Here is a 179,269-nt window from a genome sequence, read left to right on the forward strand (position 1 = left end):
CGCCGGCGGTCCGGTGCCCGGCTGTTCGCGCGCCTCGCCCGGCACCAGCACGCGATCGCGGCGTTCGTGACCGACGTGCCCGGCCCGCGGCATCCGCTCGCCATCGCCGGCGCGCCGCTCGAACGGGCCTGGCCGCTGACCCCGATCCAGGGGAACGTGCGCCTCGGCGTCTCCGCGCTCTCGTACGCCGGTCGCCTCGGCGTGGGCGTGCACTCGGATGCCGGGGCGGTGCCCGCCGCGGTCGTGGCCGACGCGATCCGGGCCGAGTTCGACCGGATCGCCGCGCTCGGCTGAGCCGGTCGCCCGCCCGCGGCTGCGGCCGACCGAGTCGTCAGCGCCCGGCGAGCTCGTCGCGTCGGCGGCGGCGCACGGCGACGAGCAGGACGGCTGCCGCGACCTGCAGTGCCGCGACCACCGCGACCAGCACCGGAAGGCGGTCGTACCAGAGGCCCGCGAGCGTCGCGCCCGCGAGCGCGCCGACGCCCTGGAAGACCGCGAACCATCCGTACGCGGAGCCGAGCTGGTCGCCCGGCACGAGGTCGGCGACGAGGGCCTTCACCGTCGAGTCCTGCACGCCGGTCGCGAGCCCCCAGACGATCACGCCCACGAGCACGAGCGTCAGCGAGCCGCCGAGGGCGAGTGCCGGGACGAAGGCGGTCAGCACGGGCACGGCGAACAGCACGGCCGAGCCGAGGCGGTCGTACACCCATCCCGTCGCGGGTGCGCTGATCGCTGCGGCGGCCATGCCCGCGGCGTACACGAGCGGGACGGTCGCGACGGACGCGAGGTCGGCGGCGACCAGGTGGTACGACATGATGCCGAAGCTCAGCAGCCCGAAGGTGGTCAGGGCGGCGAACGAGGCGAACAGCAGGAACGTGGTCCGCACGTGCGCCGGGACGGCGGCCAGGCCCGCGAGCCGGGCCGCGAGCGAGGGCGCGGCCTGCGCGCGCCCCGGCCGCGGGGACGGCGCGGCCGGAGCCTCGGGCGACCGGTACGCGCTCGGATCGGGCACCCGCGCCCGCAGCCACGCGAGGAGGACCATGGCGGCGGCAGCAGGCACCGCGAGGGCGAGGAACGCCGGCCAGAGGGCGCCGGTGGCCGCGGCGATGGCGGCGACGAGCAGGGGGCCGGCCAGCGCGCCGATCTGGTCGAGGAGCTTGTGCACCCCGAACCCGCGTCCGCGACCGACCGCGCCCGCGGCATCCGCGAGCAGCACGGTCTTCGCCGGCGCACGCACCGCCTTGCCCGTCCGCTCGGCGATGAGCAGCGTGCTCGCCGCGGCGAGCGAGGCCGACCCCGCCGCCGGCGCGAGCGCGAGCAGCGGCACGCTCACCGCCGTCATCGCGTACCCGATGATCGTGAACGCCCAGTAGGCGCGGGTCCGGTCGGCCCACGGCCCGGTGACGAGCCGCAGGACGAGCGCGATGGCGGTGGCGGCCCCGGTGACCGCGCCGACGAGCGCAGCGGTCGCGCCGAGTTCCTCGAGCAGCGCGCCGCCGACCGAGATGGCGCCGTCCGACACCATGTCGATGGCGAGGCTCACCAGGCCGAGCCCGACCACCATCGACCAGGGCCGCAGTCCGGGCGCGGCCGGTCGCCTGTCGCTCATCCCACCCCTTCGCCCGCTCGGCCGATCGTCGGGCCGGCGACCGGTGCCGCCGGTCAGCGGCGGAAGACGGCCCGGGCGATCGCGCCCACGCCGACCAGCAGGGCGATGCCAGCCGCTGCGGCCACGCCCAGCACGAGCGCAGGGTTCTCGCGGTACTTCTCCTCGAGCCAGTCGGACGCGTCGTCGAAGAACTCGCCGGCATCGTCGAGGGCGTCGGCCGCCACGGCCCTCGCCTGGCTGGCGGCGTCCGACACCACCGTCGCGACCTTCTCGGCCGCCTCGGTGGCGGCGGCGGTCAGTTCCTCGACCGTGCCCGCGGCGTCGTCGGCGGCGCGGTCGGCCGCGGCCTTCGCGTCGTCGATGGCGGCCTCGACGCGGTCGTCGAGCGGTTCCTGCTTCGCATCCGTCATGGAATCCGTCCCCTTCGGTCCATTGCCTGGTCGAGCCATCGTACGCGCGGCCGGGCGGCGCACGCGACGGCCGCGGCCCGCGGCATCCACGGATGCCGCAGGCCGCGCGCTCACTCGTCCGCGTCGTCCCCGTCGGCCGCCGTGTCCATCGAGGTCACGGGCTGCTTCGGGTCGGGCACGACGCGGCCCGGGTCCCCGTACGACCCGGACGCCCCGGCACCCTCGTCGGCGACCTCGGTGCCGTCGGCGCCGCCCATGCCGTGCGGGTCGCTCATCGGCGGCCCATCGATCGCACGATGGCGCCGAGCACGACCGCGATTCCCACACCTGCGGCGATCACGACGCCCGGGCGGCGCCGGTACTCCTCCTTGACCCTCTCGGTCCATTCGCCGGTCACGCGCTTGGCGTCGTCGGCGAACCGGTCGAGGTCGGCGTTCTCCGCGGCCTCCTTCAGCCGTGCGCCCGCCGTCCGCGCGGCGTCGGCTGCGGCATCGGCGGCCCTTCCGATCGGCGAGCCCGAGGTGCCGCCGACCGAGTCGACGGCCTCGCGGTCGCCGCTGTCCCGGTCCTCTCCCGGACCGGCCGGTGCGGCCGTCGCCGTGCCGGTCGCTGTCGACGAAGTCGCAGGCCGACCGGCCGGCTCCGCGCCGGCGGGCGGCGTGGGCGGCATGGTGCTCGAGGCGGTGGCCGCGGCTCCGGTGGCCTCGCCGGCGTCGGTGCGTGTCGTCTTCTCGTCGCTCATGCTCGTCGCTCCTTCGGGTCCGGGCACCCCGCGGACACGGGGCGCCACCGCAGCAGTCTCGCCCGAGATGCGGCCGAGGTCGAGGCCGTTGACAGGCCGCGCGGAGCCGCCTAGCGGCGGCCGCCGGAGCCCCGGTCAGCCCAGTCCGGCGCGCTCGGAGAGGACGGTGCGCAGCACGTCCCGCGTGGCCGCGAGCCCGCGGTGCACCTCCTGGAAGCTCGTCGAGAGCGGCGCCAGCCCGACGCGGAGGCCCCCCACGTCGCGGTAGTCGGGGATCACGTCGCGCTGCCAGAGACGGGCCGTGACCTCGCGCATGGCCTCGTGCTGGAGCAGCACGTGGCCGCCGCGCTCCTCCGGGTCGCGCGGCGTGCCGACCGAGACGCCGAGCGGCGCGAGCCAGTCGTCGGCGAGGTCGATCGCGAACCGGGTCAGCGCGATCGACTTGGCGCGGATCTCGGGCATCCCGGTCTCCTCGATCATGTTCAGCGTCTCGCGCATCGCGATCATCGCCGAGATCGGCGACGTGCCGCTGACGAATCGACGGATGCCGCTGGCGGGCACGTACTCCGGACCCATCGCGAACAGGTCGGCCGTGCCGAACCAGCCTTGGATCGGCTGCCGGAGCACCCCGTGCAGGTCGTCGCGCACGTAGGCGAAGGCGGGCGAGCCGGGACCGCCGTTGAGGTACTTGTAGGTGCAGCCGACCGCCAGGTCGAAGTCCCACCGGTCGGCGTGCACGGGCACCGAACCGGCCGAGTGGCAGAGGTCCCACAGCACCAGGGCGCCGGAGTCGTGCGCGATGCGCGTGAGCTCCGGCGCATCGGCGAGGTACGCCGAGCGGTACGAGACGTGGTTCAGCACCACGAGGGCCGTGTGCGGCCCGACCGCCCTGGCGAGCTGTTCCGAGGTCACGCCGCGGGTGAGGTCGACGTCGATCCAGCGGATGCGGCATCCGGTCTCGTTCGCGATGCCCTCGAGCACGTACCGGTCGGTGGGGAAGTTGTCGCGGTCCACGACGATCTCGCGGCGCTGGGGGTCGCGGGCCAGCTGCGCGTCGACCGCGGCGCGGGCGAGCTTGTAGATGAGGACCGTGGTCGAATCGCCGATGACCGTCTGGCCCGCCTTCGCCTCGATGACGGCACGGCCGATCTGGTCGCCGATCTCGTAGGGCAGCTGCAGCCACGACTCGTCCCAGCCGCGGATGAGTCGCCCGCCCCACTCCTCGCGCATGAAGGCGGCCACCCGGTCGATCGCCGAGGCGGGCGGGCGGCCGAGCGAGTTGCCGTCGAAGTAGACGAGATCGGTGTCGGCGCCGACGAAGCGCGCGCGGTGGTGCGCCAGGCCGTCGGAGCGGTCCATGCGCCGGGCGTAGGCGAGTCGGGAATCCATGTCAGCGGGGCTCCAGTTCCTCGATGGGGACGATGCGGGCGGTCGTGAGCCAGGCGGCGAACCGGTCCGGATCGACGGGGTCGAACGCGGGGGCCGGGTCCGGGACGAAGGTCGCGATGCCGGCGTCGGTCCAGCCCGGGCTCCGCTCGGGCCAGGGGTCGGTGAGCGCGGCGATCACCTCGGATGCCGTGAGCCCGGCGCGGACGAGCGCGGCGACCTCGGCGGCGTTCACGCCGGCGGCGAGGTCCCCGTTGCCGAGGTCGGTGCCGTACAGCACGCGGCCGCCGGCGGCGTGGAACCGCCGGACGTTGTCGATGGCGACCTCCGCGGCGGGGCCGCCGTCGCGCACGTGGATCGCCAGGGTGGAGATCCACGCCTGGGTCGCCGCCGCGCGCGCGACGAGGTCGTCGTCGAGTCGTTCGGAGAACGGCGCGTGCACGAGCACGTCCACCCCGGCGTCGATGGCGAGCCCGGCCATGCCCGCGCCTTCGGCGTGGGCCGCCACCGGCACCCCGCGCGCGTGCGCCGTGGCGACGATCGCGTCGAGCGTCGGCGGGTCGAGGACCGGTCCCGCTTCGGCGTTCAGGGCGACCTTGACCACCGACGCCCCGAACCGCACCTGCTCGTCGACCGCGGCCTCGACGGGATCCGCGAGCGCGCGATGCCGGCGCTCGCGGTCGCGCTGCGCGGCGGAGCGGCCCTCGACCGGCGGCAGCTCCCTCACGCTGCCCACGGGCGCCCACGGCCGCGTCGACGGGTACCCGCCGATCGCGGTGAGGAACGCGCCCGCGTACCGCACCCGCGGCAACCCGTCGGTGCCGGCGATCGAGGCGATCGCCCCGGGATCGGCCCCGAGGTCGACGACCGCCGCGATCCCGCCCCGCACCGCGGCGTCGGCCTCGGCCAGCTGCAGGTGCACGTGGTGGTCGACGAGCGGCGGGAGCATGGTCCCCGTCCGGCCGGGGTGGTCGCCGTTCATCGAGCGTCGGACGGAGCTCGCGAGCGGCCCGAGGCCCGACCGGCGCATCATCCCGGGATCTCGGTGCGGACCGCGTAGAGCTCGGGGAAGAAGGTGAGCTCCAGCGCGCGGCGGAGGAACGGCGCGCCGCTCGACCCGCCCGTGCCGGTCTTCGAGCCGATGATGCGCTCCACGGTCTTGAGGTGGCGGAACCGCCAGAGCTGGAAGTTGTCCTCGAGGTCGACCAGCTCCTCGCAGGTCTCGTACGCCGACCAGTTCGCGTCGGGGTCGGCGTAGATCGCCGCGAACACGGGCACGAGCGCCGGGCGGAAGGTCCAGGCCTGCGTCACGTCGCGCGCGAGCACGTCGGCGGGGATGTCGTAGCCCGCTCGGGCGAGCAGACGCAGGAACTCGTCGTACACGCTCGGCGACTCGAGGGCGTGGCGCAGGATCGCCGTGGCCGCGGCATCCCCCTCGAAGACCTGCATCATCTTCGCGTTCTTGTTGCCGAGCACGAACTCGACGGCGCGGTACTGATAGGACTGGAAGCCGCTGGCGTTGCCGAGCACCCCGCGGAACTGCGCGTACTCGCTCGGGGTGAGGGTCGCGAGCACCGACCACTGCTCGGTCAGCGTCTTCTGGATGTGCTTGACCCGGGCGATGCACTTCAGCGCCGGGGCGAGCTCATCGGCGCGCAGCAGGTCGCGCGCGGTCTCGAGCTCGTGCAGCACGAGCTTCAGCCACAGTTCGGTGGTCTGGTGCTGGATGATGAAGAGCAGCTCGTCGTGGTGCTCGGGCCGGGAGATCGGTCGCTGCGCCGAGAGCAGCGTGTCGAGGTCGAGGTACCCGCCGTAGCTCATCCGATCGCTGAAGTCGGTGACGACGGATGACTCGATCCGGCGGGTGTTCGCCTCGACGCCCTCGTCGACGTGCTGCTCGTCGTGTGCTGCCACCCGGCCAGCCTAGCCAGCCGGGGGTGCCGACCGTCAGGGCTGCCGGCCGGGCCGGCGTCCGGTCCCCCGGACGCGATCGGCGCCGGGTAGGGTCGGCGCCATGGGCGAGGAGTACCGCTTCACGAGCGAGGTCTACCGCTGGGACGAACGCCAGAGCGACTCCTGGTACTTCGTCGACGTGCCGGAGGAGGAGTCCGACGAGATCCGCGACCGCCCGCGGATGCCCCGCGGCTTCGGATCGGTCCGCGTCGAGGTCACGATCGGCGGCACCACCTGGCGTACGTCGATCTTCCCCGGCCGCGAGCGCTACGCCCTCCCGTTGAAGAAGTCGGTCCGCGCGGCCGAGGGGATCGAGCCCGGCGAGCCGGTCGAGGTCCTGATCCGCACGCTCGAATGACCGCCGCACCCGCGAGGGCGAGGCCCCGGTCCGGACGCCCCGCTCTGGGGGCACAAGGGCCCGCCGTCCGCCGTGTGCGGGAGCGTAGATTGAGCCCGTGGAACCGACCGTCACCATGCGCCGGGACGCTCGCCGCAACCGCGAGCGACTCCTCGTCGAGGCCAAGCGCCTCTTCGCCGAGCGCGGCATCGACGCTCCGCTCGACGAGCTCGCCAGCCGGGCCGAGGTCGGGGCCGGCACCCTCTACCGCCACTTCCCGTCCCGCGACGCGCTGATCCGCGCACTCTACGACGACGGCATCGAGGAGTTGCAGTCGCACGCCTCGGAGATCCTCGCCGCCGACAGTGCATGGGAGTCCGTCGAGCGCTGGCTCGAGACGCTCTCCGGCTGGCTCGCCGAGCGGCCCTACGTCCCGGGCGTGCTGCGCCGGATGGGCGAGCTCGACCCGGACCATCGGCCCGGGATGGAGTTCCAGGCGCTGCTCGACGGCATCGTCGAGCGGGCTCAGGCCGAGGGCGCCCTGCGCCCGGATGTCACGGCCGTCGACCTCGGCGTGCTCGTCGACATGCTCGGCTCGCTCGGCCAGTACGGCGGCGCCTACCTCCCCTACTGGCGGCGGCAGCTGACGATCGTGCTCGACGGCATCAGGGCCAGGCCCGACGCGACGCCGTTGCCCGGGGCCGCGCTGGAGTTCGGCGCGTTCCACGACATGTCGCACCGCAAGCGCGCGGCCGACTGACGGGTCACTCCGCGGCGCGCACCTCGACGAGGTTCGACCACGGGTCGTCGAAGGCGATGGTGCGGCCGTCGTCGCGCAGCGCGACGCGGTGGTGCGCCATCCGTTCGCCGAGTTCGCCGAGCTCGTCGGCGCCCGGCACCACGATCTCGACCTTGCCGAGGCCGAGGGCGAGCTGCCGACGGCCCGCACCGCGACTCCGCCAGGTGTTCATCGCCATGTGGTGGTGGTACCCGCCCGCCGAGACGAAGAGCGCCTGGTCGCCGTAGGCGGCGGTCTCGTCGAAGCCGAGGCGCCGCACGTAGAACTCCCGGGCCGCGCCGACGTCGCCGACGGAGAGGTGCACGTGCCCGACGCCGGCGGAGCCGAGGCCGGTGCCGGCGGCCGCGGCCTCGGCCGCGCGGTCGGTGAGGTGGTCGCGCAGGTAGGCGTTCGGGTCGAGGCCGATCGTTGCCATCTCGACCGTGCCGTGGGTCCACGACCAGGTGGACCGGTCGCGGTCGAAGTACAGCTCGACGCCGTTGCCCTCGGGGTCGTCGAAGTAGAACGCCTCGCTCACGAGGTGGTCGGCGCTGCCGGTGAAGCGGCCCGGATGCTTCGAGGCGACGGACAGCAGCGCCGCCGCGAGGGCCTCGCGCGTGTCGAACAGGATCGCGGTGTGGAACAGGCCGGCGCTGCGCGGCGAGGCGTGCTGCAGTTCGGGGGCGTGCTCGAGGATGATCGCGGGCGTCCCGGCGCGGCCGAGCACGGCGACGTCGCCGTCGTGGCGCAGCAGCTCGAGCGTGACGCCGTCCCGGTAGTAGCGGATCATCGCGTCGAGGTCGGCGACGCGCAGCGTCACCGGCCCCATGGCGGTGTCCGCGGCGAGGCGGTCGGTCGAGGCGGGCCGTTCGGCCGGGTCGGGCAGATCAGTTGTCGTCACAACTATTCCAACTCGTGCGATGCGCGCGCTATTCCGCGCCTCAGGGCTCCCGGGTCAGGCGCTCGACCAGCGCCCGGTAGCGCTCCGCGGTCTGCTCCACGATCTCGGCGGGCAGCGTGGGCGGACCGCCGAGCGAGCGATCCCAGTTCGCCGCCAGCCAGTCGCGCACGATCTGCTTGTCGAAGCTCGCCATGCGCACCTCGGGCGTCGGCCCGGTGAGGTACGCCTCGAGGTCCCAGTACCGGCTCGAATCGCTCGTCAGCACCTCGTCGGCGAGGGTCACGATCCCGAGCTCGCGATCGGCGCCGAACTCGAACTTGGTGTCGGCGAGGATCAGCCCGCGCTCCTCGGCGACCTCCGACGCGTGCGCGAACACCTCGAGCGAGATCGCCCGGAGCTGCTCGGCGACGGTCTCGCCGACGAGCTCGACCGTGCGCTCGTAGGTGATGTTCTCGTCGTGCCGGCCGAGCGGGGCCTTCCACGCGGGCGTGTAGATCGGCGCCGGCAGCCGGTCGCCGTCGGCGAGCCCCTCGGGCAGCGTGATGCCGCCCACGGCGCCCGTTTCGACGTACTCGCGGTACCCGCCGCCCGTGAGGTAGCCGCGCACGACGCACTCGACGGGGAACATGTCGAGGGTCCGGCACAGCATGGCGCGATCGGCGACCTGCGCCGGGACCGCAGGCAGGTCGTGGTACCGGTCGTCCTCGGCGTACGCGAGGTGATTCGGCACCGCGGGCAGGCGGTCGAACCACCACCGCGTGAGCGCCGTCAGCACGGCGCCCTTGCCCGGGATCTCGGGCTCGAGGACCTCGTCGAACGCGCTGACCCGGTCGCTGGCGACCACCAGCACGACCGGAGACAGCGAGAGCGGGTCGCCCGTCCAGGTGTCGTCGTCGGTCATCGAGGCGGTGGGTACGTAGAGGTCGCGCACCTTGCCCGAGTACACGAGCGTCCACCCGGGGAGGTCGATCACGTGGGTCATCCCGTCTCCTTCTCGTCGTCGGGTCCGTCCTCGGGCCGGCGACTGCTGATCAGTCCGCGACGCGGGCCGCGATGTCGGTGCGGTACTGGCCGCCGTCGAGGCGGAGGTGCCCCACCGCCTCGTAGGCGCGCCGACGGGCCTCGGCGAAGTCGCCGCCCACGGCCACCACGTTCAGCACCCGCCCGCCGGTGGCGATGAGGTGGGGCTCGGCGTCGTCTGCGGTCGAGCCCACGGCGGTCGCGGCGTGCGCGAGGTGCACCCCGGGCACGGATGCCGCGGCCTCGAGTCCGTCGATGCGTCGTCCCGTCTCGGGGGACTCGGGGTAGCCCTCGCTCGCGAGCACGACCGTCACGGCGGCGTCGGGCCGGAACTCGGGACGCGGCTGCTCGGACAGCCGGCCCGTCGCGGCCGCGTACAGCAGCCCGGAGAGCGGGGTCGCGAGGCGCGGGAGCACCACCTGGGTCTCGGGGTCGCCGAACCGCGCGTTGAACTCGATCACCCGGATGCCGCGGCTGGTCAGGATGAGCCCCGCGTAGAGCAGGCCGATGAACGGCGTCTGCTCCTCGTCGAGCCGGCGGATGGTGGGCAGCGCGATGGTCTCGATGACCTCGTCGACGAACGCCTCCTCGCTGCCGAAGCGCTCGTCGAGCCAGGGCAGCGGCGAGTAGGCGCCCATGCCGCCCGTGTTCGGGCCCTCGTCGCCGTCGCGCAGCCGCTTGTAGTCCTGGGCGGGGGAGAGCGGCAGCACCGTCGCGCCGTCGGAGAGGAGGAAGAGCGAGACCTCCTGGCCGTCGAGGAACTCCTCGACGAGCACCGGCCCCTGCTGCAGGTAGTGCGACGCGTGGGCGAGCGCGGCCTCGCGGTCCTCCGTGACGAGCACGCCCTTGCCCGCCGCCAGGCCGTCGGCCTTCACGACGTACGGGGCGCCGATCTCGTCGAGGGCGGCGACGACCTTGGGCAGCGAGTCGACGAGCTCGGCACGGCCGGTCGGGACGCCGGCGCCCTCCATCACGCGCTTGGCGAAGGTCTTGGAGCCCTCGAGCTGCGCGGCCGCGCGACCCGGGCCGAACGCGGCGATGCCGCGCGTGCGAAGGGCATCGGCGACGCCGGCGACGAGCGGCGCCTCCGGGCCGATGACCACGAGCTCGATGTCGTTGTCCATGGCGTAGTCGGCGACGACGACGGGGTCGGTCGGGTCGAGCGCGATGGTCTCGACGCTGCCGCGGGCCGACGACGTGTGGGACGCCGCGATGCCCGCGTTGCCCGGGGCGGCCACGATCTCGTGCCCGGCCTCCTCGTCGAGCAGGGCGAGGATGATGGCGTGCTCGCGCGCGCCCGAACCGAGGACGAGGATTCTCACCCCGTCAGGCTACCGGAGCGCTCCGTTCGCGACACGGGCCCCGGCGTGCGGGAGGATGGGGGCATGGCACGCGCGAGGATCGGGGACGACGTCGGACGGGCTGCCCTGGGGGTGGTCGTCCGCGTCGGCGGCGACGACCTCGCGGCGGGGGAGGCGCCGGCGATCGACCGGACGACGCTGGCGCTCGCGGTGCGGTACACGCTGCAGCTGCTGGCCGAGCAGGCGCCGGGCGGCTCCGTCGAGGTGCGCGTCCCGCCCCACGGCGCCGTCCAGTGCGTCGAAGGACCGCGGCACACGCGCGGCACCCCGCCGAACGTCGTCGAGACGGATGCCGCGACCTGGCTCGCACTCGCGACGGGCCGGCTCGACTGGGATGCCGCTCGCGCGACCGGGCGCGTCCACGCCTCGGGCCAGCGGGCCGACCTGACGGGCGTCGTGCCGGTCATCGACGCAGCGCGCCTCAGCGTCTAGCCCGCGCCCGCCGGTCCCCGGGCCGCGTGGGGGAGAATGGGTGCGTGACCGATGCGCCCGAACGACGAGACCCGCACGACCCCGAGCGCGACGCCGCGGCGGAGCCGGCCGTGCCCGAGGCGTCCGTCGACCGCGTCGAGGCGTCGGATGACACCCACCCGAAGGTCGAACGGATGGACCTCGACCCGGAGGCGCCGGGCGAGCACCTCGAGACCGAGGTGACCAGCGACGCCGTGACCGTGCGCCGTGCGCCGCGGTACCCCGCGTTCATCCTCGCCGGTGTGGCGCTCGGCGTCCTGGTCGCACTCGTCCTGACGTTCGCCTTCCCCGAGAACGCGGAGTTCGACCGCGGGCAGGTCTTCGGCTTCCTGCTGCTCTGGTCGGGCGCCATCGGCGCAGCGCTCGGCGGCGCCGTGGCGCTCCTCGTCGACCGCTCGCTCGCGCGTCGCGGTCGCGGCGCGGTCGCCGAGCACGAGGCCACCCACTACGTCGAGGACGACCCCTCGACCTGACCCGATCCCCGGGTCGCGCCGAGCAGACGCGCGAACTCGGCGACGCTCCCGTCGGCGAGTTCGAGCTCGGCGCGACGCAGCACCGGCCGCCAGGTCCCGGACCGATCGAGGGCGAGCACGACGGGCAGGCCGGTGTCGGCGATCACGGCCAGCGCCGCGGCATCCGTCACCTCGTTGCGATGAGCGAGAGCGAACGGCACCCCCAGGCGGTCCACCATGGCGTCCCACTCGGGCTTGCGGTGCCAGGTGTGGGTGATGTCGCAGAGCGCGCACTCCCTGCGCCCGAGCAGGTGGCCGATCACGTAGGCGACCTCGCCGACGAGGCCGCCGTCGGCGTCGTACACGCCGAGGTAGCCGGCCGGCGCGATCGCACGGGCGGCATCGTCGGTCGTCCTGCTCACCATCGCATGGTCGCAGCGCTCGCCGAACGGCGGCTGGGCGACGGCCGTGCCCCGGCTGCGAGGCTCAGCTGAGCTGGGTGCGCTCGACCCAGTCGAGGTACTCGGGCGTCACCGTGCCGGTGACGTACTCGCCGGTGAAGCACGACAGGTCGAGCTCGCCGATGCCGGTGCCCTCGGTGATCGCGGCCTGCAGGTCGGGGACCTCCTGGTAGATCATGTGGTCGGCGTCCAGCTCGCGGGCGATCTCGGGGATCCGGCGGCCGTGCGCGATGAGCTCGGCACGGCTCGGCATGTTGATGCCGTACACGTGCGGGTACCGGACCGGCGGGGCGGCGGAGGTGAACGTGACCTTGTTCGCCCCGGCGGCCCTGGCCATCTCGACGATCTCCTTCGAGGTCGTGCCGCGCACGATGGAGTCGTCGACGATGAGGACGTTCTTGCCCTTGAACTCGGTGCCCATCGCGTTGAGCTTCTGGCGCACCGACCGCTTGCGCTGGGCCTGCCCGGGCATGATGAACGTGCGGCCGACGTAGCGGTTCTTGTAGAAGCCCTCGCGGTACTCGATGCCGAGCTTCTGCGCGACCTGCATGGCGGCGGGCCGCGACGAGTCGGGGATGGGCATGACCACGTCGACGTCGCCGTGGTCCATGTGCGTCGCGATCGTGTTCGCGAGCCGATCGCCCATGCGCAGGCGCGCCTCGTAGACCGAGATGCCGTTCATGATCGAGTCGGGCCGGGCGAGGTAGACGTACTCGAAGGAGCACGGCACGAGGCGCGGGTTCGCGGCGCACTGGCGCGAGATCATCCGGCCGTCGAGCGTGATGAAGACCGCCTCGCCGGGCTCGACGTCGCGGACGATCTCGTAGTCGCCGTTCTCGAGCACGAGCGACTCGGAGGCGACGATCCACTCGTCCTTGCCGCCCTCGGTCGTGCGCTTGCCGAGGATCAGGGGGCGGATGCCGAAGGGGTCGCGGAAGGCGAGCAGGCCGTAGCCGGCGATCATGGCGATGACCGCGTACGAGCCCTCGACGCGCTCGTGCACGTGCGACACGGCGGTGAAGACCTGGTCGGGGTCGAGCTCGAGGCTGGTGATCTGGCCCTGCAGCTCGGTGGCCAGCACGTTGAGCAGCATCTCGGTGTCGCTCGTCGAGTTGACGTGCCGGCGGTCGATGCGGAAGAGGTCTTCCGAGAGCTCGCGGGTGTTCGTGAGGTTGCCGTTGTGCACGAGGATGATGCCGTACGGCGCGTTGACGTAGAACGGCTGCGCCTCCTCCTCGCGCTCGGCGGCGCCCTTCGTGGTGTACCGGACGTGCCCGAGTCCCATGTTCCCGAGGAGCGAGCGCATGTCGCGGGTGCGGAACGCCTCGCGCACCTGGCCGCGGGCCTTGTGCATGTGGAACACGGGTCCGTCGGCGGTGGCGATGCCCGTGGAGTCCTGTCCGCGGTGCTGCAGGAGGAGGAGGCTGTCGTAGATCTGCTGGTTGGCGGGCTCGGTGGAGACGATGCCGACGATGCCGCACATGCGCGCGATGGCTCCTCGTGGGGGTGGGTGGTGGTCCGAGGTGGACGATCAATCCTCCCACACGCGCGCGTGTGAGCCGGCAGAGCGGCAGTCGCTGCTCACCTGCGCATCGACCGCACTGCGTGCGCGGGCGGGATGGCCCGGGACGGCCGTTGCCCAATCGATGAGGATAACCCCGCGTCGCCCGATGGTGGGCAAAGACTTCGGTTCCGTGCGGATGTTCGTCGGTCTCCACGAACGTGTGTCCGGGGTCTCCCCCGGACTGGGGCCGTCTGTCAGGCTTCCCCGCATTCCGATCACCACGGGCTCCGGGATCGACTTGGGGGATCCCGGCCGCCGACTCGAAGAAAGGACGTTCCGTCCATGAAGCTCACCTCGTTCCGCGCCGCCCTCACCGGCGCGGCACTCGTCGCGTGCGGCCTGCTGGCCGTGCCGACGGCGGCGTCGGCCGCCCCGCCCGCCACGCCTCCCGGCGTCGACCAGCGCGCGGTCCCCGCGGCCGAGGCGGCCGCGGCCGCCGACTACTGGACCCCGGAGCGCATGCGCTCGGCGACGCCCGCCGACGTGCTGCTCGCCGGCAAGTCGGCGTCCACGCCCGCCGCCGACGTCGCCGCGGGCGCGCCGGTGACCTACGGCAAGCCGGTGCGCGGTGGAGAGCCCATCACGCCGATGGCCGCGAGCGAAGCGCCCGTGTCGAACATCGGCAAGGTCTTCTTCACCCTCAGCGGACGCAACTACGTCTGCTCGGGCAACTCGGTGAGCGCCGCGAACGCGAGCCTCGTCGCCACCGCCGCGCACTGCGTGCACAGCGGCAAGGCGAAGTACGCCACCAACTGGGTGTTCGTGCCGGCCTACCTCAACGGTGCCGCGCCGTACGGCAAGTGGACGGCGACGAAGCTGCTCGCTCCCACCCAGTGGACCAAGGGCGGCGACATCACCTACGACACCGCCTTCGCGAAGGTCGGCCCGCTCAACGGCCAGACGCTCGCCGCCGCCGTCGGCGCCACGCCGATCGCCTTCAACCAGGCGCGCGGCCTCGCCTACGACGCGTTCGGCTACCCTGCCGCCGCGCCGTTCGACGGACAGAGCCTCAAGTCGTGCTCGGGCACCGCGACCCCCGACCCCTACGGCCAGACGCAGTCCCAGGGCATCCCCTGCGACATGACCGGCGGCTCCTCGGGCGGACCCTGGTTCCTCTCCTCCGGGGCGCAGAACTCGGTGAACAGCTTCGGCTACAACAACATCCCGAACGTGATGTTCGGGCCGTACTACGGCTCGGTCGCGCAGGCGACCTACTCGACCGCCGCAGCGAGCTGACCCGCTGAGACCGGAGCGCCCCGCACCCATCGGTGCGGGGCGCTTCGTCGTGGGCGCGCTACCGCGCGTGCAGGTCGACGAAGTTGCGCAGCATCCGGCTCGGCTCGGACACGATCGCGCGCCGCGCGGAGGCCAGCGTGATCTCGAGCTCGTCGGGCGGGAAGTAGCCGTAGCTCGCGTAGGCGTGGATGCGGAGGGTGATCCCCTCGAGGTCGAGCTCCGGATGGAACTGCGTCGCGTACACGTTGGCGCCCACCCGGAACATCTGGACCGGGCACGTGGGCGAGGAGCCCAGCAGCGTCGCCGACGGGGGGAGGTCGCGGATCCCCTCCTTGTGGCCCACGAAGGCGTTGAACGTCGCCGGAAGGCCGTCGAGCAGCGGGTCGGCAGCTCCCGCGTCGCTCAGCGTGACCGGGACCACGCCGATCGCCTCGCCGAACGTGCGGTCGATCACCGCGCCCTGGTGGGCGCCCAGCGTGCCGACGCCGTAGCACGCGCCGAGGAACGGGAAGTCGCGGGCGACGACCTCGTCGAGCAGCGCGGCGAACTCTGCCTCGACCCGATGCTGCACCGCCGACTTGCGTTCGGGCGGGTCGGAGGCGTTGAACGGGCCGCCGCCGACGAAGATCCCCGACAGCCCGTCGAGGTCCAGCTGCGGCATCGGGCCGGCCTCGAGCCGGATCCGGATCAGCTCGCGCTCGTCGAGCCCGGTGCCGCGAAGGAAGGCGGCGTACTCCTCATCAGCGGGACGGTCCTCGGCCCGCGTCGCCAGGAGGACGAACGGCTTCACGGCTCAACGATAGCCGCGCGGGCGGCGCGGCATCGGCTCAGTACTGCGACGGCGTCGCGAGCACGGCGAGGGTGCAGCGCGACACGCACACGAGGCGTCCCTGCTCGTCCGTGATGCGGATGTCCCACACCTGCGTCGTGCGCCCCCGCGTGATCGGGCGCGCCTCCCCGTACACCCAGCCCTCGGACACGGGCCGCACGTGGTTGGCGTTGATCTCCATGCCCACGCAGTAGGACTGCGCGGGGTCGACGGTGAACGACGCCCCCCAGCTCGCCAGGGTCTCGGCGAGGGCGACGGAGGCGCCGCCGTGCAGCACGCCCGCGGGCTGGCGGGTACGCTCGTCGACCGGCATCCGGCCCTTCAGCGAGTCCTCCGTCAGCTCGGTCATCTCGATGCCGAGGGTGCGGATCATCGCGTGCTCGCTGCGGGAGTTCGCCCACTCGAGGGAGGGCTCGCCGAACCAGATGCTCATGCGCACGAGTCTGCCACGGGGCTCCGCGCGGGCCCCGCGCGGGCGGTTCAGGCGAGCTCGGCGATGATCGGGTGGATCGCGTCGTCGAAGGCCGCGGCATCCGCCCTGAGGTGGTCGGTCACCGCCACGGTCCGGCGGCCGATCCACCAGACGCCGGATGCCGCGAGCGGCAGCACCTCGACGTTCAGCTCGAACGAGTGCGCGCGCCGCCCCACCTCGCGCTCGTGTTCGGCGATCGTGCCCGCGTAGGCGCGGTAGGTGTCGCCGGAGCGCGCCGCCGAGGCCGTGCGGTACCGCTCGTGCGCCCAGTCGGCCCACGACAGCGCCGCCTCCGCGTGCGGTCGGATCGCCGCGGCGAGCGCCTCGGCCCCGGAGACCGGCAGCGCGACCGCGGTGCCGTACTCCTCGACGAGTTCGAGCGGCACCGGCGACGGATGCTCCTCCGGCTCGACCGTCATCGCCCACCACTCGCGCCACTGCTTCTCGAGCGCGTCGTGCGCGTCGACGTCGCGCGGACCGTCGGGTCCGACCCGGCCGATGTCGCGCAGGCGCGGGAACTCGGCCGGCGACGCGACCCCGAGCACCTCGCGCAGGTAGAGGGCGAGCAGCACCCCGGTGCTCGCATTCTCGCGAATCACCCACGATGGCGTGGCACCCGCGCGCATGTCCGGATTCTACCTCCGCGGGCCGTGCGGACGCCCGGAGGCGCGCGCCGCCACCGGTACCCTTGTCGGGTGAGCGCCAACTCGTCCTACGCCGCGGCCGGAGTCGACACCGCCGCCGGCGACCTCGCCGTCGAGCTGATGAAGGAGTCGGTGGCGAAGACCCACGGGCCGAACGTGCTCGGCGGCGTCGGCGGCTTCGCCGGCCTCTACGACCTCTCGTTCGCGAAGGACTACCGTCGGCCCCTCCTCGCGACCTCGACCGACGGCGTCGGAACGAAGATCGCGATCGCGCAGGTGCTCGACGTGCACGACACCATCGGCCAGGACCTCGTCGGCATGGTCGTCGACGACATCGTCGTGGTCGGCGCGACGCCCCTGTTCATGACCGACTACATCGCCTGCGGCAAGGTCGTGCCCGAGCGCATCGCCGCGATCGTCACCGGCATCGCCCGGGCGTGCGCCGAGACCGGCACGGCGCTCGTCGGCGGCGAGACGGCCGAGCATCCGGGCCTCATGGGCGTCGACGACTACGACGTCGCCGGCGCGGCGGTGGGCGTGGTCGAGGCCGACCGGGCCCTCGGCGCCGAGCGGGTCGTCGACGGCGACGCGGTGATCGCGATCGAGTCGAGCGGGCTGCACTCCAACGGCTACTCGCTCGTCCGCCGCATCCTGGCCGATGCGAACCTCGCCTACACGGATGCCGCGGCCGACCTCGGCACGACCTGGGGCGAGGCGCTGCTCGAGCCGACCCGCCTGTACGCGGGGCCGCTCGTGCGCCTGCTCGGCCACGAGGCGCTCGGGGGAGTGGTCCACTCCCTCTCCCACGTGACGGGCGGCGGCATCGCGGCGAACCTCGCCCGGGTGCTGCCCCGCGGCACGTGGGTCGAGGTCGACCGCTCGACGTGGTCGCCGCAGCCGGTGTTCCGCGTGCTGAACGACCTGGCCGGCACCACGCTCGAGTCGACCGAGGGCACGTGGAACCTCGGTATCGGCTTCTTCGCCGTCGTGGCGGGGGAGTCCGCTGCATCCGTCATCGCCGAGCTCGATGCGCTGGGCCTGCGCGCCTGGCAGGTCGGCACGGTCGTCGCCGGCGCCCCCGACGCGGCGGCCCCCGGCTGGGAGCAGGGCGCGAAGGGCGTCGACGGCGGCGCCGTCCGGCTCGTCGGGGCGTACGCGGACTGACCGTGCGCGCCGCCGTCTCGATCGGACTGCCGGGCACCACCGACCACGACGTGCTGCGGGCGCTCGCCCCGCGCCTGGAGAGGCTCGGGTTCGACGGGCTGTGGCTGAACGACGTGCCCCGCGGGGACTCCCTCACGGGGGTGCGGGCGGTTGCGGACGCGACCACCCGGCTCCGTCTCGCGACCGGCGTGATTCCCCTCGATCGGCGTCCGGCGGCGACGCTCGACCTGTCCGGCGCGCCTGCCGACCGACTGACGGTCGGCATCGGATCGGGCGGCGCCCACCGCCCGCTCGCCCTGGTCGCCGACGGCGTGGCCGAGCTTCGGGCGCGGACGGATGCCGAGATCGCCGTGGGCGCACTGGGACCGCGCATGCGCCGGCTCGCCGCCGAGCAGGCCGACGCCGTGCTGCTCAACTGGCTGACGCCGTCCGCCGCCGAGGACGCCGTGCGCGACCTGCGTCGCGACGCCGGAGACCGTGCGGGCCGGGTCCGCGCCATCCTGTACGTGCGCTCGATCGCCGAGGAGGGAGCGCGGCCGGCGCTGCAGCGCGAAGCCGACCGGTACGGCGGGATCGCGTCGTACGCCGCGAACTTCGCGCGGCTCGGCGTCGAGCCCATCGCGGCCACGATCGACGGCGCGGAGTCCTTCGCCGCCTACGACGTCGTCGACGAGCTCGTGCTGCGCGCGGTGACCGCGGGCGGCACGCTCGCCGAGCTCGAGCGCTTCGCCGAGGAGGCCGCGCGCTGGCGCGCCTCGGCCGGGTAGTCGCCGGGACGATCGCCCCTCGCACGGGGTCCCATCGGGGCGAGCGTCGCGGGCATGGACGCCGACGCCGTTCCGGAGCGCACCGTCGACGGCCCGGCCGGCCCGTCGGCCGGATCGCCCGTGCGGCTCGGCCGCTGGGTCGGGTACGTGGTCGCCGGCGAGGGGCTCGGCTTCCTCGTGCCCGTGGCCGGATTCGCCGCGGCCTCGCAGCTCCGGCTCGAGGCGTGGATCGCGCTCGTGCTCGCGGGCGCGGGCGAGGGCGCGTTGCTCGGCCTCGGGCAATCGCTCGCCCTGCGCGGAACCCGCGCCCGGGTGCCGGTCGGCAGGTGGGTCGCGGCGACGGCCGGAGCGGCGTCCGTCGCGTGGGCGATCGGGATGCTGCTGCCGACGCTCATCGACCTCGGGGTCGCCGTCGACCTCGCCGCGCCCGGCACCTGGCTCGTCCTGGCGGTCGCGGGCCTGGCGCTGCTCGCCACGATCCCCGTCGCCCAGTGGCCGCTGCTGAGCGCCGCCGACGTCGACCGGGCGTGGCGGTGGATCCCGCTCAACATGGCGGCGTGGGCCGCCGGGCTCGTCTTCACGTTCCTGCCGTCCCCGTTCATCGACGAGGCGACGCCGCCTGCCCTGCTCGTCGGCTGGTACGCCTTGGCCGGCGCGCTCATGGCGCTCACGGTCGCGCTCGTGACGGGTTGGGGCCTGCGGCGGATGACGCGACGCTGACGGACGCGGCCTCCCCGGCCCGATCGGGCCGATGGGCCTTGCGCCGGCGGCCGGTCGGCGCGGTACGGTGAGTCGAGGAACGGTCGTCTTTCGGGGGGAATCCGATGGGGGAGTCGTCGTCGACCTCGCCGCGCGTGAACGCGCCGTCCGGTACGGACGGGGCCCGGCGACGCGGAACCGGGTCGGGCCGCCTGGCCGCGGTCTCGGGCGCGGTGGCGCTGGGGCTCGCCGTCACCGGGGCCGTGCTGCTCGGCGTGCACCTCACCCGGCCGGCCGTCGACGACCTCGTCGTCCTCCAATCGGTCGACTTCGCGGTCGAGCCGGAGGGCCCGCTCACGGAGGGCGAGGGCTGGTCGGCCGAGGTCGCGGGCTCGCAGCTGCGTCTCCGGGCCGAGCACCCCGGCGCGCTGCATCCGCTGTGGGCGACGTCGCCGGCCACCGAGGCCATCGCGGTCGGTGCGACGCTCGCCCGCCCCGCGGGAGCCGACGCCGGCGGCCTGTACGTCGGCGGCATCACGGCGGTCGGCGCGGACGGCGCCGGGTGGGGCGCCGCATGCGGGACCGATGGGAACGCCTACGTGCTGGCCGTGTGGGACGGCCGGAGCCAGGCGCTCGATTCCGTGCCCGACGCCGGGTGCGATGCGGACCCGTTCGCCCTCACGCTCGAGGTGCGGCGCGACGGCGGGACCGACCGCATCGAGGTCGTGCTCCCCGACGGGGAGCGCGTCGTGCTCAAGCCGGGCGAGGCGCGCGGCCCGTTCACCGCGGCGGGGTTCGTGATGGCCACGGCCGACCGCGAGCAGGTGGTGCCGGGCCTCGACGTCGCCAGGTTCGAGGTGCGGGTGCTCGAGGAGTCGCTCGCGAGCGCCGGCGCGCCGGAGCGCGCGGACACCACCGAGCGGGTCGGCGGGTAGTCGACCGCAGGCCACGGAGGGAACGCGGCGACGCCGACGGACGAGGCCGTCGCACGAGGACGCCCTCGCCGCGGGGGCGCCGTTCGAACGGCCGCCCCGCCCGTCAGCGAGGGCGTGCGCTGGTGGTCAGGAGGCCCGGTGGGTTCCGTCGTCGGCCACGTACGAGTCGTCGTCGGCGTACTCCGCCCACTTCGACGCTTCGTCGTCGTAGTGATCGTGGTTGGAAGCCGTGAGCTCGCGCTCGAGCGCGCTGTAGTCGGTCGCGGGGCTGAAGTACTTCAGCTCCCGCGCGACCTTCGTGTGCTTGGCTTTCTGACGGCCGCGCCCCATGCGTGACCCCCTTACGACGTCTGGCCGGGTGGGATGTACGTCACCCGGCTCTTTCTGATAATGATCAATCCCGGCCGACAGTTTAGCACCGCCGCGGAGGCCCGACGCCGTCCCCCGCGGCGGTGCGGAGCCGACCGCCTCGCCCGCGCGAGGCGGTCGGACGTGCTGAGATGGACGGGTGGATTCGATCCCCGAACGCGTGAAGGTCGCGGTGATCGGCGCCGGCCAGGCCGGCCTGTCGGTGGCCTTCTACCTGCGACGCTTCGCACTCGTCGCCGACGAGGACTTCGTCATGCTCGATCGCGCCCCCGGCCCCGGCGGCGCCTGGCAGCACCGGTGGTCGTCGCTCCGCCTCGGCACCGCGCACAAGGTCAACGACCTGCCGGGGATGGCCGAGCTCGACCTCAGCTTCGACACCGCCGATCGCTCGCTCCCGGCGAAGGACGTGGTCGCCGACTACTACGGCCGGTTCGAACGGCACTTCGACCTTCGGGTCCACCGGCCCGTCGAGGTGCGACGCGTGGTCAACGACGGGGCCGACCTCCGCATCGAGTACGACGACCTCAGCCCGCAGCCGGTCGAGGAGCAGCGCGCCCGCGGCTTCTTCGGACGCCGGCGGCGGAACGCCGAGGAGGCCGGGACGCCGCATGGCGCGGTGCGCGCGCAGTTCCTGGTCAACGCGACCGGCACGTGGGGGTCGCCCTTCGTGCCGTTCTACCCGGGCATGGCCGATTTCCGGGGCCGGCACGTGCACACGTCCGACTACCGCGACGCGGAGGACTTCCGCGACCGGAACGTCGTCGTGGTCGGCGGCGGGACCTCCGCGATCGGCTTCATGCTCGAGCTCGAGGGCGTCGCCGCGAACCTGACCTGGGTGTCGCGCCGACCGATCGACTGGCTCGACCGCCAGGAGCTCGACCTGGAGGGCGCGTCGGCCGCCGTCGCCGCGCAGGATGAGGCGGCGCGCGCCGGCCGGGCCCTTCCCTCGATCGTGAGCGGGACCGGCGTGCCGAAGAGCCGCCGCATCGCCGCGGGCATCGAGCGCGGGCTCCTCGTCGCCCAGCCCATGTTCGACCGCATCGAGGCCGACCGAGTGGTGTGGGACGACGGCGCCTCCGCTCCGGCCGATGCGATCATCTGGGCGACCGGCTTCCGCCCGGAGCTGCGTCACCTCGCGCCGCTGAAGCTGCGCGAGCGGACCGGCGGCGTGATCGTCGGCCAGGGTGCGGCGTGGAACGATCCGCGCGTGTTCCTGGCGGGATACGGACCCCAGGCCTCGACCATCGGAGCCAACCGCGCCGGACGCATGATCGCGCGCCAGATCATGGCGATGATCTAGGCGGGCCTCCCACCTGCCTCGGCGAAGTCGGCCGGGTCGGCGACCCAGTCGTTCAGGTGGAGCACCCGCCCCGGTGCGATCTCCGCCTCCGTCTCGCCGACGAGCCGGAAGCCCGCCTTGCGGCAGACCGCGTTGGAGGCCGGGTTGTCGACCCGCGGGAAGGCGTGCACCGGGAGGCGGTCGCCCCGCTCGTACGCGGCCCGCAGCATCGAGATCACCGCGGCCGGAGCGATCCCCCGGCCGCGGTACTCCGATTCGACCGACCATCCCGCCTCGAGCGCCGGCGCGCCCTCCCACTCGCGATGCCAGTAGCCGACCATGCCGACGCCTTCGGGGTGGCCGGGGATGACGATGCGGAACTGGTGCGCCGAACCCTCGCGCCCGAGCCGGAGGTAGCGCTCGTGCCGGGCACGCACCTGCTCGTCGGTCTCGGGGCCGCCGAACTGGTCCATGAGCTCGGGGGTGTTGGCGCGGCGGAGCACGTCGAGGTCCTCCGCGGACCAGGGCAGCAGCGCGACCTCCGTCATGCCCCCAGTCAAGCGGATGCCACCGGCATCCGGCCGAGGGTGCGTCACGGCGGGTCTGCGCCGCCGGGGCGCCGGGCGAGCCGCGCCACGACCGTCGCGACGACGGCGTGACGCGGCTCGTGCGCCGATGCGGTCGGCGCCGCCGGTCAGCGGCGGGCCAGCTCGCTCAGCACCTCGGCGCGCAGGTCGGCGAGTCCCGAGCGCAGTAGCGACACGGTGTCGGCGTTCACGCGCCCCCGGTTGGCCTGGCTGCGCAGTTCGAGCCGGATCTGCTGGCGGAACTCCGCGATGGCCAGGTCGGCCTCGTGCAGCGCCCGCGTGGCCTCGCCGCTCGGCTGCGCCGTGGGCGACTCGGTGCTCGCGGCCTTCTTCGCCTCGCGGGCGGCGTTGGCCAGCTCGGCGCGCAGCGACCGCATCGCCGCGTCCACCTCGGCGCGGACGCCCTCGGCGAGGCGGCGGACCGAGTCGGTCACGTCCTCCTCGATGGCGTCGAGCTCGTGGCGGCGCGAGGCGAGCTCGGCACGGCCGGCCTCGGTGATCTCGTACACCGACTTGCGGCCGTCGGTGCGCTTGCTGACGAGCCCCTCCTCCTCGAGCTTGGCGAGGCGGGGGTAGATCGTGCCGGCGCTCGGCGAGTAGGTGCCGCCGAAGCGTTCGGACAGGGCCTGGATGAGTTCGTACCCGTGACGGGGCTGCTCCTCGAGCAGGGCGAGCAGGTAGAGGCGCAGGTTCCCGTGGGCGAAGACCGGCGGCGTCATGCGGATGCCTCGCCGCCCGTGCCCTGCGGCGCGTCGGCGTCGTACCCGGTGCCGCCCGCGGCATCCGCCCCGCTCGCCCCTGCGGAGCCCTCGGACGTCGCCGCGCCCGCGGTCGCGCCGGCCTGCTGGCGGCGGATGACCGAGATGTTCCCGGAGACGCTGTTCGCGCCGAGATCCAGCCACGTGCCCTGCAGTTCGCCGGTGACGCGCTCGAAGCCCTTGCCGAGCATGCCGCGCATCTGCGTGTCGTCGAGCAGCAGCGAGCCGCTGACCGTGTTGACGCGGTACCGGGCGCCGCTGCCGGCGTCGAACCGCACGGTGAGGTCGCCCGACACGGTGTTGGTGTCGACGCGGCTCGGCGTGCCCCGCACGTCGAGGATCATGTCGCCCGAGACCGTGTCGGCCTTGAACGAGCCGACCTCGCCGGTGACCGTGACGTCGCCCGAGACCGTGTGCGCCACGACCCGGCCGGTGTGGTCGCCGACGGAGATCTCGCCGGACACGCTCGAGCACTCGATGTCGCCGGCGTGGTTGTCGATGACGAGGTCGCCGTTGACGGCGCTGAAGCGGCCGTCGTTGTCGAAGCCCGACACGAGCGCATCGCCCGAGACGACGCCGAGCTTCATCGCGACGGTGCGCGGCGCGAGGATCGAGATCTCGGCCTTGGCGCTGCCGCGGAAGCCCTTGAAGACCTCGATGAAGTTGTCCCACCGGAGTTGGGGGTGGTCGATCTCGAGCGAGTCGCCGTCGATCTGGATGAGGAGGTCCTTGCCGCTGACGGCCGACACCTCGACGCGGGCGCCCGGCTCGTCGTGGGCGATGACGTCGACCTTGCCGCCGATGAGGCTGACCTTCAGCTTGCGGACGAGTTCGAGGTCGATGACCCGGGTCTCGCCGGGGTTCACGACCCACTTCTCGATGGCCATGCGTGTGCTCCTTCGCTTCGTTCGGCGAGCGGATGCCGCTGCGCCGGCGCCCCATGGGCGCATCGCGATATATCGCGTTTGCAGCCACCATAGGACGCTCCTTGAGGCGAGTCAAGATATATCGCGAGTGGATCGGCGATCGGATGAGGCCGCGCCATCCGCTTGACCTTGACGCGGCGTCAACTTCTAACGTGGTGCGTGAACGGACCCCGGTCAGGAGGAGACGCGGATGGACTGGTCGATCCAGGAGGTGGCGAAGCTCGCGGGCACGACGAGCCGCACCCTGCGCCACTACGACGACGTCGGCCTGCTCGCGCCCGCGCGCATCGGAGCCAACGGCTACCGCTACTACGACCGCGCCGCACTGGTGCGCCTGCAGCGCATCCTGCTGCTGCGCGAGCTCGGGCTCGGCCTGCCGGCCATCGCCGAGGTGCTCGACGGGCAGCGCGACGAGGCGCGCGCGCTCGCGAGCCACCTCGACTGGCTCCGGCAGGAGCAGGATCGGCTGGCGCGGCAGGTCGCGTCGGTCGAGCGGACCATCGGGGCATTGGAGGAAGGAGAGCAGATCATGGCGAAGGACATGTTCGACGGGTTCGACCACACCCAGTACCGCGAGGAGGTCGAGCAGCGCTGGGGCGCCGACGCCTACGCGCGGGGCGACCGGTGGTGGCGCGGCCTGCGCGACGACGAGCGGCAGGCGTGGAAGGACCGCGTGGCCGCGCTCGGTCGTGACTGGATCGCGGCAGCGCAATCGGGCGCCGCGCCCGACGGGCCGGAGGGCCAGGCCCTGGCGCGTCGTCACGTCGAGTGGCTGACGGGCGTCCCGGGCACGCCGGCCGCGGAGGCGGGCGGCGACGTGAAGGCGTACGTCCTCGGCCTCGGCGAGATGTACGTGGCCGACGAGCGCTTCGCCGCCAACTACGGCGGCGAGGCGGGAGCGGTGTTCGTGCGCGACGCGCTCCGCGCCTTCGCGGAGGCGAACCTGTAGGCGTCGCCGCCGAGATCGAGAGCGGATGCCGCGGGAGGGCTCCCGCGGCATCCGCTCGTCGCGCCCCGGTCATCCCGCGCGGCATCCGCCGTCGCGTTGCCGCTCGTGCCGGGAATCCCGCCTGAGAAGCCGGCGGAAGCGGCAACGCGGCAACGCGGCAACGCGGCAGCGAACGCGGTCGGCGGCAGCGCGAGGCCGACCGAGCCGGCGACCGCGAGGCCGGCGGCGGGGTACCCACGTCGTCCCGGTCGGCGCAGGTGGCGCATCCGCCACCATCCGGCCCGGCGGAGTGCGCGGCAGGTCAGGCCCGGGCGGGGGTGACGTCCGTGGCGGGGTGCGGGATGTCCCGGTCCGGCGCCCCGCCACGAGCCGTGGCATCCGTTCCGCGCTTCACCGCGAACAGCGGGATGGCGTAGCCGCAGAGCGGACCGATGAACAGGGCGAACGCGAGCGTGCCGAGGCCGACGTTGCCGCCCAGCACCCAGCCCGTGATGAGCACGGCGACCTCGATGCCGGTGCGGACGATCCAGATGCGCCAGCCGGTGCGCCGGTGCAGGCCGGTCATCAGGCCGTCGCGCGGGCCGGGACCGAAGTGCGCGCCGATGTAGAGCCCCGTGGCGGCCGCGAGCACGACGATGCCGCCGAACAGCATGAGGATGCGCGCCCACAGGTCGAGCCCGGTGGGGATCATCCACAGCGACAGGTCGGCGAACGGCCCGACGAGGAGGGCGTTCATCAGCGTGCCGAAGCCGGGCCGCTGCCGGATCGGGATCCAGAGCAGCAGCACGACCGCGCTCGTGATGACCGTGATGAGGCCGAATCCGAGCCCGGTCTGCTTCGCGATGCCCTGGGTGAGCACGTCCCACGGGGCGACGCCGAGCTCGCCGCGCACGATGAGCGCGATGCCGAGGCCGTACAGGTACAGCCCCGCGAAGAGCTGCACTAGCCGCCGCGCGAACACCGGAGCGGAGTCGGAGGTGCGCAGGCGGCGGATGCCACGGGTGGGACGGAGCGACATGATTGCAATCCAATCTCCCGATTGGCCTTTCGGCAAGAAGCCAATCCGCCTAAAGTGGCTCCCATCATGGATGCCACCCTCAGCGCCCGCGCGCTCGAGAACCTGCTCGGCGGCTGGCGGGCCGGCGACCGGAGCGCCTACCGCGCGCTCGCCGACCGCGTCCGCCTGCTCGTCCTCGACGGGCGGATCCCCGTCGGGACGCGCCTGCCCGCCGAACGCGACCTCGCCGAACGGCTCGGGCTCAGCCGCACCACGGTGACGGCCGCGTACCGCGAGCTGCGCGACCAGGACCTGCTGCACAGCGTGCGCGGATCGGGCAGCGTGGCACGCCTGCCCGGTGCGCCGGCCGTGCTCCCGGCCCCGCCGGCCGCCGACTACGTCGACTTCTCGAAGGCCGCACCGCCCGCGCTGCCCTGGCTGGCCGAGGTCGCCCGCGACGCGGTCGACGACCTGCCCGCGCACCTCGGCGACTCGGGCTTCGACCCGATCGGCCTGCCCGTCCTGCGTGAGGCGATCGCCGACCGCTACCGCGCCCGCGGCCTGCCCACCGACCCCGGGCAGATCATGGTGACCATCGGAGCGCAGCACGCGATCGCGCTGCTCTCCCGGGCGATCGTCGGACGCGGCGACCGCGCGCTGATCGAGGCGCCGACCTACCCGCACGCCTACGAGGCGCTCCGCGGTTCGGGGGCCCGCCTCGTGCCCGTGTCCGTCTCGCCCTCCGACCCCGGTCCCGAGGGGTTCGGCGCCGCCGACGAGGCCGACGACCTGGTGCGCGCCATCCGCCACTCGAACCCGGTCGCGGCCTACCTCATGCCCGACTTCCAGAACCCCACCGGTCGCTCGCTCACCGCCGACGCCCGCGAGCGCGTGCTCGACGCGGCCGCGCGCCAAGGCACCGTGGTCGTCGCCGACGAGACCACCGCCGAGCTCGACATCGACCGGCGCGAGCACCCGCTGCCGCTGGCCGCGTACGGACCGGCGGTCATGGTCGGCTCGGTCGGCAAGACCGTGTGGGGCGGCATCCGCGTGGGGTGGATCCGCGCCGACCGGCCGCTCATCCGCCGGCTGCTCGCCGTGCGCGCCCCGGGCGACCTCGGCACGCCGATCCTCGAGCAGCTCATCGTCGCGCGGCTGCTCGGGCGTATGGACGACATCCTCGAGCTGCGCCGCACCCAGCTGCGCGCCGGCCGCGCCCACCTCGAGGCGGCGCTCGCCGGGGCGTTCCCCGATTGGCACGTGCCGCACGTCGACGGGGGCATCGTGACGTGGGTCGGCCTGGGCGCGCCGGTCAGCTCGCAGCTCGCCCTGGCGGCGCGGGCCGAGGGGCTGATCGTCGCGGCGGGGCCGCGGTTCGGCATCGACGGCGCGTTCGAGCGGTTCCTGCGGCTGCCGATCTGCTACCCGCCCGAGGTGACGGATGCCGCGGTGGGCGCGCTCGCGCGCGCGTGGGCCTCGATGTCGCGGGCGCCCGTGCCCGACCAGAGCGTCCTGGCCGCGGTCGTCTGACCTGCGGGCGGGCCGGTTCGGAGTCCTCGGCCACGAGGTTCACACTTTCGGAGGACCCGGGCGGGGCCGCGCGCTGAGAGAATCGACACCATGTCCCTGCTCGCGAAGCTCAGCATGCGTAATCGCGCCCTCATCGCGCTCGTCACGATCGTGGTCGCGATCTTCGGGGGCATCGCGCTCACGAACCTCAAGCAGGAGCTCGCGCCCTCGATCCAGCTCCCGCAGCTGAGCATCATCACCGCCTACCCGGGGGCCTCGCCGGATGTCGTGAACGCCGACGTCTCGACGCCGATCGAGACCGCCATCCAGGGCATCAGCGGGCTCGACTCGACGTCGACCACCAGCTCGACCGGGGTCTCGCGCGTGGTCGCGAGCTTCACGTTCGGCACCGACCTCGCGTTCGCCGAGCAGAAGCTGCTGTCGGCGGTCAACCGCATCGCGCCGCAACTGCCCGAGGACGTGGACCCCCAGGTCATCGCGTTCAGCTTCGACGACCTGCCGGTGACCGCGGTCGCGGTGACCGGGGCCGAGGACCCCTCGACGCTGTCCGACGAGATCACCCGGACGACCCTGCCCGAGCTGCGCGACATCGACGGCGTGCGCGAGGCGACCCTCGTCGGCGACCAGGGCCGCCGCGTGGTGATCACCCCGGACCCCGCGACGCTCGCGCAGTACGGGCTCACGACCCAGGCGATCCGCGACGCGCTCGCGCAGAACGGCGTGCTGCTCCCGGCCGGCCAGATCACGGAGGGCGACTCGACGTTCGCCGTGCAGGCGGGCACCCGGCTCGGCAGCGTCGACGAGGTCGCGGCGCTGCCGCTGGTCGGCGCGACCGAGCAGCAGCCCGCGACCGACCTGCCCGAGGGCGAGACCCTGCCGGACGGCGGCGTCGTCCCGGGCACGGACGGCGCGACCGGGGAGTTCCCCGGCGAGCTGCCCGGGGCCGAGGCCGGCAGCGTGAGCGTGCCCGTCGCGGTCGCCATCGGCGACGTGGCCTCCGTCGAGCTCACCGAGAATCCCCGTGCGAGCATCTCCCGGGTGAACGGCGAGCCCGCGCTCGCGATCTCGATCACGAAGCTCCCGTCGGCCAACACCGTCGAGGTGTCGAACGCGGTGGCCGCCGCCCTGCCCGAACTGCAGGCCGCACTCGACACGACCAACCCGGGCGCGGAGTTCACGGTCGTCTTCGACCAAGCCCCGTACATCGAGAAGTCGATCGAGTCGCTGGCGGTCGAGGGCACGCTCGGCCTGGTCTTCGCCGTGCTCGTGATCCTCGTGTTCCTGCTGTCGGTGCGCGCCACGCTGGTGACGGCGATCTCGATCCCGACCTCGGTGCTCATCACCTTCATCGGCCTGCAGGCCGCCGACTACACGCTGAACATCCTGACGCTCGGCGCGCTGACGATCTCGATCGGCCGCGTCGTCGACGACTCCATCGTCGTCATCGAGAACATCAAGCGGCACTACGTGGTCGGGGCCGAGAAGGCGCCCACCATCATCCACGCGGTCCGCGAGGTCGCCGGTGCGATCACCGCGTCGACGGTGACGACGGTCGCCGTGTTCCTCCCGATCGCGCTGGTCGACGGGGTCACGGGCGAGCTGTTCCGGCCGTTCTCGCTGACCGTCACGATCGCGCTGCTCGCCTCGCTGCTGGTCTCGCTGACCATCGTGCCGGTGCTGGCGTACTGGTTCCTCCGGCCCGCGAAGCCCGCCAAGGGCCAGACCGAGGCGGATGCCGCGGCCGCGGCGGCCTTCGTCGACGACGTGTGGCTCGCGCCCGAGCTCCGCGACCCCGACGGCGGCACGGGGCTGGAGCGGAAGCCGACGACGGCGGCGACCACGACCGCGGACGCGGCCGCCGCGACCTCGGCCGCGGCTGCGCCGCGCGCCGGGGTCGACGAACTCGAGCACCCGTCGCGCCTGCAGCGGGGCTACCTGCCCGTGATCGGCTGGACGCTGCGCCACTCCGCGATCACCATCATCGCGGCCGTGATCGTGCTCGCGGGCACCGCCGCACTCGCCCCGCTGATGAAGACGAACTTCCTCGGCAATAGCGGCCAGAACACGTTCCGGGTCACCCAGCAGCTGCCGGTCGGATCGAGCCTCGAGTCCATGGCCGAGGCCTCGCTCCCGGTCGAGGAGGCCATCCGCGGGGTCGAGGGCGTCGAGACGGTCCAGACGTCGATCGGGACGGCGACCGGCGGCGGCGCGCTCGCCGCGTTCGGCGGCAGCGGCGACACCGTGGCGTACAACGTCACCACGGACGACGACGCCGACCAGGTCGCCCTGCAGGACGAGGTCCGCGCGCAGCTCGCCGACCTCGACGACGTCGGCGAGATCACCCTCGCCACGCAGTCCGGCTTCGGCGCATCGAGCGACATCGAGGTCGACATCTCGGCGTCGAACGGGGAGGACCTCCGCACTGCGACGGACGCCGTGGTCGAGGAGCTCTCGATGCTCGACTCCCTCACCCAGGTCGACTCGAACCTCGAGGCGTCCCGCCCGTACGTCGCGGTCGCGATCGACCGCGCGGCCGCGGCCGAGGCGGGGTACTCGGAGGTCGCCCTCGGGGGCATCGTCTCCGCGTCGATGCAGCCGCAGTCGGCCGGGTCGATCGTGATCGACGAGCAGACCCTGACCATCTACCTGGCCGCGGAGGAGCCGCCGACCACCGTCGAGGAGCTCGCGGCGCTGCCGGTGCCCACGCCCGCCGGCACGGTGCGCCTCGACTCGCTCGCCACGGTGGCGCAGGCCGACGGGCCGGCGACCGTCACGACCGTGAAGGGGCTGCGCAGCGCCACCGTCGCGGCGACCCCCGCGGGTGACGACCTCGGCACCGCGAGCGCCGACGTGCGCTCGGCGGTCGACTCGCTCGACCTGCCCGACGGCACGTCGGCCTCGCTCGGCGGCGTGACCGCCGACCAGCAGGAGTCGTTCTCGCAGCTCGGCCTCGCGCTGCTCGCGGCCATCCTGATCGTGTACATCGTCATGGTCGCGACGTTCCGGTCGCTGCTCCAGCCGCTGCTGCTGCTGGTGTCGGTGCCGTTCGCCGCGACGGGCGCCATCCTGCTGCAGGTCGTCACCGGCATCCCGCTCGGGGTGGCCTCGCTGGTGGGCGTGCTGATGCTCGTCGGCATCGTGGTGACGAATGCGATCGTGCTCATCGACCTCGTCAACCAGTACCGAGACCGCGGGATGACCGTGCGCGACGCGCTCACGCACGGCGCCTCGCGGCGTCTGCGCCCCATCCTCATGACGGCGCTCGCGACGATCTTCGCGCTGCTGCCGCTCGCGCTCGGCCTGACCGGGAGCGGCGGGTTCATCTCGCAGCCGCTCGCCCTCGTCGTGATCGGCGGACTCCTCTCCTCGACCGTGCTCACGCTGCTCGTGCTGCCCGCGCTGTACGACCTCGTCGAGGGCGGCCGGGAGCGGCGTCGCGCCAGGCGCGAGGCCCGCGCGGCGGAGCAGGAGCGGGCGGATGACGGCGCGTCGACGCCGCCGAAGGAGCCGGGCCCGGTGGAGGCCGGCGCGAACTGAGCCGACGTGACGGGATCGGGGGGATGGAACGCACCGGACGCGACGTCGACGCCTTCCTGGCCGGGCTTCACGGCGCCCGCGCCGACGCCGTGCGCGAACTGGACCGCGTGATCGCAGCCGAGTTCGCCGGCCTCGAGCGGGAGCTCTGGGAGGGCGAGTTCTGGGGCGGCACGGCGCAGTCGATCATCGGCTACGGGGCGATCACGCAGCCGCGCCCGCGCGGCCGGTCGGCGGATTGGTTCCTCGTCGGGCTGGCGGACCAGTCGAAGCACCTCAGCGTCTACGTCAACGCCGCCGAGGACGGCGAGTACTTGGTGAAGCGGCGAGCCGCCGGGCTGGGCGGGTGAAGGTGGGCGCGGCGGCGATCACGGTCACGTCCCTCGACCGGCTCGACCTCGACGCCTTCGTCGCGCTGCTGCGGCGAGCTCGCGAACTCGCGCCGGGCGCGCGCTGACGGCCCGCTGGGGTCCGCGTTCCCGGCCGAGAACGGACCCGGCCGCCGCGTCGCCTGCGGTTCACCGAACCTTCACCGGAAGGTCGCGTCGCGCCCACCCCCGGGGGTGCGTGCGATCCGTACGTTCGATGCATGTCCACTGAGGTGCCGCTCCACGAACGGGTGCACGACGCGCTGCGCGAGCGGATCGGGCGCGGCGAATGGACGGCGGGCATGCGACTGCCCAGCGAACTGGCGCTGTGCCGCGAGTTCGGGACGTCGCGGGCGACGGTCCGCCGGGCGCTCCTGGCGCTGCGCGAGGAGGGCTACGTGGTGGGCGGGCGCGGCCGCGCGCCGGTCGTCGGGCGGGTGGTGCCGTCGCAGTCGTTCTCGACGTTCTCGTCGTTCACCGAGTGGGCGCGCTCGATCGGCAAGACGCCGGGCCAGCACACCCTCGAAGCGGCCAGACGGCCGGCCCCTTCGGCGGTGGCCGGGTTCCTGGGCCTCGACGAGGGTGCGGCGGTCGTCCAGGTGGTGCGGGTGCGCACCCTCGACGACGTGCCGACCATGGTCGAGCGCACCTCGTTCGCGCCCGACATCGGCGCGCTGCTCGCCGACATGGACTGCGATCGCGGGTCGCTCCACGCGCACCTCGTCGGGAAGGGCGTCGACCTGCGCCGGGCACGGCACACGATCGACGCGGTCGCCGCGAACCCGCTGGACGCCGAGGCGCTCGAGGTCGGCGCAGGCAGTCCGCTGCTGCGCGAGCGCCGCGTCACCTACGACGGCGCGCGCCGGCCGCTGTCGTACGCCGACGACCGCTATCGCCCCGAGCTCGCGACGTTCACCATCGAGAACGAGGTCGACCGGCGCACGCCCTTGAGGCGGTCGCACCCGACGGCGGAGGGAGCCCGCCGATGATCACGCTGGCCGTGCTCGGCCTCGAAGGCGCGACGCTCCGGCGAACGCCGGCGGGTGGTCGGGCGCACCTCGGCGGGCCGGAGCCGCTTCGCGGGGTGGAAGCGACGCTCGCCGACCTGCGTCGACGCGGCGTCCGCGTGGCGCTCGTGTGCGAGATGCAGCGGGCCGCTGCCGACTCGACCCTCGCCGCGCTCGGCTGGACGGTGTCGGACACGCCGGGCGGCGCCGGTGCCGTCGACGCCGTCGTCTGCGGCGATGAGATCCTCGCGCCGCCGCCGGCGCCCTACGCGGTGCACCACGCGATGGAGCTCGCGGGCACGCTCGACGTCCGGCAGGTGCTCGTCGCCGGCGACACGCTCGCGCTGCTCGAGGCCGGTCGGGCCGCCGGTGCCGGATGGGTCGTCGGCCTGCTCACCGGCGAAGCGCGGCGGTCCGAGCTCGAGGCCGCCCCGCACGATGCCGTGCTCTCCTCGGTCAACGACCTGATCGCGCTCGCGGTGCCGGCGGCGCCGCCGCGGTGAGTCGAGGGAGGACTCAGCCCGTGTGCGGGCCGAGCGGCGTGCCCTGGTGGAAGAGCATGCGCGGCCGATCGCCGTCGATGCGCCAGAGCGAGCTGCGACGGCTGCGCATGCCGTCGGCGTCGAGCGTGTAGGTCAGCAGCGCCAGGTCGGGTGCGACGCGCGCGACCTGCTCGCCGGTCACGACCGCGGAGTGCAGGTCGACGGTGTCGGGTCCGGTCATGACCTCGATGAGCTCGTCGCGCGACCAGAGGCGGCCGCTTCGCCCGATCTCGCGGAACGACTCGTGGAGCAGGTCCTCCAATGCCGCCGGGTCGCGGCGCACCTCGGGTTCGAGCAGCCGGCGCTCGGCTCCGGTCACCAGGACCGCCATCGCCTCGTCTTCCATGTCGCGAGCCTACCCGGGCGGCGCCGACGGGACTTCAGCCCGTTGCGGCCGGGTGGAGCGCGTGCGCACCATGGGCCCATGACGGCGACCGCGCGCGCGACGAGCGACCTGCCGGATCCGGCGCGCGCGGACGCGGAGGAGGTGGCACGCCGTCTCGGGGTCGACGTGGAGCGCGGCCTGAGCTCGGAGGACGCGGCCGCACGCCTCGAGCGATACGGCCCGAACGAGGTGCGCGCGGCGCGCCGCACGCCGCTGCTGCGGCGGGTGCTGGCCCAGCTCGCCGACCCGCTCATCGTGCTCCTGCTCGCCGCGGTCGTCGTGTCGGTCGCCGCGTGGGCCGTCGAGGGTGCCGGAGGATGGCCGGTCGACGCGGTCGTGATCCTCGCGATCATCGCGCTGAACGGCGTCCTCGGGCTCGTGCAGGAGTTCCGGGCCGAGAAGGCGGTGGCGGCGCTCGCCGTGATGACGCGGGCGCATTCGACGGTCCTGCGCGACGGCCGTCTCCGCACGCTCCCGAGCGACCGCCTGGTCCCCGGGGACGTGCTGGTGCTGTCCGAGGGCGACCGCGTCGGCGCCGACGGCCGCCTCGTCCGCGCGGCCGCCCTCCGCGTCGCGGAGGCCTCGCTCACCGGCGAGAGCGAGCCCGTCGAGAAGGACCCGTCGACGCTCGACCGGGAGGCGCCGCTCGGGGACCGCCGCGACATGGTCTTCGCCGGAACGGCGGTCAGCCGGGGGACCGGCCGCGCGATCGTGACGGCGACGGGCATGTCGACGCAATTGGGCGCCATCGCGACCATGCTCGATGAGACCGACGACGACCCGACCCCGCTGCAGCGCGAGGTCGCGCGCCTCGGCCGCACGCTCGGCGTGATCGTCGTGGCGATCGCGCTCGTGGTCATGCTGACGGTGACGATCGTGCAGGGCGTCGACACCCCGGCCGACTTCGTCACCGTCCTCCTGCTCGGGGTCTCCCTCGCGGTCGCGGCCGTGCCCGAGGGGCTCCCCGCGATCATGTCGCTGGTCCTCGCCCTCGGCGTCCAGCGGATGGCGCGGCGCAACGCCGTCGTGAAGCAGCTCTCGAGCGTCGAGACGCTCGGCTCGGCATCCGTCGTCTGCACCGACAAGACCGGCACGCTCACGACCAACGAGATGACGATCCAGCGGGTGGTGACGTCGTCGGGGACCGTCGACCTGGGCGGGGTGGGCTACGCCCCGGAGGGTGCGGCGACCGCGCACGGCCGCGAACTGGCCGACGGCCCGCTGCGCCTCGAGGCGCAGATCGTGCTGGGCGCCGGGTCGCTCGCGAACGATGCGCAGCTCGCCCGTCGCGAAGGGGAGTGGGCCATCGAGGGCGATCCGACCGAGGCCGCCTTCCTCGTCGCCGCCCGCAAGATCGCGGGCACCGCGGAGGAGGCCGCGCGGTACGACCGGGTCGGGGAGGTGCCCTTCGACTCGGAGCGCAAGATGATGTCGACCGCTCACCGTCACGAGAGCGGCGACCTCGTGGTGCTGAGCAAGGGAGCGCCGGACGTCCTGCTCGGGCACTGCACGCGGGTGCAGCACGGGGGCGAGGCGGTCCCGCTCGACCCGGTGCGACGGGCGCGGGCGCTCGCGGAGATCGAGGAGCTCTCCGACGAGGCGTTCCGCACCCTCGCCGTGGCCTACCGCCCCGCGCCGGAGCTGGCGGGCGATGGCGGCCGGGCGGATGCCGCGGACTTCGACGAGTCCGCCGAGCAGGACCTCGTCTACGCCGGGGTCGTGGGCATCATCGACCCGCCGCGCCCCGAGGTGCGCCCGGCCATCGCCGAGGCGCGGGCCGCCGGCATCCGCGTCGTCATGGTCACCGGCGACCACCCGGCGACCGCCGCGCGGATCGCGAAGGACCTCGGCATCGCCGAGGCGGACGGCATCGCCGTGCCCGGGGGTCGCATCGACGGCATGGACGACGCCCAGCTCCGGGACGCGGTCCGCAGCGCGTCGGTGTTCGCCCGCGTCGCCCCGAGGCACAAGCTCCGCATCGTCGACGCGCTCCAGGCCGAGGGGCACATCGTGGCCATGACGGGCGACGGCGTGAACGACGCGCCCGCGCTGAAGTCGGCCGACATCGGCATCGCGATGGGCATCACGGGGACCGAGGTCGCGAAGGAGGCGGCCGACATGGTCCTCGCCGACGACGACTTCGCGACCATCGTGCACGCAGTGCGCGAGGGTCGGTCGATCTACGACAACATCCGCAAGTTCCTGCGCTACCTGCTCTACTCCAACATGGGCGAGGTCCTGACCGTCTTCCTCGGCGTCGTGTTCGCCGGGGTCCTCGGGTTCGCCGGCGCGTCCGACGAGGCCGTCGTGCTGCCGCTGCTCGCCACGCAGATCCTCTGGATCAACCTCGTCACCGACTCCGGCCCGGCCCTCGCCATGGGCGTCGACCCCGAGGTCGACGACGTCATGGCGCGTCCGCCGCGCGGCATCCACGATCGGGCGATCGACCTCGGCATGTGGATCGGGATCGCCGCGACGGGGCTGGTGATCGCCGTCGCCACCCTCCTCACCATGGACGCCTTCCTCCCGGCAGGCCTCATCCCCGGCGGCACCGACAGCTTCGAGGTCGCGCGCACCGCCGGGTTCACCACCCTCGTGTTCTGCGGCCTGTTCACCGCCTTCAACGCCCGCTCGACCACGTCGAGCGCGTTCCGCTCCCTGTTCGCCAATCGCTGGCTGTGGGCCGCGACCGCGCTGGCCGTCGCGCTCCAGGTGGCCGTGGTCTCGTGGCCGCCCCTCCAGGTGGCCTTCGGGACGGCGTCGCTGGATGCGGTGCACTGGGCCGTGTGCGTCGGGATGGCCTCGATCGTGCTGTGGACGGCCGAGGTCCGCAAGCTCGTCGCCCGGACCGTCGCGAGTCGTCGGGCGCGGGCGTAGCCTGAAGGTGGACGTCCGTCCAGCGGATCGAGGTGATGCCGAATGTACTGGGACCACGGATACGGCATGGGGTTGGGCTGGATCCCGGTCGTCCTGCTCGGGCTGCTCGTCCTCGGCGCGCTCGCCGCGACGGTCGTCCTGGTGGTGAAGGCGGTGTCGGGTTCGAATGCGCCGCCGCACCACGGGCCGGGCTCGGCGCAACCGCCGGCGCGGGCCATCGCCGAGGAGCGGCTCGCACGGGGCGAACTCACCCCCGACGAGTTCCGCGAGATCGTCAGGGCGCTCGAGGACGGGGCGGGTCGGTCCGGCTGACGGACGCGACCGTCCGGGATCGCGGACGCGCCCGGTGCCGCGCGCGCGACCCGCGGCATCCGTCGTTGCTAGCGTCGAGCCATGACCGAGACGTCGCTGTCGCACGATCCGCTCTGGCCCCGCGCGGGCGGCTGGCCCGCGTTCGACGAGACGGCCGGCGACGCGGTCGCCGACCTGGCCCTGCTCGGGGTGCCGGCGTTCCGGACGTCGCTCTCACCCACGAGCGCGCATGAGACGCCCGAGGCCATCCGCCGGGCGCTGCGGCGGTACAGTGCGTCGCTCGTCCCCGACCGCTCGGGCGATGCCGCTGCCGGGCGACCTCGCGGTGTCGTCGACCTCGACGGGCTCGCCGTCGTCGACGCCGGCGACGTCGCCGAGCCCGACGGCGCCGAGGGCGAGCAGCGGACGCGCGCTCGCGTGGGCGAGGTGCTCGACCGGGCTCGGGCGCTCATCGCCCTGGGCGGAGACAACTCGGTCACGTACGCGACCGCGCTCGGAGCGTGGGGCGAGGATCTCGCACGCGCCGGACTGGTCACGATCGACGCGCACTACGACCTGCGGGACGGCGTCTCGAACGGCTCGCCGGTCCGGCGACTCGTCGAGGCCGGCCTCGATCCGCGCCGGATCGTGCAGGTCGGCATCCAGGACTTCGCGAACTCCGCCGCGTACGCGCGCCGGGCGGCCGAGCTCGGCATCACGGTCGTCCACCGCGACGAGCTGCACGGCCGCCCGCCGGCGGACGTGATGGGCGAGGCACTGGCGATCGCGGGCGCAGGCGGCGGCCCGGTGCACCTCGACGTCGACGTCGACGCGTGCGACCGGTCGGTCGCGCCCGGGTGCCCGGCGTCCGTGCCCGGCGGCCTGGCCGCGTGGGAGCTGCGGGCGCTGGTCCGTGCGGCGGCCCGCGACCCGCGCGTCCGCAGCGCCGACCTCGTCGAGATCGACGCGACGACGGATGCCGCCGACGAGCGGACGGTGCGTCTGGCGGCGCTGTGCGTGCTCGAGTTCGCCGCCGGCGTCGCGCTCCGTCGGTGAGCTACCGGCGCGCGGCATCCGGCGCGCGGTGGCAGACTCGCGGCATGAAGACCCTCGTCCTGGTCCGGCACGCCAAGTCCTCGTGGGGCGATCCGGCCATCCCCGACCACGACCGCCCGCTGAACGACCGCGGACGTCGCGACGCTCCCGAGATGGGTCGCCGCCTGCGCGAGCGGGGCACGGCTCCCGACGCCATCCTCTCGAGCACCGCCGCCCGCGCGCGGACCACGGCCGAGGCGATCGCGGCCGCGCTGGGGCTCCAGCCGGACGCGGTGACGCTCGACGAAGGGCTCTACGGTGCCTCGGCCGACGCGATCCTCGGGGCGGTCGGCGTGCTCGACGAGGGAATCGCCACGGTCATGGTCGTGGCGCACGATCCGGGACTGTCGGAACTGGTGTGGCGGATGTCGGGCGAGGTCGAGCACATGCCGACCTGTGCGGTGGCGGAGTTCCGGTTCGCTGCGGCCTCGTGGGCCGAGGTCGCCGAGGCGGAGCCGATCGAGACCCGATTCGACACGCCGCGCTGACAGGGGTCAGCTCGGAGCAGGGCCAGAATCCTCGCCGGCCGACGCGGCTTCGGAGTTCCGCTCGTTGCGGAGTTCGCGGTACCGGTCGGCGGTGATCACCGTGACCCGGTTGCCGTCGCGCTCCCCGACCTCATCGAAGCCGAGGCGGGTCGCGAGCAGCAGCGACGCCTCGTTGCCCGAGGTCATCACGGCCTCGACGACCGCGGCGTGCAGGCGGTCGAAGGCGAGCCCGAGCATGCCCTCGGCCGCCTCGCGCGCGAACCCGCGGCCCTGCCATTCCGGGCCGACCAGCCAGCCGATCTCGAGCCGCCGCGATTCGGGGTCGAGTGAGCGCAGGTGGAGCGACACGTCGCCGACGAGCCGCCCCTCGTACTCGACGCCGAGCGCGAGGAAGTCGTTGAGCTGCTCGAGTCGGGTGTGCCGGGTGCGGTGGAGGAGGTGGACGAACGACTCGGCGCGCGAGCGCAGCGGCCACGAGAGGTGCTCGATCACCGTCGGGTCGGACTGCCACGCGTACCAGGTGTCGGCGTCGGCGAGCCGGTGCGGACGGAGCAGCAGTCGCTCGGTGCGGATGACCGGAGCCCGCACGGGATCGTCGATGCGGGGTCCTCGCATGAAGCGGGGGCGCCGGGGCAGGAGCGACCGGACGACGTGCCCCGGTCGGGGCCGGCCGTTCGACGATCGCTCGCCCGATCCGCTCATCGGCGGCTCCCTCGTGGTCGGTTGCCCCCTATTCTTCCGGACACCCGCCTGTGAGCACGCCTCATATCCCCCGGGTTGACATCGGGCCGGACCGTCCAGCGTCGTCGGAGTGCTGCGAGAATCGATGCATGGCGCCTCTCGACCCGGTCTCGACGCGGTTCGCGCGTCAGCGGGTCCTGCCCGGGTTCGGCGCCGAGGGGCAGCAGCGCCTGGTCGACGCGAAGGTGGTCCTCCTCGGCGCCGGGGGACTCGGCAGCGCGGTGCTGCCGGTCCTGGTCGCCGCCGGCGTGGGCCGGATCACGGTCGTCGACGACGACCTCGTCGAGGAGACCAACCTCCACCGCCAGGTGCTGCACGGGCCGGCCGACGTAGGCCGGCTCAAGGTCGAGTCCGCGTCGGACGCCGCGGCGGCCCTGTCGACGGACGCGGAGGTGTCGGCGGTGCCGCACCGGTTCGACGAGTCGAACGCCGACGAGCTGCTCGCGGGGGCCGACCTCGTGATCGACGGCACCGACGACATCCTGACGCGGTACGTCGCCGACGACGCGGCCGCGCGCGCCGGCATCCCGCTCGTCTGGGGCTCGGCGGCCCGCTTCGGCGGCCAGGTCGGCGTCTCGTGGGAGGCGCGGGGCGTGACGTACCGCGACCTCTTCCCGCATCCTCCCGCCGACGGCGGACTGAGCTGCGAGGTCGACGGCATCCTGCCCTCGGTGTGCACCGTGACCGGCGGGATGATGGCCGGCGAGGCGCTGAAGCTGATCACGGGCGTCGGCGAACCCCTGCTCGGGCGGGTCGCCGTGTACGACGCCCTGTCCGGGCGCACCCGCGAGATCGCCTACCGTCGCGAGGACCAGGCGGCCGTTCCCGCCCCGGAGCCCGCGCGAGCGGCTCCCGCGCGCCCGACGGTCGGCGAGGTCGGCCCCGGGGCGCTCGCCGAGGAGCTCGCCGGCGGAGGTGGACCCGTGCTCCTCGATGTCCGCGAGCCGTGGGAGGCCGACCTGGCCGCCATCGAGGGGTCGGTGCTGATCCCGCTCGGCGAGCTCGAGGGCCGGATCGGCGAGATCGACCCCGCGGCGGCCGTCGTCGTCTACTGCCACCTCGGGGCGCGCTCCGCGTACGCCGCCCGGATGCTCGCGGGGGCCGGGTTCGGCGACGTCCGCAACCTCGTGGGCGGCATCGACGCGTGGTCGCGCGTCGTCGACGAGCGAATGGCGCGGTACTGATGGCCGGTCGCATCCCCGTCGACGAGCACGCCCGGTTCGTGCGCTCGCTCCTCGCGCCGCTCGGCGCACGTCCGTCCGAGGCGGTGGAGCTCGCCGACGCGCTCAGTCGCCTCACCGCCTCGCCCGTGGAGTCGCCGATCGCGCTGCCGCCCTTCCGCAACTCGCAGATGGACGGGTTCGCGGTCCGCGCCGCCGACGTCGCCGAGGCGCCCGTGACCCTGCCGGTCGCCGGCGAGGCTGCCGCCCAGCCCGGAACGGTCGATCCGCTCGCGCCGGGCACCGCCGTCCGGATCATGACGGGCGCCATGGTGCCCGAGGGCGCCGACGCCGTCGTGCCCGTCGAGGACACCGAGCCGGATCGCGACCGGGTCCGCATCCTGCGCGCGCGATCCGCCGGCGAGTACGTGCGCGAAGCGGGCTCCGACCTGGCCGCAGGCGCCGACGTGCTGCCCGCCGGGGTGCGGCTCGGGTCGCGTCACCTCGCCGCCGCTGCGGCATCCGGGCTCACCCGGCTCCTCGTGCGCGAGCAGGTGCGGGTGGCGGTCGTCAGCACCGGCAGCGAGCTCGCCGAGCCGGGCGCGGCGCTCGGGCCGGGCCGGATCCCGGACGCGAACGGCGTCGCCCTCGCCGCGGCCGTGCGAGCGGCCGGGGCGCGCGTCGTGCACGCCGGGCGCGTCCGCGACGACACCGAACGGCTGCGCGCCGAGCTCGACGTGGCGATCGTGGCGGGTGCCGAGCTCGTCCTCACGAGCGGCGGCATCTCCCAGGGGGACTACGAGGTGGTGCGCGAACTGCTCGAGCCGCTCGGCGCCTGGGTCGGTTCGGTCGCGATGCAGCCGGGCGGCCCCCAGGCGACCGCCGTCTACCGCGGCGTGCCGGTGATCGCGTTCCCCGGCAACCCCGTCAGCACGCAGCTCTCGTTCGAGCTGTTCGTCGCGCCGACCCTGCGCGCCATCGCGGGGCTGCCGCAGGCCCGGACCGAGCGGATGCCGCTCGCCGAGCCGGTGCGCTCGATCCCCGGCCGGCGGCAGTACCTGCGGGGGCGCCGCACCGACGACGGACGGGCGCTGCCGGTCGGCGGGCCCGGCTCGCATCTCGTGGCCGCGCTCGCGGCATCCGACCTGCTGATCGTCGTGCCCGAAGAGGTCGAGACGCTCGACGCCGGCGACCCGGTCGATACCGTGGTCCTATGAGCGAGCTCACGCACCTCGACGACGACGGCCGCGCACGCATGGTCGACGTCGGCGGCAAGCCGGTCACGCGCAGGGTGGCGATCGCCGAGGGGCGGCTCGAGACGACCGCCGAGGTCGTCGCGCTGGTGCGCAGCGACGGACTGAGGAAGGCCGACGTGCTGCCGACGGCGCGCATCGCCGGCATCCAGGGTGCCAAGCGCACGAGCGAGCTCATCCCGCTCGCCCACATCGTGCCGCTCGACGCGGTGTCGATCGACTTCGGCTTCGACGAGGCGGCCGTCACGATCCGGGCGACGGCGTCGACGACGGCGCGCACGGGGATCGAGATGGAGGCCCTGACCGCGGTCGCCGTGGCGGGCCTCGCGCTGCACGACATGGTGAAGGCCGTCGACCCGGCCGCGCGCCTGGACGGCGTGCGCCTGGTCGAGAAGCGCGGCGGCAAGCGAGGCGTCTGGCGTGCGGACGGCGCGGTGGCTGACGGCGACGAGGCGGCGGATGCCGCGCCCGGGCGGCGCGCGATCGTGCTCGTCGCGTCGACGCGCGCGGCGTCCGGGGTCGCCGACGACACCACGGGCCCCGTGATCGCGGCGTGGCTCGCCGATCACGGGTTCGATGCGGGGGCGCCCCGCGTCGTGTCCGACGCCGACGTCGCCGAGGCGCTCCGCGACGCGGTCGGCGAATCGCCCGCGGTGGTCGTCACGACGGGGGGAACGGGCGTCGGCCCCGCCGACCGGACCCCCGAGGCGACGCGCGGCGTGCTCGACCGCGAACTGCCGGGCGTGGCCGAGGCGATGCGGTCGGCGGGCCGCGCGGCCACCCCGACGGCGGCGCTCAGCCGCGGGCTCGCCGGGGTCGCAGGTCGCACGATCGTCGTGAACCTCCCCGGCTCGCGCGGCGGGGTGGCGGACGGGCTCGCGGTGCTCGACGGCATCCTGGCCCACGCGATCGACCAGGTCGCCGGCGGCGACCATCCGCCGAGGGCATCGCAGTCGCGACCCGCGGGCGGTTCGGCGCACGCGGCCGCGCCCCACCCCAGGCACTCCGGTGACCTGGCCGGGCATGCCGCGCACGGCACCGCCCATGCCGGCACGGACGGCGAGGCCGACCGGCTCGACGGCGGCGGTGCGCCGCATGCCTGACCCCGAGGTGCTCGCGCTCGTCACCGAGTCCCCCATCGATCGCGCCGCGGTCGAGGCCTTCGTGACGACGCGCCGGGACGGAGCCCTCGTCTCGTTCGAGGGCGTCATCCGCGACCACGACCACGGTGCGGCGGTGACCGCGCTCGACTACTCCGCCCACCCCGACGCCGAGCGGTTCCTCCGCGAGACGTGCGTCGAGGTCGCGCGGGAGACCGGCCTGCGCGTGGCCGCGGTGCACCGCATCGGGAGCCTCGCGATCGGCGACGTCGCGCTCGTCGCCTCGGTCGCCGCACCGCACCGCGCCGAGGCGTTCGCGGCCTGCGCGCTGCTCGTCGACCGGATCAAGGAGCGCACGCCCATCTGGAAGCGCCAGCACCTCGACGGCGGCACCGCCGAGTGGGTCAACCTCTGACGCGTCGCTTGCGGCCGGGACGGGCGCGCGGGACCATCGGGGAATGACGACGGGGCTGCTCGAGCGCGCCCACGAGATGCACGTGCTGCGCGACATCGCGGGCGAGGCGCGGCACGGGCACGGCCGCATCGCGCTGGTGCACGGCGAGGCGGGCATCGGCAAGACCAGCCTCATCGACGCGATGCGGGCCGATCCGCCCGCGCACGGCCGAGTGCTCGTCGGCGGATGCGACGCGATGAGCACGCCGCGCACGCTCGGCCCCTTGCGCGACCTCGCGGACGAGGTCGGCCCGGCGCTCCGCGCGGCCCTGCGCGAGGGCGAGCGCGAGGAGGTGCTCTCGGCGCTGCAGGACGAGCTCGCCGCGCACGCGGGGACCGTGCTCGTCGTCGAGGACCTCCACTGGGCCGACGAGGCCACGCTCGACGTCCTCCGGTTCCTCGGCCGCCGCATCGAGAAGGTCCCCGCGCTGCTCGTGCTGACCTACCGCGACGAGCTGGACCGGGACCATCCGCTCGCGCGGCTGCTCGGCGACCTCGAGCACGGCGACCGGGTGGTTCGGATGCCGCTCGAGCGATTGTCGCCCGAGGCCGTCGGCGCGCTGACCGACGGCCGCGGCGTCGCCGCCGATCGCATCTACGCGCTGACCCGGGGCAACCCGTACTTCGTGAGCGAGATCATCGCCTCCGCCGATGCCGACGTCGTGCCGCCGACCGTGGTCGACGCGGTGACGGGCCGCCTGCGTCGCCTGGCGGGCGCCGTGCAGGACGAGCTCGAGCAGCTCGCGGTCGTGCCGTCGGCGGTGGACTCGCGGTTGCTGGCCGCGCTGGTCCCGGGCGGTCCCGGCGCGTTGCGGCCGGCCGAGGAGGCCGGGCTGCTCGTGGTCCGTCCGGCCGGCGCCCAGTTCCGCCACGAACTCACCCGCCGCGCCATCGTCGACGGCCTCCCGTCGTCGCGGCGGATCGAGCTCGAGGCGGGCGTGCTCGCGGCGCTCCTCGACCTCGGCGTGGACGATGCGGCCCGCCTCGCCCACCACGCGATCGCGTCCGGCGACGCCGAGGCCATCGTGCGCTGGGCGCCGCGGGCGGCGCGCGAGGCCGCGGCGTCGGGCGCGCACCGGCAGGCGGTCGCACATCTCCGCGCGGCCCTCGAGTACGCCGACCGCTTCCCGCCGGCGGAGCGCGCGGACCTCTCCGAGCGCGCCGCGATCGAGGCCTACACGGTGGGAGCCGGTCACGAGGCGTTCGACCGGCAGGTCGGGACGCTCGCCCTCCGCCGGAGCCTCGGCGATCCGGTGGCCCTCGGCCGCAGCCTTCGATGGTTCTCGCGGATCAGCTGGATGGCGGGGCGCCGCCCCGAGGCCGAGGCGGCGGCGCGCGAGGCCTCCGAGGTGCTCGCGGATGCCGGCGACCCGGCCATGTTCGCCTTCGCCCTCAGCAACGAGGCGCAGCTCGCGCTGCTGGTCCACGACCTCGTCGGCGCCCGCGACCTCGCGGCGCGCGCGATCGCCATCGCACGCGAGACGGGCGACCGAGGGGTGCTCTCGCACGCGCTGACGAACCACGGCACCGCGATCGAGCAGCTCGGCGACGACGCCGGCCTCGCCGAACTGGCCGAGGCGGCGGAGATCGCCATGGAGACCGGTGACGTCGAGAACGCGTCCAGGGCGTACGTGAACCTGATCTGGGTGCACCTCGACGAGTACCGCCTCGACGAGGCCGAGGTGCTGGTGGCACCGGCGCTGGATGCCGCCGAACGATCGGAGTTCATGGGCATCGCGACGTACCACCGGGCCGAGCGCGGCCGGCTGGAGCTGGCCCGGGCGCGGTGGGAGGACGCGCTCGCCAGCGGTGAGGTCTCCGCCGACGTGCCGCACGCGCGGTGCGTGGGCATGACCGTGGTCGGGACGGTCCACGTGCGACGCGGCGATTCCCGTGCGGATGAGGCGCTCGCGGAGGCGGAGGACATCGCCCGGCGCATCGGCGAGTTCCAGCGTCGAGGACCGGTCGGCATGGCCCGCGCCGAGCAGGCGCTGCTGCGCGGTGACGCCGCGGCCGCCGCCGCGATCGCCCTGCCGCTCTACGAGGAAGCGGTCGAGCGGAGCGCGCACGGCCTCGACGTCGAACTGGCCTACCTGCTCGGCCGGGCCGGGCACCCGGTCGACCCACGGGGCGACGATCGCAACCCCTTCGCCCTGCAGGCGCGTGGCGACTGGCGGCGCGCGGCGGCTCGCTGGCACGAGCTCGCGTGCCCGTACCACGAGGCGCAGGCGCTCGCCGAGAGCCCGGACGACGACGACCTGGTCGACGCCCTCGCGATCCTCGACCGGATCGGCGCGGTTCCGCTCGCACGTCTCGTCCGTGCGGAACTGCGCGAACGGGGTGCGGCGCACATTCCGCGTGGGCCGTCGAGCGGAACCCGCCGCAACCCCGACGGACTCACCGACCGGCAGGCCGCCGTGCTCGCGCTGCTCGCGGAGGGGCTCACCAACGCCGAGATCGCGGAGCGGCTGGTGGTGTCGGTGCGCACGGTCGACAGCCACGTCGCGGCGATCCTCGCGAAGCTCGGGGTCGGCTCCCGGCAGGAGGCGGCGCACCTCGCGCACGAGCACGGGATGACGGCGGGCGACGGCCGATCGGAGTAGGGCGGGCGCCCCGCGCCCAGATCTCGGTAGCCGTGACGGCGGATGTCGGTAGCCGTCGCCGATGACCGTGCGCCGCGACGGCGGTGGACTGGAACCAGCTTCCCGCAGCCGCGGGGACCGGGTCCGAGGAGGACACCATGAACACCGCGATCACCGCCGCCCCGTCGCTCCGCACCGGCCACGTGGGTCCGTTCCACCGCATGACCGCCGCGATCGCCTCGGCGCGCGCCCGGCGCCGAGCGGCCGCCCCGACCGCCGACGAGCTGTACCGCCTGCAGGCCGAGGCGGCTCGCCTGCGCGACGAGGCGCGGAACGCGGCGCGCTTCTCGCACGTGTTCTGAGGCGGGAGGTCAGCCGCCCGCGAAGGGCGGCAGCACGTCGACCAGGTCGCCGAGTCGAGCGGAGGGGTCGCGGCGCACGACCCCGTCGACGAGGAACGAACCGTGCTCGAGCACCCTGGCCATCGGCGCGCCGTAGCGCTCCACGAGCAGGTCGCGGAGCGCTCCGGCGGTGGCGTCGGCCGCCACCTCGATGCGCTCCTCGTCGGTCCCGGCCGCTTCGGCGGCCGCCGCGAAGTAGCGGACGGCCACGGTGCGCATGCGCAGTGACGTCGGCTCAGCCACCGATGCCGCCCATCGACCGGGCCGGGCGCACGAAGTCGACGTCGTCGATGCCGTGGCCGGCCTTCTTCGCCCACATCGCCGCACGCCACCGATCCGCGAGGTCGTCGTCGGACGCCCCGGCCCGCAGCATCCCGCGCAGGTCGGTCTCGTCGTCGCCGAACAGGCACGAGCGGACGGACCCCTCGGCCGTGAGCCGGGTGCGGTCGCAGGCGCCGCAGAACGGGCGGGTCACCGACGCGATGACCCCGACCGTGGCGGGGCCGCCGTCGACCAGCCACTCCTCGGCGGGTGCCGCCGGGTCGTCGCGACCGACCGGGTCGAGGTCGAAGCGGGACCGGAGGACAGCGAGCAGTTCCTCGGCGTCGACCATGTTCGCTCGACGCCAGGTCTCGTCGGCGTCGAGCGGCATCTGCTCGATGAAGCGAAGCCGGCATCCGTGCTCGAGCGACCAGGCCAGCAGGTCCGGCGCATCGGGCAGCGTCTCGCGCATGAGCACCGCGTTGACCTTCAGCGGCCCGAGTCCGGCGCGGTGGGCCGCCGCGATGCCCGCGAGCACGGCGGGGAGGCGGTCGCGACGGGTCAGCCGGGTGAAGTGCGCGCGGTCGAGCGTGTCGAGCGACACGTTGACCCGTGACAGGCCCGCCCGCCGCAACGACTCGGCCTTCCGGTCGAGCCCGATGCCGTTCGTGGTCATCGACAGCGGGACCCCGGGGGCGGCGCTCGCGCTCAGCCGCACGATCTCGACGAGGTCGGGCCGGGTCAGCGGCTCGCCGCCCGTGAAACGGACCTCGCGGACGCCGAGGTCTCGCACGGCCACCCCGACCAGGCGGGCGATCTCCTCCGCCGAGAGCAGCTCGTCGCGTGGGATCAGGGGCAGGCCCTCGGCGGGCATGCAGTACGTGCACCGGAGCGAGCAGGCCGAGGTGATCGAGATGCGCAGGTCGCGGGCGATCCGGCCGAAGCGGTCGACGAGCCCCGCGACCTCCGGCCGGCCCTCGATCGCGGGCGCTGCCGACGACGCCCGACGCAGGGTCGGGATGCCGAGCGCGACAGCGGTCATCACTCCACGATACGCACCTGCCGCCGAAGCGGGGGTTACGGTCCGCGAACGTCGGGGCTATCGTCGGTCCCGACGGTCCGGTCCGAGCGGGGAGGAGACGGGCATGTCGTTCATCACGAGGGGCTTCACCGGGCGGGGCCGCGAACGCGACGACCGCCTGCCGCCCGGCCAGACCCTGGTCGGCGACTTCCCGGTGCTGTCGGCCGGCCCGACCCCCGACATCGACACCGCCGACTGGGAGTTCACGATCCGCACCGAGACCGGCGCGTCCGCATCGTGGACGTGGGACGAGCTCATGGCCCTGCCGATCGAGAACGTCACGACCGACATCCACTGCGTGACCCACTGGTCGAAGCTCGGCACCGGATGGCGCGGCGTGTCGCTCGACACCCTCTTCGACGGCGTCGAGACCGACTACGAGTACACGATGGCCCACAGCTACGGCGGCTACACGACGAACGTGCCCCTCGACGACCTGCTGGGCGGCAAGGCCTGGGTCGCGTTCGAGTTCGACGGCGCACCGCTCGATCCCGAGCACGGCGGCCCGGCACGGCTGCTCGTGCCGCACCTCTACTTCTGGAAGAGTGCGAAGTGGGTCCGCGGACTCGAGATGCTCGCGGAGGACGAACCCGGCTTCTGGGAGCAGAACGGCTACCACCTGCGAGGCGACCCCTGGCGGGAGGAGCGGTACTGGTGACGGCGGTGCCGCGGGCGGGATGGCACGTCGCCACCGTCGCGGCGACCCGTCGGGAGACCCCGAACGCCGCGCGGATCGAACTCGACGTCGACGGCTGGCCCGGCAACGAGGCCGGCCAGCACCTCGACGTGCGCCTCACCGCCCCCGACGGGTACACCGCGACCCGCTCGTACTCGATCGCCTCGTCGGGCCCGGGGTCGCGGGTCGTGCTCGCGATCGACCGGCTGCCGGACGGCGAGGTCTCGCCGTTCCTCGTCGACGAGCTGCGGGCCGGCGACCGGCTCGAGGTGCACGGTCCGCTCGGCGCGTTCTTCGTGTGGCGTCCGTCCGCCGTGACCGACGACCCCAGGCCGGTGCAGCTCGTCGCCGGCGGCTCGGGCGTGGTGCCCCTGTACGCGATGGCGCAGGCGCACGCCGACGCCGACGACCCGACCGGCTTCCGGCTGCTCTACTCCGTGCGGACCCCCGACGACGTGTACTTCGCCGACGAGTGGCGGGCGCTCGCCGCGGCATCCGCACCGCTGGCCCTCGACCTCGTGTACACCCGGCGCGCCCCGGAGGGGTGGCCGACCCCGCCCGGGCGCGTGACGCCCGACGCGCTCGCCGCGGCGGTCGTGCCCGCCGCCGAGCGTCCGCGCGTGTACGTCTGCGGCTCGACCGGGTTCGTCGAGCGCATCGCCGACCAGCTCGTGGAGCTCGGGCACGAGCCGCGAGACATCCGCACCGAACGCTACGGAGGCACGTGATGACCGGTCACCTCGACGGCAACGCGCTCGCGGGTGCGCTCGCCGACTTCTTCTCGTTCGACATCACCACGACGACGGGGCGGTGCAACGCCTGCGGCACGGTCGCGGAGTTCGCCCGGGCGATGGTGTACGTGAGCGGGGCGGGCACCGTCGTGCGCTGCGCGACCTGCGACCACGTGCTGGCCGTGCTCGTCGACACCGGGGAGCGCGCGTGGATCGACCTCGCGGGGGTCAGCTCGATCGAGGTGCGGCGCTGATCGACGCGCCTCCCGGGACCGGATCGGGCGGCCGTGGCCCTACGCTGGCGTCATGGAATCGCGCATCGAGCCGGCCGAGCTGCGCAGGTTCGTCGCGCACACGGAGGGCCGGGTCTCGCCCAAGGAGGTCGCCGCCCTGTACGGGCGGGCCGAGATGCTCGCGCGGCTCCCGATGCGCGTGCAACGGTGGATCGTCGCGCACGCCGGCGGTGACGCCGACATGGGCTTCGTCGTCGAGCCGTACTGCCTGTTCCTCGCCTACGAGGTCGTCGACGAGGCTGCCGCGAGCCGGATGCTGCCGCCGGGCTACCGGCTCGTGCCGACGGCGATGTTCGCCGACGAGACGCCGCGCCTCTGCGCCATCCTGGGCGCGTTCACCGTGCACGCCTCGGTCTTCTGGGGCGTCCGGGTCGAGCTGTACCTGATCGCCGAGAACCTGCGCACCGGGATGCTGACGTGGGTGATCTGCGACTACGAGTCCAACACGATCAACTACGACCCCGGTGAGGGGTTCTCCGCGGCGACCACCAGCCGGGCGGTCGTCACCACGACGCACCGCGGCGAGGTCGTCGTCGACGTCCGGAGCGCCGCCCGCCCGAACGTGCTCAGGGTCACCGCCGACGTCGAGGCCGGCACGATGCACGCGCTCGACCAGCGCCTGTGGATCGACGGGAACCTGTCGGTCGACTACGGGGGGCGCCTCATGAACCCCGACTCCGAGCCCTTCGGCCTCGTCTTCGATCCCGGCGAGATGGCGCGGGCGCTGCGGATCCCGCCCGACGAGGTGGAGGTCGAGGCGAACACCTTCGGCGCGGGATTCCGGGCCGACCGGCCGTTCGAGGCGGCCTGCTTCCCGTACGCCCAGCACTTCCTCACGACGAGCTACCCCCGGAGCACTCCGATCCGCGATCGCGACGCACTGGAGGACGCGGTGCGCGCCCACGTCGGGCAGGACGCGATCCGCGGCGAGCGCCGCAGCCGGTAGCCGCGGCGCACGGCGTCAGCGCGTCAGCTGCGCCCGCAGCGCCTGGAGGTCGCCGAGCACCCAGGCGCTCGCGAGGCGCCCCTCCTGGGCGGTGAAGAACGCCGCGCCGGCGTACTCGAAGCGTCGCCCGGTGGCCGGGACGCCCGCCAACTCGCCGGTGTGCGTCCCGCGGTAGCGGAGGCGCGCGGCGGCCCGGTCGTCGTGCACGACGAGGTCGACGACCTCGTTCGCGAAGTCGGCGGATCCCGCGCGGACGAGGTCGCGGTATGCGCGCCATTCGTCGCGCCCCGTCGTCTCGAGGCCGAGCGAGCCGCGGAACGCGAACCCGGGGGCGAGGACGAGGTCGACCGCGTCGTCGTCCCATCGGTTCCAGAGCCGGGAGTAGAACGCGTCGATCAATCGGGCGGTGTCCATGCCCGGGCGCCTCACGCGCCCCGGAGGATCGACGACATCCGCTTGCCGCGGGTGACCTCGTCGACGAGCTTGTCCATGTAGCGGATCTGCTGCATCAGCGGGTCCTCGATCTCCTCGACGCGCACGCCGCAGATCACGCCGGTGATGAGCCCGGCGTTCGGATTCATCGCGGGCGCCTCGGCGAAGAAGGTCCTGAGGTCGACGCCCGACTCGATGGCACGCCGCAGGCCGTCGCGGTCGTACCCGGTCAGCCAGCAGACGACCTCGTCCACCTCGTCGGCCGAGTGCCCCTTCCGCTCGGCCTTCTGCACGTACAGCGGATGGATCGACGCGAAGCTCATGCGGAAGACGCGGTGCTCGGTCATCTGTCTCGGTCTCCGATCCGGTCAGTCGTCGATGTCGGCGAGGCCCTGGGCCCGCAGGGTCTCGATGCGGTCGCGCATGGCCTGCACCTGCTCGGCCGGGTGGCCCGTCCAATCCTCCAACTCGCCCACGACGCGCACGGCATCGCGCGTGCGGTACGAGCGCGTCGGGTTGCCGGGGAAGCGCGTGTCGGTCACGTTCGGGTCGTCTTCGAGCGGTCCCGTCGGCTCGACGAGGTAGATCCGGCCGGGCCCGTCGCCCGCGGCGAGCTCGGCGCCCCACGCGGCCGCGTCGAGGGTCAGGGTGACGTAGACGTGGTTGGCCGTCCGCCCCGCCTCGAAGTTGGACTCGCGCCCGGGTTCGAGCAGTTCGCCGACCCGGAGGGCGGCCTTGGTGCCGTGCAGGTACGCCCCTGATTCGTGGGCCTCGAACGGCGTCGGCGGATCCGTCATGTGCGCACACCCCCAGTGCTCGGATCGCACTTTAGCCCAACGTGGGAGGCTGGGGGCGTGTGGATCGGGTGGATCGAGTTCGACCTGCTGCTCGGCGACGTGCACTCGCTGAAGCAGAAGCGCAGCGTGCTGCGTCCGCTGCTCGCGGAACTCCGACGCGCGACCGAGGCGTCCGTCGCCGAGGTCGGCGACCACGACTTGCACCGGCGGGCGGCGATCGGGGTCGCGGTCGCGGCGGCCGGAGGCGATCGGGTGGCCGACGTGCTCGACCGCGCCGAACGGCTCGTGGCGGCGCACCCGGAGTTCACGCTGCTGTCCGCCCGCCGCGGCACGCGCCGGAGTGACGACGACTGACGGGCCGGTGCCCCGCTCACGCGAGCGTGGCGGCCACGATCAGCCACCAGGCGGGGAACGCCAGCCAGGCCAGTCCGCCGATCACGCCGGCCCCGACGTAGAGCGCGGTCTGCACGGGACTCCCGGCAGGCACGGCGAACCCGATGCCGGCGAGGGCGGCGCCGACCACGAGCGCGATGAGCATCGCGAGCGCGAGGACCGCCGGCCATCGGGGAACGGCGGCCTGCCCGGCTGCATTCGCGGAGGCCGCGGCCATCCACGCGAACGCGACCACCGTCGCCGCGAGCGAGACGACGGCCTGGGCGTCCAGCCCGACCCGACCCGAGAGCATGAGCAGGGTCACGACGGCGATCGCGGCGGCCCCGACCGAGGCGGCGACCGACAGCGCCCAGAGCCAGGGTCCGGCCCGGAGGTGCAGGGCGAGCAGGACCGTCGCCACGATCCACGGCACCGCGCCGATCACCGTCAACCAGTCGTTGACCGGCCCGAGCCACGACCAGCGCGACGGCCCGCCCTCGAACGGTGCGGCGAGTGCGAAGAAGAGCACGAGCGCGACCAGCGACGCCAGGCTGATGAACCCCTGCAGTCCCGCCGAGATGCGCACCTGCTCGGCCGAGATCACGGGTTGCATCGCGAGGTCCACCGGCTCCCGCCTTCCGTTCGGGGTCCGTTCGGGTCCGTTCGCCATTGTCCTCCGGTTCGGCGGGCGGGACCAGGGGAACGAGCGGATGCCCGGCGTCGTCGTCAGGCGACGCGCGCGCCGTCCTTCCACGTCTCGGCGATGAGCGGCACCCCCGGCCGGTAGGCCAGGTGCACGTGCGACGGCGCGTCGAGGAGGGCGAGGTCGGCGCGTGCGCCGGGTCGCAGCACCCCGACATCCGCTCGCCGCAGCGCGGCCGCGCCGCCGGCGGTCGCCGCCCAGACGGCCTCGGCCGGGGTCATGCCCATGTCGCGGACCGCGACCGCGATGCAGAACGGCACCGAGCTCGTGAAGCTCGATCCGGGGTTGCAGTCGCTCGCGAGCGCGACGGTGACCCCGGCGTCGATCAGGCGCCGTGCGTCGGGGTACGGATGCCGCGTCGAGAACTCCACGCCCGGCAGCAGGGTCGCGACGGTGCTCGATCCGGCGAGGGCCGCGACATCCGCGTCGGCCAGGTACGTGCAGTGGTCGACGGATGCCGCGTCGAGCTCGACCGCGAGCCGCACCCCGTCGCCCTCGCCGAGCTGGTTGCCGTGCACGCGCACGCCGAGTCCCGCGGCGCGGCCGGCCTCGAGCACGCGACGGGACTGCTCGGCGGTGAAGGCGCCGCGCTCGCAGAAGGCGTCGACCCACCGCACGTGCGGCCGGCACGCGTCGAGCATCTCGCCGACCACCTGGTCGACGTACGCCTCGGCGCCGGGGCCCTCGGGCTCGCGGAACTCGAACGGCACGACGTGCGCGCCGAGGAACGTCACCTCGTCGGTGACCTCGCGGGCGAGGCGCGCGAGCCGGGCCTCGTCGGCCACGGTGAGGCCGTACCCCGTCTTGACCTCGAACGTCGTGGTGCCCTGCCGGTGCAGCTCGCGCACGAAGCCCGCGAGCCGTGTCCGCAGCTCGTCGTCGCTCGCCTCGCGCGTCGCCGCGACCGTCGAGCGGATCCCGCCGGCCTCGTACGCTCGTCCGGCCATCCGTGCGGCGAACTCCTCCGCCCGGTCGCCGCCGAAGACGAGGTGGGTGTGGGAGTCGACGAACCCGGGGATGACCGCGCGCCCGCCCGCGTCGACGACCTCGACCCGGTGGGGGCGCGGGAGGTCGCTCGCGGACTCGACGGAGGGCGCCTCCGAGGAGGGGCCGATCCAGGTGATCACCCCGTCGTCGGCGAGCAGGGCGGCATCGCGCAGGATGCCGAGCCGGCCCGCGTCGCGCCCGGGGGCCGGGTCGTTCGTGACGAGCTCGCCGATGCCCGTGACCAGCAGCCGCGACGAGACGGCGGACGGCCGCACCCGTCAGCCCTCGAGCATGGGCACGCGCAGCCCGCGCTCACGTGCGACCTCGACGGCCCGGTCGTAGCCCGCGTCGACGTGACGCATGACGCCGGTGCCGGGGTCGTTGACGAGCACGCGCGCGATCTTCTCGGCCGCGAGGTCGGTGCCGTCGGCGACCACGACCTGGCCGGCGTGGATCGAGCGGCCGATGCCCACGCCGCCGCCGTGGTGGATCGACACCCAGGTCGCCCCGGACGCGGTGTTGAGCAGCGCGTTGAGCAGCGGCCAGTCGGCGATCGCGTCGGAGCCGTCGGCCATGGCCTCGGTCTCGCGGTACGGCGACGCGACCGAGCCCGAGTCGAGGTGGTCGCGGCCGATCGCGACCGGCGCCGAGAGCTCGCCGGAGGCGACCATCTCGTTGAACTTCAGGCCCGCGAGGTGGCGCTCCTGGTAGCCGAGCCAGCAGATCCGGGCGGGCAGGCCCTCGAAGTGGACCTTCTCGCCGGCCTGCTCGATCCAGCGGCGCAGGTGCGCGTCCTCCGGGAACAGCTCGAGGATGGCGCGGTCGGTCGCCGCGATGTCGGCCGGGTCGCCGGAGAGCGCCGCCCACCGGAACGGGCCCTTGCCCTCGGCGAAGAGCGGCCGGATGTAGGCCGGCACGAACCCCGGGAAGTCGAAGGCGTGCTCGTAGCCGCCGAGCTCGGCCTCGCGGCGGATCGAGTTGCCGTAGTCGAACACCTCGGCGCCCTCGGCCTGGAAGCCCACCATCGCCTCGACGTGCCTGGCCATCGAGCGGCGCGCGAGCTCGGTGAACTCGTGCGGGTCGCTCGCGGCGAGCGAGTGCCACTCGGGGACCGACACGCCCTCGGGCAGGTAGGACAGGGGGTCGTGCGCGCTGGTCTGGTCGGTGACGATGTCGATCGGCACGCGCCGCTCGAGGAGGTCCGGGAAGACGGTCGCGGCGTTGCCGACCACGCCGACGCTCAGCGCCTCGCCCGCGTCCTTGGCGGCGAGCACCCGCTCGAGCGCGGCGTCGAGCGACGGGGCGACTTCGTCGAGGTATCCGTGCTCGACGCGGCGGGTCAGCCGCGTCTCGTCGACGTCGACGATGAGCACCGCCCCGCCGTTCATGGTGACCGCCAGCGGCTGCGCCCCGCCCATGCCGCCGCATCCGGCGGTGAGCGTGAGGGTGCCGGCCAGCGACGCCGTCGCGGCCTCGGCCTCGCTCGCGCCGCGCTTGGCGGCGAGCGAGCGGGCCACCGCGCCGAACGTCTCGTACGTGCCCTGCAGGATCCCCTGCGTGCCGATGTAGATCCACGAGCCGGCGGTCATCTGGCCGTACATGGTGAGGCCGAGCTGCTCGAGCCGGCGGAACTCGGGCCACGTCGCCCAGTCGCCGACGAGGTTCGAGTTCGCGATGAGCACCCGCGGGGCCCACTCGTGGGTGCGGAAGACGCCCACGGGCTTGCCGGACTGCACGAGCAGGGTCTCGTCGGACTCCAGCCCCTCGAGCGTGCGCACGATCGCGTCGTACGCCTCCCACGTGCGGGCGGCCTTGCCGGTGCCGCCGTAGACGATGAGGTCCTCGGGACGCTCGGCGACCTCGGGGTCGAGGTTGTTCATGAGCATGCGCAGGGGCGCCTCGGTCTGCCAGCTCTTCGCGGTCAGCTCGGTGCCGCGTGCGGCGCGGACGGTGCGGGGGCCGGCGGCGGCGCCGGTCGAGGAGGGTGCAGCGATGGTCATGATCCGATCCCACACCCTCGAGGGGGCGCGGGCAACGGATGCCGCGGGCGTGCTGTCCGGGATCCCGGACGCGGTGCCTCAGCCGAGCTCGACGCCGCGTGCCGCCATGAACGGGACCGCGTCGACCGCGGTCCCGTCGATCCGCACCTCGTAGTGGAGGTGGCAGCCGGTCGATGCGCCGGTGCTGCCCACGACGGCGATGAGCTCGCCCGCCGCGACCTGCTGGCCGGGGTCGACCAGGATGCCGCCGTCCTGGATGTGGGCGTACCCGGTCGAGACCCCGGAACCGTGGTCGAGGAGCACCCAGTTGCCGTAGGTGCCGTTCGGGCCGGCCGAGACGACGGTGCCGTCGGTCGCGGCGTAGATGCCCGTGCCGCACTGCGCGGCGATGTCGGTGCCGCGGTGGAACTCGTTGACTCCGGAGACCGGGCGCACCGGGCGCGGCCCGAACACGTCCGAGATCGTGCCGGTGACGGGGTTCGCCCAGCCCTGGTCGCTGAGCTGACCGGCGTCGGCCGGGACGGTGTCGATGATCGCGACCGTGTCGGAGGCGACCCGCGACTGCAGGCCGCGGAGGTCGGCACGCGCGTCGGCCACGGCCTCGCGTGCGGCGTCGACGTCGGCCTGGAGCTCGTCGATCGGCACCGCCTCGACGGCGAGCCACGCGGCGGCCGCGCGCTCCTCGGCGGTCACCGCCTCGGCGTCGCGCCGCTCGGCGATCTCGCGGAGGCGCTCGGCGTCGCCGGAGAGCTGCTCCATGCGCTCGAGGCCGCCGAGGCCGGCAAGCAGGTCGTTCCCGGCGCGGAACGCCGCGTCGATCGAGGTCAGCGCGGCCCCGTCTCCGCGGGTCGCCGCGAGGTAGGCGGCGGCGGCGCGCTCGGCGATGCCGCGCGCCTCCTCGGCGCGCTCGTCGAGGCGTTCGGCGGTCGCCCGGGCGACCTGCTGCGTGCTGCGCCCGGCGTCGAGCGCCGCCTCGGCCTCGCGCAACTCGGCCGTCGCCCGCTCGAGCGCGGCGCGGAGGCCGATGAGCGCGGTCGACTCCGCGCCGGACCGGGTGTCGACCGACGACATCTCCGCGACGGGTCCGTCGCCCCGGAGGGTATACGGACCCGGGGCACCGGGCGCGGCGGTGGGCGTCGGCGTCGGCGTCGCGGTGGGCGTCGCCGGAGCAGGCGTCGGCGTGGGGGTCGGCGTCGGCGTCGGGGTCGGCTCGACCGGCTCGGTCGGGGCGGGCTCGGTCGGCGCCGGCTCGGTCGGCGTCGGCTCGGTCGGTGCCGGTTCCGTGGGCGCCGGCTCGGTCGGCTCGACGGGCGCGGGCTCGGTGGTCTCCGTCGGGGCCGGCTCGGTGGTCTCAGCCGGGGCCGGCTCGCTCGTCGGCTCCGCGGTCGTGCTCGTGGCGGACGTCTGGTCGGTCTCCGACGCGAACGCCGGACCGAGCGGGACGAGCGAGAGCATCAGCGTGCCGGCGATCGCCGCGACGGCAAGGCTGCACCGCCGGGCGGGCCTCGCTCGGAACGGGTCGTGCTCGTCGGTGCTTCGCTGTTGCATAGGGCTGTCCATCGCCGACGGTCCTCGTCGACGATTGCCCCAGTCTGGCATCGGCGTCGGGGTCGCACAACCTCGTCTCGGCGCAGCCGCTCCGACGCCGTGGGGTGCCGCGTCGCCGACGCTCAGTCGAGGTCGGTGCGCACCGCCGCGCGGGCCGCGACCTCGCCCGCGACGACCGCCTCGACGAGCCCCTCGATCTCGGGTGCGACGAACCGGTCCGGCCCGGGGGCGGCGCCGCGCTCGACCGCCATCGACACCACGGCGCCCGTGGCGGGTCCGGGCTCGAGCGGAGCGCGCAGTGCGATGCCGCGGGCGGCCGTGAGCACCTCGATCGCGAGCACGCGACCCAGTCCGTCGATCGCCCGGCGCAGCTTCCGCGCGGCGGCCCAGCCCATCGAGACGTGGTCCTCCTGCATCGCCGACGAGGGGATCGAGTCGACCGACGCCGGGGCGGCGAGCCGCTTCAGCTCCGAGACGATCCCCGCGGCCGTGTACTGGGCGATCATGAGCCCGGAGTCGACGCCCACCTCGTGCGCGAGGAACGGCGGCAGGCCGTGGTTTCGCGCCTTGTCGAGGAAGCGGTCGGTGCGCCGCTCGCTCATCGAGGCGACATCCGCCACGGCGATCGCGAGGAAGTCGAGCACGTAGCCGACGGGGGCCCCGTGGAAGTTGCCGTTCGACTCGACGCGGCCGTCGGGCGTGAGCACCGGGTTGTCGATCGCGCTGGCGAGCTCGGCCTCGGCGACGGATGCCGCGTGCGCGAGCGTGTCGCGCGCCGCGCCGTGCACCTGGGGGGCGCAACGCAGCGAGTAGGCGTCCTGCACGCGCGTGCACTCCGGCCCCTTGTGGCTGGCGACGATGGGGGAGTCGGCGAGGAGGTTCCGGAGGTTCCGCGCCGACACGGCCTGGCCGCGCTGCGGGCGGAGCTCGTGCAGGTCGGCGGCGAACACCGCGTCGGTGCCGAGGAGGCCCTCGACGCTCATCGCCGCGGCGACGTCGGCGGTGGTGAGCAGCATCCGGAGGTCGTGGATGGCGAGCGCGAGCATGCCGAGCATGCCGTCGGTGCCGTTGATGAGGGCCAGGCCCTCCTTCTCGCCGAGGCGGACGGGCTCGATGCCCGCGGCGGCGAGGGCGCTCGCGGCATCCGTCGCCTCGCCCGCGGCGTCGCGCACGTCGCCCTCGCCCATCGCGACGAGCGCGCAGTGCGCGAGCGGCGCGAGGTCGCCGGAGCAGCCGAGCGAGCCGTACTCGCGCACGACGGGCGTGATGCCCGCGTTCAGGATCGCCGCGTAGGTCTCCGCGGTGACCCGGCGCACGCCCGTCCGGCCGGTCATGAGCGTCGACAGCCGGAGCAGCATGAGCCCGCGGACGACCTCGCGCTCGACCTCCGCGCCGGAACCGGCGGCGTGCGAGCGGACCAGGCTCGCCTGGAGCTGCGCCCGCCGGTCCTCCGCGATGAACGTGGTCGCCAGCGCGCCGAAGCCGGTCGAGATGCCGTAGTGCGGCTCGGGGTCGGCGGCGAGGCCGTCGATGACGGCCCGGCTCGCGGCGACCGCGTCGAGCGCGGCGGGGTCGAGGTCGACGCGCGCGCCGTGGCGGGCGACGGCGACGACCTCCTCGATCGTGAGCGGTCCGGTGCCGACGGTGACGGCGTCGACGGATGCCGCGGTGCGGGCGTTCTCGGGCGCGATGGTGCTCATGCTCCGATTCCACACCCCGCCCGTGCGGCTCGGAACGCCCGGAGGTACGCTGTCGTCCGGGATCCCGGACGAATCCCCCCGGTGCAGGAGGAGGCGCGATGTCGGAGTCGAAGGCGCCCGCCGCCGACCAGGCCCTCGCGATCCTCTCGCACCTCGCGGCCCAGCGCGGGCCGGCGCCCGCCGCGGCCATCGCCGCCGCGCTCGGGCTGCCGCGCTCGACGACGTACCAGCTCCTCGCCGTGCTCCAGGAGCGCGGGTTCGTCGTGCACCTGCCCGAGGACCGTCGCTACGGGCTCGGCGTCGCCGCGTTCGAGCTGTCGAGCGGGTTCAGCCGGCAGCAGCCCCTCACTCGTCTCGGCCGTCCGCTCGTCGCCGGCGTCGTCGACCGCCTCGGGGAGTCCGGCCACCTCGCGGTGCTGCACGGTCGCGACGTGCTCTACCTCGTCGAGGAGCGGGCGCCGCGCCGTCCCTCCCTGGTCTCGGACGTCGGCGTGCGCCTGCCGGCCCACTTGACCGCATCGGGCCGCGCCATGCTCGCCGTGCTGCCCCCGGCGCAGCTGCGGGCGCTCTACCCCGACCGCGCCGCCTTCGCCGAGTGGCATCCGGGCCCCGCCGATGCCGCGCCGTGGAGCTACTCGCGCCTGAAGTCGGTGCTCGCCGAGGCCCGCACGGCCGGGGTCGCCGGCGAACACGGCGAGGTCACCGCCGGGCTCGCGTCGGTCGGCGCCGTCGTGCTCGACCACCTCGGCTGGCCCGCCGCGGCCATCGCCGTCACCTTCGACCAGGGCGCGCCCGACGAGCTCGTCGACGCCGCGACCGGCGCGGTGACCGAGGCGGCGGCCACTCTCTCGCGGCGCATCCGCGGGACCCGCTGAGCGAGGGCCGTCAGGCGGTCGGCGCCAGCCAGCCGCGCAGCATCCGCGTGACCCACGGCAGCACCCAGTAGGTCATGATCGGCGTGAGCACCAGCGTCGTCGCCAGCACCCGGAGCGCCAGCGGCACGCCCTCCCAGGCCGGCACGAGCGCCATGAGCAGCGCGAAGGCCAGGTTCACCGGGAAGAACCCGAGCCAGATGCTCACGGCCTGCTTCCACCGCGGCGGGGCGGCGGGCAGCGTCGCCGGCTCGGCGGGGTCGGCGGCCGCGGGCACGGAGCCGGTGGGCGGGTCGTCGAACCAGCCCTCGATGCCCGTGCGGCGCCTGGCCCGCTCCTCCCGCACGAACCCGCGCCCCATCTCGAGCCACCACGCCCGCTCGGGCGACTGCTCCCACGCGGCGAGCGTGCGCTCGTCGGCGAAGCGGTACAGCATGTGCCATACGTCGGAGTCGTCGCCCGCCCGGACCCACCCGGAGCCGAGGAAGCCCGGGTACCGGTTCGCGAGGTTCACCCCCGTCTGCACCCAGACGGTCGCCTCCGCGATGCGGTCGGGGTCGACCACGCGGCGGATCGACACGGTGATCGGTTCACTGGCCATGACCCCATCGAACCGCACGGGCGTTGCGTGCGCGTAACGGACGCTGCGGCGCAGCGGTTCGCCCTAGCCGAGGTGGAGGTGCAGGAAGGTCGCGACCCGCTCGCGCAGCGCCTCGTCGAGGATGCCGATCGAATGGGCGTCGCCCGGCACGATCGCCAGCTCCGCGGGCACCGCCGAGGCGCGGAGCGTCGCGGCGAGGCGCTCGGACTGCGAGACCGGGATCACCTCGTCGGCGGCGTGGGCGATGAGGAAGGGCGGATCGCTCGGATCGACGTGCGCAGTCGCGGAGGCCTCGATCGCCTGCGGGCAGGCGTCGTCGGCCGCCATCGGATCGCAGCCCAGGAACTCGCCGACGATCCCGCGCAGCCACGCCGACGCGGCATCAGCTTCGAGCTCGGCCGCGCTGATCCCGACCGGCCCGGACAGCTCCGCCACGGCCGCGACGCGCGACCCCTCGTCGAGCGGGCCGTCGCCGAGCGTGCCGAGCAGCGCCGCGAGGTGGCCGCCGGCCGAGCCGCCGAACACGCCGATGCGGCCGGGGTCGATGCCGAAGCGCTCCACCTGCGCCGGTTCGCGCAGCCACGCGACCGCGGCGGCGACGTCGTCGACCTGCGCCGGATACCGCGCCTCGGGCACCAGGCGGTAGTTCACGGATGCCGCGACGAAGCCCTCGCTCGCGAGCCACAGGCACACGTTGCGCCAGTCGGCGTTGGCCTTGTCGCCCCGGGCCCAGCTGCCGCCGTGCACCGAGACCACCGTCGGCTGCGACCCGCCGATCACGTCCGCCGGCGGGCGGCACACGTCGAGCGTGAGCAGCGTGCCGTCGGCGGCGACCCCGTACTCGAGGTCGGCGTCGACTCGGAGGCCCGCGGGCGGCTGGAAGGTGCGGATGCCGATGATCTCCGAACCCGCGACCTCGCTCGACGCCTGCTCGGCGTTCGGGTCGAGTTCGCGGACGGGCTGGTGGAACGCCGAGACCGCCGCCGCGACGGCGAGCGCCGCGCTGACGGCGAGGGCGACCCGCAGGGGCCGACGACGCCGGCCTCCGCGACCGCCGGAGAGTCGGGTGGGGGTCACGGGGGCTCCGGGTTCGGGGGTGTGGTGATGCTACCTCACGTTCGCGCGGATGGCGCATCGAGCCCTACGCTCGCTGCGGACCCCTCCCGCCTCGCCCATCGGACGGCCCGTGACCCGAACCCTGCTGGGCGCCGCCGTCGGCGCCGCCCTCACCCTGTCCCTCACGTCGTGCGCGCCCGCCGACGACCTCGTCGTCGTGCTCGACGGGATCGAGTTCATCCTCGAGGCGCTCGAGGACGCCGCCGCGCCGCCGGGGGACGCCGCCGACGACGCCGGCATGGATCCCGCCGAGGTCGACGCCGCGCTCGCACTGCTCGAGGGGCTGCCGGTGAAGGGCCGCGCCCCGCTCACCGGCTACGAGCGCGACGAGTTCGGCCACGGCTGGATCGACGTCGATCGCAACGGCTGCGACACCCGGAACGACGTGCTCGCACGCGACCTGCAGGACCCGGAACGGCCCGAGGGCTGCCGCGTCCTCTCCGGCCTGCTCGACGACCCGTACACCGGGCGGATGATCGCGTTCGTGCGGGGGAACGACACCTCGCGGCTCGTGCAGATCGATCACGTCGTGCCCCTCGCCAACGCCTGGGTCACCGGCGCGCAGTCGATGAGCGAGGACGAACGCGTGGCGTTCGCGAACGACCCCCGCAACCTGCTCGCCGTCGACGGCGCGGCCAACCAGCAGAAGGGCGCCGGCGACGCGGCGACCTGGCTGCCGCCGGACCGCTCGTTCCGCTGCGAGTACGTGGCCACGCAGGTGCAGGTGAAGGCGACGCACGGCCTGTGGGTGACCCGGCCCGAGCGGGACGCGATCGCCGGGGTGCTCGACGGATGCCGCGGGGCGGACTGAGCGGGCGGACCCGCTCCGGCTCACTCGCCGACGGCGATCGGCAGCTCCTCGGTGCTCGGGCCGCTGGAGAACCCGACCAGCGACTTCGCCATGCACACGCTGAACCGCTCGCCGACGTACTGGCCGAACTGGTCGATGCGCCGGTAGCCGTGCTTGGCGTAGAGGGCGAGCGCCGCGTGGTGCAGCGGCCCGGTCTCGAGGACGATCTCGCGGACGCCCCGCCGGGCGGCATCCGTCTCGATGCGCTCGATCAGCGCGCTGGCCACGCCGAGCCCACGTGCGCCGTCGAGGACGAACATGCGCTTCAACTCGCCCCGCGCCTCGCCGACCTCGGCGGACTCGACCAGCGCGGCCATGCCGAGCGCGGTGCCGTCGATGCTCCGGGCGACGTAGACCGCCGTGCCGGGCGCCTCGAGCTGCGCGATGTCGAGCAGGAAGTTCGACTCGGGCGGGTACAGGGACTGCGCATACGCCGTGCTGCCCTCGAGCAGGAGCGCGACCCCGGCCTCGCGGGGTGACTCGATGGAGATCGACAGCGGTGTGGTCACGACGTGAGCGTACGCGACTCGCGTTACCGGGCCGTTACGTTCTGGGAATCGGTGGATGCCCTGCCGGGCGGATTCACAGGCGGGCCTCCGGTAGCCTTGTCCGGTCGGTTCTGGACACCGCGCGATCGCGCGGATGGGTTTGTGAGTCCTGAGGGCCGGTTCCGCGGTGGATCGCCGCGGATAGTCACACGTATGTGAACGGCCCCGGTCGACGACTGCCCGGGTTCTCAGTCAGGCTGCGCACGAGGTGCGGGCCTGCCTGCCATGTACACGAGTACAACCCAGGAAGCACCCATGCCGAAGAACAAGAAGCCCGCGGGCGGACGTCCCGCCAAGAACTTCGACCCCTCCTACGCCAAGGGCGGCCGGTCGCGCGGCGCGACCGCGCAGAAGCCGGGCTCGCGCAGCCCGGGCCACCGCGGCTACCGCGCGGATGAGGCCGTCGCCCCGCGCAAGGCGCGCTGGAGCCGCGAGGAGCGCGTCGAGTCGGGGCGCACCCCGCACCGCGCCGACCGGCCCGGTCGCGACCGTGACGACCGTGCGCCGCGCCGGTTCGACCGCGACGACCGCGCGCCGCGTCGGTTCGACCGCGACGACCGTGCCCCGCGTCGGTTCGACCGTGACGACCGTGCGCCGCGCCGGTTCGACCGCGACGACCGTGCGCCGCGTCGCGACCGTGACGACCGTCCCGCGCGCTCGTTCGACCGTGACGACCGCAGCCCTCGTCGGTTCGACCGCGACGAGCGTGCCCCGCGCCGGTTCGACCGTGACGACCGTGCCCCGCGCCGGTTCGACCGCGACGACCGTGCGCCGCGTCGCGACCGCGACGATCGTCCCGCGCGCTCGTTCGACCGCGACGACCGCGGCCCTCGTCGGTTCGACCGCGATGACCGCGCCCCGCGCCGTGACCGCGATGACCGCGCCCCCCGCCGCGACCGCGAGTTCGACCGCCCCGGCTTCCGCGACTCCGAGCGACGGCCGTCCTCGTTCTACCCCTCCGCGGACCGCGGCGAGCGCTACGCGCCGGCCGACGACGTCGTGCTCGAGCGACTCGAGGCCGAGGCCATCCGCGCCGAGGAGGTCGACGGCATCGGCTTCGCCGACCTGGGCCTCGGCGGCAACATCGTCCGTGCGCTGAAGGAACTGGGCGCCGAGACCCCGTTCCCCATCCAGGCCGCCACCATCCCCGTGGTCCTCGAGGGCCGCGACGTGCTCGGCCGCGGTCGCACCGGTTCGGGCAAGACCATCGCGTTCGGCGCCCCGACCGTCGAGCGGCTCATGAAGCTCTGGGCCGAGAACGGCGGCCGGTCCGGCGGCAAGCGCCAGTTCGGCCGCAAGCCGCGTGCGCTGATCCTCGCGCCGACCCGCGAGCTCGCGCTGCAGATCGACCGCACCGTGCAGCCGATCGCGCAGAGCGTCGGACTGTTCACCACGCAGATCTACGGCGGCGTCCCGCAGGGCCGCCAGGTCGGCGCCCTCCAGCGCGGCGTCGACATCGTCATCGGCACGCCCGGCCGGGTCGAGGACCTCATCGAGCAGGGACGCCTCGACCTCAGCGAGGTCGCGATCACGATCCTCGACGAGGCCGACCACATGTGCGACCTCGGCTTCCTCGAGCCGGTGCAGCGGATCATCCGCCGCACGGCCCCCGACGGCCAGAAGCTCCTGTTCTCGGCGACGCTCGACGCAGGCGTGGCCGCGCTCGTCGACGAGTTCCTCGTCGACCCGGCCGTGCACGAGGTCGCCGGCGAGGACCAGTCCTCCGGCACGATCGAGCACCGCGTGTTCGTCATCGACAACCGCGACAAGCGCGACATCGTGGCGCAGCTGGCCGACCGCGAGGGCAAGACCCTGGTGTTCTCGCGCACGCGCGCCTTCGCCGAGGACCTCACCGACCACCTCGCCGACGCCGGCATCCTCGCGGTGGCGCTGCACGGCGACCTCAACCAGGCCAAGCGCACGCGCAACCTGCAGCAGCTCACGAGCGGCCGGGTCGACGTGCTCGTCGCGACGGATGTCGCCGCGCGCGGCATCCACGTCGACGACATCGACCTGGTCATCCAGGCCGACGCGCCCGACGAGTACAAGACGTACCTGCACCGCTCGGGCCGCACCGGTCGCGCCGGTCGCGAGGGTCGCGTCGTGACCCTGATCCCGCGCAACCGCCAGCGTCGCCTCGCCGACCTGCTCGGCCGTGCCGAGATCGAGGTCGACTTCGAGGACGTGCGCCTCGGCGACGAGCTGCTCAGCGCGCTCTGACCCGCTCGCCGCGACGGCACTCGCACGGAGGGCCCCGACCGCCACGGTCGGGGCCCTCCGTCGTATGCGCTTCTCAGGACGACACGCCGAGTGCCCTGGGATCGACCGGCGTGTCGTCCTGAGAACGGTGCTGAAACGGGCGGAGGCTCCTGAGAACGGTGCCGAACCGGGCCGAACGCGGCGGAGGCTCCTGAGAACGGTGCCGAACCGGGCGGAGGCTCCTGAGAACGGTGCCGAAACGGCCGGAGGCTCCTGAGAACGGTGCCGGAACGGCCGGAGGCTCCTGAGAACGGTGCGACGTGCCGGGGTTCGGGGTCGCACGCCGGCCGGCGACGGCGTCCGCCGACTGGCGCATGCGGCATCCGTTCGGCATACTTACTGACTGAACGGTCGGTTGTGAATGCACAACCGGGAGCGGATGCCGCGCTCGCCGCGCGCCGGCGACGGACATCCCCGACAACGTGGTCAGGAGAGAGCATGGCGGACGCGTACCTCGTCGGCGGAGTGCGGACCCCGGTGGGTCGCTACGGGGGAGCGCTCGCGAGCGTGCGCCCCGACGACCTCGCGAGCCTCGTCGTCGGCGAGGCCGTGCGCCGTGCCGGGCTCGAGCAGGCCGCGATCGAGGCGGGGGCCGTCGACGAGATCATCCTCGGCGCCGCCAACCAGGCCGGCGAGGACAACCGGAACGTCGCCCGCATGTCGGTACTGCTCGCGGGCCTGCCCGACTCAGTGCCCGGCATCACGGTGAACCGGCTCTGCGCCTCGGGCATGTCGGCGATCACGATGGCCGCGCAGGCGATCCGGTCCGGCGACGCCGACCTCATCGTCGCCGGCGGCGTCGAGTCGATGACCCGCGCGCCCTGGGTGCAGGCCAAGCCAGAGAAGCCCTGGGCCAAGCCCGGCGAGGCGTACGACACGTCGATCGGATGGCGCTTCCCGAACCCGAAGCTCCTCGCCCGCGAGAAGGCGACCTACTCGATGCCCGAGACCGCCGAGGAGGTCGCCCGCGTCGACGGCATCACGCGCGAGGACGCCGACGCCTTCGCGCTCCGGAGCCAGCAGCGCGCCGCCGCCGCGATCGACGCAGGCCGGTTCGAGGCCGAGATCGTCGGCGTGCCCACCGCGCGCGGCGAGGTGCTCGTCGACGAGGGCCCGCGGCGCGACACGTCGCTCGAGGTGCTCGCGGGCCTCCGCCCGGTCGTGAAGGGCGGCTCCGTCGTCACCGCCGGCAACTCGAGCTCGCTGAACGATGGCGCATCCGCGATCGTGGTCGCGAGCGAGGCCGCCGTGGAGAAGTACGGGCTCCGGCCGCGCGCCCGCGTGGTGGTCGGCGCCTCGGCGGGCCTCGCCCCCGAGGTCATGGGCCTCGGGCCCGTCCCGGCCACCGAGAAGGCGCTCGCCCGGGCGGGGCTCTCGGTGGGCGACCTCGGCTCGATCGAGCTCAACGAGGCGTTCGCGACGCAGTCGCTCGCCTCGATGCGCCGGCTCGAGCTCGACCCCGAGCGGGTCAACGCCGACGGCGGCGCGATCGCCCTGGGCCATCCGCTGGGCTCCTCCGGCGCGCGCCTCGTCGTGACCCTCCTCGGCCGCATGGAGCGCGAGGGCTCGCGCTACGGCCTCGCGACGATGTGCGTCGGCGTCGGGCAGGGCTCGGCGCTGATCGTCGAGGGCGTGCGATGAACCCGCCGGATGTCGCGGTCTCGCCCGACGCGCCCGCGCCGCTGCTCGTCGAACGCGCCGCCGATCGCGTCGTCGCCACGCTGAACCGGCCCGACAAGCGCAATGCGATCGACCAGGCCACGATCGACGCGCTGCACGCGCTCTGCGACGAGCTCGAGGCCGATCCGCGCATCCTGGTCCTCGCCGGGTCGGGCGGCGTGTTCGCCTCCGGCGCCGACATCGCCCAGCTCCGCGAGCGACGCGCGGCCGACGCGCTCGCGGGCATCAACGCCAACGCCTTCGTGCGCGTCAACGAGCTCCCGATGCCGGTCATCGCGGCCGTCGAGGGGTGGGCGCTCGGCGGGGGCGCCGAGCTCGCCTACGCCGCCGACATCCGCATCGCCGCGCCCGACGCCCGCTTCGGCAATCCCGAGACGGGCCTCGGCATCATCCCCGCCGCCGGCGCGACCTGGCGGCTGAAGGAGATCGTGGGCGAGGCCCGCGCCGCCGAGCTGCTGCTCACCGGCCGGATCGTCGACGCGGCCGAGGCGCTCTCGATCGGGCTGGTCACGGGCGTGCACCCCGCCGCCGACCTCCTCGCCGAGGCGCACGCGATCGCCGATCGCATCGCCGCGAACGACCCGGCGGCGACCATCGCGACCAAGCAGGTCCTGCGCGCCCCGCGCGCCGACCACCCGCGCGTCGACCTCGAGGAGCAGGCCGTGCTCTTCGAGAGCCCCGAGAAGCACCGGCGCATGACGGATTTCCTGGAGCGCCGGACGAGGAGGAGCGCAGAGTGAGCATCGACACGACACCCACCGCACCCGAGCGGGTCGGCGTGCTCGGCGGCGGCCGGATGGGCGCGGGCATCGCGCACGCGTTCCTGCTCGCCGGCTCGCACGTCGTCGTCGTCGAGCGCGACGACGATGCCGCGGAGGCCGCGCGCGGGCGCGTGCTCGACTCGGTCGCGGCATCCGTCGCGCGCGGCACCACCGACGAGACCGCCGAGGCCATCGGCGCGCGGCTCGAGGTCGCGACCGACGTCGACGGATTCGCCGGCGCCGGGCTGGTCGTCGAGGCGGTGCCCGAGGAACTCGACCTGAAGCTCGACGCGCTCACCCGCGTCGAGGCGGTGCTCGCAGCGGATGCCGCGCTCGCGAGCAACACGTCGTCGATCTCGATCGACGAGCTCGCCGGCCGCCTCGACCGACCCGCGCGCTTCCTGGGGATGCACTTCTTCAACCCAGTGCCCGCGTCGGCGCTCGTGGAGGTCGTGCGGGGCGCGGAGACCGACGGCGCGCTCGTCGAGCAGGCCCGCGGCTGGGTGCAGGCGATCGGCAAGACGCCGATCATCGTGCACGACGCCCCCGGGTTCGCGTCGAGCCGGCTCGGGGTCGCGCTCGGGCTGGAGGCGATCCGCATGCTCGAGGAGGGCGTCGCCTCGGCCGAGGACATCGACGCCGCGATGACGCTCGGCTACAAGCACCCGGTGGGCCCGCTGAGGCTCACCGACCTCGTCGGCCTCGACGTGCGGCTCGGCATCGCCGAGTACCTCGCGGGCGAGCTCGGCGAGCGATTCGAACCGCCCGCCCTCCTGCGCCGCATGGTCGCCGAGGGCAAGCTCGGTCGCAAGACCGGCGAGGGCTTCTACCTGTGGGACGCGCAGTGACGCGCGGAGAGGACACGACGATGACCGACATCCTGCCCAGCTACGTCCGTGACGGATGGTGGACGCCGGGCGACGACGCCGCGGCATCCGCGACCGAGGTGCGCGACGCGTCGACCGGCGAGGTCGTCGCGCGCGTCTCGACCGAGGGCCTCGACCTCGGCGCGGTGCTCGAGCACGCGCGCACGGTCGGCCAGGCCTCGCTCGGCGCCCTCACGTTCCACCAGCGGGCGGTGCTGCTGAAGCAGATGGCGCTCGCGCTCACCGAGCGCAAGGCGGAGCTGTACGAGCTCTCGGCGCGCACGGGCGCGACCCAGCGCGACTCGTGGGTCGACGTCGACGGCGGCATCGGCGTGCTGTTCACCTACTCGTCGAAGGGGCGCCGCGAGATGCCCAACGGCAAGGTGCTCGTCGACGGCCCGGTCGAGCCGCTCTCGAAGGACGGCTCGTTCATCGGCCGCCACGTCTACACCCGCCTGCCGGGCGTCGCCGTGCAGATCAACGCGTTCAACTTCCCGGTGTGGGGCTCGCTCGAGAAGTTCGCGCCGGCGTTCCTCGCGGGCGTGCCCACGGTCGTGAAGCCCGCGACGCCCACCGGCTACCTCACCGAGGCCTACGTGCGCATCCTGGTCGAGTCGGGGCTCCTGCCCGAGGGCTCGCTCCAGCTCGTGTCGGGCAGCGTCCCCGACCTCTTCGAGCACCTCCGCCTCGGCGACCACGTCGCGTTCACCGGCTCGGCGTCGACCGCGGAGCGCCTCCGGGCGCACGACTCGGTGCAGACCGGCGGGGTGCGGTTCTCGAGCGAGACCGACTCGATCAACGCGTCGGTGCTCGGCACGGATGCCACGCCCGACACCCCGGAGTTCGACGCGTACGTCAAGCAGCTCGTCGTCGAGATGACGTCGAAGGCGGGGCAGAAGTGCACCGCGATCCGCCGGGCGATCGTGCCCGCGGCGTCCGTCGACGCGCTCGTGGACGCCGTGCGCGCGCGCCTCGCCGAGCGCGTGGTCGTCGGCGACCCGCGTGCCGAGGGCACCACCATGGGCCCGCTCGCCTCGACCGGGCAGCGCGACGAGGTGCTGCGCCAGGTCCGCCGGCTGCAGGAGGCCGGCGGCGAGCTGGTCGTCGGCTCCCTCGACGCGCCCGCGGGCGTCGACGCCGAGGGGGCGTTCGTGCAGCCCATGCTGCTGAAGTTCACGGATGCCGCCGCGCCGGCGGTGCACGAGGTCGAGGCGTTCGGCCCCGTGGCATCCGTCATCGCCTACGACTCGATCGCCGAGGCCGTGGACCTCGTCGCGCGGGGTGGCGGGTCGCTGGTCACGAGCGTCGCGACGCACGACCCCGAGGTCGCTGTCGCGCTCGCCACCGGCATCGCGCCGATGAACGGCCGGCTCCTGTTCCTCGACCGCGACGACGCGCGCTCCTCGACCGGCCACGGCTCGCCCGTGCCGCATCTCGTGCACGGCGGTCCGGGTCGCGCGGGCGGCAGCGAGGAACTCGGCGGCATCCGCGCGGTCAAGCACTACATGCAGCGCACCGCGGTGCAGGGCTCGCCGGCGATGCTGACGGCCCTGACGGGCGTGTGGCACGCCGGCGCCGAGGCGCGCCCGTACGAGGCGGCGGGCGAGCCGCACCCGTTCCGCAAGTCGCTCGCCGACCTGCGCATCGGCGACCAGGTCGCGTCGGCGCCGCGGACGGTGACGCTCGACGACATCGAGACGTTCGCGAACTTCACCGGCGACACGTTCTACGCGCACATGGACGAGGAGGCCGCGGCGGCGAACCCGTTCTTCCCCGGCCGGGTCGCCCACGGCTACCTGCTCGTCTCGTGGGCCGCAGGTCTGTTCGTGGATGCCGCGCCCGGTCCGGTGCTCGCCAACTCCGGCCTCGAGAACCTGCGCTTCATCACGCCCGTCTCGCCCGGCGACTCGATCCGCGTCGAGCTCACGGCGAAGGAGATCTCGCCGCGCGAGACCGACGAGTACGGCGAGGTGCGCTGGGACGCGGTGCTGAAGAACCAGGACGACGAGATCGTCGCGACCTACGACGTGCTCACGCTCGTCGCGAAGGAGCCGGCACCGGTGCCGCAGCCGGCGTAGCGCCCCGGGCCCGGCGGCCCTCGTGCTCCGCTCAGCCGCGGAGCGCGAGGGCGAAGGGCAGGACGCCCGCCGCGCCCGCCTGCCGGAGCGCGCGGGCGGCGACCGTGAGGGTCCAGCGGCTGTCGGCGAGGTCGTCGACGAGCAGCACCGGGCCGGCCGGTAGGTCGAGCCCATCGGCCGAGAAGCGGTTCCAGACCCCGGCGAGGCGGAACGCGCTGTTGCCGCCGGGTGCACCCGTCGGCCCGCCGTCGACGGGCGCGAGCGCGCCGAGGTACGGCAGGCGGCCGACCTCGGCGAGGCCGCGCGCGAGCGAGTCGACGAGCTGCGGGCGGGAGCGGGACGGCACGCAGACCACGGCGACCGGCCGTTCGGCCCAGCCCCAGTCGGCGAGCACGCGCACGCACGCCGCCATCACCTGCGGCGGAACGGGCGCGTCGGGCGCGCCCGACGCGAACAGTCCGCGCAGCGTGCCGCCCCACCCGAGGTCGGTGAGCCGGGCGAGGGCGCGCCCCTCGGTCGCCTGCTCGCCGGGCGGAATGCGTCCCTTCACGGGCACGCCCAGCCGGTCGGCGCCGGTCGGCCAGGCGCGCCGGGGCTCGATCGGCACGCCGACGCGATCGAGCGCGGCGGCCGCGGCCTCGGCGGCGCCCGACTCGAGCCCGCCCGGGTACCAGGCGCCGGCGCACGTGTCGCACCGGCCGCACGGTCGCGCGCTGTCGTCGTCGAGCGAGCGCTGGAGGAACGCCATGCGGCATCCGTCGGTCGTCTCGTACTCGATCATGTGCTGCTGCTCGGCCTCGCGCTCGGCCGCGATGCGCGCGTAGCGGTCGGCGTCGTACTCCCACCGCTCGCCCGTCGCGACCCAGCCGCCCTGCACGCGGCGCACGGCGCCGTCGACGTCGAGCACCTTCAGCAGCAGCTCGAGCTGGGTGCGGCGCACGTCGACGCGCGCCTCGAGGGCGGGGGTCGACAGCGGCACGTCGGAGAGCTCGGCGATGACGCGCCGCGCGCGCTCCTCGTCGGGCATCGACGCCGTGGCGAAGTAGTGCCAGATCGCCCGGTCCTCGGGGCCGGGCAGGAGCAGCACGTCGGCGTTGTCGCTCGCGCGGCCCGCCCGGCCGACCTGCTGGTAGTAGGCCACCGGCGACGACGGCGCCCCGAGGTGCACCACGAAGCCGAGGTCGGGCTTGTCGAAGCCCATGCCGAGCGCGCTCGTGGCGACGAGCGCCTTCACCTCGTTGCGCTTGAGCAGGCCCTCGGACTCCTCGCGCTCGTCGGGATCGGTCTGCCCCGTGTAGGCGCGCACGTCGTGGCCCCGCTCGCGCAGGAGCCTGGCGGTGTCGTTCGCGGCCGACACGGTGAGCGTGTAGACGATGCCCGAGCCGGGGAGGTCGTCGAGATGGCTCAGCAGCCACGCCAGCCGCGAGGGGGCATCGGGCAGGCGCAGCACGCCGAGCCGCAGCGACGTGCGGGCGAGCGGGCCGCGGATGGTCAGCACCTCGTCGCCGTGGCCGAGCTGCTCGGCGACGTCGGCCACGACCCGGCTGTTGGCGGTGGCGGTGGTCGCGAGCACCGGCACTCCGGAAGGGATCTCGGCGATCAGGTCGCGAAGCCGCCGGTAGTCGGGCCGGAAGTCGTGGCCCCAGTCGCTGATGCAGTGCGCCTCGTCGACCACGAGCAGCCCGATGCGCCGGACGAGCGCCGGCAGCTGCTGCTCGCGGAATGCCGGGTTGTTCAGACGCTCGGGCGAGACGAGCAGCACGTCGACCGCGTCGTCGGCGAGCCGCTGCTGCACGTCGGCCCACTCGTGCGGATTGGTCGAGTTGATCGCGACGGCGCGGACGCCCGCACGCCGGGCCGCCGCGATCTGGTCTCGCATGAGCGCGAGCAGCGGGGACACGAGCACGGTCGGTCCGCCGCCGCGTCGCCGGAGCAGCAGCGTCGCGACGAAGTACACGGCCGACTTGCCCCAGCCGGTGCGCTGCACGACCAGTGCGCGCCGCCGCCCCTCGACGAGGGCCTCGATCGCCTCGAACTGCCCGTCGTGGAACTCGGCGTCGGCGCGGCCCACGAGATCGCGGAGGGCCGCGAGCGCCTCGTCGCGGAGGCCGGCGCCCGCAGGTGGTTCGGCGGCAGGGGCGGCGTCGGCGACGGGTGGGGACATGCCACCAGCCTTGCGCATGCGGCTGACAGCGGTCGTCGGGAGCGCTGCCCGGAGCGCTTGACGCGCAAAATGTGAGTGACTAACATTCCACTGTGTCCACCGACCTCCCCGGCGCCGGCTCGAAGCGCGAGCGCACGCTCGCCGCCCTCGTCGAGCACGGCCTCGACCTCTTCGAGCGACAGGGCTACGACCAGACCACGGTCGCCCAGGTCGCCCGCGCCGCGGGCGTGACCGAGATGACGTTCTTCCGGTACTTCCCCGCGAAGGAGCACCTCGTGCTCGACGACCCCTACGACCCGGAGCTCACCGCGGCCGTCGCCGCGCAGCCGCGCGACCTGCCGCCGTTCATCCGCGCCGCCCGCGGCATCCGCTCGGCTTGGCGATCGCTGCCCGACCCCGAGACGCCGATCATCCGCCGGCGCATCCGCATCGTCGCCCGGACCCCGTCGCTGCGCGGGGCGATGTGGCGGAATACCGGCAACACGGAACGGGCGCTGGTCGGGCAGCTCGTGGCCGACGGCGCGAGCGCCGACGAGGCGCGCGTCGCCGCGGCGGCGGTGCTCGCGGCCCTCGTCGCGGGGTTGTTCCTCTGGGCCGACGGCGAGCACGACGCGCTCTCCGACGCGATCGAACGGGCCCTCGACGTGGTCGAGGCGCGCGCATGAACGCGGAACCCGGGTTCGAGGCCCGCGGACTGGTGCGCCGGTTCCGGGGCGGTGCGGGGCTGCACGGCATCGACCTCGACGTGGCACGCGGCGAGATCCACGCGCTCGTCGGCCTCAACGGCGCCGGCAAGACCACGCTCATGCGCCTGCTGCTCGGCATGCTCCGCCCCGACGCCGGCTCCGTGCGGGTCTGCGGCGTCGACGTCGCCGACGCGGATGCCGCGACCTGGGCGCGCGTCGGCCAGCTCGTCGAGCACCCGCTCGCCTACGCCGAGCTCACCGGGCGGGCGAACCTCGAGGTCGCCGCCCGGCTGCACGGCCTCGGGCGCGCGCGGGCGGCCGCGGCGGCGGTCGACCGGGTCATCGACGAGTTCGCACTCGCACGCTACGCGGGCGTGCGCGCGAGCCGCCTGTCGCTCGGCAACCGCCAGCGCGTCGGCATCGCCGGCGCGCTCCTCCACGACCCCGACGCGATCGTGCTCGACGAGCCCACCAACGGGCTCGACCCGGCCGGGGTCATCGTGCTGCGCGAGTCGCTGCTCCGCCGCGCGGCGGCCGGGGCGGGGATCCTCGTCTCGAGCCACCACCTCGACGAGGTGGCGCGCGTCGCCGATCGGATCACCGTCGTCAACGACGGCCGCGTCATCGGCTCGCTCGATCCCGGTGGCATCGACCTCGAGCGGGCGTTCTTCGCCCTGGTCCACGACGACGACGCCTCGAGGGGGGCCGCGGCATGAGCGGGCGTCGCGCCGCGCGCGCCGGCATCGGGCCGGCGATGGCCGTCGAGGCGCGCAAGGCCGTCGCCTCCCGCGTCATGGCCTCGACCACGGTGCTCCTCGTCGTCGGCGTGGGCGTGCTCGCCCTCGGCATGCTGCTCGGCGCGGCATCCGGCGACGAGCAGGTGGTCGCGAAGCTCGGTCCGCTCGCCGAGGAGACCGGCTGGGCGGGGCTCGTCGGCATCGTGCTGCAGATCACCGCGGCCGCCGGCGTCCTCGCGTTCGGCGTCGCGCTCAGCTGGATGTTCGGGCGCGAGTTCGCCGACGGCACCGTCGCCGCGCTCTTCGGCCTGCCCGTCTCCCGCCCGGCCGTCGCCCTCGCGAAGCTCGCGGTCTACTCGGCGTGGTCGCTCATCGTCGCCGCGGCCCTCACCGGGGTCGTCGCCGTCGTCGGCCTCGCCATGGGGTACGGCGCCGCGGATGCCGCGGGGGCGGCCGCGCTCGCGCGCATCCCCGTGCTCGTGGTGCTCTCCGCGATGGTCGCCGTTCCGGCCGCGTGGGTCGCGACGCTCGGTCGCGGCCTCCTGCCCGGGATCGCCGCGACCGTCGGCATCATCGTGATCGCCCAGGTCTCGGCCATCGCCGACGTGGGGGCATGGGTGCCGTTCGTCGCGCCGGCGCTGTGGGCGATCGCGCCCGAGGCCGTGCCGCCCGGCGCGCTCCTCACCGTGGCGACGGTGCCGCTCGTCTTCGGCGCGCTGTGCGCGGTCGCGTGGTCGCGCCTGCAGCTCGACCGATGACGCCCGCGAGGGGCCGTCCGCGTCAGTCGGCGTGCGACTCGATGACCGCGGCGAACCGCGCCGCGATGTAGGCGTACCCGGCGTCGTTCAGGTGCAGCCCGTCGCCGGAGTCGAAGCGCGGCGAGTTCCGCTCGTTGATCCACGCGGCGGGCAGCTCGGGGTCGATGAACGTCGCCTCGGCCTCGGCCGCCCCCTCGCGGACGGCGTCGAGACGGGCACTGCGCTGCACCCCGAGCGCGAGGGGCTCGAGCGGCCCGAACACCACGATCGCGGCATCCGGCCAGCGTTCCCGGGCGGCCTCGACCGCCTCGACGGTCGCGAGCACCTCCTCGCGGTGCGGGGCGAGGAAGTCGTTCAGCCCGCCCTGCAGCACGATGACGTCGTACTCGGCGCTGGAGGCGGCGTGCGCCGCGATGCGATCGCCGAAGGCGAGGCCGATCCGGCCGTCGGAGGCGTTGCCCTTGGTGAAGCCCGTTCCGCCGACCGCGTCGATCGTGGCGCGCCAGGAGAGGGCGTCGGCCGCGGTGCGCGCCCACCCCGCGTCGGGCTTCGAGGCGCCGACGCCCTCGGAGAACGAGTCGCCGATGATCAGCGCCGAGGGCGACTCGGGCAGCGTCGCGAGGGGGTCGGAGGGCACCTGCTCCTCGGGCGGCAGCTCGGATGACGCGAGCGGGTCGGCCACGATCATCACGCCCACCCCGGCGCCGAGCATCGCCCCGATCACGAGGGTCGCCGCGATCCGGGCGATCGCGAGCGCGCGCGAACGACGGGGCGGGGGCTGGTCGGGCACGGATCGATGCTAGATCACTCGTCGGGGGTCGGCCGACCCGACCCCGTCCGGGCGGTCGCCGGCACGCGCAATCCGTCGAGCGCGACGGCGATCACGTCGTCGGCCAGTCGCGCGGCGTCCTCGCGCCCACCGGGTCGGTACCACTCGACGATGGAGTTGATCATGCCGAACAGCAGCCGCTCCACGATGCGGCCGTCGATGTCGGTGCGCAGCGTGCCCTCGGCCTGGGCCGCCTCGACGAGGGCCATGACCCGCTTGTCGAAGGCGCGCCGGCGGGCGAGCGCGGTGCGTTCGACGTCGGTGTTGCCGCGGACTCGCAGCAGCAGGGTCACGTACGGCAGCTCGGCGACGAGCACGTGCACCGCGCCCCGGAGCACGTGGTCGAGCCGGTCGGCGGCGCTGCCCTCGGTCGCGGCGGCCTCGTCGAGCACGCCCTCGAGCGAGCCCAGCGCCTGGTCGAGCGCGCGCTCGAGGATCTCGTCCTTCGAGCCGAAGTGGTGGTAGATCGCGGACTTCGACAGGCCGAGCCGGTCGGCGAGCACGCCCATCGACGTGGCGTCGTAGCCGAACTCGTTGAACGCCGTCACCGCGACCTCGAGGATGCCCTGCTGGTCGTACCCCGGCCGGCCGCGCCGCGCCCCGTTCTCCGTCATCCGGTCCAGTCTCGCATCAGCGGGGTTCGCGCAGGTCGTAGACGCGCTTGTACTTGCCCTCGCTGCGGGGGAGCGTGCCCGGCTCCTCCAGTCGGACCGTCACCGACGACCCGACGAACTCCTTGATGCGGCCGGCGAGCACGACGGTGGCCGCCTGGCACACGTCGACCTCGAGGTCGGGGTGCCGCTCGATGCGCACGGTCAGGTCGTCCATGTGGCCGGTGCGGGTGAGCTCGAGGATGAAGTGCGGGGTCAGGTGCTCGATGCCGAGCACGAGCTCCTCGATCTGCGTGGGGAAGAGGTTCACCCCGCGCAGGATGATCATGTCGTCGTTGCGGCCGGTGATCTTCTCCATCCGTCGCATCCCGGGGCGCGCGGTGCCGGGCAGGAGCCGGGTGAGGTCGCGCGTGCGGTAGCGGATGACCGGGAAGGCCTCCTTCGTCAGCGACGTGAAGACGAGCTCGCCCTGCTCGCCGTCGGGCAACTGCTCGCCGGTCTCCCCGTCGATGACCTCGGGCAGGAAGTGGTCCTCCCAGAGGTGCGGGCCGTCCTTGGTCTCGATGCACTCGTTGCCGACGCCCGGGCCCATGACCTCGCTCAGGCCGTAGATGTCGACGGCGTCGATGGCCATCCGCTCCTCGATCCGGCGGCGCATCTCGTTCGTCCACGGCTCGGCGCCGAGGATCGCGGTCTTCAGCGACGTCGAGCGAGGGTCGATGCCGGCCTCCTCCATCGCGTCGGCGATCGTGAGCAGGTAGCTGGGGGTGCACATGATCGCGTCGGGCTCGAAGTCGCGGATGAGCTGCACCTGGCGCGCGGTCTGTCCGCCCGACATCGGGATGACGGTGGCCCCGAGCTTCTCGATGCCGGCGTGCGCGCCGAGCCCGCCCGTGAACAGGCCGTAGCCGTACGCGTTGTGCACCTTCATGCCGGGGCGGACGCCGGAGGCGCGCAGGCAGCGGGCGACGAGCGTCGCCCAGCGGTCGAGGTCGCCGTGCGTGTAGCCGACCACGGTCGGGCGACCGGTGGTGCCGGACGAGGCGTGGATGCGGGCCACCTGGTCCATCGGCACGGCGAACATCCCGAACGGGTAGGTCTCGCGCAGGTCGGCCTTGGTCGTGAACGGCAGCTTCGCGACATCCGCGAGCGCACGGATGTCGTCGGGGTGCACGCCGTGCTCGTCGAACTTGCGCGTGTACAGCGGAACGTTCTCGTAGGCGTGGCGCACGGTCCACTGCAGCCGCTCGAGCTGGAGGGCCTCGATCTCGGTGCGCGACATGCGCTCCTCGGGATCGAGCTCCTCGGCGGCGGCGGGCGCGAGGCCCGAGACGGTCGGGCGGGTCTGGTGGTGCGGAAGGGTCGTCGTCGACACGGTGGCTCCCGGTGGATCAGATGGTGCGGTTGGTGGTGATGGATCGTCCGCGGAACTCGGCGACGACGTCGCCCTGCTCGTCGACGACCGTCACGTCGTAGAGGCCGGTGCGGCCGCTGCGGGCGCGGCGCACGGCGGTCGCCGTGAGCGTCTGCCCGGCGACCGTGGACTTGAGGAAGGTGATGTCGGCGCCCGCGGCCACGGTGACCTGATGGTCCTCGTTGCAGGCGATCGCGAAGGCCGTGTCGGCCAGCGTGAAGACGAGTCCGCCGTGGGTGATGGCGAAGCCGTTGGTCATGTCCTCGCGCACGCGCATCGAGACGACGGCGTGCCCCGGGTCGTCGTGCTCGACGACCATGCCGAGCATGGCCGAGGCGAGGTCGCGCTGCATCATCTCGCGGTTGAGGCGATCGGATGCCGCGGCATCCGTCGCCGCGTCGGCGGGCCCGCCCGCGTCGTGGCGTCCGGTCGCGACCTCCGTCATGCGCTGCTCCTCGTCGAGTGCGGTGGGGTGACGCCGCCGACCGTGTTGCCGCGGCGCGTGACCCGAGCCTATACTAACTGAACGATCGGTTGGTAATGTCGGATGCCACGGCACCCGCCGCCGCCGGTCCCGAGAGCATTGGAGTCGACGATGACCGCACCCGCCGAACTGAGCGTGGCCAGCATCGATGAGCACCGCGACGAGGCGGCGCAGGCCCGCTTCGACGACCTCATCGCGCAGGACTCGCGCATCGAGCCGCGCGACTGGATGCCCGACGCGTACCGCAAGACGCTGATCCGGCAGATCAGCCAGCACGCGCACTCCGAGATCATCGGCATGCAGCCCGAGTCGAACTGGATCTCCCGGGCGCCCAGCCTCAAGCGCAAGGCGATCCTCATGGCCAAGGTGCAGGACGAGGCCGGCCACGGGCTCTACCTCTACTCGGCGGCCCAGACGCTCGGCATCGGGCGCGAGGAGATGATGCAGCAGCTCATCGAGGGCCGGGCCAGGTACTCCTCGATCTTCAACTACACGACCCCGACCTGGGCCGACATGGGCGCCATCGGATGGCTCGTCGACGGCGCCGCGATCTGCAACCAGGTGCCGCTCTGCCGCGCCTCCTACGGTCCCTACGGGCGCGCCATGGTGCGCATCTGCAAGGAGGAGTCGTTCCACCAGCGCCAGGGCTTCGAGATCCTGCTCGAGCTGATGCAGGGCACCGAGGCGCAGCGACGGATGGCGCAGGACGCCGTCGACCGCTGGTACTGGCCGAGCCTCATGATGTTCGGCCCGCCCGACGACCAGTCGCCCAACTCGGCGCAGTCGATGGCGTGGAACATCAAGCGCTTCTCGAACGACGACCTGCGCCAGCGCTTCGTCGGCATGCTCGTCCCGCAGGCCGAGGCGCTCGGCGTGACCCTGCCCGACCCGAACCTGAAGTGGAACGACGAGACGCAGTCGTACGACATGAGCGAGATCGACTGGACCGAGTTCCACGAGGTCCTCGCCGGCCGCGGGCCCGCCAACGCCGAGCGCCTGCGCCGCCGCCGCGAGGCCCACGAGGAGGGCGCCTGGGTGCGCGAGGCCGCGGCCGAGTACGCCCGCAAGCAGGCCGCGAAGGCGGCGACCGCCGCCTGAGGCGGCACCACGAGACCCGCGATCCGCGACGGAGCGGACCGAGACGAGGAGACGAGATGAGCACCCCCGGCGAGACCGGCACCGAGGCCTGGCCCCTGTGGGAGGTCTTCGTGCGCGCCAACCGCGGCCTGAGCCACGTGCACGTCGGGTCGCTGCACGCGCCCGACGCCGACATGGCCGTGCGCAACGCCCGCGACCTGTACACGCGCCGCAACGAGGGCGTGTCGATCTGGGTCGTGCCCGCCGACGCGGTCACGACCAGCGACCCCGACGCGAAGGGCGCGTTCTTCGAGAGCCCGGCCGGCAAGAACTACCGGCACGCGGTGTACTACACGAAGTCCGAAGGGGTGAAGCACCTGTGAGCGACGCCGAGACGCCCGGCGCCGGCGCCGTCGACCCGCACGGCGACGTCACCGTCGACCGCGTCGCGCTCGCCGAGGAGCTCGCCGGCGCCGCGGCCTCGGCCGGCCACGCGGCATCCGCCGACGTCGCCGAGTACGCGCTGCGCCTCGGCGACGACGCCCTCGTGCTCAGCCAGCGCCTCGGCGACTGGATCAGCCGTGCGCCCGAGCTCGAGGAGGACGTCGCGCTCGGCAACATCGCGCTCGACCTGCTCGGCCACGCCCGCTCGCTGCTGCACTACGCCGGCACGCGCGACGGCCGCAGCGAGGACGACCTCGCCTACTTCCGCGACGAGCCCGAGTTCCGCAACGCCTGGCTGTTCGAGCAGCCGAACGGCGACTTCGCGCACACCATCGCGCGCCAGCTGTTCACGGCGACCTACCTCGTCGAGCTCTACCGGCACCTCGAGCACTCCTCCGACGCCACGCTCGCGGCCATCGCCGCGAAGAGTGCGAAGGAGGTCGACTACCACCGCGACCACGCCGTGCAGTGGACCCTGCGCCTCGCGGGCGGCACCGACGAGTCGCGCCGCCGCATGATCCGCGCGGTCGAGCAGACCTGGCCCTACGTCGACGAGCTGTTCCGCGACGACGAGCTCGTCTCGCGGCTCGCCGAGCAGGGCGTCGCACCGCTGCCGTCGTCGCTGCGGCCGGCGTTCGACGCCGTGATCGACCAGGTCTTCGCCGAGGCCGAGCTCGCCCGACCCGAGGGCCGGCTGGCGTTCGTCGCCTCCGGCGGCGGCCGCGACGGCCGGCACACCGAGCACCTCGGCCCCATGCTCGCCGAGATGCAGGTGCTCGCGCGCGCCCACCCGGGAGCGTCGTGGTGACCGCCGAGGTCCGTCCCGGCGCGACGGGCGAGGCCGAGGCCGCGGCATCGGTCGCCCGGCCCGTGCCCGATGACCCCGCCGCGCGCGCCGCCTGGGACGTCGCCGCGACGGTGACCGACCCCGAGGTGCCCGTGCTCACCATCGAGGACCTCGGCGTGCTGCGCTCGGTCGCCGTCGACGACGACGGCGTGCACGTCGAGCTCACGCCCACGTACAGCGGCTGCCCCGCCATGGACGCGATGCGCGACGACGTCGTGCTCGCGCTCACCCACGCCGGCTACGACCACGTCGACGTGCGGATGGTGCTCTCGCCCGCCTGGACCACCGACTGGATGAGCGAGTCCGGCAAGGAGAAGCTGCGCCGCTACGGCATCCAAGCGCCCTCCGGACACGCGCCGGTCCGGGACGGCGGGCCGATCCGCCTGCAGATGGCGGTGAAGTGCCCGCGCTGCGACTCGCTCAACACCCGAGAACTCGCCCGCTTCGGCTCGACGTCGTGCAAGGCGCTCTACGAGTGCCGCGACTGCCTCGAGCCCTTCGACTACTTCAAGGTGCTCTGATGGCCGCGATCAACCTGGGCTCCACGGGAGCCCCGACCACCCCTGCCGGCTCGCTCGGCACCGATGCCGCGATCGCCGACGCGTTCCTCGCCAGCGCGGTCGGCGGCGACACCGCGCCGAAGCGCCGTCGCGCGCGCTTCCACTCGCTCGAGGTCGCCGAGGTGCGCCCGCTGACCGACGACTCGGTCGAGGTCACCTTCGCGGTGCCCGACGAGCTCGCCGACGACTACGCGTACCTGCCCGGCCAGTACGTCGCGCTGCGGCGCGACTTCGACGGGCACGAGCTGCGCCGGTCGTACTCGATCTGCCGGCCGCCGGTGCGCGGCAGCGTCTCGGTCGCGATCAAGCGCGACCTCGGCGGTCGGTTCTCGACGTGGGCGAACTCCGAGCTCGCGGCGGGAGACCGCATCGACGTGATGAGCCCGCAGGGCACCTTCACCTCGGGCCTCGACTCGCTCGACGGCAAGCACGTCGTCGGCATCGCCGCGGGGTCGGGCATCACCCCCCTCATGGCGCTCGCCCACACCGTGCTCGCCCGGTCCGACGACGCGCGGTTCACGCTCGTCTACACGAACCGGTCCACGCGCGACGTCATGTTCCTCGAGGAGCTCGCCGAGCTGAAGGACCGTTACCCCGCCCGGCTCGCGCTGCACCACGTGCTCTCGCGCGAGCAGCGCACCGCGCCGCTCCTCTCGGGCCGCATCGACGCCGAGAAGCTCGAGCGCATGCTCGACGCGCTCATCCCGCCGGCGACGGTCGACGAGTGGTTCCTGTGCGGGCCGTTCGAGCTGGTGCAGCTCGCGCGCGACACGCTCGAGGCCCGGGGCGTGCCATCCGGCCGGGTGCGCTACGAGCTGTTCACGACCGACGCCGACCGCGCGACCGAACCCCGGCACGGCCGGCCGGTCACGGTCGAGCGAGGGGAGCCGACGGTCGCGATCGAGTTCACGCTCGACGGCAACTCGACGAGCGTCGAGAGCCCGAAGAGCGCGAACGAGTCGATCCTGAACGCGGCGCTGCGCGTGCGGCCCGACGTGCCGTTCGCGTGCGCGGGCGGCGTCTGCGGCACCTGCCGCGCGCGCGTCGTCGAGGGCAGCGTGAACATGACCGAGAACTACGCGCTCGAGCCCGACGAGCTCGAGCGCGGCTACGTGCTCACCTGCCAGTCGCACGCGACGTCGGACCGCGTCGTCGTCGACTACGACGTGTGACCCCACGAGGAGAGGGACGGATGATCGAGCTCGAGATCCACGACGGCGTGGCCGAGATCACGCTGAACGCGCCCGCCAGGATGAACGCGCTGGGGGAGGCCGCGATCGGGGACCTCTCCGACGCGTACGAGCAGGCCGAGTTCGCGGGCGTCCGCGCGCTGGTGCTGCGCGGCGAGGGCCGCGCGTTCTGCGCCGGCCGCGACATCGCCGGCGTCGACCCGCGCGACGACGACGTGCACGGCTATCTCGGCGGGCTCGTCGAGCCGCTCCTGAAGCGGATGTCGCGCTTCCCCGCGCCGACCTTCGCGGTCGCCCACGGCGCCTGCCTCGGCGTGGGCCTCGGCCTGCTCATCGCGAGCGACATCGTCTACGTCGCCGACACCGCGAAGATCGGCTCGCCGTTCAAGAACCTCGGCGCGACGCTCGACTCGGGCGGGCACGCGCTGTTCTACGAGCGGCTCGGCGCCCACCGCGCGATGGACCTGATCGTCACCGGGCGGCTGATGACGGGGGCCGAGGCGGTCGCCGCCGGCCTGTTCTCGCAGGTCATGCCCGCCGACGAGGTGACGGATGCCACGCGCCGGGCGGCCCGCGAGGCGGCATCCGGCCCGACCCGGGCCTTCGTCGCGTCGAAGCGGCTCATCGCCGACCTGCGCGACCACCGCCACGGGCTCTGGACCTCGATGTCGGACGAGAACCGGGCGCAGGCCGCGCTGTGCGACACCGACGACTACCGGGAGGGCTTCGCCGCGTTCCAGGAGAAGCGCGCGCCGCAGTTCACCGGTCGCGGCTGAGCGGGTCCCACCCCGTTCTGGGGGCAGACCGCCCCGCGGCCCGCCCGTACGATCGCGGGGACTGGCAACCCTACCTGCCACCCGAACCGGAGTACCGCTGTGAGATCCATCCTCGCCCTCGTGACCGCCGCCCTCACCGCAGCCGCGACGCTGACGGTCGGATCGCCGAGCCCGGTCGCCGCGCAGCCGGCGGTCTCCGCCGGCGCGGTGCGCGCCGCCGTCGCGCCGCCCGTGAACGAGGTCGTGCTCGAGAACCGCCTCGGCGGGCACTCGTCGTGGCGCATCCCGTGGGCGGGCTACTCGCTCGCCACCGACACCGACCTGGCCGTGAAGGCCTATGCCACGAAGGTGAGCATCGACAACGGCGAGGTCGCCGACTTCCGCGTGCACGTGTCGTCGCCGGGGAGCGTGCGCTACGACGTCTACCGGCTCGGCTGGTACCAGGGCCTCGGCGGACGCCGCATCACGGGCGGCACGTTCAACGGTATCCGCCAGCCCGCGTGCACGACCGCGATGCCGAACGGCACCGTCTCGTGCGACTGGTCCACGTCGCTCTCGGTCCAGACCACCGAGAGCTGGACCAGCGGCGTCTACGCGGTGGTCTTCACGCGCGGCACCAAGCAGACGTACGCGACGATCGTGGTGCGCGACGACGACCGCACGGGCGCCCTCGTCCACCTGTCGCCGTCGTTCACGTACCAGGCGTACAACAACTTCCCGAACAACGGGTCGACCGGCAAGAGCCTGTACTCGCACAACTCCTACGGCGCGACCACGGTCAACGGCACCACGGCCGCCGTCAAGGTGAGCTTCGACCGCCCCTACGCCAACGCGGGCGCGGCGCTGATCATGGCCGAGGAGGCGCCGATGATCCGCTACGCCGAGTCGCGCGGCCTCGACATGACGTACGCGACCAACCTCGACCTGCACCGCGACGCCGGGCTGCTCGCCGGACAGGAGGGCATGGTCTCGATCGGCCACGACGAGTACTGGACGAAGCAGATGTTCACGGCGGCCGAGACCGCGCGCGACGCCGGCACCGACCTCGCCTACCTCGGCGGCAACAACATGTACTGGCAGGTCCGCATCGAGGACGCGCCCTCCGGAGCGAACGACCGGGTCGTGGTCAGCTACAAGAACGCCGCCCTCGACCCCGTGAAGGACGACACCCGCACCATCCTGTTCCGGTCGCTGCCGAGGCCGGAGCAGCCGGTGATCGGCCAGATGTGGCCCACCGGCGACGGCACGGGGCTCGTGGGGCCGTACGCGTCGTGGGTGGTGAAGAACTCGGCGCACTGGCTGTACCGCGGGACGGGGCTGCGCGACGGGTCGAAGATCCCGAACCTGATCGGCGTCGAGGCCGACCGCCGGCACCCGGAGGTCGCGGGCCCGGTGGTCAAGAGCGGAACGCAGCTGTCCGTCCTCGCGCAGTCGCCGTTCACCGCGCGAAACGGCCTGACCGGCCTCCACGAGTCCACGCTCTACCAGGCGCCGTCCGACGCGTACGTCTTCAGCGCCGGGACGCTCAACTACACGATGGGCCTCATGGGCGAGGGCATCACGCCGCAGCAGAGCGTGCGGTCCATGTCGACCAACCTGTTCACCCGCATGGGCGGCGGCCGGCTGGACGCGACGAGCGAGCGGGCCGCGGGCAGCGACCGCTACCTGACCGCCGTCGCCCTGTCGCAGCGGGGCTTCCCGGACTCCGGCGTCCCGGTGGCGTACCTCGCCGCGGGCGGCAACTTCCCGGACGCGCTCGCCGCCGGACCCGCGACACGGGGCGAGGGCCCGGTGCTGCTCGTGCCCGGTTCGACCATCACCGCGGAGACGCTCGCCGAGCTGCAGCGGCTGAAGCCCGCGAAGCTGGTGATCGCGGGCAGCAGCGCGGTGGTCTCCGACTCGGTACTCCAGCAGGCGTCGGCCGCCGCGGGCGTGACCGCGGTGCGCGATGCCGGGTCCGACCGCTACGCGACGGCCGCGGCGGTCTCGCGCCGCGCGTTCCCGACCCCCGGCGTCCCCGTCGCCTACGTGGCCGTGGGCGACAGCTTCCCCGACGCGCTGTCTGCGGGGACCGCTGCGGCGCAGCTGGGCGGGCCGGTCCTGCTCACCGCGAAGTCGTCGCTGCCCGCGGCGACCGCGGCCGAGCTCGACCGACTCGACCCGAAGCGGATCGTCGTGGTCGGCAGCGCGGGCGTCGTCTCCGAGTCGGTGCGATCGAAGCTGTCGGCCTACGCGCCGCAGGTGGTGCGCATCGCCGGCCCGGACCGCTACGAGACCGCCATGGCCGTCGCCCGCGACCTCGTCGAGGCGGGCGCGGTGGACACGGTGGGCCTGGCCACCGGGCTGAACTTCCCCGACGCGCTCGCCCTGGGGCCGGTGGTCGCCTCCTCGGGCGGCGTGCTCGTGCTCGTGGGCTCGACGTTGACGCCCGCCGTCGCGGAGGAACTCGTGCGGTCCGATCCCCGCCGGGTGCTCGTGGCGGGCTCGGCCGCGGTCGTCTCCGACAGCCTCGTCGGCGCGGTCGAGGCGCTCTACGACCCGGTCTCCGACGCCGTCGCGCCCGTGACCATGCAGGCCGTGCCCGACGACCCGAAGGTGCCGAACACTGGCCCGCGCGACGAGTTCGCGCCCCGCGACCAGAAGCGCGAGCTGCCCTGGCTGCAGCGGCCCGACTCCGAGTGGAGGTACGACCCCAAGGCGGGCTGAGCGTACGGAACCGGTCGGTTCGCTCGGAGGATCAGGGGTCGCGCTGCTGCGCGTTCGCGTCGATGTCGCGGCCGAGGTCGTCCTCGATGAGGAGGTCGCGCCGGATGTGGTCGCTGCGGTAGGCCGCGCGCCCGAGCATGTGCGCAGCCATGGGCTGGGTGAGCAGCTGGAACGTCATGATCAGCACGGCCGTCGAGACCACGCCCCAAGCCGGTACGCGGAGCACGACGGCGAGCAGGATGACGGCGAGGCCGAGCACCTGCGGCTTGGTGCCGGCATGCAGCCGATTCGGCACGTCGGGAAATCGCAGGATGCCGATCCCGGCCGCCATCGAGAGGAACGCGCTCAGCAGCACCAGGCCGCCCACCCCGAGCTCGAACGCCGTCATGATGCATCCTGCTTCGACGCGAAGCGGGCGATGGCGATCGAGCCGAAGACGGCGAACATCGCCAGCACGAGCAGCACCACGAGCGTGTCGGTGTGGCGGTTGATCGCCATCTCGGCCGCGAGGCCGCACATCGCGATCGCGAGCAGCACGTCGGTCGCGAGCGCGCGGTCGAGGATCGAGGGGCCGCGGATGATCCGGACGATCGCGGCGACGGCGCCGACGCCGAACATCACGCCTGCGGCGATCCCGATGAGGGTGAGGGGGGTCATGCCGTTCCTCCGTTCACGCCCGCGCGCCGGCGGCGGCGCGCCTCCCGGACCAGTCGGGCCTGCTCGCGGGAGCCGATCGCGAGGACGATCCGCTCTTCGGTGTCGAGCACCTTCCGTCGCGCGCGTTCGACGTCCTGCGGCGTCCGGGGGCCGAGCACGTGCAGGTACAGCAGGCCCCGTTCGCGATCGATGTCGAGCACGAGCGTGCCGGGCACGACGGTCACCGCCTCGGCGGTCAGCGTCGTGATGAGATCCGACCGGGTCAGCAGCTGGACGTCGATGATCGCGTTCACCGGACGCCACGTCGGCCAGATCGCCTTGAACGCCACCTCGATCGACGCCACGACGACGTCGAACATCATGCGGAATCCGAGCACGAGCGCGCGCCAGGGGTCGAACCGTCCCCCGAGCAGCACCGGCGGCAGGTAGAGCGCGCGGGTCACGGCGATCGCGAGGATCACGCCCGTGGCGACGGTGAGCACGTCGACGTGATCCCACAGGAGGACCCACAGCACCACCAGGAAGAGGAGCAGCGGCGCCTGCCGCCACACGGCCTCCCAGCGGGAGAACTCGTCGGGCTCGCGCGGCCGGCGGTCGCCGGCGGCATCCGTCGTCATCCGACACCTCCCGGGAAGACCAGCGACACGTACACGCTCGCGTCGCGGAGGTTCTCCGCCGCGCGCCCCGCCAGGTCGTACAGGGGGCCGGCGAACACCGTGAGCGAGACCGTCAGCGCGACCAGCGCGGTGGTGGCCGCGATCATCAGCGTGGGCGTCGTCCGCGTCTCCACCAGCGTCGCTCCGGCCGGGGCCTCCTGCATCGAGTCGATCATCGCCGAGCGGTAGCCCTCGACGTCGCCGGTCGGGCGCCAGAAGGCGAGGTTCCAGAAGCGCGCGAGCGCGTACAGGGTCACGAGCGAGGTCGCGGCGCCGACGGCGACGACGACCCAGATGAGCCACGGGGGACCGCTCATCGACGAGCCGAGCGTCTGCGACGCCGCGGTCCCGTTCGCGGAGTCGGCGCCGGCGACGAACAACCCCACCTTGCCGAGGAATCCGGAGAACGGCGGGATGCCGCCGAGGTTCAGCGCCGGCACGAAGAACAGCACCGCGAGCAGGGGCGAGGCGTTGCGCAGGCCGCCGAGCCGGGTGATCGAGGTGGCGCCGCCGAAGCGCTCGATGAGCCCGGTGGTCAGGAAGAGCGTCGTCTGCACCGTGATGTGGTGCACGACGTAGTAGATCGTCGCCGCGAGGCCCGCGATGCTCGCGAGCCCGATGCCGAAGATCATGTAGCCGATGTGGCTGACCAGCGTGAACGAGAGCAGTCGCTTGATGTCGGCCTGGGTCAGCGCGCCGAGGATCCCGACCGCCATCGTGAGGCCGCCGACCACGAGGAAGAGGGTCGACACGTCGCTCTCGGGGAAGATCACCGTCTCGGTGCGGATGACGGCGTACACGCCGACCTTCGTGAGCAGGCCCGCGAAGACCGCGGTGACCGGCGCGGGGGCCGTCGGGTACGAGTCGGGCAGCCAGAACGACAGCGGGAACACGGCCGCCTTGATGCCGAACGCGATGAGCAGCAGCAGGTGCAGCATGAGCTGCACGTCCTGCGGGAGCTCCGCGAGGCGCAGCGAGAGCTGCGCGATGTTGGCCGTCCCCGTCGCGCCGTAGATGAGCGCGATGGCGCTGAGGAAGAACAGCGACGACATCAGGCTCACGATGATGTACGTGATCCCGGCGCGGATCCGCTCGCCCGTGCCGCCGAGCGTCAGCAGCACGTAGCTCGCCGAGAGCAGGATCTCGAACCCGACGTAGAGGTTGAAGAGGTCGCCGGCGACGAACGCGTTGAACACGCCCGCGGAGAGGATCAGGTACGTCGGGTGGAAGATCGACACCGGCGTCTCGCGGTGCTGGTCGGCGATGCCCTGCCCCACGGCGTACACGAGGACGCCGAGCAGCATCAGCGCCGAGATGATGATCATGATCGCCGACAGCCGGTCGACCACCAGGACGATGCCGAACGGGGCGGGCCACGCCCCCACCTCGACGGCGATGCCCGAACCGGACGCGTCGACCTGGGCGAGCAGGACCACCGCGATCGTGGCGACCGCGGCGAGGACGCTCGTCGAGATCGCCATCTGCGCGCGCAGGTGACGGCCCAGGATCAGCGCGGCCGCTGCGCCGAGCATCGGCAGCAGCACCATCAGCGGGACGAGGGCGTCGGTCACCGGCGGGCCTCCTCGTCGCTCGCGTCGAGCACGTCCTGCACGGCGCGGTCGTCCTCCGCCGTGCTGCGGATGAGGTCCGCCGTCTCCTCGGCGTCCTCCTCCGTGTCCTCCTCGTCGCCGATGATGTCGCCCTCGTCGCCGAGCTGCGCCAGCCACCAGGTGCGGTAGACGAGCGCCAGCATGAAGGCCGTGAGCCCCAGGTTGATCACGATCGCGGTCAGCACGAAGGCCTGCGGCAGGGGATCGGAGATCGCCGCCGCGTCCACCCCCTCCGACAGGATCGGCGCGAGCCCGGGCGCTCCGGCCATCGAGAACATGAAGAGGTTGACCCCGTTGCCGACGAGCAGGAAGCCGATGAGCACGCGGGTGAGGCTGCGCTCGAGCATGACCGTCACGCCGGAGCCGAACAGCACGGCCGCGACGATCACGAGCGCCAGGGTCGGGGTCATGCCCGGCTCCTCTCCGGTGGGGGGAGGCTCGCCGGGCCGCCCTGCAGGGAGGGGTCCGCGGGGTCCGGGGGCACGGCGTCCTCGCCCGCCTCGTCGATCTGCCGGTCGATCTCGGCGCCGAGGGTGCGGAGGATGTCGAGCACGAGGCCCACGACGATCAGGTAGACGCCGATGTCGAACAGCGTCGACGTGCCGATCGACAGCACGCCCAGCACGGGCACCTCGGCCTCGAACCACGTCGACTCGAAGACGGTCGCGCCGAACAGCAGCGGCATGGCGGCGGTGCCCGCCGCAAGCAGGAGGCCCGCACCGAGCAGGCGCCCGGGGTCGACCGGCAGCGCCTCGCCGAGCTCGTACCGACCGCCGGCCAGGTAGCGCGCGACGAGCGCGAGGCCCGCGACGAGCCCGCCCGCGAACCCGCCGCCCGGTCCGTTGTGGCCGACGAACAGCAGGTAGACCGACACCACGATGGCGGGGTGGAAGAGGAGGCGGATGAGCACCTCGAGCAGGATGGACCGGTTGCGCGGCGAGATCGTGCGCCCCGCGAGCAGCCACGTCTGCCGGGTGGCCGCGGCGGCGGCCGCGGCATCCGTCTCCTCCGGGACCTCGGCGAGGCGCCGCCGGGGGGCCCGGATGGCGTCGGCGGGCTCCGGCAGCGGCCGCAGCCGGTCGCGCGGCGCCGCATCGTCGAGCCGCGGCGCACCGCCGGTGCGTCCGGACACGAAGATCAGGCTCGCGACGCCCGTGGCCACCGCGACGAGCACCGAGACCTCGCCCAGCGTGTCCCAGGCGCGGATGTCGACGAGCAGCGCGTTCACGACGTTCTTCGCGTGCGCCTCGATCGCGAGCGGCGGGAGGCCCTCCGCGATGGTGGCCTCCTGCCGGGAGGACAGGGCCACGATGCCCGCGACGCCCATGACCAGCCCTGCGAGCGTGCCGATCACGGCGCGCACCGGCGCGCTCACGCTCGACCGGCGGCTCTGGATGTTGCGGGGCAGGCGACGCAGCACGAGGACGAACACGACGATCGTGATCGCCTCGACGAGGCCCTGCGTGAGCGCGAGGTCCGGGGCGCCGCCGGTGCCGAACAGCACGACGAGCCCGAACCCGGTCGCGCCCGCGAGCAGCGCCGCCGCGAGCCGCTGCCGGATCAGGACGACCGCGAGCGCGGCGAGCACGATCACCAGGCCGACGACGGGCTGGGCGGGCTCGTCGGCGAAGCGCACCTCGGTCGGCCAGGTGTCGTTCACCAGTGCGGCGCCGCCGATCCCGAGCACGAAGACGCTCGCGGTCACGGCGAGGTAGCCGGGCAGGCCGCCCGACTGGATGAAGGTGGTCAGCCGCGCCGCGAAGCGGTCGACCCCGCGCACGATCCGGAGGTAGCCCCGGCCGGCCTCGAAGGTGTCGGGCACCGTCGCCTGCGCGCGCGCGACGGCGACGCGCTGCCACACCAGCACCGCGCCGAGCGCGTACACCCCGAGCGAGACCAGCAGCGCCGGCTCCAGGCCGTGCCAGAGCGCGAGGTGGTACTCGTCGGGGCCGGGGAGGCCGACGGACGCCGCCGCGATCAGCGGGTCGACCCAGGCGATCGCGAGGGCGGTCGCGAGCGACGCCACGGCGAGCAGGCCGGGCGCGGCGGCCATGAGCGGCGACTCCTCGTGCAGGGGCGGCTCGGGCACCCCGGGCTTCCGGCCGAACGCGCCCATGACGAACCGCGCGCTGTAGGCCACGGTGAGCACCGAGCCGAGGAATGCGGCGACCAGTCCGGTCCACGCCCACGCATCGCCCTCCGCGATGGCCTCGAGCTGCGCGTGGAACACCGTCTCCTTCGCCACGAACCCGAGCAGCGGCGGCAGGCCGGCCATCGACGCGGCGGCGGTGATCGCGATGGCGGCGACCCAGGGCATGCGTCGCCCGAGCCCGGACAGCTCGCGCACGTCGCGCGTGCCGGCCGCGTGGTCGACGATGCCGACCGTGAGGAACAGCGTCGCCTTGAACAGCGCGTGGGCGAGCAGCAGCGCGCCCGCGGCGAGCTGGCCGTCGCGCGTGCCGATCGACGCGACGAGCACGAGAAAGCCGAGCTGGCTCACGGTGCCGTAGGCGAGCAGCAGCTTCAGGTCGGTCTGCCGCAGCGCGCGCCATCCGCCCACCAGCATCGTGAACGCACCCAGGCCGACGAGCAGCGGATGCCACACCTCGAGCTCCGCATAGCCCGGGGCGAGTCGCATCACGAGGTACACGCCCGCCTTCACCATCGCCGCGGCGTGCAGGTACGCCGACACCGGGGTGGGCGCGGCCATCGCCGCCGGCAGCCAGAAGTGGAACGGTACGAGCGCGCTCTTCGACACCGCGCCGAGGAGCACGAGCGCGATCGCGACCTCGCCCTCGACGCCGGTGACGGGGCTCGCGACGAGCTCGGAGATCGAGGTGGTGCCGCCCGCGACCGAGAGGATCACCAGCCCCACGAGCATCGCGAGCCCGCCGAAGGTGGTGACGGTGAGCGCCTGCAGGGCGGCGCCGCGGCTCTCGCGCCGCCCGGACTCGTGCCCGATCAGCAGGTACGACAGCACGCTCGTCAGCTCCCAGAACGTGAAGAGCACGTAGACGTCGTCGGCGGTGACGAGGCCGAGCATGACGCCCGCGAACGCGAGCAGCAGCGCCGCGAATCGGCCGAGCCGCGGCTCGTCGTCGCGGAAGTACCAGGTGCAGTAGAGCAGCACGAGCGCTCCGACGCCCGTGACGATGAGCGCGAGCAGCAGCGCGAGGGGATCGAGCCGGAAGGACAGCTCGATGTCGAGCGCCGGGATCCACGGGAGGCGTTCGGTGACGACGCTGCCCCCGGACGCCGTCGGCACCTGCAGCAGCAGCCAGGCGAACACGCCCGTCGGCACGAGCGCGATGACCGGGAAGACGCGACGGCCGAGGCCCCTCGCGGCGAACGGGGTGACGACGGCCACGAGCCCGAACAGCACGAGGGAGAGGATCATCCGCCCTCCCCGTCTCGCGCCGGCCGTGGCGTCGATTCTATCGGGGCGCCTGAGCGGATGCCGGGAGCGGCCCGGCCTGCGAGGATGGCGGCATGGACGTGCTCATCGACGCCGGCGAGCTCGCCGCCCGCCTCGACGATCCGCGGACGGTCGTGCTCGACGTGCGGTGGACCCTCGCCGAGCCCGACGGACGGGACGCATACCGCGAGGGGCATGTCCCGGGTGCGGTCTACGTCGACCTCGACACCGAACTCGCCGACCACGACGCGGTCGGGGAGGGGCGCCATCCGCTGCCGTCTGAGGAGGCGTTCACGGCGGCCATGCGCCGCTGGGGGCTCCGCGACGGCGATCTCGCGGTCGTGGTCGACGACGCGGGCGGGATGTCGGCGGCGCGCGCCTGGTGGCTGCTCCGGCATGCCGGGTGGGCCGACGTGCGGCTGCTCGACGGGGGACTCGGCGCGTGGCGGGATGCCGGGCTGCCGCTCGAGTCCGGCGACGTGGTGCGGGAGCCCGGCGACGCCACGGCCCGGTTCGGCGCGATGCCCGTGGTCGACCTCGACGAGGCCGACGCGCTCGCCTCAGCGGAGTCCGGCGTGCTCCTCGACGCGCGGGCCGCCGAGCGGTACCGCGGCGAGGTCGAGCCGATCGACCCGCGCGCAGGGCACATCCCCGGCGCCGTGTCGTCGCCGACCGCCGGGAACCTCGCCGCCGACGGCCGGTTCCGTCACGCCGACGAGCTCCGCGAACGATTCGCCTCGGTCGGCGCCGACAGGCGGCATCCGGTCGCGGTCTACTGCGGGTCGGGCGTGAACGCCGCGCACGCGGTCGCCGCGCTCGGGATCGCGGGCATCGAGGCGGCGCTCTACCCGGGCTCGTACAGCCAGTGGTCGAGGCGCCCGGAGCGACCCGTCGCGACCGGGCCCGAGCCCGGCGGCGACTGAGCGCGCGTCACTCCTCCGGCCGGTGGCCGACCCCGACGAACGTGGTCAGGTCGACGGTCGACCCGCCCTGCGCCAGTCCCGCGGTGAGGCGCTCGCGAACCCCCTCGCGCTCGTCGTCGTCGAGCTCCCTGAGGAACGCGCGGAAGCCGGTGCCGGCGACCAGCCGCCACGCGAGCTCCGGATCGAGCTCGAGGTGGCGCGGGACGACCTGCGCGCGCACGTCGACGAGGCCCCGCTCGGTGAGCCAGTGCGCGAAGCTGCCGGCCGTCTCGGCCCCGACGATCGTGGCCCGCCGGCTGTCGTCGACGCTCGGCACCCGGTCGTCGTCCGGCAGCGCCGCCGCGAGCAGTTCGGCGATCCGGTCGAACGCGCCCGCGCCCCAGACCGTGATGGCCGCCCTCCCGCCGGGTCGCACGCACTCGACGAGGTGGCGGGTGCCGGCCGCCGGGTCGTCGAAGAACAGGATGCCGAGGACGCACTGCACCAGGTCGTAGCCGGTGTACGGCCAGGTGGTCGCGTCGGCGACGTGCGGCCGGAGCTGCGGCATCCGCTCGCCCGCCCGCTCGCGCATGAGGTCGACGAGCGGTTCGGCGAGGTCGACCGCGTCGACCACCCCGCCCGTGCCGACGAGCTCGGCCGTGGGCAGCGCCGACGCTCCGGCACCGGCGCACGCGTCGAGCACGCGCTCGCCGAAGCGCGGCTGCGACCGCAGCACGGTCGCCCGTGAGATGGGGTTCCACACGATCTCGTCGAGATCGGCGAAGGCCTCCCAGCCGCCCTCGAACGATGCGATGAAATCGGGCTCCGACCTGACATCCCCCATGCAGGCATTCTCGCCGTCACCAGCGGATTCGGGAAGACTCAGCCAATCGATACCTCGGGCGTGCAGACTGGAGCCTGCATTTCGCACCCGAATCGAATCGAGAACTCCCGTCATGAACCGTGCCCTGCGCCGCGGCGCGCCCATCGCGCTCGCCTCAGTGACCGCCCTCCTCCTCGCCGGCTGCGCGGGCGACCCCGCCGAACCCGAGCCCACCGCGAGCGAGGAGGCCGCTGCCTGCCTCGAGGTCGAGTCGGGCGAGCAGAGCGACGCGATCGAGGTCGAGGGCGACTTCGGCGCCGCGACGACCGCGACGTTCGACACCCCCCTCGAGAGCGACGAGCTCCAGCGCACGATCGACATCGAGGGCGACGGCGACGTGACGGCCTCGGGCGACGAGGTCTCGGTCGTCGTGACCGCGTTCAAGGGCTCCACGGGCGACCAGGTCTTCTCGCAGCCCACCTCGCTCACGATCGGCGACGGCTCGCTCTACGAGGGCTTCCTCGCGGGCGTCGACTGCGTGCCGCTCGGATCGCGCGTCGTGACCGTCGCCCCGGCGGCGTCGGTCTACGGCGACCAGGGCAACGAGTCCATCGGCGTCGAGCCCGGCGAGACCCTCGTGATCGTGACCGACGTGCAGGAGATCGTCGAGGCCGAGGACCTCCCCTCGCCGAGCGAGTGGACCGAGAACGTGCCGGAGGTCGAGTTCGGCGAGGACGGCACCCCCACGGTGACCATCCCCGACACCGAGCCGCCGGCCGACTACCAGCTGAAGGTGCTCGAGGAGGGCGACGGCGACACCGTCGCAGCCGGCGACACCGTGTCGCTCCACTACCAGGGCCTCAACTGGGAGACCAAGGAGATCTTCGACCAGAGCTTCGGCAACCCTGACCCGGCCCGCTTCGGCACGGGCGACGTCATCCCCGGCTTCGGCGGCGCACTGGTCGGCCAGAAGGTCGGCTCGAAGCTGATCGTGACCATCCCGCCGGCGCTCGGCTACGGCGAGGGCGAGTCGTCCAACGGCCTCGGCGGCCAGACGCTCGTCTTCGTCGTCGAGATCGTCGACACCGAGGGGGCGGACTCCGAGTAGCATCGGCCGTCTCCCGTCCGCCGCCCGGCGCGCGGGTGCTCGCAGCCGAGGCACAGCGATATCCCCGCGGGTATTCAGGGACGCGTCCCAGACTTGGGAATGCCCCGGTCAGGGCGAATGTTGTACCTGTATCCGGGACCGACCCGACTGACCCGGTCCCGGCGATTGGAGGACACGTGGGCATCAGCTACGTCGAGTTCGAGGACGAAGCCGGCATCCTGCGTCGCTACCGCAAGCACGTCAACGGCCGGGGCCTCGTCGCCACGACCGCCAAGGTCGATCCGACGGCGTTCGTCGACCCGACCGCCTATGTCGACCCCGGCGCGCAGGTGCAGCGCGGGGCCGTCGTCTCGCACGGCGCCTGGATCGAGCAGGACGCCATCGTCGCCGAGAAGGCGACCGTCGGCGTGAACGCGCACGTCGGGCGGGGCGCCGTGGTCGGCCGCTTCGCCGTGGTCGGCCCGTACGCCGCGATCGGCGCCGGCGCGCGGGTGCAGAACGGCGCCCGGGTGCCGCGCGAGGCGCACGTCGCCGAGGGCGCCGAGCACCGAGCGTCGGGCGACGACCTGCGCCGGCTCGGCCTCGCGGCCTGAGCCGCGGCCGCGCCGCCGTCCCGCGCGGCGCCCCGGCGCCATCCGTCGGGTTGCCGCTTTCGCCGGGAACGCGGGGCGAGTACCCGGCGCAATCGGCAATCCGATGGCAGGTCGGCGCCGCGGGGGCAACGGGATGACGTTCGCGGTCCCTGCTGGAAGGATCGAGGCATGGGGAACGAGATCGCACCCGACTGGTGGAAGTCGGCCGTCGTGTACCAGGTGTACCCGCGCAGCTTCCAGGACTCCGACGGCGACGGCGTCGGCGACCTCCGCGGCATCCTGAACCGCCTCGACCACCTCGAACGCCTCGGTGTCGACGTGGTGTGGCTGTCGCCGATCTACCGGTCGCCGCACGCCGACAACGGCTACGACATCAGCGACTACCAGGACATCGACCCGGCCTTCGGCACCCTGGCCGACTTCGACGAGCTGCTCGCGGCGATGCACTCGCGCGGCATCCGGCTCGTCATGGACCTGGTCGTGAACCACACCTCCGACGAGCACGCCTGGTTCGTCGAGTCGCGTTCGAGCCGCGACAACCCCAAGCGCGACTGGTACTGGTGGCGCCCGCCGCGCGAGGGGACGCACGGCGGCGACCCGGGCGCCGAGCCGACCAACTGGGAGTCGTTCTTCTCGGGCCCGACCTGGGAGTGGGACGAGGCGACGGGCGAGTACTACCTGCACCTGTTCGACGTGAAGCAGCCCGACCTCAACTGGGAGAACCCCGAGGTGCGGCACGCGGTGTACGGGATGATGCGGTGGTGGCTCGACCGCGGCGTCGACGGGTTCCGCATGGACGTCATCAACCTCATCTCGAAGCATCCGTCGCTGCCCGACGGGCCCGTGCGCGGTGGGCGGCGGTACGGCGACGGGGGCGCCGCGTACACGAACGGCCCGCGGTTGCACGAGTTCCTGCAGGAGATGCACCGCGAGGTGTTCGACGGCCGCGAGGGGCTCATCACCGTCGGTGAGACGCCCGGCGTCACGCTCGACGAGGCGATCCTGTTCACCGACCCGGCACGCCGCGAGGTCGACATGGTCTTCCAGTTCGAGCACGTCGGCCTCGACCACGGCGTCAGCAAGTTCCGGCCGCGGCCGCTCGAGCCCGGGGAGCTCGCCGCGTCGCTCGTCAAGTGGCAGGAGGGCCTGCACGACGTGGGCTGGAACAGCCTCTACCTCGAGAACCACGACCAGCCCCGCTCGGTCAGCCGGTTCGGGGATGCCGACGAGCACTGGTACGCGTCGGCCACGGCACTCGCGACGATGCTGCACCTCATGCGCGGCACGCCGTACGTGTACCAGGGCCAGGAGCTCGGGATGACGAACGCGCCGTTCTCGGTGATCGACGACTACCGCGACGTCGAGTCCCTGAACGCCTACGCGGAGGCGATCGGCTCCGGCACCGCCGTCGCCGACGCGCTGTACGGCCTGAGCCTGATGAGCCGCGACCACGCTCGCACGCCGGTGCAGTGGGACGCGTCGCCGAACGCCGGGTTCACCACCGGCGAGCCGTGGCTCGCGGTGAACCCGAACCACGACCGCATCAACGCGGCGGCCCAGGTCGGCGATCCCGGTTCGGTCTTCGAGTACTACCGGCAGCTGATCGCGATGCGGCACGACCGGCCGGTCGTCGCGCACGGCTCGTTCGAACGGGCGGATGCCGGCCACCCCGCGATCCTCGCCTACGAGCGTGTCCACGGTGCCGAGCGGATGCTGGTCGTGGTGAACCTCTCCTCGGTGGCGCACGAGCCGGTGTTCCGCCGGGAGCTCCTCGCGCGTTGGAGCCGGGAGCCCGGTGAGGCGGGCGACGTCCCGATCCTCACGAACACGTTGCCCGACGCGCCCGCGCCGCTCGGCGCGCCGCTGGCGCCGTGGGAGGCGCGGGTCTACGCCGACGGAGCCTGATCGCGCCGGCCGTGACGGTCGCTACGCGACGGTCCGAAGCGGCTCGAGGGCGGCCAGGATGAGGTCGAGGCCGAAGTCGAACTCGTCCGCCGGGTCGTACCCGGCGGCGAGGAGCGCCGCGGCGGATTCATTGAGGAACGGGAACTCGTCGGGGGGCAGCTGCGGCAGGTAGACGCCCTCGGTCATCTCCGCGAGTTCGGCGGCGCTGTCGAACGGCAGGCCGGCCTCCTGCAGGGCGAACCCGTACACGTAGCTGTCGAGCAGCCAGTTGGCGTGCGTCGCCATCACGACCGAGAAGCCGGCTCGCCGCAGGCAGGCCGTGACCGCTTCGTGGTGGCGCAGGTTCGCCGGCCCCGGTGAGGTCCGCGACTCCATCAGGCCGACCGCCCACGGATGGCGCGCGAGGACCTGCCTGGCGGAGACCGCCCGGCTCCGGATGGCCGTCTGCCAGTCGGTGTCGTCGGGCGGGAGTTCGATCTCCTGGAACACGACGTCGATCATCGCGTCGAGGAGTTCCTCCTTGTTCGCGACGTAGTGGTAGAGCGACATCGCACCGGCGCCGAGCGCGCCGGCGAGCCGGCGCATGCTGAGCCCGGCGACCCCTTCGCGGTCGGCGAGCCGCATCGCCTCGTCGACCACCCGCTGCGTGCTGAGGCCGACGTCCGGTCCGACTCGGCGTTCTTCGTTGGGTGTCACGGGTCTCCCTCGCTCCTCGGACGGCTTGACAATCGTACAGTGTACGTCGCATAGTACGGTGTACGACGACGACGTACGGTGTACGACGTACGGTGTACGAACAGCCGGGCGATCTGCTCGGACGGAAGGAACTCGCATGGGAATCGAACAGCGCTCGGCTGCGGAGACGGACGAGGTCTCGGGGGAGGACCCGGTCGACCGGACGACGATGCGGGCCCTCGTCCAGCACCGCTACGGCCCGCCCTCGGTGCTCGAGCCGTCTCGGGTCGCAGTCCCGTCGCCCGGTCCCGGCGACGTGCTGGTCCGCGTGGGCGCGGCCTCGATCCATCCCGGCGACTGCTTCGTGACGGCCGGCGAGCCGTACGTGGTGCGCCTGGCGTTCGGGCTCCGCCGTCCGCGCCGCGGCATCCCCGGAATGGACCTCGCCGGCGTGGTGACCGAGGTCGGATCGGAGGTGACCGCGCTCCGTCCCGGACACGAGGTGTTCGGCTGGACCGGCTCCGGCGCGCTCGCCGAGTACGCCTGCGTCCCGGCGGACCACCTCGCGACGGTGCCCGCCGGCGTGTCGGCCGTGCAGGCGGCGGCCGTGCCGACGTCGGCGATGACCGCGCTGCAGGCATTGCGAGACGTCGCGAGGGTCCGACCGGGTCAGACCGTCCTGGTCATCGGCGCGTCGGGCGGCGTCGGCTCGTACGCCGTGCAGATCGCCAAGGCGCTGGGCGCCGAGGTGACGGGCGTGTGCCGCACCCGCAACGTCGACCTGGTGCGGTCGCTCGGCGCGGACCACGTCGTCGACTCCACGACGACCGACGTCACCCGCGCCGGCAAGCGCTACGACGTCATCCTCGACAACGTCGAAGCCCAGCCCCTCGCGGCGGTCCGCCGGGCCTTGACCCCGACGGGCACCCTGATCCCCAACAGCGGACGCGGGGGCCGATGGCTCGGTCCGATCGGCCGGATCGTCGGCGCGCACGTGCGGTCCCTCTTCACCCGTCAGCGGCTGAAGCCGTTCACCTCGTTCGCGAAGCACCTCGACCTGCTCGCGCTCGCCGACCTGCTCGCGGCCGGGAAGGTCACGCCGCTCATCGACCGCACCTACCCGTTCGCCGACGCCGTCGACGCGTTCGAGCACGTCGCGGCCGGCCACAGCCGGGGGAAGGTCGTGGTCGCCGTCTGACGGCCGGCCACTCGAGCCACGAGCCCCCTCGCACCAGTCGTACCCAGACCGGCCGCCGCTCCGGCGGACGGACCGCCCCACACGAAGGAAGAACCGATGACCATCCGAACCGAGACCCCGAACGCGCTCGACAACTCGCCGATCCCGGTGCGGGCCAAGCTCGCCGCCGCCTGGACGAGCTTCATGTTCCTGTACATCTACGTGGACTACTACCACCTCTACAAGCCGGGCGTCATCGACGACCTCCTCGCGGGCGTCGTCTTCGAATTCGACATCAGCCCGGCGTTGATGACCGTGTTCCTCGCGCTCGTCACGATCCCCGCCCTGATGGTGGTGCTCTCCATGGCGCTGCCCGCCGGCCTGAACCGCGTCGTGAACCTCGTCGTGGCATCGCTGTACATCCCGGTCACCGTGTTCAACGCGGTGGGGGAGACCTGGGAATGGGCCGCGTTCTACGCGCTCTCCATCGGCGTCGAGCTGCTGCTCCTGGCCTTCATCCTGCGCTCCGCGTGGGCATGGCCTCGAGTCCCGGCCGCCTCCGACGGTTCGGTGACGGCCGAGGCCCGCGAGGAAGTCCGCAGGTAGGGCGCCGTCCGGCGTTCCGGGTGGGACCGCGCCACCTGGGGTCGCGCGAGCTGCCGACGGTGCACGCACGGTCGGGCACCCGACGCCATGCCGTCGAGCCGAGGGGAAAGGTATCCGGCGGATACCTTTCCCCTCGACCGAGCCCGGGATGTCGTGTCTCCGCCCAATCCCTCGGGCACGCCGACCGCAGCGCTCGACTTCAGAGGACGGCATCGGGCGAGGGTCGCGGCATCGCCGACGTCCCGTCCGACGCGACCGATGAACGGCCGTATGGGCGCGCCGCGATCGCGACCCGAGCGCCTCAGTGCGGCGAGCTCATCCCGCGGCCGCCGCAGGCGGGGTGAAGACGCGTCGCGTCCGCGTCCGGGCCGCGAGCACGACGACGAGCACCGCCAGGGCGACGAGCGCGGCCCCGCTCGCCGCCAGCAGGAGCGACGACCAGCCGGAGTGGTCGGTGCCCGAGATGCGGAACGCGTCGGCGAGCGCGAGGTTCGACGAGAACCCGGCGATGAAGTGGGCGGGCGCGCCCAGCACGAGGATGACGAGGTCGACCGCGGCGATCACGGCCGGAGGGGTCCGAATCGGCGCCGCCCACGCGTACGCGAGGACGCCGCCGCCGAGCACCATCCCGACCACGGCGAACACGATCGGCGCGACCGGGCTGAGCGACTCCCCGGCGTCGGCGACGGCCGCATGGATCTCGGGCAGGCTGCGTCCGGGGACGGCCGCCATCGGGTTCAGCACGATGATCTGCAGCGCGCCGAGCACGGCGTACGCGGCGATGACGGCGAAGCCGATGAGGGCGACGAGGCGGGCGGGGAACGCGTTCGGGGCGGTCACGTTCGCGACTCTAGCGGCCCGCGCCCCGCAGCGGGAGGGCAACGACCGGCTCAGGCGGCGAGTCGCCCCGCGAGCAGCTCGAGCGTGCGCTCGCGCCCGGGCGCGGCATCCGTCGGCTCGTCGGCCCGCGCGCCGGCCACGGGCGCGACCATGACCTCGTCGATGCCGTGGCGCTCCGCCAGGGCGCGCACGGCGGACGCCGCGGCATCCGCATCATCGACGACCCACCGCGGGCGCATGCGCGCGATGACCTCTTCGGCGGCGGAGTCGCGGGGAGCGGCGAGCGCCTCGTCGACGGTCTCGAGCGGGCGCATCGGGCGGTTGAGGCGCAGGCGGGCCATGGAACGCAACTGCGGGAGCGCAAGTTCGTCGGCCTCGGCGGTGGTGTCGGCGACGACCGCGTTGACGGTCAGGATCGTCTGCGGCGACGGATGCCGCTCGCTCGGCGTGTACTCGGAGCGGTAGAGCTCGAGCGCGCGCTCGAGTCCCTCGCCCGAGAAGTGGTTCGCGAAGACGTAGGGCAGGCCGAGCTCGGCCGCGAGACGCGCCGAGTAGTCGGAGCTGCCGAGCAGCCACAGCTCGGGCACCGCCGCCGCGGCGGGCGTCGCCTGGATCGGGTACTCGCGCCCGCTCGTGAGCCGAAGCGTCGCGCCGTCCGGCGAGAGCATGGCGAGGATGTCGGCGACGTGGTCGGGGAACCGGTCGACGTCGGCGGTCGGGCCCGACATCCGCAGCAACTGCGTGATCACCGGGTCGCTGCCCGGCGCACGTCCGATGCCGAGGTCGATGCGACCGGGTGCGAGCGCCTCGAGGGCCGCGAACTGCTCCGCGACGACGAGCGGGGCGTGGTTCGGCAGCATCACGCCGCCCGAGCCGACCCGGATCCGCTCGGTGCGCGCGGCCGTCGCCGCAATGAGCACGGGCGGCGCCGTCGACGCGACCGCGGGCATGTTGTGGTGCTCGGCGAACCAGTAGCGGGTGAACCCGAGGCGGTCGGCGACCCGGGCGAGGGCGACGGATGCCGCGACGGCGCCCGACGACGACTGGCCGCTGCGGACGGGGACGAGATCGAGCACGGAGAGGCGAGGGGTGGCAGGCATCCCTCGTGCCAACCGCCGTGGTCGCGGGCGTATTCCGCCCCCGAACCCGAGCACGAGGCGTGAAGCGCGGGATAACCCTGAGACGAACGCCGGGATCATCCTGATCCCCGGTTCCCGCCGCCGTCGTTGTATGGAACCCGTCGTGAGCGCCCCCGGAACCCGGGCGGACGTCGGAGAGAGTCCCTACCTCGGCCCGGCCCGCGACTCCCGCACTCGAAAGGAACCATCCGTGAACACCCTTGCCTTCGACACCGACGCGCTCTCGCTGCGCGAGGCGTTCGCCATGCTCGACGACCGCCTCGACGGCCGGCTCCACCTGCCCGGCGACGCCGACTGGGACGCCGTGCGCGCTGCCTGGAACCTCGCCGTCGACCAGCGGCCCGCCGCGGTCGTGGTCGCGGCATCCGTCGCCGACATCGCCCGCACCGTGCGCGCCGCGCGCGACCTCGGACTCGCGGTCGCACCGCAGGCCACCGGCCACAACGCCGCGCCCCTCACCGACGGCGAGGGCCTCGCCGACGCGATCCTCCTGCGCACCCACGAACTGCGTGCGGTGGAGGTGCGGCCCAACCAGCGCATCGCCCGGGTCGAGCCCGGCGCGCTCTGGGGCGACGTCGTGGCCGCGACCGCGCCGCACGGCCTGGCGGCGCTCGCCGGGTCGAGCCATGACGTCGGCGTCGTGGGCTACACGCTCGGCGGCGGGATCTCCTTCCTCGGGCGCGCGCACGGCCTCGCCGCCAACCACGTCGTGGCCGTCGAGCTCGTCACGGCCGACGGCGAGTTCCGCCGCGTCGACGCCGAGCACCACCCCGAGCTGTTCTGGGCCGTCCGCGGCGGCGGCGGCGACTTCGGCGTCGTCACCGCCCTGGAGTTCGGCCTGTTCGCCATCGACCAGGTGGTCGCCGGGGCCCTGTTCTTCCCGATCGAGCGCACCGGGGAGGTGCTCGGCGCCTGGGGCGAGTGGACGCGGTCGGTGCCCGACTCGGTCACCTCGGTCGGGCGCGTGCTCCGCTTCCCGCCGATGCCCGAGCTGCCGCCGTTCCTCTCGGGCCGCTCGTTCGTGGTCGTCGAGGCCGTGATCCAGGAGGACGCCGAGCGCGCCGAGGCACTGCTCGCGCCGCTGCGGGCGCTCGCCCCGGAGATGGACACCGTGCACCCGCAGGCCCCTGCCGAACTGCTGCAGCTGCACATGGACCCGCCCGGCCCGACCCCCGGTCACGGGGACGGCATGATGCTGGAGGACCTGCCGGCCGAGGCGGTGCGCGCCTTCGCCGCCGCCGTCGGCCCGGACGCCGAGACCGCGCTGCTCTCCGCGGAGATCCGGCACTTGGGCGGCATGTTCGAGCCGTCGGCGGCCGTGGAACTCGCCGCGGACCGGGACCTCCCGGCGCCCGGCGCGATCGCCGGCTTCGAGGGACGCTACCTCGTGTTCGGCGTCGGCATCGCCGTTCCCGAGACGATCGAGGAGGTCGTCGCCTCGCTCGGCCGGCTGCTCGCCCACGTCGAGCCCTGGCGCGCACCCGCCGAGTACCTCAACTTCACCGAGCGCCCCGTCGCCGGCGAGCGGTTCTTCGGCGACGACGGCCGCCTCGCCAGGCTGCGCGCCCTGAAGGCCGCGATCGACCCGACGGGCGTCATCCGCTCGAACCACCCGGTGCGCCGCTGAGGAGCCGCCCACCCGCACGCGCGATCGGACCCGGCCCGCCAGGCCGGGTCCGATCGCCTGCGACTGGGTCTGTCGGATCCGCCTCCGGCTTCCTAGGCTGGGAGCACGCGACGACGATGTCGTCGTCGCCGTGATCGGAGGAGGACGAATGACGGTCCACTACGAACTGCCCACGGCGAGCGACTTCCAGGCGCTGGCCGGTGAGCACCATCCGGCGGTCACGATCTACGCGTCGACGGCGCCGGTCGTGAGTGAGCGCGAGCGCGCCGAGACCGCGGTCAAGAGCGCGTTCGACGAGGCGCTCGACCGCCTGCGCGCCGACGGCGAGGACGCCTCCGCGATCGACGCGCTCAAGACGCAGCGCGAGCGGGTGCTGGCCGACAAGGAGGTCTGGAGCGCGTTGTCGCGGTCGCTCGCGGTGTTCGCGGCGCCCGGCCTCTCCGAGGTCTACGTCCTGCCGAACCGGCTCGACGACGCCACGCACGTCGGATCGCACTTCACGCTCGGGCAGCTGCTGCGCGCGCCGAGCCAGGACCAGGAGGCCTTCGCCGTCACCCTGTCGGCGAACGAGTGGGCGCTGTGGCACGCGCTGCCGACCGCGCGCGCCGAGGAGATGCCGCTCGACCCGAACCTCCCGCGCAACGCCGAGGACGCCGCGAACCGCGCACCCGGCGACGTGGGGAACCGCCGCGTCGGCGGGCACGGCGACCGCGGCATGTCCGAGGAGGACCGCCGGCCCGAGATCAACGACATCTACGCGAAGCGCGTCGCCGATGCGGTGTGGCAGGAACTCCAGGCGCACGATCCCGACGCCCGCGTGCCGCTGTTCGTCTTCGCCGCCGAGCCGCTGCTCAGCTCGTTCCTCGAGCGCGCGCACAACGGCCGCCGAGTGGTGCCCGTGCCGGGCGGCCCGGACCGGCTGAACGCCGCCGAGATCGACGACGAGTTGCGTCGGCGCCTCGCCGAGCTGAACATCGACGAGGCGAAGTCGGCGCTGCGGGGCCTCGCCGACGGCAGCGCCGGGCGTGTCGAGCGCGACCTCGCGGCGATCGGGCGGATGGCGGCCGAGGGCGGCGTCGAGACGCTCTGGTTCGACTTCACGACCTCGGTCAACGGCACGATCGACGCCGAGTCCGGAGCGATCGAGTTCGCGACGGGCAACGGCGGCGGCGACCGGCTCGCCGACGGCACGCGCGCGGGTGACATCCTCCCGCAGCTCGCGATGATGGTCCTGTCGCGCGGCGGCAAGGTCGTCACCGTCCGGGGGGACGACCTCGAGGACACCGACTGGATGGGTCCCGCGGTCGCCGAGCTCCGGTTCGCGCGAGCCTAGTCCGGGCGCGCTCGCCGGGTCGCACCCGGCGAGCGGGTCCGCGGCGTCAGATCGCGAAGGCCGGGCGCGGCATCGCGTCCGCGAGCGTGGCGAGCGCCCGCGATGCGGAATCCGTCATCGAGCGCACGAGCGACACCGCCCCGGCCATGCGCCGATGCGGATCGGGACGCGACGCCCGAGCGCTGGCGCCGAACTCGGGAACCGCCTCGAGCACGGGGACGACGACCGCGGGCTGGCATCCGAGGTGCACCTCGATCTCGCGGGTGCGGGGATCCTCGATGATCGCCTCGAAGCTGACGTGCGCGCGGCGGACGCGGCCGCGGCGACGGGGCGGGGTCGAGCGGATGCCGAGCCGGAGCCGCTCCGGGACCGGAACGCTCCCGATGGACGGGCCGGCGGGGACGAACTCCACCCGCCACAGCTCGCTCGGGCATTCGGCCACCCCGGCGACGTGGATGACGCGGACCCCGCCCGAGGTGATCGCGACCGCGGACAACTGCTCGGGGTGCACGTGCGCGTGTTCGGTGAGGTGGGTCATGCGGACGACCCTAGGGACCCCCCGAGCGGGCGGCATCAGGGCCTGCGCTGAGATGCGCGAGCGGGCGCCGACGCAACCCCCTCCGGGTTCGCCCGGAACCGGGGCGGGCCCGCCTAGGCTGTCACGATGCGATTCGGATTCTTCGTTCCCCAGGGATGGCGTCACGACCTCGTCGGCATCGAGCCGGCCGACCACTGGTCGACCATGCACGGCCTCGCCGAGCACGCCGACCGCGAGGGATCGCCGTGGGAGTCGATCTGGGTCTACGACCACTTCCACACCGTCCCGGTGGCGAGCGAGACGGAGGCGACGCACGAGGCGTGGTCGCTCATGTCGGCCTTCGCGGCGTCGACGTCGCGCGTGCGGCTCGGCCAGATGTGCACGTGCATGGCCTACCGCAACCCGGCGTACCTCGCGAAGGTCGCCGCCACCGCCGACGTCATCTCGGGCGGCCGCATCGAGATGGGCATCGGCGCCGGATGGTACGAGCACGAGTGGCGCGCGTACGGCTACGGCTTCCCCGATGCGCCCGCGCGGCTGCGGATGCTGCGCGAAGGCGTCGAGATCATGCACCAGGCCTGGACGACGGGGCGGGCGAGCCTGGACGGCGAGTTCTCCCAGGTCGACGGCGCGATCGTGCAGCCGCAGCCGCTGCAGCCCGGCGGGATCCCGATGTGGGTCGCGGGCGGCGGTGAGAAGGTGACGCTGAAGATCGCCGCGAAGTACGCGTCGTACACGAACTTCTACGGCAGCCCGGAGCAGTTCAGCCACAAGAGCGAGGTGCTCCGCGGGCACGCCGACCGGCTGGGCCGCGACTTCGACTCGATCGTGCGCAGCGCCAACTTCAACACGCTCATCGGCGAGTCCGAGTCGGAGGTCGCCCGGCGCCTCGAGGCGCTCGAGGCCCGAGTCGCCCCGTACCTCGGGCCGGAGGCGACCGAGCGGTTCATGCACGACTACCGCGGACCCGCGGCGATCGCGGTGGGCACCGTCGACCAGGTGGTCGAGCGGCTGCTCGACATGAAGGCGCGCGGGCTCGGCTACGCCATCCACTACTTCCCCGAGGCCGCGTACGACCGGAGCGGGCTCGAGCTGTACGAGCGCGAGGTGCTCCCCGCGCTCCGCTGACTCAGCCGGCGCCGGACCCGGCCAGTGCGTCGGCGTACTCGGCGAGTCGCTGGCCCTGCGCCTCGGCGGCGCCGCCGGATGCCGCGGCGAGGGCGTCGGCGTACTCGGCGAGTCGGGTGCCCTGCATCTCGAGGGCCTGCGTCCCGGCCGGCCGGGCGCGGTCCTGGTGGAGTTCCACCGACCCGGATGCGGTCCCGGCGACTCCGGCGCAACCGGCCAGCGCGATGGCGAGTGCCGCGCCGCCGAGGGCGGCCGCGGGCTTCCGGTGATCGAACATGATTCCCCCTGGCTCTCACGTGGGGCTCACGTTATGGAGCGGGGGAGGGCGCGGCATCCGGCGCGACCCCTGAGATCGAGAGGCCGGATCCTCAGATCGCGCCGGGGCGCGCGGGAGGGTCGCTCAGCGAGGGAGTGCGGCCGGGATCAGGCGGCGTCGTCCTCCCGTTCCGACTCGACCTCGTCGAGCTTCGCCGCGAGCTCGGCGTCGGTGGGCTCGGTGAAGTGGGCGCCGTCGGGGAACACGACGACGGGGATGTTCGTACGCCCGGAGATGGCCTTCGCGCGTGCCGCTCCGTCGACGACGACCTCGAGGTCGACGTAGTCGTAGTCGACGCCCCGGCGGTCGAGGAGGGCCTTCGAGCGCCGGCAATCGCCGCACCACGCTGCTCCGTACATGGTGATGCGGGCGGGGTTCGAGTCGGTGGGGCTGGTCATGCGGATACCCTACGTGGATATGCTCTGAGGTTTGCTCAGGAACCTGTGCGACGGAACCGGCCGCCTCCCGGCGTGCGAACGGCTGGGCCGCGCGTCAGCCGACGGGAGCGTCTTCGAGGCTCGGCAGCTCGACGCCGACGAGCCGCGCGAACGCGCTCAGCTGGGCCACGCCCTGCGGGGTGCGCGGCAGCACGTCCAGCAGTCCGGGCGAGTACACGAGGAACGCCGCGACCTGGGCCCGCGAGATCGCCACGTTCAGCCGGTTCTTCAGCAGGAGGAACTCGATTCCGCGAGGGGCGGCGGCGGCCGACGACGCCGCGAGCGAGACGATCGCGACCGCGGCCTCCTGCCCTTGGAACTTGTCGACGGTGCCGACCGGGACCTCTCGGAGGCCGGCCCGGTCGAGCGCCTCGCGCACGAGCGCGAGCTGGGCGTTGTACGGCGTGACGACGATCAGGTCGGACTGGGTGAGGGGTCGCGGCTCCGCCCCGACGGCGTCGGAGCCCTGCGACGCGTCGACGTACGCCCGACCGAGGAGCGAGCCCGCGATCCGCGCGACCTCCTCCGCCTCCTCCGCCGACTCCGTGGTGTTGCCCTCGTGGGCCACCGGCACCGGCGTCAGGCCCGGCTCGACGCCGTCGATCGAGCGCAGGGCGGCGCACTCGTGCGAGGCCAGCTCGCCCTCGTACGACAGGCGGGAGACCGGCGCCGCGAGCGCGGGGTGCATACGGCGGCTCTCGGCGAGGAAGTAGCCGAACTCGGGCGGCAGCACGTCGTGCCCGTCGGCGATCCACCCCAGCGCCGACATGTCGACCGGCTCGGGGTGCGTGCCCTGGCTGACCTGCGGCAGTTGCTGGGGGTCGCCGAGCAGCAGGAGGCGCCGTGCGGCGACCGATGCGGCGATCGTCGAGGCGAGCGAGAACTGCCCGGCCTCGTCGACCACCAGCAGGTCGAGTGAGCGGCGGGCGACCCGGCTCTCGTTGGCGAAGTCCCACGCGGTGCCGCCGAGCACGAATCCCGTGGTCGCGTTCGCCGCGACGTAGCTCGCGGCGCCGTCCTTCTCGATCGCGGTCCAGGGTCGCGCGCCCACGTCGTCGCGATCCTTCGGCGCCTTGGCCACCCGGGCCGGGTCGAGGCCGGCGTCGACGACTGCGTCGAGCAGGTGCTCGACGACCGCGTGCGACTGCGCGACCACGCCCACCCGCCAGGCGTGGTCGCCGACGAGGCGGGCGATGACGCGCGACGCGACGTACGTCTTCCCGGTGCCGGGCGGCCCCTGCACCGCCAGGTAGGAGTCGTCGAGGTCGCCGAGCGACCGGACGACGGCGCCCACGTACTCGTGATCGGGCAGCGGCGCGAGCGCTCCGGACCGGGTGCGCGGGGGGACCCGGCGAAGCAGGTCGGTCGCAGGGTCGGCGGGCCACTGCGGATGGCGCTCGGCGATCGGGCGCGCCCATTCGGCGATCGCGTCCTTCTGCCGGCCGGCCGGCGGCGGCGTGCCGGGAACGAGGGCGACCGGCAGCTCGCGCCAGGTCTCGCCCGCGACCGAGCGCTCCTCGATGCGGATGCCGTCGGCGGTGGCCTCGAGGACGGTGGCCCGCGTGGCGCCGCGGGAGCCCGGGCGCCGCGAGGTCGACGGGAACGGCGGCGGCCAGTCGTACAGGACGAACAGCTCGCTGCCGGGGCTGAACCGGGACCCCGGGGCGATCCGCCCCCGCAGCAGCACCTCGCGGCGGTCGTGCTGCTGGCGGCCCTCGCGGTACCAGCCCTGGACCACCACGGTGCGGGCCGGGTCGACGATGAGCACGTCGCGGTGGTCCTCCCACGACTCGAGCGGCTGCTCGACGCGGAAGAAGTGCCCCCACCAGAAGGTCTTCATCTCGCGGTCGTGGTAGTCGATGGCGGCGGCGGCCAGGGCCAGGGCGGTCCGGTCGGGGTCGTTCGCCCGCTCGTCCGCGGGGCCGGCGAGTCGCATGAGCTCGCCGGCCAGCGGGCTGGCGGCGTACTGCTTGGCGGTCGGTTCGGCGAGCAGCAGCGCGGGGACCGGTGCCACCCCGTGCGCGCGGGCGAGCCCGAGCAGCCAGTCGCGCAGTCGCAGCGTCGACACGCAGTCGTAGCGGTTGTACTCGGCGAGGTCGTCGAGCACGCGCCGGCCGGCGTCGGTCTCGCCCGTGGACAGGAGCTCCCGTGCCCGGACGTACTCGAGGATCGAGTCGCCGCCGGACTTCACGTCGGCCTCGCGGAGCTCGTCGCCCATGTAGAGCGGCTCGAGCTTCTTGATCGAGTACGACCGGCTGCCGACCCGCACCGCGCGCTTCACGATCGGGTAGAGGTCGACGAGCACGCCGTCGGCGAGCAGCTGGTCGACCTCGGCCTCGCCGACGCCGTGACGTGCCGCGATCGACGTGAGGTGCGTGCGCTCGTAGCTGGCGTAGTGGTAGATGTGCAGGCCGGGATGCCGCTCGCGCCGCTCCTTCACGAAGGCGAGGAAGCGCACGAGGGCCTCGCGCTCCTCGTCGAAGTCGTGGGCCCAGATGGGCGTGAACCGTTCCTCGACGTCGATCATGCCGAAGAGGTAGTCGAGGCCCCAGCGCGTGGCCGCGCCCTCGGTGTAGAGCGGGTCGCCCTCGAAGTCGAAGAACAGGTCGCCGGGGTCGGGTTCGGGGATCGCGGCGAGCGCGCCCGGCTCGCGCACCTCGACGGGCGGCGGGAGCGGCGGGTCGTCGGGCGAACGGGTGCCGGATGCCGCCGCATCGAGCTCCGCGGCCTCGGCCGCGAGCTGGAGGCGGGCCTGCACGCGCAACCCCTCGAGGGTGGCGTCGAGGACGCCCTCGACGGCGCCGGTCGAGGACGCGAGCTCGTCGATGGTGGAGATGCCCGCCTCGATGAAGTGGGCGCGTTGCGTGGTGCGCAGCCCGGCGACGAGGAGCAGGTCGCGATGCGCCTGCACCTCGAGGTCGCAGGTCGGGCACCGCCCGTCGAACGCGTAGCGCGGATCGCCCCATGCCACCGGGCCGTCGTCGGCCAGGCGCTCCGCGACGAGGTGCCGCAGGCGGTCGCGGCGCAGGAGGTAGACCGGCTCGATGTCGTCGAGGCGGTGCGAACTCGTGGTGCCATCGCCGAGCAGGAGCTCGACCGTGTCGGCGCGAGGGATGCCGAGCCGGTCGAGCTGGGCGGCGTAGGCGGCCAGCTGGAGGAGCGCGGTGACGCGTGCGCGCCGCGCGAGCTTGCTGTCCTGCACGAGGTAGCGTCCGTCCGGCTGCCGGACGATGAAGTCGGCGAAGCCGACGAAGCCGTCGTCGACGAAGGTGGCCTGGAACACCACCGGCGCACCCGACGCGAACGCGTCGCGCGTCGCCGCGACCGCCGCCTCGACCTGCTCGGGGTCGCGCAGGTCGGGTCGGGCGATCTCGACCACGCCCGCGCCGAACTCGTCGCGGTAGCGCTGCAGCACGCGCTCCTCGTGCTCGTCGCCCAGTCGGCCGGCGCGCTCGAGCATCGCGTCGGCGACCGGCTCGAAGAGGGCGTCGCGGCCGAGCTTGACGTCGAGCTCGCGCAGGAACGCGAACTCGCAGTCGGAGGCCTTCTTCAGGTCGCTCGCGCTCGTGACCACCGTGCCGCCGGACAGGTACATCGGGCTCCCTCCGCCGTCGTGCCTGCCACGTTAGCCGCGGCATCCGACACCGGCGAGCGCGGGGCCGGGGCGTGCGACGGTGCGGCACCCGGGGCCGGTGGCGGCGCTTCAGGCCGATCGCTCCCGCCGGCGGACCAGGCTCGCGAGGTCGATCCGATTCGCGGCGCCCGTCTTGCGCAGGAGGTTCGAGACGTGGGAGCTGACGGTCTTCTCGCTGATCGTGAGCAGCGCCGCGATCTCCGCGTAGGTCCGGCCGTCGACGATGTACGGCAAGAGCTCGCGCTCGCGTCGCGTCAGCGGGAAGTCGCTGGCCGCCTCGTCGTCGACCTCGTCGTCGCCGTGGAGGCGCACCCTCGACCAGCGGGCGAGGGACTCGAGTTCGCCGGCGAGTCGCTCGGCCTGGGTCCGTTCGGCGAGCGCCGCGCCGCGTCGGAGCAGCTCGACCGCCCGCCGCCGCGATCCGGAGTCCCGCGCGAGGCCGCGCTCCGCACCGCGCCGGCACGCGTACGCCTCCTCCCACGCGAGCTCGGCGGCGGCGGCCCGGTCGGCGGCCTCGACCCAGCGCTCGAAGGCGTCGTCGTCGTCGCGGGCGCGCGCGACCTCGGCGTCGTACAGGGCGTCGAGGGCGACGAGGTCGTGCGCGTAGGAATCGCCCATCTTCCGCGCCAGCACGTGCGGATGGGCGTCGCGGAACGCCGCGAGCTCGGCCAGCACGTCGTCCGGCGCGATCCTCCGGTCGCGCGCCGCGCCGGCGAGATCCGCCATGGCCCGGGCGGCGAGCGGAACGAGCCACTCGGTCCCGTTCGTGCCGACGTGCGTCTCGATCGCCGGCAGCAGCACGTCGAGTGCCTCCCTGGGCCGGCCCGCGACGATCCACGTCGTCGCCTCGGCGACCGCGTGGCTGGCCACGGCGTAGCTCGGGATCGTCGTGAACAGCTCGCGGAATCGCTGGAGGTGCGCCTCCGCGTCGTCGAGGCGGCCCTGCCGCGCGGCCATCAGCGCGGCGGCCGATCGCAGGCCGAGGTCGAGGTACTCGGGCGGATGCTCGGCGCGCACGAACCGGAGGGCCGCGCGCACCTCGTCGACCTCGCCGATGGTGAGCCAGCTGCTCGCCTCGGTGGCGGCGAGTGCCGCCGTGATGCGATGCGGGGCGCCCGCGCGGCCGAGTTGCGCCCGGAGCTCCCGCAGTCGGACGGCGGCACGTCGGTAGGTCGGCATCGAGTACGCCTCCCAGAAGCACGCGAGGGCGGCCGGCCAGAAGTGCCCGTTCGGCGCGGCCACCGCGAGGGTCTCGCGGGCGAGCGCGGATGCCGCCGGGAGGTTCCGGGACACCGCGGCGAGCTGGCCGGCGGCGGCGAGGGCGTAGGCGAGCGCCTCGCTGTCGCCGTTGCGCCGCGCGCGCTCGAGCGCCTCGGCCGCGTGGGCGGCGCACGCGGGATCGCCCGCGAGCATCTCGGCGTGGGCGAGCTCGCTCAGGGCGAGGGCGTACTGGCGGCCGTCCGGGTCGTTCGCGGCGTACTCGAGGGTCCGCCGGGCGTCGGCGATCGAGGCGAGCTCGCCGCCCATGCGGAACTGGAGCCGGAGTCGCCGCAGCATCAGCTCGGCGGTCTGCGACGGGTCGGCGTCGGGGTCGACCAGCTCGAGCAGCGCGCCGACCGCCCGGTACTCGTCCTCGTCCTCGCCCATCGAGGCGGCCGCCTCGGCCCAGTCGAGCAGCAGCGCGCGGCGGTCGTCGTCGTCCACGATCCCCGGCATCCGCTCGCACAGCTGCGCCGCGCGTCGCGCGAGCCGGAGCCGCGTCGGGTCGTCGACGCCCCGGAGTCGGTCGATCGCCCGGCGTCCGGCGTCGATGCATCCTGCGGCGTCGCCCGCGGCGTCGAGGTGGTCGGCGAGGTCGACGAGCAGGTCGGGATCGTCGAGGCCGCTGTCGACGGCGAGCGCGGTGCTGCGCGCGAGGGAGGCGTGCCGCTCGCGTCGCTCGAACTCCGGCACGGAGGCCACGAGCAGCTCGGCGATGAGCGGATGGTGGAACCAGAGCCGGCCGTCGCCGTCCTGGTCGAGCACGCGGAGCGCGACGGCGGGGCGCAGGTCGCGCTCGGCGTCGCGCCATGCCGGATCGATCTCGGCGATGACCGCGGGCCGCACCGGCTTGCCGTGGATCGCGAGCATGACGGTGAGCTCGCGGCTGGCCTCCGGCATCCGCGACCACGCCTGCAGGAGCGCGGTGTCCAGGTCGGGTGCTGCGGCCGGGGCGGCGGTCGCGTCGGGGCCGATGCCGGCGACGAGCAGGCGCGCGTGGTAGGGGTTCCCGCCCGTCCGCACCATGACGTCGGTCACGAGCGACTCGTGCGGAGGCGCCCCGAGCAGGGCGTCGAGCTGGTCGCGGACCCCGACGCGGTCCAGCGGCCCGACCTCGAGCGCCCTCGTGCCGGGCAGCCGCATGAGGTCGGCCCGCCATCGGTCGACGTCGCGTCCGCTTCCGGCCCGCACGGTCGCGACGATGCCGAGCGGGCGGTCCTCGGCGCCGCCGGTGAGGAACATCATGGCGTCGAGGGTGCTCGCGTCGGCCCAGTGCAGGTCGTCGATCCCGATGACGACCGGCCCCCGGTCGAGGAGCCGTTGCACGGCGTCGTCGAGCCGCACCGGTGCGGGGAGACGGACGGCCGCCGCACCGGCCCCGTGCTCGCCCTCCGCCTGCGCGAGCAGCGACCGGACCGCGAGGTTCGGCACGCGCGTCGTGAGCGGGAGGTTGCGTGCGAAGAGCACCGTGGCCCGGTCGCCGACCCGGTCGAGCGCCGCGCGCATCAGCATCGTCTTGCCGATCCCGGCCTCACCGGTCAGGACGGCCGTGCGCGACGCGCCGTGCAGCACGGCGTCGAGCTCGTGCGAGAGCACCGCGAGTTCGCGCTCCCGGCCCGCGAGGCGTGGAGCGTCGTCCCCCATGTGCACAGTGTGGCATGGAATCGAGCAATGCTCACGGAAAATCGAGGTCGCGCTCCGCATGGCGAAGGGCGCCCTCGCCCGCGCCGCGCTGCGCCTCGCGTCCGAGTGCGCCGCGCTCGAGGCCGAGCATGCCCTCGACCGCGCGATGGATCAACGATCCCCGGTCGCTCGCGTCGCCCCAGCGGACGAGCGCCTGTGCGTTGAGCCCGTCGATCATGCCGAGGAGCTGCCACGCCGTCGCGGCCGTGTCATCCGTCTCGAACCCGGCCTCGGCGACGCCCTGCGCGATCACGCCCTGCACGACCGACTGCCAGGCGTCCATCTGCTCGCGGACGGAGGCCGCGAGCGCGTCGTTGCGGCGGCCGAGCGCCCAGGCCTCGACCCACACGACGGTCACGTCGTCGCGCGTGCCGTCGAGCAGCGTGTCGAGGAGCGCGCCGAGCCGTTCGCGCGGGCCCGGGAGGCGCTCGAGCAGCCGGCCCACCTCGGCGATCTCGGCGGCGACGAGGGTGCCGAACGTACTCGCGACGAGGGCGTCCATGTTCGGCCGGTAGTGCGCGACGAGCGCCGGGGTCACGCCGGCGCGAGCCGCGACGGAGCGAAGGGTCACGGCCGCGAGGCCCTGCTCGAGCGCGATCCGGCGCGCGGCGTCCGCGATCTCGGCGGATCGCTCCGACGGGCTCTTGCGCGACGCCTTCGCGCGGGCGGATGTTGACATCGTGGAGCCAGTCTAGGTAATCTCCTGCACTATTGATCGCACGATCAATAAAGACACGAACGACGAGGTTCGCCCATGACTCCCACCAGTACCCCGCCCGCGCCCGCCGCGCCGGCGGCGTCCGGCCTCGCGGCATCCGCCACCGTCGCCCCGGCCGCCGACCGCGTCGGCCACGTCGAGCAGCACGGCACCGAGCACGTCCCCGCCTCCGAGCGCCACGGCCGCCCGTCGAGCCTCTTCTGGGTGTGGATGTCGGCGAACGTCGGCTACCTCTACTTCGTCGTCGGCGGCGTGCTGATGCTCCTCGGCCTGCCGCTGTGGGAGGCGCTCGCGATCACGGTCGTCGGCAACCTCTGGTGGGCGCTCGTCGGCTGGCTCGCCGTCAGCGGGCCGGTCTCGGGCTCGCCGAGCGTGTCGATCATGCGCGCCATGTTCGGCATCCGCGGCAACAAGGTCTTCGGCGCCGGCCTCGGCGTGCTCATCGGGCTCTTCTACGAGATCATCAACGTCGCGTTCGCCACGCTCGGGGCGATCGCGCTGCTCGCCCACTTCGGGATCGGGCTGCCGGCCGGCGGCGAGTGGGTCGTGCTGGCCGTCATCGGCGTCCTGAGCTTCGTCATCGGCGTCTACGGCCACGCGACGATCCTCGCGCTCGCGCCGTGGTTCTCGGCCGCGCTCGCCGTGGTGTTCGTCGTGCTCGCGGTGTTCGTGTTCGGCGCGGCCGACTGGACGTACGAGGTCGAGCCGCTGCCGGTCGCCGACCACTGGGCGCTCGTCATGCTCGGCCTCGCGATCGTCGCCTCGAGCCCGCTGTCGTGGGGCATCGGCGCCGACTACGCCCGCTACCTGCCGGCGGACGTCTCCAAGAAGGCCGTCGCCTGGTACACCGCCCTCGGCGGCTTCGTCCCGGCCGTGCTCATCGGTGCGCTCGGCGTCGTCGCCGGCACCGCGATCGACATGACCGACCCCGAGCTCACCATCGGCGAGATCGTGCCCGCGTGGTTCACGCCCCTCTTCCTCGGCATGATCGTGCTCTCGAGCATCACGAACAACGTGCTCGTGGCGTACTCGACCGGCTTCTACGCGCAGGCGCTCGCCGAGCGCATCTCGCGCGCCGCGACCACGATCGTCACCGGCATCGTCGCGACCGCCGCCGCGGGCTGGGTCCTGTTCCTGTCGCCGAGCTTCCTCGACGCCCTCAGCGCCTCGCTCGAGCTCGCGGTCACGGTGTTCGGCCCGCTCGTGTCGATCTACGCTATCGACATCGTGCTGCGCCGCAACCGCTACGACGGCGCCGCGCTCGACGACACGCGCCGCGGCGGCCCGTTCTGGTACCGCGGCGGCGTGTTCCCGCCCGGCGTCGTCGCGATGGTGACCGCCATCACGATCGCCGTGCTGTCGGCGAACACGACCCTCTACGTCGGCCCGATCTCGAACGCCCTCGGCGGCGCCGACCTGTCGGCCCTCGTCGGCCCGGTGCTCGGGGCCGGAATCTACGCCCTGCTGTGGCTGACCACCGACCCGTACCGCGACCCCGCGAAGCGGCCGGGTGTCGCGGCTGCCGCGCCCGCTGCCATCATCGAGACGGATGCCGCGGCATCCGCACGGACGAACGGAGACCACGCATGACCTGGCGCATGCCCGCCGAGACCGCGCCGCACGAGCGCACCTGGATGGCGTTCCCGCGCGAGGGGTTCACCCTCGGCGACTCGGCCGCCGAGCGCGAGGAGGGCTACGCGGCCTGGACCGCCGTCGCCCACGCCGTCGCGGAGTTCGAGCCCGTCACGATGCTCGTCGACCCGACCGAGCGCGACCGCGCCGCTCGCATGCTGGGCGAGGGCATCGCGCAGGTCGAGACGCCCGTCGACGAGTTCTGGATGCGCGACCACGGCCCGACCTTCGTCGTCGACGACGAGCGCCCCGGCGTGCTCGGCGCGGTCGACTGGATCTTCAACGGCTGGGGCGACCACGAGTGGTCCGACTGGCGCAGGTCGGCCGAGCACGCGCGCTTCATCGCCGGGCTCGTCGGCGCCGAGCTCGTCTCGAGCACGCTCGTGAACGAGGGGGGCGGCATCCACGTCGACGGCGAGGGCACCGTGCTGCTGACCGAGACCGTGCAGCTCGACCCGCGCCGGAACCCGTACGCCGACCGCGCCCGCGTCGAGGCCGAGATGGCCCGCACCATCGGCGCGACGAAGGCCGTCTGGCTGCCCCGCGGCCTCACGCGCGACTACGACGAGTTCGGCACCAACGGCCACGTCGACATCGTCGCGACGCTCGCCGCGCCCGGCCGCATGCTGCTGCACCGCCAGGACTCTCCCGAGCACCCCGACTTCGAGGTCACGCGCGAGCTGCGCGCGCAGCTCGCGGAGGAGACGGATGCCGCCGGCCGGCGCTTCGAGATCCTCGACCTGCCCGCCCCGGCCGAGATCCGCGAGGGCGACGGCTTCGTCGACTGGAGCTACGTCAACCACCTGGTCGTCAACGGCGGCGTCATCGCCTGCGGCTTCGGCGACGAACGGGCGGATGCCGCGGCGCGCGACATCCTCGAGGCGGCCTACCCGGGCCGGACGGCCGTGACGGTCGATGCCCGGCCGCTCTTCGCCCGTGGCGGCGGCATCCACTGCATCACGCAGCAGCAGCCGGCGGTGGCGCGATGAACGCGGCATCCGGTTCGCACTCGTTCGACGTCGTCGAGGCGACGATCGCCGACCTCCGCGACGCGCTCGAGTCCGGGCGCGCCACCGCCGTCGGGCTCGTCGAGGCGTACCTCGCGCGCATCGACGCGTACGACGGCCCCGACACGGAGACCGCCCTGAACGCGGTCGTGGTGCAGAACCCCGACGCGCTCGCCGAGGCGCGCGCGTCGGACGAGCGCCGGGCGCGCGGCGAGACCCTCGGGCCGCTCGACGGCATCCCGTACACCGCGAAGGACTCCTACCTGGTGCGGGGGCTGACCGCGGCATCCGGATCGCCGGCCTTCGCCGACCTCGTCGCGCAGCGCGACGCGTTCACGATCGAGCGCCTGCGCGGGTCGGGCGCGATCTGCCTGGGCCTCACGAACATGCCGCCCATGGCCAACGGCGGGATGCAGCGCGGCGTGTACGGCCGCGCCGAGAGCCCGTACAACGCGGAGTACCTGACCGCCGCGTTCGGCTCGGGCTCGTCGAACGGCTCCGGAACGGCGACCGCGGCCTCGTTCGCGGCGTTCGGCCTCGGCGAGGAGACCTGGTCGTCCGGCCGCGCGCCCGCCTCGAACAACGCGCTCTGCGCCTACACGCCCTCGCGCGGGGTCATCTCGACGCGGGGCAACTGGCCGCTCGTGCCGACGATGGACGTCGTCGTTCCGCAGACCCGGACCATGGCCGACCTGCTCGAGGTGCTCGACGTCATCGTCGCCGACGACGCCGAGACCCGAGGCGACTTCTGGCGCACGCAGCCGTGGATCGAGCTGCCGGCGGCATCCGCCGTGCGGCCCGCCTCGTACGCCGCGCTCGCGACCGGCGCCCCGGGTGCGCCGGCCGAGCTCGCGGGCAAGCGCATCGGCGTGCCCCGGATGTACGTGAACGCCGACCCCGAGGCCGGCACGGCCGAACCCGGCGGTACGGTCGGCATCGGCGGTCCCACGGGGCAGCGCATCGAGACGCGCGCCTCGGTGATCGAGCTGTGGGAGGCGGCACGGCGCGACCTCGAGGCGGCGGGCGCCGAGGTCGTGCTCGTCGACTTCCCCGTCGTGTCGAACTACGAGGGCGACCGTCCCGGCGCGCCCACGATCGCGACCCGCGGGCTCGTCTCGCCGGCGTACCTCAAGCGCGAGATCGTCGACCTCTCGGCGTGGGGCTGGGAGGACTTCCTGCAGGCCAACGGCGATCCCGCGCTCTCGACGCTCGCCGGCGTCGACGGCGCACGGATCTTCCCGCAGCCCGAGGGGGCCCTGCCCGACCGCTACACGGGCTTCGACGACGACATCGCGGAGTACCCCGAGTGGGTGCGCGCGCACCCGGATGCCACGTGGCGGGACATGCCCGAGCTCGAGGACGGCCTCCGCGGCCTGGAGGAGACGCGCCGCATCGACCTCGAGCAGTGGATGGACGAGCTCGGCCTCGACGCGGTCGCCTTCCCCGCGGTCGCCGACGTAGGCCCCGCCGACATGGACGTGAACCCCGCCTCGGCCGAGCTGGGCTGGCGAAACGGCGTCTGGGTCGCGAACGGCAACCTCGTGCCGCGCCACCTCGGGATCCCGACCGTGACGGTGCCGATGGGCCTCCTGGCCGACATCCGGATGCCGGTGGGCCTCACGTTCGCCGGACGCGCCTACGACGACACGGCCCTGCTGCGCCTCGGCGCCGCGTTCGAGGCCCTGGCGCCGCGTCGGGTCGCACCGCCGCGCACCCCGCCGCTCGCCTGATCCCGGCGGCCGGGCCGGCCCCGGCGGCCGGGCCGGGTCAGCGGACCTGCACGGCGCGTTCGTGCAGGCCCGTGGCGCCGTCCGGTGCGACCGGTGCGACGTCGGTCGTCTGCACCTCGCCGTCGGCCGAGACGGCGCGCACGCGGAGTGTGTGCCCGCCGGGCTCGGCATCCCACTCGTACCGCCACTGCACCCACGTGTCGCGGGAGATCGCAGTGGCGAGCGTCGCCGGCGCCCACTCGCCGTCGTCGACCTGCACCTCGACGGCGGCGACCCCGACGTGCTGCTGCCAGGCCACCCCGGCGACCACGACCGGGCCCGCGTCGACGGTCGCGCCCTGACGCGGCACGTCGATCCGGGAGGACAGCTTCACCGGCCCGCGTTCGCTCCACCCGCGATCGGACCAGTACGCACGGTCGCGGTCGAAGCGCGTGACCCGCAGTTCGGTCACCCACTTCGTCGCCGAGACGTATCCGTAGAGCCCCGGCACGACCATGCGCACGGGGAACCCGTGCTCGAGGGGCAGCGGCTCGCCGTTCATGCCCACGGCGAGGATCGCGTCGCGGTCGTCCTGCAGCACCTCGAGCGGGGTCGATGCGGTGAACCCGTCGATGCTGCGCGAGAGCACCATGTCGGCGTCGGCGGAGGGGGCCGCGCGGGCGAGCAGTTCGCGGATGGGGTGGCCGAGCCACACCGCCGTGCCGATGAGGTCGCCGCCGACCTCGTTCGACACGCACGCGAGGGTGGTGATGCTCTCCTCCAGCGGGAGGGCGAGCAGGTCGTCCCACGAGAGCTCGAGCTCGCGGTCGACCATGCCGTGGATGCGCAGGCGCCAGTCGGCGGGGTCGACCTGGGGCACGTTCAGCGCCGTGTCGATCCGGTAGAAGTCGCGGTTCGGGGTGATCACGGGCGCCAGACCCGGGATGTCGAGTTCGGCCGAGGCGGGCACGGTCGCCCGCCGGGCGGCGGCCGGAAGGCGCAGCGCGTCGCGGACGGCGACCACCGCGCGCGACCCGGCCGTGAGCGCCGTCGCCCCGATTGCGGCCAGCACGCCGAGCGCCGTCGCGCCTCCGGCCCAGGCGAGGAACCGCCGCCGGTCGAGTGCGCCCGCTCCGGCCTCCGCGGGCGCCTCGTCCGCGGGACGACGTCGCAGCAGCAGCGTGAGCGCGGCCATGGCCGCGATCGCGCCGACCGCGGCGGGCAGGATCGCGAGCATCGACGCGTTCGCCCGGGTCCCCGCGGCGACCGCCCCGAGCACGCCCGCGAACGCGAACAGCCCGCGACCCCACCGCGGATGCCGCGACTCGAGCACGCCGGCCGCGGCGCCGAGCACGGCGAGCACCACGCCGATGCCGACGAGCAGCGCGAGCTTGTCGCCGGTTCCGAACAGGGCGATCGCGGCATCCTTCGCCCAGGGCGGAGCGAGGTCGATCAGCAGCGAGCCGATCGACCCGAAGGGCGACGCCGCCGGCGCGAGGATCGCGGCGGTGAGCTCGCCCGCGCCCGCGCCGATCGCGGCCGCCCCGACGCCCGCCACCGCGGGCAGCACCCACGCGGCGGTTCCGCGTCGCACGACAGGCATGGCCTCAGGCTACGTCCGCCGGGCGCGGCGGCGCCCCGTCATCCGCGCATCGTCAGCACTCCGTAAGGAGTCGGCGCCCGGGCGGCCGGCTAGGACACGCCGGGGATCTGCCCGACCAGGACGGAGAACGCCTGCGTCATGGCGCTCGTCACCCAGCCCAGCAGCACCACGACGGCGGTGACGATCCAGCCGATCGTCTGCTCCTGCCGCGTGCCGATGACGCGACGACCCTCGTGGTCGCGCTGGGCGTTGGCGAGCGTGAGCACGAGGTCGATGAGCCACCAGATGCCGAGGCCCCCGATCGTGAGCAGCTTCAGCACGCCGGTGCCGACCTTGCCCAGGTAGAACCGGTCGACGCCGAAGACCCCGAGCAGCCAGGCGAACAGCCACGTGGCGATGAACGAGCGGTCGGAGGTCGTCGCGGCGGCCGCGCGGGCGACCTGCGGGTTCACGGTGCCCGGCGTGCCGGGCGTGTCAGCGGTCATGGTGCACCCCCTGCCCACGATGCTGCCTCGGCGGGCACGGATGTCGCGAGGCCGAAGGTCCCTCAGTGGGCCGGGCGCGGCCCGATGAAGGCCGCCACCCGCGGCGCGAGCCCGGCGCCGATCTCGGCGGCGGGGCGCCGTGCGCCCTTGACCTCGAACGAGTGGTTGGCGCCATCCACCCACTCGAGCACCGCGGCGGGGCCGATGCGCCGCACGAGCTCGTCGAGCTGCTCGTTCGGGACGGCGAACGGGTCGTTCCGGCCCTGCAGGAAGAGCATCGGCACGCCGTCGAGGTCGGCGAAGTGCTCGTCGCGGGACTTCTCCGGCTTGCCCGGCGGGTGGAGCGGGTAGCCGAGGAAGACCAGGCCCGCCGCGGGCATGCCGTCGGCGACGGCCATCGACGCCATGCGCCCGCCGTACGACTTGCCCGCGGCCCATACGCGCTCGCCCTGCGGCGCCCGGGCGGCTGCGGCATCCGCCACCGCCCGCCACGTGGCGATCGCCACCGGGGGCCGGTCGGGGAACCGGCGGCCGGCCTCGCGGTAGGGGAAGTCGAACCGCAGGGTCGCCACGCCGAGCCCGGCGAGCGCCCGGCAGAAGCCGGTGAGGAACGGGTGCTCCCGGCCGGCGCCCGCGCCGTGCGCGACGACCACGGTCGCCGTGGCGTCGTCGGGCCGCGCGAGCACGGCCGAGACCGTGCCGATGCCGTCGCCCACGTCGACCGTGAGCGGCTCCTCCTCGACGTCCATCACCCCATGGTGCCCCAACGCGGAGGAACCGGGGCGACCCGAATGCGCCCCGGCCCCTCGTGCTGCGCCCCCGCGCAGCGTCTCCCGGTCATGCCGCGGCGTCGGCCCCCACCGAGTCGCCCGCACGTGCGGATCGCATCGCGGCGATCCGCGCACCGAGAGTCACGACGACGACGACCGCGACGGCGATGATCGCGGCGATCCCGGTCGTCGTCGATTCGGGCTGGTCGGTCAGTCGCGCGACGGCGACCCACGCCAGGCCCCAGCACAACGACAGCATCGGGGCGATCCGGCCGCGCCCCCACAGCGCGAGCCCGACGCCGACCGCGGCGGCCGCGGCGACGACGATGACCGCCCACGTCTCGTCGGCGAGGCCCCAGCCCGAGAAGTCTGCGGCGGCCAGCACGGCCGTCGCGTTCGCGGCGGTCGCCACCACGACCCAGCCGAGGTACAGCCCGATCGAGCCGTCGGTGACGACGGCGTCGACGAGGTTCTTCGGCGGCATCCGCCGCAGCTGCACGAACAGCCACGCGAGCACCGCGAGCAGCACGACGATGACGGGCAGGCTCATGCCGAGCAGGTCGAGCTGCACCACGCCGATCCAGACGGCGTTGAGCACGAGCGAGGCGGCGACGGCGTAGCCGATGCGGCGGTGCCGCGCGTCGGCGCGCTGCGCGGGCAGCAGCTGCCAGATCGCGTAGGCGAGCATCCCCGTGTAGATGACGCTCCAGATCGAGAACGCCGAGCGGCCCGGCGCGATCAGCGTCGAGTCGGCGTCGAGCCATCCGCCGGCGGCCTCCTGGATCGGCGTGCCGACGACGGCGCCCGACCCGATGAACGCGGCGACGATGGCGAGCAGGCTCGTTACGAGCACGACCACCTGCCGGACGGTGTCGGCCGCGCCCCCGGAAGCGGCGTGCGTCCGCTCGGGCGCGGTGGTGTGCGTGGTGCTCATCGGATCTCCTCGGGTCGGATCGTCGGTCGATCTGGTGCGCTGACCTCCACGCTAGGCGGGCCGCCGGGTGGGCGCCTCAACCGTTCGGTTGAATCAGCGGATGCCGCCGGCGAGTCAGCGGATGCCGCCGGCGAGGCGGCGCACGCCGGCCTCCGGTGCTCCCGCCCGGCCGGTCGCGGCGGCGAACCGACGGGTCCGCGGCACCGCCGTGATCGTCGCGGCGTAGAGCCGTCGCAGCGCGGGGACGCCGCCCCGCCGCCAGGCGGCGACCTGGCGTGCGGCGCCCGTGCCGTCCAGCAGCAGCCGCTCGATCAGCTCGTGCACGACCGCGCGGTCGCCGGTTCGCTCGAGCGGCTCGGCGAGGTGCCGCTCGAGGCGGCGCACGAGGTCCGGGGCGGGCACGAGGCATCCGGTCGCCGGGTCGAACACGTCGCCGGCGAGCCCGGAGTGGGCGGAGTGGACCGTCGCCGCGCTCAGCAGCTCGGGCGGCACGTCGAGGTCGGGCTCGTCGGCCGGCCGGACCGGCCGGACCCCCGCGGCGGCGGCGAACCCGTCGCGGTCGACCGCGTCGACGGCTCGCAGCACGAGGGCGCGGCAGAGCGCCGCGACGAGCAGGGTGTCGTCGGCGGTGAGCTGGGCGTCGGCGAACCGGAACTCGATGGTCGGCAGGTGCTCCGACAGGCGCACGTTCCAAGCGATGAGCGCGAGGTCGGCCATGCCGCCCATGCCGATCAACTGCCGGATGCGGCGGTCGTAGTCGGCGGCGTCGACGAAGCGCGGCGGGCACCCGGCGGTCGTCCACCGCCGGAGCTGGATGGTGCGCCAGCTCTCGTATCCCGTGTCGTAGCCGCGCCAGAGCGGCGAGTTGCCCGTCATGGCCGTGAGCAGCGGCAGCCAGGGCCGGACGGCGTTCATCGCCGCCACGCCGTGCTCGCGGCCGGGGATGCCGACGTGCACGTGCAGGCCGCTCATCTGGTGGTCGGCGATGACGCCGGCCATGTCGCGGACCACGCGGTGATACCGATCCACGTCGGTGATGGACGGGAACGCGTGCGCGTCGGGCGTGGTGCCGACGCTCGCGACGCAGAGGGCGTGCCGGCCCGCGTCGGCGTCGACCTCGCGGCGGAAGGCGAGCAGCGCCTCGCCCGCCTCGCCCAGGTCGGTGTGCACGTCGGTCGCGTGCTCCACCTGCGAGGCGAGGAACTCGCGGTGCACGCGCGGAGCCCACTCGGGATCGTCGGCGAGGCGCGCGACCACGTCCTCCGCGATGTTCGCTGGCAGCATCTCGTCAGGTGTGAGGAAGAAGAACTCCTCCTCGATGCCGAACGTCGTCATCGTCGCCCCCACGCGCACGGGGGGTTACGGGCCCCCGACCGCTTGCTTGCAGGCTCCGCCGCGCCGACGGCGCTGTCAACCCCTACCGCGGAGGGCGCGGACGTGCTGCGCGGAGCCCGCGCGGTGGGGTCCGAGCGCCCCGCGGCATCCGCTCACCAGCCCTCGGAGAGCACCCGGTCGAGCATCGCGACGAAGAAGTCGGCGCTCTCGCGCGTGACGACCAGCGGCGGCTTCACCTTGAGCACGTTCTGGTGGTCGCCGGTCGGCTGCATGATCACGCCGAGTGTCAGCAGCCGGTCGCAGATCGCCGCGGTCTCCTCGGTCGCGGGTTCCAGCGTGGCGCGATCGCGCACGAACTCGACGCCGAGGTAGAGCCCGAACCCGTGCACCATGCCGATGAGCGGATGCCGCTCCGCGAGCGCCTCGAGCCGCGCCTTGAGGTGCGCCCCGGTCTCGGCCGCGTTCCGCTGGAGCCCCTCGTCGCGGAACGCGTCGAGCACGGTGAGCCCGGCGACGCTCGACGCCGGGCTGCCTCCCGTCGAGGAGAAGAAGTAGCCGCCGGTGCGGTAGCGGGCCGCGATCTCGCGGGTCGTGATGACGGCGCCGAGCGGGTAGCCGTTGCCCGCGGCCTTCGCGACGGCGATGACGTCGGGCACGACGCCCTGCTGCTCGAAGCCCCAGAACCACTCGCCGAGGCGGCCGTACCCGGCCTGCACCTCGTCGGAGATCGCCAGGCCGCCGACCTCGCGCACGGCCGCGTACACGTCGGCGAGGTAGCCGTCCGGCAGGGGGATGCCGCCGGCGTTGCCGGCGAAGCTCTCCGAGATGAACGCCGCGGGCGGCCGACCGGATGCCGCGAGCTCGCGGATCCTCGCCGCGGCCTCGGGGCCGTACCGCCCGGCGTCCTCGCCGCGGTGCACGCCGCGGAACGGGTTCGGCGCGTCGACGGGGTGCACCCAGTCGGGCCGGGTGGCGAGCGCGTTCGGGTTGTCGGCGACCGACGTGCTCACCGCGTCGGAGGCGTACGTCCACCCGTGGTACGCCTCGAGCAGCGAGACGAGGTCGCGGCGGCCGGTCGCCGCCATGGCGACGCGGATCGCGAGGTCGGTGGCTTCCGAGCCGGAATTGACGAGGAACACGGTGTCGAGCGGGTCGGGCGCGAGCGCGGCGAGCCGTTCCGAGAACTCCACGACCGCGCCGTAGTTGAAGCGCGAGTTCGTGTTCAGGGTGCGCAGCTGCTTCGCCACGTCGGCCGCGAGCGCCGGGTGCCCGTGGCCGAGCGGGGTCACGTTGTTGACCATGTCGAGGTACGCGCGCCCGTCGGTGCCGACGAGGTGCTCGCGCCATCCACGTTCGATGCGCGGCGGAGCGTCGTAGTAGTGCTCCTGCACGTCGGCGAACGCGCGGTCGCGGCGGGCGATGAGGCGCGCGGCGTCGTCGGCGGCGTGGGCGCCGTCGGCGAGGGCCGATTCGGGCGCGGCGTCGCCCAGGCCCAGCGCGAGCCCTGGGTCGGCCGTGAGTCGCAGCCACCCGACGGCGTACTCGGGTCGCACGAGGTGCGGGACGCGCGGGCCGTCGGCGGACTCGAGCCGCAGCCGCGCCCGCGTGCGGGCGGGCACGCTGCCGTCGAGGATGATCGCGCCGTCGGCGCCCTCGACGACGAGCCGGAGGTCGCCCTGCGCCGCCTCGACGCGCTGCGATTCGGCGAACCACACGTCGACGCCCGTGGGGATGGTCCCGGGCGAGGCGGCGGAGCGGATGCGCGACTCGGTGAGCCGCGGCGTGCCGCGTTCGAGCCACGCGGCCGGTGCGCCCGCGTCGAGCGCGGCGAGCGCGAGGCGCTCCTCGAGGTCGGGATCGAGCCAGGCGCCGGCGTCGACCGCGTCGGACGTGATCGACACGTCGAGGCGGACGGCGGCGTGCGAGGCGATCCCGGGGGTGAGCGAGAGGCGTGCGCCGTACGACGGGGCGGGCTCGCCGAGGTCGACGCCGAGGTCGTCGGCGATCACGGCCGTCATCACCTCGGCGGGCACCGAGGCGGCCTGCTCGAAGATCCGCCACTCGCGTTCGACGCCCGCCGCGGCGTACTCGTTCGCGCCGCCGTCGATCTGCACCTGCTGCTCGCCGCTGACGACGAGCACGGCCCCGCGCAGCACGACGAGCGGCCAGAGCGCGCGCACCTCGGCGGGCGAGAGCGGCCGCAGCGCGTGGAACGCGCGCACCGCGGGCAGCACCGACGCAGGCTCGGCCCCGTCGTGGTGCAGCACCGACGAGATCGTGATCGCGAGCTCGGAGACCGCCCAGCTCGCGGTGACGTCGCCGAAGTCGATCATGCCGTCGGGCGTGCGGATGCCGCGCTCGGTCGTGCACACCACGTTGTCGTCGGTGAGGTCGAGGTGCACGGCCTGCACGGGGAGGTCGGCCGCGACGACCTGCACGTCGGCCCAGGCGCGCGTCGCGGCATCCGCCACCTGCGCCCGCTTGGCGGGGTCGGGGTGGTAGCCGGCGAGCAGTCCGACCACGCGGTCGGCGTGCCGGAGGTCCCACTGCAGCACGCGGTCGAGGCCGGGGTGCTCGAACCCGGCGAGCGCGAGGCTCGCGTGCGCCGCGAGTTCGCCCATGCGCGCGACGACGGCGGGGGAGAGGTGCGCCGAACCGTTGAGCGTGCCGCCCGGCAGGTACTCGAGCAGCCGGATGGCGAGCGGTCCCTCGCTGGTGTCGGCGGTGACCGAGCGCGGGGTGCCGTCGTCGGCGAGGGTCGTCGTCGCGATGCGCAGGTGCGGCGCGGCGGCCGCGATGCGCGAGGCGGCGTGGTCCTGCGCGTCGAGCTCGGCGGCGGTGAACGCGGGGTTGGTGATCTTCACGACGCCGACCGGCTCGCCGGACCCGTCGCGGGCGAAGAAGTTCTGGTCCTGCTGGCTGCCGAGCGGGTCGAGCCCGAGCTCGAGGCCCCAGCGCGCGCGGGCGATCCCGGCGACCTCGTCGGCGGACAGGTTCGGCGCCGGCAGTTCGCCGGCGTGGAAGAAGTCGAATCCGCTCGGGTTCGCGGGCTGGGTCATGGCGCACCCCTTTCCGCCTCGACCCTAGCCAGAGCGGATGTCGCCGCCGAGCGCCGCCGTGGCGACCTGCGGGCCGTTCGTCCGCCGCGCGGGCGACGCGCGGGCCCGGCGCCCGTGGATGTCGGAGGCCGGACGTACCGTGCTGGCATGACGAACCAGACGCATCCGACGCTCGAGCCGAACGTGCTCGACGAGCCCTGCCTGCGCTGCGGCTCCGCCGCGGTGCGCGTGATCGTGTACGGCCCGCTCGACTTCGAGGTCGAGGCGACGGAGGCCGCGCGCGCCGCCGACGCCGCGCCGATCTTCGACTGCCGCGACTGCGGCTTCGAGTGGGGCGAGTCGGTCCGCGACCTCATGGCCTGATCCGTCGGCAGGCGTAGGGGTCCTCGCCCACGTACTTCAGGCCGGTGTCGCACGAGATCGTCACGACCCGGTGCCCCTCGCCGAGCTCCACCGCGAGGTCGATCGCGCCGCTGACGTTGAGTCCCGTCGAGCCGCCGCCGAAGACGCCCTCCGACCGCGCCAGGCGGCGGCACGTCTCGAACGCCCGCTCCTGGGCGACGACCCGCACGTCGGTGAGCACCGACCGGTCGAGGAACGGCGGGTCGGGGAACACCGCGACCCCCTCCACGTGGTGCGCCCCGCTGACGCCGGCGGTCAGCAGCGGCGCCTCGGCCGGTTCCACCGTCACCACCGCGGGGTCCGCGCCCGCCCGCCGCAGGCCGTCGAGGGCTCCCATCAGGGCGCCGCCCGTGCCCACTGCGGTGCAGAACACGTCGATGTCGCCATCGAGCGACTCGGCGATCTCCGCGCCCATGGGGGCGTACCCGAGGAGCACGTCGGGTGAACCGAACTGGTCGGCGTAGTAGGAACCGGGTCGCGCGGCGAGCTCGTGCGCTCGCCGTCGCATCCGCTCCGCGAGCTCGGTGGTGATCATCCCGTCGACACTCGGCTCGATGAGCACCGTGGCGCCGAACGCCTCCATCGCCTGGCGCTTGCTGTCGGAGAACGCGTCGGAGAACACGGCCGTGAACCGGAGTCCGAGCACCCCGGCGACGAAGGCGAGCGCGGTGCCGGTGCTCCCCCCGGTGAACTCGACGACGGTGTCGCCCGGCGAGACATCCCCGCGGCGCAATGCGCTGGCGAGGAGCGAGACCGCCATCCGGTCCTTGTACGATCCCGTCGGGTTCCCGCCCTCGAGCTTGACCCAGACCTCCGCGGCGCCCTCGGGGACGATCGCCCCGAGGCGCACGAGCGGGGTGCGCCCGATCGCCCCCAGCCCGCCGGCCCGCGGCTGCGCCGCGCGCTCCGGATCAGCGGTCGAGCCGTCGGCGTCGCTCATATGAGGAACCCCCTCTTCGCGCACCCTATCCCCGCCGGTCCATGGACGGGCACGATCGTGGTCGAGTGGCCGCGACCCGTCACGGCGGCACGCAGTTGCCCGTTTCCCCTCGCGTCGACGCTTCCGACGCTTCCGACGCTTCCGGCGCTTCCGGCGCCTCCGGCGCCTCCGACGGCTCTGGCGTCTCCGGCGTCGGCGGGCCGACCTCTCGCTCGTCCTCCCGGCTCCAGCGCGCCGCGAACGACGGGTACGGTGCGTTCGACGCGACGACGTGGGCGAACTCGCCCAGGATCTCGAGCGCGACGGTGACGAGCTCGAACACGGGTGACCGGTCGGGATCGTCCAGGTCGACGAGGATCACCGTCGATCCCTTCTCGTGGCCGAACGCCCGCGGATCGACGAGCCGCGGGTTCCGTGCGCCGCGCTCGCCGAACGCGCGCTCGAGTTCCGGGCGGCGGACCTCGAGTCGCTCATGGACCGAGAGCAGGTGGTAGGTCGACTCCGACACCCTGCCCGCGCCGATCCTCGACCGCTCCGCGCGTTCCGCCGCCGAGGTGGCGAGGTCGCCTGCCGTGACGCGACCGAGGTGCCGGGCGTTCGCAAGGGCGATGCGATCGCTCGCGGCGGCCGCCCCTTCGTCGAGCGCCGCTTCACGCCACGTCGCGAACGCGTTGACCGCGTCGCGCACGACCTCGCGTCGGCTCCGTCCCAGCAGGTGCGCGAGGTCGCCGATGAGCCGGTGCGTCTCCTCGTCGACCTTCACCGTCGTCAGCCCCACGTGGGCCATCCGACCCGGCCGCGCGGAGCCGCGCAGCGCGCGCAGAGGATGGTTTCCCGTTCGGTCATGGGGGAAAGGTATCCGCCGGATACCTTTCCCCCAGCTCCGCGGGAGAAACCGTCGTCGGGTTCGCCGCGGCACCGGGCGGGGGAGGAGTGGTGGGATTCGATTTCCGGTGCGTCGTCGCCTCCCGGTGGCGTCAGCGCGGGTGCGGCCGCCACGGGGCGGAGGTGTGCGCCAGCCACACCTCCACGGGATCGAGCGCACGGATGAGGCGCTGGCCCTCGGTGCTCGGCTCGTCGAGCTCGCCGAACCAGACCGCGGTGTCGCCGGCGACGACGACGGGTCGCGCTCCGGTCTCGATCACGACGATCTGCGATCCCGGCGTGTGACCGGGCGCGGGCACGAGACGGAGGCCCGGGAGCAGCTCGACCTCGCCGTCGACGGGCACGTACGTCACTCCGGGCGGGTCGACCCATTCACGGATGGTGTAGTCGCCCAGGGTGCGGGCGTCGTCGAGTTCGCGACGCTGGACGTGGATCGGGGTGCCCGCGAAGAGGTGGTTGCCGCCGCAGTGATCGAAGTGCAGGTGCGTGTTGACGACGAGGTCGATCCCCGCGAGGTCGAGGTCGTGGGTGTCGAGCGGGTACAGGCGGGGATCGAGGTCGGCCACCGCCGGGTGCAGTCGGGTCAGGCCGGTGTCGACCAGCACGCGACCGTCGGGGTGGTCGATGAGGTGCACGCAGACCGGCATCCGCTCGCCCTCGACGGCGAGGTCGGCGACCAGCAGCGGCGTGACCGTCGTCGTCCGGGTCATGGTCAGAACCCCGCCGCGTCCGGCGGCACCTCGTCGACGAGCAGCTCCTCGCGGATTCGGCGCAGGTCCTCCATGAGGGAGCCGACCAGGATCCAGTGGTCGGACTTGGGAGCCGCGATGACGAGCGGGGCGGTCAGCGCCGGCACCGCCGAGGTGAGCGGCTGCGGCTCCACGTCGGCGAGGTGCACCGCGAGCCGCACGTCGTGCGCCACGCGGCGCAGCTGCTCGGCGATGGCGCGCACGGTCGGCTCGTCGTGCAGCCCGTCGTCGTAGTGGTCGACGTAGGCGCGCGACATCCCGACCACCTGCGTCACGATCGGGCTGAGCCGGTTCAGCAGCCGGCGCTGCTCGGCCAGGTCGCCGCGGTGGGCTGAGCGGCGGGGATTCAGGGTCAGCGACTCCTCGGCCTCGGCGATGGCGGCATCCGCGGCGTCGCGCATCGGGCGCATGAGCCGCGCCTCGAGCATCAGCCCCGTCAGGTCCGCGGAGCGCTGGGGCGTCTCGAGCGCGGTCGCGAGCCGGTCGACGGATGCCGCGAGCTCGCCGCCGAGCCGCGCGAGCGCGTCGCGCGACGGCGCCACGAGCACCGGCGGCACGATGAGCACGTTGACGACGATGCCGATCGCCGCACCGATCAGCGTCTCGATGACGCGGTCGAGGGCGTACTCCGGCGACGTGCCGCCGAGGGCGAGCACCAGCATCGCGCTGATCGCGACCTGGTTCGACGTGCCCGTCGTCATGCGCAGCGCCCAGGCGATGAGGATCGCGGCCACGATCGCGACGAGCACCACCCACCCGGCCTCGCCGAACGCGAGCCCCAGCCCCGACGCGATCACGACGCCCGCGATCACGCCCACGCTGCGCTCCACCGCCTTGCCGAGCGACTGGTTCACGCTCGGCTGCACCACGAGCAGGGCTGCGATCGCGGCGAACACCGGCAGCGGGCCGGGGATGAGCCACCCGGCGATCAGCCACGCGGCGACCGTCGCGACCGCCGACTTCAGGACCTGCAGCAGGGGCGCACGCCTCGTGGCCCGGAACCGCTCCGACACGCGGAATCGCTCCGGGAGCCGCCACGAGAACCGCATGCGCCCCACGCTAGCGGGGCGTCAGCCCGCCTGAGCCGTGTCGCGCTTCGGCAGCGTCCAGTTCGGCCGCACGAAGTGGCACGTGTAGCCCCACGGGATGCGCTGCAGGTAGTCCTGGTGCTCCGGCTCGGCCTCCCAGAACGCGCCCGCCGGGGCGACCTCGGTCACCACCGGGCCGGGCCAGATGCCCGACGCGTCGACATCCGCGATCGTGTCGATCGCCGTGTCGTGCTGCTCGGCGCTCGTCGGGTAGATCGCCGAGCGGTAGCTGGTGCCGATGTCGTTGCCCTGGCGGTTCCTCGTGGTCGGGTCGTGGATCTGGAAGAAGAACTCCAGCAGCTCCCGATAGGTGAGCTTGGTCGGGTCGAAGACGATCTCGATCGCCTCGGCATGGGTGCCGTGGTTGCGGTACGTCGCGTTCGGCACGTCGCCGCCCGTGTACCCGACGCGCGTCGCGAGCACGCCCGGACGCTTGCGGATCAGCTCCTCCATGCCCCAGAAGCAGCCGCCCGCGAGGACGGCGGTCTCGGTGCCGGGAACGGTGGTGATGGCGCCGGGGGTGGTCATGCGGTCTCCTCGTCGGTGGTGGTGAACAGGTGGCGGTACTCGCCGTAGCCCTCGGCCTCGAGGTCGTCGAGGTGCACGAAGCGCAGCGCCGCGGAGTTGATGCAGTAGCGCAGGCCGCCGGCCTCCGCCGGGCCGTCGTCGAAGACGTGGCCGAGGTGGCTGTCGGCGCCCGCCGAGCGCACCTCGACGCGCTTCATGAACAGCGAGCGGTCGACGTGCTCGGTGACGGCGGCGTCGTCGATCGGACGGGTGAAGCTCGGCCAGCCCGAGCGGCTGTCGTACTTGTGCACGCTCGCGAACAGCGGCTGACCCGACACGACGTCGACGTACAGCCCCGGCTCGTGGTGGTTCCAGTACTCGTTGCGGAACGCCGGCTCGGTGGCATCCTGCTGGGTGACCTTGCGCTGCAAGGGGGTGAGGCGGTCGATCGCCTCGGCGGTGGGTCGGTACTCCTGTGACACGGTGCCTCCTCCTGGACGCCATGGTCGCCGCCGGCTGCGGCGCCCCCACGCGACACCGGATGGCGCGGTGTCGTGGCGTCATCCGGAACAACCCCCGAGCGTGCGGGGCTGTTCCGTGATTCGAGCGCCCGCGGCTGTGGGTTCGCTGTGACCCGTCGGTCGGCGGGAGGTGGGAGGATCGGCGCATGACCGACCGCCTCATGCTGCTCGACACCGCGTCGCTGTACTTCCGAGCGTTCTACGGGGTGCCCGACTCCCTGAAGCGGGCGGACGGCACGTCCGTGAACGCGGTGCGCGGGCTGCTCGACATGATCGCGAAGCTCGTGGCCGACTTCGAGCCCACGCACCTCGTCGCGTGCTGGGACGACGACTGGCGACCGCAGTGGCGCGTCGACCTCATCCCGAGCTACAAGGCGCACCGGGTCGAGCAGGTCGTGCCGGGCGGTCCCGACATCGAGGAGGTGCCCGACCCGCTCGAGGAGCAGGTGCCGATGATCCGCGAGGTGCTGGGCCTGCTCGGCATCCCCGTCGTCGGCGTCGCCGAGCACGAGGCCGACGACGTCATCGGCTCGCTCGCCGTGCAGGCGACCATGCCCGTCGACGTCGTCACGGGCGACCGCGACCTGTTCCAGCTGGTCGACGACGACCGCGGCGTGCGGGTGATCTACACCGCGCGGGGCATGCGCCGGCTCGAACTCGTCACCGACGAGTGGGTCGTCGCCAAGTACGGCGTCGAGCCGTCGCAGTACGCCGACTTCGCGACGCTGCGCGGTGACACCTCCGACGGGCTGCCGGGCGTCGCGGGCATCGGCGAGAAGACCGCCGCGGGCCTGCTCGGCGAATTCGGTTCGCTCGACGCGATGCTCGCCGTCGCGTCCGGCGACCCCGACGCGGCCGAGGCGGCCCCGCGGCTGTCGGCGACCATGCGCGCCCGGCTCACCGGTGCGCACGACTACCTCGAGGTCGCGCCGCGGGTCGTGAACGTGGTGCGCGACCTCGACCTGCCCTCGGCCGACGACCTGGGCGCGAGGCTCGCGCCCGTCGCCGACGGCCGCCGCGACGCACTGGAGGCGCTGGTCGACGAGTGGAACCTGGGCGGGACGGTGGCGCGCGTGCTCGCCGCGCTCGATGCGCGCTGAGGGCGCGCCGTGCCGCGCTGGCGGACGAGGCGGGGTTAGCCTCCGAGCATGCGCACGATCTCGCGAGACGTCACGGCCGCAGCCGCCCTCCTGACCGTCGTCGCCGCCCTGCTCTCCGGATGCGCAGCGGAGGAGCCCGGACCCACGGCCGGCCCGACGGCCGGCCCGTCGGCGACGACGCCGTCGCCGACGCCGAGCGCGGCACCCGAGACGACGGCTCCGGCGACGGAGGAACCGCCCGCCGCGCGGGGCCCCGGCGCACCGCTCGAGGCGGTCGACGCGTACGCGCTCTGCCGCGCGCAGACGCTCATGTACCACCCGGGCGACCCGACGCGCGTCGAGTACGCCCCGTTCGAGGAGGCGACGGTCCTGCTCCGCGACGACGGCGACTGGTTCGTCTACATGGACGTCGACGACGGCAACCGCGAACCCGAACTCGTCGAGGTCGGCGGGGTCGAATGCATCGTGGGCGGCACCATCGGCGAGCCCGATTGGCAGCGGTTCGGTGCGATCACCCGCGACATCGCCGACGAGGCGATCGCGAACTACAACGAGCCGGAGGCCGGGGCCTGACCCGTCAGGTCCGCACCCCCGGCACGACCGGCGTCGGGGGCAGCCAGTATTCGGGCGCCGGCAGGACCGTCCCGCCGGATGCCGCGACGATCACGACGAACGCGTACGCGGCGACGAGGATCGCGAGGCCGCCCAGCAGCATCGCCGCCGGGACCGCCCACGACACCCGCACGCCCTCGCGCCGGTAGCGCGGCGCCGCCATGCCCGCGACCCAGATGGCGGCCGTGCCGAAGCCCGCGATCCATACGGTGCGCAGGGCGTCGCCTTCGAGCGGCGCGAGCACCCCGATGCCGAGGGCGCCGACGCCCATCAGGAGCGCGGCCCAGGCGAACAGGCGCGCCATGCCGATGCCGCCGACATCCGTCTGGTCCTGGAACCACGGGGTCGGCGCGGCGCCGGACGGGACCGGCTGCGGCGAATCGGGCTCGCCCGACGGCCGGTCGTCGCGCGGGTCGCGATCGGAGGGATGGCGGTCGGACGGGTCGCTCATGCGTCGATCGTACGGCTCGCGCCTGATGCGCCACCGCCGCGGGCCCGGGTGGACGGGGCCGGGCCGCCCGCGCAGAATGGGCGGGACCCGTCGGCACCCTGCCGCGGGCGAGGGGAGTGGGATGTCGAAGCGGATCTGCGTCACCGGAGCGTCGGGCCTGGCCGGGAGGGCGGTCGTCGCCGACCTGCTCGAGCACGGGTACGAGGTGCTCGCGACCGACGTGGTGCCGCCGTCGCCGGAGCTGCCCGCGAGGTGGTCCCGCCCCGACCTCACGTACACGCAGGCCGACCTGACCGACTTCGGCGACGCGTTCGAGGTGATCGCCGGCGTCGACGCCGTCGCGCACCTCGCGGCGATCCCGGCGCCGACGATCTTCACGCCGGCTCGCACGCTGAACGTGAACAACGCGATGAACTCGAACGTCTTCCTCGCCGCGGCCCAGGCGGGCGTGGAGCGGGTCGTCTGGGCGTCGAGCGAGACGACACTCGGCCTCGACTTCTCGAAGGAGAACCCGCCGGAGTACCTGCCGCTCGACGAGGACCACTTCCCGAAGCCGACGTCCACCTACTCCCTGTCGAAGGTGCTCGGCGAGACGATGGCCGAGCACATCTCCGCGTGGTCGGGCATCCCGTTCATCGCGCTGCGGTTCTCGAACGTGATCGACCCCGCGCGCTACGGCGAGTTCGCCGCGTTCGAGGAGGCGCCGGAGTCGCGCCTGTTCAACGCGTTCGGCTACATCGACGTGCGCGACGCCGCCGCGTCGGTCCGGGCGGGGCTCGAGGCGGACGTCTCGGGCGCGCGCGCCTACGTCATCGCCAACGCCGACACCGTCATGTCGCGCCCGACCGCGGCGCTGATCGACGAGTTCTTCCCCGGTGCCGAGCTGCGGCGGGAGTTCGGCGAGCACGACTCGCTGTTCTCGATCGAGCGTGCCCGCGCCGAGCTCGGCTTCGAGCCGCGGCACGGCTGGCGCGACGCGTAGCCGGCCCGGCGTGCGCTCAGCCGACCTCGGCGTCGGGCGGCGGCGCGAGCGGGCCGGCGCGATCGAGCTCGACCACGGGGCGCCACCCCGGATGGCGTTCGAGGAGCGCGACGGCGACCGGCATCGACTGGCAGTCGGCGACGACGAGCGTCGCCGCCTCGGGCAGGGCGACCGGAGCCGGGCGTCCGAGGTTCGGCAGCTCGCGCCGCATCGCTCCCAGCCCTGCGCGCAGTCCGCGCGACCGCGTCGCCCCGACCACGGATGCCGCGACCCGTCGGGCGCGGACGGGGAACGATCCGGGGCCGGCCGGGTCGACCGCCGCGGGCCGTACGACCGACACCTCGGGCGCGTCGCTCGCCGCCGCGAGCGAGGCGATCGCGGGGTCGGCGGTCACGAGCTGCGTCGGCACGTCCAGCCGGCGGGCCGCGTCGAGCTCCGACTCGACGTGGAAGCGCCGCCAGCCCGAGAGGGCCGCGAGGACGATCCGCTCGGGCGCGTCGGATGCCGCGTGCCCGGCGGCGACGCCGGCGAGATCCGTCGCCGCATCGTCGACCCCGTAGGCCTGCGCCATCCGCCGCCGCACCGCGTCGAGCCCGTACCGCGCGTCGAGTTCGTCGCGTGCGCCGTCGAGGTCGAGCCGGTCGAGTCCCGCCGAGAGGTCGCGCCACGCGTCGACGAGCTGGTCGGGGGCCTCCTCGACGTCGACGAACCGGCCGACGCGGTCCTCGACGCCCGCGAGCGCCTCCTCGGGGCCGCCGCTCCGGGTCACGATGACGGGCAGGCCGGCGGCGACCGCCTCGGGCACGGCGAGGTGGAAGGTCTCGTAGGTGCTCGGCGCGAAGAGCACGTCGTACCCGGGCAGCCGGGCCAGGAGCTCGCGGTGGCCGAGCACGCCGTGCAGGTGCAGCCGGTCGGCGACGCCCGCCTCCCGCGCGATCTCGACGATGCGGTCGCGCAGCGGGCCGGTGCCGTACATCGACAGGGTTGCCTCGGGGTGCTCGCGCGCGACGATCGCGAACGCCCGCGCGAGGCGCAGCACGCCCTTGCGTTCGGTGAGCCCGCCGATGAACACCCACCGGTGCAGGGCGGTCGGCGGGGCGACCCGCCGGCCCGCGCCGGCGAAGTCGACCGGGTTCGCGAGCACCTGCACGCGGCCGTGCGGGTCGTCGACGCGGTCGAGCACCTGCCGGCGCACGAGATCGCTCACGCAGAAGACGGCGTGGGCGCGCTCTACGAGCTCGGCGTAGTGGTCGCGGGCCTGCGACTGGGCGAGCACGTCGACGAGGGCGGTGGAGTGCTCGGTCGCGACGACGCGGGCGCCGGGATCGGCGAGGCGCGCCGCGAGGAGGCCGCCGAGGTAGCCGACGTGGCCGTGCACCACCGGTGAGGCGAACTCGCCCACGGCGCGCCGCACGTCGCGCACGAGCGCCTCGCCGCGCCGACCCCAGTCGTCGCCGGACACGGTGAACACGGGCACCCGGTGCACCGGGCCGACCGCGCCGGCGACCCGCATCCCGCCGCTGCGCCGCAGGGCATCCAGTGTCGCGTCGAAGGCCGGGCGCAGGCGCGCCGCCTCGTCCGCCGCGCCGGCACCCCACTCCTCGCCGTGCACGACCTGCACGCCGCCGGCGGAGCGGACCGCGTCGAGCCCCGCGGCCAGGCGGGACTGCTCGGCGACGAAGGAGCCCGCCATCCGCTGGTGGTTCGTCGGGTACCAGGGCGTGGCGACGGTCAGGCCGAAGCGCGGATCGGAGGGGGCGTCGGAGGTCACGTGGTCACGATACCCAGCGGGCGACGGGTCAGGAGCGGACGAGCCCCAACTCGATGAGGCTCCGCGCCGACGCGAGCACGGCCTCCTCGCGGGAGCGCGGCGTCCACCCGAGCACGCGCGTCGCCTTCTCGTGCGACGCGTCGACGCGCCGGCCGAGCTCGGCCGCGATGGTGCGCGCCTCGGCGACGAACGGCGCCGCGGCGCGCACGACCCAGTCGGGCAGCACGCGGGTCGTCGCCCGTCGTCCCCGCTCGCCGAGCTCGGCGCGCATCAGGCGCGACAGTTCGACGTACTCGAACGGGTCGCCCGACACGGCGAGGAATCGCTCGCCCGCGGCATCCGGATGGCGCATCGCGCGCAGGTGCAGGTCGGCGACGTCGCGCACGTCGACCGCGTTGACCATGCCGTGCGGCACCGCCGGGTAGCGCCCGTTGAGCAGCGCGAGCAGCAGTTCGAGCGACGCCGAGAGATCGGGGCCGAGTGCCGGGCCGAAGACCGCGACCGGGTTCACCGTCGTCAGTTGGAGGTCGCCGCCCTCGCGGCCGACGAAGTCCCAGGCGGCGCGCTCGGCGAGCGTCTTCGACCGCACGTACGCGGTGACGTGGGGCGACTCGGGGTCGGTCCAGTCGGCCTCGGTGTACGGGCGGCCCGGGTGCGGTCGGCCGTACCCGATCGCGGCGAACGACGAGGTCTGCACCACGCGCCGCACGCCCGCGTCGCGCGCGGCGCGCAGTACCCGCAGCGCCCCGTCGCGGGCGGGGGCGATGAGCTCGTCCTCGTCCTCCGGCTGGCGGGCCGGGAACGGCGAGGCCACGTGCAGCACGTGCGTCGCCCCTTCGACGGCGGCGGGCCAGCCGCCGTCGTCGAGCAGGTCGGCCGCCGCGATCTCGAGCCCGTCGGGGTCGGCGCCGCCGCTCCGCACGAGCGCGCGCACCTGATCGGCGCGCTCGAGCCCTCGCACGGTGGTGCGCACCCGCGTGCCCTCTCCGAGCAGCCGGACGATGCAGTGCAGGGCGATGAAGCCCGTTCCCCCTGTGACCAGGACCAGTTCGTCGTCCATCCCCACCTCCGCTCTCCCGGACTCTACCCTCCGCACCTCGCGACGCGGCCGTGCGCGATCCTTGCGACCAGTGGCATTCTTGCCGGATGACGCAACCGAACCATCGGGTGGCCGTGCTCGTGCTCGAGGGCGCGAAGCCGCTCGACGTCGGCATCCCCGCGCAGACGTTCACGACCCGCGCGAGCATGCCCTACGAGGTGCGCGTGTGCGGCGCCCGGCCCGGCCCGGTCACGGGTGGCGACGGGCTCTCGTACCACGTCGCCCATGGGCTGGACGCGTTCGAATGGGCCGAGACGATCTTCATCCCCGGGTACCGGCACCCCGACCGCGAGGACCCGCCTGCGGAGGTCGTCGAGTCGCTCCGCGCCGCCCACGAGCGGGGCGCGCGCCTCGCGGCGATCTCGACCGGCGCGTTCGCGCTCGCGGCGACCGGGCTGCTCGACGGGCGGCGCGCCACGACGCACTGGCACTACACCCGGGCGCTCCGGGCGCGGCATCCGCGGGTCGACGTCGACGAGAACGTGCTGTTCGTCGACGAGGGGCAGGTGCTCACCTCGGCCGGCGCGGCCTCGGGCATCGACCTCTGCCTGCACCTGGTGCGCCGCGACCACGGGGTCGCGGTGTCGAACCACGCCGCGCGACGGCTCGTCGCGGCGCCCTACCGCAGCGGCGGCCAGGCGCAGTACGTGCCGCGGGCGCTGCCCGAGCCGCTCGGCGACGTGTTCGCGGCGACCCGCCAGTGGGCGCTCGAGCACCTGCACGAACCGCTCACCCTCGACGACCTCGCGCGAAACGCGACGGTCTCGCCGCGCACCTTCTCGCGCCGGTTCGTGGACGACACGGGCTACACGCCGATGCAGTGGATCCTGCGGGCGCGCATCGACCTCGCGCGCGAGTTGCTCGAGCGCACCGACCTCGGCGTCGAGCAGGTCGCCGACCGCGTGGGGCTCGGCACCGGTGCGAACCTGCGCCTGCACTTCCACCGCATCCTCGGCACGTCGCCGTCGGAGTACCGCCACACCTTCGCGGCCTGACTCGGCCGCGCACGACCGAGCGGATGCCGCGGGGCCGGCCCGCCGCCGGTCAGGAGGTGCGCTGCGCGCGGGACCGGGCTTGCGTCGTCTCGCCGCGCCGGGCGAGCGCGACGAGCGCGGCGACGCCGCGCGCGACCAGCACGCCGAGCAGCGCGCCGCCGGCGTTCGCGACCACGTCGCGCGGGTCGGAGATGCGATCGACCATGGGGATCTGGGCGAGCTCGATGAGCACGCCGAGGCCGACGGCGACCGCCGTGACCCAGAGGACGGGCAGCCGGCGCAGGGTGAGCGCGAGCAGGACGCCGAGCGGCACGAACATCAGCACGTTGAGCACGAACTCGGTGCCCGTCCCCATGGCCCACGTCTCCGCGTCGAGCCAGCTGCCGAGGTCGAGGACGCCGTCACGGGACTGGTAGCTCGGCCCGGCCCAGGGCACCGGTCCGAGGGTCGCCCAGAGCACGAGCCCGACGTAGAGGACGAGCAGCACGGGTGCCAGTCGTATGGGACGCATTCCAGACATCCTTCCCACCCTGCCTGAGACCATCCTCAAAGCGGCCCCGGTGGCGCCGGTGCGCCGCCTGTCGGTCCGATGATTGGCGAGATCCTTTCGCTCACTGTCGTGCGAGCCACTCCCGCGAGCGGATGGCGGCCGCCAGAGTGGTCGCGGAAACTTCGTGGTGCGCCTGCCGCGAGACGAGAAAGGAACCTCCCGCATGACCCGCATCGCCGTGAACGGCTTCGGACGCATCGGCCGCAACGTCGTGCGCGCGCTCGTCGAGCGCGACGCCGACTTCGAGCTCGTCGCCGTGAACGACCTGACCGACCCCGCCGCGCTCGCGCGCCTCCTGAAGTACGACACGGTCGGCGGCCGCTTCGCCGGCACCGTCGAGGTCGACGGCGACGTGCTCGTGATCAACGGACGGCGCGTGAAGGTCCTCGCCGAGCGCGACCCGGCGAACCTCCCCTGGGGCGAGCTCGGCGTCGACCTCGTGCTCGAGTCGACGGGCCGCTTCACCGACGCCGAGGCGGCGCGCGCGCATCTCGCCGCCGGCGCGAAGAAGGTGCTCGTGAGCGCGCCGTCGAAGGGCGCCGACGTCACCCTCGCGTACGGCGTGAACACCGACGCGTACGACGCATCCGCCCACACCGTGGTCTCGAACGCGTCGTGCACCACCAACGCGCTCGCCCCGCTCGCGAAGGTGCTCGACGACCTCGCCGGCATCGAGCACGGCTTCATGACCACCATCCACGCGTACACGCAGGACCAGAACCTGCAGGACGCCCCGCACTCCGACGCGCGCCGCTCCCGCGCCGCCGCCGAGAACATCGTGCCCTCGTCGACCGGTGCCGCGAAGGCGATCGGCCTGGTGCTGCCGGGCCTCGACGGCAAGCTCAACGGCGACTCGATGCGCGTGCCCGTGCCGGTCGGCTCGATCGTCGAGCTCAACGCGACCGTGTCGAAGGAGGTCACGCGCGACGAGGTGCTCGCCGCCTACCGTGCCGCGGCCGAGGGCGAGCTCGCGGGCGTGCTCGAGTACTCCGAGGAGCCGCTGGTGTCGAGCGACATCGTCGGCAACCCGCACTCGTCGATCTTCGACGCAGAGCTCACCCGCGTCGACGGCAAGCACGTGAAGGTCGTCGCCTGGTACGACAACGAGTGGGGCTTCTCGAACCGCGTGATCGACACGCTCGGACTCCTCGCGAAGGGCTGACGCACGGCCTGATCGCGAGAACGGATGTCGCGCCGGCGGGGGAGTGGAGCCCTCGCCGGCGCGATTCTCGTCTCCGCACTCCCGCTCGCAATCCCGCTCGCAATCCCGCTCGCTCTCCGCACTCCCGCTCGCTCTCCGCACTCCCGCTCGCTCTCCGCGCTCCCGCTCGCACTCCGCACTCCCGCTCCGCACTCGCGCTCCCACTCGCCCTCGCGCTCGCGCTCCGCACTCGCGCTCGCACTCGGCAGCCCGACTCCGATCGCCCCATGCGCAGCGACCGAGTGTTTCCTCGAAGAAGGCGGTGGAAAGGTATCCGGCGGATACCTTTCCACCGCCATCGTGTCCGAGGCCATCGTGTCGACGTGTCTCGACGTCTCGGGTCTCGGGTCTCGGTGCCTGGGTGTCCCGGTGTCTCGGCGGCTTGCACCCCGATGCAGTCCCGCTCGAAGGCTCGATCCGGAATTCGACAAGCCGTGTCGATCGGCCGTGTTCCCGTTCGACGTGAAGAATGAGGGCGGACGGACCGCCCGAACCGATCCGGACTGGAGCAACCCATGCGCACCCTCATCGTGACCGAGTTCATCACCCTCGACGGCATCATCGACTCGCCCGGCGGCGGCGACCACCCGCGTGCCGGCTGGACCTTCAAGGAGGTCCCGTTCGTCGAGGAGGCCTACGAGATCAAGGGGCGCGAGCAGCTCGAGGCCGGCGCGATGCTCATGGGCCGCGTCAGCTACGACGAGTTCGCGCCGATCTGGCCGAAGATGACCGACGAGTTCCCGCAGTACAACGCCATGCCGAAGTACGTGGTGTCGTCGACGCTCACCGACCCGCAATGGCAGGGCACGACCGTCCTCCGCACCCTCGACGAGGTCGCGGCCCTCAAGGAGGGCGAGGGCGACCCGATCATCGTGCACGGCAGTGCCACGCTCGCGCAGGGACTCGCCGAGGCCGGCCTGGTCGACCGTTACCACCTGCTCGTCTTCCCGGTCGCGCTCGGCGACGGCAAGCGCCTCTTCAACGGCCGCGAGCAGGGGTCGCTGAAGCTCGTCGAGCACGAGGCGTACTCGAACGGCGTGCTCAAGCAGGTCTTCGACGTGGTGCGCTGAGCATGCGGATGCCCCAGCCCGACTCGGATTCCGTGTCCGCCCCCTCCGATGACGCCGTGCGCGAAGCCCGCCGCCGAACACCGTGGTGGCGCCGACGCCCGCCGGTTTCCCACACGCGCTTCGCGCGCGGCGTGTGGTGGACCGGGCACGTGCAGCTTCCGACCTCGCTCGTGCTCTTCGTCGTCTGCTTGCCCGTGCTTCTCGCGGTGACGCGCCCCGCGCTCGGCTTCGCGTTCCCTGCATGGTTCGGCGTCGACAACTCGGCGGGAGCTCCGGCCTGGATCGGCCTCGCGATGGCCGGACCGTTCGCGCTGTCCGGGCTGATGCTCAGGGCCAGCAGCCACTGGCGGCTCTACCGGGATGAGCCCGTCGGCGGCGGTCTCGCCGCACGGCTGCTCGGGCTGGTCGCGACGATCGTCGGGATCGCCATCGTGTCGATCCTGCTCACGATCGCCGCCGCGTTCCTGATCCTCATCGCGGGGTCGTGGGCGCTCGGGGCCGCCTGAGCACGCTGGACATCGCGGGTTTCGGACGCGAACGCCCGGGGCATACGTTGGTCGTCAGCATTACCGCTCTCGGAATCATCGGAGCAGGTGACGTCGGCAACCAGGAGGGCGACCCGATCATGTACTCGAACGGCGTGGTCGTGCAGGTCCCCGACGTGGTTCGATGAGCCCGCGGACGCCGCAGGCCCAGCCGGACGGCGACGCCGTGCCGTCCGACGCCGCGTCCTCCGGCGACGCGCCGCATCGGGCCCCACGTCGGCGGTGGTGGTGGCGCCGGCGCCCGCCCGCATCGCACACGCGCTTCGCGCGCGGTGTGTGGTGGGCCGGGCACCTGCAGCTCCCGATCTCGCTCGTCCTGTTCGTCGTGTGCCTGCCGCTCCTCGTCGCCACGACGGAGCCCGCCCTCGGGTTCGACTTCCCGGCGTGGTTCGGCGTAGTCGGCACCGGCGTCGACGTCGCCTGGATCGGGCTTGCCATGGCCGGGCCGTTCGCGCTGTCCGGCCTGATGCTGCGCGCCAGCAGCCATCAGGACCTCTACGCCGAGCCGCCCGTCGGCGGCAGGCTCATCGCCCGGGTGCTCGGGCTCGCGGCGACGGTCGCCGGGATCGCGGTCGTGTCGATACTGCTCACGATCGTGGCCGCGTACCTGCTCCTGTTCATCTTCTCGGCGGTGCTCGCGAGCTGAGCGCCCGCTGGGGATCCGAATCCGGCGGGAAGGTCTGCGGCGCGGCCTCCGTTGCCACACACCATGACCACTCTCGGAATCATCGGAGCAGGCAACATCGGCAGCCAGGTCGCGCGTGCGGCCGTGGCCAACGGATACGACGTCGTGATCGCGAACTCGCGCGAGCCGGAGACGCTCGCAGGCCTCGTCGCGGAGCTCGGCCCGCGCGCGCGGGCGGCGACCGCCGTCGAGGCGGGCGAGGCCGGCGACGTCATCGTGGTGACGGTGCCGCTGAAGGCGTACCGCGACATCCCGGTCGCCCCGCTCGCCGGCAAGATCGTGATCGACACGAACAACTACTACTGGGAGCGCGACGGCCGCATCGGCGCGCTCGAGGAGGGCCGCGCGACGGTCTCCGGGCTGCTGCAGGAGCACCTGCCGGACAGCCGCGTCGTGAAGGGCTTCAACCACATCATGGCGAAGGACATCACCACGGATGGCGCCCCCGCGGGCACGCCCGGGCGCCGGGCGCTCGCCACGTCGAGCGACCACGACGACGCGATCGCGTTCGTCACCGAGCTGTACGACCGGTTCGGGTTCGACACCGTGAACGTCGGGCCGCTCGCCGAGAGCTGGCGCGTCGAGCGCGACCAGCCCGCGTACGTCGTCGCGCAGACGCAGGACGAGCTCGTCGCGAACCTCGCGCTGGCAGAGCGCACCGCGGCCTGACGCGGAGCGCGGCTGCGGAGCACCGCTCACCTGCGCGACGGGGAAAGGTATCCGCCGGATACCTTTCCCCCGGAAGTCGAGGGGAGCCCCACTCCGCGGCGGCGCGGTCAACGGTCGCCGCAGGCCCGGACGGGTAGCGTCGGAGCGTGGACGAGCCGGGGGACGACGAGCGCCGCAGCGCGGGCGCCCTGGCATCCCGTGCAGTCGGCGAGCATGGGCTGAGCCGCAGCATCGGACCCGTCCCTTCCATCGCCTCGGACCCGTCCGGCGCCGAGGGGGTTCCGTCGACGCGGGACGGGGACCAGCAGCGAGGCAGGTGGTGGCGTGAGCGGCCGCCGCGCGGACTCAGCCGGTTCGGACGGGCCGTGTGGTGGGCCGGGCACGTTCAGCTGCCCCTCGCGCTCGCGCTCCTGCTGACCTGCCTGCCGATCTTCGTCGCGAACGCGACCTTGCCGAGGTTCGCGGGGGCGGCGTGGCTGGGGCTCGCGATGTCGGCGCCGTTCGCGGTGTCGGGGCTGATGCTGCGGTCGAGCAGCGAATGGCAGGTGTACCGGGAAGGGCCGGCCGGCTCCGGCGCCATCACGCGCACCGTCGCGCTGGTCGCGACCGTCGCGGGGATCGCGGTCCTGTCGATCGCGCTCACCATCTTCGCCGGCTATCTCCTGTTCTTCATGATGGCGGCGATCGCGCAGATGACCTGAACCTGCTTGGCAGGTTCGCGCCGACGCGGTATGTTCTCCTCTCACCGGTTGACGACGACGTCATGATCGCTCCGCGACCGAGAAGAGGAGACCATGATCTACGAAGACCGGGACCGCCTGAAGCGCGCCCTGCAGGCCAGCGCCGACGGACGGCATCGCGAAGTCGAGCTCGACGAGGCCGCGCGCGAGTGCGCCGAGGCCCTGCTCACGGGGTCGATCGACATCGCCCAGGTGCACGCGCAGCGCTACTCCGAGCTGAAGGGCGAGCCCGCGACCGCCTGAGCGGCATGATGGTCGGATGAACGGTTCCGTCCGGCTCGACGACATCCGCGCCCTGCTCGTGTGCCACGTCGACCACGGCGGGGTCTCGCGCGTGAAGGTGCTGCCGAAGCGGCGCCTGCTCGCGGCGAGCACGCACGGCGCGACCATCTCGCACAGCGTCGGCCTGCTGTTCTCGGTCGACGACCACCTCAACGCCACCGCCGACCTCGACCCCGTCGTCGGCGACCTCCGCGGCATCGCCGACCTGTCGGCCATGGCGATCGTCGACGCCGCGGCCGGCCTGGCCTGGGCGCCCGCCGACCTGTACTCGCTCGACGGCACGTCGCATCCGTCGTGCCAGCGCACCGCGCTCCGGCGCGTGGCGGACGACGCGGCCGACGCCGGCCTGGCCTTCCGGGTCGGGTTCGAGCTCGAGTGCACGGTGTTCCGTGCGGGGTCGAGCGGCGCCCGGGACGACCGCGACGCGGCATCCGCCGACCGGCCGGCGACGTCGGCGCCCGGCTACTCGACCCGCGCCGTGCTCGAGGTGGAGGCCTTCGCGCTCGACGCGCTCGCCGCGCTCGAGGCCGCGGGCGTGCCCGTCGACCAGATGCACCCCGAGTTCGGCCCGGGCCAGCTCGAGTTCGCCTTCGCCCCGCGCGACCCGATCACCGCCGTCGACCACCTCGCCCTCGCGCGCGTCGTGCTCGCCCGCGTCGCGACCGCGCACGGCCTGCTCGTGTCGTTCGCGCCCGTGCCCGTCGTGGGCGGCGCGACGAACGGATGCCACCTGCACCTGTCGGCCACGCGCGACGGGCGCAACGTCTTCGCCCCCGACCCGTCCGCGCCGCACGGTGTCGGCGCGGACGGCGGCCGCATGATCGCCGGCATCCTCGATCGCCTCGACGAGGGCATCGCGCTGCTCGGTGGCAGCGTGCTCTCGTTCGCGCGGCTCCGCCCGCACACCTGGGCGGGCGCCGACGTGTGCTGGGGGCCGGCCAACCGCGAGGCGGCGCTGCGGTATGTCCCCGGGCAGGCCGGCATGGGCGCCGAGCAGGCGAACGTCGAGGTCAAGCCGGTGGATGCCGCGGCGAACCCGTACCTCGCGACCGCAGCGGTGATCGCGGCTGCGGTCGACGGGCTCGCGCGCGACGCGGTCCCGCCGGCTCCGGTCGTGGTCGACCCGGGCACGCTGGGGGAGCCCGAGCGGGAGGCCGCCGGCATCCGCGCGCTTCCGGGCGACCTCGGCGCGGCGCTCGAGCGGCTCGCGACGAGCTCGTTCTTCCGCGGCGTGTTCGGTGACGTGCTGCTCGACGCCTACCTCGCCGTGCGCCGGCACGAGTGGGAGGCGTACGGCCACGCCGACCCGGCCGAGGTGGCCGAGCTGGTGCGCTGGCGGTACTGAGCCGACGGCGCCAGCCGCTTGCCGGTGACGGCGGCGACCGCCAGCATGGGCGGATGGACGACGCACCCGAGCCGACCGCGCCCGAGCCGATCAGCCCGCAGCAGTTCCACGACGCCGACGGGGTCGACGACTGGCGGGTGCTGTACTGGGGCGCGCACGCGTTCTTCCGGGCTCCGTCGTACGCCGCCGGCGCCCGGTTCGTCGCGGCGATCACCGAACTCGCCGACGTCGTCCGGCACGAGCCCGACATCGACCTGCGGCACGAGGGGGTCGCCGTCAAGCTCATCAGCCGCGACCTGCGCGACCTCAGCACCCGCGACCTCGACGTGGCACGGCGCATCTCGGCGGTCGCCCGCGAGCACGGCCTGGCCGCGGATGCCGCCGCGCTCCAGGTCGTGCAGACCGCGGTCGCGTCGCCCGAGTCCGCCGACGTGACCCCGTTCTGGCAGGCCGTGCTGGGCTACGTGCGACCGAACGACACGCACCTCGTCGATCCGCTGCGGCGCGGCTCGTCGGTGTTCCTGCAGCCGACCGACGCCGTGGCCGAGGGGCGCGGCCGGATGCACGTCGACGTGTGCGTGCCGCACGACCAGGTGCACGCGCGCATCGAGGCGGCGCTCGCCGCGGGCGGGCGGATGGTCGACGACGCGTTCGCGCCCGAGTGGTGGACCCTCGCCGACGCCGAGAACCACAAGGTCGACCTCACGACCTGGTGGGGCCGCGAGTCGACGCGGCTGGAGGAGGAACGGCCCGCCTGACCGGTGGAATCCGCTCGCCGGGCCGGCGCCGCGGAGATCGCGGCGTGCCGATCCGCGATGGCACGCCGGCCGGGAAACGTCGTAGCATCGCTCCAGCGCGGGCCCCACCCGCCGATCCCCGTCCGCCCCCGACCCCCACCACTGCTCGAACCCGGCCCGCCCCGCCGCGGACCGCCTCCCACCCAGGAGTCCGGTTGACCGCCCCCCTCGACGACGACGCCTCGCAGGCGCCCGCCCCGCAGGCGTCCGCCCTGCCGGGCGCTGCCGCCGCGTCGCAGGCGGTCGAGGCGCCGGCGCCCGCCGACGGACGCTCCGGGGCGCACGCCCAGCCCATCGACGTGCCCGACGTGCCCGCCCGGCCGTCGATCGCCGACCGTCGGCGCTACTTCCTGAGCAGCCAAGAGCCCAGCGGCGACTTCGAGGCGGTGATCGTGGCGGTGACGGATGCCGGCCGCCGGCGCTACTTCACGACGCGCGACGGCGCTCGCCTCACCGAGGTCGACCACGACTGGTTCGACCGCCGCAGCTCGGACGGCGGGCGATCGCTGCTCGAACTCGACGAGCGCGAACTCGGCGAGCTCGAGGCCGAACTCGAGTTCGTGCGCCCGGTGCGCGGGCGCGACCCGATCGCCGAGGCGGCCGACGCACCGAGCGCGCCCGCGACTGCGAGCGACGCCGATGCCGGATCCGATGTCGCCGCCGGATCCGAGGACGACCTGCCGGCCGGCGCCGACACGGAAACCGACCCCGAGCCCGAGCCCGAGCCCGAGCCCGACGCGGATGTCGCGCCCGGTCCCGCCATCCACGAGGAGCAGCACCACATGACGGATGCCACCCCCGCCCACACGCCCGCCGGCCCCGCCGACGACGAACTCGACCCCGTCACGCAGGAGTTCGAGGCGATCGTGCTGGAGGCCCGCCGCGCCACGTTCGTGCAGGGCGGCGGCGCCGCTGCGACGGAGTCGGACCGGCCCACGTCGGCGCCGGCGGCATCCGCACCCGTTGCCGGGGCGCCTGCGGCATCCGCCCCCGGCTCGCCGTTCGACCGCTCGCCCGACGGCGGCGCCATCGAGCAGGTCGCGCTGGCCAAGGGCATCGCGTTCATCGCGCACCGCGGACGGCTCGACCGCAGCGGTGCGCCGTACATCGACCACCCGGGCCGCATCGCCGAGCGGTTCGACGCGGTGTCCGAGCCCGTCGCGGCGGCGGCGGCGTGGCTGCACGACGTACTCGAGGACACCGACATCACCGCCGAGGAGCTCTTCGAGGCCGGCGTCGTGCCCGAGGTCATCGAGGTCGTGCGGCTGCTGACGCGCACGCCGGAGGTCGCCGCCGACGAGTACTACGCGCGCCTGCGCTCCCACCCGATCGCCCGTCGCGTGAAGCTCGCCGACATCGACGACAACACGGCGCGCTGGCGACTTCGCCGGCTCGACTACGAGACGCAGGTGCGCCTGGTCGAGAAGTACCGCGTGGCACGCCTGGCGCTCGCCGACTGACGACCCCGAGTTCGACGAGCGTCGCCGCCGCGTCAGCCCTCCGGGGGTGCGGCCCGCCTGTCGCTGATCGTCGCTGACCCTCCCGCAGGCCCGTCGAGCGACAGCTTGAAGTGCTCGCCATCGGCCCTCGTCTCGTAGGTCACGCGAGTGTAGGGAGGCAGCTTGGCGAGTACGTCGCCGTCGAGGGTGAGCAGCAGGTCCTGGTCGGTCGACACGGCCAGCTGGGGCGGGTAGACCGCGGTCCCGTGCGAGACGTCCGCGCGCGCATCGCTGGCGTTCAAGGCGACCAGCCGAGCGCCGGCGAGCGCGGCGACCCGGCCCAGATCCTCGTCCTCCTCCGCGAGCGCGATCGCTGCCTCCTCGGGCGTGGGCCCGAGCGGCTCGGCCAGCACGAGGATCAGCAAAGTCGGAATCACGCCGAGGACCAGGGCGACCGCGCCCAGCCAGACGCCGGCGACCGCCATCGGCGACATCCGCCGCTGCGCTCGGCGCGACCAGCGACGGGCGATCCAGCCGAGAACGATAGCGGCGATGCCGGCGACCACGATCAGAATCGCGATCGATGGGCCGCGGAACGGATTGGTGACCAGCATGAGGGCAGCCAGCACGCCGAGCAGCACCGACAGCACCGCGGCGAGCCTCGGTCCGGTGGGTTCGGGCGATGCGGGCGGCGGCGGGTCGGGCGTCGCGGGCGCGTCGTCGGTCGGCGGCGGCGGCGTCGGCGAGCCGGGCGGGAGGTTCGGGACGGACATCGGAGTGCACCCCCAATCGGGTCGTCCGGGCGACCCGAGCACATCCTCCCGCGACGGCGGTCTCGGACGCGACCGACCTGTGGTTGCGGTTCGGTCACGGCGGTTGCGGTTCGGTTACGACGGGGCCAGCCCTCGATGCGCACGCCGGATATTGCGCCGGGTCGAGAAGTACCGCGTCGCGCGCCGGGCGCTCGCCGACTGAGCCGGCCTCACTCGGCCGGGGGCGTCGCGGCGGTCGTGTCGTCGATCCGCGCCGAGGCGCCGAGCGTTCCCGTGAGCCCTAGGGCGAAGTGCATGCCGTCGCCCCAGGACTCGTAGCGCACCTGCGTTCCCTCGGGGAGCTCGACGAGCTCGTCGCCGTCGACGGTGAGGAGCCGGTCGCCGTCGGTGGTGACCGCGAGCTCGGCCGGGAAGCGGCCCGCCGTCCGGTTCGGGCCGGCCGCGTCGTCGGTGGCGGCGTCGTCCGCGCGGAGGAGGATGAGGCGGTCGGCCGCGAGGTACACGGCGCGGTCGAGCTCCTCCTCCTCGGCGGCGATCGCGCTCATCCGCTGCTCCGATGATTCGGGCGCGGGCTCGGCTTCGCCGAGCGGCTCGGCGAGCAGGCTGATCAGCAGGAAGGGAATCGAGCCGAGGACCACCGAGACCGCTCCCATCCAGAGGCCGGCGATCGCCATCGGCGACGTCCGGCGCTGCGCCCGGCGCGACCAGCGCCACGCGACGATGCCCAGCACCACCGCCGCGACGCCCGGGAGCGCGAACAGGACGGAGGAAGGGGACAACACGGCGAGCGGAGCGCCGATGAGCAGGAGCGCGGCGAGCGCGCCGAGCAGCATGGACAGTACGGCGGCGAGCCGCACCCCGGTCGGCTCGGGGCCCTCGGGGGCCCCGACCGCGGGAGCGGCCGGCGCGGGCGGTGACGGGTCGAGCGTCGCCGGCATCTCATCGCCCGTCGGCGTCGGCGTCGGGCCGGGCGGATGGTTCGGGACGGACATCGCAGAGCACCCCCGATCGGGTCGTCCGGGCGACCCGAGGCCATCCTCCCGCGGCCGGCTCAGCGGCAGGACGCGCGACCGGTTGCGGTTCGGTCACGACGGTTGCAGTTCGGTCACGGCGGGTCGAGCGCCGCCGGCCGCGCGGCGGACCCGACCTCGGCCGGGGCGCGGCGGCTCAGCGGGGCAGCGGGTTCGGCCCGGTCGCGGTGACGAGCCGCTGCGGCATCCATCCCTCGACGTGCTGGATTCCCTCGAAGGTGCGACCCTGCAGTTCGAGGACCTCCTTCAGCGCACGTCGGTGGAACTTCATGTGCGTGAAGTCCTCGAAGAGCACGTAGTAGGGCTCGTTGAGGTGGTTCTGGAACTGCTGCCCGGTCAGCACCTCGCGGTGACGGCGGGCGAACTCGTCGACCTCCTCGCCGACGACCACGCCGATGTGCTCCATCCCCATCTTGTAGGTGCGCTGGTGCACGGGCGGGATCAGCTCGATGAGCGGGATCTCCTTGTCGCCCAGCACGCGGAGCGGTTCCTCGAGCAGGATCATCGACATCGGCCGCCCGTTCCAGACGTTCTCGGTGCTCGCCCGCGCGTGGCGTTCGAGCATGCCGCGCAGGTGCACGTACCAGTCCCACTCGGGCACGCGGAACGCGAGGTGGCCGAGCGGGTACGGCGCGATGTCGATGCCCCGCTCGAGCAGGCGGTCGTTCTGCTGCGCCGCGAAGGCGCGGTAGTCCCCGATGATGTCGCCGACCGGATCGGACATGTGCTCATCCTCCTCTCGGCCGCGAGCCCGGCGGGGCCGCGGCACGGTGCGGGTACTGCGCGTCGCCGCGCGTCAGACGACGATCGCGAGCGCGACGCCGTCCCATCCCTTCGCGCCGACCGTCTGCAGGGCGGTCGCGTCGAACCGAGGGTCCGAGCCGAGCAGGTCGAGGGCGCGCTGCGAGCCGATCACCATCGAGTCGGTCGCGTCGGCGTCGGCGACCTCGCCGGCCCGGACGACGTTGTCGACCACGACGACCGTGCCCGGGTGCCCGAGCCTGGCCGCCCAGTCGAGGTAGGTCGCGCCCGACTCCTTGTCGGCGTCGATGAAGACGAGGTCGAACGGCTCCTCGCCGCGTTCGCCCATGCGCGCGAGCGACTCTGCGGCGGGGCCCACGCGGATCTCGACCTTCTCGGCGACGCCGGCCCGTTCGAGGTTCGCGCGCGCCACCTCGGCGTGGTGCGGCTCGAGCTCGAGGGTGACGACCCGGCCGTCGTCCGGGATGCCGCGCGCGAGCCACGTCGTCGAGTACCCGCCGAGCGTGCTGATCTCGAGCACGCGTCGCGCCCCCGTCATCCGCGCGAGCAGGTGCAGGAACTTGCCGCCGAGCGGCGTGACCTCGATCGAGGGGAGCCCCGCCGCCGCGGCATCCGCCAGCCCCTGTCGCAGCGCGACATCGTCGTCGACCAGGGTCTCGGCGAGGTAGTCGTCGACGCGTCGCTGGTTCTCCGGGATGAGCTCGGCCATGGGCTCAGCCTCCGCCTGCGCGGCGCCCGCGTCAATGCCCCGAGCGGGTGGATCCGCCGGTCGTCAGTCGGCGGCGCCCGCCCGCTTCTCGAGCTCGTGGGCGTAGTCGGGCACCGAGTTGGTCCACTGCCGGGGCGGCCGCTCGTATCCGGTCGACGGCGGACGCTCGGGGATCTCGATCTGCTCGTGCGGCACCTTCTCCCACGGCACCTTCGAGAGGATGTGCGCCATCACGTTGATGCGCGAGCGCCGCTTGTCGTCGCTCTCGATCTCGAACCAGGGCGCCTCGGCGATGTCGGTGTGCAGGAACATCGTGTCCTTCGCGCGGGAGTAGTCCTCCCACCTCGTGATCGAGCTGAGGTCGGTGGGGCTGAGCTTCCAGCGGCGCATCGGGTCCTCGAGCCGCGAGCGGAAGCGCTCCTCCTGCACGACGTCGGACACGCTGAACCAGTACTTCAGCAGGATGATGCCGTCCTCCACGAGCATCCGCTCGAAGATGGGCGCCTGGTGCAGGAACCGCTGGTACTCCTCGTTCGTGCAGTACCCCATCACGCGCTCGACGCCGGCGCGGTTGTACCAGGAGCGGTCCATCAGCACGATCTCGCCCGCGGCCGGCAGGTGCGGCACGTACCGCTGGAAGTACCACCGGGTCTTGTCGCGCTCGCTCGGCGCCGGCAGCGCGACGATGCGCGTGACGCGCGGGCTGAGGTACTCCGACACCCGCTTGATCGCGGAGCCCTTGCCCGCGGCATCCCGCCCCTCGAAGATCACGACGACGCGCGCGCCCGACTGCTGCACCCACGCCTGCATCTCGACGAGCTTCGCCTGCAGCGACTTCAGCTCCTGCTTGTACAGCGGCTTCGGCATCCTCTTGCCCATCGCGGCACCCCTGCACCGAAGCCTAGAGCGGATGCCGCGCTCCGCGGCCGAGTTCCGCGTTGAGTCGGGCCGCCTGACGGGTGAGGTGGTCGCGTTCGGGGATGGTCGGGGCCGACCGGGCCGCGTCCGCGTACAGGCGCGCGGCGGTCGCGCGGTCGCCGTCGCGCTCGTGGAGGTACGCGGCGACGGCGTCGTAACGGGGGAGGGCGGGGTCGAGCTCGGCGAGGGCCGCGAGGCCGGCGCGCGCGCCATCCGCCTGCCCCACCGCGACCGCGCGGTTCAGGCGCGCGACCGGGCTGTCGGTGAGGCGGACGAGCTCGTCGTACCACTCGACGACCTGCACCCAGTCGGTCTCGGCGGCGGTGGGGGCGTCGGCGTGCAGCGCGGCGATCGCGGCCTGCGCCTGGTACTCGCCGAGGCGGTCGCGGGCGAGCGCGGCCTGCAGGATCGCGACGCCCTCGGCGATCAGGCGCGTGTCCCAGCGCGAGCGGTCCTGCTCCTCGAGCGGCACGAGGCGGCCCTCGGGCGTCGTGCGCGCCGCGCGCCTCGCGTGGTGCAGGAGCATGAGGGCGAGCAGCCCTGAGACCTCCTCGTCGTCGGTCATCGCGGCGAGCTGCCGGGTGAGCCGGATCGCCTCGACGGCCAGGTCGACCTCGCCCGAGTAGCCCTCGTTGAACACGAGGTAGAGCACGCGCAGCACCGTCGCGAGATCCCCAGGCTCGTCGAGCCGCGCCCCCGAGACCGTGCGCTTGGCGCGGCTGATGCGCTGGGCCATGGTCGCCTCGGGCACGAGGTACGCGCGGGCGATCTGCTGCGTGGTGAGGCCGCCGACGGCGCGGAGCGTGAGCGCGACGGCCGACGCCGGCGTGAGCGACGGGTGCGCGCAGAGGAAGTACAGCTGCAGCGTGTCATCCGTCGCCGGGACCGGACCGGGCGGCGGCTCGCGGTCGACGAGCGCCTCGCGATCGCGGCGGGATGCCTCGGCGCGAGCGCCGTCGAGGAACTTCCGCCACGCGACGGTGACGAGCCACCCCTTCGGGTCCCTCGGCGGGTCGTCGGGCCAGACGCGGATGGCGCTGACGAGCGCCTCCTGCACGGCGTCCTCCGCCGCCGGGAAGTCGGCTCCCCGGCGGCGGAGCACGGCGATCACCTCGGGGATGAGGCCGCGCAGGAGCGCGTCGTCCACCGCGTCACTCCGTGACGGCCGGGGCGTGGTCGTCGAGGAACGGGCGCAGTTCGAGCCACTCGTGGATGGGACGGCCGCCGGCGCCCGGCGCTGCTGAGAGCTCGCCGGCCAGCTCGACCGCGCGCTCGTGCGAGTCGACGTCGATCACCATCCACCCGGCGATGAGGTCCTTCGTCTCGGCGAACGGGCCGTCGGTCACCGGCGGGCGGCCGGGGCCGTCGGAGCGCACCCACTCGCCCTTCGGGGCGAGGGCCTGCGCGTCGACGAACTCGCCGGTGCGCTCGAGCCGGGTCATGAAGTCGCGCATGTACTGCATGTGCGCCTCGAACTCCTCCGGCGCCCACTGTTCGATGGGCACGTCGTTCACCGCCTCGGGTGCGCCGCGGTAGTGCTTGAGCAGCAGGTACTTCGCCATCGTGTCCTCCTTCTCGCCCTCCGGCCATTGTGGCCGGATCGGGGGCGTTCACGTCTGGGACGGAGCGGGGGTTGCGTTCTCGACATCCGTCGGGCGCTTCGTTTCGCGTGGCGCGCCTGCCGCGCCCGCCCCGCCCCGCCCGCCGCACCCGCCGCACCCGCCCGCTCTCCCGCGACTCGCTCCGCTGGGCCCGCGGGTTGCCATTTCCGCCGGGAACGCCCCCTACGCTCGCCTCCCTGGACCCGCAGGTTGCCGTTTCCGCCGGAAATGCCCCCACTGCCGTCCCGTCCACGCTGGCGGGTTGCCGATTTCGCCGGGAACGCCCGCCGGATTCCCGGCGAAAACGGCAACCCGAGGCGATTCGGCGGAGAGGGGGCGGGGCGGGGTGCGCGTCGTGCGAGGGACGGGCGGCGCGGCAGGAGTACGCTCGCGGCCAGCGGCAGCGACACGGCGGATGGCGCGGCCGGGCCGGCGAGGAGGCGGACATGGTTCCCGAGATCAACTACTGGGCGGTGCTGCTGGCGACGCTCTCGACGATGGTGGTCGGCACGGTCTGGTACACGCCGAAGGTGTTCGGCACGCGATGGGCGACGCTGGCGAAGGTCGACATGGATCGCCCGGCGGCGACCGCGATCGGGCCGATCGTGGTGACGGTGATCGTGAGCTTCGTGACGGCGTGGGTGCTCGCGGGCGCGTCGACGATCGCATGGCACTTCTACGGCGGCGGCTATCTGGTGGCGGCGCTCTTCACGGGGCTGATCCTCTGGGCCGGGTTCACCGCGGCGCGCATCATCACGCACGACGCGTTCGAGGGGCGCCCGTCGTCGCTGACCATCCTGAACCTCGCTCATGAGCTCGTCACCGTGATCGTGATGGCCGTCATCATCGGGGTCTGGCCGCCGGCCGGCACCGTCTGATCGGGCGGCCTCCGCCCGGCCCCGCTCGGCCGGGCCGGGCACCGTCCGAGTCGAACGACGGATGCCGCCCCGGTAAATCCTCCGCTCCGCCGACCGTAGGATCGACGCATGGCCGGGTTCTGGGGCAGGCGCACGCGCGACGACGAGGTGATCCAGGCGCAGGACGCCGACCTGGCGAAGCGCGCCGGCACGGCGCTGGTCGCGGCCGACGAGCGCATCCGCGTCACCACCGACGAGCTGCACTTCGCCGAGGCCGAGCTCGGCTCCGACGCCGTCGCCGACCTGCGCGTCGCGCTCGCCGCGGTGCGCGAGCACCTCGGCGAGGCGTTCCGCCTGAACCAGCTGAACCACGACCACATCCCCGACACCCCGGAGGAGCTGCGCACGCGCAACGCGCGCATCGTGCAGCTCTGCGAGTGGGCGGAGGAGGTGCTCGACGAGCGGACGTCGACGCTCGCCGAGCGCATCGCGCGGGCGCGGCGGGCGCCGGAGATCATCGCCGGCATCCGGGGCGACGTGGCACTGCTCCGCGCCCGCATCCCGGATGCGCGCGAAACCGTCGAGCGGCTCGGCAAGCGCTACGCGCCGGCCGCCCTCGCCCAGGTCGAGGCGAACCCCGCCGAGGCCGACCAGCTCCTCGGCTTCGCCGAGCACGGCGCCGGCGTCGCCGAGCGGCGGCGGGCGGCGGGGCAGAAGGAGCAGGCGAACCTCGCGCTCGAGGCATCCGCTGAATCGGTGCGGCGGGCGGCGACGCTGCTCGACGCCGTGGAGACGTTCGAGATCGAGGCGCTGCGCGCCGAGGCGACGCTCGCGGCGATCGTCGAGGACTCGCGCGGCGACCTCGCCGTCGCGCTCCGCGAGCCGCATTCGGCGGGGGTGACGAAGGCCATCGGCGACCTCCAGGCCGCGCTCGCGAGCCTGCCGCCGGCGGGGGTCAACACCGACCCGTTCAGCCACCTCGATCGCCTGCGCGAGGCGAATGCGGGGCTGGATGCCGCGATCGCCGCCGCCCGCGAACGCGCTGCGCGCCCGATCCCGCCGTTCGAGCACGTGCGGCACGCGATCGACGACGCCGACCGGCACCTCGCGGTCGCCCGCGACGTGATCGCCGGGCACCGCGGCTGGATCGGCGCCGACGCCCGCACCCGTCTCGCCGAGGCGGAGCGCACCCGCCTCGACCTCGACCAGCTGCTGGGCACGTCGGCGTCGACCGCCACCGCGATCGACGAGGACCACCGCGAGCAGGCGATGGCGATGGCCCGCCGCGCCGCCTACCTCGCCGCGGATGCGCTGCAGCTCGCCCGGCGCGACATCGACTCGTCGCGACCGCCCGGCCCCGGCCAGTGGGGCGGCCCCGGGTGGGGCGGCGGCGGGCGGCGCGGCGGCGGGTCCGACGTGATGGGCGGCATCCTCGGCGGGCTGGTCATCGGCAGCATCCTCGACGGCATCTTCGACTGAGCGTCGCGAGCGGATGGCGCGGGGCGTGCCATCCGCTGGGGTGCGGTGCCGGATGGCGCGGGGCGTGCCATCCGCTCGGGCGCGGTGCCGGATGACGCTCGGCGTCGACTCGCAGCGGACGCATGGCGGGCGCTCACGGGGCGCTCGTAGGATCGGGGCATGGCCGGGTTCAGGGCCGGGCGCCGCCGCGGCGCCGGGGGAGCCGAGGCCCGCGACGCCCTGCCGGCGTCGGGGGTCGGGTCGGCGCTGCTCTCGGCCGACGAGCGCATCCGGGCGGCCGTCGAGGCGCTCGACTTCGCCGACGCCGAGCTCGGCGCCGAGGCGACCGCGCGACTGCGCACGGCGATCGACGCCGCCCGCGGTCACCTCGGCGAGGCGTTCCGCCTGAACCGGCGCAACCAGGAGCCCGACCCCCGCACCGCCGACGAGGTGCGTGCCCGCGCGGCGCGCATCGTCGAGCTGTGCGAGACCATCGAGCGCGTGCTCGACGAGCAGACCGCCGCGCTCGCCGACCGGATCGAACGCGCACGGCGGGCCCCGGAGACCATGGCGCGCCTGCCCGCCGACATCGACCGGCTGCGCGGCCGGCTGCCCGACGCGCGCGAGACCGTCGAGCGGCTCAGCATCCGCTACGCGCGGGAGGCGCTCGCCGCGGTCGACGGCCACCTCGCCGAGGCCGACCAGCTGCTCGGGTTCGCCGACCACAGCCTGCGGGTCGCCGAGCGGCGGCGGGCGGCGGGGCAGCTCGAGCACGCGGATGTCGCGCTCGCCGCATCCGCCGCCGCGGTGCGCCGCGCCGCGACCCTGCTCGAGGAGGTCGAGGCGTTCGAGGTCGATGCGCTGCGGGCGGAGTCGACGCTCGCGCTCGTCGTCGAGGCGTCGCGGCGCGACCTCGCGGCCGCGCTCGAGGAGGCGGGGGCCGGCGCGGGGGCCGGGCTCGGATCGCGCGGGGTGGCGAACGCGGTCGCCGAACTGCAGGCGGCGCTCGCCGCCCTGCCCGCGATCGGCGTCAACACCGACCCGTTCGCGCACCTGAACCGGGTGCGCGAGGCGACCGCGGTGCTGGATGCCGCGACGACGGCCGCGCGCGAGCGCGCCGCCCGCCCCGTCCCGCCGGTCGACCGGGTCGAGCGCGCCATCCGCGAGGCCGACCGACGGCTCGAGGCCGCGCGCGACGAGGTCGCGACCCACCCCGGCTGGGTCGGCTCGGAGGCGCTCGCGCGCCTGGCCGAGGCCGAGCGCGTGCGCCTCGACCTGACCCGCTCGCTGGGCGGCGCCGCGACCGACGCCGACGCGGTCGCGGCGGCCGACCACGAGCAGCGCGAGCGGGCGATCGCGCTCGCGGCGCGGGCGTCGGAGCTCGCGGCGGAGGCGGTGCGGTTGGCGCGGCGGGATGTCGGGGCGGTCAGGGCGTCGCAGCGGTCGGGGTGAGTGGGTCGGCGCGCGGCGCGCCGTCGGCCCGTCGGCCCGCCGGGACTCCGAGCCGATGATCCCCCGTGCGCGCTCGCGGCCGCCGGCGCTACTCCGTGTCGATCCTGGGCACGAAGCATCCGCCCTCCTGCCAGCCGCGCTGCTCGAACTGACCGGTGCTGCAGACCACGCTGTTCACCGGGTAGTACTCGCCCAGCGTGCCGAAGGCCGACGTCCAGGCGCCGTCCCGCGGAACGTCGGGCACGGCGGTGGTGAAGTCGTCGGCGACGACCATGTGGCGCATGATCATCGCGGCGGGGATGCCGGCCTCGACCCGCAGCACGGTGGCGTCGCCCACGTTCGGGCTGTCGCTCAGGTCGGCGGAGGTCACGATGACCGTCCAGTAGCCGTCCTCGCCGACGGCGAGCTGGGTGAGGCCGTCGGGGTTCGTGTCCGGATCGTAGACGCCGCTGCCGAACGAGCCGTTCGCGCACGACCAGTTCGCATCCTGCGCCGGATACGGCCACACCTTCCGGTCGAGGCACAGCGAGAAGTAGCGCATGTCGTAGTCCGCGGGCGCGTTGCCGTTCCAGGGCACCGGGCTCGCGCCTTGCGGGGTGCGGGGCGCCTTCCCGCGGAAGACGTAGACCTCCCCGGGTGCGGGGATGAACCCGGCGGCGAGGTAGCCGGCGACCGGGTTGGACCACACGCTGTTCTGGGCTGCCGCCGTCGGGGCGACGAACATCAGCGGCGTGGAGCACGGGGTGAGATCGGCCCCGACGTAGGCGCAGGCGTTCGAGGCGCGCGGCACGCTCGCGTCGGCGGCGTCGCCGAAGAAGTCGCCCTGCATCAGCCCCGGCGCCGGGCGCGCCGCGGTGGTCTCCGTCGGCGGGTAGCCCGTGCCGGTCACCTGCAGCGGCAGGACGTTGTAGTCGTAGTCCTGTCCGTCGACCGGCGTGCTGGCGTGCCGGCCCGGACCGCCGCCGCTGCAGCCGGTGCCGACCGGGTCGGGGTCGAGCGTGATCGTGTAGGTGTCGTCGTACGCGGTGCTCTCCTCCATCCAGGGGTTCACCGAACCGGCGTCGGGCCTGATCTGGAAGTCGGTGTTGTACGACTGGCAGTAGATCGCGGGCGACGTCTCGGTCGCCTCGGCGCTCAGGTAGTGGTAGAAGTCCATCGAGCGGTCGTAGACCACGTACGACATGAACAACTGCTCCTGGTACTTCCCGGTGATGTCGATGTGGTCGAGCACGAGGCCGTTCCGGTCGGGTGCGGTGCTCGCGTCGAACGGGACGGCCCAGTAGGTGGCATCCGAATCGGGCAGGAAGATGTCCATGCCGTCCTGCACCGGCGTCGTGGTCTTGGTGTAGTCGCGGGTGTCGTACACCTTCGTGTTGATGCGCGCCCACCAGCTGCAGAACGGGAAGGTCAGCCGTCCGCGCACGAGGTCCTGCTTCTTGAACCCGAGGTCCAGCGCCATGTCGCGGAACAGTTCCTCGACCGTCTCGCTCGTGCTGTCGGTGAAGAGGTCGGTCACGGCGCCCGCGTCGGTGACGCGCGTGGGGCAGTCCGGCAGCGGGAACTCCGTGAGCTCGCCGTTCGACGGGTCGCGCTTGACGACCGTGATGCTGGGCGGGTCGGCGTCGATCGACATGCGCCCGTCCGCGGGCACGTACGACCGCAGCAGCATGATCCGGAGATCGTCCGCGAGGTTCTCCGTGCCCTCCGGGACCTTGGCGGATGACGCGGGGCTCGCCGGGGCCGGGGGGGCCGCCGACGGCGCCGGCGGCTCCGCGAACCTGGCGCCGGCGCCCACGGCCGCGGTCGTCAGCACGAGTGCGGCGACCGCCACCTGGGCGATGCGATCTGCGGACGGGATCTTCATGGGGATCACCTCTCTCGCCGCGGCTCAGCGCGGCTGGATCGCCGGCGGAAGGTACTTGTCCTTCGCGATCAGGCTCTTCGCGACGACGCCGTAGACCCGGAGCATCACGTTGAACTCCCGGTCCCCGACGGGCAGCCAGTTGGCTTCGGCGACGCCGTCGGGCTTCGTCTCGGCGATGTGGATCGAGATCGAGCCGTCGGGGTTCGTCACGAGCCCCGGCGTGTAGCTCGCGACGAGGTACTTGTCGAGCTCGTTCGGGATCGGCTGGATGGCGTCCGGGGTGTATGCGGTCAGCGACCAGAACCGGGACGCCTCCGGGATCGATCCGGCGGGGAACGTCAGGACGTACCCGTCCGGGTTGCGCCCGTCGAGGGCGGCGCCATCCGCATCGAGGAACGCGTGGTAGTAGGCCGCGGTCTCGCGCGTGTTGCAGTACTGGCAGAACTCGGTGATCGACGCCCGGTCGAGCACCTTCTTCTTCCACTCGCCGATGTTCGTGAAGTGGACCCAGTTCGTCTCACCCCGGTGATCGAGGTAGTTCGCGATGATGGCGTCGTGGGCGGCCTGGGCTCCCTGCGCGAACGCCGTCGCCTGCGACGGGCTCAGGCCGGAGCCGTCGCCGAAGAGCGCGTCGAAGTCGTCGGACAGCTTCTGGTCCTGCTGCGTCAGCTCCGGCGTCCAGTCGCGGTCGCCCAGGGCGACCTGCAGTTGCCGCAGGAACTCGATCGGCTCCTCGCGGATGAGCAGGTCGGCGGTGGTCTTCACCGGCGCGGCGAACTCGTCGACGGACTTGATGGACGTGGCTGCGCCGTTCACCGTGAGCGCATTGCGGAACGCCGCGGCTGCGGCGGTGTCGTCGACGCCGTTGCTGTACTTGTCGACCCGGAAGATCAGGATCATGCGATCCAGCGGCAGCTGGACCACGTCGGGCGTGATCTCGCCGGCATACCCGGGTCCGACGAGCGTGTATGTCGTGGTCGGGGTCGCGACGCCGGCCGGCTTGGAGGGCACGCCCGACGGGTGCACGTTGCCGTACGGGTCGAGGAGCAGGACGGAGTAGCCTGCGCTCGTCTCCGGGACCTCGAGCTCGACCGCGGGGCCGCTCACGTCGATGGGCGAGCTGGCGTAGAGGGTGTCGTCGTTGATGGCGACGACGGCCTGGTACACGGGCGAGATCTCATCGGGGCCGATCAGCATGTTCGCCGGCACGGGGAGGATCTGCGTCTGGAAGTGCGTGAACCAGATCGGGTAGAAGGTCGTCACGTAGTTCTCCGTCGTCGAGACCACGTCCTTGCCTCCGTTGCCGCCGTTCGGGCCCTGGGCGGCGTTCACGGCGCCGACCGGGAGGGCAAGCGTCAGCAGAGTCGCGATCGCGGCCGAGATCGCGAGCCGCAGTGGGATTCGTGTGCGCATTCGTCCGTCTCCTTCTCGTGTCGTCATCGTCCGTCGGCGCGGTCCGCGCCCGGGTCGAGCGAGGTCGTCCGGTCCGTCGCCGCGAGCGGCTGCCAGAACCGCGTCCAGCGATCGCGGTCGACGAAGCCGTAGTGGCCGGCTCCCGGCCAGACGTGCAGGGTCGCGTTCGGCAGGCGCTCGGCGACATGCTCGGGCATCTGCGGGTCGATGATCTGGTCGGCGTCGCCGTAGAAGACGTCGAACGGCTGCGGCACGTCTTCGAGTTCGAAGCCCCAGTTCCACAGCGCCATGGTCATCTCGTAGAGCCCTTCCTCGTCCTGGATCATGCCCGCGGCGAAGTTCTCCTCGAACATGTCCCGCTGCGACGGATCGGAGAGGAAGGTCTGCGCGTCGGACGGATCGTCCTCGGCCATCGCCTCGACGAACGCGCCGATGTCGAGCTTCGCCTTCTTGACGTCGGACCGGTACGCCCAGCGGATCACCTGATGCAGGTGGCGCAGCTTCACGACCAGCTTCAGGTCGCGCATGACGAGCATCTTCGCGAACCCGTCCTGGTCGAACGGCCCGACGGGCGAGGCGAGGACCCCTCGCACGACGCGATCCGGCAGGTGGGCGGCGATCGCCAACGCGTGCGGGCCGCCGCCGGAATGCCCGGCGACGGCGAAGCGGTCGAAGCCGACGTGGTCGGCGAGCTGCTCCATGTCGGGCCCCCAGTCGGCCATGGTCCGGCCCTTCTGGGGCGTCGAGGCGCCGACGCCGGGCTGGTCGGCGACGACGACGCGCACGCCGAGCGACTCGTTCAACGCGCGATCGGGGTTCCGGATCAACCGCGAGTCCGAGAGGCCGTGGGAGAAGACCACGGGCGCGCCATCCGGGTCGCCCCACTCGTCGTAGGAGAGTTCGCGGCCGTCGGCGAGGGTCATCGTCTGCATGCGCCCGTCCTCACATCCCGGGCGCCCACCCGTCGCCCATCGTGCACGACGCTATGGCGGCCGAACGCGACGCCGTTGCACGTGAGTCTCAACTTCGGCTTGATGCGCCGACCGGATCGGTTGCAGACTGTGGGCATGGGTGGGGGGACCCCGGACGGCGACGTGCCCGTCATCACGTTCGACGCGCGGTCGGCTCCGGCCGACCACCAGTTCGAGCTCTTCCACGACACGACAGCGCCCGTGTTCGACACGCTGCCGTCGGACAGCCCTGCCGATTTCGCCGCCGAGGCGACCGACTACCTCGTCGGCGACCTGCTGGTCAGCCGGATCGCGCACTCGCCGCAGCGCATGCGGCGAAGCCCGCGCCACGTGCGATGCGGCGGCGAGGACGCGGTGGCGCTCTTGGTCTACCGCCGCGGGATCGCCGGCCTGCGCTTCGACCGGGTCGAACTGCGCCTCGACGAGCAGCATGTCGGGGTCATCGACCTCGCCCAGCCGTTCTACGCGACCTGCACCGACGTCGACTCGGTCTGGGTCGTGATCCCGCGCGACCGGCTGCCGCGTTCGGCACTGACCGGCCCGTGCGCGCGCTTCCACCGCGACTCGCCGCGCGGCCGGGTGCTGCGCAGCGCCGTCCTCTCGGTCTGGGCGAGGCTCCCGTCGGCTCGCGCGGCAGACGCGCCGCAGCTCGCGCAGGGCATCGTCGACGCCGCGGAGGCGGTGCTCGCGACCGGGGACTTCGCGCCATCCGACCCCGCCCTCGCAACGGCGATGCGCGATTTCGTGGGCTCGCACCTCGACGACCTCGACCTCGACGCGCCGACGATCGCCCGCACGTTCCACTGCTCGCGCTCGACCCTGTTCCGGATCTTCGCGCCGTTCGGGGGCGTCGACGCCTACATCCGCGACAAGCGGCTGGAACGCTGCCTCGACGACCTGCTCGAACCCGAGACGGCGACGCGAGCCGTCAACCTGATCGCCACCAGGTGGGGGTTCGAGAATCCCAGCCACTTCTCCCGGCTGTTCTCGGCTCGCTTCGGACTCGCGCCGTCGGTCGCGCACCGCAGCGCTCGGCGCACGAGCGACGGCTACGATCCGAGCACGAGCCGCAAGATCAGCACCTTCCACGAGTGGGCGGCGGCCCGCTGACGGTCCGCGCGGTGACTACGGCGCGTTCGTGAAGGTCGCGCTCGGGTACAGCGGGTGGGGCGCCGCATCCACCGTCAGCGAGCCGGGGTCGTCGACCGACCAGGCGACCCTCCACGTGATCGACTCGCCCGGCTCGATGACGGCGGTCGGGGGGAAGCCGACATCGTCGGCGGTGCCCAGCAGGTCGTCGCCGAGGTCGACGATGCGTCGCACGTCCTGATCGCCCGCCGACAACGTCGGCAACGGCAGCGGCTGGAGGGCCTCGGCGGAACCGTTCGTGAGCGTGAGCGTGAAGACGACGTGGTTGGCTCGCGTCGCACCGACCGCCAGGTCGCTCGGCGTGTACGGCTCGGGCGCGGAGACCGTGAGCGCGACGCCGTCGTCCCAGGTCATGGTCTCGCCGAACGCGAGGGCGGCGGCGGCGTCGGCGTCGGTTCCGGCCTCCGATCGCTCGGGCGCGGGGTCGGCGGCGGGGTCCTCCAGGCCCGGCACCGGGATTGCGGGGATGTCGGGGATCGCCTCGTCGAGCTCGTCGAACGCGGTGCCGATCGACGCCACGACGAAGGCGACGAACATCACGACGCCGACGACCACGGCGATGACCGACGTGACGAGTGCCACGACCGCCGGCCACTTCGCGCCGCGAACCGACAGCCCGATGATCGAGAGCACGAACGCGACGGGCACGAGCATCCACGCGTACCCGCTCAGGGCGGGGATGAACGCGAACACGAGCCCCACGATGGCGACCCCGAGCGCGATGACGCCCACCGCGTTCAGGTCGCGGCGGGACCGCTCGGGGAACGACGGCTCGGTCAGCGCCGGTTCGGTCAGCGGATGCCGCGGCAGCACCATCGTGGTGGCGGCACCGTAGTCCTCGGTCGGCGCATCGCGGTTCACCGCGGCGGCGGCGCTGTGTTGACCGGACGGGTCGTGCCGTTCCGCCGATCCGGTCGCGCCGGCGTGGTCGCCGGGACCTGCGGCATCCGGTCGGCCTGCGCCGCGGGAGCCCCACACGAAGGGAATCGTCGGGCCGTCGGCGGCGGGCTCTGGGGCTGGGACCGCGGTCGTCGACGGCTCGGGTGACACCTGCGTCGGCGGCATGGATTCGGGCCCGGGTGCGCGGAGGTCGGTCCAGGCGTCGCCGTCCCAGTAGCGTCGTCCGCCGGAGCCGTCCTCGTACCATCCGACGGGCGCCCTCGTCGGGTCGCTCATCTCTCGATGGTGACAGAGCCGGCGCCCCGGCGCACGGGTCGGCCGTCTTCGGGCGGGCGCCGGGGCGGCGCGAGGCCGTGGCAGCGCCCACCTCCGGCATCAGGGTTCGTCGGTGTCGTGCAGCCGATCTGCGGGGCTCACGGCACCAGCATCGCGGCCAAGACCGCAGGCAGCGCGGTGAAGACCGTGGGGCCCGCCGCGATCACCCCGACCACGATCACCAGCGCCCACCCCTGCCGACGTCGTCGCGCCCGGCTGATGGCTGCATGAAGCCGGTCGAACGCGGCGTGGTCGACGGGCTCGGTCGTCGCCATCCGCTGCCATGCCGCGGGTTGCGCGGCGATGGTCGCCAGATTCCGCACCTGGTCGGGCGTGAGCGCAGTCGGGCGGCGCTGCAGCCACCGAACCAACTGGTACTCGTGCAGCACGACCACGTCGTGCGGGCGCTCGCGCACCGTCACCTGCTTCGCCCCGACGACCACGATGATCGGGGTGACATCGACAAGCGTGCGCGCGGCGACCGACAGGAGCTTCGAGGTGCGCAGGGCCTCATGGCGCGCGTTGCGCAGGTGGTCGGTACGCTGCCCGCCCACGAGGATGCGCCTCGCGCCCACCCACACGCGCTGCCCGCGGTGGTGCTTCGTGTTGATCGTGTACACGCCCGCCGGCCCGATGACGACGTGGTCGAGGTCGCTCGCGCCGGAGCCGACCGGCACCGAGTGCAGCACGACCCAGCCGGGCCCGAGCGCGGCGAGCCGCCGCGCGACCTCGAGCTCACCGAGCGCGCCGACGTACCAGGCTTCGGCCTCGCGTCCGAGCGGGGAGACGCCGAAGAACCGCTGCACTGCGGTGTTCGGCGGCACGGTCGCCTGCACGCGCAGGCACTCGGCGATGACGGATGCCGCGGGGCGGCGGTCGGCGAGAGAGTCGGCGGTGACCGCGTCGGAAGCGTGCTGGTGCGAGGAGGTCATCGATCACGCTTTCGGGTCGTGGCAGGGTCGCTCGATCGTTCCAGCGCAGCGGAAGCGGAGGAAATCCCCCGAAGAGGGGTGACGCATCAGCCAGGGCGAGGCGCTGTTCGTGCTTTCGCGCCGGTAGCTTCGGAGAATGACGGGAGACCCGGTGCACACCATCGACGGATCGCCGCGTTCTGCCGTGCCGATGACCGTCTCCCGGTCGCCGGACGCGCTCCGTCGCCTTCGGCGCTGGAGCCGGCTGAGACCCGATCTGGTTTTCACCGCCGAGCACCTCGAGCACCTTCACGATCAGCTCGACTTCATCGATGCGAGCTGCGACCGATTCGATGCGGGCGTGCACGCGGAGGCGAAGCGGCTCGCGATCGCGGTGCGTGTCCTCGCGTACGACACCACCGTGAGCACGGGCCTGATGACACGCATGGGCGTGACCCAGTTGCTGCCCTGGGCGGACGGCACGATCCCGGGCGGGCCGCGCGTCGTTCGGATGGCGAAGGAGCTCGGCGTTGCGCCGGTCGGCTCTCTCCTCACCGTGATCCCGAGTGAGACGGATGCCACGTGGGCGCCGGCCTTCACGCAAGTGCCGCTGGGACCACACCGCGTCGGCTTCAACTACTGGTGGCACGTACCGAGGATCTTCGACAACTAGGGCACGGAGGCGTCGCGCCGCGATGTCGTGCTGTGGCTCGCCCACCACGACGGCGGCGCCCACGTCGACACCCTCCCGGAGGCCTACCGAGCGATCGCCCACGGCAGCAGCGTCGGCGACTTCTTCAGCCGTTTGGGTCGGTCCACGCGAGATGACTCGCCGGTCCCGGCGGCGATGCGTCAGATCGCGGAGGAAGTGCGATTCACGATTCGATCCGCGCTCGCGGAGTCGCTCGGCTGACTCAGGAGCGGCTTGAGCGCACCGTCCCGCAGCCGGCTGGTCACGCGAACCGCTAGGTCCACGCGACCGGCGGTTGGTGGCTGCAGCGGGGATCGATCGACCGCGAGTCGACTGCGGCCACAACGCATGCGCCGTGCCGCCCCGCCACCCGCCGCGACCCTAGAGTGGCCGGGTGACTCAGCAGGCATGGCAGAAGCTCGTCGAATGGCCGCTCGTCGTGGCGGCGCTCGTCTTCCTCGTCGCGTACTCGTGGCAGGTGATCGGTGACCTGCAGGGTCTGGAGGGCGCGCTCGCCGAGACCGTCATCTGGTTCACTTGGGCTCTGTTCCTGACCGACTACCTCGTCAACCTCGTCCTGGCGCCGAACCGTGGCCGCTGGTTTGTTACGCACCCGTTCGACCTCGCAATCGTGGTGCTGCCGATGCTGCGGCCGCTGCGGTTGCTCCGACTCGTCACGATCCTCGCCCTGCTGCACCGAACGGCTGGCGCGGCGCTCCGGGGTCGGGTCCTCCTCTACGCGGCAGGTGCCTCGCTGCTGCTGGTCTACCTCGCGGCGCTCGCCATGCTCGATGCCGAGCGGGGCGAGCCTGGTGCCATTCAGACGTTCGGCGAGGGCCTGTGGTGGGCGTTCGTGACCATCACCACCGTCGGGTACGGCGACTACTTCCCCGTGACGCCGACCGGGCAGCTCGTGGCGGTTGCCATCATGATCGGCGGCATCGCGCTCATCGGCGTGGTGACCGCGACGCTGGCCTCGTGGATCGTCGAGAAGGTGGGCGAGGCGAACGACGCGGAGCAGGCGGCGACGAAGGCCCACCTCGACGAGCTGCTCGCGGAGGTTCGGGCGCTGCGCGAAGAGGTGACGAACCGCCGTTGAGGGTGGCGCCGCCCGCCGCCCGCCGCCCGCCGCCCGCGATTGTGGCGGAACGCGCTACGGCATTGCCGTCTCGATCACGCCGGCCGATGAGACGTAGGTTGCCGTGACACCGGAGTGGCCGATCATGGTGAGGGAGTACTCGGTGCGGTCCGACGAGGTCGAGTAGAGCACCTCAGCACCTGGCGGGATCGGCGCGAGGATGATGCCGTCCGGCGACATGAGCGTCGTGCCATCCGTGGTGATCGCCAGATACGCGGGCCAGGTGCCGTCAGGCGACACAGTCTGCCTGAGGACAAAGGTCGCCGTTCCGAGCGATTGGGCCAGCTCGAGGCGCTCCGACTCGAGCGGGTCGAGCGCAGCGGCCTCCTCGGCTGCAGGTGCCGTGCCACCATTTCCGGGTGCCGGCGCGTCGAGGGCGGTCGTCTCCCGTCCGGGCGCGGCATCCACTGCCGTCGTCGGGACGCCCGGCGATTCGCCCACCATGCCGACCCAATGCGCCGGAGCGGGAAGCGCCATGGTGGTCGGCGCGAGGACGATCGCCGTGAACGCGTAGGCCATGGTGGCGATCGTTGCGATACCCGCGGTGATGCCGGTGATGGCGAGCGGGGAGCGGCCGCGGCCGGAGCGGCGGTACCGCGGGATCGCCATGAGACCGGCCCACACCGCTACGGCGCCGAAGCCTGTGATCCAGACCACCCGGGCGGGATCCGCGGCGAGGGGAGCTGCGAGCCCGATGACGAAGGCGGCGATGCCGATGACGAGGCTCGTCCAGCCGAAGGTGACGGCCCACGCGTGGCCGTCGGCGTGCCCGGCGCCGCGAATGGGGCGCTGGCCGGGCCGGGCAGTTCGCCAGATCGAGTCGTCGTCGGGCGGGGACCAGTCTCGAGGACCGGGCGGAGGTGGGGTCACGTCGCGTCGCTTGCTTCGGCGGGTAGGGTCGCCCGATCTTCGCAGCCGCGCTGAGCCGGAGGGGAGTCCCCGAATGCGGGGTTGCGCGGCGACCCACGTCTCGGGCGCGGCCGGCAGGGGGGTTCTGGTGACGCTGGCGGCCACTAGGCTCCGCCTATGGTTCGAATGTGGGTTGTCCTCTTGGTGTTCGGCATTCCGGCGCTCGCCGTCTGCATCGCCGCGCTCATCCACATCGGTCGAGCCCAGCTGAACGACACCGCCCGGGCCGTCTGGGCCCTGGTCGTGCTCCTGTTCCCGTTTGTAGGCGGCATCGTCTGGTGGTCGGTGGGAGCGCGCGGACTGTCAACGCGAGGCTGAGGCTCCGCATTGCCGCTTAGCGTGTGACGAGGAGTCCCGGACTCGTTCTGACCGCCAGCCGCGCGACGATGATTCTCGCCCACCCGCGCCCGCAAGACCGGGTTCGGGCCAGGGATGGGCGGTTTCGAAGGCCTCAAGAACGTGACACTTCAAGCGGTCGAACAGAAGTGAGCAAGCCGCGGGGAGGGGGCGTTGCGTTTCTCTGGAGACTGACCTCAGCCCCAAGCGGACCGTGAAGGGTGAAGCGCCGATGCGGCGCGACAGGACCTACCTCCCGAGACCCGCCAGAAATAGGTCAACGACCATGGCCCGGAGATCTCGATCGTGAACGGGATACTCGGACATCAGATCGGTGACCCGGCCGCGAAAGTACAGGCGGCCCTCGGAGGAGAGTAGAGCGAGCGGTTGATTTTGCCGGAGCAGGGCCCAGAAGTGAGCTTCCCGGTTGCCAAGGTCCCAGGGTTCGCTACGAATGGCCCGAGCATCGGCCCGCGCGTCCGGGAAGGCTTCCAGGTAATCTAGAGGCCCCGTGCCGTACCCAGCCGTGTCGTAGTAGCAGTTTCTGCAGTCCCAGGGATGGCGGTCGTTGAGCATCATTGTGAGTGCGCTGCTGATAAAGCGATACGCCAACGATCGTCCTGTGCTTGACGGAGCCGGATCGGTCAGACTGAGGTTGGCGGCAGCTTCGATCTGCTTCAGGAGATGATGCGGGTCCGCAGCCGCGAGCGCATCAGCTAGGTGTGCGACGGCACCTTCAACGTGCGCATTGTCGTCGCGGTGGGTCACCACACGAATGGTCCCGCCGCGATTGATACGGATCCACCTGTCCCCGTCAGTTAGGCGGCCCGCTGGGCGGACCCAAAGTTCGTCGCCGAGCCCACCACCAGGATGCGCTTCATAGACGATATGGGTGGGATGCCGACGCGCGAGCTCCGATGCAATCCACCAACTCTGCTCGATCTGGAACCGACTCGCTGGCTGCACGTATCCCCAAGGGACTTCGTCACCCATGTCTCCTGCCTCCGGATCGCGAGCTCACGCCGCCACCGCGCTCGCCGCAAGGTACAGCTCCATTGGCATCTGATACTTGAGCCGCCAGGTGAACGCAATCGGCCGACCGCCCTCATGTGAGACATACTCCGCGGGCCCAAGAAACACATACGGAGAAGTGCCGAGGTCGTTGTCTTTCGTCTCGCGGACGAAGATCAACACGTTCGTTCCGCGTTCACGGTGATTGATGTACCGCTGGCCGGTCTTCGAATCGACGGAGGTTGTCGATTGTGACTCCCAATGGAACAGCGTCGGGCTCAGGGCATAGTCGCGGTACAACGTGGTTGCCGAGTACTCGCGCTCCGACTTCTTCAACGTCACGAAGAACGCGTCGGACTGCAGCTCGTCGATCCAGACCACACCTTCGCGGAAGTTGTTCGGCGTTCGGCCGTTCCGCACCCATCCGAGTGCCGCCAGAATCTCTTCGCGCTGATACTGCGCGTGGACTCGGAGAGGCGTGCCCGGCAGCTCTGCAGGAACGCGGGTCAGCCGACCAGTTTGGTCCATGCTGAGCTCGACGACCTCTGCGATTTCAGCGCGCGCTGCAGGCTCCCCCTGAAGCGCCTCCAACCCTGCCGCAGCGTCAGCGAAGCCTCCACCAGAAGGCCAGATCGAGGAGAAGAGCATCTGAGCGTGCGCGTCCTGCAGCGGAGAAAGCGTGCCAGGCGAGAGCTGCCCACGCAGCAGCCGCACATAGGTGTCCGCCCGTTCCGGATCATCAACGTGCGCGAGCGCACGAACGCGCTTCAACACCGTCGACTCAATCGGGCCAGGAGGCGGCGTCGGGATGCCCGCGTCGCGCTTGATCGTGGTCCAGGTGCGCGGCGGCGTGCCCGACCGCAAGATGTCACTGAGCTCCAGACCGTTTACTCTGAGAAACTCCCGGAGGCCGTCGCGATCAGTCGATCGCGCCTCCGAGACGAGCTCTCGTGTCGAGAGTGACAGTTGATTGCGGATGCTGTGAAGGACGAGTTCCCGGCTCACCCGATCGAGCATGACTTGGGAGCCGGCGGGCAAGAAAGGGAATCCAGCTTCGACCTGCTGCCGGATGCCCGTCCTGCTGGCGCCGGTGAGCGCCCGGAACCGCTTGTCGAAGCGGAATTCCTTGCGATGCATCCCGACGAAGTCCAGCGCCGTCAGCACGGCCTTCGACTCGCTATGACGGAGCCCGCGACCCAACTGCTGAATGAACAGGGTCGCGCTCTCCGTGGGGCGCAGGAAGAGGACGGTGTCGATCTCAGGGATGTCGAGACCTTCGTTGAGCACATCAACGGCGAAGACCGCGCTGAGCTTCCCGTCGCGGAGGTGCTGCAGGATCGAGGCCCGCTCCTCAGCAGGAGTGTCTCCGGTCAGGGCTGCAGAAGGAATGCCTGCGTCGCGGAAGACCCGCGCCATGTAGCGCGCGTGATCGACGCTCACGCAGAAGCCCACGGCACGCATCGCGTCGAGATCCCCAACCTTGTCGCGGACTTGGTTCAACACGATTCGAGCGCGAGCGTCATTGCCAGTGAACAGGTTGCTCAGTTGGGCTTGGTCGTAGCGTCCGCGCTTCCATTCGATCCGTGTGAGGTCAGTCTCGTCCGCAATCCCGAAGTAGTGAAACGGCACCAGTAAGTCGGCGTCGAGCGCATCCCATACTCGGAGCTCATGAGCGCTGCGGCCCCCGAAGAACTGCCGAACGTCGTAGCCGTCGGTTCGTTCGGGTGTCGCCGTGAGCCCCAGCAACTCCTTGGGTCGGAAATGATCGAGCAGTCGTCGGTACGTCGGAGCGGCTGCGTGGTGGAATTCGTCGATCACGATGACGTCATACGCGTCCGGCCGGATCTTCGTCAGATCGAGCCGAGCGAGAGACTGCACCGATGCGAACACGTGGCCCCAGCGTGATGGGACGTCGCCGGTGTGATACGACTCCCCGAAGCTGCCGTCGGAGAGAACCTCGCGGTAGGTGCGCAGCGATTGGGTGAGGATCTCGCCGCGATGAGCAACGAACAAGAGGCTGAGGTCCCGCCCTCCTGCCTGCTCCCGCAGTCGGCGATAATCCAGAGCCGCGACTACGGTCTTTCCCGTCCCCGTGGCCGCAACCAGGAGGTTCTGGTGGCGATCGTGTACCGTCCGCTCGGCGTCGAGGGCTTCGAGCATCTCAACTTGGTGGGGGTATGGGCGCACATCCAGTCCGGAGAGCGAAACTGTCACTCGGTCTGTCGTTCGCCGACCTGACGCCTCCGCGAGCGCGTCCTTGAGACGGTCCTCGTCTCGGTCTGGGTCGTATGGCTCGAACGACTCGTCCGCCCAGTAGCTGTCGAAGGTGGCACGAAACTTCGAGATCAGGGCCGGCGTCGCGACGCTCGAGAGCCGGACGTTCCACTCGAGTCCTTCAAGCAACGCCGCTTTCGAAAGGTTCGACGACCCGACATATGCCGTGTCGAAGCCCGTGTTGCGATGGAAGAGCCAGGCCTTCGCATGAAGTCGCGTGCGTCGGATGTCGTACTGGACCTTCACCTCTGCGCCGAATTGCTCGACCAACCGCCGTAGCGCGTGCGGGTCAGTTGCGCCGATGTACGTTGTGGTCACGACGCGCAGTGCAGCGCCGCGTTCGCGCAGTCGCCCCAGTTGTTCCTCGAGCACCCGCAACCCATGCCACTTCACGAAGGCGCAGAGCAGATCGACCTTGTCGGAGGTGTCGATCTCTGCCCGCAGTTCATGCCCAAGCTGCGGTTCATCTCGCGCATTGGTGAGCAGAGCCGTCTCGCCGAGGGGGATTGCGGGACGCACGTCAGGGTAGGTGATCACGCCTGGCCCTGAATCGGGCGCGAGGCGCTGGAGGATCTTCAGCTCGGGTTCGAGCATTTCATCGAGGACACCCAGCTCGTGAAGAAGCCGGTTGACCACGCCCACGCGTTCGCCAGTGTCGTGCAGGTCGATGAGCGCGCGCTGGGTTGCGCGAGTGACGTGCTGCACCAACAGATCCGGCTCAGCCGCCTCGGACACACGCGACAGCCGCTGCTGTGACGGCGGGAGTGAGTCCAGCACATGCCGAAGCCGAACGGTGAGAGGGCTTTCGTAGAGGCCGTCACGCATTCGCGACGCATTATCGAGCTCTGGTAGCTGGGCGGCCTCATCATCGGAGCCGGTGCTCATTGGCGATCGGACCTCTCGACGAGGGCGGAGACCGCGGGCAGATCAGGTGCTGCCCAACCAAGGTCGGCAAGTTCGTCGATCCGAAGCCAGGCGAGCTTGTCGTGGTCAGTACTCCCTTCGGGTCGCGGGCCAAGGAGCGTCGCGTCGTAGGTCGCGAGGTCGATCACCAGGTCCCCGACCTGGGTTCGCGATCGGTCCACGAGTTCGCCCACCTGAATGTCGACACCAAGCTCCTCGAGGAGCTCTCTCCGCAGCGCAGCGCGCGGATCCTCACCGCCCTCGACTTTGCCGCCCGGGAACTCCCACTTTCCCGCAGCTGCCTTGCCCTCGGCGCGTCGGCACGCAAGCACGGTTCCGTCATCAAAGATGGCCGCCGCGACCACTTCCAACTCCGCGCTGGCAATCCCAAGTTCCGTCGTCACGTGTCGAACCTATCGACGGCCGCCGACGTGGCGCTATGCCGACGGCGGGGTCGCACGGTTCGCGCTCTGCTCCATAGCTCCTTCGAGGTCCAAGATCGCCACCCCAAACGGCGCGGTTCGCGCTCGCCGGCGTCCTGTGCTTGGTCTAGCGCTCGACCGCGTGGACAAGGGCGCTCACTTGGGTCGCGGTGGCAGCCCAGAGGCTATCGCGCGATTCCACGGCGTGAGTAGAGCTCGCTACCGTCACCCACAGGGGGTCGACATGCGCGCGCAGCCACTCGCCACGGCGCGAAGCCGTCGCGAAGCTGCGCGAACTCGTCGCTGAGGCGAAGGGTGGCGACGCGCTTGCGCCGGTGACGATCATCGTGCGCGACAACATCGCTGCGCTCGCCGTGCGTCGGTCGCTCGCGCACGGCATCGGTGGGCGGCGCGGCGTTGCGGTGATTAACGTGAGAGCACCCGAGCTACGGTGTGCTGCGGGAGCATCACGCACGACACGTGACCCCAGAACGGGGGCCGCGCGGCCTCCGAAATCAGCGCGCGGTCATGAACCGCGCGGGAATGACGTCGCTGACCTGCCTCCCGATTCTCCGGTGCTCGTCGGAAAGCCGGCCCACGATCACGTGTGAGGCGATACCGCCGATACGATCGTCAGCTATGGCCGAGAGCAAAGAAGTTGAGAGTCCTGGATCGCGATTCACACAGGTCCTGGACGCCTCGGCGAAGCTACCCGGAGTCCGAATCGATCGAGCAAGCTACCTGCGCGCAGCGCTGAAGCGTTACTGCTCCGAGGAGCAGATCGACGCCGCGATTGCTGAGACACCCGCGGCGGCTGGCGTTCCTTTCGAGGTAATCACTGAGGTCGCCAACACTTCGATCAGGTTCGAGACAAGCAAGGTGACCGGGATCTCCACGCTGGCTGGAATTCCGGGTGGGTTCGCGATGGTGGGCACCATCCCCGCCGACCTTGTCCAGTATTTCGGTCACGTGCTCCGCATCGCTCAGAAGCTGGCCTATGTCTACGGCTGGCCCGACCTCTTCGCCGATGATGGCGAAGAACTCGATGAGGCCACCGAAAGCATGCTCACCCTGTTCGTAGGGGTGATGTTCGGAGTTCAGATGGCTCAGGCTGGGGTGACCAGAGTGTCGGCGATGATCGCCGGACAAGTCCTCAAGAAGCTGCCGCAACAAGCCCTGACAAAGGGGGCGATCTACCCTGTCGTGAAAAAGGTTGCGGCCTACCTCGGCATCCGACTGACGAAACAGCTCTTTGCCGGTGGTGTAGCGAAGCTCGTCCCGGTCGCGGGAGCCGTGTTCTCCGGTGGACTCACTCTTGTGACCTTCCTTCCGATGTCGAAGCGTTTGCAGAAGCACCTCGCAAGCCTCGAGCTCACGAAGCCGGGGCACCGAGTGAACGAAGCGAGCGTCGGCGCAGAGGATGTCGAAGGCGTCGCCTAGGCGATGGCCGTGACGCCATGCCGCTTCTTGCCGCCCCGATCCAGGGCACGCCGCCCCAGCACGGGTAGTGACCCTCGTCAGGCCCATGGTGCGTCACTTGCCGCGAGATCCGCTCATGCGGTGCCCAGCACCGGATCGCCCCACCCGCTGGCTAGGCTCAAGTCAGGCCTAGTCGAGGTGTGCCAGAGGTTGGCATGCGCCAATCCGCCCAACTCCGCTAAGCTGCTCCACTTGCCATTTCCAGGCGAGCGAACCGAACAACGCTGGAGGTGTGCGTCGATGTCGCAGTACCGGCTGTCGTTCACATCGGGGCGCCTGTACGTCACTGAACTCGCGCTCGTTGCGGCCGAGCTTGACTCCGTCGCCGGCGACCCGGTTCGGGCTCGCCGGCGGCTCGAGACACAGCGTCTGCTGCCGGGCCGCACAGATGCTTCGATAGCTCGCCTGACACGCGAGCTCGTCGATCGCACATCACGGTTGTCTTCCGCTGAGCGTGACCTCCTCCAACATGGCAACGACGAGGAGCGGGCTCAGCTCGCGTGGATCGCCCTGACGCGCCAGTACGAATTCGTCGCAGACTTCGCGCGCGACATCGTTCGGGAGAAGTTCCTCGCCTTGGATCTCGACCTTGATGCGGACGACTTCGATCGCTTTCTCCGCAGGCAAGCTGAGTGGCACCCGGAACTCGAGGCTCTGGCGCCATCGACGGTAGCGAAGCTCCGTCAGAACCTGATGAGGATGCTTCGCGAGGCACGCATCGTGAACGATGACGGTGTCATCGAGTCTGCGATGCCGAGCGATCGAGTGGTCGCCGTGCTCAGCCATGCGACAGCGAGGCGCGATCTCTCCGTCTTTCCCCTGCACGACGATGTGATCGCTGGAGCCGCCCGCGCATGAACACCCGAACCGCGCTTCCGCAGCAAGAGGAGCACCTTTTTCGCGTGATGAGCAGCCCGCGCTTCCTTGCGATGGAAGGGCTGAACAACGAGATTCCCGTCTACATCTATCCCTATGACGCGTCGAAGCATCGCGACGTGGAGGAGGGAACGAAGAGGCTCAAGCGGCGGCTTGCTGAGATTGGTGTCACTGCGCTTGAAATCAATCTGCATGAGCTGGCCGTCGATCTGCTCCGTGAGCGGGGCTTCCTCGAGGCCGTCGCGGCGACGGAGCCACAGGTCGCGCGCGAGCACTTTCTTGAGGATCTGAGGTCCATGCTGGACCCGCGTGAACACCTCGTTCCGGCGATCCGCCGTCGATTGGCCGAGTCCACGGCGCGGGTCGTCATCCTCACCGGTGTCGGCGGAATCTATCCCGTCATCCGGTCTCACGTGGTGCTTGAGAACATTCATGAGATCGCGCGCTCGATCCCGGTCGTGATGTTCTTCCCCGGCAGCTACACCCACTCGGCCGGTCTCGGCTCGACCTTGTCTCTCTTCGACCGCCTCCATGACGATCGCTACTATCGCGCTCGCAACATTCTCGACACGGAAGTCTGAACATGCCCGAACAGCTCAAGCTTGCCGAACTCTTTGTAAAGGACATCGCTCGCCCCATCGATGGGGTGATCCGTGCGAGCGATGCCAGTCATTTGCGTACTGAGATTGACGAGTACGTCCTAACCAACGAGATCGAGAAGTACCTCTCGAAGGTACTCGAGGCGTACATCGACTATCAGACCGCCAACGGCGTGTGGATTTCGGGATTCTTCGGCTCTGGCAAGTCCCACATGCTGAAGATGCTGTCTCATCTGCTCGGCGATGTCGCCCGGCAGGAGTTCCCGCGAGCCGAAGTTGCGACCAGTTTCGAGACGAAGACTGATGACGCGTTCCTCCGCGGGTTGATCGCGAAGTCCGCCAAGATCCCGGGAACGAGCTTGCTCTTCAACATCGCTGAGGAGGCTACGAACAAGGATCAAGGGGATGTCATCCTTCGCGCGTTCGCACGCGTCTTCAACGAAGCGCGGGGGTACGAGGGCAAGCAGCCGTACGTTGCGCGCTTCGAGCGGGATCTGGACCGTGAAGGAAAGCTCGAGGCGTTCAAGGAGGCGTTCCAGGCGCGGGCGAACGCGAAGTGGGAAGATCGCCGCGACGCTGGTGTCTTCGCCGAAATGTGGGCTGCGCCGGCCTTCGCTGAAGTCACCGGGGCAGGGGACGATGCGCCGAAGAACATCCTCGCCTCGTACCGCGAGACATACTCCTTGTCGGTCGGCGACTTCGCCGAAGAGGTGCTCGACTGGCTGAATGCGCAGGAGAGCACGCAGCACCGTCTCGCCTTCTTCGTGGACGAGATCGGTCAGTTCATCGGCTCGAATGTGGGCCTGATGCTTGAGCTGCAGACCATCGCGGAGGCGCTGAACACGACCTGTCAAGGCCGCGCGTGGGTGTTCGTCACCTCTCAGGAGGACATGGAGAAGGTCGTCGGCGACCGCACGCGCGAGCAGAGCCAGGACTTCTCGAAGATCCGTGACCGCTTCAAGACGCGCGTGAATCTGACGAGCCACGATGTCGAGGAGGTCATCCGAAAGCGCCTCCTGCTGAAGACTACGGTCGCGGCCGACGCGCTTGAGGTGCTGTTCGAAGAGGAGCACGCGAACTTCAAGACCTTCTTCGAATTCGGCGACAACGCGAAGACCTTCCGCAATTACCCGAACGTCGAGAGCTTCGTCGGCACGTACCCGTTCGTGAACTTCCAGTTCGGGATGTTCCATCTCGCGATGATCGGCCTGTCGGAGCACAACGCGTTCGAGGGTCGGAACGCGGCAGTCGGCGAGCGCTCGATGCTCGCGGCGGTGCAGCAGGTCGCGATGCGGTTCGGCGACCGGCAGGTGGGCTCGCTCGCTCCGTTCGACAGCTTCTACGACGGGCTCGAAGCGGACATCAAGGCTGCGGCGAAGGGTCAGATCGAGATCGCGCGCCGAAACCTCGGCGACGATTTCGCGGTGCGGGTCCTCAAGGCGCTGTTCCTGGTGAAGTACGTCGAGGGCTTCAAGGAGCACACGACCGTTCGCAACATCGGAATCCTGCTCTTCGACGACTTCGAGCAGAACATCGCGAAGCTGCACCTCGACATCAAGGCTGCTCTCGACCTTCTTGAAGCGCAGACGTACATCCAGCGCAACGGCGACGTCTACTCGTACTTGACCAACGACGAGCAGGTGATGGAAGGCGAGATCAAGAACGTTCCCGTGGACTCGAGTGAGGTCAGCCGGAAGCTGCACGAGCTGCTCTCCGGAGACGTCATGCGGCCGACCAAGATCACCTACAAGAAGACCGGACAGGACTTTGCCTTTGGGTGGATGATCGACGACCAGGTCCACGGCGCGCAACGTTCGCTCACGATTCATGTCATCACGCCCAACAACCCGCATGCGGAATCCGATCTGCGTCTCCAGAGTGCTGGGCGCGACGAGCTTCGGGTGATCCTGGCGGCCGATGATCGGTTGCTGCCCGACCTTACGCTGTTGCTGAAGACCGACAAGTACGTCAAGCAGAAGAACACCCCGTCGTTGTCGGCGGCGGAGCAGAGCATCCTGCTCTCGAAGCGCGCGATGAACGATGCGCGTCGGAAGGAGCTGATCGAACGACTCCGCCGTGCGGTCGGTGCCGCGACGCTCATCGTCAACGCGCAGGATGTCGCGTCGAGCACGCAGGACGCACAGGGCAAGCTCGACGAGGGGCTGCAGGCTCTCGTCGGCAAGGTTTACCCGAGCCTGAACCTGCTTGGGGGAGTGGTGTTTAGCGAGTCGGATGTCGCGAGCTATGCCCGCGGCGATGGGGAGACTCTGGATGCCGCGATCGAATACACAAAGCTCAAGCCGGTCACCGACGAGGTGTTCAATCGTGTCGCGCTGGTCGCCCGGCAGGGGGGCCAGGCGACGGTGAAGACCCTGGTCGACCACTTCGAGGCGAAGCCCTACGGGTGGCCGCTCGCCGCGACGCTCTCGGGTCTCGCCCGACTCATCGCGACTGCGGAGCTCACGGCGTCTGTTGACGGCAACGTCGTCAAGCAGCCCGACCTTGCCTCGACGCTGAGGAACACCGCGCGTCAGGCACAGACCGTCGTGAAGGTGACGGAGGTCATCGACCCCGCCAAGGTGCAGCGGTTGCGGCGCTTCTGTACGGACTATTTCAATGAGCCGACGACACTCGCTGATCCGGGCGAGCTTGCGCGCCACGTACGGGACCGTCTCGTCGGTGAGCGCGACCTTGTCGTGGCTCTGCGGGGCACGGCGTACCCGTTCGCGTCCGAACTGGATGAGCCGCTTCAGCTGCTGAATCGCGCGGCGGGGCAGACCGAGGATTGGTTCTTCGACGGCTTTGTTGAGGTCGCCGATCTCCTCCTCGAGGCGAAGGAGAGCGTCATTGCGCCCGTACAGTCATTTCTCGCCGGCGACCAGAAAGCGATCTTCGATGAGGCGCAGGCACTGCTCGACCGTCAGATCGGCAACATTGCGTTTGTCGACGACGATCAGGTGAATCCGGTCCGCGAGGCGCTCGCCGACCCGGGAATCTTCCGCGGGGCGAAGACCGCGAAGCTCAAGCAGGCCGCGAACCTGCTGCGTTCGGCCATCGAAGACGCGGTCGATCAGGAACGTGAGCGTGAGATGGGGGTGATCGACGAACGGATTGCGCAGGTGCGCGCGTCCGCCCAGTTCCAGGCCGCCGACGACGACACGCAGGAGCGCGCAATCCGTGTGCTCGAAGTCGCCCGTGCCCCGCTCGAGGCAGTGCAGTTCGTGGCCGAGATTCGACAGCTCGGAGACCGGTTCGAAGAGAAGGCCCTGCCGGAGGCATTCGACCTCCTAAACGTCACCGATGAAGTGGTAACGGTGTCGCTCGGCTCGATCGACATTCCGAAGAACGTCGTGGTCATCGATTCGGAGCTGGCACTTGACCGGTATCTCGCCGACGTGCGCGCCGCGATCTTTGCCGCGCTTGAGGACGGAAAGCAGGTCACCCTCTGATGGAGACGTCGGGTTTGCGTTCGTTTGCGGGGTGGGCGCGTCGGGGGTTGGTTGC

At 73.0% G+C, this 179,269-nt stretch carries 176 protein-coding genes (1 of these 176 cut by a window edge); 88 read left to right on the forward strand and 88 right to left on the reverse strand.

From position 1 onward, the window contains the following. Positions 1-294, forward strand: partial view of a wax ester/triacylglycerol synthase domain-containing protein gene (locus tag ACUY4T_RS07220; protein ID WP_446018247.1) — the 3' end only. 990 nt of this gene lie to the left of the window's left edge; 294 of the gene's 1,284 nt are visible here — the last part of the coding sequence; its start codon lies beyond the left edge, outside the window; the stop codon is at positions 292-294. Positions 295-331: 37 nt separating this feature from the next. Here the strand turns inward: ACUY4T_RS07220 and ACUY4T_RS07225 are convergent, their stop codons facing one another. The 7 genes from ACUY4T_RS07225 to kynA all read right to left on the reverse strand — a co-directional run bounded on the left by ACUY4T_RS07225 (position 332) and on the right by kynA (position 6,061). Continuing rightward, entirely contained in the window at positions 332-1,609 is a 1,278-nt protein-coding gene (locus tag ACUY4T_RS07225; protein WP_446018248.1) for an MFS transporter, read from the reverse strand. 53 nt (positions 1,610-1,662) lie between these two features. After that, complete coding sequence (locus ACUY4T_RS07230) at positions 1,663-2,019, reverse strand: hypothetical protein (RefSeq protein WP_446018249.1); 357 nt, start codon at positions 2,017-2,019, stop codon at positions 1,663-1,665. 110 nt (positions 2,020-2,129) lie between these two features. Then, complete coding sequence (locus tag ACUY4T_RS07235; RefSeq protein WP_446018250.1) at positions 2,130-2,294, reverse strand: hypothetical protein; 165 nt, start codon at positions 2,292-2,294, stop codon at positions 2,130-2,132. Continuing rightward, positions 2,291-2,761 (reverse strand): hypothetical protein, encoded by a 471-nt coding sequence (locus tag ACUY4T_RS07240; RefSeq protein WP_446018251.1) that lies wholly within the window; start codon positions 2,759-2,761, stop codon positions 2,291-2,293. The genes ACUY4T_RS07235 and ACUY4T_RS07240 overlap by 4 nt, the downstream gene beginning before the upstream one ends. A gap of 135 nt (positions 2,762-2,896) precedes the next feature. Then, positions 2,897-4,150, reverse strand: a complete 1,254-nt coding sequence (locus tag ACUY4T_RS07245; protein ID WP_446018252.1) for a kynureninase — start codon at positions 4,148-4,150, stop codon at positions 2,897-2,899. A gap of 1 nt (position 4,151) precedes the next feature. Then, a complete protein-coding gene (locus ACUY4T_RS07250; RefSeq protein ID WP_446018253.1) occupies positions 4,152-5,180 on the reverse strand; it encodes an amidohydrolase family protein in 1,029 nt (342 codons plus the stop codon). Next, on the reverse strand, positions 5,177-6,061 hold the full coding sequence (kynA, locus tag ACUY4T_RS07255) for a tryptophan 2,3-dioxygenase (RefSeq protein WP_446018254.1): 885 nt from the start codon (positions 6,059-6,061) through the stop codon (positions 5,177-5,179). Before kynA ends, ACUY4T_RS07250 begins: the two co-directional genes overlap by 4 nt. Positions 6,062-6,161: 100 nt before the next feature. Here kynA and ACUY4T_RS07260 point away from each other — a divergent pair, with 100 nt between their 5' ends. Next, the gene (locus tag ACUY4T_RS07260; protein ID WP_446018255.1) at positions 6,162-6,458 is read left to right on the forward strand and encodes a DUF1905 domain-containing protein; all 297 of its coding nucleotides are present in this window, start codon (positions 6,162-6,164) and stop codon (positions 6,456-6,458) included. Between the two features lie 97 nt (positions 6,459-6,555). Continuing rightward, entirely contained in the window at positions 6,556-7,197 is a 642-nt protein-coding gene (locus ACUY4T_RS07265) for a TetR/AcrR family transcriptional regulator (protein WP_446018256.1), read from the forward strand. Positions 7,198-7,201: 4 nt separating this feature from the next. Here ACUY4T_RS07265 and ACUY4T_RS07270 read toward each other — a convergent pair whose 3' ends face one another. The 3 genes from ACUY4T_RS07270 to purD all read right to left on the reverse strand — a co-directional run bounded on the left by ACUY4T_RS07270 (position 7,202) and on the right by purD (position 10,458). After that, positions 7,202-8,044 (reverse strand): VOC family protein, encoded by an 843-nt coding sequence (locus ACUY4T_RS07270; RefSeq protein WP_446018416.1) that lies wholly within the window; start codon positions 8,042-8,044, stop codon positions 7,202-7,204. 112 nt (positions 8,045-8,156) lie between these two features. After that, positions 8,157-9,098 carry a phosphoribosylaminoimidazolesuccinocarboxamide synthase gene (locus ACUY4T_RS07275; protein ID WP_446018257.1) on the reverse strand — a complete coding sequence of 314 codons (942 nt, stop codon included), beginning with the start codon at positions 9,096-9,098 and terminating at the stop codon, positions 8,157-8,159. A gap of 49 nt (positions 9,099-9,147) precedes the next feature. Further along, positions 9,148-10,458, reverse strand: coding sequence for a phosphoribosylamine--glycine ligase (purD, locus tag ACUY4T_RS07280; protein WP_446018258.1), 1,311 nt, complete (start codon positions 10,456-10,458; stop codon positions 9,148-9,150). Between the two features lie 63 nt (positions 10,459-10,521). Here purD and ACUY4T_RS07285 point away from each other — a divergent pair, with 63 nt between their 5' ends. Together ACUY4T_RS07285 and ACUY4T_RS07290 are read left to right on the forward strand one after the other, a co-directional pair. Further along, on the forward strand, positions 10,522-10,929 hold the full coding sequence (locus tag ACUY4T_RS07285) for a sterol carrier family protein (RefSeq protein ID WP_446018259.1): 408 nt from the start codon (positions 10,522-10,524) through the stop codon (positions 10,927-10,929). 44 nt (positions 10,930-10,973) lie between these two features. Continuing rightward, the gene (locus tag ACUY4T_RS07290) at positions 10,974-11,441 is read left to right on the forward strand and encodes a hypothetical protein (RefSeq protein ID WP_446018260.1); all 468 of its coding nucleotides are present in this window, start codon (positions 10,974-10,976) and stop codon (positions 11,439-11,441) included. Here the strand turns inward: ACUY4T_RS07290 and ACUY4T_RS07295 are convergent. Continuing rightward, positions 11,414-11,842 carry a hypothetical protein gene (locus tag ACUY4T_RS07295; protein WP_446018261.1) on the reverse strand — a complete coding sequence of 143 codons (429 nt, stop codon included), beginning with the start codon at positions 11,840-11,842 and terminating at the stop codon, positions 11,414-11,416. The two genes, ACUY4T_RS07290 and ACUY4T_RS07295, sit on opposite strands and share 28 nt — an antisense overlap. A 64-nt stretch (positions 11,843-11,906) precedes the next feature. Next, positions 11,907-13,364, reverse strand: coding sequence for an amidophosphoribosyltransferase (gene purF / locus ACUY4T_RS07300; protein ID WP_446018262.1), 1,458 nt, complete (start codon positions 13,362-13,364; stop codon positions 11,907-11,909). A gap of 363 nt (positions 13,365-13,727) precedes the next feature. On the opposite strand from purF, the gene ACUY4T_RS07305 reads away from it, so the two are divergent. Then, positions 13,728-14,681, forward strand: a complete 954-nt coding sequence (locus tag ACUY4T_RS07305) for a trypsin-like serine peptidase (protein WP_446018263.1) — start codon at positions 13,728-13,730, stop codon at positions 14,679-14,681. A 58-nt stretch (positions 14,682-14,739) separates the two neighbouring features. Here the strand turns inward: ACUY4T_RS07305 and ACUY4T_RS07310 are convergent, their stop codons facing one another. The 3 genes from ACUY4T_RS07310 to ACUY4T_RS07320 are packed head-to-tail and all read right to left on the reverse strand — an operon-like array spanning position 14,740 to position 16,608. Beyond that, positions 14,740-15,471: a glutamine amidotransferase gene (locus ACUY4T_RS07310; RefSeq protein WP_446018264.1), complete on the reverse strand. Its 732-nt coding sequence runs from the start codon at positions 15,469-15,471 to the stop codon at positions 14,740-14,742. A gap of 37 nt (positions 15,472-15,508) precedes the next feature. Continuing rightward, the gene (locus ACUY4T_RS07315) at positions 15,509-15,943 is read right to left on the reverse strand and encodes a hotdog fold thioesterase (RefSeq protein WP_446018265.1); all 435 of its coding nucleotides are present in this window, start codon (positions 15,941-15,943) and stop codon (positions 15,509-15,511) included. Between the two features lie 47 nt (positions 15,944-15,990). Beyond that, positions 15,991-16,608 (reverse strand): zinc-binding alcohol dehydrogenase, encoded by a 618-nt coding sequence (locus ACUY4T_RS07320; RefSeq protein WP_446018266.1) that lies wholly within the window; start codon positions 16,606-16,608, stop codon positions 15,991-15,993. A gap of 138 nt (positions 16,609-16,746) precedes the next feature. On the opposite strand from ACUY4T_RS07320, the gene purM reads away from it, so the two are divergent. The 4 genes from purM (at position 16,747) to ACUY4T_RS07340 (ending at position 20,191) form a co-directional block, all read left to right on the forward strand. Continuing rightward, complete coding sequence (gene purM, locus ACUY4T_RS07325; RefSeq protein WP_446018417.1) at positions 16,747-17,790, forward strand: phosphoribosylformylglycinamidine cyclo-ligase; 1,044 nt, start codon at positions 16,747-16,749, stop codon at positions 17,788-17,790. A gap of 2 nt (positions 17,791-17,792) precedes the next feature. After that, positions 17,793-18,557 (forward strand): LLM class flavin-dependent oxidoreductase, encoded by a 765-nt coding sequence (locus tag ACUY4T_RS07330; RefSeq protein ID WP_446018267.1) that lies wholly within the window; start codon positions 17,793-17,795, stop codon positions 18,555-18,557. A 54-nt stretch (positions 18,558-18,611) separates the two neighbouring features. Continuing rightward, positions 18,612-19,277 (forward strand): hypothetical protein, encoded by a 666-nt coding sequence (locus tag ACUY4T_RS07335; protein ID WP_446018268.1) that lies wholly within the window; start codon positions 18,612-18,614, stop codon positions 19,275-19,277. Between the two features lie 104 nt (positions 19,278-19,381). Beyond that, a complete protein-coding gene (locus ACUY4T_RS07340) occupies positions 19,382-20,191 on the forward strand; it encodes a hypothetical protein (protein WP_446018269.1) in 810 nt (269 codons plus the stop codon). A 126-nt stretch (positions 20,192-20,317) separates the two neighbouring features. Here ACUY4T_RS07340 and ACUY4T_RS07345 read toward each other — a convergent pair whose 3' ends face one another. Beyond that, positions 20,318-20,521, reverse strand: coding sequence for a DUF3073 domain-containing protein (locus ACUY4T_RS07345; protein ID WP_446018270.1), 204 nt, complete (start codon positions 20,519-20,521; stop codon positions 20,318-20,320). Positions 20,522-20,699: 178 nt separating this feature from the next. On the opposite strand from ACUY4T_RS07345, the gene ACUY4T_RS07350 reads away from it, so the two are divergent. Next, positions 20,700-21,860: an NAD(P)-binding domain-containing protein gene (locus ACUY4T_RS07350; RefSeq protein ID WP_446018271.1), complete on the forward strand. Its 1,161-nt coding sequence runs from the start codon at positions 20,700-20,702 to the stop codon at positions 21,858-21,860. On the opposite strand, the gene ACUY4T_RS07355 is transcribed toward ACUY4T_RS07350, so the two are convergent. The 3 genes from ACUY4T_RS07355 to ACUY4T_RS07365 form a co-directional block, all read right to left on the reverse strand. Then, positions 21,857-22,387, reverse strand: a complete 531-nt coding sequence (locus ACUY4T_RS07355; RefSeq protein ID WP_446018272.1) for a GNAT family N-acetyltransferase — start codon at positions 22,385-22,387, stop codon at positions 21,857-21,859. The genes ACUY4T_RS07350 and ACUY4T_RS07355 overlap by 4 nt on opposite strands. A gap of 146 nt (positions 22,388-22,533) precedes the next feature. After that, positions 22,534-23,145, reverse strand: coding sequence for a PadR family transcriptional regulator (locus ACUY4T_RS07360; RefSeq protein ID WP_446018273.1), 612 nt, complete (start codon positions 23,143-23,145; stop codon positions 22,534-22,536). Beyond that, complete coding sequence (locus ACUY4T_RS07365) at positions 23,142-24,071, reverse strand: DUF4097 family beta strand repeat-containing protein (RefSeq protein ID WP_446018274.1); 930 nt, start codon at positions 24,069-24,071, stop codon at positions 23,142-23,144. Before ACUY4T_RS07365 ends, ACUY4T_RS07360 begins: the two co-directional genes overlap by 4 nt. 229 nt (positions 24,072-24,300) lie before the next feature. Between ACUY4T_RS07365 and ACUY4T_RS07370 the strand changes: the two genes are divergently transcribed. Next, on the forward strand, positions 24,301-25,059 hold the full coding sequence (locus ACUY4T_RS07370; protein ID WP_446018275.1) for a MerR family transcriptional regulator: 759 nt from the start codon (positions 24,301-24,303) through the stop codon (positions 25,057-25,059). A gap of 301 nt (positions 25,060-25,360) precedes the next feature. On the opposite strand, the gene yczE is transcribed toward ACUY4T_RS07370, so the two are convergent. Continuing rightward, positions 25,361-26,077, reverse strand: coding sequence for a membrane protein YczE (gene yczE, locus ACUY4T_RS07375; protein WP_446018276.1), 717 nt, complete (start codon positions 26,075-26,077; stop codon positions 25,361-25,363). 66 nt (positions 26,078-26,143) lie between these two features. Here yczE and yczR point away from each other — a divergent pair, with 66 nt between their 5' ends. The 5 genes from yczR to ACUY4T_RS07400 all read left to right on the forward strand — a co-directional run bounded on the left by yczR (position 26,144) and on the right by ACUY4T_RS07400 (position 32,998). Beyond that, a complete protein-coding gene (gene yczR, locus ACUY4T_RS07380) occupies positions 26,144-27,586 on the forward strand; it encodes a MocR-like transcription factor YczR (protein ID WP_446018277.1) in 1,443 nt (480 codons plus the stop codon). 90 nt (positions 27,587-27,676) lie between these two features. Then, positions 27,677-31,123, forward strand: a complete 3,447-nt coding sequence (locus ACUY4T_RS07385) for an efflux RND transporter permease subunit (protein WP_446018278.1) — start codon at positions 27,677-27,679, stop codon at positions 31,121-31,123. A 23-nt stretch (positions 31,124-31,146) separates the two neighbouring features. After that, positions 31,147-31,470: a hypothetical protein gene (locus ACUY4T_RS07390; RefSeq protein ID WP_446018279.1), complete on the forward strand. Its 324-nt coding sequence runs from the start codon at positions 31,147-31,149 to the stop codon at positions 31,468-31,470. A 239-nt stretch (positions 31,471-31,709) separates the two neighbouring features. Continuing rightward, a complete protein-coding gene (locus ACUY4T_RS07395; RefSeq protein ID WP_446018280.1) occupies positions 31,710-32,477 on the forward strand; it encodes a GntR family transcriptional regulator in 768 nt (255 codons plus the stop codon). After that, positions 32,474-32,998 (forward strand): HAD family hydrolase, encoded by a 525-nt coding sequence (locus ACUY4T_RS07400; protein ID WP_446018281.1) that lies wholly within the window; start codon positions 32,474-32,476, stop codon positions 32,996-32,998. The genes ACUY4T_RS07395 and ACUY4T_RS07400 overlap by 4 nt, the downstream gene beginning before the upstream one ends. Before the next feature lie 13 nt (positions 32,999-33,011). On the opposite strand, the gene ACUY4T_RS07405 is transcribed toward ACUY4T_RS07400, so the two are convergent. Next, the gene (locus ACUY4T_RS07405; protein ID WP_446018282.1) at positions 33,012-33,383 is read right to left on the reverse strand and encodes a nuclear transport factor 2 family protein; all 372 of its coding nucleotides are present in this window, start codon (positions 33,381-33,383) and stop codon (positions 33,012-33,014) included. 78 nt (positions 33,384-33,461) lie between these two features. Between ACUY4T_RS07405 and ACUY4T_RS07410 the strand changes: the two genes are divergently transcribed. The 4 genes from ACUY4T_RS07410 (at position 33,462) to ACUY4T_RS07425 (ending at position 38,173) form a co-directional block, all read left to right on the forward strand. Then, complete coding sequence (locus tag ACUY4T_RS07410; RefSeq protein ID WP_446018283.1) at positions 33,462-36,299, forward strand: cation-translocating P-type ATPase; 2,838 nt, start codon at positions 33,462-33,464, stop codon at positions 36,297-36,299. Between the two features lie 42 nt (positions 36,300-36,341). Then, complete coding sequence (locus ACUY4T_RS07415; RefSeq protein ID WP_446018284.1) at positions 36,342-36,611, forward strand: SHOCT domain-containing protein; 270 nt, start codon at positions 36,342-36,344, stop codon at positions 36,609-36,611. A gap of 81 nt (positions 36,612-36,692) precedes the next feature. Then, complete coding sequence (locus ACUY4T_RS07420) at positions 36,693-37,646, forward strand: arginase family protein (RefSeq protein WP_446018285.1); 954 nt, start codon at positions 36,693-36,695, stop codon at positions 37,644-37,646. Positions 37,647-37,690: 44 nt separating this feature from the next. After that, positions 37,691-38,173 (forward strand): SixA phosphatase family protein, encoded by a 483-nt coding sequence (locus tag ACUY4T_RS07425; protein ID WP_446018286.1) that lies wholly within the window; start codon positions 37,691-37,693, stop codon positions 38,171-38,173. A gap of 6 nt (positions 38,174-38,179) precedes the next feature. Here ACUY4T_RS07425 and ACUY4T_RS07430 read toward each other — a convergent pair whose 3' ends face one another. Beyond that, the gene (locus tag ACUY4T_RS07430; protein ID WP_446018287.1) at positions 38,180-38,875 is read right to left on the reverse strand and encodes a GNAT family N-acetyltransferase; all 696 of its coding nucleotides are present in this window, start codon (positions 38,873-38,875) and stop codon (positions 38,180-38,182) included. Between the two features lie 128 nt (positions 38,876-39,003). Between ACUY4T_RS07430 and ACUY4T_RS07435 the strand changes: the two genes are divergently transcribed. The 6 genes from ACUY4T_RS07435 to ACUY4T_RS07460 all read left to right on the forward strand — a co-directional run bounded on the left by ACUY4T_RS07435 (position 39,004) and on the right by ACUY4T_RS07460 (position 45,824). Beyond that, positions 39,004-40,098 carry a ThiF family adenylyltransferase gene (locus tag ACUY4T_RS07435; protein ID WP_446018288.1) on the forward strand — a complete coding sequence of 365 codons (1,095 nt, stop codon included), beginning with the start codon at positions 39,004-39,006 and terminating at the stop codon, positions 40,096-40,098. Continuing rightward, positions 40,098-41,291, forward strand: coding sequence for a molybdopterin molybdotransferase MoeA (locus ACUY4T_RS07440; RefSeq protein ID WP_446018289.1), 1,194 nt, complete (start codon positions 40,098-40,100; stop codon positions 41,289-41,291). Before ACUY4T_RS07435 ends, ACUY4T_RS07440 begins: the two co-directional genes overlap by 1 nt. Further along, positions 41,288-42,430 (forward strand): bifunctional molybdenum cofactor biosynthesis protein MoaC/MoaB, encoded by a 1,143-nt coding sequence (gene moaCB, locus ACUY4T_RS07445; protein WP_446018290.1) that lies wholly within the window; start codon positions 41,288-41,290, stop codon positions 42,428-42,430. The genes ACUY4T_RS07440 and moaCB overlap by 4 nt, the downstream gene beginning before the upstream one ends. Next, positions 42,423-42,842: a molybdenum cofactor biosynthesis protein MoaE gene (locus ACUY4T_RS07450; protein ID WP_446018291.1), complete on the forward strand. Its 420-nt coding sequence runs from the start codon at positions 42,423-42,425 to the stop codon at positions 42,840-42,842. The genes moaCB and ACUY4T_RS07450 overlap by 8 nt, the downstream gene beginning before the upstream one ends. A 43-nt stretch (positions 42,843-42,885) precedes the next feature. Further along, positions 42,886-45,483, forward strand: a complete 2,598-nt coding sequence (locus ACUY4T_RS07455) for an ATP-binding protein (RefSeq protein ID WP_446018292.1) — start codon at positions 42,886-42,888, stop codon at positions 45,481-45,483. A gap of 137 nt (positions 45,484-45,620) precedes the next feature. Next, on the forward strand, positions 45,621-45,824 hold the full coding sequence (locus tag ACUY4T_RS07460) for a hypothetical protein (RefSeq protein WP_446018293.1): 204 nt from the start codon (positions 45,621-45,623) through the stop codon (positions 45,822-45,824). A gap of 9 nt (positions 45,825-45,833) precedes the next feature. Here ACUY4T_RS07460 and ACUY4T_RS07465 read toward each other — a convergent pair whose 3' ends face one another. After that, positions 45,834-46,082, reverse strand: a complete 249-nt coding sequence (locus tag ACUY4T_RS07465) for a MoaD/ThiS family protein (protein ID WP_446018418.1) — start codon at positions 46,080-46,082, stop codon at positions 45,834-45,836. A gap of 16 nt (positions 46,083-46,098) precedes the next feature. Next, positions 46,099-47,166 carry a GTP 3',8-cyclase MoaA gene (moaA, locus tag ACUY4T_RS07470; RefSeq protein ID WP_446018294.1) on the reverse strand — a complete coding sequence of 356 codons (1,068 nt, stop codon included), beginning with the start codon at positions 47,164-47,166 and terminating at the stop codon, positions 46,099-46,101. A gap of 103 nt (positions 47,167-47,269) precedes the next feature. On the opposite strand from moaA, the gene ACUY4T_RS07475 reads away from it, so the two are divergent. Genes ACUY4T_RS07475 through ACUY4T_RS07490 form a run of 4 tightly spaced genes read left to right on the forward strand, consistent with a single transcriptional unit; the run spans position 47,270 to position 49,851 of the window. Beyond that, entirely contained in the window at positions 47,270-47,863 is a 594-nt protein-coding gene (locus tag ACUY4T_RS07475) for a sulfite oxidase-like oxidoreductase (protein WP_446018295.1), read from the forward strand. After that, positions 47,860-48,609, forward strand: a complete 750-nt coding sequence (locus ACUY4T_RS07480) for an FAD-binding oxidoreductase (protein WP_446018296.1) — start codon at positions 47,860-47,862, stop codon at positions 48,607-48,609. The genes ACUY4T_RS07475 and ACUY4T_RS07480 overlap by 4 nt, the downstream gene beginning before the upstream one ends. Next, complete coding sequence (locus tag ACUY4T_RS07485) at positions 48,609-48,866, forward strand: DUF6510 family protein (RefSeq protein WP_446018297.1); 258 nt, start codon at positions 48,609-48,611, stop codon at positions 48,864-48,866. Before ACUY4T_RS07480 ends, ACUY4T_RS07485 begins: the two co-directional genes overlap by 1 nt. A gap of 52 nt (positions 48,867-48,918) precedes the next feature. Further along, complete coding sequence (locus tag ACUY4T_RS07490) at positions 48,919-49,851, forward strand: hypothetical protein (RefSeq protein WP_446018298.1); 933 nt, start codon at positions 48,919-48,921, stop codon at positions 49,849-49,851. Positions 49,852-49,866: 15 nt separating this feature from the next. Here ACUY4T_RS07490 and ACUY4T_RS07495 read toward each other — a convergent pair whose 3' ends face one another. Genes ACUY4T_RS07495 through arr form a run of 3 tightly spaced genes read right to left on the reverse strand, consistent with a single transcriptional unit; the run spans position 49,867 to position 51,080 of the window. Then, the gene (locus ACUY4T_RS07495; RefSeq protein WP_446018299.1) at positions 49,867-50,265 is read right to left on the reverse strand and encodes an ester cyclase; all 399 of its coding nucleotides are present in this window, start codon (positions 50,263-50,265) and stop codon (positions 49,867-49,869) included. An 11-nt stretch (positions 50,266-50,276) separates the two neighbouring features. Beyond that, positions 50,277-50,630 (reverse strand): DUF2200 domain-containing protein, encoded by a 354-nt coding sequence (locus tag ACUY4T_RS07500; protein WP_446018300.1) that lies wholly within the window; start codon positions 50,628-50,630, stop codon positions 50,277-50,279. A gap of 21 nt (positions 50,631-50,651) precedes the next feature. Further along, positions 50,652-51,080: an NAD(+)--rifampin ADP-ribosyltransferase gene (arr, locus tag ACUY4T_RS07505; protein WP_446018301.1), complete on the reverse strand. Its 429-nt coding sequence runs from the start codon at positions 51,078-51,080 to the stop codon at positions 50,652-50,654. A 57-nt stretch (positions 51,081-51,137) separates the two neighbouring features. Between arr and ACUY4T_RS07510 the strand changes: the two genes are divergently transcribed. After that, complete coding sequence (locus tag ACUY4T_RS07510) at positions 51,138-51,434, forward strand: DUF503 domain-containing protein (protein WP_446018302.1); 297 nt, start codon at positions 51,138-51,140, stop codon at positions 51,432-51,434. Between the two features lie 16 nt (positions 51,435-51,450). Here ACUY4T_RS07510 and ACUY4T_RS07515 read toward each other — a convergent pair whose 3' ends face one another. The 5 genes from ACUY4T_RS07515 to hutH all read right to left on the reverse strand — a co-directional run bounded on the left by ACUY4T_RS07515 (position 51,451) and on the right by hutH (position 58,390). Further along, positions 51,451-52,077, reverse strand: coding sequence for a hypothetical protein (locus ACUY4T_RS07515; protein ID WP_446018303.1), 627 nt, complete (start codon positions 52,075-52,077; stop codon positions 51,451-51,453). 101 nt (positions 52,078-52,178) lie between these two features. After that, a complete protein-coding gene (gene hutI / locus ACUY4T_RS07520; RefSeq protein WP_446018304.1) occupies positions 52,179-53,417 on the reverse strand; it encodes an imidazolonepropionase in 1,239 nt (412 codons plus the stop codon). A gap of 3 nt (positions 53,418-53,420) precedes the next feature. Next, a complete protein-coding gene (gene hutU, locus ACUY4T_RS07525) occupies positions 53,421-55,142 on the reverse strand; it encodes a urocanate hydratase (RefSeq protein WP_446018305.1) in 1,722 nt (573 codons plus the stop codon). A 78-nt stretch (positions 55,143-55,220) separates the two neighbouring features. Beyond that, a complete protein-coding gene (locus tag ACUY4T_RS07530; protein ID WP_446018306.1) occupies positions 55,221-56,690 on the reverse strand; it encodes a M23 family metallopeptidase in 1,470 nt (489 codons plus the stop codon). A 122-nt stretch (positions 56,691-56,812) separates the two neighbouring features. Further along, on the reverse strand, positions 56,813-58,390 hold the full coding sequence (hutH, locus tag ACUY4T_RS07535) for a histidine ammonia-lyase (RefSeq protein WP_446018307.1): 1,578 nt from the start codon (positions 58,388-58,390) through the stop codon (positions 56,813-56,815). A 98-nt stretch (positions 58,391-58,488) separates the two neighbouring features. On the opposite strand from hutH, the gene ACUY4T_RS07540 reads away from it, so the two are divergent. After that, entirely contained in the window at positions 58,489-59,265 is a 777-nt protein-coding gene (locus tag ACUY4T_RS07540; RefSeq protein WP_446018308.1) for an IclR family transcriptional regulator, read from the forward strand. A 10-nt stretch (positions 59,266-59,275) separates the two neighbouring features. Here the strand turns inward: ACUY4T_RS07540 and ACUY4T_RS07545 are convergent, their stop codons facing one another. Beyond that, positions 59,276-59,863, reverse strand: a complete 588-nt coding sequence (locus ACUY4T_RS07545) for an antibiotic biosynthesis monooxygenase (RefSeq protein ID WP_446018309.1) — start codon at positions 59,861-59,863, stop codon at positions 59,276-59,278. A 63-nt stretch (positions 59,864-59,926) separates the two neighbouring features. Next, positions 59,927-60,940 (reverse strand): alpha/beta hydrolase fold domain-containing protein, encoded by a 1,014-nt coding sequence (locus tag ACUY4T_RS07550; RefSeq protein WP_446018310.1) that lies wholly within the window; start codon positions 60,938-60,940, stop codon positions 59,927-59,929. Positions 60,941-61,049: 109 nt separating this feature from the next. On the opposite strand from ACUY4T_RS07550, the gene ACUY4T_RS07555 reads away from it, so the two are divergent. After that, positions 61,050-61,790: an HNH endonuclease family protein gene (locus ACUY4T_RS07555; RefSeq protein WP_446018311.1), complete on the forward strand. Its 741-nt coding sequence runs from the start codon at positions 61,050-61,052 to the stop codon at positions 61,788-61,790. Between the two features lie 20 nt (positions 61,791-61,810). On the opposite strand, the gene ACUY4T_RS07560 is transcribed toward ACUY4T_RS07555, so the two are convergent. Beyond that, positions 61,811-62,338 carry a GNAT family N-acetyltransferase gene (locus tag ACUY4T_RS07560; protein WP_446018312.1) on the reverse strand — a complete coding sequence of 176 codons (528 nt, stop codon included), beginning with the start codon at positions 62,336-62,338 and terminating at the stop codon, positions 61,811-61,813. A gap of 294 nt (positions 62,339-62,632) precedes the next feature. Between ACUY4T_RS07560 and ACUY4T_RS07565 the strand changes: the two genes are divergently transcribed. From ACUY4T_RS07565 to paaZ, 5 genes are all read left to right on the forward strand, one after another. Then, complete coding sequence (locus ACUY4T_RS07565) at positions 62,633-64,597, forward strand: DEAD/DEAH box helicase (protein ID WP_446018313.1); 1,965 nt, start codon at positions 62,633-62,635, stop codon at positions 64,595-64,597. Positions 64,598-65,074: 477 nt separating this feature from the next. Then, the gene (locus ACUY4T_RS07570) at positions 65,075-66,277 is read left to right on the forward strand and encodes a thiolase family protein (protein ID WP_446018314.1); all 1,203 of its coding nucleotides are present in this window, start codon (positions 65,075-65,077) and stop codon (positions 66,275-66,277) included. Continuing rightward, complete coding sequence (locus ACUY4T_RS07575) at positions 66,274-67,056, forward strand: enoyl-CoA hydratase/isomerase family protein (protein WP_446018315.1); 783 nt, start codon at positions 66,274-66,276, stop codon at positions 67,054-67,056. Before ACUY4T_RS07570 ends, ACUY4T_RS07575 begins: the two co-directional genes overlap by 4 nt. Before the next feature lie 2 nt (positions 67,057-67,058). Further along, positions 67,059-67,925 carry a 3-hydroxyacyl-CoA dehydrogenase family protein gene (locus ACUY4T_RS07580; RefSeq protein WP_446018419.1) on the forward strand — a complete coding sequence of 289 codons (867 nt, stop codon included), beginning with the start codon at positions 67,059-67,061 and terminating at the stop codon, positions 67,923-67,925. A gap of 20 nt (positions 67,926-67,945) precedes the next feature. Continuing rightward, complete coding sequence (gene paaZ / locus ACUY4T_RS07585; RefSeq protein WP_446018316.1) at positions 67,946-70,021, forward strand: phenylacetic acid degradation bifunctional protein PaaZ; 2,076 nt, start codon at positions 67,946-67,948, stop codon at positions 70,019-70,021. 31 nt (positions 70,022-70,052) lie between these two features. Here the strand turns inward: paaZ and ACUY4T_RS07590 are convergent, their stop codons facing one another. Beyond that, entirely contained in the window at positions 70,053-72,185 is a 2,133-nt protein-coding gene (locus ACUY4T_RS07590) for a RecQ family ATP-dependent DNA helicase (protein WP_446018317.1), read from the reverse strand. Positions 72,186-72,277: 92 nt separating this feature from the next. On the opposite strand from ACUY4T_RS07590, the gene ACUY4T_RS07595 reads away from it, so the two are divergent. Genes ACUY4T_RS07595 through ACUY4T_RS07605 form a run of 3 tightly spaced genes read left to right on the forward strand, consistent with a single transcriptional unit; the run spans position 72,278 to position 74,366 of the window. Then, positions 72,278-72,850, forward strand: coding sequence for a TetR/AcrR family transcriptional regulator (locus ACUY4T_RS07595; protein ID WP_446018318.1), 573 nt, complete (start codon positions 72,278-72,280; stop codon positions 72,848-72,850). Then, positions 72,847-73,587 (forward strand): ABC transporter ATP-binding protein, encoded by a 741-nt coding sequence (locus ACUY4T_RS07600; protein WP_446018319.1) that lies wholly within the window; start codon positions 72,847-72,849, stop codon positions 73,585-73,587. The genes ACUY4T_RS07595 and ACUY4T_RS07600 overlap by 4 nt, the downstream gene beginning before the upstream one ends. Further along, the gene (locus tag ACUY4T_RS07605) at positions 73,584-74,366 is read left to right on the forward strand and encodes an ABC transporter permease (RefSeq protein WP_446018320.1); all 783 of its coding nucleotides are present in this window, start codon (positions 73,584-73,586) and stop codon (positions 74,364-74,366) included. Before ACUY4T_RS07600 ends, ACUY4T_RS07605 begins: the two co-directional genes overlap by 4 nt. A 22-nt stretch (positions 74,367-74,388) precedes the next feature. On the opposite strand, the gene ACUY4T_RS07610 is transcribed toward ACUY4T_RS07605, so the two are convergent. The 4 genes from ACUY4T_RS07610 to paaI all read right to left on the reverse strand — a co-directional run bounded on the left by ACUY4T_RS07610 (position 74,389) and on the right by paaI (position 77,575). Continuing rightward, positions 74,389-75,156, reverse strand: a complete 768-nt coding sequence (locus tag ACUY4T_RS07610; RefSeq protein WP_446018321.1) for an SGNH/GDSL hydrolase family protein — start codon at positions 75,154-75,156, stop codon at positions 74,389-74,391. A 14-nt stretch (positions 75,157-75,170) separates the two neighbouring features. Beyond that, positions 75,171-75,809 (reverse strand): TetR/AcrR family transcriptional regulator, encoded by a 639-nt coding sequence (locus tag ACUY4T_RS07615; protein ID WP_446018322.1) that lies wholly within the window; start codon positions 75,807-75,809, stop codon positions 75,171-75,173. 16 nt (positions 75,810-75,825) lie between these two features. After that, positions 75,826-77,088, reverse strand: a complete 1,263-nt coding sequence (paaK, locus tag ACUY4T_RS07620) for a phenylacetate--CoA ligase PaaK (protein WP_446018420.1) — start codon at positions 77,086-77,088, stop codon at positions 75,826-75,828. Between the two features lie 109 nt (positions 77,089-77,197). Continuing rightward, positions 77,198-77,575, reverse strand: coding sequence for a hydroxyphenylacetyl-CoA thioesterase PaaI (gene paaI / locus ACUY4T_RS07625; protein ID WP_446018421.1), 378 nt, complete (start codon positions 77,573-77,575; stop codon positions 77,198-77,200). Positions 77,576-77,815: 240 nt separating this feature from the next. Here paaI and paaA point away from each other — a divergent pair, with 240 nt between their 5' ends. The 7 genes from paaA (at position 77,816) to ACUY4T_RS07660 (ending at position 85,304) form a co-directional block, all read left to right on the forward strand. Further along, a complete protein-coding gene (gene paaA, locus ACUY4T_RS07630) occupies positions 77,816-78,802 on the forward strand; it encodes a 1,2-phenylacetyl-CoA epoxidase subunit PaaA (RefSeq protein WP_446018323.1) in 987 nt (328 codons plus the stop codon). A gap of 56 nt (positions 78,803-78,858) precedes the next feature. Next, positions 78,859-79,164, forward strand: a complete 306-nt coding sequence (paaB, locus tag ACUY4T_RS07635) for a 1,2-phenylacetyl-CoA epoxidase subunit PaaB (RefSeq protein WP_067948099.1) — start codon at positions 78,859-78,861, stop codon at positions 79,162-79,164. Then, a complete protein-coding gene (gene paaC, locus ACUY4T_RS07640; RefSeq protein WP_446018324.1) occupies positions 79,161-80,033 on the forward strand; it encodes a 1,2-phenylacetyl-CoA epoxidase subunit PaaC in 873 nt (290 codons plus the stop codon). The genes paaB and paaC overlap by 4 nt, the downstream gene beginning before the upstream one ends. 62 nt (positions 80,034-80,095) lie before the next feature. Beyond that, positions 80,096-80,593, forward strand: coding sequence for a 1,2-phenylacetyl-CoA epoxidase subunit PaaD (paaD, locus tag ACUY4T_RS07645; RefSeq protein ID WP_446018422.1), 498 nt, complete (start codon positions 80,096-80,098; stop codon positions 80,591-80,593). After that, positions 80,593-81,804 carry a 1,2-phenylacetyl-CoA epoxidase subunit PaaE gene (paaE, locus tag ACUY4T_RS07650; RefSeq protein WP_446018325.1) on the forward strand — a complete coding sequence of 404 codons (1,212 nt, stop codon included), beginning with the start codon at positions 80,593-80,595 and terminating at the stop codon, positions 81,802-81,804. Before paaD ends, paaE begins: the two co-directional genes overlap by 1 nt. 20 nt (positions 81,805-81,824) lie before the next feature. Further along, on the forward strand, positions 81,825-82,598 hold the full coding sequence (locus ACUY4T_RS07655; RefSeq protein ID WP_446018326.1) for an enoyl-CoA hydratase/isomerase family protein: 774 nt from the start codon (positions 81,825-81,827) through the stop codon (positions 82,596-82,598). A gap of 99 nt (positions 82,599-82,697) precedes the next feature. Then, positions 82,698-85,304, forward strand: a complete 2,607-nt coding sequence (locus tag ACUY4T_RS07660) for a N,N-dimethylformamidase beta subunit family domain-containing protein (protein ID WP_446018327.1) — start codon at positions 82,698-82,700, stop codon at positions 85,302-85,304. Positions 85,305-85,335: 31 nt separating this feature from the next. Here the strand turns inward: ACUY4T_RS07660 and mnhG are convergent, their stop codons facing one another. The 6 genes from mnhG to ACUY4T_RS07690 are packed head-to-tail and all read right to left on the reverse strand — an operon-like array spanning position 85,336 to position 91,624. Then, on the reverse strand, positions 85,336-85,692 hold the full coding sequence (gene mnhG, locus ACUY4T_RS07665) for a monovalent cation/H(+) antiporter subunit G (protein WP_446018328.1): 357 nt from the start codon (positions 85,690-85,692) through the stop codon (positions 85,336-85,338). Further along, positions 85,689-85,961 carry an MrpF/PhaF family protein gene (locus tag ACUY4T_RS07670; protein WP_446018329.1) on the reverse strand — a complete coding sequence of 91 codons (273 nt, stop codon included), beginning with the start codon at positions 85,959-85,961 and terminating at the stop codon, positions 85,689-85,691. The genes mnhG and ACUY4T_RS07670 overlap by 4 nt, the downstream gene beginning before the upstream one ends. Then, positions 85,958-86,578, reverse strand: coding sequence for a Na+/H+ antiporter subunit E (locus ACUY4T_RS07675; protein WP_446018330.1), 621 nt, complete (start codon positions 86,576-86,578; stop codon positions 85,958-85,960). The genes ACUY4T_RS07670 and ACUY4T_RS07675 overlap by 4 nt, the downstream gene beginning before the upstream one ends. Continuing rightward, positions 86,575-88,164, reverse strand: a complete 1,590-nt coding sequence (locus tag ACUY4T_RS07680; RefSeq protein WP_446018423.1) for a Na+/H+ antiporter subunit D — start codon at positions 88,162-88,164, stop codon at positions 86,575-86,577. Before ACUY4T_RS07680 ends, ACUY4T_RS07675 begins: the two co-directional genes overlap by 4 nt. Before the next feature lie 20 nt (positions 88,165-88,184). Further along, positions 88,185-88,637, reverse strand: a complete 453-nt coding sequence (locus ACUY4T_RS07685) for a sodium:proton antiporter (protein ID WP_446018331.1) — start codon at positions 88,635-88,637, stop codon at positions 88,185-88,187. After that, positions 88,634-91,624: a Na+/H+ antiporter subunit A gene (locus tag ACUY4T_RS07690; protein ID WP_446018332.1), complete on the reverse strand. Its 2,991-nt coding sequence runs from the start codon at positions 91,622-91,624 to the stop codon at positions 88,634-88,636. Before ACUY4T_RS07690 ends, ACUY4T_RS07685 begins: the two co-directional genes overlap by 4 nt. A 92-nt stretch (positions 91,625-91,716) precedes the next feature. Here ACUY4T_RS07690 and ACUY4T_RS07695 point away from each other — a divergent pair, with 92 nt between their 5' ends. Then, positions 91,717-92,565, forward strand: coding sequence for a sulfurtransferase (locus ACUY4T_RS07695; protein WP_446018333.1), 849 nt, complete (start codon positions 91,717-91,719; stop codon positions 92,563-92,565). A 7-nt stretch (positions 92,566-92,572) separates the two neighbouring features. Here the strand turns inward: ACUY4T_RS07695 and ACUY4T_RS07700 are convergent, their stop codons facing one another. Further along, complete coding sequence (locus ACUY4T_RS07700) at positions 92,573-93,388, reverse strand: class I SAM-dependent methyltransferase (protein WP_446018334.1); 816 nt, start codon at positions 93,386-93,388, stop codon at positions 92,573-92,575. Between the two features lie 112 nt (positions 93,389-93,500). Between ACUY4T_RS07700 and ACUY4T_RS07705 the strand changes: the two genes are divergently transcribed. From ACUY4T_RS07705 to ACUY4T_RS07715, 3 genes are all read left to right on the forward strand, one after another. Continuing rightward, complete coding sequence (locus tag ACUY4T_RS07705) at positions 93,501-94,475, forward strand: FKBP-type peptidyl-prolyl cis-trans isomerase (RefSeq protein WP_446018335.1); 975 nt, start codon at positions 93,501-93,503, stop codon at positions 94,473-94,475. A gap of 176 nt (positions 94,476-94,651) precedes the next feature. Then, positions 94,652-95,068, forward strand: coding sequence for a transferase (locus ACUY4T_RS07710; RefSeq protein WP_446018336.1), 417 nt, complete (start codon positions 94,652-94,654; stop codon positions 95,066-95,068). A gap of 168 nt (positions 95,069-95,236) precedes the next feature. Beyond that, positions 95,237-96,973 (forward strand): alpha-glucosidase, encoded by a 1,737-nt coding sequence (locus ACUY4T_RS07715; RefSeq protein WP_446018337.1) that lies wholly within the window; start codon positions 95,237-95,239, stop codon positions 96,971-96,973. A gap of 21 nt (positions 96,974-96,994) precedes the next feature. On the opposite strand, the gene ACUY4T_RS07720 is transcribed toward ACUY4T_RS07715, so the two are convergent. Then, positions 96,995-97,597, reverse strand: a complete 603-nt coding sequence (locus tag ACUY4T_RS07720; protein ID WP_446018424.1) for a TetR/AcrR family transcriptional regulator — start codon at positions 97,595-97,597, stop codon at positions 96,995-96,997. 208 nt (positions 97,598-97,805) lie between these two features. Between ACUY4T_RS07720 and ACUY4T_RS07725 the strand changes: the two genes are divergently transcribed. After that, positions 97,806-98,846, forward strand: a complete 1,041-nt coding sequence (locus ACUY4T_RS07725; RefSeq protein ID WP_446018338.1) for an NAD(P)-dependent alcohol dehydrogenase — start codon at positions 97,806-97,808, stop codon at positions 98,844-98,846. Between the two features lie 96 nt (positions 98,847-98,942). Further along, positions 98,943-99,431: a DUF6326 family protein gene (locus ACUY4T_RS07730; RefSeq protein WP_446018339.1), complete on the forward strand. Its 489-nt coding sequence runs from the start codon at positions 98,943-98,945 to the stop codon at positions 99,429-99,431. Between the two features lie 315 nt (positions 99,432-99,746). On the opposite strand, the gene ACUY4T_RS07735 is transcribed toward ACUY4T_RS07730, so the two are convergent. After that, on the reverse strand, positions 99,747-100,271 hold the full coding sequence (locus ACUY4T_RS07735) for a hypothetical protein (protein ID WP_446018340.1): 525 nt from the start codon (positions 100,269-100,271) through the stop codon (positions 99,747-99,749). Between the two features lie 50 nt (positions 100,272-100,321). Continuing rightward, on the reverse strand, positions 100,322-101,371 hold the full coding sequence (locus tag ACUY4T_RS07740) for an LLM class flavin-dependent oxidoreductase (RefSeq protein WP_446018341.1): 1,050 nt from the start codon (positions 101,369-101,371) through the stop codon (positions 100,322-100,324). A gap of 229 nt (positions 101,372-101,600) precedes the next feature. Here ACUY4T_RS07740 and ACUY4T_RS07745 point away from each other — a divergent pair, with 229 nt between their 5' ends. Beyond that, positions 101,601-103,037 carry an FAD-binding oxidoreductase gene (locus tag ACUY4T_RS07745; RefSeq protein ID WP_446018342.1) on the forward strand — a complete coding sequence of 479 codons (1,437 nt, stop codon included), beginning with the start codon at positions 101,601-101,603 and terminating at the stop codon, positions 103,035-103,037. A gap of 148 nt (positions 103,038-103,185) precedes the next feature. Next, complete coding sequence (locus ACUY4T_RS07750) at positions 103,186-104,370, forward strand: hypothetical protein (RefSeq protein WP_446018343.1); 1,185 nt, start codon at positions 103,186-103,188, stop codon at positions 104,368-104,370. A 46-nt stretch (positions 104,371-104,416) separates the two neighbouring features. On the opposite strand, the gene ACUY4T_RS07755 is transcribed toward ACUY4T_RS07750, so the two are convergent. Next, entirely contained in the window at positions 104,417-104,908 is a 492-nt protein-coding gene (locus tag ACUY4T_RS07755; protein ID WP_446018344.1) for a hypothetical protein, read from the reverse strand. 126 nt (positions 104,909-105,034) lie between these two features. Here ACUY4T_RS07755 and ACUY4T_RS07760 point away from each other — a divergent pair, with 126 nt between their 5' ends. Beyond that, complete coding sequence (locus tag ACUY4T_RS07760; protein ID WP_446018345.1) at positions 105,035-106,036, forward strand: LLM class F420-dependent oxidoreductase; 1,002 nt, start codon at positions 105,035-105,037, stop codon at positions 106,034-106,036. Position 106,037: 1 nt separating this feature from the next. Here the strand turns inward: ACUY4T_RS07760 and ACUY4T_RS07765 are convergent, their stop codons facing one another. The 5 genes from ACUY4T_RS07765 to ACUY4T_RS07785 all read right to left on the reverse strand — a co-directional run bounded on the left by ACUY4T_RS07765 (position 106,038) and on the right by ACUY4T_RS07785 (position 114,045). Further along, on the reverse strand, positions 106,038-106,313 hold the full coding sequence (locus ACUY4T_RS07765; protein WP_446018346.1) for a hypothetical protein: 276 nt from the start codon (positions 106,311-106,313) through the stop codon (positions 106,038-106,040). Positions 106,314-106,459: 146 nt separating this feature from the next. Continuing rightward, positions 106,460-106,750 carry a glutaredoxin family protein gene (locus tag ACUY4T_RS07770; protein ID WP_446018347.1) on the reverse strand — a complete coding sequence of 97 codons (291 nt, stop codon included), beginning with the start codon at positions 106,748-106,750 and terminating at the stop codon, positions 106,460-106,462. 94 nt (positions 106,751-106,844) lie between these two features. Continuing rightward, the gene (locus tag ACUY4T_RS07775) at positions 106,845-110,384 is read right to left on the reverse strand and encodes a TM0106 family RecB-like putative nuclease (RefSeq protein WP_446018348.1); all 3,540 of its coding nucleotides are present in this window, start codon (positions 110,382-110,384) and stop codon (positions 106,845-106,847) included. A gap of 108 nt (positions 110,385-110,492) precedes the next feature. Further along, positions 110,493-113,327, reverse strand: coding sequence for a helix-turn-helix transcriptional regulator (locus ACUY4T_RS07780; RefSeq protein WP_446018349.1), 2,835 nt, complete (start codon positions 113,325-113,327; stop codon positions 110,493-110,495). A gap of 31 nt (positions 113,328-113,358) precedes the next feature. After that, entirely contained in the window at positions 113,359-114,045 is a 687-nt protein-coding gene (locus ACUY4T_RS07785; RefSeq protein WP_446018350.1) for a TetR/AcrR family transcriptional regulator, read from the reverse strand. Between the two features lie 75 nt (positions 114,046-114,120). On the opposite strand from ACUY4T_RS07785, the gene ACUY4T_RS07790 reads away from it, so the two are divergent. From ACUY4T_RS07790 to ACUY4T_RS07800, 3 genes are read left to right on the forward strand one after another with little or no spacing between them, the layout of a single operon-like run. Continuing rightward, positions 114,121-115,674 carry a purine-cytosine permease family protein gene (locus tag ACUY4T_RS07790; RefSeq protein WP_446018351.1) on the forward strand — a complete coding sequence of 518 codons (1,554 nt, stop codon included), beginning with the start codon at positions 114,121-114,123 and terminating at the stop codon, positions 115,672-115,674. Then, positions 115,671-116,705, forward strand: coding sequence for an agmatine deiminase family protein (locus tag ACUY4T_RS07795; protein ID WP_446018352.1), 1,035 nt, complete (start codon positions 115,671-115,673; stop codon positions 116,703-116,705). Before ACUY4T_RS07790 ends, ACUY4T_RS07795 begins: the two co-directional genes overlap by 4 nt. Next, entirely contained in the window at positions 116,702-118,453 is a 1,752-nt protein-coding gene (locus ACUY4T_RS07800) for an amidase (protein ID WP_446018353.1), read from the forward strand. Before ACUY4T_RS07795 ends, ACUY4T_RS07800 begins: the two co-directional genes overlap by 4 nt. Positions 118,454-118,490: 37 nt before the next feature. Here the strand turns inward: ACUY4T_RS07800 and ACUY4T_RS07805 are convergent, their stop codons facing one another. From ACUY4T_RS07805 to ACUY4T_RS07830, 6 genes are all read right to left on the reverse strand, one after another. Continuing rightward, positions 118,491-120,035: a molybdopterin-dependent oxidoreductase gene (locus ACUY4T_RS07805; RefSeq protein ID WP_446018354.1), complete on the reverse strand. Its 1,545-nt coding sequence runs from the start codon at positions 120,033-120,035 to the stop codon at positions 118,491-118,493. A gap of 89 nt (positions 120,036-120,124) precedes the next feature. Beyond that, the gene (locus tag ACUY4T_RS07810; protein WP_446018355.1) at positions 120,125-120,520 is read right to left on the reverse strand and encodes a TM2 domain-containing protein; all 396 of its coding nucleotides are present in this window, start codon (positions 120,518-120,520) and stop codon (positions 120,125-120,127) included. 62 nt (positions 120,521-120,582) lie between these two features. Then, complete coding sequence (locus ACUY4T_RS07815) at positions 120,583-121,269, reverse strand: alpha/beta hydrolase family protein (protein ID WP_446018356.1); 687 nt, start codon at positions 121,267-121,269, stop codon at positions 120,583-120,585. An 88-nt stretch (positions 121,270-121,357) separates the two neighbouring features. Next, positions 121,358-122,224, reverse strand: coding sequence for a TspO-related membrane protein (locus tag ACUY4T_RS07820; protein WP_446018357.1), 867 nt, complete (start codon positions 122,222-122,224; stop codon positions 121,358-121,360). A gap of 114 nt (positions 122,225-122,338) precedes the next feature. Next, positions 122,339-123,559 (reverse strand): carboxylate-amine ligase, encoded by a 1,221-nt coding sequence (locus ACUY4T_RS07825; RefSeq protein WP_446018358.1) that lies wholly within the window; start codon positions 123,557-123,559, stop codon positions 122,339-122,341. 152 nt (positions 123,560-123,711) lie between these two features. Next, positions 123,712-126,618, reverse strand: coding sequence for an aminotransferase class III-fold pyridoxal phosphate-dependent enzyme (locus ACUY4T_RS07830; protein ID WP_446018359.1), 2,907 nt, complete (start codon positions 126,616-126,618; stop codon positions 123,712-123,714). Positions 126,619-126,765: 147 nt separating this feature from the next. Between ACUY4T_RS07830 and ACUY4T_RS07835 the strand changes: the two genes are divergently transcribed. Next, on the forward strand, positions 126,766-126,981 hold the full coding sequence (locus tag ACUY4T_RS07835; protein ID WP_446018360.1) for a hypothetical protein: 216 nt from the start codon (positions 126,766-126,768) through the stop codon (positions 126,979-126,981). On the opposite strand, the gene ACUY4T_RS07840 is transcribed toward ACUY4T_RS07835, so the two are convergent. From ACUY4T_RS07840 to msrB, 6 genes are all read right to left on the reverse strand, one after another. Further along, positions 126,971-127,960 carry a PLP-dependent cysteine synthase family protein gene (locus tag ACUY4T_RS07840; protein WP_446018361.1) on the reverse strand — a complete coding sequence of 330 codons (990 nt, stop codon included), beginning with the start codon at positions 127,958-127,960 and terminating at the stop codon, positions 126,971-126,973. The genes ACUY4T_RS07835 and ACUY4T_RS07840 overlap by 11 nt on opposite strands. A gap of 79 nt (positions 127,961-128,039) precedes the next feature. Continuing rightward, positions 128,040-128,738, reverse strand: coding sequence for a ribbon-helix-helix domain-containing protein (locus ACUY4T_RS07845; protein ID WP_446018362.1), 699 nt, complete (start codon positions 128,736-128,738; stop codon positions 128,040-128,042). A gap of 199 nt (positions 128,739-128,937) precedes the next feature. After that, complete coding sequence (locus tag ACUY4T_RS07850; RefSeq protein ID WP_446018363.1) at positions 128,938-129,555, reverse strand: MBL fold metallo-hydrolase; 618 nt, start codon at positions 129,553-129,555, stop codon at positions 128,938-128,940. Positions 129,556-129,557: 2 nt separating this feature from the next. After that, positions 129,558-130,643, reverse strand: a complete 1,086-nt coding sequence (locus tag ACUY4T_RS07855; RefSeq protein ID WP_446018364.1) for an FUSC family protein — start codon at positions 130,641-130,643, stop codon at positions 129,558-129,560. Positions 130,644-130,664: 21 nt separating this feature from the next. Beyond that, a complete protein-coding gene (gene msrA / locus ACUY4T_RS07860) occupies positions 130,665-131,210 on the reverse strand; it encodes a peptide-methionine (S)-S-oxide reductase MsrA (RefSeq protein ID WP_446018365.1) in 546 nt (181 codons plus the stop codon). After that, positions 131,207-131,671, reverse strand: a complete 465-nt coding sequence (msrB, locus tag ACUY4T_RS07865) for a peptide-methionine (R)-S-oxide reductase MsrB (protein ID WP_446018366.1) — start codon at positions 131,669-131,671, stop codon at positions 131,207-131,209. The genes msrA and msrB overlap by 4 nt, the downstream gene beginning before the upstream one ends. 185 nt (positions 131,672-131,856) lie before the next feature. Here msrB and ACUY4T_RS07870 point away from each other — a divergent pair, with 185 nt between their 5' ends. Further along, positions 131,857-132,810, forward strand: a complete 954-nt coding sequence (locus tag ACUY4T_RS07870) for a 5'-3' exonuclease (protein WP_446018367.1) — start codon at positions 131,857-131,859, stop codon at positions 132,808-132,810. A gap of 48 nt (positions 132,811-132,858) precedes the next feature. Further along, positions 132,859-133,383 carry a hypothetical protein gene (locus tag ACUY4T_RS07875; RefSeq protein ID WP_446018368.1) on the forward strand — a complete coding sequence of 175 codons (525 nt, stop codon included), beginning with the start codon at positions 132,859-132,861 and terminating at the stop codon, positions 133,381-133,383. Positions 133,384-133,387: 4 nt separating this feature from the next. On the opposite strand, the gene ACUY4T_RS07880 is transcribed toward ACUY4T_RS07875, so the two are convergent. Then, positions 133,388-133,873 (reverse strand): hypothetical protein, encoded by a 486-nt coding sequence (locus ACUY4T_RS07880; protein ID WP_446018369.1) that lies wholly within the window; start codon positions 133,871-133,873, stop codon positions 133,388-133,390. Positions 133,874-133,994: 121 nt separating this feature from the next. On the opposite strand from ACUY4T_RS07880, the gene ACUY4T_RS07885 reads away from it, so the two are divergent. Next, positions 133,995-134,855, forward strand: a complete 861-nt coding sequence (locus tag ACUY4T_RS07885) for an NAD-dependent epimerase/dehydratase family protein (RefSeq protein ID WP_446018370.1) — start codon at positions 133,995-133,997, stop codon at positions 134,853-134,855. A gap of 16 nt (positions 134,856-134,871) precedes the next feature. Here ACUY4T_RS07885 and ACUY4T_RS07890 read toward each other — a convergent pair whose 3' ends face one another. Both ACUY4T_RS07890 and ACUY4T_RS07895 read right to left on the reverse strand, forming a co-directional pair. Continuing rightward, positions 134,872-136,626 (reverse strand): glycosyltransferase family 4 protein, encoded by a 1,755-nt coding sequence (locus tag ACUY4T_RS07890; RefSeq protein WP_446018371.1) that lies wholly within the window; start codon positions 136,624-136,626, stop codon positions 134,872-134,874. 28 nt (positions 136,627-136,654) lie between these two features. Continuing rightward, positions 136,655-137,686, reverse strand: a complete 1,032-nt coding sequence (locus ACUY4T_RS07895; protein WP_446018372.1) for an SDR family oxidoreductase — start codon at positions 137,684-137,686, stop codon at positions 136,655-136,657. An 86-nt stretch (positions 137,687-137,772) separates the two neighbouring features. Here ACUY4T_RS07895 and ACUY4T_RS07900 point away from each other — a divergent pair, with 86 nt between their 5' ends. Beyond that, positions 137,773-138,720, forward strand: a complete 948-nt coding sequence (locus ACUY4T_RS07900) for a GlxA family transcriptional regulator (protein WP_446018373.1) — start codon at positions 137,773-137,775, stop codon at positions 138,718-138,720. A 49-nt stretch (positions 138,721-138,769) separates the two neighbouring features. Here the strand turns inward: ACUY4T_RS07900 and ACUY4T_RS07905 are convergent, their stop codons facing one another. Then, positions 138,770-139,231 (reverse strand): VanZ family protein, encoded by a 462-nt coding sequence (locus ACUY4T_RS07905; RefSeq protein WP_446018374.1) that lies wholly within the window; start codon positions 139,229-139,231, stop codon positions 138,770-138,772. Positions 139,232-139,433: 202 nt separating this feature from the next. Here ACUY4T_RS07905 and gap point away from each other — a divergent pair, with 202 nt between their 5' ends. The 10 genes from gap (at position 139,434) to ACUY4T_RS07955 (ending at position 148,064) form a co-directional block, all read left to right on the forward strand. Beyond that, entirely contained in the window at positions 139,434-140,432 is a 999-nt protein-coding gene (gap, locus tag ACUY4T_RS07910) for a type I glyceraldehyde-3-phosphate dehydrogenase (RefSeq protein ID WP_446018375.1), read from the forward strand. 554 nt (positions 140,433-140,986) lie between these two features. Continuing rightward, complete coding sequence (locus tag ACUY4T_RS07915; RefSeq protein WP_446018376.1) at positions 140,987-141,541, forward strand: dihydrofolate reductase family protein; 555 nt, start codon at positions 140,987-140,989, stop codon at positions 141,539-141,541. Between the two features lie 149 nt (positions 141,542-141,690). Next, positions 141,691-142,047 carry a hypothetical protein gene (locus ACUY4T_RS07920; RefSeq protein WP_446018377.1) on the forward strand — a complete coding sequence of 119 codons (357 nt, stop codon included), beginning with the start codon at positions 141,691-141,693 and terminating at the stop codon, positions 142,045-142,047. A 163-nt stretch (positions 142,048-142,210) separates the two neighbouring features. After that, positions 142,211-142,732, forward strand: coding sequence for a hypothetical protein (locus tag ACUY4T_RS07925; protein ID WP_446018378.1), 522 nt, complete (start codon positions 142,211-142,213; stop codon positions 142,730-142,732). Between the two features lie 63 nt (positions 142,733-142,795). Next, positions 142,796-143,440 carry an NADPH-dependent F420 reductase gene (locus ACUY4T_RS07930; protein WP_446018380.1) on the forward strand — a complete coding sequence of 215 codons (645 nt, stop codon included), beginning with the start codon at positions 142,796-142,798 and terminating at the stop codon, positions 143,438-143,440. 146 nt (positions 143,441-143,586) lie between these two features. Then, complete coding sequence (locus ACUY4T_RS07935; protein ID WP_446018381.1) at positions 143,587-144,141, forward strand: hypothetical protein; 555 nt, start codon at positions 143,587-143,589, stop codon at positions 144,139-144,141. 93 nt (positions 144,142-144,234) lie between these two features. Beyond that, positions 144,235-144,423 (forward strand): hypothetical protein, encoded by a 189-nt coding sequence (locus tag ACUY4T_RS07940; protein ID WP_446018382.1) that lies wholly within the window; start codon positions 144,235-144,237, stop codon positions 144,421-144,423. A gap of 16 nt (positions 144,424-144,439) precedes the next feature. Further along, complete coding sequence (locus ACUY4T_RS07945; RefSeq protein ID WP_446018383.1) at positions 144,440-145,807, forward strand: type I glutamate--ammonia ligase; 1,368 nt, start codon at positions 144,440-144,442, stop codon at positions 145,805-145,807. Between the two features lie 53 nt (positions 145,808-145,860). Then, positions 145,861-146,565 carry a 4a-hydroxytetrahydrobiopterin dehydratase gene (locus ACUY4T_RS07950; RefSeq protein ID WP_446018384.1) on the forward strand — a complete coding sequence of 235 codons (705 nt, stop codon included), beginning with the start codon at positions 145,861-145,863 and terminating at the stop codon, positions 146,563-146,565. 194 nt (positions 146,566-146,759) lie between these two features. Continuing rightward, positions 146,760-148,064: a hypothetical protein gene (locus tag ACUY4T_RS07955; RefSeq protein ID WP_446018385.1), complete on the forward strand. Its 1,305-nt coding sequence runs from the start codon at positions 146,760-146,762 to the stop codon at positions 148,062-148,064. A 32-nt stretch (positions 148,065-148,096) separates the two neighbouring features. Here ACUY4T_RS07955 and ACUY4T_RS07960 read toward each other — a convergent pair whose 3' ends face one another. The 7 genes from ACUY4T_RS07960 to ACUY4T_RS07990 all read right to left on the reverse strand — a co-directional run bounded on the left by ACUY4T_RS07960 (position 148,097) and on the right by ACUY4T_RS07990 (position 153,798). Beyond that, positions 148,097-148,693 carry a hypothetical protein gene (locus tag ACUY4T_RS07960; protein ID WP_446018386.1) on the reverse strand — a complete coding sequence of 199 codons (597 nt, stop codon included), beginning with the start codon at positions 148,691-148,693 and terminating at the stop codon, positions 148,097-148,099. A gap of 332 nt (positions 148,694-149,025) precedes the next feature. Continuing rightward, positions 149,026-149,808, reverse strand: a complete 783-nt coding sequence (locus tag ACUY4T_RS07965; protein ID WP_446018387.1) for a DUF4190 domain-containing protein — start codon at positions 149,806-149,808, stop codon at positions 149,026-149,028. Positions 149,809-149,983: 175 nt separating this feature from the next. Next, positions 149,984-150,571: a VOC family protein gene (locus ACUY4T_RS07970; RefSeq protein WP_446018388.1), complete on the reverse strand. Its 588-nt coding sequence runs from the start codon at positions 150,569-150,571 to the stop codon at positions 149,984-149,986. Positions 150,572-150,643: 72 nt separating this feature from the next. Beyond that, a complete protein-coding gene (locus ACUY4T_RS07975; RefSeq protein ID WP_446018389.1) occupies positions 150,644-151,318 on the reverse strand; it encodes an O-methyltransferase in 675 nt (224 codons plus the stop codon). 63 nt (positions 151,319-151,381) lie between these two features. Then, positions 151,382-152,197 carry a polyphosphate kinase 2 gene (gene ppk2, locus ACUY4T_RS07980; protein ID WP_446018390.1) on the reverse strand — a complete coding sequence of 272 codons (816 nt, stop codon included), beginning with the start codon at positions 152,195-152,197 and terminating at the stop codon, positions 151,382-151,384. Positions 152,198-152,219: 22 nt separating this feature from the next. Next, a complete protein-coding gene (locus tag ACUY4T_RS07985) occupies positions 152,220-153,383 on the reverse strand; it encodes an RNA polymerase sigma factor (protein ID WP_446018391.1) in 1,164 nt (387 codons plus the stop codon). A 4-nt stretch (positions 153,384-153,387) separates the two neighbouring features. Further along, positions 153,388-153,798 (reverse strand): YciI family protein, encoded by a 411-nt coding sequence (locus tag ACUY4T_RS07990; protein WP_446018392.1) that lies wholly within the window; start codon positions 153,796-153,798, stop codon positions 153,388-153,390. A 485-nt stretch (positions 153,799-154,283) separates the two neighbouring features. Here ACUY4T_RS07990 and ACUY4T_RS07995 point away from each other — a divergent pair, with 485 nt between their 5' ends. The 3 genes from ACUY4T_RS07995 to ACUY4T_RS08005 all read left to right on the forward strand — a co-directional run bounded on the left by ACUY4T_RS07995 (position 154,284) and on the right by ACUY4T_RS08005 (position 157,604). Then, entirely contained in the window at positions 154,284-154,715 is a 432-nt protein-coding gene (locus ACUY4T_RS07995) for a DUF1761 domain-containing protein (protein ID WP_446018393.1), read from the forward strand. Between the two features lie 108 nt (positions 154,716-154,823). Further along, positions 154,824-156,173 (forward strand): hypothetical protein, encoded by a 1,350-nt coding sequence (locus ACUY4T_RS08000; RefSeq protein ID WP_446018394.1) that lies wholly within the window; start codon positions 154,824-154,826, stop codon positions 156,171-156,173. Between the two features lie 159 nt (positions 156,174-156,332). After that, positions 156,333-157,604 (forward strand): hypothetical protein, encoded by a 1,272-nt coding sequence (locus tag ACUY4T_RS08005; RefSeq protein ID WP_446018395.1) that lies wholly within the window; start codon positions 156,333-156,335, stop codon positions 157,602-157,604. An 88-nt stretch (positions 157,605-157,692) separates the two neighbouring features. On the opposite strand, the gene ACUY4T_RS08010 is transcribed toward ACUY4T_RS08005, so the two are convergent. Genes ACUY4T_RS08010 through ACUY4T_RS08020 form a run of 3 tightly spaced genes read right to left on the reverse strand, consistent with a single transcriptional unit; the run spans position 157,693 to position 161,813 of the window. Further along, positions 157,693-159,468, reverse strand: coding sequence for a hypothetical protein (locus ACUY4T_RS08010; protein WP_446018396.1), 1,776 nt, complete (start codon positions 159,466-159,468; stop codon positions 157,693-157,695). A 24-nt stretch (positions 159,469-159,492) separates the two neighbouring features. Next, positions 159,493-160,881, reverse strand: coding sequence for a DUF1214 domain-containing protein (locus ACUY4T_RS08015; RefSeq protein WP_446018397.1), 1,389 nt, complete (start codon positions 160,879-160,881; stop codon positions 159,493-159,495). 23 nt (positions 160,882-160,904) lie between these two features. After that, entirely contained in the window at positions 160,905-161,813 is a 909-nt protein-coding gene (locus ACUY4T_RS08020; RefSeq protein ID WP_446018398.1) for an alpha/beta fold hydrolase, read from the reverse strand. A gap of 135 nt (positions 161,814-161,948) precedes the next feature. Here ACUY4T_RS08020 and ACUY4T_RS08025 point away from each other — a divergent pair, with 135 nt between their 5' ends. Then, positions 161,949-162,962: a helix-turn-helix domain-containing protein gene (locus ACUY4T_RS08025; RefSeq protein WP_446018399.1), complete on the forward strand. Its 1,014-nt coding sequence runs from the start codon at positions 161,949-161,951 to the stop codon at positions 162,960-162,962. A 15-nt stretch (positions 162,963-162,977) separates the two neighbouring features. Here ACUY4T_RS08025 and ACUY4T_RS08030 read toward each other — a convergent pair whose 3' ends face one another. Both ACUY4T_RS08030 and ACUY4T_RS08035 read right to left on the reverse strand, forming a co-directional pair. After that, entirely contained in the window at positions 162,978-164,177 is a 1,200-nt protein-coding gene (locus ACUY4T_RS08030) for a DUF2510 domain-containing protein (protein WP_446018400.1), read from the reverse strand. 137 nt (positions 164,178-164,314) lie between these two features. Next, positions 164,315-165,148: a nuclease-related domain-containing protein gene (locus ACUY4T_RS08035; RefSeq protein ID WP_446018401.1), complete on the reverse strand. Its 834-nt coding sequence runs from the start codon at positions 165,146-165,148 to the stop codon at positions 164,315-164,317. A gap of 151 nt (positions 165,149-165,299) precedes the next feature. Between ACUY4T_RS08035 and ACUY4T_RS08040 the strand changes: the two genes are divergently transcribed. From ACUY4T_RS08040 to ACUY4T_RS08050, 3 genes are all read left to right on the forward strand, one after another. After that, a complete protein-coding gene (locus tag ACUY4T_RS08040; protein ID WP_446018402.1) occupies positions 165,300-165,800 on the forward strand; it encodes a hypothetical protein in 501 nt (166 codons plus the stop codon). Between the two features lie 27 nt (positions 165,801-165,827). Continuing rightward, positions 165,828-166,040 (forward strand): hypothetical protein, encoded by a 213-nt coding sequence (locus tag ACUY4T_RS08045; RefSeq protein WP_446018403.1) that lies wholly within the window; start codon positions 165,828-165,830, stop codon positions 166,038-166,040. A 172-nt stretch (positions 166,041-166,212) separates the two neighbouring features. Continuing rightward, positions 166,213-166,917, forward strand: a complete 705-nt coding sequence (locus tag ACUY4T_RS08050) for a potassium channel family protein (protein ID WP_446018404.1) — start codon at positions 166,213-166,215, stop codon at positions 166,915-166,917. Between the two features lie 54 nt (positions 166,918-166,971). Here the strand turns inward: ACUY4T_RS08050 and ACUY4T_RS08055 are convergent, their stop codons facing one another. Beyond that, complete coding sequence (locus tag ACUY4T_RS08055; RefSeq protein WP_446018405.1) at positions 166,972-167,970, reverse strand: hypothetical protein; 999 nt, start codon at positions 167,968-167,970, stop codon at positions 166,972-166,974. 39 nt (positions 167,971-168,009) lie between these two features. Between ACUY4T_RS08055 and ACUY4T_RS08060 the strand changes: the two genes are divergently transcribed. Next, complete coding sequence (locus ACUY4T_RS08060; protein ID WP_446018425.1) at positions 168,010-168,183, forward strand: PLD nuclease N-terminal domain-containing protein; 174 nt, start codon at positions 168,010-168,012, stop codon at positions 168,181-168,183. Positions 168,184-168,450: 267 nt separating this feature from the next. Here the strand turns inward: ACUY4T_RS08060 and ACUY4T_RS08065 are convergent, their stop codons facing one another. The 3 genes from ACUY4T_RS08065 to ACUY4T_RS08075 are packed head-to-tail and all read right to left on the reverse strand — an operon-like array spanning position 168,451 to position 172,793. Further along, positions 168,451-169,194, reverse strand: coding sequence for a TY-Chap2 family putative peptide chaperone (locus tag ACUY4T_RS08065; protein ID WP_446018406.1), 744 nt, complete (start codon positions 169,192-169,194; stop codon positions 168,451-168,453). A gap of 24 nt (positions 169,195-169,218) precedes the next feature. Further along, the gene (locus ACUY4T_RS08070) at positions 169,219-172,311 is read right to left on the reverse strand and encodes a DEAD/DEAH box helicase (protein ID WP_446018426.1); all 3,093 of its coding nucleotides are present in this window, start codon (positions 172,309-172,311) and stop codon (positions 169,219-169,221) included. Positions 172,312-172,367: 56 nt separating this feature from the next. Then, positions 172,368-172,793, reverse strand: a complete 426-nt coding sequence (locus tag ACUY4T_RS08075; RefSeq protein ID WP_446018407.1) for a (deoxy)nucleoside triphosphate pyrophosphohydrolase — start codon at positions 172,791-172,793, stop codon at positions 172,368-172,370. A 657-nt stretch (positions 172,794-173,450) separates the two neighbouring features. Here ACUY4T_RS08075 and ACUY4T_RS08080 point away from each other — a divergent pair. From ACUY4T_RS08080 to brxC, 4 genes are all read left to right on the forward strand, one after another. After that, positions 173,451-174,251, forward strand: coding sequence for a hypothetical protein (locus ACUY4T_RS08080; RefSeq protein ID WP_446018408.1), 801 nt, complete (start codon positions 173,451-173,453; stop codon positions 174,249-174,251). A gap of 279 nt (positions 174,252-174,530) precedes the next feature. Continuing rightward, positions 174,531-175,148, forward strand: a complete 618-nt coding sequence (locus ACUY4T_RS08085) for a BrxA family protein (RefSeq protein WP_446018409.1) — start codon at positions 174,531-174,533, stop codon at positions 175,146-175,148. Then, entirely contained in the window at positions 175,145-175,747 is a 603-nt protein-coding gene (locus tag ACUY4T_RS08090) for a DUF1788 domain-containing protein (protein ID WP_446018410.1), read from the forward strand. Before ACUY4T_RS08085 ends, ACUY4T_RS08090 begins: the two co-directional genes overlap by 4 nt. Positions 175,748-175,749: 2 nt before the next feature. Continuing rightward, a complete protein-coding gene (brxC, locus tag ACUY4T_RS08095) occupies positions 175,750-179,214 on the forward strand; it encodes a BREX system P-loop protein BrxC (RefSeq protein WP_446018411.1) in 3,465 nt (1,154 codons plus the stop codon). Positions 179,215-179,269: the final 55 nt, after the last annotated feature.

The sequence above is a fragment of the Agromyces arachidis genome, from assembly GCF_052805135.1.

Excerpts from the sequence above, each read along its gene's own strand:
- ACUY4T_RS07225 (WP_446018248.1), bottom strand. The coding sequence starts at position 1,609 with ATGAGCGACAGGCGACCGGCCGCGCCCGGACTGCGGCCCTGGTCGATG.
- ACUY4T_RS07230 (WP_446018249.1), bottom strand. The coding sequence starts at position 2,019 with ATGACGGATGCGAAGCAGGAACCGCTCGACGACCGCGTCGAGGCCGCC.
- ACUY4T_RS07235 (WP_446018250.1), bottom strand. The coding sequence starts at position 2,294 with ATGAGCGACCCGCACGGCATGGGCGGCGCCGACGGCACCGAGGTCGCC.
- ACUY4T_RS07240 (WP_446018251.1), bottom strand. The coding sequence starts at position 2,761 with ATGAGCGACGAGAAGACGACACGCACCGACGCCGGCGAGGCCACCGGA.
- ACUY4T_RS07245 (WP_446018252.1), bottom strand. The coding sequence starts at position 4,150 with ATGGATTCCCGACTCGCCTACGCCCGGCGCATGGACCGCTCCGACGGC.
- ACUY4T_RS07250 (WP_446018253.1), bottom strand. The coding sequence starts at position 5,180 with ATGATGCGCCGGTCGGGCCTCGGGCCGCTCGCGAGCTCCGTCCGACGC.
- ACUY4T_RS07260 (WP_446018255.1), top strand. The coding sequence starts at position 6,162 with ATGGGCGAGGAGTACCGCTTCACGAGCGAGGTCTACCGCTGGGACGAA.
- ACUY4T_RS07270 (WP_446018416.1), bottom strand. The coding sequence starts at position 8,044 with ATGGGGCCGGTGACGCTGCGCGTCGCCGACCTCGACGCGATGATCCGC.
- ACUY4T_RS07275 (WP_446018257.1), bottom strand. The coding sequence starts at position 9,098 with ATGACCCACGTGATCGACCTCCCCGGGTGGACGCTCGTGTACTCGGGC.
- ACUY4T_RS07285 (WP_446018259.1), top strand. The coding sequence starts at position 10,522 with ATGGCACGCGCGAGGATCGGGGACGACGTCGGACGGGCTGCCCTGGGG.
- purF (WP_446018262.1), bottom strand. The coding sequence starts at position 13,364 with ATGTGCGGCATCGTCGGCATCGTCTCCACCGAGCCCGCCAACCAGCAG.
- ACUY4T_RS07305 (WP_446018263.1), top strand. The coding sequence starts at position 13,728 with ATGAAGCTCACCTCGTTCCGCGCCGCCCTCACCGGCGCGGCACTCGTC.
- ACUY4T_RS07315 (WP_446018265.1), bottom strand. The coding sequence starts at position 15,943 with ATGAGCATCTGGTTCGGCGAGCCCTCCCTCGAGTGGGCGAACTCCCGC.
- ACUY4T_RS07320 (WP_446018266.1), bottom strand. The coding sequence starts at position 16,608 with ATGCGCGCGGGTGCCACGCCATCGTGGGTGATTCGCGAGAATGCGAGC.
- purM (WP_446018417.1), top strand. The coding sequence starts at position 16,747 with ATGAAGGAGTCGGTGGCGAAGACCCACGGGCCGAACGTGCTCGGCGGC.
- ACUY4T_RS07335 (WP_446018268.1), top strand. The coding sequence starts at position 18,612 with ATGGACGCCGACGCCGTTCCGGAGCGCACCGTCGACGGCCCGGCCGGC.
- ACUY4T_RS07340 (WP_446018269.1), top strand. The coding sequence starts at position 19,382 with ATGGGGGAGTCGTCGTCGACCTCGCCGCGCGTGAACGCGCCGTCCGGT.
- ACUY4T_RS07345 (WP_446018270.1), bottom strand. The coding sequence starts at position 20,521 with ATGGGGCGCGGCCGTCAGAAAGCCAAGCACACGAAGGTCGCGCGGGAG.
- ACUY4T_RS07355 (WP_446018272.1), bottom strand. The coding sequence starts at position 22,387 with ATGACGGAGGTCGCGCTGCTGCCCTGGTCCGCGGAGGACCTCGACGTG.
- ACUY4T_RS07360 (WP_446018273.1), bottom strand. The coding sequence starts at position 23,145 with ATGACGCCGCCGGTCTTCGCCCACGGGAACCTGCGCCTCTACCTGCTC.
- ACUY4T_RS07365 (WP_446018274.1), bottom strand. The coding sequence starts at position 24,071 with ATGGCCATCGAGAAGTGGGTCGTGAACCCCGGCGAGACCCGGGTCATC.
- ACUY4T_RS07370 (WP_446018275.1), top strand. The coding sequence starts at position 24,301 with ATGGACTGGTCGATCCAGGAGGTGGCGAAGCTCGCGGGCACGACGAGC.
- yczE (WP_446018276.1), bottom strand. The coding sequence starts at position 26,077 with ATGTCGCTCCGTCCCACCCGTGGCATCCGCCGCCTGCGCACCTCCGAC.
- yczR (WP_446018277.1), top strand. The coding sequence starts at position 26,144 with ATGGATGCCACCCTCAGCGCCCGCGCGCTCGAGAACCTGCTCGGCGGC.
- ACUY4T_RS07385 (WP_446018278.1), top strand. The coding sequence starts at position 27,677 with ATGTCCCTGCTCGCGAAGCTCAGCATGCGTAATCGCGCCCTCATCGCG.
- ACUY4T_RS07390 (WP_446018279.1), top strand. The coding sequence starts at position 31,147 with ATGGAACGCACCGGACGCGACGTCGACGCCTTCCTGGCCGGGCTTCAC.
- ACUY4T_RS07395 (WP_446018280.1), top strand. The coding sequence starts at position 31,710 with ATGTCCACTGAGGTGCCGCTCCACGAACGGGTGCACGACGCGCTGCGC.
- ACUY4T_RS07400 (WP_446018281.1), top strand. The coding sequence starts at position 32,474 with ATGATCACGCTGGCCGTGCTCGGCCTCGAAGGCGCGACGCTCCGGCGA.
- ACUY4T_RS07405 (WP_446018282.1), bottom strand. The coding sequence starts at position 33,383 with ATGGAAGACGAGGCGATGGCGGTCCTGGTGACCGGAGCCGAGCGCCGG.
- ACUY4T_RS07410 (WP_446018283.1), top strand. The coding sequence starts at position 33,462 with ATGACGGCGACCGCGCGCGCGACGAGCGACCTGCCGGATCCGGCGCGC.
- ACUY4T_RS07415 (WP_446018284.1), top strand. The coding sequence starts at position 36,342 with ATGTACTGGGACCACGGATACGGCATGGGGTTGGGCTGGATCCCGGTC.
- ACUY4T_RS07420 (WP_446018285.1), top strand. The coding sequence starts at position 36,693 with ATGACCGAGACGTCGCTGTCGCACGATCCGCTCTGGCCCCGCGCGGGC.
- ACUY4T_RS07425 (WP_446018286.1), top strand. The coding sequence starts at position 37,691 with ATGAAGACCCTCGTCCTGGTCCGGCACGCCAAGTCCTCGTGGGGCGAT.
- ACUY4T_RS07430 (WP_446018287.1), bottom strand. The coding sequence starts at position 38,875 with ATGAGCGGATCGGGCGAGCGATCGTCGAACGGCCGGCCCCGACCGGGG.
- ACUY4T_RS07435 (WP_446018288.1), top strand. The coding sequence starts at position 39,004 with ATGGCGCCTCTCGACCCGGTCTCGACGCGGTTCGCGCGTCAGCGGGTC.
- ACUY4T_RS07440 (WP_446018289.1), top strand. The coding sequence starts at position 40,098 with ATGGCCGGTCGCATCCCCGTCGACGAGCACGCCCGGTTCGTGCGCTCG.
- moaCB (WP_446018290.1), top strand. The coding sequence starts at position 41,288 with ATGAGCGAGCTCACGCACCTCGACGACGACGGCCGCGCACGCATGGTC.
- ACUY4T_RS07450 (WP_446018291.1), top strand. The coding sequence starts at position 42,423 with ATGCCTGACCCCGAGGTGCTCGCGCTCGTCACCGAGTCCCCCATCGAT.
- ACUY4T_RS07455 (WP_446018292.1), top strand. The coding sequence starts at position 42,886 with ATGACGACGGGGCTGCTCGAGCGCGCCCACGAGATGCACGTGCTGCGC.
- ACUY4T_RS07460 (WP_446018293.1), top strand. The coding sequence starts at position 45,621 with ATGAACACCGCGATCACCGCCGCCCCGTCGCTCCGCACCGGCCACGTG.
- ACUY4T_RS07465 (WP_446018418.1), bottom strand. The coding sequence starts at position 46,082 with ATGCGCACCGTGGCCGTCCGCTACTTCGCGGCGGCCGCCGAAGCGGCC.
- moaA (WP_446018294.1), bottom strand. The coding sequence starts at position 47,166 with ATGACCGCTGTCGCGCTCGGCATCCCGACCCTGCGTCGGGCGTCGTCG.
- ACUY4T_RS07475 (WP_446018295.1), top strand. The coding sequence starts at position 47,270 with ATGTCGTTCATCACGAGGGGCTTCACCGGGCGGGGCCGCGAACGCGAC.
- ACUY4T_RS07485 (WP_446018297.1), top strand. The coding sequence starts at position 48,609 with ATGACCGGTCACCTCGACGGCAACGCGCTCGCGGGTGCGCTCGCCGAC.
- ACUY4T_RS07490 (WP_446018298.1), top strand. The coding sequence starts at position 48,919 with ATGGAATCGCGCATCGAGCCGGCCGAGCTGCGCAGGTTCGTCGCGCAC.
- ACUY4T_RS07495 (WP_446018299.1), bottom strand. The coding sequence starts at position 50,265 with ATGGACACCGCCCGATTGATCGACGCGTTCTACTCCCGGCTCTGGAAC.
- ACUY4T_RS07500 (WP_446018300.1), bottom strand. The coding sequence starts at position 50,630 with ATGACCGAGCACCGCGTCTTCCGCATGAGCTTCGCGTCGATCCATCCG.
- arr (WP_446018301.1), bottom strand. The coding sequence starts at position 51,080 with ATGACGGATCCGCCGACGCCGTTCGAGGCCCACGAATCAGGGGCGTAC.
- hutU (WP_446018305.1), bottom strand. The coding sequence starts at position 55,142 with ATGACCATCGCTGCACCCTCCTCGACCGGCGCCGCCGCCGGCCCCCGC.
- ACUY4T_RS07530 (WP_446018306.1), bottom strand. The coding sequence starts at position 56,690 with ATGCAACAGCGAAGCACCGACGAGCACGACCCGTTCCGAGCGAGGCCC.
- hutH (WP_446018307.1), bottom strand. The coding sequence starts at position 58,390 with ATGAGCACCATCGCGCCCGAGAACGCCCGCACCGCGGCATCCGTCGAC.
- ACUY4T_RS07540 (WP_446018308.1), top strand. The coding sequence starts at position 58,489 with ATGTCGGAGTCGAAGGCGCCCGCCGCCGACCAGGCCCTCGCGATCCTC.
- ACUY4T_RS07545 (WP_446018309.1), bottom strand. The coding sequence starts at position 59,863 with ATGGCCAGTGAACCGATCACCGTGTCGATCCGCCGCGTGGTCGACCCC.
- ACUY4T_RS07565 (WP_446018313.1), top strand. The coding sequence starts at position 62,633 with ATGCCGAAGAACAAGAAGCCCGCGGGCGGACGTCCCGCCAAGAACTTC.
- ACUY4T_RS07570 (WP_446018314.1), top strand. The coding sequence starts at position 65,075 with ATGGCGGACGCGTACCTCGTCGGCGGAGTGCGGACCCCGGTGGGTCGC.
- ACUY4T_RS07575 (WP_446018315.1), top strand. The coding sequence starts at position 66,274 with ATGAACCCGCCGGATGTCGCGGTCTCGCCCGACGCGCCCGCGCCGCTG.
- paaZ (WP_446018316.1), top strand. The coding sequence starts at position 67,946 with ATGACCGACATCCTGCCCAGCTACGTCCGTGACGGATGGTGGACGCCG.
- ACUY4T_RS07590 (WP_446018317.1), bottom strand. The coding sequence starts at position 72,185 with ATGTCCCCACCCGTCGCCGACGCCGCCCCTGCCGCCGAACCACCTGCG.
- ACUY4T_RS07600 (WP_446018319.1), top strand. The coding sequence starts at position 72,847 with ATGAACGCGGAACCCGGGTTCGAGGCCCGCGGACTGGTGCGCCGGTTC.
- ACUY4T_RS07605 (WP_446018320.1), top strand. The coding sequence starts at position 73,584 with ATGAGCGGGCGTCGCGCCGCGCGCGCCGGCATCGGGCCGGCGATGGCC.
- ACUY4T_RS07615 (WP_446018322.1), bottom strand. The coding sequence starts at position 75,809 with ATGACGGAGAACGGGGCGCGGCGCGGCCGGCCGGGGTACGACCAGCAG.
- paaK (WP_446018420.1), bottom strand. The coding sequence starts at position 77,088 with ATGTCGCGCACCGAGATCGAGGCCCTCCAGCTCGAGCGGCTGCAGTGG.
- paaI (WP_446018421.1), bottom strand. The coding sequence starts at position 77,575 with ATGATGCAGCGCGACCTCGCCTCGGCCATGCTCGGCATGGTCGTCGAG.
- paaA (WP_446018323.1), top strand. The coding sequence starts at position 77,816 with ATGACCGCACCCGCCGAACTGAGCGTGGCCAGCATCGATGAGCACCGC.
- paaB (WP_067948099.1), top strand. The coding sequence starts at position 78,859 with ATGAGCACCCCCGGCGAGACCGGCACCGAGGCCTGGCCCCTGTGGGAG.
- paaE (WP_446018325.1), top strand. The coding sequence starts at position 80,593 with ATGGCCGCGATCAACCTGGGCTCCACGGGAGCCCCGACCACCCCTGCC.
- ACUY4T_RS07655 (WP_446018326.1), top strand. The coding sequence starts at position 81,825 with ATGATCGAGCTCGAGATCCACGACGGCGTGGCCGAGATCACGCTGAAC.
- mnhG (WP_446018328.1), bottom strand. The coding sequence starts at position 85,692 with ATGACGGCGTTCGAGCTCGGGGTGGGCGGCCTGGTGCTGCTGAGCGCG.
- ACUY4T_RS07670 (WP_446018329.1), bottom strand. The coding sequence starts at position 85,961 with ATGACCCCCCTCACCCTCATCGGGATCGCCGCAGGCGTGATGTTCGGC.
- ACUY4T_RS07675 (WP_446018330.1), bottom strand. The coding sequence starts at position 86,578 with ATGACGACGGATGCCGCCGGCGACCGCCGGCCGCGCGAGCCCGACGAG.
- ACUY4T_RS07680 (WP_446018423.1), bottom strand. The coding sequence starts at position 88,164 with ATGGTGCTGCTGCCGATGCTCGGCGCAGCGGCCGCGCTGATCCTGGGC.
- ACUY4T_RS07685 (WP_446018331.1), bottom strand. The coding sequence starts at position 88,637 with ATGACCCCGACCCTGGCGCTCGTGATCGTCGCGGCCGTGCTGTTCGGC.
- ACUY4T_RS07690 (WP_446018332.1), bottom strand. The coding sequence starts at position 91,624 with ATGATCCTCTCCCTCGTGCTGTTCGGGCTCGTGGCCGTCGTCACCCCG.
- ACUY4T_RS07695 (WP_446018333.1), top strand. The coding sequence starts at position 91,717 with ATGGACGTGCTCATCGACGCCGGCGAGCTCGCCGCCCGCCTCGACGAT.
- ACUY4T_RS07700 (WP_446018334.1), bottom strand. The coding sequence starts at position 93,388 with ATGGGGGATGTCAGGTCGGAGCCCGATTTCATCGCATCGTTCGAGGGC.
- ACUY4T_RS07705 (WP_446018335.1), top strand. The coding sequence starts at position 93,501 with ATGAACCGTGCCCTGCGCCGCGGCGCGCCCATCGCGCTCGCCTCAGTG.
- ACUY4T_RS07715 (WP_446018337.1), top strand. The coding sequence starts at position 95,237 with ATGGGGAACGAGATCGCACCCGACTGGTGGAAGTCGGCCGTCGTGTAC.
- ACUY4T_RS07720 (WP_446018424.1), bottom strand. The coding sequence starts at position 97,597 with ATGCGGCTCGCCGACCGCGAAGGGGTCGCCGGGCTCAGCATGCGCCGG.
- ACUY4T_RS07725 (WP_446018338.1), top strand. The coding sequence starts at position 97,806 with ATGGGAATCGAACAGCGCTCGGCTGCGGAGACGGACGAGGTCTCGGGG.
- ACUY4T_RS07730 (WP_446018339.1), top strand. The coding sequence starts at position 98,943 with ATGACCATCCGAACCGAGACCCCGAACGCGCTCGACAACTCGCCGATC.
- ACUY4T_RS07740 (WP_446018341.1), bottom strand. The coding sequence starts at position 101,371 with ATGCCTGCCACCCCTCGCCTCTCCGTGCTCGATCTCGTCCCCGTCCGC.
- ACUY4T_RS07750 (WP_446018343.1), top strand. The coding sequence starts at position 103,186 with ATGACGGTCCACTACGAACTGCCCACGGCGAGCGACTTCCAGGCGCTG.
- ACUY4T_RS07755 (WP_446018344.1), bottom strand. The coding sequence starts at position 104,908 with ATGACCCACCTCACCGAACACGCGCACGTGCACCCCGAGCAGTTGTCC.
- ACUY4T_RS07760 (WP_446018345.1), top strand. The coding sequence starts at position 105,035 with ATGCGATTCGGATTCTTCGTTCCCCAGGGATGGCGTCACGACCTCGTC.
- ACUY4T_RS07765 (WP_446018346.1), bottom strand. The coding sequence starts at position 106,313 with ATGTTCGATCACCGGAAGCCCGCGGCCGCCCTCGGCGGCGCGGCACTC.
- ACUY4T_RS07770 (WP_446018347.1), bottom strand. The coding sequence starts at position 106,750 with ATGACCAGCCCCACCGACTCGAACCCCGCCCGCATCACCATGTACGGA.
- ACUY4T_RS07775 (WP_446018348.1), bottom strand. The coding sequence starts at position 110,384 with ATGTACCTGTCCGGCGGCACGGTGGTCACGAGCGCGAGCGACCTGAAG.
- ACUY4T_RS07780 (WP_446018349.1), bottom strand. The coding sequence starts at position 113,327 with ATGGGGGACGACGCTCCACGCCTCGCGGGCCGGGAGCGCGAACTCGCG.
- ACUY4T_RS07785 (WP_446018350.1), bottom strand. The coding sequence starts at position 114,045 with ATGTCAACATCCGCCCGCGCGAAGGCGTCGCGCAAGAGCCCGTCGGAG.
- ACUY4T_RS07790 (WP_446018351.1), top strand. The coding sequence starts at position 114,121 with ATGACTCCCACCAGTACCCCGCCCGCGCCCGCCGCGCCGGCGGCGTCC.
- ACUY4T_RS07795 (WP_446018352.1), top strand. The coding sequence starts at position 115,671 with ATGACCTGGCGCATGCCCGCCGAGACCGCGCCGCACGAGCGCACCTGG.
- ACUY4T_RS07800 (WP_446018353.1), top strand. The coding sequence starts at position 116,702 with ATGAACGCGGCATCCGGTTCGCACTCGTTCGACGTCGTCGAGGCGACG.
- ACUY4T_RS07805 (WP_446018354.1), bottom strand. The coding sequence starts at position 120,035 with ATGCCTGTCGTGCGACGCGGAACCGCCGCGTGGGTGCTGCCCGCGGTG.
- ACUY4T_RS07810 (WP_446018355.1), bottom strand. The coding sequence starts at position 120,520 with ATGACCGCTGACACGCCCGGCACGCCGGGCACCGTGAACCCGCAGGTC.
- ACUY4T_RS07815 (WP_446018356.1), bottom strand. The coding sequence starts at position 121,269 with ATGGACGTCGAGGAGGAGCCGCTCACGGTCGACGTGGGCGACGGCATC.
- ACUY4T_RS07820 (WP_446018357.1), bottom strand. The coding sequence starts at position 122,224 with ATGAGCACCACGCACACCACCGCGCCCGAGCGGACGCACGCCGCTTCC.
- ACUY4T_RS07825 (WP_446018358.1), bottom strand. The coding sequence starts at position 123,559 with ATGACGACGTTCGGCATCGAGGAGGAGTTCTTCTTCCTCACACCTGAC.
- ACUY4T_RS07830 (WP_446018359.1), bottom strand. The coding sequence starts at position 126,618 with ATGACCCAGCCCGCGAACCCGAGCGGATTCGACTTCTTCCACGCCGGC.
- ACUY4T_RS07835 (WP_446018360.1), top strand. The coding sequence starts at position 126,766 with ATGACGAACCAGACGCATCCGACGCTCGAGCCGAACGTGCTCGACGAG.
- ACUY4T_RS07840 (WP_446018361.1), bottom strand. The coding sequence starts at position 127,960 with ATGAGCGACGCCGACGGCTCGACCGCTGATCCGGAGCGCGCGGCGCAG.
- ACUY4T_RS07850 (WP_446018363.1), bottom strand. The coding sequence starts at position 129,555 with ATGACCCGGACGACGACGGTCACGCCGCTGCTGGTCGCCGACCTCGCC.
- ACUY4T_RS07855 (WP_446018364.1), bottom strand. The coding sequence starts at position 130,643 with ATGCGGTTCTCGTGGCGGCTCCCGGAGCGATTCCGCGTGTCGGAGCGG.
- msrA (WP_446018365.1), bottom strand. The coding sequence starts at position 131,210 with ATGACCACCCCCGGCGCCATCACCACCGTTCCCGGCACCGAGACCGCC.
- ACUY4T_RS07870 (WP_446018367.1), top strand. The coding sequence starts at position 131,857 with ATGACCGACCGCCTCATGCTGCTCGACACCGCGTCGCTGTACTTCCGA.
- ACUY4T_RS07875 (WP_446018368.1), top strand. The coding sequence starts at position 132,859 with ATGCGCACGATCTCGCGAGACGTCACGGCCGCAGCCGCCCTCCTGACC.
- ACUY4T_RS07880 (WP_446018369.1), bottom strand. The coding sequence starts at position 133,873 with ATGAGCGACCCGTCCGACCGCCATCCCTCCGATCGCGACCCGCGCGAC.
- ACUY4T_RS07885 (WP_446018370.1), top strand. The coding sequence starts at position 133,995 with ATGTCGAAGCGGATCTGCGTCACCGGAGCGTCGGGCCTGGCCGGGAGG.
- ACUY4T_RS07895 (WP_446018372.1), bottom strand. The coding sequence starts at position 137,686 with ATGGACGACGAACTGGTCCTGGTCACAGGGGGAACGGGCTTCATCGCC.
- ACUY4T_RS07900 (WP_446018373.1), top strand. The coding sequence starts at position 137,773 with ATGACGCAACCGAACCATCGGGTGGCCGTGCTCGTGCTCGAGGGCGCG.
- ACUY4T_RS07905 (WP_446018374.1), bottom strand. The coding sequence starts at position 139,231 with ATGCGTCCCATACGACTGGCACCCGTGCTGCTCGTCCTCTACGTCGGG.
- gap (WP_446018375.1), top strand. The coding sequence starts at position 139,434 with ATGACCCGCATCGCCGTGAACGGCTTCGGACGCATCGGCCGCAACGTC.
- ACUY4T_RS07915 (WP_446018376.1), top strand. The coding sequence starts at position 140,987 with ATGCGCACCCTCATCGTGACCGAGTTCATCACCCTCGACGGCATCATC.
- ACUY4T_RS07925 (WP_446018378.1), top strand. The coding sequence starts at position 142,211 with ATGAGCCCGCGGACGCCGCAGGCCCAGCCGGACGGCGACGCCGTGCCG.
- ACUY4T_RS07930 (WP_446018380.1), top strand. The coding sequence starts at position 142,796 with ATGACCACTCTCGGAATCATCGGAGCAGGCAACATCGGCAGCCAGGTC.
- ACUY4T_RS07940 (WP_446018382.1), top strand. The coding sequence starts at position 144,235 with ATGATCTACGAAGACCGGGACCGCCTGAAGCGCGCCCTGCAGGCCAGC.
- ACUY4T_RS07945 (WP_446018383.1), top strand. The coding sequence starts at position 144,440 with ATGAACGGTTCCGTCCGGCTCGACGACATCCGCGCCCTGCTCGTGTGC.
- ACUY4T_RS07950 (WP_446018384.1), top strand. The coding sequence starts at position 145,861 with ATGGACGACGCACCCGAGCCGACCGCGCCCGAGCCGATCAGCCCGCAG.
- ACUY4T_RS07965 (WP_446018387.1), bottom strand. The coding sequence starts at position 149,808 with ATGTCCGTCCCGAACCATCCGCCCGGCCCGACGCCGACGCCGACGGGC.
- ACUY4T_RS07970 (WP_446018388.1), bottom strand. The coding sequence starts at position 150,571 with ATGTCCGATCCGGTCGGCGACATCATCGGGGACTACCGCGCCTTCGCG.
- ACUY4T_RS07975 (WP_446018389.1), bottom strand. The coding sequence starts at position 151,318 with ATGGCCGAGCTCATCCCGGAGAACCAGCGACGCGTCGACGACTACCTC.
- ppk2 (WP_446018390.1), bottom strand. The coding sequence starts at position 152,197 with ATGGGCAAGAGGATGCCGAAGCCGCTGTACAAGCAGGAGCTGAAGTCG.
- ACUY4T_RS07990 (WP_446018392.1), bottom strand. The coding sequence starts at position 153,798 with ATGGCGAAGTACCTGCTGCTCAAGCACTACCGCGGCGCACCCGAGGCG.
- ACUY4T_RS07995 (WP_446018393.1), top strand. The coding sequence starts at position 154,284 with ATGGTTCCCGAGATCAACTACTGGGCGGTGCTGCTGGCGACGCTCTCG.
- ACUY4T_RS08000 (WP_446018394.1), top strand. The coding sequence starts at position 154,824 with ATGGCCGGGTTCTGGGGCAGGCGCACGCGCGACGACGAGGTGATCCAG.
- ACUY4T_RS08005 (WP_446018395.1), top strand. The coding sequence starts at position 156,333 with ATGGCCGGGTTCAGGGCCGGGCGCCGCCGCGGCGCCGGGGGAGCCGAG.
- ACUY4T_RS08010 (WP_446018396.1), bottom strand. The coding sequence starts at position 159,468 with ATGAAGATCCCGTCCGCAGATCGCATCGCCCAGGTGGCGGTCGCCGCA.
- ACUY4T_RS08015 (WP_446018397.1), bottom strand. The coding sequence starts at position 160,881 with ATGCGCACACGAATCCCACTGCGGCTCGCGATCTCGGCCGCGATCGCG.
- ACUY4T_RS08020 (WP_446018398.1), bottom strand. The coding sequence starts at position 161,813 with ATGCAGACGATGACCCTCGCCGACGGCCGCGAACTCTCCTACGACGAG.
- ACUY4T_RS08025 (WP_446018399.1), top strand. The coding sequence starts at position 161,949 with ATGGGTGGGGGGACCCCGGACGGCGACGTGCCCGTCATCACGTTCGAC.
- ACUY4T_RS08030 (WP_446018400.1), bottom strand. The coding sequence starts at position 164,177 with ATGAGCGACCCGACGAGGGCGCCCGTCGGATGGTACGAGGACGGCTCC.
- ACUY4T_RS08035 (WP_446018401.1), bottom strand. The coding sequence starts at position 165,148 with ATGACCTCCTCGCACCAGCACGCTTCCGACGCGGTCACCGCCGACTCT.
- ACUY4T_RS08065 (WP_446018406.1), bottom strand. The coding sequence starts at position 169,194 with ATGGGTGACGAAGTCCCTTGGGGATACGTGCAGCCAGCGAGTCGGTTC.
- ACUY4T_RS08070 (WP_446018426.1), bottom strand. The coding sequence starts at position 172,311 with ATGCGTGACGGCCTCTACGAAAGCCCTCTCACCGTTCGGCTTCGGCAT.
- ACUY4T_RS08080 (WP_446018408.1), top strand. The coding sequence starts at position 173,451 with ATGGCCGAGAGCAAAGAAGTTGAGAGTCCTGGATCGCGATTCACACAG.
- ACUY4T_RS08085 (WP_446018409.1), top strand. The coding sequence starts at position 174,531 with ATGTCGCAGTACCGGCTGTCGTTCACATCGGGGCGCCTGTACGTCACT.
- ACUY4T_RS08090 (WP_446018410.1), top strand. The coding sequence starts at position 175,145 with ATGAACACCCGAACCGCGCTTCCGCAGCAAGAGGAGCACCTTTTTCGC.
- brxC (WP_446018411.1), top strand. The coding sequence starts at position 175,750 with ATGCCCGAACAGCTCAAGCTTGCCGAACTCTTTGTAAAGGACATCGCT.